Consider the following 227937-nt stretch of genomic DNA (forward strand, 5'->3'; position numbering starts at 1 on the left):
CCAATACCTTCGTGATAGCGGCGGTCAACGTGGTCTTGCCGTGGTCAACGTGACCTATCGTGCCGATGTTTACATGCGGTTTGTTACGCTCGAATTTAGCCTTCGCCATGATAACAGGCCCTCCTCATTCATTGCCTTTTGTTTTGTCTACCTGCACACAGTTATGTTGGGTGTTGCCGAAAAGAAATGGAGCCCACATCCGGACTCGAACCGGAGACCTCTTCCTTACCAAGGAAGTGCTCTACCTCCTGAGCTATGTGGGCGATAACTGGAGCGGGAAACGGGACTCGAACCCGCGACCCTCAGCTTGGAAGGCTGATGCTCTAGCCAACTGAGCTACTCCCGCGCTACCAGATGAAGATATTTGGAAACCACCCCAGCACAATCCTTACCAGTTCAAACGACCGCGGTCTCCTGGGTTCACATCCTGCTGCCGGCTTCCGATGATTGTATGGTGGAGGGAGGAGGATTCGAACCTCCGAAGTCTACGACGACAGATTTACAGTCTGTTCCCTTTGGCCGCTCGGGAATCCCTCCAGGGAGAATGATGCTAAAGCCGAATTCATTCTGTCTTCGCTGGAGCTGGCGATGGGACTCGAACCCGCAACCTGCTGATTACAAGTCAGCTGCTCTACCAATTGAGCTACGCCAGCACTTGTTTCATTAATCGCGAAACAGAATTTGTTTATTTAAAGAAAGACGCCGACAAAGTCAAGGTTTTTTTCTGATATGCAAAAATAAGTTTTTCAAAATCACCCCCCGCAAGGGTGCCGTGCCCGGGGGTCACACCGAATAAGCAGCTGATAACACAGGAGCAAGCGCAGTTTTCATCTTTTTCAATGCCGCTTCCTCTATCTGGCGCACCCGCTCTCGGGAGATGGAGAAATGGGTGGCGATTTCCTGAAGGGTCAGGGGCTCATCGGCGCTGATCCGTTTTTCCACGATAAAGCGCTCCTTCTCGTTCAGCCCCGCCACGACGCGCGCCACCTGGCGATGGAGCTGCTGGCTCTCCTGGAACTCGGACAAGGCTTCTTCCTGATTTTGCCGGTCGTCCGCCAGATTTTCCAACAGGGTGAAGCCATCGCCCCCGGGAATCTCGGCATCCAGGGATGCCTCTCCGTGGAGGCGCTGTTCCATCTCCGCGACCTCCTGATCGCTCACATTGAGCGACAGGGCTGTGGCGTGAAGATCGTCCTCACCATTGCCCAACCTGCGGATGGCGTCCTTGGCCTCCCGCAATTTGAAGAACAGTTTGCGCTGCGCCTGGGTGGTGCCGATCTTGAGGAGGCTCCAGGCGGAGACGATATGATTCTGTATATAGGCCCGTATCCACCAGACCGCATAGGAGATCAGACGGATTCCCTTATAGGGGTTAAACTTGCGCACCGCCATCATCAGGCCGATATTGCCCTCCTGAATCAGGTCGAGCATCTTCATGCCGTAATGGCGGTATTCGGCGGCAACCTTGACCACGAAACGCAGGTTTGCAGTGATCAGCGAATGGGCCGCTTCCAGATCCTTTTCTTCAAAAAACTTCACCGCAAAGCGGTGTTCCTCGTCCTCCGAAAGAAGGGGGACCTTTCTGATCTCCGAAAGATACAGGGTCAAACTGTCGGCTACAACCGGAAGTCGTGTAACCATATGGATTCTCCTGGAAGGGAAATTGATGGCGTTCCAGGGAGAGCGTTAGCACTCTCCTCGCCTGACTGCTAAATACTATCATCCGCCCGGTAAAAATGCAAGACCTTCGCCCAAAGGGAATAATCCCAGAGGTTTCAACCATATAAGGCCGGATAGCCGCACTGCTTTCCGGCAGATGCGCGGAGCCTGCCGCCCGTGCAACTGCTTACATATTGACCTCATGCGGATATTGGAGTAATTTGGTGTACATCCTTGCATTTAAAGAGACCTTATTATGCCCCGCCCATCATGGGACCAGTATTTCATGGACATCACACGCCTGGTCGCAACACGTTCCACGTGCCTGCGCCGACAGGTCGGGGCGGTACTTGTCAAAGACCGCAACATCCTTGCCACAGGCTACAACGGCGTTCCTTCCGGCATCAGCCACTGTGAAGCCACCGGCTGTCTGCGGGAACGGCTTCGCGTTCCTTCCGGCGAACGCCACGAGCTGTGCCGTGGCCTGCACGCCGAACAAAACGCCATCATTCAGGCTGCACGCCACGGCACCAATATCGACGGCGCCACCCTCTACTGCACCACCATGCCCTGTATCATCTGCACCAAGATGATCATCAACGCAGGCATACGCTCCATCGTCTACAGCGATGGGTATGCCGACGAACTTGCTCGGGAAATGACCACCGAAAGCGGCCTGAACGTGGTACAATTTATCGGCGACACCGGAGGTTCCTGACCGTGAAATGCCCTTTTTGCAGCCATCCCGACAGCAAGGTTGTGGACTCGCGCCCCGACAAAGGAGGATCCGCCATCAGACGTCGGCGGGAGTGCGAGGGGTGCGCCAAGCGTTTCACCACCCACGAGCGCATTGAAGAGATGCTCCCGCTGGTATGCAAAAAGGATGGGCGCCGCGAGCCGTTCGACCGGATGAAGATCGTCTCCGGCATCAAAAAGGCTTGTGAAAAGCGTCCCATATCCATCGACGAAATAGAACGCCTGGTGGACCGGCTGGAAAGCAAGATGCAGGAGTCTTCCGAGCGGGAAATATCCACGACGGCTATCGGTGAGTGGCTCATGAAGGAGTTGCACGGCATGGATGAGGTGGCCTATGTCCGTTTTGCCTCCGTCTACCGGTCGTTCCGTGACATTGGAGAGTTCATGCAGGAGTTACAGGAGCTGCTCAAAAAATGAGTGAACAGGACCAACGCCATATGAAACGGGCTCTCGCCCTGGCCCGCAAGGGGGTCGGCAAAACATCGCCCAACCCAGCGGTGGGATGCGTCGTTGTCAAGGACGGGCGCGTCGTCGGCGAGGGGTGGCACCAAAAGGCCGGTCTGCCCCATGCCGAAGTTAACGCGCTTTCCATGGCCGGTTCCGAGGCCCAGGGTGCCGATGTCTTTGTCACGTTGGAGCCCTGCAGCCATACCGGTCGCACGCCCCCCTGCGCCAAGGCCCTGATCGCCGCCGGCGTGCGGCGGGTGGTTGCCGGCATGGTTGACCCCAATCCCCAGGTGGCGGGCAAAGGATTCGCTCTGCTGCGCAAGGCCGGCATCATCGTGGAACACGGCGTCATGGAGGCGGAGTGCCGGGCCATCAACCGCCCCTTCATCAAGCACGTCACCACCGGCCTCCCCTATGTGACCTACAAGTGCGCCATGACTCTTGACGGCAACATCGCGACCGTTACCGGCGAATCCCAGTGGATCAGTTGCCTGGATTCGCGGCGCTATACCCACCGGTTGCGGGCGGCCCACGACGCCATCATGGTGGGCGTGGATACGATCATCGCCGACAATCCCCACTTGACGGTCCGCCATGTAAAGGGGCGCAGCCCCCTGCGGATCATCCTGGATACCCGGCTGCGGACCCCGGAGAGCGTCACCGTGCTCAGCGAGAGCATGGCCCACGGCACCATTATCGCCACCACCGAAAGCAATCCCCGGGTGCATCTGCGCTACACCCAACAGGGGGCCACCGTCATCGTCTGCGACGAATACGACGGCCGGGTTTCCATGGTGGATCTACTGCAGAAACTCGGCAAGCGGGGAATACAGTCCATCCTCCTCGAGGGGGGAAGCAGGCTGGCGGGCGAGATGCTGCAAAACAACGCCATCGACGAGTTCATCTTTTTCCTGGCGCCCAAGATCATCGGCTCCGACGGATTTGCGCCCTTCACCCTGCGCGGAATCACCAGCATGGACCAGGCGATCAAGCTGCAATTCGGCCAGATCGCCCATAGCGGCCAGGACATCATCGTCCACGCCTGGCCGGCGGAGGCAGCATGTTCACCGGCCTGATCGAAGACATGGGCACGGTGACCTCCTTCAGGCGCAGTGACAAGGCGGCCGTGCTCGGCATCGCAACCGCCCTGCCCGCCCACGAGATCGCCCTGGGCGACTCGGTGGCGGTCAACGGCATCTGCCTGACGGTCACCAGCATCTCCGGTACGGTCCTGACCTTCGACGTCTCACCGGAGACCATCTCCAAGAGCACCTTCGAAGCGTTGAAAACGGGCGACAAGGTCAACCTGGAGCGGGCCCTGCGCATGGGTGACCGCCTGGGGGGGCATATGGTAACCGGGCATGTGGATTGCTGCGGCACGCTGGCAAGGATTGAGCGGGCTTCCGGCTATCATGTCCTGACCTTCACCCTCCCGGTTGGATTCGCCCGTTACCTGGTCAAAAAGGGGTCGGTGGCCATAAACGGGATCAGCCTGACCGTAAACGAGGTGAGCGGCGACGGGTTTACCGTCACCGTAATCCCCCACTCCTTTGCCAAAACCACCTTGGCGGGCCTGGCGCCGGGAGGCAGCGTGAACATCGAGACCGATATCCTGGGGAAATATATCGAGCGCTTGGCCCAGCCCTGGAAGGACGGCGCCGGATTAAACATGAAGACGTTGGCGGAAAATGGATTTTTGTAAGCAGAAAGGAATAGTGTTCACATGTCGATAGCAACCATAGAAGAAGCGATAGAGGATATCCGGCAGGGAAAGATGGTCATCCTGGCCGATGACGAGGATCGGGAGAATGAGGGCGACCTGACCATGGCGGCCGAGGCGGTCACGCCGGAGGCGATAAATTTCATGGCCAAATACGGCCGCGGCCTGATCTGTCTGACCATGACGGGCGAGAAGTGCGACGAACTCGGTCTGCGCCCCATGGTGCGCGACAACACCTCCCCCTTTGAAACCGCGTTCACCATCTCCATCGAGGCAAAACACGGGGTCACCACCGGCATCTCGGCCGCCGACCGGGCCCACACCGTCCTGACCGCCGTTGCCGACAAGGCGACCTCGAATGACCTGGTCAGCCCGGGCCACATCTTCCCCCTGCGCGCCCGCAAGGGTGGCGTCCTGGTCCGGTCGGGACAGACCGAGGGCTCTGTGGATCTGGCGCGTTTAGCGGGGCTCCGGCCTGCCGGGGTCATCTGCGAGATCATGAACGACGACGGTACCATGTCGCGCATGCCGGAACTAAAAAAATTCGCACAAGAACACGATATCAAGATTTGCACCGTTGCCGATCTGGTCGCCTACCGGTTGCGGCACGAACGTCTCGTGCGCACCGTGGCCGAGGCCCATCTCCCGTCGGTGTACGGCGGCGAGTGGAAGGCCATCGCCTTTGAAAATGATGTGGACCATCTGGATCACATCGCCTTGGTCAAGGGGGAGTTTGCCAAAGGGGAATCCATCCTGGTCAGGGTGCATTCCGAATGTCTGACCGGCGATGTCCTCGGGAGCAAACGCTGTGACTGCGGGGAGCAGCTGCACCGTGCCATGGAGATGATCGAACGGGAGGGTAAAGGGGTCATCCTCTACATGCGCCAGGAAGGGCGAGGCATCGGTCTGATCAACAAGCTCCGCGCCTATGAACTCCAGGATCGGGGCCGCGACACGGTGGAAGCCAATCTGGAGTTGGGTTTCAAGGCCGATCTGCGCGATTACGGCATCGGAGCCCAGATTCTGCTTACCCTGGGCATCACCAAGATTCGCCTCCTGACCAACAACCCCAAAAAACTCATCGGCTTGCAGGGCTACGGGATCGATATCGTCGATCGGGTCGCCATAGAGGCCGTCCCCAATGAGAGCAACCGCAAGTACCTCAAGACCAAACAGGCAAAGATGGGCCACCTGCTGAAAAACCTCTGACCCCGGCGCCCACGTCGGCCTGTTTCCCGCTCCATTACCAATGCAAAGGGGGGCAGCTTATACACAAGCTGCCCCCCCCTTTTTGTCGTCCCTTTGACTGCCGGCATGACGCCGTACGGCGGCGTTGTTACCGCACCAGACGCGACACCGGCACCAGGGTGATCCCCTGCCCGGCCAGGGGCGGCAGCGCCTCGGCCAGGGTGGCGATGGTTGCCGGGTGCGGGTGGCATATGGCGATGGCGGCGCCGTTTCGCTTTGCCAGCCGCACCGCTTGGGCAAGTTGCCCGCGGATGTAGGCACCGTCCTGCTCGTTATCCAGAAACACGTTCCGTTTGCCCGCCTTCACCCCCATCTCGCGCGCCAGGCGCAGCCCCACCGTCCGGGGCGTCGTCACGCTGTCCACAAAGAACAACCCCCTCCCCTTCAGCACCCCCAGCACCGCCCTCATCTTGTCCTCGTGCTCGGTGAACTCGGAGCCCATGTGGTTGTTCACCCCCAGGGCCCGGGGGATGCGGAGCGCATAGTCGCCCATATGCTCGCGGATGGCGGCCTCGTCCATGGCGAGCAGGAGCCCGTTGGCCTCCAGCCTGCGCTGGGGCCATCCCTTGGACTGCATGGGGATGTGGATCATGGTCTCGATGCCGCTTTGGGCGGCGAAGTCCGCCACCTCCCGGTCGTGGCGCAGGCCGGGAATAATGGAGAAGGTCACGGGGAGGCCGATGTCCGCCAGGGCGCGGGCCTCCTGCAGGCTACTCCCCATATCGTCGATGATGACGGCCAGGTGCCCATGGGCGCCATCCTTCCGCCCTGTGGCCGGCTTTTCTTCCTCTTCTTCGTTGGCGGCGGTTTCCTTCGGATACTCTTTATGGGCCGGTCCAGCTGCCGCGGGCGCCGGCGGAACCGGTTCCACGGGCCGCCGGGCATTCTGTTCTGGAGCGGGCGGCGGACTTACGACATGGGGGGGAGGAACGGGAGGAGGGGCGTTACCCCGGGGGGCGTTCAGCAGATAGAGGCCAACGGCAAGTACGATGACCACCACAACAGCCAGGGCGGCGATACGGCTGCCGCCCTGTTTCTGTTTATATCTATTGTTTCTTGGTTTGTTCACCGTAGTGTTGCGGGACGTGAGCCCGCCCGGGGGCGCCGGTTTCCCGCGCGCACCCGGGCAGGCGACCTACTTGCCCGGCCCCATGGTTTTCAGGATGTCCCACCCTTTGAGAAGGTCAAGGGCGCGCATGGCCTGATAGTCGTTCTTCAAGGCGTCGTCGATCTTCTGCTGGGCGCTCTTTTCCTTTTTGACGTCCTTTTTGGTGCTGCCCTGGTCGGCCTTATCCTCGTTTTCGAAATGGTGCTCCAAATCCTTCTCGCGGATATGCATGAACTCCTTCTTCTCCGCGGTTTCCTTGGGCAGTTCCAGGCGCTCGACCGTGATGTCGGGGGTTATGCCCTTGGCCTGAATGGAACGGCCTTTGGGCGTGTAGTAACGGGCCGTGGTGAGGCGCAGGCCGGAATCGTCCGAGAGCGGAATGATAGTCTGGACCGAGCCCTTGCCGAAACTCTGGGTCCCCATGATAATGGCCCGTTTGTGGTCCTGCAGCGCTCCGGCCACGATCTCGGAAGCGCTTGCGCTGCCGCCGTTGATCAGCACGACAATCGCGTAGTTCGGCTCCTTGCCGCCCTTTTTGGCCGTGAATTGCATCTTGGAATCCTTTTCACGTCCTTCGGTATACACAACCATCTGCCCTTCGGCGATAAAGTGGTCTACCACCCGCACCGCCTGATCCAGGAGCCCGCCGGGATCGTTGCGCAGGTCGAGGACCAGCCCCTTGAGGTCGCCTTTGTTTTCATCCTTGAGGGATTTAAGGGCTTTGGTGAGGTCTTCGTCGGTCTTTTCCTGGAACTGGGCGATGCGCACATACCCGTAGCCATCGTCCAGCAGGCGGGAACGGACGCTCTTCACCTGGATCACGTCACGCACCAGGGTAAAGTCCTGCGGTTTTTCGAAACCGTCCCGCATAATGGTCAAAATGACCTTGGTCCCCTTGGGACCGCGCATCCGCTTGACCGCTTCGTTGATATTCAGGTCCTTGGTAAATTTGTCGTCGATCTTGAGAATTTGGTCGCCGGCCTTGATCCCGGCCTTGAAAGCGGGCGTATCTTCGATGGGCGAAATGACGGTCAGGATGCCGTCCTTGGTTGAGATCTCGATTCCCAGCCCGCCGAAGGCCCCCTTGGTATCGATCTTCATCTCCTTATAGGTCTCGGGGGACATAAAGGAACTGTGGGGGTCGAGGGACGAGAGCATGCCGTTGATCGCGCCGTAGATGAGCTTTTTGGTATCGACCTCGTCCACGTAACTCTTCTTGATGATCGCCATGACATCCGTAAAGAGTTCGATCGACTCGTAATCGCTCCCCTTGCCCTCGGCCGCCGCGTGCCGCTGCGAGCTGATGCCGATGAAAACAACGAGGACAGCTACCACGAGTGCAAAGCCGACCACCACCTTCTTCTTTTTCCTGCCGATTGTGAACATCTTCTGCCTCCGTTTGTATTGAACAGCGTTAGGATATCTAAGGTAGAGTTACCGCACCCAGCCGGCCGGGTCCACCGGCTTGCCCTGGTGCCTTATTTCGAAGTACAGCATCGGCCCCTTGGCGGAATCCACATCCCCCACCGTGGCCAGCGTCTCGTTTTTGCCAACCTCGGCGCCCACCTTCTTCGTTATCTTCGCGGCGTGGGCGTAGAGGCTGAAATAGCCGCCGCCATGATCGACAATGATCATGTTGCCGTACCCCTTGAAGTAGTCGGCGAAGATAACACTGCCATCGTAGATCGCCTTGATCTCCGTACCGGCGCCGGCAGCGATGGAGAGCCCTTTGCTGAAGGTATAGGAATTGAATTCCGGGTGTTTGTGTTTGCCGTACGTTTCGATGATATCGCCCCGAACCGGCAGCGCCATGCGCCCCTTCTGGGAGGCAAACCCCCGATCGGGCACCGGCGGAAGTTCCGGGAGCGGCTTGAGCTTGCTCCCCGGCTTTTCGTGCCGGGATGAAAGTTTTTTCCGGCTCAGCGCCTCAAGACGATTCAGCATGGTCTGCAAACGGGATGCGTTGGCCTGCAGTTCCTTGAGCGACGATTCGTACCCCTTGCGGTCCTGGCGCACCTTGATCAGATACGCAAACTTCTTGTTCTTTTCCTGTTCGATCTCGCGTTTTTTAGAGGCGATGCCGCTCTTGATGCGCTCCTTCCTGGTCATGTCCTGCTCCAGGGAGGCTTTCAGCTGGCGCAATTCCTCAATCTTTGTAGTATACTCTGCAAATATTTTTTTGTCATTCTCCAGAATGGAGCGCATGTAACGGACATTCTCCACCATCTGGGGAAACGACTCGGCGGAGAAGAACATGCGCAGCGCGCCCAGTTCGCCCGCCTTGTAGAGCGAAACGAGGCGGCGTTCGATCTCCCGCTTCTTCCGGTTGGTCTCTTCCGTAACCAGGGCAATGGTGCGCCCGGTGCGGTCAAGATTCGATTCCACGTTCCGCAGGTCGCGGTCGAGGCTTCCCAGGTCGTTCATCTTCCGTTCCAGGGAACGGTCGATCTCCTGGAGTTCCGTAGAGACGACCGCTTCGACCTTGCGGGTCTTGGTGATGAGTTGCCTCTTCGCCTTGATCTCCCGCTTGACCCCCTTCAGTTCATCCTTGGGGCTGTCGCCCCAGCCAGGGGAAGCCGCCACAAGCATCAGCAGTATGCACAGCAATCGCATCATTGATTTAGACGGTAATAAAACGTTTGAGAGACGTGAGGCTGCCGACAAAACCGAGCAGAATACCGGCCACGGCAAGAGCCCCCACATACTCGATCGGGAGAAAGGCCAGCCCGGTGGCAGCCGGATTGAAGGTCAGAAAACTTCCCGCATTGTGGAGAAACCCCTCGTACAATCCCCACAGCAGGCCGACCGCAAGCGCCGCGCCCGCCCCCCCCTGGATGATCCCTTCGATGAGAAAAGGGGCCTTGATGAAGAACCGCGTGGCGCCCACCAGTGCCATAACTTCCAGTTCGTCACGGCGGGAATAAATGGTCAGCTTGATGGTGTTGGAAACGATAAACACCACCGCGACCACCAGAAAACCGCCCAACAGCGCCCCGAGCATCCGCATGAAGTTCAGGAAGGTATTGAAACGCCGGACCCACTCCTCGCCGTACTGCACCTCGGTGATGCCCGGAATACCCTTCAGGGAGGCAACAAACGTCTCGACCCCCTGGGTATCCCGGTTCGCCCGTTTGAGGGAGATCTCGAAGGAGGTGGGCAGGATGTCGGACCTGACCCCCTCAAGCAGTGTCTCCTGCCCCCGGAGTCTGCCGACAAAGCGTTTGAACGCCTCGTCCCGGGACACGTAGCCGATACGGGACACACCGCCCAGGGCCATGATTTTGCCGCGCAGCGCCGTCTGTTCCTGGGTGCTCAACTCGCGGTCGAAATAAACCGTCACCTGCACCCGCTCGCTCCAGTTCTCCGCGGCATTTTCCAGGTTGACAAACACCAGGAGAAACAGTGAAACGATCAGGAGCGCCAGGGTGATCGTGCCCACCGTCACCACATTGACAAAGACATTCTGCCGGATGTTGGTCAAGGCGCGGGTGAAATAATAGCCGAGCCGGCCGCCGAACCCTTCGCCGGCAAGATTGGGGCGTATGTTAGGCTGATTCGCCGGGGGTACTTTCTTTTTCCACCTGTTCAACGATCTCTCCCTTGCTGAGGGTTACCAGCCGTTTGTGGCAATTATCGATAAGCCGGCGGTCATGGGTGGCGACCACGACCGTCGTCCCCCGCACATTGGCTTCCTTGAAGATGTTAAGAATCTGGTTCTTGTTGGCGTCGTCGAGATTTCCGGTCGGTTCGTCCGCAACGAGAATCTTCGGGTCGTTCACCAGGGCCCGCGCCAGGGCCACCCGCTGCTGTTCCCCGCCGGAAAGGCGCTGGGGGGTCATGGCAATTTTGGACTCCATGCCCATCTGTTTCAGCACATGCATGACCTTTTTGCCGATATCCGCCCTCCCCCACCCCAACACCTCAAGGGTTATGGAGACGTTTTCGAAGACCGTCCGATTGGGGAGCAGCTTGAAGTCCTGAAACACCACCCCGACGCTGCGCCGAAGAAAAGGGATCTGGGACGGGGTCATGCGGGAGACATTCTGGCCGTCGATCAACACCTGCCCGCGAGTGGGGGTGAGAGCACCGTACAAAAGGCGCAGCAGCGTGGTCTTTCCCGCCCCGGACGGGCCGGTCAGGAAGACGAACTCCCCCTTTTCGATCCGCAGGTTGATACCGTTTAAGGCCGTGGCATCCTTTTGGTATGCCAGGAAAACATTATGTAGTTGGATCATTTCGAGTACCTGGAGCAAAGCTCAACAAAAACAGAATTTGGGGGCATTGGAGTTCCATCTGGAAACAATACGCGCTGCGCGGGATAGCGGAAGAGCATTCCGGAGCCATCAATACTCCCGATAAGGAATGCCATTGGTCCCCACCAGATCCGAGTTGCTATGGACATCATACACATTGCCCAGCGATATAGTAGTCCCAGTGCCACCACCGGACAAAGGCGTGCTCCCCCCGGAGCCAGCCTGTGAATCTGTGGGCGGGCTGGTGACCCAGTCATCCTTTTTGGTAAAGGGGTCCTTGGGGATGTCGCGCATATATTCATGCTTCTTATCCGTCAGGTCGCTGAGCGAGTCGGGATACTTCCCCTGATCGGCATAATACTGATCGATGACGCTGCGCAAATTGTGCAGGTTTTCGCGCAGCACCGCCTCCTTGGTCTTGATGATGCCCCACTGGTAGTTGGGCACGGCAATGGCCGCCAGGATGCCGATGATCGAGACCACGATCATCAGCTCGATCAGGGTAAAGCCGCGGCTGTCGTCCGGAAGGCCGCCTGGAGCCGGCCGGGTACGAAACCGCAGTGTGCAGCACTCACCACTCGTTGTATTTCGTCCCATCAATGGCCGTTCCCTCACTCTTTGAGTACACATCGTAGACATCTTCGCCGCCCCACGTGGTGGAATCCGACTTGTCGGCATAGGATCGCATGCCCCACTCAGGCTCTTTCCCCGGCTGGGGCGGATTCATCGGATCGGGCGGTATCCTGCGCAGAAACTTCTTCTTGGTCGAGTACAGGCCGCCGAAATCGTACCCATCCACCAATTGCTGCAACGTTTCCGGACACCCCGACTTATCCAGGGATTTGGGAATTTTCCCTTCCAGTTCGGCCTTTTTGTAGCTCCTCTGGAACTCGTCTATGGCGGTGCGGATGATGCGCAGATTGCGGTGCAATTCAATCTCGCGGGTTCTGACAGCGGTCATCTGCATCATCGGCATGATAACCGACGCCAGTATCGCCAGAATGGTCATCGTCACGATCAGCTCAACCAGGCTGACCCCGCGGCATGATATGAATCGGTTCGAGATCACGGCCGCAACGCTACAGTACGTCGACAGGTTTTACGAACGGCACCATCTCGAACGGCACGCCATCGGCAGAGGTGAAGTTCACCGTGCCGAATCCGAAATTTGTTTGCCCCTGTTTTTTCGCCTTGAAAACAAAACTTGCAAGCGTCCCGCCGCCGGAGACTCCACCGCTCCCGGCTGCCCGGGCCAGGGAGACCGTGACCGCTCCTCCCGCCGGGTCCACGGCCACCCCGAAGGTTATCGGCTTTCCATCCTGTTTCAGAAATGCCCCTTCCGTAGCCGAAACGAACTCGACGCTGCTCGGGTCGTAGGTGAGGGTAAACGGTGTGTGGGCTAGATTCTGCGCAAAACTGACCCTGGCATCGATACTGAACTGTTGACCGACGACTATGCCGCTTGGCGCCGCAATCTGAAGCAGCCCGCGGGTGGATGCCGCACCTTGGCCTGGCTGGGCAGGCGGGGCCTGTTCAGGGGCAAGAACCACCGACGGAGGCGCTGTCCCCCCTTTCGCGGGTGCCGTTGCGGGCACAGCTTGTTCGGCCTTCTCGGCCGCGATCCGCTCCTGATCGGCCGCCGCCTTTGCCAGACGCTCCTTTTCGGCCTGTTGCAGGGGAACCTGCCCATTCGCGGCAGACGCCTCCGGAGACGGTTTTTCCTGGCCGGCAATCTGCTGGGCAGGCGGGGCAGACGTCACCGATTCCTGGGGCACGGGTGCGGGAACAGGGGAACGACGTGGCGTGTTGACCCGGCCGCTTGGCCGCCGCACTGCATTTTTGTCGGCAAGTTCACGCAGCGTCTTATCCGTAACCACCTCGGCCTGGGAAGCGGGCGCAGTGCCATCCGTCGCAAAGACCGGTTCCTCTTCAAAAGCTGCCAGCGGCCGGGACAGGGAAGGATCGTCCTCCTTGCCGGACATGAATGCGGATAGGTCGATCTGGGGCACGGTCACGCCTCGTACCAACCGGGGGGTGATCGCCAGCACCAGTTCCGTCTTGGCTTTGCTGCCGTTGGAGTTGGAGAGGAGCGGCCCGATGAGCGGCAGGTCCCCCAGCAGGAACACCTTGCTCTTGCTGTCGCTGTTCGTGCGCGATATCAAGCCGCCGATGACACTGGTTTCGCCGTCTTTCAGGCTGAGCACGGTTTCAAGGTTGCGGGTGCCGATGGTGACGACCTTTGTGGCGCTGTCCGTACTGCCCACGGTTTCGGTGGAAAGGATCGAACTTACTTCGAGGGACAGCTTTATGGTAACTTCATTATTGAGCTGGATGGTCGGCTCGGCATTGACCTTGACCCCCACATCCACGTACTGGACGTTGACGCTGGTCGTGGAGTTGGTGGTGGTCGTAGTGGTGATCGGCACCCTTGTGCCGACCGTGAACTTGGACTTCTCCTTGTTTTTGACCCTGACCTTGGGGTTGGACAGGACCTCGCCCTTGGCCAGTGTCTTGCCGAAATTGTAGGTAGCGTTGGGCACGGTCACATAACCACCGTACCCCTTGATCGAAAAGGCGCGGATCAGGCTGCTGATGGTTGATGAAGAAGAGGTCGACGAGGTTGTCGATGCCGATGTTGTCGTTGCAAGGCTCGAAGAGAGCGCCGTGCCGTCCGGCGCAAAGCCCCCCAGCTGTACGTTGTAGGAATTCAGCAGAAGCCCCACGTTTTCCGTGTTCGTATCATTGAGCTCCACCACCTCCACATCAAGCACGACTTCAGGCTCGGGGACATCATGGGCGTCCAGGATCTTGTCCACCACGTCCACCACGTCCTTGGTGTCGCGGACAATGATTGAGTTGGCGTCTTCATTGACCTGGATCTTACGCACCTGCATCATGCCACGAATCAGGTTGATCGCCTTCTTGGCATCCAGATAGTTGAGGTGGAAGGTGCGCACCTCCATCTCCTCGTACTGCTTGATCTTGTCGGGCAGCTTGGGGTAGATGATCACCGTACTTTCGTTCAGCACCTTGCGTCCCAGCTTGAACATGTTGGTCAGAAGCTCCAGGGCCTGCTGAAAGGTCCCGTTTTCCATGTAGATGGTGATATTCTGGTCCTTCACCCCATCGTCGAACACAAAATTGATGCCGGAAAGCCGGGTGAGGATGCTGAACACATCCTTGATCTTGGCATCCTTGAACTTGAGCGTAATTGGTTTGCTTGATTTGAGGCTCAGTTCAAAGCCCTCCAGCTTGCTTTTGCGCATACCGGCAACACGCCGCAGAGCGGCCTGATACTCCTTGCTGTCGGGGCGCAACGACACCGCTTGGATAAAGGCGCGGCTGGCGTCCTTGAACTTGTTGGATTTTTCAAAGTCCACCCCTTCCTGAAAGGCAGTCTGGGCATCCTTCAGGCGGCCGGTCGTTTCAGCCTGCTGTTTGTACACAGCCTGGCCGGGGTCAAGTCCGTAGGCGCTCTGGAACGCTTCCAGTGCAGCGGCATAGTCCCCCCTGGCGCTTTGCTCAAGGCCATTTCTGTAATGCTTTTCGGCTGCCTTTTGACGAGCATTGAGAAAACGCACCCGGTATTCGCCAACCTCGGGTTCTTTGCGAAAGGCCTCTGCATAGCTGTACATGGCCTCTTCGTATCTGCCTTCGGTCTCGAATCTTTCGCCCGTACTGAAAGCCTGGCGCCCCCCCGTACAACCGGACAGCGAGACAACCGCACCAAGCAGGCAGAGTATGTTCAGATGAATCAGATAGCGCATCCGTAGCGTCTCCTCTGGAACTGTGTTCAAACGTCAAGGCACTGCTTTGAGTGAGAGATTTTCCATGAGCGGTATGACGATCTCTTCACCGGTGTCCGTAACCTGAATAGTCAAAGACTGGTCGGAAATCGAGGCGGCCCGGTATCGTCTTTCGAAGATATCACCCTTTTTTACCAGCAATATGGCGCCGTCCTTGGACAAAAAAATGGTTTTTTGCTGGTCCTTGCTGAGAAACCCCTTGAAAATGAATCGCGCCAATTCACGCCGGTTTTGTTGCGCCCGCTCCTCCGCGGGCGTCAGTGCCGGGACGATCCTTGACGGCGGGGGAGGAGGCGGTAGCGGCGGCAATGGGGGCGGCTTGACCACTTTAAGCGCCGCAGCCTTGTTTTGCATGATCTTGAGCTCATCGACAAATATCGGTCTGAAGATATCGCGGCGATACCCCTTGAATACCTCCTGCCCGCGGCCAAGCAGATCCAGCCTCACGATGCGGCTGTCGCTCGGCAGAGCCGGTGCCGGCGCGGTACGGCCCGATGCATCCCTGGCGGCGGCGCCGCGCTGGCCGGGAGCGTTTTTCACGGGAGGCGCCACTTTGGGGCGGGGCGTGGCCCAGAAGCTCCATATCACGGCCGCAGCCAGCGCAACCAGCAGGATGAACAGAATCAACCGCTGTCGGTTCATGGGGCCTCCCGGAGATACACCGTCAGATGAAGGCTCATTACGACGTTTTCCTCATACGGGTCACTGTTTGCCATGGCCATGTTGTTGATGACGACCAATTCGCTCTGTTTCTGCATGTCAGCCAGAAAATTCTTAACCGCGGCGTAACTGCCGCCAACGGACAGGGAGATGTCATAGGACAGGAGCGCCGTATTCTCCTTTACCAGCGCGGGTTTGTAGGTGACCGTTACGACCTTCACACTGTCGGAAGCCGCTGTGTCGAAGATTCCTCCCAATAACCGGGGAAACTCGTTTTTGCGGGGAATGCGGGTCTGCAACTGCACAAGGTCGGCCTTGCCCCGCCGGTAAATCACCGAAGCGTCGTTCTGCCCGGCAACCGCTACGCGACGCCGCAGGTCGTCCCACGTGGTCTGGGCATCGCTGATTCCGGATGCCAGATACCCCTTCAAAACCGCAAGCACGGCGATGTTGAGCAATAAAAGCGCCAGGAGCGCCACAAGAATACGCCGCCTCTGGCCAACTATTTCCAGGATCATCTGGTTCATTTCGGCGCCATCCTGCATGAAAGGGAAAATTGAACGCCACGGGTCTTTTCGCCCATTGAAACATCGTGATGGGACAAGAGCAGCGTTCTGGTAAAGGCCCTCGATCCTTCGAATTTTTCCATGGAGGCACGAACGTTGGCGAAAGAGTGCGCCAGGGCTTCGATCTTCATTTCGCCGGTTTTCGTGTCAAGGGCCAGGGACGTCAATGCGACGCCTTCGGGCGTGGCATCCTCCACCTGATCCAGGAGCCCCAGCCAGCTAAAGGCTTTGCGTTCCAACACGCCGTTGAAAAAGGTGATATCAGCCAGCAGACGGGTATAGTCCCGTTCCGGGATGTCCTTGGGCCGGCTGTTCAGACGCCCCTCGTAGGTGGCAATGTCCGCTTTCAGGCGTTGCAACTCCCCATAATTGCTGAACGCAACCACCACATTCCACGCCAACACAATGGCAAGCAGGGCCAGGGCGGCGTAACAGACCTGGCTTATCAGCCGCTGATCCACATAGGTTCTGGTGGCCAGGTTGATGGTAAAGCGCATCACAGACTCCTCAGGGCGGCGCCGATGGCGGCTGAAAAGAGAAAGAGCGATTCCTGGTCCCCCGGCGCACCATCGCCGGGCGTTACGGCGGTTTTGGTCTCCAGCAGCGCGGCTTCCGCCCCCGTTGCTTCGGCAACCATCTCGCAGAAGGCGTGGGCCGCATCGGGAGGGGCGCAACAGAACACATTGGCCGTATTCAGTTCGGGAAAACGCTCGCGATAGACCAAGAGCGAGTTATTGATCTCCATGAACACGCGGTTATCCACGGCCGGCGTGCCGGCAAGCTCTTTGACCCGGATGAACTCGGGTATGTCGTTGTGATAGGCCATGATGCCGAGGGTATGGTTGTAGAAAAAGATCAGGATGCAGTCGTCCAACAGGCCCAGACGTCGATCAAAGGTCCGATAGAGGTTGAAGCTGTTGAAATCGATCCGTGCCGGCGTGAACCCCGCCGTCGCCAGCACGTCCTCGTATTGCCCGATGACCGTACGGGAAACCAGGGCCACCAGCAGGGCCATGTCGCCGTTCTCGCGAATCTTCAGCACCTGGTAATCCAGGTGAGCATCGGCGGCATCGAACGGGAGGTTTTTCTTCAGCTTCCAGCGGATCATATCCAGGCCTTCGGCCCGGTTTTTGAAACGCCCCTCCATATCCAGCAGCATGATACGGCCGACCGAGTCCGGCAAGGTCAGGGAAAGGCGTTTGGAACGATGCAGCAGCAGGTTGTGGGCGCTCTGGAAACGATCGAGAAAGGCCTGCGGGTCGAGAATATTCGCTTCACGCAACGAACTGCGCACGGTGCCTGCCGCCAAAGGCGCATAGGCGGCCCTTTCCAGGCGCGGTGCAGAGGCGGTGCCCCCCAAAAGGGCAAAGGCCACGCCGGTTGGGCTTATTTCGGCTCCGAGTGAGGTCTTGGTAAACAGCATAGTGGTCAGTTCATCCCCATCATTCCACGAAAGTAACGCGGTTGACTTCCTTGAGCGTCGTTTCTCCGGCAAGAAGCTTTTCAACGGCGGCCTCCCGCAGAAAAACCACCCCTGCTGCGTGGGCGGCCTGCTTGAGTTGGGTTGCCGGTACCCGGGCGATGATCAGGTCCCTGATCTCATCATTGAATTCAAGAAGCTCCACAATGGCAGTGCGTCCCCGGTACCCGGTCCCGCTGCACTCCTCGCACCCCACCGCCTCGTACAGGACGGCATCACGCGTGCACTCCGGGTCGACCCTTGCCTCACGCAACTCGTCGTCGGTGTACCTGACCGGCCGGCGGCATTTCATGCAGACCCGCCGCACCAAGCGCTGCGCCATGACACAGTTGAGACAGGAGACGAAGTTGTAGGGATCTATCCCCATGTGGATGAAACGGCCGATTACGTCAAAGGCGTTGTTGGCGTGCACCGTGGTGAAAACCAGGTGGCCGGTCAACGCGGATTGCACGGCGATCTGGGCGGTTTCCGAATCCCGGATCTCGCCGACCATGATCTTGTCCGGGTCGTGACGCAGGATGGAGCGCAGCCCCTTGGCAAAGGTGAGCCCCTTCTTCTCGTTGACCGGAATCTGGAGCACGCCGCGCAGCATGTACTCCACGGGGTCCTCGATGGTGATGATCTTGTCCTCGCCCGTATGAATCTCGGTCAGGGCCGCATACAGGGTGGTGGTCTTGCCCGAACCGGTGGGGCCGGTCACCAGTACCATGCCGTACGGTTCGCGAATCTTTCTGCGCAGCCGTTTGATCTCCCGCTCGCATACCCCGAGATTTTCCAGGGACAGCCCTTTCATGTCGCTGGCGATGCTCTCCTTATCCAGGATACGGATAACCGCATCCTCCCCCAGGGCGCTCGGCATGATGGAGACGCGAAAGTCGATGGACTTTTCGCTGAAACGGATCTTGAAGCGTCCATCCTGCGGGATGCGCCGCTCGGAGATATCCAGTTCGCTCATGACCTTGAGACGCGAAATGATCGGTCCCTGGAAATGCAGGTCGATGGGGTCATTGGCCCGGTAAAGGACGCCGTCGATGCGGTACTTTATCTCGACGCCGTCGTGGCCGGTCTCGATGTGAATATCGCTGGCCCGGCGGTTAAGGGCGTCAAGAATGGTGCTGTTGACCAGTTTGATGATCGGGCTCGTGTCTTCGGAGATGCTCTCCACCGACAGGACCTCTTCGCCCCGGTCGGTCTCCTTGACCAGTTGCAGCATGAAGTCTTCCGAGACCTCGCGAAGCACCCGGCGCGTCCCCTCCCCCGCCTTGGCAAGGATTGCGACGGCAGACTCAGCGGCAATGCGGAGCTGCAGGGGACGGTCGAACAGGAGTTCGAGCTCATCGAGCTTCACCACGTCCGTGGGGTCGGCAACGGCCACCACCATGAAGTCCTCGGTCATTTCCAACGGCACAAAGCGGAAACGGTAGAGGGCATCGGGCGGCAACGAATTGAGCAACTCCTCATCCGGCTTGAAGCTGGCCAGATCGACGTATTCCAGATTGAACTGCTCGGCCAGGGCATGGGCCAGGTCGTCGTCGCTGATCAGCCCCTCCTGGATGCAGATTTCCCCGAAACGTAGCTTGCTGGTAGTCAATTTATCGAGCACGACCGGCAGTTGATCCGCTGCGAGCGCACCGCGTTCGATAAGGATCGTGCCGATTTTTTTCCGCCGATACGACTGCATTGCCGCTCCTAGCCTACCGTGCCTGCGATCTTGAATATCGGCAGGTACATGGCAACGATGATGATGCCGATCACCACGCCGACAACAAGCATGATGGCGGGTTCAATGGCGGTTGTGAGGACGCGCATGCGTTCCTCCAACTCTTCCTCCAGATAGTCGGAAATGTCAACCAGCATATCCTCCAAGGCACCGGTCGCCTCTCCCACCCCCAGCATGCGCAGTGCCAGGGGAGGCATGATATTGATCCGCTCCAGGGCGGTGGAAAGCCGCCCCCCCTCCTCGATGAACCTGACCGTTTCGAAGAGACGCTTTTCCATGTAACGATTATTGAGGGTCCCGATGCACATGCGGAGCGACTCGATGATCGGTATGCCGCTGCCGAGCACCGTCGCCAGGGTGCGGGTGAAACCGGCCACCGAATACTTGGTGAACACGTCGCCCGCCAGCGGGATCGTCAGCTTGAAGCGATCGACCGTGTAGCGCCCGGACTCAGTAGCGACCCAGGTGCGGTACGCGTAAACCGAGCCGATCGCCAACAGCACCCCCAGCGGGGCGAAGTGTCGGAGAAACGCGGTAAAGCCGATCAGCATCAGGGTTGGCGCCGGCAACTGGGAACCGGAGTCGGCGTAGACCTGACTGAAGGTGGGCACCACGTACAGCAGGAGCAGAGTGATGGCTATGAATGCGAAAACAATGAGTATGGATGGGTAAAACAGCGCCGCGATGACCTTCTTGCGAATATCGTCAACCCGCTTGAGATATTGGATATACCGCCGAATCGTGCGGAGCAGGTCTCCGGTCCTCTCTCCGGCCCGGATGGAGGCAATGTACAGTTGCGGGAAGGCCTGGCCGTGTTTGTCCAGGGCGGCCGAAAGCGCTGCCCCCCCCTTTACGTCTTCACGCACCTGGAGCAGGATCTCGTTGAGCTTGCCCGCCTCGTGCCGTTCCAGAATCGCATCAAGCACCTGCATGATCGGCATTCCGGCCTTGATCAGGACGAGCATCTCCTGGTTCAGGGTCAGCAGGGAACGATTATCGATGCGACGGCGCTTCAGTCCCTTTTCAAAGAGAAACTGTAACGGTTTTTTCTTGACCTCGAAAACAAAAAAACCCTGATCTTCCAGGCTATTACGCAATGCAGACGGCTCGTCCGCCTCGATATCGCGAAACACTACATTGCCGTCGGATGCACCGAGTTTACAGGTATAAATCGCCATAACTGCGTTAAAATATCACATCGCACCTTAAATTCAAACACAAAAACCACCGGCTGATGGCCGGTGGTTTTTGTGTCCAAGCCCTGTCGGGGCCTTGCATAAACGTCATGATGGGGGGATGAAACAAGGTAGCCAAGACATACCACGCAGTTATGCCTCGGCTACCCCGACCGTGCGCCGCCGCCAAGGCGTTCCGCAGCTCTTTGACACCCCGCCATGTGCGTGTAATTCCGCAATTGCCTCAGGATATCTGGGCGTCCACCACGGCAATGGCCGCCATGTTCACGATATCGTCCACGTCATCGCCCCGTTGCAGGACATGAACCGGTTTCTTCATGCCCATCAGGATCGGCCCGATGGCCTCGGCTTCCCCCAGGTGATGCAGAAGCTTGTAGCAGATATTCCCCGAGTTCAGGTCCGGGAAAATAAGGATATTGGCCGCCTCCTTCAGGCTGGCGAAGGGGAAGCTTTTTTGCAGGATCTCCGTGACCACGGCGGTGTCCGACTGCATCTCGCCATCGATGACAAGCCCCGGCGCCTTTTCCTTGACGATCTCCGTCGCCTTTTTCACCTTGAGAGCCTGGGGATGCTGGACCGACCCGAAGTTGGAGAAAGAAAGCATGGCGATCGTCGGATCGATATCGAGCATCTGGGCCTTTTCCGCGGCAAGGATGGCGGTTTCGGCCAGCTCCTCGGCGGTCGGCTCGATGCAGACCGTGGTATCGGCCAAGAGGAAGATCCGCTTCTTGAACACCATCATATAGAGGCCGTGCACACTGGAGAGGCCGGGCTGCTTGCCGATCACCTCCAGGGCCGGACGGATGGTTTCGGGATAATGGGTATCGATGCCCGAGAGCAGCGTATCCGCATCCCCCTGGCGCACCATCATGCAGCCGAAATGGGTGCGCGACTTACGGGTCAGGATCCGCCGGGCCTCGGTAAGGGTCAACCCCTTCCGCTGCCGCAGCCTGAAGAGTTCCTGGGCGTAGTCATCCGCCTGATCACAGTTGGCAGGATCGATGATCTGCACGCTGCCGTTCAAATCGAGACCCAACTCCTCCATCTTGGCGTCGATCTTGTCCCGGTTGCCGATGAGGATCGGCTTCGCGATCCCCTCCTCGATCAGGATCTGGGCGGCGCGGAGGATCTTCTCGTTATCCCCCTCGGGGAAGACGATCCGCTTGGGGTCGCTCTTGGCCTTGTTGATGATCAGGCGCATGGTCTCTTTGGCCTTGCCCTGCAGCGACTCCAACTGTTCCACATACTTGTCCATGTCCGCAATCGGCTGCCGGGCAACGCCCGAATCCATGGCGGCCCTGGCGATTGCCGGCGCCACCCGCAGCAGGGCCCGGGGATCGAACGGCTTGGGAATGATGTAGTCGCGGCCGAAGGAGAACTTGACGTTGCCGTAGGCCCGGCAAACCGAATCGGGGCATTCCTCCCGGGCCAATCCCGCCAGGGCGAAGACAGCAGCCTTTTTCATCTCCTCGTTGATGGTCGTGGCGCGTACATCCAGGGCGCCGCGGAAGATAAAGGGGAAACCGAGCACGTTATTGACCTGGTTGGGGTAGTCGGAACGCCCGGTGGCGATCAGGACATCGCCCCGCACCGCCCGGGCATCTTCCGGGGTGATCTCGGGGTCGGGATTGGCCAGGGCGAAGATGATCGGATTGGCGGCCATCTTGCGCACCATCTCCTGGGTAAACGCCCCCTTGGAGGAAAGACCGAAGAGCACATCGGCTCCGCTTGCCGCCTCTTCCAGGGTACGCAGCGGCGTATCGGCGGCAAAGCGCTCTTTGTACTTGTTCATCCCTTCGACGCGCCCCCGGTAGATCACCCCCTTGGTGTCGCACATGATCAGGTTTTCCCGCTTCACCCCCAGGGAGATGGCCAGATTGGCGCAGGCAATGGCCGATGCGCCCGCGCCGTTTACCACAATCCTGATCTCCTCGATCTTCTTGCCGATCAGTTCCAGGGCGTTGATCAGGGCCGCGGAGGAGATGATGGCGGTGCCGTGCTGGTCGTCGTGGAAGACCGGGATATTCATGGTCTTCTTCAACTCTTCCTCGATGTAAAAGCACTCGGGGGCCTTGATATCCTCCAGGTTGATGCCGCCGAAGGTCGGCTCCAGGAGCTGACAGGCGCGGATGATCTCGTCCGGGTTCTCGCTGTTCAACTCGATGTCGAACACGTCGATATCGGCAAAACGCTTAAAGAGAACCCCTTTCCCCTCCATGACCGGCTTGCCCGCCAGGGCGCCGATATTGCCCAGCCCCAACACCGCCGTACCGTTGGAGACAACGGCCACCAGATTCCCCTTGGCCGTGTACTGGTAGGCATCTTCGGGATTTTTTTCGATCTCGAGGCAGGGTTCGGCAACACCGGGCGAGTATGCCAACGACAGGTCCCGCGACGTCAAACATGGTTTCGAAGATATAACCTCAATCTTGCCTTTTCTGCCGCTCGAATGATATTCCAGTGCACCGGTAATTTTGGCCATTCCGCCCTCCGAATTTAGTTACAATAAAAAACAGGGGTTTAATACCACCTATATTAGCAATATCTTTTACTTAAATTAAAAAAACCATATCCCTAAAACACCGTATTTGTCAAGAAGTTAATATACGCGGATAAAAAAATATTATATTTATAACTAATGATTTGCCTCGCGCGTTTGTACTGCTACAATCCGAAAACCGCGCACAAAGGAGGAACCGGCATGGAACGGATCTGGGCACCCTGGAGGATGACGTATATCAATAACGCCGTCCCCCAGGAAGGATGTATCTTCTGCAAGGCCTGGGAGGAAAACGCCGATCGGGAACGGCTGGTGCTGGCCCGAAGCGAACATTCCCTGATCATGATGAATCGCTACCCCTATTCCGGCGGGCACCTGATGGCGGCCCCCGCCCGGCACGTGTCCGACATGAACGACCTCTCCGATGCGGAGATGCTGGACCTCATGCAGTGCATACGCCGGGCCCACAACCTGTTGAAGGCCGTTGCCAATCCCCAGGGCTTCAATATGGGCATCAACCTGGGCAAGGCGGGCGGGGCCGGCATCGAGGACCATATGCACGTCCATATCGTGCCGCGCTGGAATGGCGACACCAACTTCATGTCGGTCGTGGGGGATGTGCGCGTCATCCCCGAAGGGCTCCTGGAAACCTACGACCACCTGGCGGAAGCCATCAGGGCGGGAGTAGCGAAGGGATGAAAACGGCCGTCATCGGCATCGATATCGGCGGAACCAACCTGCGCAGCGCCCTGGTCACGGCATCGGGCGCAATCGTTGAACAGCGGCGCAGCACCAGCGGGATCGAAACGGGACGGGACCGTTTCTGCTCCCGCCTCCTGGCCAGTATCGACGAATTGCGTGAAGAGGCCGCCCGACGCGGCATACGGGTGCACGCCATCGGTGCCGGGGTGCCCGGGCTGATCGGGCGGGATGGCCTGATCCATTCGTCGGTCAACATGCGCCCCCTGGAGGGCTTGAATCTTGGCTCCTTTCTGGAAGAGCGCACCGGTCTTCCGGCCGCCTGCGGCAATGACGCCAACATCATCGCCCTGGGCGAACAGCGTTTTGGCGCCGGCAAGGGGCTGTCGTCGTTCCTGGTGGTCACCATCGGGACCGGCCTGGGGAGCGGGCTGATCCTGGACAACAGGCTCTGGACCGGCGCAAACGGTTTTGCTGCCGAGTTCGGTCATGTCACCGTGGACCCGCAGGGCCTCCCCTGCCCCTGCGGCAACCGGGGGTGCCTGGAACAGTACTGTTCGGGGGGCGCCGTGGTACGTGCGGCCCGCGAGTTGATCCCGGCGGGCCTGCTCGCCCCTGCGCCCCCGGAGCCGGGCGCGGAGGCCGTGGCTGCCCTGGCGCGCCAGGGGGTGGCTGGGGCCCGGACCGCCTTCGAACGGCTGGGAAGATGGCTCGGTATCGCCCTGGGAAGCCTCTCCAACACCCTGAACCTGGAGGCGGTCATCGTGGGTGGCGGCGTGGCCGCCAGCTTCGACCTGCTGCTGCCGGGCCTCCGGGCGGAACTGTCCCAGCGCTGCTTCCCCCATATTTACGATGGGCTTGCCATCCTCAAGACCGAGTTGGGGGACGACGCCGGCCTCCTGGGTGGAGCGGCCCTGGCGGAAGAGCGCCTCCATGTCCCGCCCCCTCCCCGCACCGAGGATGATGGTCCGTCACTCCAGGCGCCATAGCGTTTTCCCACCATCGCCACTTTTGCATACTTGAAAATTGTGCATGCTGGCGTACAATGTTTCTCCACGCACCATCAACCATACATTCAACAGGAGTTTCCCCATGGATAGACGCGCGTTTCTCAAGACAGCCACCGCAGTTTCCCTCTTTACCCCCAGCCTGGTCAAGGAAGCCCTGGCGGCAAAGGAGCAGTCGGTGGTCGCGGTGGCCGAAGGCAAGGATTACAGGGCCATAACCCGCAAGGCGGTCAACGCCATCGGCGGCATGCGGCGCTTCGTCAAGGCCGGCGACGTGGTGGTGGTCAAACCCAACATGGGGTGGGACCGCTCGACCGAGTTCGCCGCCAACACCCATCCCCAGGTGGTACGGGCGCTGGTCGAGGAATGCCTGGCCGCCGGAGCAAAAAAGGTCAAGGTATTCGATTATACCTGTAACGATTCGCGGCGCTGCTACGTCAACAGTGGTATAGAAGGAGCGCTCAAGGGGATGCGGAACGTGGAGTGCAAGCAGATCGAGCAGGAGCGTTTCAAAAAGGTGACCCTGAACGGCCGGTTTCTCAAGGAATGGGAGCTGTACGACGAAGTGCTTTCGGCCAATGTCTTCATCAACGTGCCGATCGCCAAGCACCACGGTCTTTCCAAAGTTACCATGGGCCTCAAGAACATCATGGGCATCATGGGAGGCAACCGGGGTTACATCCATCGCAACCTCGACGTGGCGCTGGCGGATGTCAACGCCCGCGTAAGAAGCCACCTGACGGTCATCGACGCCACCCGCATCCTGACCGCCCATGGGCCGCAGGGGGGGAGCCTGGCCGACGTCAAGGTGCTCAACAAGGTGATCGCATCCACCGACATCGTGGCCGCAGACGCCTTCGCCACCACCCTGTTCGGCCTCAAACCGGCCGACATCCCGGTTATTGCCACCGCACACAAGAGGGGCCTGGGCGAGATGGACCTGGGGCGGATCAAGGTCGTGCGGGCCTGACGCCCGACGGATCGAGCCGTCACCCTTTCCGGGAAACCACAGAGGGAGCAACGCATGTCAAAACTCGCCATCAACAGCCAGAGATGCACCCGTTGCGGCCTGTGCGCCACCGCCTGCCCTCTGGGCATCATCAGGCTTCCCGAAGGGGAACAGCCGCGTTACGTGGCGGACGGGGCGACCCGCTGCATCATCTGCGGCCACTGCGTGGCGGTCTGCCCGAGCGCCGCGGTGGAGATCGAGGATGCGCGCCTCGATCCGGCCGTGTACGAAACCGGCGAGGCCGAGATTGCTCCGGAACGCTTGGCGGCCTATCTGCGCATGAGAAGATCGGTGCGTAATTACCTGGACACCCCGGTGGATCGCGACACCATAGAACGGCTCCTGGATATTGTGCGTTACGCCCCCACCAGCGGCAACAGCCAGTCCATACGCTGGCTGGTCATCCACAACACCGGCGAGGTGCGGCGCTTGACCGGCCTGGCGGTTGACTGGATGCGGACCGTCATGGTTTCCGACGCGCCGATCAACGCCTATTTCAACTTCGAGGGGATCATCCGCTCGTGGGACAAGGGGAACGACCCGGTCTGCCGCAAGGCACCCCATCTCGTCGTGGCATACGGCCACCGGGAGTCCCTCGTGGCCGGGACCGACGCCATCATCGCCCTTGCCCACCTTGAGATCGCCGCCCCTTCCTTCGGCCTCGGCACCTGCTGGGCCGGTTTTTTCCAAATGGCGGCAGCCCGGTGGGAACCGCTGCAGCGGGCGCTGGACCTGCCGGCGGACCATCTGCCGGTCCATGCCATGATGCTCGGCTATCCGCTGCTGCGCTACCAGCGCCCGCCGAAACGTAATCCGCTTACCGTCGCATGGCGGTCATGACCGGGTTCTGAAAAGCGCCCGGAGAACGACCGGGCACCCGGCAGAAATGTATCGAACACGATGCGTGTCCCCCTGCAACGCCGCAGACGGTTCCCCGCACAGATTTTTCATCCCCGACAAGGTGACGACATGAAACCGACCTCCGCCCGTATCAGCCAGTTAGCCTTCCTGGCCCTGTTCCTTATTTTGTTCGTCCAGACCGAGTACCGCGGCCACGACGAGATCAACGCCGCGGTGAACGCCTTTTTCCGGGCCGACCCCCTGGTGCTTTTCAGCTACCTTTTGGCCGCAAAAACCTGGTCCTGGCTCCTGCTGCCGGCCCTGCTGATGGTGGTGGCAACGCTCCTTCTGGGGCGTTTTTTCTGCGGCTGGATCTGCCCGTTGGGGACCGTCCTCGATCTGGTGACGCCCAAAAAACGCACACGCCGGCCGATCGCCGTCCTCAAGGGGAACCTGAAATATTGGCTTTTGCTGCCGATCCTGGCCGCGGCCCTGTTCAACCTGAATCTGGCCGGTCTGCTGGACCCCATGGCCATCCTCCTGCGGGGGGTGACCTTCTTTCTCTATCCGCTTCTGGGGCTTGGGGCTCGGGAGGGGTGGGTCGGACTCTACCGCCTGCTGGGTGAACGGCGCGACGCCGTCGCTCCGGCCTACGAACTGCTGCACACCTATCTGCTCCCGTTCCGCGAGACCCTCTATCCCCTGGCCGCCTTTTCGGCCCTGGCTCTCCTGGCGATCATCGCCCTGGAGCAGTTTGAGGAGCGCAACTGGTGCCGGAACCTCTGTCCCCTGGGCACCCTACTGGGGTGGCTGGGGCGTTTTTCCCTCTTCAAACGCATCCCCGTCGGCCTGTGCAGCGATTGCGGCAAATGCCGCGAACTCTGCCCGACCACCTTTGACCGGGACCTGCTGGCCAAGGAGGAGTGCATCCTCTGCATGGAGTGCCAACTGCACTGCCCCCACCAGCGCATCTCGTTCCGCCTCACCCCCGGGCGCACGGGTGCCGGACCGCTTCTCCCGGAGCGGCGGGTCCTGTTGGGGAGCATGGCGACCGGTCTGTTGCTGGCCATCCCGGCGCGCTTCCGCCCGCCCGAAAAGGGCCTGCGCCTGTTGCGCCCCCCCGGCGTGCGCAACGAGGACGAATTTCTGAACAAATGCGTCCGGTGCGGCGAATGTATGAAGGTCTGCCTGAAGAACGCCCTCTACCCGGCCGCCTGGCAGGCCGGCATGGAGGGCATCTATACGCCGTTGGTCGTCCCGCGCCTGGGATACTGCGAATACAACTGCACCCTGTGCGGTCAGGTCTGCCCCACCGGGGCCATCCCCAAACTACCGGCGAGCATCAAGCAGCGTGAGGTGATCGGCAAGGCGGTGTTCGATAAGAACCACTGCCTGCCGTTCGCCAAACGTATCGATTGTATGGTCTGCGAGGAACACTGCCCCATCCCGTCCAAGGCCATCCGCACGCGGGAGGTGGAGGTTCTGGGGCTGGACGGCGTTCGCAAAAAGGTCAAGGAGCCCTATGTGGTGGAGGAGATCTGCAACGGATGCGGCATCTGCGAGAACGTCTGTCCCCTGGAGACAAAGGCGGGCATCGAGGTCTTCGCGGTAACAAACCGGACGCCCATCGCCGAGTCCCCCGGAGGCGAGGCGGAGGCAGGGTCGGGGCTGGGATATCAGTGAGGGGGAGTCTACCATGAATCTGACGGACGACGAGCTTATCCAGGAATTGAGCAACCGCTTTGCCCGGAGCCGCAAGACCTTTTCGGATCTGAACGTGGTAAATCGCAAACTGGTGGAGATGAACCGGCGGCTGGAACAATCCGAGGCGTTGAAGAGCAACTTCCTCTCCAACATCCGCAACGAGATCAACAATCCGCTCAATGCCATCGTCGGGCTGGCGGGGCAGATCGGGGCCCTTGGCCCGGCGGGAGGCGAGGTTGCCCCGCTGGCGTCCATGATCTGCTCGGAGGCCACCAACCTGGATTTCCAGCTCCGCAACATCTTCATGGCCGCCGAGCTGGAGGCGGGGGAGATCGACCCCCACCTGAGCAGGGTGAACGTTGCCGCGGTGGCGCGGGATGCGGCGGAATCGTTCCGGCACCACGCGGCCCGCAAGTCCGTGGCGATCGAACTGGAGCCGTCCCCGGAATCAGACTCCCTGCTGTTCGACACCGATGCGGAAAAGGTGCAGATCATCCTCTCCAATCTGGTGGCCAATGCGGTCGAATACAGTCGTGAGGGTGGACGCGTCCAGATATCCCTGAACCTCGCCCCGGACGGCAGTCTGGTCGTCGGGGTACGTGACTTTGGAGCGGGCATCGCCGAGGAAGACCAGAAACGCATCTTCGACCGCTTCACTCAGCTTGAAACCGGCACGACCCGCTCCCACCTGGGACAGGGACTGGGGCTCAGCATCGTCAAGGCGCTGGCCGACCTCTTGCAGGGGACCATTGACCTGGAAAGCACCTACGGCCAGGGGGCGCTGTTCAGGCTCACGCTCCCGCCCCCTGCCGGTGACGCCCCCCTCACCACCTTTGCCGAAGGGGGCAACCTGTTTTTGTTCGACGACATCAGTGAAAAATAGGACCGATGAATAAGGAAGAGTCCACAAACAGGCATTTTCTGTTCCCCGGCACCCTCTTTGCCGACGCGCGCGATTACCAGATCAGCACCGTGCTGGGGTCGTGCGTTTCGGTCTGCCTGTGGGACACCGTGACCCACGTGGGGGGCATGAATCACTTCATGCTGCCACTCTGGAACGGCGAGGGCCTGGCAACACCCCGGTACGGCAATATCGCCATGGAGAAACTCCTGCACAAGATGTTGGCTCTCGGGTGCGTGAAAAAGCATCTCGTGGCCAAGATTTTCGGTGGGGCAAACGTCAATGGCACCGGCAACGGTAACGAGATATTCATGATCGGCGACCGCAACGTCATCCTGGCCAATCAACTGCTGGACGAATACGCCATACCGATCAAAGCCTGGGATGTGGGCGGGCGCCTGGGGCGCAAGATCGTCATGCAAACCGGCACCGGCGTCGTATGGGTGGGCAAACACAGGGTTGCCGCCCAGGCGCCATAGCCGCTGATACCGGCATTTTTTTGAGTTAACACTCGAACTCCGTGGATTTGTCTGGTATTATTCCCTCAGTGCCCCGTACGGCCGGTCCGAAAAAACCGCACGGGATACTCGCCTGTCCAGCCAATGAACGGATTGACGTTACGACCTTTTTTAGCTATTATGCTTAATCTCGATTTATTAACAACTATTTAGCAACTTACTCATTACCAGGCAAGGACAGCAACCTCGATGCAGAAAATACCTCTCATGGTTGCCAAAGCAGGCATGGTGCTCTCGCGGGACGTATTCCGCACGGGATCCGCAAACGGCATCCCCATTTGCGGCAAGGATACGGAATTGACGGATTCGCTCATTGCCCGGCTGGAAAATCTGAACATTCAATCCGTATATGTTGTGGGGCATCCCGTCTGGGCGGAGGGGGACCTCAGCCTTGAAGAAACCCTCCACGATCTTGACAACCGCTTTGAAAAGGTTCGTCACGACCCCCTGATGGCGAAAATCTACGATATCTACGCCGAGCACTTGAAACGTTCCATGGGAGAATCTGGTGGACGAAAAGCGGAATGAACTGAAAAAAATCATCATGGACACCAAAACACTCCCCACCTTGCCCGGTGTCATCAATAAGCTGAACTCACTGTCCGATAACGATAAATCCTCGGTGCAGGAGATGGCCAGGATCGTCTCCTCGGACCAGGTGCTTTCCGCACGCATCCTCAGGCTGGCCAACTCCCCCTCCTACGGTTTCTACCGGGTTTCGACCATCTCCAACGCCATGATCCTCCTGGGGGTCAACGTGGTCAAAAGCCTGGCCATTTCCTCGTCCATTTTCGAGATCATGGAGAAGAACAGCGTCGGCCTGTGGGAGCATTCCCTGGGGGTCGGCGTGGCCTCCAACCTGATCGCCACCAAGCTAAACCTGCCGGAGTGCGAGGAGATCGCCACCGCCGGACTGCTGCACGATATCGGCAAGGTCATCATCAGCCTCAAGTGCAGCGAAGCCGAGCAGGAGGTCCGTCGCGTCATCGATGAAAAACGGGTCTACATGCGGGAGGCGGAGCAGGAGATCATCGATACGGATCACGCCGAGGTGGGGGGGTGGCTCGCCAAGAGCTGGTTTCTGCCGGACAAGCTGAGCGAGCCGATCAACTGCCACCACAATGTGGCGGCAGCGGGGAGTCATCGCATCAAGACCGCCGTGGTGCATATCGCCGACGCGCTGATCAAGGCCAGCGGCTTCGGCGACAGCGGCGACAGTTATGTGCCGCAGATTCAGCAGGCCGCCTGGGACATCCTCAAGCTCAACGAGCAGATCATTGCCGACATCGTCGAGGCTCTGGAGGACAAACTGGTGGAGGTCAAGAACTTCAGCCTCGAACTGCAACAGGGCACCGATGCTGTTGCCAATTAGGATATCCCTCGTCTCCTCCGACGCGCAGCTCATCTCCCATCTGCAATTGCGCCTGCAAAGCAGGGGGCACCAGGCGACCGGCATGTCGTACATCGACAGCGTGCTGGGCGCCTTTTATTCCGACCCGCCCGACCTGCTGATCATCGACCTCTCCTCGGACTGCAACGCGGGGACCACGATCATCACGGCCCTGCGCAGTGACAGCTTCTTCAGCACCATCCCGATCATCGGCCTGGTGTCGGACAGGGATTACGACTCCTTCCCGTGGGAGACCTATCCCCTGGACGACTTCGTCTTCCTGCCGCTCAACTTCAGCGAACTCTTCTGCCGCATCGCGCTCTCCTTCTCCCGCCTCAAGCGCATCTTCGACAACAATCCCCTGACGCGCCTTCCCGGCAACACCTCCATCCAGCGGGCCATCGAGGACGCCATGGGCAAGCCTCAGGCGGTCTGCCATGTGGATATCAACCATTTCAAGCCGTACAACGACGCCTTCGGCTTTTCCCATGGCGACGAGGTGCTCAGGATGCTGGCCCGCATCATGTTCAACGCCGTTCGCGATGCGGGTGGCGGTTTCTGCGGGCATATCGGCGGCGACGATTTCGTCTTCATCGTCTCCCTGACCCAACTGGAATCGGTGTGCAAGACCGTCATCGATCATTTCGACCAGATCGTTCTGGACCTGTTCGACGAGGCCACCAAGCGGCAGGGGTATTACAACGGCACCAACCGCAAGGGGGAGATGGAAAAGATTCCCCTGCTCTCCATCTCCATCGCCGCCGTACCCATGAACTCGGACAAGATCCGGCACGTGGCCAAGGTGGCCGAGGTGGCCGCCGAACTGAAGAAACTGGCCAAGGAGTCGGAGAAAAGCCAGTACCTGGTGGACCAGCGCAAAAGCGAGTAACGAGGCCACAACAGCGCGGATACAGAAAGGGCGTCCTCCCCAACCGGGAAGGACGCCCTTCTTATTTCGTCTGCAGCTGTAAAACCGTTACATCTTGTGACACTTGGCGCAGAACTTATCGTCCTTGACCGAGAAGGCATCCTTATCCTTGTTATGGCAGGTCCCGCAGGAGGCGCCCTTCTCCATGTCGGCCATGGTGGCCTTGCCGGTAACCGCCTTGTAGGGGAACACCTTGGTGTGGCAGTCCGCACACTTGTAAGCCTGGACATGGAAGTCGTGGCTGAAGGTGGCATCGCCGGCATCGGTTTTGAACGTGATGGTGCGCGGTTTGAACCCTTTGTGGCACTTTTCGCAGTCGCCGCTGGACGCAAAGGCTTCCTTGCCGTCGTGGCACGCCCCGCAGGATTTGCCGTTGGCCATGTCAGCCATGGTGGCCTTGCCCGTAACCGCCTTATAGGGGAAAATCTTGGTGTGGCACTCCGCGCATTTGAATGCCTGGATATGGAACTCGTGGCTGAATACGGCCTCACCTGCGGAGGTCTTGAACGAAATCTTGCCCGGCTTCATCCCCTTGTGGCACTTGCCGCAGTCGCTGCTGGACGCGAAGGCGTCCTTGCCGTTATGGCACACGCCGCAGGATTTGCCCTGGGCCATGTCGGCCATGGTGGCCTTGCCGGAAACCGCCTTGTAGGGGAAGGTCTTGGTGTGGCACTCCTTGCAGGAATAGGCCTGGGTATGGAACGAATGGCTGAAGGTCGCCGGTGCGGCACCCTTGAGCGTAAAGGTGATGTCCCGCGGTTTCAGCCCCTTGTGGCAGCGGTTGCAGTTGCCGGCGACGGTGAAGGCTTTGGTGCCGTTGTGGCAGGCGCCGCAGGTTTTTCCTTTTTCCATCTCGGCCATGGTGACGCCCCTGGTTTTGCCGTTGAAGATCTTGCCGCCATGGCAACTCTTGCAGGCGCCGCCGGTCTTGGAAACATGGAACGTATGGCCGAATACCGCGTCGGACACCCCCTTGACCTTGTAGACCTTGTCCTGGGTCTTGCCCTTGTGGCACTTGACGCAATCCTTTTCGGTCGCCACGCTGAAAGCCTTGACGCCGCTGTGGCATGCGCCGCAGGACTTGGTCTTCTCCATCTCGGCCATGGTGAAATGGCGGTGTGTCTTCAGGTCATAGATGGCGTTATGGCACATCTTGCAGTTGTTGTTATATTTGAGCAGATGACGTTCGTGGCTGAAAACGACCGGAGACGCATTTTTGAAGGTAAACTTGATGTCCTTGGTTTCGACTGCAGCGGCGCAGACGGCTGTGAGTAAAATAACCGCGAGAACATACACTGAAATGTGCTTCTGCATTCTAACCACTCCTCAATGATAAGATTAAATGGGTTTTTCAAGCGGTTTACTATACAGGAGGGCGTGTTTCCCGTCAATTGCAAAGTAGATGGGCAAACACGGTCGCGAACGCGCCGGTTTTGCGGTTGATACGCCTCCCTACCTGTGATATAGAAATGGGCACATTCCCCCACTCAAGGTGGACTCACAGATGATGCTCTCACTCGACAATCTCATAGACCAAGCCCTGCGCGAAGACATCCATACCGGAGACATCACCACCCAGGCGCTGATCCCCACCGACAGCCGGGCTTCGGCCCGCCTGATCGCCAAAGAGGAGATGCTCCTGGCCGGGCTGTTCGTGGCCGAGAGGGTATTCAAACGCCTCAACCCCGCCATAGAGTTCGAAGCCTGCCTGGCGGAGGGGGTACCGGCCGCCAAGGGGGCCGTCATCGCCTCGGTGCGCGGCACCACGGCCGAGCTGCTCATGGGCGAGCGGGTGGCCCTGAACCTGCTCCAGCGCCTGAGCGGCATCGCCACCCTCACCTCGCGCTATGTGGCGGCGGTGGCGGGAACCGGGGCGCGCATCGTCGATACCCGCAAGACCACCCCCGGCCTGCGGGAACTGGAAAAATACGCCGTGCGCGTCGGAGGGGGCATCAACCATCGGACCGGCCTCTACGACGGCGTTCTGATCAAGGAAAACCATATCGCCGCCACCGGCGGCATCGGTGAGGCTATCGCGCGAGCCCGTGCCTATATCCCCCATACCCTGAAGATCGAGATCGAGACCGAGACCCTGGCCCAGGTCGAGGAGGCGCTGGCAAGCGGCGCCGACATCATCATGCTGGACAACATGAACCTCGCGGACATGCGTTCCGCCGTGACGGCCATTGCCGGCCGCGCACTGGTCGAGGCGTCCGGCGGGGTCAATCTGGAAACGGTGCGCGCCATCGCCGAAACCGGGGTCGATATCATTTCCGTCGGTGCCCTGACCCATTCGGCCCGGGCCATGGATATCTCCATGCTGCTGGACTAACCGCCGCCCCCTGCAGGAGTCGTTCAATGCACCAAAAGGCAGCCACTATCCTGCGATTTTTCCGGCAACAGAGCGGGTTCGTTTCCGGCGAGCAACTCAGCAAGGAACTCGGCATCTCACGCACTGCGGTTTGGAAACACATCTCGGCACTCAGAGGCGCCGGCTACCGGGTGGAGGCGGTTCCCTCCCGGGGATACCGGTTGCTTTCGTCGCCCGACACCCTGGCGGCCGAAGAAATAAGCGTGCAGTTGAACAGTGGGCTCATCGGCACCCGGCTGGTCAACCTGGCCACTACGACCTCCACCAATTTCGAGGCCTTTCGCCTCGCGGAAGAGGGAGCCGGCGAGGGGACGGTGGTAACCGCCGAGGAGCAGAGCAAGGGCAAGGGACGCCTGGGGCGCATCTGGTCGTCCCCGCCCGGGGCCAACCTCTACTGTTCGGTCATCCTGCGCCCGCGGATCAAACCCTTCGAGGCCCCCCAGCTCACCTTCCTCTCCGCCGTCGCCACCGCCCGGGCCATCGAGCAGACCACCGGCCTGAAGCCGGAGATCAAATGGCCCAACGACGTGCTGATCGACGGCAAAAAGGTGGCCGGGCTGCTCAACGAAATGAGCGCCGAGACCGACGGCATCAACGACGGCATCAATTTCGTCATCCTGGGGATCGGCGTCAACCTGAACATGACGGCCGACCAGTTCCCCGGCGACCTGCGCCACCCCGCCACCTCGCTCCTCATCGAGGGGGGGGCCAAGATCAGCCGGGCGCGGTTCACGGCGTTTCTCCTGAACGAACTGGACCGGCTCTATGCCGGCTTTCTCGACCACGGCTTCGTCCAGGTGCGCCGGGAATGGCAGGAACGCTGCAACGCCAACGGCCGCGAGGTGGTGGTCAGCAACCACGGCCGTGACGACATCCGGGGGCTGTTCGCCGGCATCGATGGCGACGGCGCCCTGCTGCTGCGCCACCCGGACGGCACGGTCGAACGAATACTCAGTGGGGATGTGAGGGTGCTCTGAAATGCTCCTGGTGATTGACGTCGGCAACAGCAATATCGTTTTGGGAATCTATGAGGGGCCGCAGCTCATGCGCAACTGGCGGCTCTCCACGGACAAGTCGCGCACATCCGACGAATACGCGGTCCTGCTCCACAGCCTGTTCGGCCAGGCCGGCCTCGAATTCCCCGCCATAACCGCCGCCATCATCTCCTCGGTCGTCCCCCCGCTCACCGGCGTGATGGAGGCCATCGCCCGGGATTTTTTCAACCTGACCCCCTACGTGGTCGGCCCGGGGATCAAAAGCGGCATGCCGATCCAGTACGATAACCCCCGGGAGGTGGGGGCCGACCGTATCGTCAACGCCGTGGCGGGATACGAGAAGCACAAATGCGCCCTGGTGATCGTGGATTTCGGCACCGCCACCACCTTCGACTACGTCAACGCCCGCGGCGAGTACTGCGGCGGCGCCATTGCCCCCGGCCTGGCCATCTCCCTGGAAGCGCTCTTTCAGCGGGCCAGCAAACTCCCGCGCGTGGATATCGCCAAACCGCCCCACATCATTGCCAAGAACACCGTCAACTCCATGCAGGCCGGTATCTTCTTCGGCTATGTCGGCCTGGTGGACGGGATTGTGGAACAGATGCGCCAGGAATCGAGGGAAAAGTTCCGGGTCATCGCCACCGGCGGCCTGGCGGCCCTGATCGCGCCCGAATCAAAGACCATCGACGAGGTGGACGAATTCCTTACCCTGGAGGGACTGAGAATACTGTACGAACGCAACAGCTGATTCCGGCGGCGCGGAGAAGCGAGCCGACGCAGGCGCTTTGACGGCTGGACCGGAATGCCTTTTTGAGACTGCAGATACATCTTTCTTGTGCAGACACACACGTTGTACGAACAGCGATGAAGTGGCAGCTACGCAGAGGATATCTCATTTATTAAGGGGGCTATGCAATGGGACAGTACGACACGAGCAAACTTCGGAACCTGGGGATCATCGCACACGGAGGGGCGGGCAAGACCTCGCTGTCCGAGGCGATCCTGTTCAACGCCGGCATGATCGACCGCCTGGGGCGGGTCGATGACGGCACCGCCACCATGGATTTCGAGCCCGAGGAGATCAAGCGCAAGATATCCATCACCTCGGCCCTGGACCATTGCGAATGGAACGGCCATTCCGTCCACATTGTGGACACCCCCGGTTACGGCAACTTCATCGCCGACACCCGCGCCTGCATGCGCGCCCTGGATTGCGCCGTCGTCATCATTTCCGCCATCTCCGGCATCAAGGCGCAGACCGAGGATATCTGGGGGTGGGCCAACGAGTTCGAGATTCCCCGCGTCGCCTTCGTCAACAAGATGGACCGGGAGCGGGCCAACTTTCTCCGGGCCATCGACGGCATGGAGAAGGCCCTGGGAGCGCGGGGGGTACCGATCCAGATGCCCATAGGCGCGGAGGACACGTTCGCCGGTGTCATCGACCTGATTCACATGAAGGCCTGCTTCTATCCCAAGGACGGCTCCGGGACCTGCACCGAGGGGGAGATACCGGCCGAATACCGGGATGAGGCCGCGCGCCTGCGCGAGTACATGGTGGAGATCGTGGCCGAGGCCTACGACGCCCTGACCGAGAAATACCTGGACAGCGGCGAACTGACCGTGGAGGAGATCATCGACGGCCTGCGGGTCGGCACCATGCGCAACACCTTTACGGCCGTCCTGTGCGGCTCGGCCGTGCAGAACATCGGGGTCCGGCAGCTCATGGACGCCATCTGCGACTACCTGCCGTCCCCCCTGGACCGTACCAAGGCGGTGGGAACCGAGCCCAAAAGCGGCGCAATGATCGAGCGCGCCCCCGATGAAAAGGAGCCGTTCTCGGCCCTGGTGTTCAAAACCACATCCGACCCTTTCACGGGGAAGATAACCATCTTCAGGATCTACTCGGGGGTGCTCAACTCCGACTCCACCATCCTCAATTCCACCAAGGGGATCGAAGAGCGCATCGGCCAGATCTATGAACTGGAAGGGAAGAAGCAGCACCCGATCAAGCAGGCGGTGGCCGGCGATATCGTGGCCGTGGCCAAACTCAAGGAGACCGTGACCGGCGACACCCTGTGCGATGCCGTCAAGCCGATCGTGTACGAGCCGGCCCAGCAGCTCCAGCCGGTGATCTCCTATGCCATCGCCCCGAAGACCAAGGCCGACGAGGACAAGATCCACAACGCCCTGCACCGCATGATCGAGGAAGAGCCGACCCTGCAGTCGCACCGCGACCCCCAGACCAAGGAGTTCATCATCTCCGGCATGGGCCAGGTTCATCTGGAGGTGATCGTCGAGAAGCTGAAGCGCAAGTTCGGCGTGGAGGTGGTGCTCAAAACCCCCAAGGTGCCGTACCTGGAGACGATCCGCGCCACGACCAAGGTCCAGGGAAAATACAAGAAACAGTCCGGCGGCCGGGGTCAGTACGGCGATTGCTGGATAGAGATGTCCCCCACCGCCCGGGGCGAAGGGTATCAGTTCGACGACAAGATCGTGGGGGGCGTCATCCCGCGTCAGTATATCCCTGCGGTGGACAAGGGGATTCAGGAAGCGGCCCTGGAGGGATACCTGGCCGGCTACCCGGTGGTGGACTTCCGGGTTGCGCTCTACGACGGCTCCTTCCATACGGTTGATTCTTCGGAAATGGCCTTCAAGGTGGCCGGTTCCATGGCGTTCAAAAAGGCGATGGAGCTGTGCAAGCCGGTGCTTCTGGAACCGATCGTGAACATGACGGTGACCGTGCCGGACGAAAGCATGGGAGACGTGATCGGCGACCTGAACTCCCGCCGCGGCAAGGTGGTCGGGGTTGAGCCCAAGGCCAACTCCCAGATTATCCGCGCCATCGTGCCCATGTCCGAGGTGCTGGCCTATTCCAACGACCTCAAGTCCATGACCAGCGATCGGGGCCTGTTCACTATGGCATTCTCTCACTACGAGGAACTGCCGACGCACCTGTCCCAAAAGGTGATTGCCGAGACTCAGACTGTCAAGAAGGAATAACCGCTTTCGCGGGTTAAAAATCAACGGAGGTTTTTCATGGATTTCAAGTTTGGCAACGACACCAAGGAGCCCGAGTCGACGGCGCCGGCCGAAAAGGGCAGACAGAATATGCTGCTGGTTGTACTGTTGATCCTCGTGGCGGCTTTTGCGTATCTGTATTTCTTCACCGGTCTGATCAAGCCGCAGGAGGCGCAGAAACCGGCCGAGACCCCGGCGCCCCAGGTGGTGAAAAAACCGCTGCCGCCACGCAACGGGCAGGCGGCCACGGACGAAACGGCAGGCGCGCCGGAGGCGCAGAAGAATGCCGCCGCACCTGCGGCGTCCGAAGCCAAGAAGGTGGCCTCGGCCGAGCCCCCGGCAGCCGTGAAGGCGGCACCCGCGGCAAAGGTGGAACCTCCCAAGCCCGAAGCGGCCAAGCCGGCCAAACCGGCGGCTCCCGAAAAGAAACCGGCAGTTCCCGAGAAAAAGGCGGCACCCGCGGCAAAAGAGCCCAAAGCGACGGCCGCAGCCAAACAGGATGCCACGAAGGCCGCCCCCGCCACGAAACAGCAACCCGCCGGGGCGGTGAAGAAGCCGGCACCGGCACAGGGAAGCGCCAAGAAGCCGGCCGAAGCCGCCAAAGCCCCCGGCAAGAGCCCTGCCGGAGCTAGCGCCGTCCCGGCAAAAAAAGCAGCGCCGGCAACGGCGAAAAAGGACACGGTGAAGCCGAAGCCCGCGCCCGCCAAGGCTGCCGGCCCCTGGACGGTCGTGGTGGGGAACTATGTCCTTGAAGAAGCCATGGCGACAGACCTGTCGCGGGTCAAAGGCGCCGGGATCGAAACGGCCGTCAAACCGGGAGGCCGCAAGAAATCAGCCATGAACCGCCTCCTTGCCGGAGAATACCCGAGCCGCGTCGAGGCCCAGCAGGAGTTGGACAAATTGAAACGTTACACCTCGGACGCCTTTATCATGGATCAGGGAGGCAAGTTTGCCGTGTACGCCGGTTCCTACCTGCTGACGGCCCGGGCCGGTTCCGAGAAGGAACGTCTGGCCGCGGCCGGCATCAACCTGACCGTAAAACACGCCGAGGTATCCATACCGTCGAAGACCCTTGTCGCCGGTACGTTCAACGACAGGAAAGGCGCCGATGCGGTGCTCAAAAAGTTGAAGGGGCTTGGTATCAAGGCATCCCTGTCCCATCCGTAACAAAAGTACGGCGGCCGGGGCAGGGGCGTAGTCGCTACGCCCCTGCCCCGGCCGCCGGAATCTATGCAACCGCACAGGATATAATGAATTATGGCAGAGACGATCAAGCTGAAGATATCGCCCCCCGTGGCGGCCTGCCTCCGTTCGGGGCAGAGCGCCGGGGAACGGCTCCAGGGCATTGGGAATGCCCCTGCACTGGAGCCGTTCGACCGGTTCATGCTGATCTTCTGCCTGATGAAGGATGGCGATGCAACGGTCAAGGCTGCGGCGCAGGCGGCATTCTCCTCGCTGCCCGGGGAGACGCTGCTCGTCGTGGCCGGCTCGCCCGAGGCCCATCCGGCGCTCCTCGACGCCATCGCCAAGGTCCACCATCAACGGGAGGGCATTGGGGAAGCGCTCCTGGGGAACGAGCAGCTTTCCGCACCGGCCCGCTCCTTCCTGGAGAGGATCATCCTCCAGCGCGCCGGCGCTGCGCCGCCTGCCGACAGCGCCCCCCATGAGTCCGAGCCCGGGGAAGCGGCCGAGACCGCCCCGCAAGAGCCCGATATCCCGGTGGATGAGACCGCCGAGGAATTTCAGAGCAAGTATCAGATGGCCCAGGTGCTGGGCATTGCCGAGAAGATCAAGATGGCCCTGACCGGCGACAAGGAATGGCGCTCGATCCTGGTCAAGGATGCAAACAAGCTCGTTTCGGGGAGCGTCGTCAAAAACCCGCGCATGACCGAGGGCGAGGTCGTAACCCTGTTGAAATCCGGCATCCAGAACGACGAGATCATGCGCCTGATCTGTGCCAACAAGGATTGGGTCAAGGTCTACAATATCCGCAAGGCGCTGGTGGACAATCACCGCACGCCGGTCCAGAATGCGTTGCGCTACCTTTCCACCCTGAGCGACAAGGATATCGCCGGCTACGCCAAGAGCAAGAATGTTTCATCGGTCATTTCCACCCAGGCGAAACGGTTGTTGCTCAACAAAAAGCGTTAGGTGGCCGCTGAAAACGGGTACAAAAGAAACACCTGCACATGCAATGAGGATATTCAATCGACAAACCGGGAGCTGGAATGGCCATTATCAACAACGCCAAACGCGAGATCAACGCCAAGATCGTCTACTACGGGCATGAGGGGGCCGGCAAAGGCACCTCGTTGCGCTACCTGTACGAAAGGATCAAGCCGTCGCTGCGCGGCGAACTGAAAACACTCCCGGCCAGCGGCGGCTCCCTGCTCTTCTTCGATTTCTGCCCGTTCGAGCAGCCGGTGTTCGGCGGTTACCGCATCCGTTTCCACATCTATACCCTGCCGGGCCGGGTCGCCAATCCCGCTGCCTGGAAGATGACCCTCAAGGGTGCCGACGGGGTCGTGCTGGTGGTCGATGCCGCGGACGCCACGGCGGCGGGGAAGCAGAGCATCGAGCGTTTGCGCGATTACCTGGCCTCATACGGCATGAGCCTGAACGACATGCCGGCGGTCCTGCAGGTGAACAAGGCGGACCGGTCCGGGGCGACGAATGCGACGACAACCGCGGCCCAGCTGGAGGTGGAGCACCTCACGGCCTGCCTCTCCACGGCGCTGAACGGCGAGGGGGTGCTGGAAACCTTCTCGGTCCTCTCCCGCCAGATCATGGAACGGGTCGGCGCGGAACACACCCTGCAAGCCGAACCGGCCCCCCTCCCCCCCTCCTCCGTGGCCGCTCCCCAGGTCGCGGCCCCACCCGCGCAGCCCGACAGCCTCCTCGGCGATGTCCCTGTCCCGAGCCAACCTCCCCCCACGGACGGTGAAGAGGCGGCCGATGCCCCCCTGCCGTCGGAAACGGAATCCTTGGGCGATCTCCGGGTGACGCTGGCGGCTGAGGCGGTGCCCCAGGCCGACGGCAGCGTGCGGATCCCCCTCGCCATCTCCCTCCACGGGCAGACGCGGCGGCTCGTGCTGACGGTCGCTGTCGGACCGGATACCGACACGCCATGACGCCCGTCGATTTCGACTATCAGATGATGGGGCGCCTCCTGCTGGCGGCGCTGTTCGGTGCGCTGATCGGCCTGGAACGGGAGATTCACGGCCGGCCGGCCGGTTTCAGGACCCACCTGCTGGTATCCCTCGGCTCAGCCCTGTTCGTGGCCGTTTCCATCAGCTTTTATCGCATGTTCGGCAACTTCGGCGGCGTGCTGCCGGTGGGGATCGATGCCGGCCGGGTGGCGGCCCAGGTGGTGACGGGGATCGGTTTTTTAGGGGCCGGCGCTATCATCAGGGAGCGGACATCGGTGCGGGGCTTGACCACCGCGGCCTGCCTCTGGGTCGCCGCGGCCGTGGGGGTCGCCTGCGGCGTCGGCCTGTTCGCGCTCTCGGCCCTGGTGACCGCCATTGCGCTCGTGAGCCTCATTGCGCTGAAAAAGATCGAGGGGATGCTCTCCCGGGACACCTACGCCATCCTCACGGTCCACAGCGACGACAGCGACGGGCAACTCGAACGGATCACCCAGGCGGTTCTGGCATGCGGCTACAGGATGACGCTGCTCGGCATGGAGCGACGCCCGGTTGCGGGACTCCTGGTCTACGAATTCCAGCTCAAGCTGCACGGCAGGGAACTGGCCGTCGACGCCCTGGAGAGCGTCTCGGCCATAAGCGGCATCAGGGATGTGACCGTCAAGGTGAATGCGGTCGCCTGACCCTGGCTGCGGGGATGATGAAGGGGGTCTGCTGGCGATACCGGCGGTATTCGTCGCCGAACTCCGCCAGGAGGCGGCGTTCCTCGATCAGACCGCCGATGACGAAATAGGCGGCCGAAAGGATCGTCAACAGGAGCCACTGGGCGGTCATGACCGGGTTGAGCAGGAGGAAGGCGGTGGAGAAGAGGTACAAGGGGTGGCGCACCATGGCGTAGTAGCCGTCGGTAACCAGGCGGGGGCCTTCGGCCCGGCCTGAACCGAGCTGGCTGATGCCGAGGAAGTCGCCCGCCCCGGTCCGGCGCAGGCAATCCACCAGAATCACCCCGCAGACGAGTTGGCCCAGGTACATGACCAGACTCCAGACGCCGGGGGCGAAGTAGAGCACCGATGATGAGCGGAAGGCGGCCATCACCCAGCCGAACAGCGCCAGGGAGAACAGGTTGTAGGCCAGGCGGTAGCCCCGCGGTTCGCCATGGCACAGCCGGGCGATGATTCCCTTGATCCCGGTTGCGGCAAAAAGGGAATGCGCGGCGGCAAAGATCAGGAAACGGAGTATGAAGACGCAGTAGTCCGGCAGCGGAGCCTCCCCGATAATCATTTCAGGGTTCCAGGTTACCACTGTCCCCTTGTATACACAACCCCAACGTGTTATATAGCGCTGACAACGCTCATCCTGCAGGGAGGTTATTGATGGCAGTCATCACATTTTCACGGGAAATGGGTACCGGGGCGTATCACATTGCGGAAGAGGTAGCCAAGCGACTCAAGTACACCTTTGTCGACGGCGCCCGGATCGGCGCCATCGCCTCCAAATACGGCCTTACGACCGACATGCTCCAGATGGTCGACGAAAAGCCCCCCTCCTACATCACGGTCGAAGACCGCAAACGTGCCGCGGCTCTCAACTCGGTGGAACTCATCCTGCTGGATTTCGCCCGCAAGGGGAACGTGATCCTGTACGGCCGCGGCGGCCAGGACCTGCTCAAGGAGTGCCGCAACGTTCTCAGGCTCCGTTTTATCGCCGATTTCGAAGAGCGGGCCGAACGCTTCGCCGAGCGTGAATGGATCGATCCCGACCTGGCCAAGTCCATGATCCGCCGCAGCGACCATCAGCGGGGCGGCTTCATCCATTTCTATTTCGACCGGGACTGGCACGACCCGCTGGGGTACGATCTGGTGTTCAACACGTCGCGCATGTCGGAAGAGGCCATTGTGGAGTGCATCGTGGCGGCGGCCAAGGATCACCGTCTCAAGGAAGCGGATAAGGGCGCAACGGAGTTGATCGACAACACCATCCTGATGAAGAAGATCGAGACCGCCCTGCTGAATTCGGCCGACCTGGACTACCGCCCCTTCACCATCGAGGTTGCCAAGGGCAAGGTGAATCTCAGCGGCTACCTGGCCTCGGAACAGGAAAAGCGGGAAGCCATCAGAATCGCCGGGTCGGTCAAGGGGGTCAAGTCGGTGCAGGAAGACATCCAGGTGGTCAATTACAAGGCATACAAGGACCGAAGCTGATCAGGACCTCTCAACCTTCCGCTGTTCAAGACGAGCCTTCAGGGGGGTGAGCAGGGTATCATCGAAACGGATGCCGCCTCGCCCCCTTCCCAACTCCTGCCCCTCTTCAATACCGTGAAAATCCGAGCCGCCGGTCATCAGCAGCCCCCGGTCCCCGGCAATCCGTTGCAGCACCGCCATCTCCTCCGGCAGCGCCATGTTGTTGAACACCTCGATACCGTCCAGCCCCAACTCCGCCAATTCCGTGATGATGCTGCGCAGCTCGGGACGCAGGGTGCTGACGCTGGTCGGGTGGGCCAGGACCGCTACCCCACCCAGCCGCCTGATGGTGGCGATGGCGTCGTCCATGGGCCAGTAGCGCTTGGGAACGTTGCAGGGGACCAGATAACGGCGGAAAGCCTCCTCGACCGAATCCACGTAGCCCCGCCCGATCATGGCCCGGGCGATGTGGGGCCGGCCGATGGCGCCCCGGGCATGTATCGCCACCTCTTCAAACCCGATGACCGCCCGCCCCTCCCCCGCCAGACGTTCGTTCACCGCTGCCAGTATGTCGTGGCTCCGCAGCTCCCGCCGTTCGCGCAGAAGGCCCAATTGCTCCAGAAACCCACGGTCGCCCCAATCCATGCCGTATCCCAGCAGATGCACATCCTTGTAGGTTTTGAACTGCACCGAAAGCTCGATGGCGGGAATCACCTCCAGGCCCCGTTCCGCCCCGGCGGCGATCCCCTCCGGCACGCCGGCCACCGAGTCGTGGTCGGCAATGGCGATGGCGCGCAATCCCTCCGTTGCCGCCCGCTCCACCACCTGGGAGGGGGTAAAGGCGCCGTCCGAGAAACTGGAATGGACGTGCAGGTCTATGTAGGCGGTTTGTTCCGTTGTCATACCGGTATAGTAGCCCGGTCCCGCAGAAAAGTAAAAGCGCTATTGCATGGCCTGCCGCCTTCGGGTACTATTTTGCCATGAAACCGGACGATATACACCGCGCCATAGGCATCCTGCGCGAAGAGACCCGCGCCTGGCGCACCCCCTCGGTCACCGTGGTTGCCGAAGCCAGCCGCAGCCCCTTCAAGGTGCTGATTTCCTGCATCATCTCCCTGCGCACCAAGGACGAGGTGACGACCCAGTCCTCCGCCCGGCTCTTCGACCGCGCCCCTACCCCCGAGGCCATGGAGGGGCTGCCGGCAGAGGAGGTCGCCCGCCTGATCTACCCGGCCGGGTTCTACCGCACCAAGGCCGAGCAGATCCTGGAGATCTCCCGCCGCCTGGTGGCGGAGTACGGCGGCAGGGTGCCGGACAGCCTGGACGAACTGCTCGCCTTTCGGGGCGTGGGGCGCAAGACCGCCAATCTGGTGCTCACCCTGGGGTTCGGCAAGCCGGGTATCTGCGTCGATACCCACGTCCATCGCATCTGCAACCGCTGGGGATACGTGGCGACCAAGAACCCCGACGCCACCGAAATGGCGCTGCGCGCCCTGCTCCCGCCGGAATACTGGATCGAAATCAACGACTTGCTGGTGGCCTTCGGCCAGAACCTCTGCCACCCCGTATCGCCGCGCTGCTCCATCTGCCGCCTGAGCGATCTCTGCTCGCGCGTCGGCGTTGCCCAATCCCGCTGACGCCGATTACGCCGTTTGTGTGTCACATTGTTTTAAAATAGCGTTTGAATAATGATTTGTTGGTTGCCAGCGCTATGATTATTAGGTAAAATCCCCCATCATCTATGTAATAACGCTATCTCAGGAGGCGCAAGAATGTTGAGAAAAATCGGATTCATCGGGCTTGGCACCGTTGGCCGGCACATGGCCGCCAACCTGTCCAAGGGGAGTTATGAGCTGACGGTTTTCGATTTGAACCCCGCCGCCGTGAGCGCGCTGGTGGAACTGGGCGCCGAAGCCGCAACGTCGGCCGCCGAAGCCGCCCGGGACCGCGACCTGGTTATCGCCATCGTCCCGGAAGGTGAGGAGTTGGGGCATCTCTTCTTCGGTGAGGACGGCATCCTGGCCGGCATCGGGGGGGGTACGATCCTGGCGGACATGGGTTCCCACTCCCTGGATACCACCATGAAGATGGCCGACGAGTGCGCCAAGAAACGGGTCCTGTACCTGGACGCCCCGGTCTGGGGGAGCAAGGAGCATGCGGCCAACGGGCTTCTGACCATCGTGACCGGCGGCGACCCATCCCTGGTGGGGAGATGCCGCGAGCCCTTTTCCTGCTTCGGCCTCAACATCATCCATGTGGGCGAGGTGGGCGACGCCACCAAGATGAAGTTCATCGTCAACATGGTGCAGGCCGAACTGGTGCAGGTCCTGGCGGAAGGCTTGGTACTGGGCGACAAGATGGGCTTTACCGCCGACAAGATCCTGGAGGTACTCGATACCCGGGGTGTCGCCTCCCCCCTGTTTCATCTCAAAGGTCGGGCCATGGCCCGGGGCGATTTTACGCGCAGCCTGGCGCTCAAATACGTCCACGAACAACTCCACATGGTCCTGAATGCGGCCCGCCTCATGGGCCTGAACCTGCCCACGGCGGAAGCGGCCAGCAAGGTCTACGAAAAAGCGGTGGACGCCGGCTGGGGCGAGGAAGATTTCTCGGCGGTCATCAAGGCGTTGCGCTAACAATTCCCTGTCCCGGCTTGATCCCATGGTCTCGCGAAGAGGCGTCCGGCTGGCCGGACGCCTCTTCGCGTATCGACAAGGAGAGAAACCATGAGCACCCAATTCCGCCCCCGGCAGGTCTATGTGGCCGCCTCCTGGATGGCCCCGGTGGGGCGTTACAACGGCAAGGACAAAGAGAACCTCTCCTTCCTGGAGATGGCCGAACGCTGCGAAGCGGTGTTCGGCGGCAGCCCGGTACGGCGGCGCGACATCGAGGCGGTGGTGGTGGGGAGCCAGAACCCCTCCGCCTTTTCCGGGGTGGACAACACCGCGGCGAAGATCGCCGGGATTCTCGGCATCTCCGGGGCCCGTTCCGTGCTGGTGGATACGGCGTCGTCCTCCGGGGCCTCGGCCTTCGAGAGCGCCTACCTGGAGGTGGCGTCGGGGCGCTTCGACCATGTGCTGGCCATCGGCATCCAGAAGATGAGCGACGCCTCCACCACGGAATCGACCCGAATCATCGCCGGGGTGATCGACCGCGAGGAATCGGAATTCGGTCTCACCATGCCCGCCTGCGGCGCCCTGGTGGCCCGGGCCCTCAAGGAGCGGCTGGAGCTTTCCGACGAGGAGTGGACCGCCTACGCGGCCCTCTTGACCCAGCGGAGCCAGCGCTTTGCCGCCCTGAACCCGGACGCCCATTTGAGGAACACCATCGAGGTGGAGGAGTACTACCGCCAGATCGCCAGCGGCAAGAACTACCGCTACTGGTATCCCCTGCGCTACCACGACTACTGCCCCATGTCCGACGGCATGGCGGCGGTCATCCTCACCGCCACCCCCCAGGACGTGCTGGTAAGCGGCGTGGGGAGCGCCACCGACATCCCCACCATCGCCGACCGCAACTACTTCCACTCCTTCCCGGCCACGGTCATCGCCGCCGGGTACGCCTACGGCATGGCCGGGATCAAGGATATCCGCACCCTGGAGGGCAAACTGCACGTGAACATGCACGACCCCTTCAACGGTTTTGGCCCCATCAACCTGGTGGACCTGGGGATCGTCAGCCGCAACCGCCTCATGGACGCCCTCTTGAACGACGACCTCACCGGCCCCACCGGGGCCTTCCCCACCAACCTGACCGGCGGCCTGAAGGGACGCGGCCACCCCCTGGGGGCCACCGGCATGATCCAGATCGTGGAGAACCACCGCCTGATCCAAGAGCAGGGGTTCAGCGCCGGCCTGTCCCATTCCATCGGCGGCCCGATCAACAACAACGTGGTGACCCTGCTGGAGCGGAGCGACCAGTACCTGCGTCGTCACCACGAGCCGTACAAGCCGTGGGGCCTTCCCTCCCTGGGCAAGCTCAAGCCCAAGAACGCGACCCTGGATACCCTGCTGGCGGCGACGCCGTTGGTGGAAGGCTCCTTCGTCACCTCCACCGCCCGTTTCGACTACAAGACCGGCCGGCCCGAGGTGGTCATCCTGATCGTCGCCTGCAAGCTGGAGGGGGTCAAGTACCGTTTCCTCTTCGGCATCGACGGGGAGCATTACGAACAGGTAGCCGGCATCGAGCGCGGCGCCCCGATCTCCGTGGAGCGCCAAGACGATAGGGTCCTGGTGAACCGCATGCCGGTGCGCAAGTTCTACACCCGCACCATCAACGGGTTGGTGGAGTTGGCCGGGAGCGGGTGGAAGAGGCTGGTTGGGAAGGGGTAGTTTGATTTATGTGAACGGTACAGGAAGGCTCAAGGTATTTAATAGAGGGGACGCCACTCATATTGAATTCAGCAGAGATAACACCAAAGGCAATATATGAACTACATAATTTTGGGTCTCGTAATTGTCGTAATTGGAATAGGGATAATACGATATAGCGGCATACTTGGCTCTGTCGCATTGATCATCGGATTGAGCCTTATGACGAAAGGTAAAAATGGGTGAAAACGTTAAGAAGGAAATGACCGATGTTTGCTGCACGGGTTCATCAAGAAGTCGCAAAAGACACCGCAAAACGAACTCAAGACGCCCTTGCCCTTGGGAAAAACCTCAAAATCGAACTGGCATAATTAACTCCTTCACCGCCCCCCCAAAAAGCGAAACCCCTCCTGCACCAGCGAGGGGTTTCTTGTTTCACGGCAGCAAAAACAAACCTCGTCAGGCCCGGTTCGATACCGTCGGGCGGCTCACGCGAATCTGGGCCTGTTCATACCCGGCAAACACCTTGGCCCCCAGCATGAATTCCGACCAGAACTCCTTCCACTGGGAGTGCTCCGCGCCCTCCTGGGTGGCGGGCTTCAGTTCGGCCAGGAAGATAGTCATGGCCGCGCCGACGGCGCACAGGACCCCGGCCAGCATGAAGGAGGAACCGAGGCCGCCCGGCTGGGCGTTCAGCATCTCGGAAACCTTGCCCATCACGAAGCCCCCTACCCCCCAGGCCGTAAAGAGCGCCCCGTAGTTGAGGCCGTAGTTCTTGGTTCCCCAGTAGTCCTTGGCAAAAGAGGGGAACAATGAGAGGTTGGAGCCGTAGTTGAAGCCGATGAAGGTGGCCAGGAGCACCAGCAGCACGGCGCTGCCCGAGTTCACCACCGTCATGGCGGCGAACATCATCACGGCCTGCATCGACAACATGATGAACAGGGTAGCGCGCCGCCCGATCTTGTCGGACAGGACCCCGGAGACGACCCGCCCGGCGGCGTTGCCCACGGCCATGATCGCGACCGCCACAAAGGCCATGGGCCCCATGCTCTTCTTGGCCAGGCCGGCCACGCTGCCGATGACCATCAGGCCGGCGCCGGAGCCGATGAAGAAGGCGGCCCACAGGACGTAGAACTTGTAGTTGCGCAGCATCTCGCTGACGTTGGCGTTCACGGCCGGTTTGGCCGCGTTCATCTTGGCCACCGGCCCCGGATCGGCCGGTTCGGCCGGCACAAAGCCCTGGGGTGGGTTGGCCAGGATGAAGGAGAGGCTGCACACCAGGGCCGTGAAGCCGGCCCCCAGGAAGAGCATGGCCTTCGGGATGCCGAAAGCACCGATGAGCCAAGACGCGAGCGGCGCAATGTAGACCGGGGCCAGGCCGAACCCGGCCACCACGATCCCGGCGATCAGGCCGGTCTTGGTCGTCGAGAACCACTTGAGCGCCGGCGGCGTGGCCGCCGAGTAGCCGAAACCGAATCCGGCGCCGGCCAGGATGCCGAAACCGAGCACCCAGGCGATGTAGGTGTTGGAGAACGCCATGAGGGAGAAGCCGGCCCCCACCAGGATGCCGCCGATCAGGGCGGTGCGGGCGGGGCCGATTCTATCCTGGCACCTGCCGGCCAGGATCATGGCAAAGGCGAAGGTAAGGCAGCAGACCGCGTAGGGGTCGTTGATGGAGGCCAGATCCCAGTGAAAGGCGCCGGGTCCCCCCTTTTCGATGGAGGCCTTGACGGCCCCCTTGAAGATGCTCCAGGCATAGAGCACGCCCAGCGCCAGGTTGATGGCGGTACCGGCGGCGACGACGCTCCACCCTCTATTCTTGATATCCGACATGACATATCCTCCCGGGCGCTTACGCTTTTTGGGCAACGGTCTTCTTGACCGGGCCGTTCCTGCGGATGGCGGCGGCAAACTCCATCCAGAATACCAGATAGATGGAGATCATCAGCGACAGCCCCACATTCTGGTTCTCGGCGCCAAGGGCCTTGGCCAGGATCGGCGAGGCAAAACCGGCTCCCAGGGTCCCGGTCGCCCGCTCCAGCAGGTAAAAGACCGGCAGGGTCAGCAGGGTGCCCACCGCCATGATGGCGATGCCGGTGGGGCGCTTGACCCAGTATTTGGGAGAGAAACCGTACATGCGCATGAAGATCACCACCCAGATGATCCAGACCGAGTAATCCACCGCGGCATCGGGCAGGGCCAGCTTGTTCTTCACCAGGGCGACCTCCAGGACCGTCACGATCCCCAGCATGGTGAACATCCAGTTGAACTTCTCGTTGGCCTGGGTCTGCCAGTTGCGGCTGTCCGGGGCCTGTACCTCGTTGGAGGAGTGGCCGTGGGTGCCCAGGGCCGAGAAGAGGATGGCGAACCAGATACCGGCGTTGTGGAACAGGAGCGAGGCGTGGTTGCCGGCCACGTTGGCGATGCGGGACATGGGGTCACGGGCGAAGTCGGCGGCGATGCGCATCAGGAACAGGTTGGCGATCACCGAGCAGCCGATGATCACCGCTATGGTGAAGATCCTGCGTGGCAGGAGGTAGGGATCGACCCGGTCAGGGAAGCCTATGACGAAGGCGAACCAGATCAGGTACATGATGAGCGGGATGCCGAAACAGATGCCGTAGACCGACTTGCCGGCAAAGTCGCCGCTCTGGGCGTAGATGATGTACTTGTCCTTGGTGTTGGGGTCGGTGTTGGCCGCCTTGACCACATCCTTGGGCACCTTCTTGACGTGGGGCAATAGCCCCATGGCGTACCAGCCGTGGTCACCCTGGGTGGTGTCCACAACCCAGTACTGGTCCCCCATCATTTCGTCCAGACCGGAAAAGAGCTGCATGTTGAAGGCGGCGCAGACAACGCAGACCGACAAGAGCAGGATCGCGTGAGATAATTTCATCGGCATGACAGTATTCCTCCGTAATTATTCTTTGTGGGTTGTCCAGAACATCGATACGGCATTGGCCGCAAACAGGCCGTAGAGCCACATGGTGTTCCAGGCCGGACCGGACCAGTGGCTGCCATGGCCGCCACCCACAACCCCGGAGGCGATCACGAAGCCGATCATCGTGGTGAAGGACACCATGGCGACCGCCCTCAGGATGGCGCTGTTACGCCAGGTGTGGCGCTCCAGTTCCTCGATACGCGACAACAGTTCAAGCTCTCTTTCGCTCATCTCTCTTCTCCTTTGCCAGTGTAATGACTATGAACAGCATGGCGACCGTCAGGGACAGTGCAATATGAAATCCGTTCAGATGAAGCGTCAGGTGGTACAACATGGCGGTTCTCCTTTTTATCGAATGGATCTATCCTTAATCCGTAACGCCTGAACGGCGGCATGGTAAGCGAGCAGAGCCGTGAAGGCGCCACGGATTCAGGATAGATCAGGGTGACTCAGCACTTGATCAGGTGAACCAATTCATGCGGAAATCTGTCGGCCAGCTCCAGGTACTTGGTGCAGTCGGTGTGGCGGCCGCTACAGTAACGGATGATCATGTTCACGTCGTGGGGGGAGATGTAGCCGCATCCCACGTCGCAGTAATCATCGTTTTTCCCGTAAAAGGGACAGATGTTCGTTTTTCCCATTGGCGTCCTCATGTACCGTGTTCGATAGTGTATACGCACAGGATGTGCCAATATCATTGGCACAGATATTGTCAAACAATTACGGCAAGTTGTAAGCATATGGCACATTACCCGGCTGCGGATGCCGGCTACTCTTTGCAGCAATGCAAAAAACAGAGGTCGGCATCGAGGGCTCCCGGCCCCAGGGCGGCGCCAATGGCGACGTAGAAGGTCCTTTTTGATCTACCGTTGTTTCAATAGGTTAGTTGTGGTATGCATGGCCGCAGACGTGTTTGCAAAACTGCAAAACAGCGTGTGACGATCTTTTGCAGAAATGCAAATATTCGGAGGGACTATGGAAACGGACAGAATCAAGTGGAACCAGCGCTTCGGAGTGGCCGATGCGTATCAGGGCGGGCACCCCTCCCCCTTCCTGGAGCGGGAGATAGAGCGCATCCTGCGTCTGGTCCCCGGTAAGCGGGCCCTGGACCTGGCCTGCGGCGAGGGACGCAACAGTATCTTTCTGGCCCGGCACGGCTTCCGGGTGACCGGACTGGACATCTCGGATGTGGGCATCGCCAGGGGCGAGCGCCAAGCCCGGGCAGAGGGGCTGGAGATCGACTTCCGCCGGCAGGACCTGGAGGGGTGGCACATCGGGGAAGAGTACGACCTGATCGTCAACTTCAACTTCCTGCTGCGTCCTCTGATCCCCGAGGAGGTCGGCGCCCTGGCGCCGGGGGGGCTCCTGCTGTTCGACACCATCCTGGAATCGCCCCAGCTCCTGGCAACCCATAACCCGGACTTTTTCCTGCGCCATGGCGAGCTTGTGAGGATATTTGGGGCCTTCGAGGGTGAGGTGCTGTTCAGCGAGGAAATCAGCGAGGGGGATATGCCCACGGCCCGGGTGCTGTTCAGGAAGGCGGGCTGAGCAGCCGCCAAGGGGCATGATATAACAAAAGGCGAAGCCCCTGATGCGGGCTTCGCCTTTTGCCTGTCGTTCAAACTACCGGACAGCCGGGATTATTCGCCCGACGGCTCCTCCGTCGACGGAGCCGAACCATTCGGCGTACCGTCGGGGTTGAGGCCGAGCGCTTCCTTGCGGGAGAGCTTGATCTTGCCGTTTTTGTCGATGCCGATGCACTTAACCAGGACCTTGTCGCCCTCGTTCAGCACTTCGGTAACCGTCTTGACCCGCTTGGTATCCAGTTCGGAGATGTGCACCAGGCCGTCGGTGCCCGGCATGATCTCCACAAAGGCGCCGAAGTCCATGACCTTCCTGACGGTGCCCATGTAGAGCTTGCCTTCTTCGGCCTCGTCGGTCAGGCCGCGGATCATCTGGATGGCCAGGTCGCAGGCTTCCTTGTTGGTGCTGGCGATGTTGATGCGGCCGGTATCCTCGATGTCCACGGTGACGCCGGTGGTCTCGGTGATGTTGCGGATATTCTTGCCGCCGGTGCCGATGACGTCGCGGATACGATCGGTCTTGATCCAGATGGTGGTGATGCGCGGGGCAAAGGGAGACATCTCGCCGCGTGCGGCCGACAGGGTCTCGGCCATCTTGCCCAGGATGTGCAACCGGCCTTCACGGGCCTGTTTCAGCGCCTGCTGCATGATTTCCTTGGTGACGCCGCCGATCTTGATGTCCATCTGCAGGGCGGTAACCCCTTCGGTCGTGCCGGCCACCTTGAAGTCCATGTCGCCCAGGTGGTCTTCGTCGCCCAGGATGTCGGACAGGATGGCGACCTTGTCGCCCTCCTTGATCAGGCCCATGGCGATGCCCGCAACCGGAGCCGTGATAGGTACGCCGGCGTCCATCAGCGACATGCTGCCGCCGCAGACCGAGGCCATGGAGGAGGAGCCGTTGCTCTCCAGGATCTCGGAGACGATGCGGATGGTGTAGGGGAAGTCTTCGTGCTTCGGAATGACGGCCGACAGTGCGCGCTCGGCCAGCATGCCGTGACCGATTTCGCGACGGCCCGGAGCCAGGCGGAAGCTGGTTTCACCCACGGAGAACGGCGGAAAGTTGTAATGGAGCAGGAAGCGCTTGCGGGACTCGCCGTACAGGGAGTCGATGCGCTGTTCGTCGATGGAGGTGCCCAGGGTGGTGGAAACCAGGGCCTGGGTTTCGCCGCGGGTGAACAGGGCGGAACCGTGGGTACGGGGCAAAAGGCCCGCTTCGCTGGTAATGGGGCGGATGGTGGCCGTGTCGCGACCATCGATGCGGATGCCGGTATTCAGGATGTCGTCGCGGACGCGCTCGTACTCGAAATCGCCCAGGAATGCCTTGATCTGCTTGGTCTTGCCTTCAAACTCTTCCTTGAGGGCCTCGACGGTCTCGGCGGTGATCAGGTCGATCTGGTTGTGGCGCTCCTGCTTGGTCTTGATCTTGACCGCCTCGCCCATGCGATCATAGGCAAGTTCGCGCACCCGGGCCAGCAGCGCTTCGTCAACGACGGGGGGGGCGATCACGCGTTTGGCGACGCCGGCCTTCTTCTGCAGTTCGTCCTGAGCCTCGATCAACGGCAGCATCGCCTCTTTGGCAAAGAAGATGGCCTCCAGCATGTCGGCCTCGGAGACGAATTTGGCTTCGCCCTCCACCATGATAACCGCGTCGCGGCTGGCTGCGACCACGATTTCCAGGTCGCTCTGCTCAAGCTCTTCGGCGGTGGGGTTGCAGATCAGCTTGCCGTTTACCCGGCCGACCTTGGCGCCGGCGATGGGACCCTGGAACGGAACGTCGGACACCATCAAGGCGGCCGAGGCGCCCAGCATGGACAGGATGGCGGGATCGTTGTCCTTGTCGGCCGATACCACGGTGGCCATGATCTGGGTGTCGTTCAGGAAATTCTCGGGAAAGAGCGGGCGGATCGGACGGTCGATCAACCGGCAGGTGAGGGTTTCAGGGTCAGACGGACGTGCTTCGCGTTTGAAAAAACCGCCCGGGATCTTGCCGCCGGCGTAGGCTTTTTCGATATAGTTGACGGTAAGGGGGAAAAAATCCTGCCCTTCCTTGGCCTCTTTTGTCGCCACGGCGGTCACCAGCACCACGGTGTCGCCACAACTTACCACCACGGCGCCGCTGGCCTGTTTGGCCATCTTGCCGGTGGCAATGGTGATGGTCCTGCCGCCGAACTCAACCTGTACTTTTTGTTCCATATCTTCATTCTCCTGTTTGGTTGTGTTGGGGCCGTCGCTACAGCATCCCTGAACGACAGGTCGTCATCTGCTGCAAAAGGCACGGGAACAGGGCTGGATTGGCTCAAGGCCGTTCTCTGTGTCTCTGTGGCAGGTGATCTTTGATCTTCAGGGCGACTCTACCCACGTCCCCAACAAAAAATAAAAGGGCTGTGAAGCCCTCTTGCGAAACGAGCATACCAAAAATGGAGCAGGCAATATACCCGCAAAAGAGCGGGCATACTGCCTTCCATTACCTGCGTATGCCGAGTCGTTCGATAACCTTCTTGTACCTGTCCAGCTCTTTGCCTTTGAGGTAGTCCAGAAGGCGCCTCCTCTGGCCGACGAGCTTCAGAAGCCCGCGACGGCTGTGGTGGTCCTTTTTGTGGATCTTGAAATGCTCGGTCAGATAGGTGATCCGCTCGGTGAGAATGGCGATCTGCACCTCCGGAGAACCTGTGTCGCTTTCATGGGTTTTGAACGAGTTGATGATTTCCTGTTTTTTTTCGGATGCCAACACTGTCAACACCTCCCTTCATTGCGGTTTGTTATTTGTATGCAGCAGCATAGCAACTTTATCATGGATTTTTTTAAATAGCACATACGTGCAAATTTGTAAAGCGGTAACTCAGCAGAAGACCCGCTTCAGCGCAATACGAACCCCGTCTCCATCCAGAGAGGAAAGTTCCGCGACCGCAACAAGTTCCTGCCCCTGGGAAAGGCGCACCGTCAGAGGCGCGGCACATGCCGGCCAGGCGGCAATACCGGTTTCGTCCAGTTCGGGCGCCCTGCCGTGCCTGACCTTGACCACACCGGCATCGGTCAGGGGGATATCCATCAGGTGGCCGAGGACGGCATAGGGGGTTCGGCATACCGCTTCGGCCCTGTCCTCCTGCGCCGCCTCCTGCAATTCGTCCAGGGTCATGCTGGCTGCGATGGTAAACGGCCCGCTGGCCGTCCTGCGCAATTCCTGAAGCGCGGCGCCGCAGCCGAGGGCCGCCCCCATGTCGTCCGCCAGGGAACGCACATAGGTGCCGCGGGAGCAGACCACCCGCAGGGCCACCAGCGGCAGGTCCACGGAGACGATCTCCAGGGAATAGATCTGCACCCGGCGCGCCTGGCGCTCCACCTCCTGCCCCTTGCGCGCCAGCTTGTACAACGGTTGCCCGTCCTGTTTGATGGCCGAGAACATGGGAGGCATCTGGCTGATCTCGCCGGTAAAGTCCGCCACCACGGCCTCCAGGCGGTCGCGGCTCACCTGCGTCCCGTCGGCCTCCTGCAGTACCCGGCCGGTCATGTCCAAAGTATCGGTCTTCACCCCGAGACGCAGGAGCGCCTCATAAACCTTCTGCCCTTCGTCCAAAAACGGTATGGCCTTGGTCCCCTCGTTGACCGCTACCGGCAGGACGCCGGTGGCAAAGGGGTCTAGGGTACCGGTATGCCCCACCCTCCTGGTGCCGAGAATCCTGCGCACGCGGTTGACCACATCATGGGAGGTGAGGCCGACCGGCTTGTCGATAACCACGAAACCATTCATAGGGGGCTGGGGGCACCGGCGCAAAACCACGAAAACGAGAGGGGGGCCGAAACGCGCAAGACGCCGTACCGGGCTGCGGCCGAACGGGCAGGATGTTCCCCGTGGTGCGGACGGCTTTGGGGGGACCGGGGACGATCTAGCAAAGGGCGGATTCCACGATGGCGTAGACCTTGGCCTTTACCTCGTCCAAGGTGCCGTCCACGGTGCAGCCGGCGGCGTTGTGGTGCCCGCCTCCGCCCATGCTGGCGGCAAACCCGGCCACATTGACCTTGCCCTTGGAGCGGAAACCGATCTTGTAGCGCTGCTCGGACAGCTGGCGGAAGAAGATCGCCACCTCAACACCGCGTATGGAACGGGGATAATTGATGAAACCGTCCGTCAACTCGGCGTCGGTAGCGGTTACGGCATACATGTCCAGGGTCACGGCGACCGAGGCTGCCCGGCCGTTGCTGATCACCTCAAGGGTGGGCAGGCACTTGGACAACAGTTCCAGACGCTTGCGGGGCTGATTCTCATAGAGTTGTTCCGCCACATCCCAGGCGTTGATGCCGTAGCCGATCATCTCGCCGGCAATGGCAAAGGCCTCGGTGTTGGCATTGGAATAACGGAAGGAGCCGGTATCGGTGATGATGGAGACGTACAGGCAGAGTGCCGTATCCCGGTCCATGGGACCGCCTAGGGCGCTGATGACCCGATGAACCAGCACACCGGTCGCCGCGGCCTGGGGATCGATCAGGTTGTGGTGGCCGAAGCTATCGCACCCCAGATGATGGTCCAGATTGACCAGCGTGCCGATGCGCTTGAAGGAGCAGAACTCTTCCCCCGCCCTGCTGAACTCGCCGATATCCTGCACAAAGGCCACATCGAAATCCCGGTCGGGTATGTGATGAGCAACCGTATCGGCACCCGGCAGGAAGGCATACAGATCGGGCACCTGGTCACGCAGATGGACGCAGACCTCTTTGCCGCTCTTCCGCAGGAACGAGGCCAGGGCCAGGGTAGAGCCGACCGCATCGCCGTCCGGGCTTTCGTGGCTGGTGATCAGAAACGAGGAATTGGCGCGGATGACCGATGCGATATCCTGAATGGTTTCATTCATGCGGGGTATCAATCTCCTTAAGGAGAGAGTCTATCCGGGAGCCGTACTCCCCGGAATGATCGTACTTGAAGATGAGTTCCGGTGTGTAGCGCATGGTCAGGCTCTTGCCCAATTCGCGACGCAGGAACCCCTTGGCGCTGTTCAGGCCGGCCTCGCTGTCCTTCTTGGCCTGGTCGTCGCCGATAACCGTGAAGAAGACCCGCGCCAGCCGCAGGTCTTCGGTGACCTCCACGGCAATGATGGTGACAAATCCGATACGCGGGTCGTTGAGCCCCCGGGAGAGGATCGAAGAAATCAGTTCATGAATGGTCTCGGCGACCTTGTCGGAACGTTTGTGTGCCATAAAAGTACAACCCTTTTTATGCGAGAAAAAACTGTTCACCACAAAGACACAAAGGACACAAAGAATGTTTACGGCAAGATATATGACAATTTCATCTTTGGCCGGATTCACCAGTGGGGTGAATACCTTTATACCGCCGCCCTCATGAATCCTTTGTGCTCTTTGTGCCTTTGTGGTGAATATTTGCCAGCTTTTGGTTTATAATTTCGCGGCGATTTTTTCCATCTCGAACGCTTCGATGAGGTCGCCGACCTTGATGTCGTGGTAATTCTCCAGGCCGATACCGCATTCGTAGCCGCTGGCCACTTCCTTGACATCGTCCTTGAAACGGCGCAGGGACGACATCTTCCCCTCGTAGATCACCACGTTGTCGCGCAGCAGGCGGACCTGGGCGTTGCGCAGCATCTTGCCGTCCTGAACATGACAACCGGTGACGATACCGATCTTGGGTACCGAGAACAGTTCGCGCACCTCGGCGCGCCCAAGGTATTTTTCCTTGAAGGTCGGTTCCAGGAGGCCTTCCATGGCCTTTTTCACATCCTCAACCGCATCGTAGATGATGTTGTAGAGGCGGATATCGACCCCTTCCTTCTCGGCCAGGCCCTGGGCCTTGACCTCGGGGCGGACGTTGAAGCCGATGATGATGGCGTTGGATGCCGCAGCCAGGTTGACGTCCGTCTCGGTGATGGCGCCGACCGCGGAGTGGAGGACGTTGAGCCGCACCGCATCGGTGGACAGCTTGCGCAACGATTCGCCCACCGCTTCCACCGACCCTTGCACGTCGCCCTTGACGATGACGTTGAGGTCCTTGACCTCGCCGCTCTGGATCTTGCGGTACAGGTCTTCCAGCGTCAGCTTGGTGTGCTTGGCCAGTTCCATCTCGCGCAGCTTGATCTGGCGCAGGGTGGCGATCTCCTTGGCCTGTTTTTCGTCCTTCATGGCCACAAAGACGTCACCGGCATCGGGCACGCCGGAGAGGCCGACCACTTCCACCGGCCTGGAGGGACCGGCCACCAGGACCTTCTCGCCGCGGTCGTCCTGCATGGCACGCACACGGCCGGAATGGACGCCGACGACGCAGTAATCGCCCGCCTTGAGGGTACCTTCCTGCACCAGTACCGTGGCAACCGGACCGCGCCCCTTGTCCAACTTGGCTTCCACGATGGTACCCTTTGCCAGCTTGTCGGGGTTGGCCTTGAGTTCCATCACGTCGGCCTGCAACAGGACCATTTCCAGCAGCTCTTCCAGGTTGAGGCGTTTCTTGGCCGACACCTCCACCATGGTGGCGTCGCCGCCCCACTCGGATGCGACCAGGCCGAACTCCATCAGTTCCTGCTTGACCCGCTCCGGCTTGGCGTCCGGCTTGTCGATCTTGTTGATGGCCACGATAATCGGAACCCCGGCGGCCTTGGAGTGGTTGATGGCCTCGCGGGTCTGGGGCATGACCCCGTCGTCGGCTGCAACGACCAGGATGACGATGTCGGTCACCTTGGCGCCGCGGGCACGCATGGCGGTAAACGCTTCATGGCCCGGCGTATCGAGGAAGGTGATCTTGCGCCCCTTCAACTCCACGGCGTAGGCGCCGATATGCTGGGTGATGCCTCCCGCCTCGCCGGCAATGACATTGGCCTTGCGGATAGCGTCCAGAAGGGAGGTTTTACCGTGGTCGACGTGGCCCATGATGGTCACGACCGGCGGCCGTTTCACAAGGGTTTCGGGCGCATCGGGGGTCGATTCCAGGATCTCGTCCAGGTCAACCGCCACGTTTTCGACTTCATAGCCGTACTCGGAGGCCAGGATGACCGCGGTGTCGTAATCCAAGGGATGGTTGATGGTGACCATCATCCCCATCTTCATCAGGGATTTGATCAGATCATTGGCCTTGATACCCATACGCTTGGCCAATTCGCCGACGCTGATGCTCTCGGAGATGCGGATGATTCGCTTGATGGCCTTGGGAACGGTAATCTCGGTCTTGCGGGTTTCGACCGACCGCTCCCTGCCGCCCTTCTTCTTGCCGCCCCGATAAACCGGATCAAAGGTGCGTTCGCGTTTTTCCAGGATCTCATGCTTTTTCGGCTGTTCCTTCTTGCCCTTGCCGGCAGCAGCGCCGCCCTTCTTGCCCTTGCCGGCATCGGCGCCGCCGTGGCCCGGGCCGTCCTTTTTCCCGCCGGGGCGGCGACTGTCGCCGGCCGAGGGGGCTGCCGGCGCAAGCTGCACCTGCTTCATGCGGGAACGGTCCTGTTCGCCTGCGGGAGCGGCGCTCCGGGGTGCCGCCGCGTCATGCCGAGGCGGTGCGTTGCGCGGCGTGGGGGGCGCATCCTTTGTCACCACGCGGGTCGGACGGCTGGTAACGCCTGGAATCTCCATCCGGCCCAGGATGCGGGCCTGATTGGGGCCGGCCCTCAGTACTTCGGGCTGCGCCTTGGGTTTCTCGGGAACAACCGGTTCCACAACGGCGGCCGGGGTCGGTGCCGGGGCCGCTGTCGGCGGCACCTCACGAGGAACAACCGCCTCAGGTTCAGCAGGCTTGACCACCGGGGCCTTGGGTGCCGGGGCCGGTTCGGCCTTCTTCTCCGGCTCCACAACGGCGGCGGCTGCAGGAGCAGGAGCAACGACAGTGGCCGCAGCTACGGGCGCTGCAGGGGCTGCGGCAACCGGAGCCGGCGCCTCCTCTTCGGCCGGAGCCGCCGGAACAGCTTTGGCGCGGCGCCTGATGATGTTGGTCGTGACCCGCACCTCTTCGGTGCTGGCACTGCTTTCCTTGGGCTGAGGCGTCAGCAACTTCTTGACGGCATCCTCTTCGACCAGGGAGGCCGCCGACTTGGCCTCAACCCCGATCTCTTTGAGCCTGGCAAGGGTCTCACGGGCATCAACACCCAATTTTTCTGCCAGATTGCTCACGCGTATCTTGCTCATACTTACTGCACCTCCCCCAGGAAGTTTCTATATCGTTCAATAGTTTTCAAAAGTTGCACCACAAAACCACTCGATTTGATACCAATCGCACTGCGCGGCGCTTTGCCGAGCAGAGCGCCGAAATCGTCCTTTGTCAGTACCCACCGGCAGGGCACGTTGTTGCCGGCCGCCTGGGCCGCGATCTTCTCGCCGATGGCCTCGGAAACGTCCCGCGCCACCAGGACCAGCCCCGGCTTGTTTTTGCTTTTTAATGCATCGCCGACCATCGAACCGCCGGCAACGATCTTGCCGGCCTTGTTGGCCAGGGCTATGTACCCCATGACCCGTTCGAGCAAAAGCTTCGCCACCTGCGCGGTCATCTCGTCGGGAGTGGGCACGGCCACCTCGCGCTTGAAGGCGCGGCCGAACTGGCGCTGTTTGACCGCCGCAGCCAGACAGGCGGCATCGATACAGGTGTAAGCACCCCTGCCGGGCAGCTTGGCATCCAGATCCGGCACCACCTCCCCCTGCGGGGAGAGCACGAAACGGATCAGGCGGTCCCGATCCCTGGTTTCGCGGCACGCAAGACAACTGCGCTGCGGCTTTTCTCCACCGTCGTGGCGGGGCATAGCGGTGCGCTACTCCGCCTGCTTCTCTTCGGCATCCGGCGCAGCTGCGGCATCGTTGGTCCCGACCTCGGCAGCTTCAACGGCTTCGGCAGCTTCAACAGCCTCGGTACCTTCAACGGCCTCGGCGCCTTCGGCAGTCTCGTCGGCCGCAGGCTCCTCTTCCCCCTGGGTGCCGTCAAAGGAAGCGAACTGGGCCAGTTCGGCCTCAGCCGCCTTGGATTCGCTCTTGATGTCGATGCGGCACCCGGTCAGGCGGGCCGCAAGGCTGACGTTCTGGCCACGCTTGCCGATGGCAAGGGAGAGTTGATCGTCGGCCACGACGATCTCCAGCACCCGGTTGTCCTCATCCACGAACACCTTGGAAACCTGGGCCGGGGACAGGGCGTTGCAGGCAAAGCGGGCAATATCCTCGGACCAGGGGATGATGTCGATCTTTTCGCCCCGCAGTTCCGAGACCACGTTCTGGACGCGGGCGCCCCGCATGCCGACGCAAGCGCCGACCGGGTCCACATCCGAATCGTTGGAAGACACGGCGATCTTGGCACGGCTGCCCGGATCGCGCACCACGGCGTTGATCTCCACGATGCCTTCGGCAATCTCCGGCACCTCAAGCTCGAACAGCTTGGCCAGCATGCTGGGATGGGTGCGGGAAAGGATGATCTGCGGCCCCTTGGTGGTCATGCGGATTTCGGTAATGATGGCGCGGATGCGATCACCGGGACGGTAAACCTCCCGCGGCATCTGCTCCTTGGTCGGGAGGGCCGCCTCGGCGCGTCCCAGGTCGACCAGCAGCTCGCCCTTCTCGAAACGCCGCACCATGCCGGTGATGATCTCCCACTGGCGGTCGCTGTACTCGTTGAAGATGGTTTCCCGCTCCGCCTCGCGCACCTTCTGGATGATGACCTGTTTGGCGGTCTGGGCGGCAATGCGGGTAAACCCGGTGGCATCAAGCCGTTCCCCCAGGGAGTCGCCGACCTCCACTTCGGGGTCGATCTCGCGGGCTTCTTCGAGGTCGATCTCCTTGTAGGAGTCCTGCACCTCTTCCACAACGGTTACAAACTCAAACAGTTCCACCTCACCCGAGTCAGGATTGTAATGGGCCTCAAGATCCCGCGTATTGCGGTATTTCTTGTTGGCAGCGGTCAACACCGCCTGCTCCATGGCCTCCATGACCACCTGCCGGTCGATACCCTTTTCCTTGACGATCTGTTCGATGGCATGTTTGAGATTGATGTTCGTATCCACGATTGCTTCTCCTTACTGATGTATATGGAAAAATGAGCTTAAAATTCGAATTCCAGATTGGCCTTGGCGACCTTTTCCAGCGGGATCGAGGCGGACTGCCCCTCGGTGAGCTTTATGACGACGTTGCCGTCCGCCAGCCCTTCCAACCGACCCACAAAGGTTTTGCGCTTGTTGCCGGCGGCGTCGGGTAACGGTTCAAAAGTACGCACCTTCACCAACCGGCCAACAAAGCGTTCATAATCGGCCGGTTTCTTGAGGGGCCGATCCAGACCGGGGGAAGAGACCTCCAGGGAATAGTGGCCGGGGATGACATCTTCCACATCCAGGACCGCCGACAATTCGCGGCTGACGTCGGCGCAGTCGTCCAGGTTAATGCCGCCCTCTTTGTCGATAAAGAGCCGCAGCACGCCATCGCGCCCTACTTTGGCGAACTCCACATCGACCAGTTCCATGCCGAGGGATTCCAGAATCGGCAGGGCAATCTCGGTCACCAGTCCGCAAACATCACCTTTGATTGTACTCATATAAAATCTCGCAAAAAAAAAGTGAGCCTTGCGAGCTCACTTTCTAGTGAACAACTTTTTTGTTTTTGTACCACAGCAAGCCATGGAGAAGCAAGTCTTTTTTTGAGGATTTACCGGGCCGGAGCGCTATTTTGTCGGGACCTTGTGGCACCCATGGCACTCCGTGGGGCCCCGCCCCCGCTCCCGATGGCATCCCTTGCAAAAATAGTGGGCAATACGGGTATCGAAGCGGGCCAGGGTATCCTTGCCCATGGGGCCGTCCTTGCGATGACATGGGGCGCACGATTCCCCTTTAAGTTCATCCACATGCATATCGTGATCGAACACCACATCCCCCCGGGAGGCGGGATAGACGACCTTCTTGCCGATACGGACCAGGGTTTGAGACTTGGAGCGCGCCTCGTCGGCATGGACGCTTACCGCCCAGAGCGGGCAAACGGCGAGCGCAAACGAAAGCAACCGATACTTTACCATACAAACGACCTCAGACCCATTTCATTGTGTTTTTTTATGCAACAGGCACTCGCCGTATCACGGGAGTGCCTGTCTATACTGGGTGGAGCCATCTGCCGGAATCGAACCGGCGACCTATTGATTACGAATCAATTGCTCTACCAACTGAGCTAAGATGGCAACTAATTGGCGCAACAAAGCGTTATTTGATGCGGGTTTGCGGGGTGTTTTTCGCTACAAATCAATCCATCAACGCTTCAGCGCTGGGTAAATTACCTTAAAACAAGGGCGACTGTCAATCCCTACTTGCGGGATAATCATTCGAGCCGGCGAAACGCCGAGGCCTTGATGGCCGCGAAGAGCCTGCTGCCCCTTGTGATCCCCAACTCGCGAGCGGCCTCGGGTACGACCTCGGCCACGAGTTTGCCGTTGCCGCAGGCCAACTCCACGCCGACCTTGTTGCCGGAGAGGAAGGTGTCCGCAACAATACATTCGAGCAGATTTCTGGCGCTGATGGCGTCCGGGTGCTGCTTGAGGAGGATGATGTCCTTGGAGGAGAGTTCGAACAGCGCCTCCGGCCGGTCGCCGACGGTGGAGATCACCAGTTCGGTCCCGCCCCAGGCATAGGCGGATACGCCGTTGATCCTGCGCGGCTTGTCCAACCTCAGGAGGTTGATGTAGCCGATCGGGCTCCGCCCCATCTGGGAGCGGGCCAGCTCCTCGGCCGTTGCCTGGGCGGCGATGCGCCCGGCACTCACCGCCAGTACCTGGTCCGTCATGATGCGCATCTCCAGGAGCGAGTGGGAAATAAAGATATAGGGGATACGGAACGTCTCGCTGGCCGCCTTCAGGTAATCGATGATCTGGAATTTGAGATTGTCGTCCAACGCCGACAACGGTTCATCCATCAACAGCAGGCGGGGATTGGAGAGCACCGTCCGGCCGATGCCTACGCGTTGTTTCTCGCCCCCCGAGAGGTTGTGCACGCTACGGGACAACAGGTGGCCTATCTGCAATACCTCCACCAGGCTGTCGAAATCCACCGTGCGGTTCGCCGCGGCGCACCGCTTGAAACCGTACAGGAGGTTTGCCTTGACGCTCATGTGGGGGAACAGGTAGGGGCGCTGGAAGACGATGCCGATGCGGCGCTGCTCGGGGGGGGCGTTGATGCCGTGGTGGCTGTCGTAGAGCACCTCCCCGTCCAGGCTGATGCTGCCGCTGTCCGGTTGCTGCAATCCGGCCAGCAGGCTCACCAGCGTGGACTTCCCGCATCCCGACGGCCCGAAGACGCCGATGCGCTCCCCCTGGACCGTGAAGGCCATATCCAGGGAAAAGGTTTCGAAGTTCTTGTTCAGGGTAACGCGTAGTTCCATGTCAGTCGGCCTTGGCGATGCGGCGGTTGAGATATTCGTGGAGCAGGAGCACGACCACCGAGAGGAGGATCGACACCAGACAGAGGGCCAGGGCCATGCGATCGCCGTCGGGGGAACTGGTGTACTCGTAGATGGCCAGGGGAATGGTCTGGGTTACGCCGGGGATATTGCCGGCCACCACGATGGTCGCCCCGAACTCCCCCAGGCCGCGGGCGAACATGAGCGCCGCCCCGGCAACGATCCCGCGGAACGAGAGCGGGATGATCACGGTCACAATGGTGTCGAGCCATCCGGCGCCCAGGGTGCGGGCGGCCTGGATGAGCCGTTCGTCAACGTTTTCCATGCCCAGGCGGATCGACCGGACCATGAGGGGAAAGCCGACCACGGCCGTGGCGATGACTGCGGCCTTCCAGGTGAAAATCAGCGTGATGCCGAGCGGCTGCAACAGATGCTGCCCGATAAAGCCCTTCTGCCCCAGGAGCAGCAACAGGATATACCCTATCACCACCGGCGGCAGGGTCAGGGGGAGATTGACCGCCACGTCCAGCGCAACCTTCCCCCGGAACTGCCGGTAGGTCATGAGATAGGCGACCACAAAACCGAAGGGGAGCGACACCAGCGTCGCCACGACCGACACCTTGAGCGACAGCAGGATGGCCATATATTCGGCGGAGGTAAAAATCGGCATGCCGTACCCTATTTCACGAGAAAGCCGTGTTTGGCAAGGACGGCCTTAGCCTCTGCAGACTGCAGGAACCGATAGAAACCAGCGGCCTCGGCCTTCTTGCCGCCGGTCACGGTCAGGGCCATGGGGTAGGTAACCCGCGGGTAGTACTGTTGGGGCACCGTGAACAGGATCTTGGCGCTCTTGGCCACCTGCAGGGCGTCGGTTTTATAAACGAAAGCGCCGTCAACCTCGCCCCGGTCGGCGTACAGCAGGCACTCGCGCACGTCCTTGGCCATGACCAGCTTCTTCTCCAGCTGTTTGTCGATCCCGGCCTTCCGGAAGGCCTCAGCGGCGTATTCGCCGGCCGGCACGCTCTTGGGGCTGCCGATGGCGATCTTCTCCAGCTTGGTCACGTCATGCAGGCTGGCGGCCTTCACTCCCGGCCGGCCGGCAAACACCAGGGAATTGTAGGCAAAGGTGGCAACACTCCTGTCGTCGGCCAGTTTCTTTTTCTTCATGTAATCCATCCACTCAACGTTGGCCGAGATGAAGATATCTGCCGGAGCGCCGTTCTCGATCTGTTTGGCCAGGGCACCGGAGGCACCGTAGTTTTTCTTGAAGGTCACGCCGCTGTTTTTCATGGCAAAGTCGGCAGACAACTCATTGACGACCTCCCGCATGCTGGCCGCCACAAACAGGTTGATCTCACCAGCCAGGGCGGTTACGGGCAGCAGACAGGCCAGTGCGACAACCAGGGTCGATACGATTCGATTCATGATGGTCTCCGTATAAAGGCGTTAGTGTTGTAGTTATTTCTGACCCGCAGAGCGTAACGATGTCTCTTCACTCCCCACGGGGAACCAGTTGGACGCCGATGTCCGCCGGCTTGCCGAAGTAGACCGACGACAGGACGATGATGTCCACACCGGTGGCGGCATATTCCGCCACGTTTCCCTCGTTGATGCCGCCTGCCGCGGAGATCTTCACCTGCCGGCCCACCGCCCGGATGTCGGCAACCAGGTGCCGCAACTCGACGGGCGGAAGCTTGTCCACCTGGACCACATCCACCCCTGCCCCGGCGATGCGCAGCGCCTCCGCGGCGTTCTCCGCCTCGACGATGATCCGGTTTTCCGGCGCCCCGGCCCGCAGGGAGGGCACCTCCTCCAGAAACGCATCCAGCCCCCCCAGAAAGGCGGTGTGCTGCCTGAATACCAGCACGGTTTCCGACAGCCCCAGGCGATGGGGCAGCGCCCCGCCGGCGCAGATGGCTTTGATGGCCACCTTCTTGGTGCCGGGAAAGGACTTGCGGGTGGTCACCACGACGACGCCCGGATTTACCTCTCGGGCGGCCCGGACGATCCTGGCGGTCCGGGAGGCGATGCCCGAGGCGTACTCCAACAGGTTCAGGGCGACCTTCCAACCGGCATGCAGGGCCTGTGCCGTTCCCGTGGCGGCCAGAAAGACCGTGCCGGGGGCACAGCGCGTCCCGCTCGGCTCCAGGATCGAAATGCGGCAGCCGCATTTCTCCAACACCCGGCCCGCCTCCTCGGTGCAGCAGAGGGTCGTGTCCTCGCGGGTGGCAAAGGCGATGGTGCCCGGCTGGTGGCCGATGCCGAGCAAATGGGTGGTCAGATCGCCATAGGGGAGATCCTCTTCCAAAAATCGTTCGATCTCACCGTCAGGCAGACAGGCAAGCATGGCGCCCTCCTTCGCTTGTCCGTTATAGTGCTCAAAATATAACGGATTGCATAAAAAAGGGGCAGCGTCGTTGATGCCCCTCCTGGATATTCCTCGCGGCGTATGGATCAGCTCACGCCAATGATGACGCTGGAGGCCTTGAAGATGACGCAGGCGTGGCCGCCCACGGCCAGCCCCAGATTCTTGCTGCTCTCATGGGTGATGACGGCGCTGACGGTGTTGCCGCCCCCCACCTCCACATCCACCTCGGCGCTGACCGGTCCCTCGATGACCTTGGCGACCGTGCCGCACATCAGGTTCCGGGCGCTGAGCTTGGCATCGTGCAGATCCGTACCGACGATGACCGAACTGGCCTTGATGATGGCATAGGCCTCTTTCCCTACCGCCAATCCCAGGTTATCGACGGCGCCGTTGGTGACAACAGCCGCTATGGTGGCCCCCCCCTTGAGGGTCAGGTCGACCTCGGCATTGACCGCACCCTTGACGATCCTGGCCACGGTTCCGGCAAATACGTTACGCGCGCTGACTTTCATGGCAATCCTCCTCAGTAGTTGGTACAGGCTGTCGGCATCGCCCAGTTTCTCGGCGATATTGCCCAAAAACTTGCGATGTTCTTCCTGGATGATCTGAAACTCCCGCAGGACCTTCTTCCCCTCGGCGGTGAGGGTGGTCCCTCCCCCGCCCTTGCCCCCGGTCAAACGATCGACCAGCGGCTTGTCGGCCAGGTTGTTGATCATGTTCACCAGGTCCCAGGCGGTTTTGTAGCTGACACCGACCGCCTTCGCGGCCTTGGTGATCGAGCCCAGTTCGCCGATCTGCTCCAGCAGGCTGATCCGGTCGCCCCCCAGGAACTTCCGGTCTTCCTTGTTCAACCAGACGGCCCCGGAGAGCCCCAGCTTGGCACCTTCCTGTGAACATTTCATAACACGATCACACCCCTGTGCGCAAAGACCTCGCGGCGACCGGCACGGAATTTCGTGCCGTATCGGTTAAAATTATACAGGGATCGCCCCCCATGTAAAGCGCATTACTAAAATTCAATCCGGCAGACTGCCGAACGTGGCGCAGCCTGCCGGACCTGTTCCCGACAAGCCTGATCAGAACAGCATCTGGACCTGGAAACGCACCTGCTGATCGTCGGTGGCGTTCTTGCCGCTCGTGGAGGCGATGGCCGCCTGCTTGTGGACATTGGTGTAGTCGGCCTGAATCTTCAGGTTTTGGTTGTTCACGTACCACGACACCGCACCGGTATTCTCAACCCACAGGTCGTTCACCGCGTCGCGGTTCGGGTCGATGTAAGAATAGCGGTAGGCCAACTCCACCTTCTTCGGGATCACGAAGTAGCCGGCCTGGGCGTAGAAGCCCTGGGCGCGCAGCTTGTGGTTGGTCGTCTGGCCGTCGGCCTCGGCGAAGAAGTACTCGCCCGTGGCCGAGAAGCCGCGCCATTTGAAGGCCGCATCCACGCCGGCCATGTTGAAGTCCAGCGCCTCACCGGCGCTGAACGCCCTGGCCGCGGGCAGGAGGCCCTTGCCAAGCCCGTACCAGCTAGTGCTCTTGGCAAAGCTGAGGTTGTTACCGGTGGCGGTGTTGGTGGTATTGGCTTCGGTGGCGCTCAGGGTGTTCCGGTAGAAGTCGGCGCCCACGGAGACCAGCGGGTTCTTGCTGTACTCCACGTCGGATTCGGTGTATTTCACGTCGCCCAAGGGGTTGACGGTGAGGCGCGCCGCAAATGCGTTGTCCGTGGTGCTGCGGTAGGTGTTCTGCCCCACCCCGCCATAGCCGGCGATGTTGTAGTTGACGAGTCCGCCGGCGATCTTGCCGTGGATCATCACCCCGGTGTCATACCCGGGCACGAAGGCGTTGGTCACCGCCGAGGCGTCCACGAACTGCTGCGCCGCGGAGGAGGTGATCCACTGGCGGCCGAACTGGACCTTGTCCTGGCCGAAACGGAACTGCACCTCGTCAAGCAGGCGGTAGTTCACGTAGGTCTCTTCCAGCAGACCGCCGTTGCTGGTGGCGCCGCCGGCGATATTGGCGAAGTTGATCGTCATCTTGTAAGTCAAATCGGGAGAATAGGCGTAGCCGTTGAAAACGAGCTTGATGCGCCGCAACTCGAATTTGCTGGAATCCTGGGCCTGCTTGGCGGCGGTGTTGTTGACGTCGTCATTGTCCATCAGGGTGTAGCGGAGCTGATACACACCGCCGATGGAGGTGCTGAACTTCCCGTCGGCCGAGGTGAAGTTGAACCCTTCGCCCAACTTATACTTGATCGGGCTGCTCTTCTGAATCTCCTTGTAATCCTCCTCGGTGATGACCCCCTTTTCCTTCAGCACGTCCTCCAGACTCCGTGCCGAAGCCGTGCCGGCCTGGGCCGCCATCAGGGCCACCCCCAACAAAATTCCCAACCTTTTCATACCAACCTCCTTTGTTTTATACGCGCCCGGGGGCGCGCCATTCATCCTGCAAAATGCGCCCGCCGTCACTGCATGAAAAAAGGGGGGATCGCTCCCCCCCACCACATGAAGGAGGCCCACAAAGTGAGCCTTGTACGGCGTGCGTACAGCCTAACTCAATCCTCGGGAAAACTCCCCTGAGCAGGTATGTCACCCCGCAACAAAGTCGTTCCCGATCTGTGCCTTGCGAATCCAGGGTGCCGGGGTCCCCCGCAGCACGTTCTTCAACCTGCCGATGATCTCCTCCACGGGGGTGGCCACGCCGGTCTTCAGAGGGTGGATGCTCCCGGCCGCCAGCTTGGCCGCCGCCGGGCCACTGATCTCCCGGGCACACACGATGGAGCATCCGCTGAGCGCCTTGACGCGGATGGCGATCCTGTCATCCTCGCACCCCGCATCGTCTGCGATCCGCACCGTTGTTACGTAGTATGCCTCGTCCGGCCTCACGTCCCAGACGGTGAAACTGGTGGACGTGCGAAAATTCAGATCGACCTCGACGCCGGTCGATGTGGTGAAAGCGATCTTCATACTGCCTCCTTTCCAAGGCCTTACGCCGCCGGTGCCCCTGCAGTGCCGCAGTTTGCCACCAGCCGCTCGTGCATTTTTTGCCCACGCAGACTCGGTGAGCATGGTACATCGTGCATATTCGGAAAGAGGCGCTCCATTCATCCATGGCAACGCCGTTACCACACCCACCGACGGCAGCGCACACCAACGGGCGCCGCGCGCGACCTCCCTGTCGCCTTACCGGCACCCGAATCATGTTGCGGCGGAATACATCCATTCTCGCTCACAACACCTTCGGGCGATATATAGATAACTACATAACACGTGCCAAAACTATTGAAGGATAATTACATTATAAATTCATACAGTTATATAAACAAAAAGAAGGGCGGTATATTATATGTTGCATAACGAATAGTCAAGTCCCGCGTACATGCCCCATTATAGGGCAACCTTGCTGTCCGCACGGCGCCAGGGGCGTCGTCGAAGAGACCGTATTCAAAAGGCATCTCGGCCGACATGTTGCATATAGTCATAGCAACAACAGATGAGCACCCGCTTGCAAGGAGACGCAACATGGTACGCGCACAACAGGGCAGCACCGTAACGGTCCACTATATCGGGACCCTGGACAACGGCCGCATCTTCCACAGCACCCCGGACGAAGAGCCGCTCGTCTTCACCATCGGCCAGGACCAGGTCTTTCCGGCCCTGGAACGGGCCGTGGTCGGCATGGCCGTGGGAGAGACGGTCAATATCCTCATCCCGGCCGCCGAGGCCTATGGGCCGCGGTTGCCCGAGAACATCCTCCGGGTGGACCGGGCCCACTTTCCCGCTGAAAAAGAGATCATGGTTGGTCAAAAACTCAGCATCGGCTTTTCGGGAGGCGGGGAACGGGTCATGCTCATCGCCGGGATCACCGAGACCGAGGTAACCCTGGACGGCAACCACCCACTGGCCGGGCTGGACCTGACCTTTGCCCTGCGGCTGGATGGCATCGAATAGTTTCCGTCCGGAAAGGGTTCTTTTTCGCCCATGCGGCGTCAATCTTCGGGATTGCTTGTGCGGCGTACAGTAGTACGCCTCCGCGCAATCCCTTGATTTCCTTGCCTGGACAAAAAAGCCCTCCATTCCGGATCGGAAACACTACATCTGAAAGGATGAATTTATGGAGGCAACAACAGCAGCAAAACCGGACCGCTACGTATCCTTTATCGGCATCAACGGCGACGAGAATTCCCGGGTGCTGATGGCGATGCTGCGGCGGCACATCGACGACCCGGAACGGACCAATCCGTTCTGGGAGAAATTCAAGGAAAAGCTGAACAGCGTGGGAGCGCCGGACAAGACCAGCGGCCGCTGCCTCGACGAGCTGTTCCTGATCCATTCCTATATCAATAACATCAGGGAGCTCTTCGAGACCTACGACGACCAGGATGCTTTGGAGTTGCTGGAGAGGATCGAGGAGGAAAGCTGCTGAAACACATATAAAAAATCCCCTCCCGTCAAGGGAGGGGGGACTCTTTCAAAGCTGTTCCGTGTTCCAACGTGCTACGCCGCCTCAGCCTTGCCCACATTGCTCTCGTCATCTGGCTCCATGATACCGAACTCCATCAGCAGCTCCTCCAGTTCTTCCATCTCAAGCGGCTTGGGGATGACCAGCATCTTGTTGTCGAGGATTTTCTTGGCTAGGGTCAGGTACTCGTTGGCCTGGGGGTGTTCCGGCGAATACTCGATGACCGTCATGCGCCGCAGTTCGGCCCGCTGCACCTGATTGTCACGGGGCACGAAGTGGATCATCTGGGTGCCGAGTTTTTTGGCCAGGGCGTCGATCAGCTCGTATTCCTTGTCCGTCTTCCGGGCGTTGCAGATCAGCCCGGCCAGGCGCACCTTCCCGGAGGTGGCATACTTGAGAATCCCCTTGGCGATGTTGTTAGCGGCATACATGGCCATCATCTCGCCCGAACAGACGATGTAGATCTCTTCCGCCTTCCCCTCCCGGATCGGCATGGCAAACCCGCCGCATACCACGTCGCCCAGGACGTCGTAGAACACGAAATCCAGGTCGGGCGCATAGGCGCCGTTTTCCTCCAGGAAGTTGATGGCGGTGATGACGCCGCGTCCGGCGCAGCCGACACCCGGCTCGGGGCCACCCGATTCGACGCAGGCGATGCCGTTGTAGCCGACCTTCATAACATCTTTCACCTCAAGGTCCTCGACCGTGCCGAGCTCCCGCACCAGGTCCATGACCGTTGCCTGGGCCTTGGCGTGCAGGATGAGCCGGGTCGAGTCCGCCTTGGGGTCGCACCCCACGATCATGACCTTCTTGCCGAGCTTGGCGAGACCCGCCACCGTGTTCTGGGTTGTGGTCGATTTGCCGATGCCGCCTTTACCGTAGATAGCTATCTGTCTCATCGAATCTCCTTTCATCCACCTGCTGGATTGACTGCTGTTTGCGAGGTAGCGGACCTGGGCGCTGCACGGTTGCCCCACTCCTCACCATGCTCCCCGGCCCCGTGAGCTGTATGCTCCCTTCAATTCCCACAACGGGTTGTCGTCATCATCTCCTCGCCTGCAAAAACAAAACGCCCCGCGTCTCATCTGCGAGAGCGGGGCGGTGGCGCCGATTGCACGGGATTTGTGTGAATGTCGGTGACATGGTAAGCCATGCCATGGGAAGAGAGGGTACACAATACGTGCCAAGAGGTTTAAAGGGGCTCAAGGCGCGCTACCAGGGCATTTTACCCTAGCGGTCCGCATCTGCTGCGCCGGCAGATGATTAATAAACAGGCAGACGATGTGCCCTATGGAGCAGCAAACCGCAATCCGCCCGCCCCATGGTCGCGGCGTCCCCCGGTCATATTCCGCATACGTTGTACTGGGCATCGGCGCAAAACAGCATGCATGTTGTTACTTTTCCAGTTTTTTTGCCACAGACCCGCAAATTGAATTTAAAAAAGGCTGCGCCATTATGACGCAGCCCGCTGTTTGTACCGAACCACCGTTCCTGAATGCGTGGCCTCTTCAATCGCACCGTTCTTCCAACTCCAGTATGGGCGCTACCGCGACCCGGTAGGCACCCGCAAGGGAAGAAGCCACAAAAGCGCCTTCCCACTCCTGGTACCGCTCCTGCCCCCCCTCCAACGACACCGGTTCCCGGCCGCCGTACCGGGCCGCTCTGGCCACGAAATCGAAGTAGGTCTCCTCCGCCGCTTCGGAGAAATCGGCGGCATCCGAAAGGCTAGTAATGAAGATGATCGTGCCGTCGGTATCGATGGCGATTTCGGCCGGATGGTGACCGGCTGCCGGGATGCGGCATTGAAAGGTAATGACGCAGGCCGTGAAATGATCGGAGATGTGGGCGTGAATGACGGTTCGCAGCTCTTTCGAGATGAGCCACGGCAGGTTATTGGTATTTAAGAACACAATGAAATCGACCCTATAGTGGAGAGATGGAGTTCCGCACCTTCAGATAATCAGCCGCCTCGACCGAGCCGGTTGCAACATTTATGAGCTGGCGTTCAATGGTATCGATCGCATGGGACCGGTCATCGTAGTTTCGCGAGAAGTTCATCAGAAGGATGTGGGTCGCGGTAGTCTCCGCCCCGATTTTTTCCCGCAAATCCTCCGGCACAAAGGCCAGGTTGCTCGACTCGTATTCGTTAAGCACCCGATTGACCTCACGCCTGTTGACCAAGTTGAAGGCATATTTCTGAAAATACTTGGAGAGATCGAGCAGATGATGTTCGTAATTGGTAATCAGTTCCTCGGTGGTTACCGACACAAACTCCTGATAACCGTCATACCCCTCGTAATTGTTATCAATCTTGACAGTACCGGCAACGACGGCAATCCTGATATTCTGATTGCAGGAGAGATAGTAGAGCTTGCTGTCGATGGGAAATTCATTTTCCGAGATTCTGTTATGCGAAAGGGTCGTCAAACCGTAGGACCTGGAAAGGTTGCTGCATGCCGACAGCACCAGAAAAGACATTATGAGGAATGCTTGTAATATCTTCATAGCAATACCTGAGCACAGGAATAACAGTGGGTGGTACCGCTCCGGCAACGAGCAGCAGCACAGTAACAAATTCCGCCCAGGCTTTCAAGCGTTGTGATACCGCTTCCACCGGGTGTGGCAGAAGGGCGCCGAGGCATGCGACGCTACTCCATGGTACGAATCAACTCTCCCGTTTGCTCGTCCACGGTGATGACGAGGCGCTTGCCGTCACTCGGCATCAACTTTTTAGCCGCCTTCCGCTGCCTTTGTTCCTGTTCTTGTCTCTCCTGCGCCTCTTTGCCTGCTGCCCACCGTTTTTTCAGCGAATCCCGGGCATCCAGTTGCTCGTCCAGGATGACTTTGTACTGCTTACGATATTTTTGCGGGACATTTTCCAGTTTATCGGTAATGACGATCGCGCCGCTGCTGTCCCGGTACTTATAGAAGGTCGCGCCAGCATCCAACGACGCCATCACCATGATCCCCACCACCAGGTATATTACCCTCATCGTCCCTCCTGTCCCCGTGATCGAAAATGGCCGTAATTTTCGCTTTTTCCCCTTGGAACGGGCCACATAGCCGTTCTCCGCCGCAGCCCCCCGCGCAACAGCGGTGCGTTACGCCCGATTGCGCACCAATTTATGCCCACACGAACATTCTTACTCCATGAAAAGGCACATTTCAATTGCAATTTCAGTATGTTAAAAATATTACCACTATCCGGAACGTGTTAAAAAAAGTGACACCTCCGGGTCATCTTACAAACATCCCGGTATTACACAGAAAAAAAGCAGATAAACGCGGGACGCCGTGTGGTAGAGTGGCGGCGCAACTTTCACACCAACAGGGGAGCGGACATGATACCGTGGGAACTCATCGACAGCGCACAGGCACCGGGGGGCGGCGAACTGTGCCTCTACAGGCGTGGCAGGGAGTATTCGATCCAGGTCAATGGCAACGAGCTCATGAACAGCCGGGTTCACGGTTCGGAAGAGGCGTTGGCGGAGTTGGCCTGCGCCCGGATCGCCGACCGCCCTGCCCCCCGGATACTGATCGGCGGGATGGGCATGGGGTATACCACCGCTGCTGCGTTGCAGCGACTCGGTGCCGACGGTCGGGTGGTCGTCGCCGAACTGGTGCCGGCCGTGGTGGAGTGGAACCGGGGCCCGCTCGCGGACCTGGCCGGGTTCCCCCTCGACGATGACCGGGTCACGGTCCGGGAGCAGGATGTGGCCCTGGTCCTGCGTGCGGAGCACCAAGCCTACGATGCCATCCTGCTGGACGTGGACAACGGCCCCGAGGCCATGACCCACAGGGGCAACGAATGGCTCTACAGCCGGGCCGGCCTGGAGGCGTCCTTCGCCGCCCTGCGGCCGCCGGGGGTGCTGGCCGTATGGTCGGCCGGTCCCGACCGGGCGTTTACCGAACGGCTGCGCCGGGCCGGTTTCCAGGTACACGAGGTCCGGGTTCCGGCCCGGGGCAAGGCGCTGGGGGGGAGACAGCACACCATTTGGCTCGGCGTGCGGGGGCCTGAAACGACCGATTCAGTTACGCAACACGGGAAACCGGCACTCGGCTGACATACTTTTTCGAGTGCCGGTTCGGCCCACAGCCGCTACTCCCCCCTCGTCACGTCCCACCACTGTAAAAAATTCCAACAAACGGGCTGTTTGCTGCGTTCCACACCAACGGCAATGGATAATACAATATCATATCAAATGGTTACAGCACCCGGTACACATTATGCTTTAATTACCCCATGAGTTTCGATTTCACCCGCCCCACCGGAGGGCGGGGGTGTTGAGGTTGGAAACACGGGCGTGGAAAGGGGTTGATGAACATGCCGTGGTACATTAATCCGGCTCTGACCTGTAAGGTGCTCAACAGAATTGCCGATCGTATATCCCGGACAAACCTTCAAGACCTCAATGCGACTCTGGATCGTGCCACTGAATTGATCTGGAGCAAGCAGGAGTGCTACAATAACATGCGGAATGTACGTCGCAAGGAGGGGTGAGCGATCCTGGGCGGAGAGCAACACCTTCAGCTCTTGATGGGGCGGCTTCGCCCGTGTCAGGATTTTCCGGCCGCCAGCAGTTCCAGCAGCTTTTGTGCCGTAGCCTCGGATGAGGCGGGATTCTGGCCGGTGACGAGCGTGCCGGCGCACACGACATAGGAGTGCCAGTCCTGGGCTTTGGTATAGATGCCGCCGTTTTTCTTCAGTTCGTCCTCCACCAGGAACGGCACCACGTCGGTCAAGCCGACGGCGTTCTCCTCCGTGTCGGAAAAGCCGGTCACCGCCTTGCCCTTCACCAACGGAGTACCGTCCGGCGCCGTGACGTGGCGCAGCACGCCCGGCGCATGGCACACCGCAGCTACCGGCTTGCCCGCTCCATACAGGGCTTCGATCAGCGCGATGGAGTCCCGGTCTTCGGCCAGGTCCCACAGGGGGCCGTGGCCGCCGGGGTAGAAGAGCGCGTCGTAATCCGCAGGGGACAGGTCCGAGAGCTTCAGGGTGGCGGCCAAGGCGCGCTTTGCCGCGTCATCGGCCTTGAAGCGTTCGGTTGCCGCGGTCTGAGAAGCCGGATCGTCGCTCTTCGGGTCCAATGGCGGCTGCCCCCCTTTGGGGGAAGCCAGGACGACCTCGGCCCCGGCGTCCTTAAAGACATAATAGGGGGCGACAAACTCCTCCAGCCAAAAACCGGTCTTGCGGCCGGTAGTGCCGAGGGTGTCGTGGGACGTCAGTACCATCAGGATTTTCATAGTTGCCTCCGGGTGTTTCGAGTCTGTCGCTGATTTTAAAATACACCCCCGGCAACGGCCCGACAAGGGCTAATGCCATACGATGCAGGCTGGGGAGGTGCAGACATCCTTACGAGCTGGAAGGCTTGAAGCAGGCAACGTAAATATCACCCTCATTCAAGGGCAAACAGTCAGGTCATTGCTGCCTCAACATGTTTTTGACTTTTCTTCTAAACAGCCCACTCCCAAAAACATCATTTTGACACGCGGAAAAAGATAGATACGACAGCGTTCCTTTGTATTTTAAATATTTATGATATGCTTTTAACATTCTCCGCACCGGATCATAAAACGTCACCCCTCAGAGAGCTTCCGGCGTGTGCAGGTTTGCGCGGCGCGGTACAATCGGCTTTTTGCCGATCTTCACAACGTTGTCACGGGTTATGACCTGCCACCGCGTGTCCCCTTTCGGCAGATCGCCGCCGCGAGGGTATCCTGAGATGTGGACCCCTGAGACAAAAAAAGCCGAATCATCCTGGCACCTTTCCCCAAAACTGATGCAGTTCGTCGGCACCTTTCTGTTTGCTCTGCTGCTGCAATCATCTCCAGCGATAAGCGCCCTGTCCGACCAACCTCCACGCCATCACCATGTCCTCATCCTGTACGGCAGGGTGACGAACCTCCCCACCCATGGAATTATCAACAAGGGCTTGTTGCCAGCTTTGAGCGCCTCGGATGTGGGAGACTCAGATCTGTTCCAGGAATACCTGGACCTTCAGCATCATCCAGACCACAAATACCGCCTCGAACTGGCCGATTATCTGCGCAAGAAGTATGCGGATGAGACGTTTGACGTCGTCATTGCCCTTTACCAGGACGCTTTGGATTTCATGCTCCGGGAGGGGAAGGAGCTTTTCGTAGGCACCCCGATTGTTGCCGCTGTTCCCAAGGGAGCAACCGGCACAGGCAATGGCGGCAGGAGAGTACTCCAGGTCGTCTACAGTTTCGACTCACTCGCCACCCTGCACTATGCCCTGGCATTATTGCCCGAGACAAAGGAGATCATCGTCATATCCGGCCCAACTGCCGACGATGCCCCCCACTTGAAAAATGCTCAGGATGCGGTGAAAGATCTCGATGGGAAATTTTCTATCCGCTATCTCATCAATAACTCCCTACCGGAGATCCTCGAGGAGGTCGCCAGGGAACGCGACCATGCCATTATCCTGTACACCCGTCTGTCCAAAGACGCCCGTGGAACGCTGTGTGCTCCCGCCATAGCGCTGTCCGACATCGCCAGAGCGGCGAAATCGCCAGTATTCGGCCTTTATGACAGCCTCCTGGGCGCCGGAATCGTCGGGGGCAACCTCCTTTCCTTCAAGGACCTCGGCCAAGCGGTTGCCCGCCTCTCCATAGACCTGATCCACAACAGGCTCGACGCCCGGATGTCGCACGTCGATTTTGTGAACCATGTCCCGATGTTCGATTGGGCCGAGATGCGGCGCTGGGGGTTGCAAAAGTCCCGGCTGCCGAAGGGGAGTATCCTGATCAACTATCGGCCCGGATTCTGGGAGCAATACTGGGGCTACGCGCTCATTGCCCTGCTCTTCCTTGCAGGGGAGGCCTCGCTCATCGCCTATCTGATCCGGAGCCGCCGCAGCCGCATCCAGAAGGAGAAAGAGCTGCAAAAGAGCGAAGAGAAATACCGCCGGATCATCACCACGGCACGTGAAGGAATCATCGTCACCGGGCAGGATTACAGCATAACCTACGTGAACAGCCATATCTCGGACCTGCTGGGCTATGCACCGGAGGAACTGATCGGGACCCCCCTGCCGCACTTGGTGCCTGGTGACGACAGTTCCAGTATTTTAACAAGAATGAACAGCCGGCGGCGCGGGGAGAGCGGACAGTATGAGTGCCGTTACCGGCGCAAGGATGGCTCGTCTATTTGGCTGCTCGTCTCGGCAACGCCAATATTGGACGACGAAGGCCGTTTCCAGGGCTCTTTCGCCATGTTCACGGACTTGACCGACCTGAAACAGGCCGAAGAAGATCGCCTGAATCTCGAACGCCAACTGCTGCACGCCCAGAAGCTGGAGAGCCTCGAAGTGCTGGCCGGCGGAATTGCCCATGACTTCAACAATATCCTGACATCGATCATCGGATATACCGAACTCGCCATGTTGCGCCTGAATCCCGACTCACCGGTCCGCGATAACCTGAAGCGAATAGAACAATCGGCACAACGCGCCGCCGAGCTCGCCAGGCAGATGCTCGCCTATTCCGGCAAAGGAAATTTCGTTGTCGAGCCGGTTGATCTCAACCGGCTGGTTGAAGATATTGGGCCGCTCATCGAGGCCGCCATCCCCAAAAACGTCCAACTCCGTTTCGAGCCTACCAACCCGCTCCCCAGGGTGACCGCCGATGCGGGCCAGATCCGCCAGGTGGTCATGAACCTCGTCATCAATGCCTCGGAAGCCATAGGCGACCACGACGGCAGCATCACCATCGGCACCGGCTGGAAGAACTGCGATCAGGGCTATTTGCGGGGCGCCTGGTTGAGCGACAACATTGCCGCAGGCCTCTACGTGTACCTGGAAGTAACCGACACCGGCTGCGGCATGGACAGGGAGACCAAGGCGAAGATATTCGACCCATTTTTCACGACCAAATTTACCGGGAGGGGCTTGGGCATGGCCACGGTACAGGGGATCGTCCACGGCCACAAGGGATCAATACAGATCTACACCGAACCGGGAAAAGGGAGCATCTTCAGAATCCTGCTGCCCGCAGCCGGAGAGCAGGCGGGATATGCGTCCGCTGAGCGGCAGGAAACAGATTTCCAGGGGGACGGAACCGTACTGCTGGTGGACGACGAAGAAGATGTCCGGGACATCGGGAGGGAAATGCTGCAATTGCTCGGCTATACGGTCGTTACCGCCGACGACGGCGCCGAAGCGTTGGCAGCTTTCAAGGAGAATCCGGCAGTGACCGGCATCATCCTGGATTTGACCATGCCCCACCTGGACGGCGAGCACTGTTTCAGGGAGTTGCGCAAGCTCGACCCGAAGGTAAAGGTGATCATGTCCAGTGGGTACAGTGTGCACGACATCGCCCGGAAATTCGCCGGTCTGGGGTTGGCGGGGTTCATCCAGAAGCCTTACACCCTCTCGTCGTTACGCCAGGTGCTCATGGACTCCCGGGATTTCCGCCCAGCCCCGGATGAAACCGGTGGCGCTTCCGGGGCAGAGCGGAAAGAATAGAACGTCAAAAAGCACGTCTCGTCACAAACTCGATCCAAGCCCTTGAGCGCTTCCCGTTTTGCATCCATGCGAGGCAAGTAATGAGGAAATCAAGTCAGTTACCGCACGCGCCGTCGATATCATCATGGCGACCTGCGGCCCGCAGCGGGCGTAGGTCAGCGCAAAAATGGCCCGGCGGCTCGCTGGGAAAAAACCGTATCGAGTAGAACACAGCGGAAAACTGCCGGAGAAAAGAATATGAAACTCCGGTAATTGCCCTTGCAGCCGCACAGCATCTCGGGTTATATTCTCCAAACGCCCACTCTCGGGCAAACGACAAAAACTGGAGGATGACCATGACCAAAGCAGAATTGGTAAAAGAGATAGCAGAGGAAGCGGGACTGACACAGGCCCAGGCCGCCGAAGCGCTGAACGCCTTCACCGGGGCCGTAACGAAAGCCCTCAAGGCCGGCGACAAGGTTGCGCTGGTTGGCTTCGGCACCTTCTCGGTGTCCGCCAGGGCAGCCAGGGAAGGCCGTAACCCGCAGACGGGAGCCCCGCTCAAGATTGCGGCTTCCAAGAGCGGCAAGTTCACCCCCGGCAAGGAATTGAAGGGGCTGTAATCTTTCGCGACACCATGGTTATAAAAAAAGGCCTGCCTCCACGCAAAGGAGACAGGCCTTTTTGGTTTCTTTCAAAGTAACACGGGGTCTAGAAAATACGATCACACCCCCGTCATAATCAACTGTTTCGTCGCCCGCGTCATAGCCACATACAGAAGCTGCGCCTCTGCCTCATCCGCCTTTGATTCCTCTGACGGAAAACAAACTCCCGGAATCGCCACGAGGGGAAACTCAAGACCCTTGCTGCTGTTGTACGACAAAAGCGACACCCTCTTTGCCTTGTCTCCAAACAGAATCGTTTCCTTCCCACCAAAGGGAATCCGGGCCTCATATAGGGCCTTGCGCAAATCTTCCCCCATTGGCTTCCAATGCCGGAATAAAACCGCCATGTCTTTCCATTTGTGTCCCTGCTGGTGCGCCTCTTTCAGCTTGGCGACAATATAATCCACCTCATCCCTCAAGGTCGGCAGCTTGATCAAGATCGGCTTTTCCCCGCTCTCACCGCCTGAAATCGGCGCAATACGCGGGATTGAATCATCGTCCGAATCCTGCGCTATCAGAAGCCCCTGGGCAAACCGCGTCGCACAATCAAGGATCTCCTTGGTATTTCGATAATTCACCTTTAGGATCGTTGTGCGCCCCGTTGCCTGAATATCGACACTCTTAAAGCTGAACCCGCGTTTCTTCTTGTTGTAGATCGACTGTGCGTCATCGTACAGCACCAGCAAGGAATTTGAGCGCGGATTCACCATCTGCACAATGAGCTTCAACCACTCCGGTCGGAAATCGTGCCCCTCGTCAATCAACACCGCATCACACTGGCCTGCCGGGATATGCTTGCTATCCACCGCGCGAATTACCGCATCCACCAACTCATCACTGAAATCTTCTTCACTCGCGCAATTGGAAGGAATCCTCACATGATAAGTTTTCAACTGGTCCCAGCACCACTTGTGGAAATGACGCACCTGCACCTTTGCCCCGAGTCCCCGTGATTCCATCCACTCTTCCAGACGCCGGGCAAGAACCTTGTTGTAACAAAGAATCAGAATCGGCCGTGAACAGACCTGCGCCAGATACTCCGCCCTGAACCCCAGGATCAGCGTCTTGCCGGAACCCGCCACGCCATGAATCACCCTGTGGCCTTCCCCCAGGCTCCGGGCAAGTTGTTCCTGCTGCAAATCCATCACCTTGATAATATCCGGTGGTGTTATATCTGCGTCGTCCTGGAAATCGAAAAGAGATGCCTGTTTGTAAGGAATGCGTATTTCAGGGAAGAGATGCCAGCGGACACGTTCTATCTGTGGAAGGGTCAGCATCCCCTTGTTGTGGTAGGTAAACATTCCCCAAAGCTGTTCTTGAAACGCCAAGGGGTCAATCGTATCGAGCATTTCATCCTGACAAATCACCCGATGGGACGGAATCACATTATCCATCTCGTGCAGGTCGAAAACCTTGCGGCTGATATTGGTAAGGACAACACCCCACGTCCAGGGGAAAAGCAGCTTGCCGTTCTCCGCACACACCAACTGCGGATCACGCTTAAGGATATTTATAATCTCGGTAATATACTCATGGGCCTGTTCAAAAGGATTCTTCTCGTCCTTGACGGCGTCATTGATCAGCAGCTTGAAACTTGTCGGGCTGATGTCCTGGATATAATCAACCCGCCAGTCCTTGACCTCAAGAACGATAATCCCTCGTTGCGGATGCAGAATAATGAAGTCAGGATAGCGGCTTGACCGGCCAATTGGCACGTTGTACCAGCAGAGATAGTCGTCATCCAGCTTGCTCTCAAGCCGGCCGGCAAAACGTTTTTCCCCTTGCGTCATTTTCTTTAAGCAGGTGCTTAAAGCAGGAATGAGGGTAGCCATCCGATTGTTTAGCTCCTTTCCTTGGTTCAACGACGAATATCCTAAAACGGCAGTCACCTATGAATTCTGCGGGTGAAGCAAGATATGTTTACGCCACAAATATTCACAATTCAACCGTAATATCAATATGTTAAAAATATTAACACTATTCCAAAAATGTTAATAAAATTACCATCCCGGGCGCTCTTGCAAAACAACCTGTTATCACACGAAAAAAGGCACCCGGAATACTTCCAGATGCCTCGGTTTGTGTCGTTTTGCTACAGCGTCAAATAATCAGATAAGCTACAACCATCAGGCAGGGGGTTTTGTTGTTCCACAAGAGATGCCGCAACAAACAAAAAAAGGGCCAGCCGATCAGGCTAACCCTTTGAATTTGTTTGGAGGCGACGGGCGGATTTGAACCGCCGAATAAAGGTTTTGCAGACCTCTGCCTTACCACTTGGCTACGTCGCCACGATGAAATGTGGACGTTTCTTATATAAAATTAGCTCAGGCCTGTCAATCCATTTATTTGAACTTGATCGCCACCCCGGTGGCGCGGTACTCGGTTGAGGGTATCACAACCGACATGATATAGGAGCCGTTGATCTCCGGGAAGATAATGGCATCCGCCCCCATCTTGGCCGCCTCCCGGCGCAGGGCCGCAGTGCCCCAGTCGTAGACGTCGGTATTGTTCAGGGCGTCGGTTTTAAACACCTCGCGGGTGATTTGAATCCTGCCGATCTTAATGTACGGACGGATAACCTCGTCCAGGGTCAGGATCGGGGGAAGAGTGGAGGCATCGTCGCGGGTGTTGGAATCCACCCCGGCGCAGCCGGCCAAAAGCGCCACTGTGACAAGCGACAGGAGCCCGAATCGTCTGAGGTAACATATGATTGTCATCATATTTTTGCCCCCTTTGTGCAGTTTTTCCCTCTGGACAGTAGCGTGGTCGCCATGCTAATGTCTGTCACTTTTTATAGCAACAAAAAAAGCTACACCACATTTTTTCGAAGGAGTGGGAAGGATGTCAGGTCATAATAAATGGAGCACCATCAAGCACAAAAAGGGCGCAGCGGATGCCAAAAGGGGCAAGGTATTCACCAAGCTGATCAAGGAGATTTCCGTTGCCGCCAAACTGGGGGGCGGCGACCCCAACGGTAACCCGCGCCTGCGGACCGCGGTCGATAAGGCCAAGGCCGAGAATATGCCCAAGGACAACATCGACCGGGCCATCAAGAAGGGTACCGGCGGGATGGAAGGGGTTACCTACGAAGAGATCGTCTACGAGGGGTACGGCCCCGGCGGGGCGGCGGTGCTGGTGGAGGTGCTGACCGACAACCGCAACCGTTCCGTCTCCGATATCCGCAGCATCTTCACCAAGAACAACGGGAATATGGGCGAGGCGGGCTGCGTTGCCTGGATGTTCAGCAAAAAAGGGCTGATCGTCTACGACAATTCGGTGGATTTCGAGCAGTTGTTCGAGGCCGCCATCGAGGCGGGCGCGGACGACGTGGCCGAGCAGGACGACCAGATCGAGGTCATGACCGAGCCGGGCTCGTTCATCGAGGTCAGGGAGGCCCTGGCGGCCAAGGGCTTCAAGATGGTCAGCGCCGAGATCACCATGATCCCCCAGACCCAGGTGGAGTTGGAGGGGAGGCACGCCGAAACCATGCTCAAGCTGATGGACAAGCTGGAGGACAACGACGACGTGCAGAACGTGTACGCCAACTTCGACATCTCGGCGGAAGAGATGGAAAAGCTGGATATGTAGACAGAGACAATCAAGGGGGCTTCGGCCCCCTTTTCTTTTGGGAGGCCGCATGGAGATAGCAACCTTTGCCGCCGGCTGTTTCTGGGGCGTGGAAGACGCCTTCATGGATGCACCCGGCGTCGTGGCCACCAGGGTTGGCTACACGGGCGGCCGCACCGAAAACCCCACCTATGGCGATGTGTGCAGCCATGCCACCGGCCATGCCGAGGCGGTGGAGATCACCTTCGATCCCCAATTGACAACCTTCGACCGGCTCCTGGACCTATTCTGGGAGTGCCACGACCCGACCCAGGTGAACCGCCAGGGGCCGGACGTGGGCGACCAGTACCGCTCGGCCATCTTCTACCATTCCGAGGAACAGCGCCGGGCCGCCGAGGCGGCCCTGGAACGCCTCGACCTTTCGGGCAGGCTGCGCCGCAGGATCGTGACCGAGATCGTCCCCGCCACCACCTTCTGGGAGGCGGAGGCGTACCACCAAAAGTATCACCAAAAGCAGGGGGGCGGCTGCGGGTTCTGACGCCCCCTCCCCTCAGCCGCCCCTTTCATTCCATTTAGCCTCTAAGAGGCTGTCGAAAAACTCAGGTTGTTCAAAAATAGTCAGATCGTCGCACCAGCAGAAAGCTCTGAGGAGGCGTAGCAGGCCTACTCCGCCGAAGCAGCTTTGGCTGCGAAGGCCGGGCGCTACGCCGCACGAAAGGGCTTTTGAGGATGGCGGCGAGATGGCTGTTTTTCAACAACCTCTTAAACTTGTGTCAGGGGATCAGCACGATCTTGCCCAAGGTGTTGGCCTCCATGACGGCGTGATGGGCCGCCGCCGCCTCGGCCAAGGGGAACTCCCTGCTCACCACCGGCCGCAGAGTGCCGTTTTCCAGGCCGGCCACGAATGCTGCATGCATGGAGGCCAGGTCCTGGGGCGTGGCGTTATACAGGGTGACGCCCAGAATCGAGGCCTCGCGCCCCATGGCGTCCCGCGGGTCGATCTCGATCCGGCCCCGGCTGCCGATCACCGCGACCCGGCCGCCCGTGGCCAGCGCCGTCAGGTCCTTGGCCAGGTTCACGTTGGCCAGCATCTCCAGGATCACATCCACCCCACGGCCGCAAGTCAGGTCGGCCAGTTTGTCCAGATAGCCCGGCTCGTGGTGATTGAGCACCTGGTGCGCCCCCTGGGCCTGTACCACCGCCCGCCCCTGGTCGGTGCCGGCGGTGCCGATCACCCGCAGCCCGGCGGCCCGGGCGAGCTGCACCGCACCGAGCCCCACCCCGCCGCTGGCGCCGTGCACCAGCACCGTTTCGCCGGCACAGGCATGGGCCCGCTGGAACAGGGCGCGATAGGCCGCGCCGTAGGGGACCCCGATGGCAGCCCCCTGGCTGAAGGTGACCCCCTCGGGCAGGGGGTGGGTCTGGAACTCGGTGCAGAGCACCTGCTCCCCGTAGGTGCCGGAGACGGACCAGGCCACGTACACCCGGTCCCCCACCCGGCGATGCTTCACCTCCGGCCCCACCGCCGCGATCACCCCGGCGCCGTCGATCCCCGGCGTATAGGGGGGTGCCGCGGCATGTTGGTACAGACCGGAACGGATATAGGTATCCACCGGGTTGACCCCGGCAGCCTTGACCGCCACCACCACCTGGCCCGGCCCCGGCTCCAGGTCGGCCACCTCGTGCAGCGCCAGGACCTCGGGAGGCCCGAATTGAGCAACGCGTATCGCTTTCATCCCATCCACTCCTTTCCCTAACGTGTCATTTCATACTCTCTATTCTACCTCACTCCGCCGGACCGGGAAGGAAAAAAATGAGCGGGCTGGCGGGGCAGAGCGACGTTCCCGGGGGATAAACCGCAGGAAAGTATCGCAAATTGCGGGAAAAAAGCATATCATGCGGCTCATAACGCACGAACTACCACACTACGATGGGATATACTTATGACGGTTTCAAAAAAACAAATCCTGGCGCTCCTCAAGGAATACGGGGGGGCGGTCCTGTTCTCGACCCTGCTGCGCGACTTCGGCGGCCGCCACCTGAAGCGCGAACTGAAGAACCTGCTGGAGGAGATGGCGGATAATGGCGAGGTGACCCGCCTGCGGGGCAACAGCTATGTCCTGCCGGGCCAGGTAAAGACCGTGCGCGGCCGGATCTCGGTCCACCGCGACGGTTACGGCTTCGTTGCGCCCGAGGGGGGCGGCGAGGACATCTTCATCCCGGCCAAGTTCATGAAGAACGCCCTGCACGGCGACCTGGTGGAGGCCACCGCCAATCAGAGCCGCATGGGCGGCAGCAAGCTGGACGGGCGGATCGTGAACGTGGTGGAACGGGCCACCACCCGGATCGTGGGACGCTTCGAGGAGAGCCGCCGCGGCGCGGTGGTCATTTCCGACGACCAGCGCCTCAACCTGGCGGTCGTCATCCCCCCCAAGGGGCGCGGCAGGGCCGAGGACGGCCAGCAGGTGGTGGCCGAACTGACCGCCTACCCGATCGGCGGCCGGCCGGCCGAGGGGCGCATCGTGGAGATCCTGGGATGGCCCGACGACCCGGAGGTGGAGGTCCAGTCGGTCATCCGCCGCTTCGACCTGCCCCATGAGTTCGGCCCCGACGTGCTGGCCGAGGCCGACGCCGTGCCCGAGGCCGTGAGCAAAGGGGAGCTGAAGGGGCGGGTGGACCTGCGGGGCATGACCACCGTCACCATCGACGGCGAGACGGCCCGGGACTTCGACGACGCCGTCGCCCTGCGCCGTGAGGGGGGCAATTTCCGGTTGTGGGTCTCCATCGCCGACGTCTCCGCCTATGTGACGCCCGGCAGCCCCCTGGACCGGGAGGCCTACCTGCGCGGCACCTCGGTCTACTTCCCGGACCGCTGCATCCCCATGCTGCCCGAACGGCTCTCCAACGGCATCTGCTCCCTCAACCCCCAGGTGGAGCGCCTGACCATGACCGCCGAGATGCTCTTCGACGCCACCGGCCGCATGGTGGAGAGCGCCTTCTACCCCAGCGTCATCAAGAGCACCGCCCGCCTGACCTACACCATCGTCAAGCAGATTATCGTGGACAACGACCCGGAGGTGACGGACAAGCATCGCCCCCTGGCCCCCATGCTGGGAGAGATGAAGGAGTTGGCCCTGATCCTGATGGCCATGCGCAAGAAGCGGGGGAGCATCGACTTCGACCTGCCCGAGCCGGAGATCATCATCGGCCTGACCGGCCGGACCGAGGGGATCGTCCGGGCCGAACGCAACCTGGCCCACCAGTTGATCGAGGAGTTCATGCTGGCGGCCAACGAGGCGGTGGCCGCCTTCGTCACCTCCCGGGAGATCCCGTTCCTCTACCGCATCCACGAGAACCCGGACCCGGCCAAACTCCACGACTTCCAGGAGTTCATCTACGGCTTCGGCTACGAGTTCGCCCTGGTGGAGGACCGGGTCAACCCCGCCGAGTTGCAGCGCCTTTTGGCCCAGGCCGAGGGGCGGCCCGAGGAGCGCATGCTCAACTACGCCCTGCTGCGCTGCATGAAGCAGGCCCGCTACGCCGCCGAGAACCTGGGGCATTTCGGCCTGGCCTCCCCCTGCTACTGCCACTTCACCTCCCCCATCCGGCGCTACCCCGACCTGGTGGTACACCGCATCCTCAAGGCGATCCTGGCCCTGGACGAGAAGAAAGAGGACAAGCGCCGCGGCAAACAGCTCGCCATCGCCACCGAACACCTAGGCGAGACGGCCGAGCATACCAGCAAGCGGGAGCGGGTGGCCATGGAGGCCGAGCGGGACGTGGTGGAGATGAAGAAGGTCCAGTACATGCAGCAGCATCTGGGCGAGGAGTTCGACGGCTATATCACCGGGGTGACCGGCTTCGGCTTTTTCGTGGAGCTGGAGGAGCTGTTCGTGGAGGGGCTGGTGCACATCTCCACCCTGGACGACGACCAGTACACCTTTCAGGAGAAGCAGCACTCCCTGGTGGGCAACCGGCTGCGGCGCGTCTTCCGCATCGGCGACAAGGCGCGGGTCACGGTGGCGGCGGTCACCCCGGCCACCCGACGCATCGAGTTCACCCTGGCGGCCCATACCCCCTCCGCGCCGCCCAAGGTCACGGCCGGCGCCGGCCCGGCCGAGGAGTACCCGCGGATACCGATCAAAGGCAAGCGGGTGAGCGGCCCCAAGCGGGGCGGCGGCGTGGAGCCCAAGGGGGCTGCGCCCGGCACGGGCACGGGCAAGGGAAAAGGCCGGGGCGGCAGGAAACGGCGCTGATCCCGCGGTTACCGCTCCGGCTGGTCATGGGCGCTACCGTCCCTCAAGGCCTGCATGCGCCGACAATGGCGCTTGATTTGCGGATGCTCTTCGTATAGCATTGCCGCGTTTTGCACTAATGCTTTGCCCAACAATCCACCCCGTTCAACAGGGGCGGCAGAGGCGTCCGCCCAACCGGGGACAAGGCCGCCGCCCCCCCAAAAATCCGTGCAGCAAGAAGGCCCGTGGAGCTATTCCTCCTTTCTCCAGGGGCCTTCTGCGCCGTAATGAACCGATACAAAGGAGATCACAGATTATGTTTGGTTTTGGCACCCCGGAATTGATTATTATCGCGGCCATCGTAATGCTGGTATTCGGCGTGGGGAAACTGCCGCAAATCGGCACATCCTTCGGCAAGGCCATCAGCAACTTCAGGAAGGCCGCCGACGGCAAGGATACCGTCGAGCTTCCCCCCCAGAAAGAGTCGTAACCAGGTTTACCGTCATCCCTACGGCCGGCGTGACGCCCGGCCCGCCCGGCAAAAAGCGGTTGCGCAACCGCGTGGCCCTGTGGTAGGAAAGAACCCCATGAGCGAAGACAAAGAAAAAGTTGCCCCCTTTATTGAACATCTGGTTGAACTGCGCAAGCGGCTGGTCATCATCGTCGTCGCCGTGGTTATCGGCATGGGCGTGGCCTGGAACTTCTCCGGCCCGGTCCTCACCTTCGTGGAAAAACCCCTGACCGGCAAGACCTACCTGACCGAGATCAAGAAGATGGTCTATGCCAAGGTCAAGGAACGCGCCCCCCAACTCTATACCCGCTACAAGCTGGACCAGGAGATCAACGCCCCGGAGAAGAAACGCCCGCTCAACTACAGCGCCCCCCTGGAGCCGTTCTTCATCCAGTGCAAGATATCCATGCTGCTCGGGTTCGTGCTGGTCCTGCCGGTGGTCTTCCTGCAACTCTGGATGTTCATAGCGCCGGGGCTCACCCGCAAGGAACGGCGCATGGTGATCCCCTTCATCACCGCAGCCACGATAACCTTTTGCGCCGGCGCCATGTTCTTCCTCATCGTGATCTGGCCGGTCATCATCAACTTCTCCCTCTCCTACGAGGCCGAAGGGTTGCAGAGCTGGTTCAACATCAGTTCCTACATCAACTTCTGCCTGCGGCTCATCCTTATCTTCGGCCTGATCTTCGAACTCCCGATCCTGACCCTGATCCTGTCCCGCTTCGGCATCGTCAGTTACAAAATCCTGGCCCCCAAGCGCAAATACGCCCTCCTGGCCAGCGCTATCGTAGCCGCCTTCCACGCCGACCTCATCACCATGTTCGTCATCATGCTCCCCATGTACATGATGTACGAGATCAGCATCTGGGTGGCACTGATCTTCGGCAAGAAAAAGGCGGTTGCCCCGCCCGAACCGGAAGAGGGCGCAACGGCTTAGCGACTTGTGCGCTTGAATTAAGACATAAATCTCCCCTCCCCCCCTGCGGGGGAGGGTTAGGGTGGGGGGGAGATTGCCATGGAATGAACTCAGTTGCAGCTTCACCCACCCCCTACCCCCCTCCCGTCAAGGGAGGGGGATTTTCCGAGGTTCCAAAGCACCGCTCCCTGTGTCCCAACGGCCGTATGTCAGCCAAAGGAGGTTCTCCATGACGCAAACCATCGGCATCCTGACCGGCGGCGGCGACTGTCCCGGCTTGAACGCCGTTATCCGCGGCGTGGTCAAGAGCGCCATCATCGGCCACGGCTGGCGGGTTATCGGCATCGAGGACGGTTTCGACGGCCTCCTGAACCTCGATAAATGCACGCCGCTCACCCTGGAAAGCGTGCGCGGCATCCTCCCCCGCGGCGGCACCATCCTGGGTACCACCAACCGCGGCAACCCTTTTTCCTATCCGGTAGAGCAGGACGGCGTCATCGTTCACGCCGATCGCTCCGACACGGTCGTCGCAAACATCAAGACCCTCGGTATCGATGCCCTGGTGACCGTAGGGGGCGAGGGTTCCCTCAAGATCGCCCTGGAGCTGGGCAAAAAGGGGGTGCCGGTGGTGGGGGTGCCCAAGACCATCGACAACGACCTGCGGGAGACCGATTTCACCTTCGGCTACAACACCGCCCTGGAAACGGCAACCGACGCCCTGGACAAGCTGCACACCACCGCCGAGAGCCACCACCGGGTGATGATCCTGGAGGTCATGGGACGCTATGCCGGCTGGATCGCCCTGGAATCGGGCATTGCCGGCGGTGCCGACGTCATCCTCATCCCGGAGATTCCCTTTCACATCGACCGCATCTGCTCTGCCGTCAGCAGCCGCTCGGCCCGCGGCAGCCATTTCAGCATCGTCGTGGTCGCCGAGGGAGCCTTCCCGGCAGGCGGCAGCAGGGTCGTGGCCCACGAGGCGGATGAACGCCAGGCCATCGAACGTCTGGGGGGCATCGGGCAGTTCGTGGCGAAGCGCATCGAACAATGCCTGGATATGGATGTGCGCGTCACCGTGCTGGGGCACCTGCAACGGGGCGGGTCTCCCACCACCTTCGACCGGGCCCTGGGAAGCCGCTTCGGCACCAAGGCGGTGCAGATGGTGGCCGCCGGGGAGTTCGGGCGCATGGCCTGCCTGAAGGGGCGCGCCATCACCTCGGTCCCCATCGAGGATGCCGTCCGCGACCTGAAGCTGGTAGACCCCACCGGGGAGATCGTGCAAACCGCCGAAGAGCTGGGCATGATGCTCGGACGCTGACCCCGCATCCCGCCTTCACGGCATCTTCGCCCCGGCCCCAATCACAAAATCCGTAGGCGTTGCCCCTGCTACGCCTGCGGTTTTGCTCAATCGGCCAAGTCAAATCTGCCGCAAATCCGGGCGCGGCCCTCGCGGCAGGTATTTACGCACAGGCCCTGAATATTTTTATTGACAAACAATGGAAAAACCCATAAAAAGATAAAAAAAGTCTTCTTGAGGTTGTATCCCATGATGGAACTTACCCGCAAGGGTGAATATGCAATTCGCGGTATTGTCTATCTGGCATCCCGCCCTACCGATCAAGTCTGCCTGCTGAGCGACATCGCCGCGGCAGTTGACGTCCCCCCTACTTTTCTTGCCAAAATTTTCCAGCAATTCAGCAAAATCGGGCTGGTAAAATCATACCGCGGCACCGGCGGCGGCTTTATCCTCGGCCGCACGGCGGACAAGATCACCCTCCTGGACGTGGTCGAGGCCGTAGAGGGCCCGATCATCCCCAACAGATGCGTCATCAACGGAATAGATTGCGATCGCAGCAGCAGTTGCAACGTGCACCCGGTATGGATGAACGTACAATCCCAGGTCCGGGGCATCCTTGACAAGGTCACGCTGAAAGAGTTGGCCGAAGGGTAGCCTTCGCCCTTTCGGCCGCGGCCAAAAAAATTTTGTCTAAAACAGGACAATTTGGGTCTTTTTGTGCATAAAAGGATTGCATTTCAAAAAAAAAGTTATAGACTGACAAATAACAGTTTGATTACGCCAAATTACAATTCGCCTCAAGGAAACACCTCACAGCACCACTATCTTAGCAAGGAGGAAGTATGGACGTACTAACCCTCAGTCAGCTGCAGTTCGCGGCAACCGGCATGTTCCACTGGATTTTCGTCCCCCTGACGCTCGGCCTCTCGATCCTGACCGCCTGGATGGAGACCAAGTATGTGACCACCGGGGATGAGATGTGGCTCCGCATGACCAAGTTCTGGGGCAAACTATTTTTGATCAACTTTGCCCTGGGCGTCGTGACCGGCCTCACCATGGAGTTCCAGTTCGGCATGAACTGGTCCGAGTATTCCCGCTACGTGGGCGATATCTTCGGTGCACCGCTGGCCATTGAGGCGACCTTCGCCTTCTTCCTCGAATCGGTCTTCATCGGCGTCTGGATCTTCGGCTGGAACAAGGTTTCCAAGAAGGCCCACCTGACCGCCATCTGGCTGGCCTCGGTCGCCACCAACATCTCCGCCCTGATCATCCTCCTGGCCAACGCCTGGATGCAGAAACCGGTCGGTTACGTGCTACGCAACAACCGGGCCGAGATGGAGAACTTCCTGACGGTCCTGCTCAACCCCTACGGCTGGATCAAGTTCACCCACACCCTGCTCTCGGGTTATGCCCTGGCCGCATTCCTCATCATGGGGGTTTCCGCCTGGCATCTGCTGCGCAACAACGAGAACGACTTTTTCAAACGTTCCTTCAGGCTGGCCGCGGTCTGGGCCTTTGTCGCCTCCCTCGGCGTTGCCCTGACCGGGGACTTCCACGCCGTGGAGATCGCCAAGACCCAACCGACCAAGTTCGCCGCCATGGAGTCCCAATGGGAAACCAAGCGGGGCGTCGGCATGAACCTGCTGATCCTGCCGAATGCATCCCAGGAGTGCAACTCCGTGGAGGCGCTCTGCGTGCCCAACGCCCTCAGCATGCTGGCCTTCCACGATCCGAACGCCGAAATCAAAGGGCTCAAGGACTTCCCCAAGGAACTCCGCCCCATGGTTACCCCGACCTTCCTCAGCTTCCGCCTCATGGTCGGCCTGGGCAGCTTCATGATCCTCGCCAGCCTGGTGGCGATCTTCCTGTCGCGCAGACAGAATCTGGAGCAGCAGCGCTGGTTCCTGACGCTCATGGTGTTCGCTATCCCGGCCCCCTACCTGGCTGAGCAGTTCGGCTGGCTCGTGGCCGAACTGGGGCGCCAACCCTGGATCGTCTACGGCGTGCTCAAGACCGCCGACGCGGTTTCCAAGTCCATCTCCACCACCCAGGTGGCCCTGTCCCTCTTGGGCTTCACCGTCCTGTACGGCCTGTTGGGCGTCATCGACATCTTCCTGTTGATCAAATACGCCAAAAAAGGGCCGGACAAGAATATTTCCACTATCATCAACGTTCAGGGGAGGGCATAAACTATGGACATCTCCGTATTCCAGACCATCTGGTTCGTACTGTGGGGCGTTTTGTGGGCGGTCTATTTCATGCTCGACGGCTTTGTACTCGGCACCGGCTTCATATCGGGATTCCTGGCCAAGAACGATACCGAAAAACGGGTCCTGATCAACACGGTCGGCCCGGTATGGGACGGCAACGAGGTCTGGCTGGTTACCGCGGGCGGCGCTACCTTTGCGGCTTTCCCCACCACCTATGCCCTGATGTTCAGCAACCTGTACTCGGCCCTGCTGCTGCTCCTGTTCTCCCTGATCGTGCGCGGCGTCTCCTTCGAATTCAGGGGCAAACTGGAAAGCGCCGCCTGGAAGGGGGCCTGGGACAAGGCCATCATCGTTTTCAGCTTCCTTCCGGCCCTGCTGTTCGGGGTGGCCTTCGGCAACATCTTCAAGGGTATCCCCATGAAGAACGATTTCGCCGCAATAAATTTCACCTATGACGGCACCTTGATCGGCCTTCTCAACCCCTACGGCCTGGTGACCGGCGTGCTGTTCGTCCTGCTCTTTGCCGTGCACGGCTCGCTCTACGCCGCCATCAAGACCACCGGCGACCTGAGCAAGCGAGCTGCCGCCCTGGCCAACAAACTCTGGCTGCCGCTCCTGGTGGTTGCGGTCGTCTTCTTAGGCTACACCTATCCGGCCACCAAGCTGTACGGCAACTTCCTCAAGGCCCCGGTACTGTTGATCGTTCCGGTCATTGCCGTGGTTTCGCTCCTCCTGGTCAAGGTCTTTGCCGCAAAAGGCGAGTGCTACAAGGCCTTCACCTTCTCCTGTCTGACCATTGTCTTCGTGGTCTTTACCGGCGTGACCGGGCTGTTCCCCAACCTGATCCCCTCCAGTATCGACCCGGCCTCCAACCTGACCATCTTCAACTCTTCCTCCAGTCTGCTGACCCTGCAGATCATGACCGTGGTGGCGCTGATCTTCGTCCCGACCGTCATCGCCTACAAGATCTGGGTGTACCGGATCTTCAGGGCACCCGTCAGCAACGAGGACGTGTTGGGAAGCCCGGATGCGTACTAAATCAGCGCATAACATGCTGATATAGCTCAACAGTCCCCCCTCGGCTTGACAAACCGACGATCGTGAAGTATAAGTAGTACGTACCTTGAGCAACGAACCAAAGTCCCGGCCAACCGGGACTTTGGCGTTTCAGGGTAACTACAGCGAGAAAGGAGCACCCAGCCGGAGCCCCCCGACAACACTTCCAGGCGTGTACGCCATTCCGGCAAAGCCGATACAACCGACCACACTCTTTCTTATGCGAAAAAAACTACTCTGCTTAACATGCCTGCTGGTGCTCGCAGGCTGCGAAAACACTCCGATCAAAAAAGCGGAGCCGCAGGCTGCTGTCGTCACCACTCCCATTGAATCTCCGCTGGACCGGGAGATCAAGAGCCTCTTGGAGAAGGGCATCTCCATGAGCGAACGCAAGCGTCAGGTCAGCGCCATAGAAGTCGCTTTCACCCGCCGCACAACCCCTCAACGGGCGCGCCAACTGGCTGCCCTCTGTTTTACCAAAACACTCAGCACACCTTTCATGCCCTTCGACCTGGCCGAGATCGCCTTGGCCGAGACCGGCGGAAGCCGCCTCTCCGCGGTGGCCGTTTCTTCCAAGGGAGCGGTTGGCGTGTGGCAACTCATGCCGCAGCGGGCCAGAAGTCACGGCTACACCCCCCAGGACATGGAAAACGATGAAAAGTGCGCCGAAGCCGCTGTCCGCGAACTGTTCACCAAGCTGGAGGTCGCCGCAGGAAACCTGGAACGGGCTAAAAAGCTCTACTGCGGCCAAGGCCCCCAGGCCAATGCCTATCTGAGAAAGATCCGGCACGTGCGCCAGGAGATGCTGGCCGAACTGGAGCACCAGACCGAACGTCTCGCCATGGAAGAATCCGGCACCAAAACCCCCTGATGACAGCCATGGGACGTCTCATCACCCTCTTCATTGCGGTTCTTCTGTTGACGGCCTGCGCCGCCTTCGTCAAGGACCCCCAGGTAGCAATCAAACGTACGAATATCGTCGGTCTGGACACCACAGGCTTCGACATGGAATGCTACCTGGGGGTTAAAAACCCCAATTTTTTCGACATCTCGTTACGGGGATATACCTACGACCTCCGGGTCATGGCCCTGCCGCTGGCCGCCGGCGGTCTCCAGCGGACCGTCGCCTTTCCGGCGGGCGGGGAGACGGAGTTGCGCCTTCCGGTGCGGATACGGTACAACGACCTGATCGAGATCCTCAAGCGCCGGCCCGACCCGGACAAGATTCCCTACCGCCTGGAGGCCCGCCTGCACCTGGGCACTCCCCTGGGGGAGATGATCATCCCGGTCGTCAGCGACAGCACCCTTTCCCTGCCGGAAGCATATCGGCCCGGCACCTACCTGGACCGCATCAGGGACCTCCTGCGGGGCCTGCGCTGAAAACCTGCCGGAAGCGTGCCGCGCAGCGGTTTTCGGGCGTTTTTGCTTGATATGAAAGCGCGTGCTCTGTTATAGTTGGCCGGATTTTCCCATGCTGCCAGTATGCGCACAGGCCGCCGCACGGTAATGCGTGCCCCCTATGGTTAGTTCGTACTCGTACTTCCCACGACGAGCCGCACGGGACACGAACCGACGAAAGGGCGACGGCCCGCGAACATCCCCTTGGCGTTTCAACCATAAACTTCGCAGAGCAAGGAGCTTGCACAACGTGGAGACCCCATTGAATCCGACCAGCGGCAACGGTTTCAGCCTGCGCGCCAAGATGATGTTGCTCTCGACGGCGGCCTTTTCCGGCATCCTGCTTGTGGCCATCCTGAGCATCCTGCTCCTCAACGAGGTCAGGATCGGGGGAGCGACCTACCGGACCATCCAGGCCAACAACAACGCCCTCGAGAATATCGCCCTCCTCAAGTCCGACCTCTACCAGATCAGCAACGAGATGCAGAATTTCATGCTGGAAACCGATGTCGCCGCCATCGACAAGATCGTTGCGACCGTGAAGCGACTCACCCGGGATATCGACAGCAAATTCGGCGTTGTCCAGAAGTCGGTGAACTCATCCGAGGAACGGGAAACCATCAACAAGGCCTACACCATCTGGTCCGATTACAAGAAAACGCTGTTGAACGAGGTCCTGCCCGCCGCCGAAAAGGGGGACGTGCTCAAGGCCAGTTACCTCATGACCGGCCTTCAGACCCAGCGCTTCAACAGCTTCAGCACCATCGTCGCGGCCATGGTGGAAACCCTCCACCGTGACGTGAACGCCGCCGAACAACGGGTGGCTACCAGCATCGCGCTCAAGATCATGACGACCGCCATCGTCGGTCTCGTGGTGATCTCCCTGATCGCCCTGCTCTCGTACCTGATCACCCTGTCCATCACCAGGCCCCTGCGGGCGTGCGTCGCTTTTGCCGGCACCGTGGCGGCCGGCAAGCTCGATACCCGTCTCGAAACCAAGGCCGGGGGCGAGATCGGTGCCCTGGCCGCAACCATGAATACCATGGCCGAGAACCTGCAAAATATGGTTTCCCGGGTCACGACCTCCTCCGATGAGCTCACCTCCATCGACAACAACATCGAGAAGGCCTCCCGCCAAGTGGTCAACTCCGCCAAGCTCCAGAAGGAGACGGTCGCGGAGACCTCCCAGGCGGTGGAACTCATCAACATATCGATCCAGGACATCTCCAACGACATCGACAAACTCGCCGTCTCGACCTCGGAGACCTCCTCCTCGATCCTGGAGATGGCGGCCAGCATCGAGGAAGTGGCCATAAACGCCGACAAGCTGGGGGTTACGGTCAACGAGGTCAGTTCGTCGATCATCGAGATGGCCACTTCCATCAAGGAGATCGACGTCAGCATCGCCAATCTGCTGGACGCCTCCAGCACCACCGCCTCCTCCGTCGCCGAGATGGACGCCACCATCAAGCAGGTGGAAAAGAGCGCCATGGACGCCTCCGCCATCTCCGAGGGGGTCAAGAACGATGCAGAAACCGGCAAGCAGGCGGTGGAAGAGGCCATAGCCGGCATGCAGGACATCCGCCGCTCGTCCCACATCACCGCCGAGGTCATCGAGAACCTGTCCGTCAAGGCCAACGACATCGGCGCCATACTCTCGGTCATCGACGAGGTGGCGGAGCAGACCAACCTGCTGGCCCTCAACGCCGCCATCATCGCCGCCCAGGCCGGAGAGCACGGCAAGGGGTTCGCGGTGGTGGCCGACGAGATTCGCGAACTCTCCGAACGGACCAGCAGTTCCACTCGGGAGATAGCCGCCGTCATCAAGGGGGTGCAGAACGAAACCCTGCGCGCGGTTGAAGCGATCGGTCTGGCGGAGCACTATATTTCGGAGGGTGAGAAGCTCTCCCAGCGTTCCGGCACCGCCCTGGAAAAGATCGTCAGCGGCGTCCAGAAGGCCAGCATCCAGACGCGGGAGATCGCACGCGCCACCGTCGAACAGGCGCGGGGCAGCCAGAGCATCAAGGAAGCCATGACCAGCGTGGAGGAGATGGTCGGTCATATCGCCACCTCGGCCCGGGAACACACCAAGGGGAGCGACCTGATCTCATCGGCGGTGGAGTGCATGAATGACCTGACCGTCCACGTGCGCACCTCGACCCGCGAACAGAGCCGCGCCAGCAGCCTGATCGCCCGCTCCACCGAAGACATGACCTCCATGGTCGATCAGATCCGCGATGCCTGCCGTTCCCAAGGCCTCAACAGCGCCCAGATACTCAAGGCGGTCGGCAACATCCAGCTTTCCTCCACCGCCAACGCCAAGGCCGCCGACCTCATGGAACAGGCCGTCACCAGCCTTTCCAAGCAGATCGACCTGTTGGAAAAAGAGATGGACAGTTTCAAAATATAGTCGCATACCACCCCGGAGACTGCAACATCATGGACCGACTTACCCAACGACTCGCCACACTGGGCGAACATAACGACAAGGCGCTGGTGACCTTCATCACCGCCGGCGACCCGGACCTGGGCACCACCGAAGCGGTGATCCACCTACTGGCGGATGCCGGCGCGGATATCATCGAACTGGGGGTTCCTTTTTCCGACCCCATGGCCGACGGGCCGACCATTCAGCTCTCGTCCGAACGCGCCCTGGCGGCCGGCACCACCCTGGAGGGGATTCTCGCCACCGTAACAAAGGTGAGGACCACACAGGACATACCGATCATCCTCATGGGATACCTCAACCCCATCCATGCCTACGGCTACGAACGTTTTTGCCGCGACGCCGCACAGGCGGGCGTGGATGGCGTCCTTTTGGTGGACATGCCCCCCGAGGAGTCCGGCGAATTTCTCCGCCATGCCGCTTCGAGCGGGCTGAACGTCATCTTCCTCCTGACCCCGACCTCGGACAAGTCGCGCATCGCCACCGTGGACAAGCTGGGACGCGGTTTCGTCTATTACGTCACCGTCACCGGGGTCACCGGCATGCGCCAGCAGACCTCCGCCACCCTGGCGACCGAACTGGCCAAGGTGCGTAAGAAGATCCGCCTGCCGGTCATGGCCGGGTTCGGCATCTCCACCCCGGAACAGGCCGCCCAGGTGGCGGTCATGGCCGATGGCATCGTCGTCGGCAGCGCCATCGTCAAGCTGTTCGAACAGCATTCCGGCGCCAAGCTGAAAAGCGAACTGCGCCGGCTGGTCGGCGAGTTGAAAAAGGCCATTTCTCCCGGCCCAGCCTGAGATGCGCGCTTGACAGGCCGCCGCATTTTTGCTACCACCCCCATTCACTTCAGTACGTTTTCAACAGATCGCGAGGTTTATTATGAGCTGGTTCAATCGGGATAAGGCAGGGATAGAAAAGCACACGGAAAAGAAGGTCAAGGTTCCCGAGGGGATGTGGGTCAAGTGCCAGGGGTGTTCGGAAACCATTTTGGGCAAAGAGATCGAAGCCAACCTCAACGTCTGTCCCAAGTGCGGCCACCACTACCGCATCCCGGCCCGCAAGCGCCTGGAGATCCTGTTGGACAACGGAACCTGGCAGGAGTACGACGCCGACATGAAATCGGTGGACTTCCTCGACTTCAAGGATGCCAAGAGCTATCAGGAGCGTATCGATGCCGCCCTGGCCAAGGGGGGGTCGAAGGATGCCGTCATCTGTGTCGAGGGGGCCATCGAGGGGATCGGCGTACAGGTCGCCTGCTTCGATTTTGCCTTCATGGGGGGGAGCATGGGGAGCGTGGTGGGGGAAAAGATCACCCGTTCCATCGAGCGCGGCCTCAAGCAGCGCCAACCGGTGCTCATCATCTCCGCCTCGGGCGGCGCGCGCATGCAGGAGAGCATCCTGTCGCTCATGCAGATGGCCAAGACCTCTGCCGCCCTGGCCAAGCTGAAACAGGCGGGCATCCCCTTCATCTCCATCCTGACCGATCCGACCACCGGCGGCGTCACCGCCAGCTTCGCCATGCTGGGGGACCTGAATATCGCCGAGCCCAAGGCCCTGATCGGCTTTGCCGGGCCCCGGGTCATCGAGCAGACCATTCGCCAGAAGCTGCCGGAAGGGTTCCAGCGGGCCGAGTATCTGCTGGACCACGGCATGGTGGATGCGATCATCCCCCGCATGGAGATGCGCCCCAAGCTGGCTTCGATCCTGAAAATGCTCCACCACTCCGCTGCCTGAGATGTCCCTGGCCGGTATACTTGAGAAACTCTACGCCCGGCGGCGCTTCGGCATTCGTCCCGGCGTGGACCGGGTCCGGCTCATTCTGGAGCGCCTGGGGCACCCGGAGCGCTCCTTCCGCAGCATCCATGTGGTCGGCACCAACGGCAAAGGCTCCACCTCGGCCTTTCTCGCCGCCATACTCGGCGCGGCGGGACTGCGCACCGCCCTGTTCACCTCTCCCCATCTGGTAAACTTCAGCGAACGTTTCCGCATCAACGGCGAGGAGCAACCCCGGGAACGCCTGGAAACGCTCCTCGCTACGGTTCTGGCAGCGGCCCCGGCAGAGGCGACCTTCTTTGAGATCGTCACCGCCCTGGCCGCCCTCTGTTTTGCCGAAGAGCGGGCCGAGGTAGCGGTCATGGAGGCGGGCATGGGGGGGAGATCGGACGCCACCGCCGTCATCCCCGCCCTGATGACCGTCATCACCCCCATCGCCCTGGATCACTGCGATTACCTGGGGGCAACCCTCGCCCACATCGCCGCTGAAAAGAGCGCCATCGCCGAACCGGGGACCCCGGTGGTCGCCGCCCGCCAACCGTCCGAGGCCCTGGAGGTGATCCGGCGGGTCTGCGCCGGAGGAGGCAACCGGTTCATCCACGAGGGGGATGACTTTCGCGCCTCCTGGGGAGGCGACGGTTCCCTCGACTACTACGGCCTCGACACGGAGCTGTCCCACCTGATCCCCGGCATTCCGGGGCGCTATCAATCGCACAACGCTTCCCTGGCCCTGGCTGCTGCCGAGGCGCTCGGCGCCGCCGGGATCACCATCACCACGGAGGCCCTCACGACAGGCATCGGCGCCGCCCGCTGGCCCGGCCGCATGGAACTGATCCCGGGCCCTCCACCCCTGCTGCTGGACGGGGCCCACAACCCGGCCGGCGCCGCCGCCCTGGCCGAGGCGCTCGACGATTACCATTACCGGCGGCTCCTTCTGGTCACCGGCGTCATGTCCGACAAGGATGTCCCGGCCATATTCGCTCCCCTGGCGGGCAAGGTCCACCAAGCCTACACCGTCTCCCCCGCCGTGGAGCGGGCGATGAATGCCGACGCCCTGGCCGGCATTCTGGGCGGGCTCGGCTTCCGGGCCACGGTCTGCGGAAGCGTCGGCAACGGTATAGAAACGGCACGCCGCGAGGCGGGGGCGAACGACCTGATCCTGGTGTGCGGATCGCTGTTCACGGTCGGCGAGACCAAGGCGTGGCTCGCCGGACAACACTTCGAAGGGATACGCGGCTAGTGACCCACACACGCCTGTTCATACTGCTAATCTGCCTGGTCGTGCTCCCCGCGACTCCGTCCCTTGGGGCGGTCCCCATGCCGACCGAAGGCAACATCTCCATCAACTCCGACAGCATGAGCCAGGACACGGCCAACGAGGTGTTCACCGCCACCGGCCACGTCACCATCAGGTGGCAGGGGATGACCCTCACGGCGGACAAGGCGACCTACGACCGCAAGACCAGGGTGCTGCACGCCACCGACAACGTCCTCGTCGTCAAGGGGGACGAGACCCTGCGCGGGAACTCCATCAAGCTGGATATGGACACCGGCCGGGGTGAACTGGAAAAGGGCACACTCAACTCCACCACATCCAACGTCACCTTTATCGGCGAGAAGATCACCCGGATCAACGACAACGAGGTGGAACTCACCACCACCGAGCTGACCACCTGCGACCTCCCCGATCCAAGCTGGAAATTCGGCGCTGACCATCTCAAGGTCAACCTGCTGGGATACGCCGTCGGCCGGGGGGTGACCTTCTACATCAAGGACGTGCCGGTACTCTACCTCCCCTGGATGGCGTTTCCGGTGGTGCGGGAGCGCAAGTCGGGGCTCCTCTTTCCCCGCATGGGCTACTCCAGCAATCGCGGCGCTCAACTGGACATCCCGCTCTACCTGGTCATCTCCCCCAGCCAGGACCTGGTGCTGGACCTGGATTTCGAAACCAAGCGCGGCGTCGGCACCGGGGTTGATTACCGCTATATCTGGAACAGGGGGAGCGAAGGGCGTTTCGGGGGCTACCTGATCTACGACCTTTTGAAGGATCGCTGGCGGGGCCAGATGAACCTCAACCACAAGGAAATATTCTCCCCGACCATGAACGTGCGGGCGGATATCAACCTGGACAGCGACCGGAGCTTCCAGGGGGATTTCGGTGAAAAGAGCGGCGACTACAACCGCCAGTCCAACGACACCGTCGTCAACGCCCTGAAAACCTGGCAGAATTATGCCCTCTCCGGTTACCTGCGCTTCGCCGAAGACCTGTACGCCGCGGACAACAGCCATACGCTCCAGACACTCCCGGAGGTTTCCCTGGCCGGGGTTCGCCAGCAGATTCCTTCGATCCCGGTCTATTTCGACCTGGACTCCAGCGTCGCCAACCTGTACCGCGAGGTCGATCCCACCGGCCAGCGTCTGACCGCCTTTCCGCGCCTCACCTACGTGACCGGCCTGCCCGGCTACCTGAACGCCTCGGCCTATGCCGGCCTGCACGTGCGCGGCTACACCACCCAGGACAGCCCCGGCGGCACCACAAAGGAAAACGACGGCGACCTGCTGCCCGAACTCGGCGCCCGCGCCTCCACATCCCTCAGCCGGGTCTACGACATAGGCGGCACAGCCCTCAAAAAACTGCGCCATGAGATCACCCCGGAGCTATCCTACACCTACGCACCGAACCACGACCAGTCCCGGCTCCCCTTCTACGACTACAACGACCGCCTCGTGGGGCAGAACATCATCTCAGCCTCCGTGACCAGCTTTCTGGGGGGCAAATTCCAGACGGGCGACACCACCACCTATCGCGACATCTCCCTCATCAGGTTGACCCAGGGGTACAGCGCGGGGGGCACGCGGCGCGACCTGCTGACCATGGTGGACGCCAACCGCCCCTGGACCGACCTGACCCTGCAATCGGAGACCTGGCTGCATCCCCTGGCAAAGTTCACCATCGACGCCCGTTACAACCTCTATGACAAGCGCTTCTCCAGCACAGCGCCGGGGGTGGAGCTGGACGACAAGCAGGGGAACAGCGCCGCCCTGAGCTACCGCATGGCCCGCAATCAGGTGGAATACCTGGAGGGCAAGCTGGCCACCAAATATTTCACCCCGTGGACCCTGGGCTATACCACCCGCTACTCCTTCGACCGCCCCGGTTTTCTCGAATCGGTCTACAGCGTGGAATACCGTCAGAAGTGCTGGAGCGTCAACGTTTCCATCGGCGACCGGCCGGGAAGTCACTTCTCCTTCCACTTCGGTTTCAACCTGGAAGGATTGATGACGAGCAAATGACCGGGGACCGGCATATTTTTTCTTGACAATGATGGCGAAGATGAATTAAAAAGTAAGACCTTACTCAACGATTTTGGCGGCGTAGCTCAGCTGGTTAGAGCACACGGCTCATATCCGTGATGTCCGGGGTTCAAGTCCCTGCGCCGCCACCAATTAACGAAAAAGCCCGGTCAGCTGTCACAGCTGCCGGGCTTTTTCGTTGCCTGTCTGGCGGCAATCCGGCAGAAAAGCGGGAACCCACCCGTCTTTTACGTTTGCGCGTTTGATACGATGCTGCACCTCATGCCGTATCCCGCCCCGCCCCCACGGCCAGCCGCCGGATCTCCTCGTTCAGCACCCCGATCTCCAATGGTTTCGCCACATAGCCGTCAAACCCCTGGGCGAGAAACCGCGCCCGGTCCTCATTGAACGCATGGGCCGTCAGGGCGATGATCGGGATGTGCCCTCCCCTGGCCGCCTCGCGCCCACGGATGATACCGGTCGCCTCGATGCCGTCCGTGACCGGCATCCGCACATCCATCAGGATCACGTCGAAGGCCCCCCGGTCCCACTTCTCCACCGCCTCCCTGCCGTCCCGGGCCGCCTCCAGGGTGTGCCCCATCTTTTGCAGAATCTTGACGGTGAACCCCCGGTTGCTCTCCTGATCCTCGGCCAACAGGATGCGCAGGGGCGGGCCTGCCCAGGACTGCACCGAATCGTCGCTTCTGCGGTCGTGGCGTTCCAGGCGGGGCTCGTTGACTGCGAACGGGATCGTCACCTGAAACAGGCTGCCGTTCCCGACCCTGCTCTCCACCCGGATGTTCCCTCCCATAAGCTCCACGAAACGCCTGCTGATGGAGAGCCCGAGCCCGGTGCCGCCGTACCGGCGGGTGGTGGACGAATCCGCCTGGCTGAAGGGTGCGAAGATGGCGTCGATGGCGGCCGCGTCGATACCGATGCCGGTATCCGCTACGCTGACCCGGATGAGGGCCGTATCGTCGCAGGTCTCCAGGAGGACGGCGGAAACCTTGATCTCCCCCTGTTCCGTAAACTTGGCGGCATTGCCGATCAGGTTGATCAGCACCTGTTTCAGCCGCAGTTGGTCACCGGTCAGGGCATCGGGCACCTGGGCCGGGATATCGGTCTTCAGCGTCAGACCCTTGGCGTGGATGGTTGTTATATGGACCCGGACGGCATCGCTGATGCAGCCCCGCAGACTGAACGGGGCCAGCTCCAGCACGACCTTCCCGGCCTCGATCTTGGAAAGGTCCAGGATGTCGTTGATGAGCGTCAGGAGGTTTTCCGAGGAGAGCTGGATGCATTCCAGATACTCCTGCTGCTCGTCGTTCAAATCCGTCAGCTTCATGAGGCTGGCCACCCCCATGATGCCGTTCATGGGGGTCCGCATCTCATGGCTCATGTTGGCCAGAAACTCGCTTTTGGCCCGGTTGGCCGATTCGGCCTGTTCCTTGGCCTGCCTCAGGTCCTCCTCCTGCCGCTTGCGTTCGGTGATATCCGTGGCGATACCGCAGATGGCGAAGGGGGAACCGTCGGAGTAGTACAGCGGGACCTTGATGGCGGAGAAGATACGGGGCTGCCCGTCCGAGGAGCCGCTCGTCTCGTACTCCAGGGAACGGTTGGTGGCGAGCGCCTCCCGGTCGGCGGCGCGCATGGCACCGGCCTCCCCCGGTGGAAAGATATCGTAATCGGTCTTCCCGCACACGGTGGCGTTGGTGACATGAAACATCTCCTCGAAACGGCGGTTGACCATCACATAGCGCCCCAGAGGGTCCTTCATGAAGATCTGCGCCGGCACATGGTCCAGGACCGTCTGCATATGCCGGCGGTCCTCCTGGATTTCATAGTTCAGGATCAGCCCCATGACGATGATCATGCCCAGGTACGCCAACGGCCCGAGGGGAGGGATGCCGCCCACCCCCAGCCGGAACAGGAAACCGACCACGGAACCGGCCAGAGACAACCCGACGGCAGCCATCATGAACAGGGCCGTGCGCCGGTGGTCCCGGCGGAAGCGGACCGTTAGGGCGTAGAATCCGTAGGCGTACGTGGAGAGAAGGGCCGCCACGATCATCGGCTTCCAGATGCCCCTGGTACCCAGGGGACGGTAGATGCTCTCTCCCCAGGGGAGCGGCACACGCTCCACCCCGCGGAACTCCGAAAAGGTGTGGGTGTACGGCTGAGTCAGGTTGGCAAGGAACAACAGGGCGAACATCCCGGTGATCCCGGCCAGCACCCACCGCGGGCGCACCCCGGTATACTCGGCGATAAACCAGGGCCACAGGGCGATATACAGGTTGAAGATGGCCAGGTTCAGGCGGAGCGCCTGAAAGTTGGGGGACACGGCCGCCATCCGGAAAGTCTGGATGCTGGATAGGGCGAACAGCGCCATGAGAAGGGATATGGCGGCGAACAGGTAATGGACGCGGCGTTGCGGCCGGTGCTGTGCCAGGGTGCAATGCTGGATGGCCGTATAGGCGCAGATGCCGGACAGAAAAATCTGGACAGGTATAAACAAACTAATCGCCATTGGCGTTCATCCCGAACTAGGGGTTACCGGACAAGGATACCATGGGAAAAAAAGCCGCCGATCGAGCGCAATGAATCCAGAGGGCGCATGGTCGACCATTATTCCCCCAGAAGCGCTTCGTAGTCAATTTTTATCCTGCACCTTCACTCCACAGCCGTTATTTTTTCATGCCTGCGCGGTTCATCTGGCCGGACCGGGTGAAATCCCTGACCCAAAAACCGCCCCCCCGGCCAGCCTTCTTGTCATCTCCCCCCTCTTCGTGCCGTCTCCCGACTGTTTCAGACAACACTACAGATAAAGATTATCATTATCGTTTACATCGATACACGAATTAGTTACGATATATACATATGAAACACATGACAACGGATGGAGGTGTGCCATGACAAGGACACGCGGAATACTTTCAGTGCTGGCGGCAGCCATGATCTTCTCGGCCGTGCCGCTCCTGGCTGATGACTATACGGGCGCAACCATGGACCCGGATATGAAAGCGATACAGGAGACGCAGAAGGACGAATGCCTGCTGGTGGCCATGAACTGTCCCACCGACCGGGCCGATACGGTCCAGCAGAGGGTCGACAGGCTGAACAGGGAGATCGACAAGGGGTCGGCGGTATACACCGACCAGGAGTTGCAGCAGCTCAAGGAACAGTTGAAGTGGCTCAACGAGGATAGCGACAACAGCTACATCTCCGAATGATCCGGCTTCAAGCTCCCGCAACAGGAAAAAGAGGCCGTACGGTCCAGTGCCGTGCGGCCTCTTCTCTTGGGGCAAGTCCCCGGGCACGGAGGCGCGGGGAGGGGGGAGATCAGGAGAGCTTGAACTGCCCGACCAGCTTGCTCAGTTCATCCGCCAAATGAGCCAGTTTGTCGGCGGCCCTGGTGGTGTCGTGGGTCGATTGGGCCGTGGCGTTGATTACCTCGGTGATCTGGTGCATGTTGTTGCTGATTTCACTGCTGGTTGAGCTCTGCTGCTCGGCCGCGGTGGCGATTTGGTTGATCTGGCCGGTCACCTCGTTGACCTGATCGAGGATTTCCTGCAAGGCGCTTCCCGAGCGTGCGGCCTCGGTGGTCCCCGCCTCCACCTCTCGTACGCCGGCTTCCATTGAATCCACCGCCGTTCGGGTCTCCCCCTGGATCGCCCGGATCATCCCGGCTATCTCCTTGGTGGCGCGGGTGGTCCGTTCGGCCAGGGCGCGTACCTCGTCTGCCACAACGGCAAAACCGCGCCCCTGCTCTCCGGCCCTGGCGGCCTCGATAGCGGCGTTGAGCGCCAGCAGGTTGGTCTGGTCGGCGATATCCTCGATGGTGCCCACAATGGCGCCGACTTCATCGGAGCGCGCGCCGAGCCCTGCGACCTGGCGGGCCGTTTCCTGAACCCTGGCGGCGATCCTCTGCATCCCCTCGACCGTCTGCATGACGATCCCGGCCCCGCTGGTGGCGAGGGTGCTTGCATGGTGTGAGTTGCCGGCAGCGGCATTGCAGTTGTCGGCAATGTTGTGGGAGGTAGCGGCCATTTCCTCGCCCGAGGTCGATACGGTAGCGGCCTGGGAGGCCAATTCTTCGGTGCCGGTGGCGATCTGGGTGGCGGTATCGTGCAGGTCCGCGGATGCGGCAGCCACATCGTGGGTGCTGTCGGCCACCTTGCGTATGACCGCCTGCAGCTTATCCACAAACCGGTCGAAATACCCGGCCGCCTCGCCGATCTCGTCGTTCGCCGTGATGTTCAGCCGGACCGTCAGGTCCCCTTCCCCCAGGGCGATATCGTGCATCAGGGCAACCATCCGTCCCAAGGGCTGCAACGCCCTGCGGACAAACAGGAAGGAGAGGAAGGAAAACAGGCCGGCCAGCAGGGCGGCCACAGCTGCGGTAACATACTTCAGGCGGTCATAGACGGCCAGGTACTCGCTCTGCTTTTCTCCCACGTAGAGGACACCCACCACCTCGCCGGCAGCGTTTTTCAACGGATCGTAGGCGGTAAAATACGGGACGCCCAGGATGGGCGCCGCGCCGCGGTACGGCTTGCCCTCCCTGATGACGGCATCGTAGGCCGGACCTTGGAGCTTGGTGCCCACGGCGCGGCTGCCGTCCGGCTTCGTGACGTTGGTGGAGACGCGGACATCGCCCATGAAGATGGTGGCGGCCCCGCCGAAGATGTCCTTGATGCTGTCCGGCAGTTCAAAATTGTCGTTGATGACATAATCGCCCTGCTTGAGCTTGCCGTCCGCCACCCGCAGTTCCGCCCCCTTGAATTTAAGCAACTGGTGGAAGGTCTTCATGCGCGCCTCCAGGTCCACGGACGCCTTGCGGATGAATTCCTTGCGCATCTCATAGAGACCCAGCGACGACGTGGCGGCGACGGCTAAAAGAACGACAATTACGTTGGCGATAAAAAACTTGTGACTCAACTTCATACTGGTTCCCTCATAGATCATGGAGTGATGGCGGAGCGACAGGATGTCGCCGCCATATCGCGTAAAAATAGTTTGTTACAATACCATTAAATTTCCTCACTGTGTTCACTGTATACGCAACATTCAAGCAGGGCCATCGGTGCCGCTTTTGTCGTCACATCATATGTTTATCACTGAAATTTCAGACTAAACATGACTCTGTTGGAGCCTTTCCCGTCCCAGCACAAAAGAAACGGCCACGCCGGCACGGTGAGCCGTTTTTCCCGGGCGAGATCAAAAGTACACCATCATATATGCCAAATAGCCGAGACCGCATTCCTAACAACGGAGCCATATTCAAGATGTGCCCTCTGGCATTGATGAACATACCTGGTGAAGGACCGAACCTGTTCGGCCAGAGACCGTACATCAGCCGTGCCTCGGACCACCGTTATTTTTCAAAAGAGAATGCGGTTAAAAAACTGAAAAGGCTTTACAAACCAACAATTTCTAGTAGATAAAGTATAATGGAATAAATCGACCAGAAACGCTGTTCTCATAAAAAGAGGTGTCGCGTGGCCCACCACCAGGTAACCAATGATTATATGGCCCACGGTTTCTGCTTCTCATGGGAACCGGGACTGGTCCGGCTCCATGTCGTTTCCGATATAGCAACCGGAATCGCCTATTATGCCATCGCGTTCGCAATGCTTTATTACGCCTACAAGCGGCGTGGCATCACCTACTACGGAATGCTGATAAGTTTTGCGGCGTTCATTCTGGCATGTGGCACGACCCACTTTTTCGCGGCCTATACGATCTATGACCCAGCCTATTGGCAAGAAGGGTATGTCAAAGCATTTACCGCCGTGATATCCATCGCTTCCGCCATCTACTTCATCCCCCAGATCCCTAAAGTCCTTACCATGCCAAGCCTTGCAAAATCCCTGGACGAGAATCGGGAACTGAACACCCAATTGACCAGGACGGTGCAGGCATTACAGGAAAGCAACGCCTTGAATCAAAGTATTATCGACAGCAGTACCGATTGCATCAAATTCCTGGACCCGGAGGGACGCTTGCAGTACATGAGCCCCGAGGGGCAGCGCCGACTCGGCATCAAAAATCTAGATGAGTTTCTGAACATGCCCTACGAAAACTTTTGGCACGGGAAAGACCGGGACGCGGCACGGGCTGCCGTCGCCAACGCCCGGCAGGGCCATCAAGGGAGTTTTGAGGGGTACTGTCCAACCCAGGACGGCACACCGAAATGGTGGGAGGTCATCGTTACACCGGTTAAAGGCGCAGACGGGAATCCGGAGAAGCTGCTCGCCGTATTGCGGGATATCACCGAGCACAAGTCCATGGAAGAGAATCTGCACAAACAGACGCTCCAGCTCGAAGAAGAATTGGCGGAACGCCAGATGGCCCAGGAATCCCTGCAGGAACAGGCGGCCATGCTCGAGGAGGAGGTTGAGGAGCGCAGGAAGACGGAGGAGGCCCTCCAGAGGAGTGAAGACACGGTTAAAAATAAACTCCGCGCCATCCTGGAACCGGAAGGCGATATCGGCGCCCTGGAACTCTCCGAAATTATCGATTGCGAAATGCTGCAATCCATGCTGGAAGATTTTTACCGGATTACCGGCATGCTGGGTGCCGTGCTCGATGTTTCGGGAAAGGTCCTGGTCGCTGTCGGCTGGCAGGATATCTGTACCAAGTTTCACCGGTGTCATCCCGACACGCTCAAGAATTGCATCGAAAGCGACATCAATCTCACCAATGGCGTACCGGTGGGGACATTCAAGCATTATCGCTGCAAGAACAACTTGTGGGACATGGTAACCCCTCTTGTGGTCGGGGGAAAGCACGTAGGAAACGTATTCATCGGGCAATTCTTCTATGAGGATGAAGTACCCGATGTGGAACTGTTCCGGGAGCAGGCCCGGCGTTACGGCTTCGATGAGGCGGAATACCTTGCGGCGCTCGACCGGGTGCCGCGTTTCAGCCGGGAAGCAGCCGATGCGGGCATGAAGTTCTACGCCAAACTTACCAGCATGGTTTCATCCCTGAGCTTCAGTTCGATCAAGGTATCCAGAATGCTCAACGAGCGTATCCACCTGGAAGAGCAACTCCGGCAATCGCAGAAAATGGAGGCGGTGGGGCAGCTTGCAGGCGGGGTTGCCCACGACTTCAACAATATCCTGCAGGTAATCAGTGGCTATGGGAACATGCTGAAGATGGACGGCAAGCTGGATGACCGGCAGCAAGGCGAGATAGATCATATTCTTGCCGCTTCGGAGAAGGCGGCGCAGTTGACGAAAGGCCTCCTGGCTTTCAGCCGCAAGCAGGTCATGGCCCTCGCACCGGTCAATCTCAACGACATCATAGAAAATGTTAAGAAATTCCTTGCACGAATCATTGGAGAGGACATACAGCTCAAGACCATAACCTGTGAAAACAGGCTCAAAATTTATGCCGACTGGGGACAGATAGAGCAAGTCCTGATCAACCTGGCGACCAATGCCCGCGATGCCATGCGAAAAGGCGGCCTGTTGACCATAGAAACCGGATTCCAAACGGTCGAGGCTTCAACCGACCATGAATCCGGTCGTGCCGAGCCGGGCTGTTATGCGGTGATGACCGTATCCGACACCGGCATCGGCATGGACAAGGAAACCTGTAAAAGGATCTTCGAGCCGTTCTATACCACCAAGGAGATCGGGAAAGGCACCGGCCTCGGCATGGCGATCGTGTATGGGATAGTCAAGCAGCATAACGGATTCATCGATGTCTACAGCGAACCGGGTCAGGGCACGACCTTCAGGATATACCTGCCGATCCATGGGATTGAACAGTCCGGGCTGGAGGAAACGATTGCGCCGGTCGCCCCGCCCAGGGGGGGCACCGAAACCATCCTGGTGGCCGAGGATGATGTGGATGTACGCAATCTCGTGGTGTCTCTGCTTACAAGGTTCGGTTATGACGTGATCCAGGCGGTGGATGGGCAGGATGTGGTCGATAAATTTACCGAGCACGGGGACAGGGTGGCCATGATCCTGATGGACATGATCATGCCGAAGAAAAACGGCAAGGAAGCGTACGAAGAAATAGTTCTGCTCAAACCCGATGTCAAGGTGCTGTATTCCAGCGGCTATACCGCTGACTTCATTCTGAATCGCGGGGTAAGCGGGGAAGATATCGAGTTGATCATGAAGCCGGTCCAGCCGATGGAACTGCTCCGGAGGATACGGGAGATATTGGACCGTTAGTACCATGATGCTGTTCAGACACCCCAAATCGCCTGTGCACCATCCGCGTTACGGCAGGGTGTCCCCGCAATGCGACCGGGGTCAGCACGCCGCCAGGCCGATGGGGGCCTTGTGGGGCACGCCGCCCGCCATGGGCAGCTCGCCCAGACGGATCTCGGCCGGCTTCAGGGCCTCCACCAGCGCGGCCTGCCCCGCAGCCACGTCGAAATAATCCCCCACGGCGATGAGGTAATCCGCGGCATCGCCCCGGGTCAGCCACACCGTTCCCGACGAACAGCGTACCCGCAATCCCGACGGCCCACCGTTGAGACGCAGCAATTCTCCCTCTGCCAGACAACACTCCATGACCCCACCTCCTCTTCTGATGCTACGACCTTACCCCTACCCACGCCAAAAAAACAGACACAGCAATTCTGATTTGTAACCATAACAGTTGCATGATACAGTGTCTGTACCCAAGCAAAACCGGCCCAACTGTACCTATTCTCTTACCAATACAGTAAGGTATCCTGACACCATGATAAACGCGACCACGATTTCGGACAACATGGCGCCGCTCTACGAGCGGGTTGCCGTAGAGATGGCCACCCTGATCGGACAGGGCACCTTCCGGGCCGGCGACCGGGTGCCGTCGATCCGGCAACTCAGCCGGCGCTTCGACGTCAGCATCAATACGGCCATGCAGGCCTATGCGCTGCTGGAAGACCAGCGCCTGATCGAGGCCCGCCCCCAGTCCGGCTATTACGTACGAGCCCGCGCCCCGGAGATCGCCTCCACCCCCCACTCCCCCTCGGCGCGGATCAGGCCGGCCACGGTCACCATCAGCGAACTCTGCCACCAGGTGATCCGCAACATGATGAACCGGGATCTCCTGCCCCTGGGGGGAGCCATCCCCAACCCGCGTCACCTGCCGGTGGACAAGCTGAACCGGATGCTGGCCAGCGAGACGCGCCGGTTCGGCGACCTGAGCGTCTCCTACCTCATGCCCCCCGGCTGGGAACGGCTCAGGGTGCAGATCGCCCGGCGCTCCCTGGAGACCGGGATCAGCGTCACCCCGGACGGGGTGCTGGTCACCGCAGGCTGCGTCGAAGCGGTCATTCTGGCCCTGCGGGCGACCTGCCGCAGCGGCGACACCATTGCGGTGGAATCCCCCTTCTATTTCAACTTCCTCCAGATGATCGCCGAACTGGGGCTGAAGGCCCTGGAGATCCCCGCCACCCCGCGGGAGGGGATCAGCATCGAGGCGCTGCGCTACGCCATCGAACACAACCGGGTGAGCGCCTGCCTGGTGATCCCCAACTTCGGCAATCCGTTGGGGAGCCTCATGCCGGTCGAACGCAAGCGCGAACTGGTGGAACTCCTGGCCAGCCACGAGATTCCCCTGATCGAGGACGACATCTACGGCGACCTGGTGTTCGGCAACGAGCGCCCGGTGGCCGCCAAGTCCTTTGACCGCAAGGGGCTCGTCATCTACTGTTCCTCCTTCTCCAAGACCCTCTCCCCCGGCTACCGGGTGGGATGGGCCATTGCCGGGCGGTATCAGGAGCGCATGGAACGGCTCAAGATGATGATGAACCTCGCCTGTTCCTCCCCCACCCAGCTCGCCGTTGCCGAATTCCTGGCCACCGGCGGCTACGACCATCACCTGCGGACGGTGCGCCGCCTCTACAGCCGCAATATGTCCCTCATGCGGGACGCCGTGGTCCGCTTCTTCCCCGAGGGGACCCGCATGACCCACCCGGCGGGGAGCTTTATCCTCTGGGTGGAGATGCCGGAGCAAATCGACTCCATTACCCTGTACCATCGGGCCCTGGAACAGGGGATCGGCATCGCCCCCGGCTCGCTCTTCACCCTCACGGAAAACAAGTACCGCAACTTCATCCGCCTCTCCACCGCCACCTGGGACGACGGGATCGAACAGGGCGTGAAAAAACTGGGCGAATTGGCCCACCAGCTACTAACTTGATTATGGATGATTACCACCCCCGGCCCCTCCTAAACTAGGAGGGGAGAAAGACGCCCAACTCTTCCCCCTCCTTGATAAGGAGGGGGGCAGGGGGTGGTTGATCCTCCAGGCCCCTCGGGAACCCGGCGGGCCGAAAGGCCACAGGAACGCTCCTAAATACTTACTGTTACAAGGTGCGAAGGGGATAAAGCGATGCGAGCAATGGTCATGGAACGTCAGGGAGGTGCGCTGGAACTGCGGGAGCTGCCGATTCCCCAGCCGTCGGCCGGAGAACTGCTCTTGAAGGTTGCGGCGTGCGGCATCTGCCGGACCGACCTGCACGTGGTGGATGGGGAGTTGACTGAGCCCAAACTGCCGCTGATACCGGGGCACCAGATCGTGGGGGTCGTTGAGGCCCTTGGGGAGGGCGTGGCCGGCTTCCGGCCCGGCGACCGGGTCGGGGTCCCCTGGCTGGGCGGCACCTGCGGGGAATGCGACTACTGCACATCGGGGCGGGAAAATCTCTGCGACCGGGCGCTGTTCACCGGCTACCAGAAAAACGGCGGCTTTGCCGACTACTGCACCGCCGACAGCCGGTTCTGCTTCCCGCTGCCGGCGGGGTATCCCGATACCCAGGCCGCCCCGCTCCTCTGCGCCGGACTGATCGGCTACCGTTCCCTGCGCATAGCCGGACCGGGAAAACGGCTCGGCATCTACGGTTTTGGGGCCGCGGCCCACATCGTGACCCAGGTGGCGACCTGGCAGGGACGGGAGGTCTACGGCTTCACCCGCCCCGGTGACACGGCGGGGCAGGCATTTGCGCGGGAAATGGGGGCCTGCTGGGCGGGCGGCTCCTTTGATGCACCGCCGCTGCCCCTGGACGCGGCCATCATCTTCGCCCCGGCGGGTGAGCTGGTGCCGGCGGCGCTTCGTGCGGTGGGCAAGGGGGGGATCGTGGTCTGTGGCGGCATCCACATGAGCGACATACCGTCCTTCCCCTACGACATCCTGTGGGGGGAGCGGAGCATCGTCTCCGTGGCCAACCTGACCCGCCGCGACGGGGAAGAGTTCCTGAAGCTGGCGCCCCAGGTGCCGGTACGGACCGAGGTGCACCTGTTCCCCCTGGAACAGGCCAACGAAGCGCTGGCGGCCCTGCGAGAGGGGAGGATCAGGGGGGCCGGGGTGCTGGTGCCGTAACCTAGAATCAAAATCTGCCCCAGAGACACAGAGACACGGAGAACGTCAAAGGCAGAACCGGAATGTTCCTCCCCCCCCAGCGAGGGGAGAAAACTATTCAAACTCTTTTTTGGGTTTTCTCCGTGTCTCTGTGGCAGATGCAGTCTCGTCTTTATTAACGCCCTTTGCGCGGCCCTTTCCTGTCGCCGCCCGGACGGGAGGGCCTGCCGCTGCGGTCGCCGCTGCCCGGCCTTGCCCCTGCGCCGGGCCGTGCCCCAGCATCAGACCTTGTTCCAGAACCGGGCCTTGCCTCTGCACCAGACCTCGTTCCGGCACCGGACCTTGCACCGGCATCAGACCTTGTTCCAGCGCCAACCCTTGATTCCGCATCAGACCTTGTTCGCGAAGCAGACCGCGTTCCCGCGCCGCCCCTCGCTCCGGCCTCAGACCGCGCCCCGGGTCTTGCCTCCGCAGCAGGCCTGAGCCCCGCGGCAGACCGTGTTCCGGCACCCGGCTTCGCGCCCGCTGCCGGCTTCGGTTTAGCGCCGAACTTTGCCCCGGCACCGGGTCCCCGTCTTCCGGCACCGCCCGGCTTGCCCGCTGTGCCCGGCTTGTCCGATTTCTGCTCACGGGCGATACTGACCGTGATGACCCGGTCGATCAGATACGCGCCGTCCAGGGTCTCGGCCACCTCCTGGGGGTCCACACTCGCCGCCATGCGCACATAGCCGCAGCGTTTGAATTCCTTGGTCTCGGGGTCGATGATCAGGTGCACGGAGGTGACCATCCCCATCACCGAGAACAGCTTGTACAGGTCCTCTTCCGTCACCTCTTCCGGCAGGTGTCCTACGTATAATTCCTTAGCCATGCTCTATCCTCTTCATCCTGCGGTTGAATATGCGAATCGTAGGGGCGAACCGATGTTCGCCCAATCCGGGGCGTATGCACTACGCCCCTACGGCCCCTCCCGGTGAATCGCGAACGGCGCCCAGGCCTGGTCGATGGACATGACCTCCAGGGTGTTGATGTTCACGTGGGGCGGGCGGTTGACCGCCCACTGCACCGTCTCGGCGATATCCGCGGCCGTCAGGGCCTCGACCCCATCGTACACCTGGGCCGCCTTGGCATCGTCCCCCTTGAAGCGGACCTTGGAAAACTCGGTCTCGGCCATGCCGGGCTGGATGCAGGTCACCCGCACCTTGGTCCCCAGCAGGTCGCAGCGCAGGTTGCGGGAGAACTGGGTCACGAATGCCTTGGTGCCGCCGTACACATTGCCCCCCGGATAGGGCCATGAACTGGCGGTGGAGCTGATATTGACGATGTGCCCCCGGTTGCGGGCCACCATGCCTGGCAGGATCAGGCGGGTGCAGTACATCACCCCCTTGATGTTGGTGTCCACCATAGTATCCCAATCGTCCAGATTGACCTGGTGGGCCGGTTCCAGCCCCAGGGCCAGGCCCGCGTTGTTGATCAGCACGTCGATCTCGCGGAAGGCCGGCGGCAGTGCGTCCACCGCCCCCTTCACCGCCTCCCGGTCGCGCACGTCCAAGGGGATGATGTGGATATCGGCCGTGCCGGCCAGATCCTTCTGCAAGGCAAGCAAGGGATCGATGCGTCGGGCCGTCAGGATAAGGCGATTGCCCGGTTGGGCGAAGATGCGGGCGCAGGCGGCGCCGAAGCCTGCCGATGCCCCGGTAATGAAGATGGTCTGTCCACTCATGATTGCCCCTCCTTCGGTGTATGCTGTCTGCTTTGTACTACATAACGGGCAGGGATAAAACAGAAAAAGCCGCACAAAAGATGTGCGGCTTTTCCCCTACAGCGATCAGTGCCGATACTGAACGCTTATTTTTTCATGTCCTGCATATCTTTCATGGTGCCTTCCTTGAGATCCTTGGCATCCTTGGTCACGGCGTCTTTCTTTTTCTTGGTGGCGTCAACCTTGCCTTCAACCTTCTGCTTCTTGGCCTTCACGGCATCGGTTTTGGCCTTTGCCTTATCCTTGACATCGGCCTCTTTCTTGGCGGCCTTGGCTTTCACGTCGGCTTCTTTCTGGCCAGCCTTGGCTTTCACATCGGTTGCCTTGGCTTTTGCATCGGCTTTCTTCTTGGCGGCCTTATCCACGGTTGCGGCGGACTTGTTCAGCACGTCATCGGTCTTCTGCAGCGGGTCGGCAGCCATGACACCGGCGGCAAACATCAGGTTGGCAAAAATTACGGCACAGACAGCAATGTTCCTTTTCATCGTTATTCCTCCTTTGGAATAGGTTAAAATTTAATATTTATAATCCAATATGCCCCATCGATCAACCGGAAAATACCCACGACCTGGTGTGGAATTTCCCGTTCGACACATTTTGTGCACAAATCAAATAGGTTACGAGTTATCAAAAAAGCAGAGAGACCATGACCGTGGCTGGTTTCCTGTCTGGTTTACTTACAAGCTATTGCACCGCTGGTTAAACATGTGAACGGTAGGGGCGGCGCTTGCTCCGCCCAATCGGGGCGCGACAAGCAGCGCCCCTACATAGCGGAACGTGGACCAAAGCCAACCCAGGCCCCCATTGGCCCGTCCGGTCTACAGCCCCTTGAGCAGCCGGTAATACTCGGCCAGGTTCTTCATGGATTCCTGGGCAGCCTGGTACAGATACCAACTGAATACCAGGGTTGCTATGGTGAGTCCGATCTTCCAGGGGCGCGACAGATTGGGGCGGAACCAGATGAGCGGCAGGGCGAATGGTCCCACGCTCAGGAGCGCGACGACGATAAAGCCGGTGCGGAAATACCACTTGGCGCCGGCATCTTTGGAGAGCAGGCGGGCGGATGGGTCGAGGAACTCGCCGCAGTGTTTGCACTTGATCGCCGCGTCCTGGATCTCTTCGGCACAAAATGGGCACTTTTTCATTGGTTTCTTTCGGGTGGACGGTTTAAGTCGTAGTGTTTTATTCGCACCGGCCGCCTCAGTTCAGCTTATAGGCAAATAAAGAGTCCAGCAAGTCAGCCCCTACGCCCCTGCCCCGCCCCCAGCCAGACACGTATCCAGCCGCGCAATGACCGCCTCCGGCGGCTGCCCCAGATACCGCTGCGCCAGCCCCCAAAAACCATCAGGCAGCGGCGCGCAGACCGTCAGCGGCCCCGCCTCCGGCCTGACCACGACCGTACGGAACGAATGGAGGGCAAACCCGTCGTAATCCGATAATTCACCCATGCCGTAGCGCTTGTCCCCCAGCACCGGATGGCCGATCATCTCCAGGTGCCGCCTGATCTGGTGCATGCGCCCGCTGATGGGGGTGACGGCCAAGAGGGCGTTCCCCTCCCCGTGCAGCAAAATCTGGTAGCGGGTCTCCGACTCCTTGTCGTCCAGCGGCTCGGCAATGACGCCGCTCTCGTCGGGAATCCCCACCACCAGCGCCAGGTAGAGCTTGTCCAGGCCGGTTTCCTTGACGTGGCGGCCGTACATGCCGGCTGCCGAGGAACTCTTGGCCAGGATCACGGCCCCCGAGGTTCCCCGGTCCAGGCGGTTCACCGGGTAGAGCTTGCACGGGGTGCCGCGCCAGGCCATATAGGCCATCCCCTCGTCCACCAGGTTGGCCTCCTGCTCCGCGGTGCGGTGCATGGGGAGGCCGGCCGGTTTGTTGACCATCGCCACCAGATCGTCCTCGTAGAGGCAATCCAGCGCCGGACGGGTCGGACTGATGAGGGAGGCGGTGGCGGCGCTCTCCTTGAGGGTTACCCGGTCGTTCACGGCCAGCAGGGTGTCCGGCGTTGCGGCGGCGGCGTTGAGCTTGGCCGCGCCGTTTTTGATCAGCTTGCGGCAATAGCCGGGAGAGGCGCTGGGCATGAGGGTGCGGAGGAAACTTTCCAGCCTGCGACAATGATCGTTGTGGGTGATATCGAAGGTGAGCATTGTATGGGGTACCGATTTTAAATCCCCCTCCTGGCTCAGGAGGGGGTAGGTGGTAGCATTTCTCCCCTCCTAGTTTAGGAGGGGCCGGGGGTGGTAGCCTGTAAATCAAATTCTCAACCACCCCCTGCCCCCTCCTTATCAAGGAGGGGGAAAACTGGGTAGCCCCCTTTTACAGGGAAATCTTGCGGTCCCGCATCAGGTTGGCCAGGGAGCGGTCATAGGTTCTCTCGCCTTCCGGGGTGAACATGCAGGCGCTCGCCTGGCCCCGTTCGCGGTGAAAGGCCACGCACTGGCAGCAATTGCCGCGTCGCGGGCAGGCCGGGGTGTAGGTGCAACGGCAGTCGTCGCCGGTTCTCGTACAAGACATAAATGTTTCTCCTTAGATTCTACCTACGGAACGCGATTTTTTTTGCAAGGCCAAGGCGGCCAAGGGATGCCGAGGAGGCGTAGCAGGCCTACTCCGCCGAAGCAGCCTTGGCTGCGAAGGCCGGGCGCTACGTCGCACGACAGCATCCAGAAGGTCAACGCCGGGATTGCGGAAAGGGCGCGTTCCTCTACGCTAGATGATTTTATTGAGGGGATATTCGATAATCCCCTCCGCCCCCAGCTTCAACAACTCCGGCACCACGCGGCGCACCTCTTTCTCGGACATGATGCTCTCCACGGAGAGCCAGTCGGAGTTGTACAGGTGCGAGATGGTTGGATTCTTCAAGCTGGGCAGAACCTTGGTGATGGCCTCGATTCGGCTGGCCGGGGCGTTCATCTTGAGGCCCACCATCCCTTCGGCGGCCAGGGACGACTTGAGCAGGGTGGCGATCTGCTCGATCTTCTCCCGTTTCCAGGGATCGGCCCAGGCTGACGTGCTGGCGAGCAGGACCGGCACGGACTCCATCAGGTCGCAGACGATGCGCAGGCCGTTGGCCTTGATGGTGGAGCCGGTTTCAGTCACCTCCACGATGGCGTCGCACAGGCCGTCCACCACCTTGGCCTCGGTGGCGCCCCAGGAAAACTCCACGTTCACCGGGATGTTGCGTTCGGCAAAGTAACGCTTGGTGAAACCGACCAGTTCGGTGGAGATGGTGGCGCCGTGCAGGTCTTCCGGTCCCTGGACCTTGGAGTCGCTGCCCACCACCAGCACCCAGCGGGCCGGGCGGCGCGACACCTTGGAGTAGACCATCTCGCAGACCTCGACCACGTCCGCCTCGTTCTCCCGCACCCAGTCGCGGCCGGCGATCCCGGCGTCGATGGTGCCCCGCTCCACATACTTGCCCATCTCCTGGGGGCGGATCAGCTTGCAGTTCATCTCGCTATCGTCAACGCCGGGGAAGTAGCTGCGGGAGGAGATGCTGATCTGCCAGCCGGCCTTTTTGAACAGCTCGACGGTGGCATTCTCAAGACTCCCTTTGGGAATGCCGAAGTTCAGAACATTGTTCATACCAACCTCGCATGATGTCGATTTTGATTTTCCTGTTGGATGCGATTTTTTCGCAAGGCCAAGGCGACCAAGGGATGCCGAGGAGGCGTAGCAGGCCTACTCCGCCGAAGCAGCCTTGGCTGCGAAGGCCGGGCGCTACGTCGCACGACAGCATCCAGAAGGTCAACGCCGGGATTGCGGAAAGGGCGCATTCATCCCTCCGCATTCACCCCTTCTTATATACTTCCTTTGGGTCGAAGAGCGGATTGCTGTGCTCAACCCACTGGCCGTTCTCCCACTTCACGTAGAAGCAGCTGCGGTTGCCCGTATGGCAGGCGGCCAGGCCGTTCTGTTTCACCTTGATCACCACGCTGTCGGCGTCGCAGTCGGTCAGGACCTCCACCACCTCCTGGGTGTTGCCCGACTCCTCGCCCTTCATCCAGTACTTGTTGCGGGTGCGGCTGAAAAACCAGGTCTTGCCGCTCTCCAGGGTCAGGTCCAGGGTCTTTTTGTCCATGAAAGCCACCATCAGCACCTCGCCGGAGACGTGGTCCTGGATAATGGCCGGGATCAGGCCGCCCATCTTGTCGAAATCGATCTGAATCATCTGTCCCCCCACAATTTTTGAAGTGTTGAAGTATACGAAACTACCCCGCAAAATGCAATTGGCAAGAAACATTAGGTCATAATAATTAAGTTAATTATCATTGACTGCCGCCCGCCGGAGCCCTATTTTGGTGACCCAAATATGAGTCTTTGGAGGGAGTTGTATGCAGGAAGTTGTTCTTGTTGTGGATGACGATAAAGCCATTTTGGGCTATACGGCCGAACTATTGACCGGCATAGGCGCCAATGTTCTCTCCTGCAATTCTCCCGTCGAGGCCCTGGCGATCATCAAGGAAAAGCCGATCGCCATCGTGGTTTCGGACTACTACATGCCCGAGATGACCGGGCTTGAACTCTTCAGCCGCATGCGGGAGTTTTCCCACAGCATCGTCAAGATCCTCATGACCTCCAAGGCGGACCTCGCCATGGCGGTGGGCGCCATCAACAGCGGCGAGGTGTTCCGGTTCCTGTCCAAACCGTGGCAGGATGCGGAGATGGTTGCCGCCGTGCGCGACGGGGCGCGCCGTTACCGGATGATGCTGGCTTCCAGCGAGGACATGGAGTTCCTTCTCCACGCCCTGGGGCAGACCATCGAACTGAAGGACCCGCTCACCAAGGGACATTGCGAGCGGGTCGCGACCTATGCGGAGATTATCGCCCGGCGGATGGGCCTCGATATGGAGGCAAAGCACGACCTCAAGGTGGGGAGCTGGCTCCACGACTGCGGCAAAATCGGCGTCCCGGAAGCCATCCTGAATGCCGAACGGGGCCTGACCGACGGGGAGATGGAGGTGGTCCGCAAGCATCCCATCTGGGGGGCGACCGTGGCCGAGGCCGCCAACATGCCGGCGGTCGTGGTAAACATCATCCTGCACCACCACGAATACTATAACGGCAGGGGATATCCCATAGGGCTCGCGACAGACGCCATCCCTCTGGAAGCCCGGATCGTGGCGGCGGCGGACGTGTATGACGCCCTGCGTTCTTCGCGCCCCTACCGCCCCGGATTTTCCTACAGTGACACCCGCTGCATCATGGCATCCATGTCGGGCAATCAACTGGACCCGGCCATCCTGGCGACCCTCTTCGAGGGGCTCGAAGAGTACCGGGACGAGGAGGGCGACCATCCCCTTCCCCCCCCTCTCTAGCGAGGATATATGAGAAAGGCCTTCCCGTTGGGGGAAGGCCTTTCTCATATACAGACTATGCCGGGCGGGTCTACTTGATGCCGTACAACTGCCGGTAGGTGGCGGCCGAGGCGTAGACCTTCTTCACGTAGTCCCGGGTCTCCTGGTAGGGGATGTTTTCAATGAATTCGTCCTTCTTCAGCCCCTTGAAGTTCTTCCTCCATCGTTCGACCGCCGCCGCCCCGGCGTTGTAGGCGGCGATGGAGTAGACCACATCCCCGTCAAACCCCTTGAGCAGTTCCCGGAGATGCTTCGTTCCCAGCTTTATGTTGTAATCGGCCGCAACCAGCCGTTGGGGGTTGAAACTCCCCTTTTCCCGCGCCGTCTGCTTGGCCGTGGCCGGCATGAGCTGCATCAGGCCGATGGCCCCGGCCCCGGATCTGATGGTCGGCGAAAAACCGCTCTCGGCCCGGACCAGGGCGTAGACCAGTCCTTCCGAGAGGGAGTTGGCGGCAGCCTGCTGGCCGATGTGATCCGCATAGGCCACCGGATACCCGACCGTCCAGAGCGGCAGGCTGGCCTTCTCCCACTTTATCGGCCGGTTTTGCAGGAACAGGGCGATGGCGGAACCGTACTCCCCCATCTCGACATAGATACGGGCCAGGCCGGGAAAGGGGGCCTTCCTGTCGCCATTTTTTTTGCGGGCGGCCGCCATCTCGACCCGGGCTTCATCCTGCATCCCCAGTGCGGCCAGGAGGCGCGGTTTCTCGAAGCCGGCAGGCAGGGGCAGCTCCGTCAGGGCGTTGCGCTTGCCCAACGGCTCGCGCAGGTCGGCGATCCCCTTCCGGTCCCGGTACCAGGTGGCGTAGAAACCGGCCGGGCATTCGTCCAGAAGCTGGCGATAATAGAGGGCGGCATCGGCCGAGGCGGTGTTTTCCAGGGTCCGCGCCAGCCAGTACAGCGCCTTTTCCCGCACGTTGTTATCCTTGAGCTGCGCCTTGAACGCTTCGGCGGCCACAGCGTACTCGCCGGCCAGATAGTGGCACCAGGCGGCCTCCCAGGTGGAGCGGGGCAGGAACCTGGAGCCGGGGAAGTTCTTGGCAAGCTGTTCGTACAGGCGCGCCGCCTCGGCAAAGCTCCCCATGTTCTTGCGCAGGCCGGCCGCCTCCATCAGGGCGTCGTCGGCAAACTCCTGCCGTTTCCCCTCGCCCACTAACTCCATGTAGAGGGCAAAGGCCTGCTCGTTCTGATCCTGCCCCTGGCGCTCCAACGACTTGGCCCGCCAGAAGCGCGCCTCGGAGCGTATGCTTGGCAGGGAGGAAGCGGTTGCCCGCAGAAAAGACTTCTCGGCCAGCTTGAAGTTCCGCAGGCGATACTGGGCCATGCCGGTCCGGAAATCCACCCGGCTGACAAAACCCTCGGGCTGGCCATCGGTCTGAATCACCGCCAACGCCTTCAGGGCGGTGCTGAAGTCGTTCTGGGTGTACAGACTGGAGGCCCGGCGCAGAAGTTCCTCGGGGGTGAACAGGGCGGTCTTGACGCCGCTCTTCTCCAGGTCTGCGAGCCGGTCGCGGGCCTGTTTCGCCTGGGGTGCGGTCGGATTGTTCAACCAGATGCTGCGATAGTTCTGGGCCGCGCCGCTCTTGTCGCCATTTTCCTCCCGGCTGCGGGCCGCCTGGAACAGGGCGTCCACCGAGTCGCTGCCGGCCGCGTACCGTTCCACAAAGGCCTGGTACGCCTTGAACGCCCTATGGTAGTCGGCGGCCCCGAACAGGCTGTCAGCGGCCAGCTTGTCGGCCCGGCGGGTCAGTTGGGAGCCGGGGTAGGTCCTGGCAATGGCCTGCGCCTTGGCAGCGGCCTCGGCGTACCGTTTCTGCTTCAGCAGCGCCTCGGCCTGGTACAGGGCCGCATAGTCCCCTGCCAGGGGGAGCTTCTGCTCGGCCCCGGCCAACAGGGGCAGGGCCTCGTCGGCCTTGCCCAGACGCAGGGCGGTCACGCCGAGCAGAAAGGTGCGCTGGGGCGATTCGGCGCTTCTCTTGGCCAGGGCGTAGGCGTCATTGTAATCCTTTTCCCGAAACTGGGCGGCAGCCTGGGACAGGAGGTCGTCGGCGCGGGATGGGACCACGGACAGCGAAAAAAGGGAAACGCCGGTGATGGCGATAAGGAGCGGTTTATACGGGAACTGCATGTACCTGCCTTTCGTGAAAAAAGGCCGCGGACGGGTGCCCATGGCCCTGCTGTAATAGATTCGATGTAACCCTACGGTTTAACTCTGCCTTGCTGTTCTCGGTGGACCTCTGTGTCTCTGTGGCGGAAGTTGCCTTTCTTTCTCTTGTGCCTAGCCTCGGGCCAAAAGCCGCTTTCCCACCCAATGGCTGGCGAACTGGTAGGCGATGCGGCCGCTGCGGTCCCCCTTTTGCTGGGACCAGAGGATGGCCGCCTGCCGGGCTTCGTCATCCCAGATGGACGTTGTGTCCCGCTTGGCGCAGAGCTTGCCGACCCACTGGCGGGCGACCTCGACGTACTGGTCCTGGCTGAAGGGATGGAAGCCCACCCAGAGCCCGAATCTGCCGGACAGGGAGATTTTCTCCTCCACCGCCTCGCCGTGGTGGACTTCATTATTATAGAGCATGGCCCCGCGATTGTCGCTCTCGTACTCGGGCAGCAGGTGGCGGCGGTTGGAGGTGACGTAGATCAGCACATTCTCCGGCGGTGCGTACACCGAGCCGTCCAAGGCGCTCTTCAACATCTTGTAGCTGGACTCCCCGGTTTCGAAGGAGACATCGTCGGAGAACACCAGGAAGCGGTACGGCTCGGCCTTGATGGCGTCCACGATATCCGGCAGGTGCACCAGATCGTCCTTGTCCACCTGGATCACCCGGAGCCCCCGGGGGGCGTAGCTGTTGAGGATGGCCCGCACCAGGGACGACTTGCCGGTGCCCCGGGTCCCCCACAGCAGGCAGTTGTTGGCCGGCAACCCGGCCAGGAACTGGCGGGTATTTTCCTCGACCACGCTCTTCTGCTCGTCGATGCCCAGCAGGTCCTCCAGGCGGATGCTCTCCACCACGTCCAGCGGCTCCAGGTATCCGGCAAAGGAATGGCGGTGCCAGTTGGCGGCGGTGGTGACGGACCAGTCGATGCGTGGAATTGGCCGGGGCAGGAGTTGTTCAATCGAGGTCAGCACCCGCTTGAGCTGGGCTGTCAGTTCGGGGTCGAGCATATCTTTTGGTCTTTCCGTTGTTGTGGTGGCTGTCATCTGAATCCGTGGCGCCCGAACGGCGGAGCGAGCAACATGCCGGAGTCCAACGCCGCCCATGAAGCACCATGCCACCTGCGCCGTTCGTCCTCCGCCCCGGAGGAGACACGGCCGACCACGCCGGGACAGAGGCAGGGGAGCGAGCGAAGCCGTGAGGGCGTCACGGGTTCAGGTATTACAGATGCCGCTTGGCCAACTCTTCCTGGTAGAACTTCTGGTAGAGGAGTTCCCAGTCCCGGCTCCCCTGGGCATGGTTCCTCAGCTTGGCGCGCACCGTGCCGTCGATCTCCTCGACGGCGCCGAAGAAGGCGCCCAGGGATTGCTTGACCCGTGCCAGGGCCCGGCTTTCGTCGGTCACGTCGGCCAGGTCGTCGCGCCAGATGCAGTTGATGACCTCGTGGGCCATATTGGATACGCGGTCTTCGGAGAGGCTCATAGTACGATCTTCCGTTCTTTTGCCAGTTTTTCCTTGATCATCCTGAGCATCTTGCGCCGGTCGATCTCCGCGGCGCCCCGCCCCATGGCGGCAACGGTTTCGTCCAGCAGCCGTTCGGCGTCACGCTCCAGCAGCTGCTCGCGGCTGAAATCCTGGCTTATGGCCTTGGCGATCCCGGCCACCACGGCGCTCCGCTCGCCCTTGGGCGTAATGAGCCCATCGGCGGCCAGGTCGCTGTACACCTTTTCCGCCAGGCGGTGTATCTGATCTTCCCGCAGTCGCATAAGCCTCCAAAGAAAAAAGGCCCGCCTCGCGGCAGGCCTTTCGATGCGCCGGTTATTTCAATGTCTTCAAATACCCCAGCAGGGCGACCATATCGGCCTTGGGCAGAGTTTTGAAAGAGGGCATGGAGGTGGAGGGGTTCTTCTTCTTGGGGTTTTCCAACTGGGCCTTGAGGTCGCCTTCCTTCAGCTTGGCGGCGATCTTGGTCAGTTCCGGGCCGATGGAACCGCCCTTACCCTTGACGATGTGGCACATGGCGCACTTCTGCTTGAAGATCTGCTCGCCCTTGCTCTCAGCCTGGGCCGCAACCGTTACGAACGCTACGGCGACAAAGGCGACCAGGATGGCAACTGCACGTTTCATGACGAATCTCCTTGGTGTTAAATTGAAGGTGGACACATTGTACCCAATCCGGTTAAAATTGCAATCCTTAACCGTCTCGCCGACAACAATCCCGTTATCGGAACAGAAACATCACGCCACCTATACAATATGTTCACACGCCTGTATCTCCATATTCCCTTCTGCCGCCGCAAATGCCCCTACTGCGCCTTTGTCTCCCAAGAGTCCACCGCCGCCGACCTGGACGGCTACGCCCACACCCTGCTGGTGGAGATGGGCCTGGCGGCCCACGCCTTCAGAGCGGAGAGACCGCTGGAGTCGGTGTACTTCGGCGGCGGCACCCCCTCCCTGCTCGATCCCCGGCAAATCGGCCGGATTGTGGAGCGGACGGGCGACTTGTTCGGACTGGACCGGGAAGCCGAGATCACCCTGGAGGCCAATCCGGGCACCGTGGGCCTGGAGCGGCTGGCCGCCTTCCGCAGCGCGGGGGTCAACCGCCTCTCCCTGGGGGTGCAGTCCTTCCACGATCCCCTGCTGAAAGCCTTGGGGCGCATCCATAGCGCAGCAGAGGCCAGGGAGGCATTTCAGGCCGCCCGCACGGCCGGTTTTACCAACATCGGCATCGACCTGATCCACGCCCTGCCGGGGCAGACCCTCCCCATGTGGCGCAGTGAACTGGAGCAGGCTCTGGCCCTGGGACCGGAGCATATCTCAGTCTACGGTTTGACCGTGGAGGAGGGGACCCCCTTTGCCCTGCGCTACGGCGCGGACAGCCCGCGCCTCCCCGACGAGGATCTGGCGGTGGCCATGTTCGAGGAGGCGGACGATATCTTGACGGCCGCAGGCTACGAGCATTACGAGATCGCCAACTATGCGCTCCCCGGCCGCCGCTCGGCCCACAACAGCGGCTACTGGCGCCGGGACGGCTACCTGGGGCTGGGATGCGGGGCCCACACCTTCCTGCGGCAGGGGTACGGCGTCCGCTTCGGCAATCCGGCCGACCTGGACGCCTATGCCGATGCCGTGGCCCAAGGGCATCTGCCCCACGGGGAGGGGCAGCGCCTCACCCGGCAGGACGCCATGGCCGAGTTCATGTTCCTGGGGCTGCGCATGGCGGACGGCATCGGGGAGAGCGGGTTCCGGCAGGCATTCGGGATCGGCCTGGACGAAACCTTCGGGGTAGCCCTGGCCAAGCTGACCGCCCTGGGGCTGCTGGAAGCGGCCGGGGACCGGGTCCGCCTCACCCGGCGCGGCATGCTCCTCTCCAACCAGGTCTTCGCGCATTTTCTGCCGTGATTTCCCCTTGCCACGGCCCGCAAAGCATCTATAATCTAGCACCATGATCCCGACACACCTGAGACAGGAACTGGAACAGCGCGTGGCCCAGGCCATCACTCCCCGCGAGGCCGCGGTGGACGTGATGAAGGAGTTGCAGCGCCACTACGGCTGGCTGACCGACGAGGCCGTGGCCGAGGCCGCCGCCATTTTGGGGCTCTCCCCCCTCCAAGTGGAGGAGCTGGCCACCTTCTACGAGATGATCTACCGCCGCCCCGTGGGACGGACGGTAGTCCATGTGTGCGACTCCATCTCCTGCTGGGCCATGGGGGGCGAAACCCTCCTGCGCCACCTGGAACAACTGTTGGGGATCGAGGCCGGCGCAACCACCGCCGACAACGCCGTCACCCTGCTCCCCTGCTGCTGCCTCGGCAACTGCGGCAACGCCCCGGCCCTGATGATCGGGGACCAGCTCTTCGGCCCGGTCTCACCGGAACAGGCCGCAGCCATCATCGCCGACCACCGGAAGCCCCCGCAACCATGAACGATATCCTCTTCAGACATAACCGTCCCGACCGGGCCGCGACCTTCGAGGAATACCGGGCCGAGGGGGGATTTCAGGCTCTGCAAAAGGCCCTGGCCGACCTCTCCCCCGACGCCGTGCAGCAGACGGTGATCGACTCGGGCCTGCGGGGGCGCGGCGGGGCCGGGTTCCCCACCGGCAAGAAATGGTCCTTCGTCCCCCGCAACCTGCCGGGGCCGCGCTACCTGATCTGCAACTGCGACGAGATGGAGCCGGGCACCTACAAGGACCGGGTGCTATTGGAGCGCAACCCCTACCTGTTGGTGGAGGGGATGGCTCTGGCCTGCTACGCCCTGGGGGTGGAGCGCGCCTTCATCTTCATCCGGCGCGGCTACGAACTGGCCGCCCTGAACCTGAAGGGCGCTATCGCCCAGACCCACAAGGCCGGCTTTCTGGGCAGCGCCATCTGCGGCAGCGGCTTCAACCTGGAGTTGGACGTGCACCAGTCGGCCGGCCGCTACATCTGCGGCGAGGAGACCGCCCTCATGAACGCCCTGGAGGGTATCCGGGCCAATCCCCGCTCCAAGCCCCCCTTCCCCGCCGTCAAGGGGCTCTGGGGCCAGCCCACGGTGGTCAACAACGTGGAAACCCTCTCCAACATCCCGGCCATCGTCGCCCACGGCCCGGCCTGGTTCAAGGCCCTGGCCGCCACCCCGGAAGGGGCCGGCACCAAGCTCTTCTGCGTCAGCGGCCATGTGCAGAGCCCCCTTTGCCTGGAACTCCCCATCGGCACCACCCTGGGTGAGATCATCGACACCCACTGCAACGGCATGCGGACCGGCAGCACCTTCAAGGCCTGCATCCCCGGCGGCGCGTCCACCCCCTATTTCACCAAGGACCACTGGACAGTGCCCCTGGACTTCGACCCGGTGGCCAAGGCCGGTTCGCGCCTGGGCACCGGCGGGATTGTGGTCTTCGACCAGAGCACCTGCATGGTGGCCGCCACCCTCAACCTGGTCCGTTTCTTCGCCCGCGAGTCCTGCGGCTGGTGCACCCCCTGCCGGGAAGGGCTCCCCTTTGTGCAGCACACCTTGGAACGGATCGAGTCAGGTCGCGGCGACCTGGCCGACATCGACATCCTGCGGGAGCACGTGCATAAGCTGAACTACGCCTTCTGCGCCCTGGCCCCCGGCGCCATGGGACCGGTGGAGGGGCTGCTGAGGCTGTTCGAGGACGAGGTACGGGAACATATCACCGGGGGGAAATGCCCTGTTAAAGGCTAAAAGCTAAAGTCTGCCACAGAGACACGGAGACACAGAGAAAATCTTTAACGACAGATGCGTAAAATCATTTTTAGGGTTAAAAACCTTCTAGCTGCATTTGTCGCGGGGACACGGAGGAAGCCATTAACGGACTCACTGATAAAATTATCGGTTGTGCCATTGAGGTTCACCGGAATCTGGGACCGGGGCTTTTGGAAGGCATTTACGAAAAAGCGTTGTGCCACGAACTACAATCCAGTGGCTTACGCTTTCAATGCCAAGCCATCATACCTATCATTTACAAAGGTACCCGTTTGGGCGATCACAGACTTGATTTACTGGTTGAAGATGAAATTATCATAGAATTGAAGGCCGTCGAAAAAATCGAATCCGTGTTCAAGGCCCAGCTTTTAAGCTATTTGAAACTGACAAACAAAAAGCTGGGTCTGCTCATAAACTTCAACGTTCCCGTGCTGAAAGACGGGGTCACAAGGATTATTCTCTAAAATACTATGGCCGGGGTTAAATTTATCTTCCCCCAAAGCCTTTCTGCCTTTGAAGTCCTCTGTGTCTCTGTGTCTCTGTGGCAGATTTTGACTATCGATTATAAAGATTGAGGCACCATGCCGAAACTGATCATTGACGACATACCGGTTGAAGTCCCCGAGGGCACCACAGTGCTGGAAGCCGCCCAGTCGGTGGACATCCCCATCCCCCATTTCTGCTGGCACCCCGCCCTGGGCAAGGCCGGCGCCTGCCGGGTCTGCGCCGTGAAGATGCTGGACGGCCCGGTCAAGGGGGTGCAGATGTCCTGCATGCTCCCCGCCCAGGAGGGCATGGTGGTCTCCACCACCGACGACGAGGCGGTGACCATGCGCAAAGGCGTCATCGAGTGGCTGATGATCAACCACCCCCACGACTGCCCGGTGTGCGACGAGGGGGGCGAATGCCAGTTGCAGGATTACACCATCGCCGGCGGCCAAGGTATCCGGCGCTACGACGGCAAAAAACGCACCCACGTTAACCAGTACCTGGGCGAATACATCGAACACGAGATGAACCGCTGCATCCAGTGCTACCGCTGCGCCCGCTTCTACCAGGAGTACGCCGGGGGCACCGACTTCGGCGTCATGGGGCGGGCCGCCACGATCTACTTCGGCCGCCAGGAGGAGGGACCGCTGGAATCCCCCTTCTCCGGCAACCTGGTGGACATCTGCCCCACGGGGGTATTCACCGACAAGACCGCCCGCTTCCGCGCCCGCTATTGGGACTACGACATGGCCCCCTCCATCTGCCCCCACTGTTCCCTGGGGTGCAACACCGTCCCCATGGCCCGCTACCGGGAGCTGCTCAAGACCACGGCCCGCAAGAACGATCACGTCAACGGCTGGTTCATCTGCGACAAGGGCCGCTTTGCCAACGCCATGGTCAACGCCCCGGACCGCCCCCGCCAGGCATTGGTGGACGGCACGCCGGTCACCCTGGACGAGGCGCTGGACGCAGTGGCGACCCGCATCGACGATTTTCTGGAACTGCACGGCCCCCAGGCCCTGGCCATCGTGGGCTCGCCCCGCATGGACCTGGGGGGGAACATCATGGCGGCGCGCCTGGCGGAGCTGCTCGGTGCCGGGGCGCTCTGCTACTTCGACGACCCGGAACAAGCCCAACTGACCGGTGAGGCGGTGGCGCTGCTGACAGGGGAGAACAGCGCCTCCCAGGAGGACGTGCGCAAGGCCGACCTGATCACCCTCGTGGGATGCGACCTTTTGGCGGATGCCCCCATGATGGCCCTGGCCGTACGCCAAGCGTGGCGGAGCGGGGCAAAGGTGTACGTTATTGCCCCTCATCCCGACCTTCTCCCCGAGGGAGAAGGCACAAATCTTACCCTCGCCCAGCGGGAGAGGGTGGCCGAAGGCCGGGTGAGGGGGCCCCTTCCCTTCCCATTCGAGCACGTCGCCGCCATTTCAGACATCCCCCTGGCGGAGGCCAAGCGCCCGGTCGTCATCTGCGGCGCCACCCGCAACGGACTGGAAGCCGTGCAAGCGGCCCCCCGCACCGCCAAACTGGCCTTTATCCTGGACGGCCCCAACGCCTTCGGCTGCGCCGAACTGGCCCGGCAACACAACGCCGTGGCGCTCTCCACGGCCCTGGCCGACAGCCGGATCAAGGGGATCATCTCCTTTGAGGCCGACCTCTTCCGCGACCTGTCGCCGGGGATCGCAGTGCTGGCCGCCGCCGACTGGCGGCCCACCCGGCTCACGGCGCGGGCCGGGGTGTTCCTCCCCACCACCGCCTGGGTAGAGCAGGAGGGGATCTATGTCAATAACGAGGGGCGCGCCCAACGTTTCAACAAGGTGATGAACCCCGGCCTCCCGATCAAGGGGCTCACCCCCGAACTGCACCCGCCCCGCACCCACGGCAAGACCGCCCCCGGCGGCGACGTGGCCCCGTCGGAACGGCTCATCGTCGCCCTCATGCAGCGCCTGGGCGAGGCAGAGGTGGAGGAGTTGGAGTTCCCCCTCCTTGATAAGGAGGGGGTCAGGGGGTGGTCGAGCAGTTGCTTGGGATTAAAGGCTACCACCCCCGGCCCCTCCTAAATTAGGAGGGGAGAAAACCGCCCAGATCTTCCCCCTCCTTGATAAGGAGGGGGCCAGGGGGTGGTCGAGCTGTTGAGCAGTCGAGGATTACATGAAAGATATTCCGATCCACAACAGCCCGGACATGAAGCCTCTGCGCAAAACCCTGCGCAATGAGGCGACTCCTGCCGAGCGGGAATTATGGAATGTCCTTCGACACAGCAATCTCGGCGGCTACAAATTCCGTCGTCAACAGAGCGTCGGCCGGTATATAGTGGACTTCTACTGTCCATCGGAACGGCTTGCCGTTGAACTGGATGGTGACTCGCATTTCACGGATGAAGCCATGGAATACGATCGTGAAAGAACGGCTTTCCTGAATAGCCTCACTATCCGTGTACTCAGGTTTCTCAATACGGATGTGCATGAAAATCTTGATGCAGTGAGCGAGAGGATTTTGGAAGAGTTACAGGCTACCACCCCCGGCCCCTCCTAAACTAGGAGGGGAGAAAACCACCCAGCATCCCCACTCACCGACAAAAGCGAGGTACAATGAAAACCGCAATTCTGCTGATGGCCCACGGCAGCCGCATCCCCCAGGCAAACGACGCCGCCCGCGAGGTGGCGAAGATGGTGCAGGAAATGACCGGCTTCGAGATCGTTGAAGTTTCGTTCCGCGAGATGCATGAACCCAACATCCAGCACGGTATCGACGCCTGTGTGGCCCGCGGGGCTGAACGCATCCTGCTCATGCCCTATTTCCTCTTCATGGGCGCCCATGTGGTCCACGACCTGCCCGAGGAGATCGAGGCGGCCCAGAAACGTCACCCCGGCCTGATCATGGAGATGGGCCCGCATCTGGGGGTGCACCGCAAGCTGGCCGAGGTGGAGAGCGAGCGGATCGGCGAGGCGCTGGACTCCCTGGGGTGGCGCTGATGGACTCCCTGACCATGAGACCGGAAGCCATCGAGGCCGAATCGTTCCGCATCATCGACAAGGAGGCCGGGGAGCACGGCTGGCCCGAGGCCGAGTGGCAGGTGGTGCGCCGCAGCATCCACACCAGCGCCGATTTCGAGTATGCCGGCTCCATGGTGTTCTCCGACGGGGCCGTGGCAAAGGCGGTGGCGGCCATCAGAAGCGGCAGCGCCATCGTCACCGACACGAACATGGCCCTGTCCGGCATCGGCAAGGCCCGCCTGGCCCCCTTCGGCTGCCGGGTCTCCTGCCACGTGGCCGACCCGGACGTGGCCGAGGCGGCCCGGCACGAAGGGGTCACCCGCTCCATCGCGGCCATGCGCAAGGCAACGGCAAACCCGGACAACCGTATCTTCGTCATCGGCAATGCCCCCACGGCCCTTTTCGAACTGCTGCGCCTCGTCGGGGAAGGTAAAGCCCATCCGGCCCTGATCATCGGGCTGCCGGTCGGTTTCGTGGGTGCCGAGGAGAGCAAGAACGCCCTGGCGGCCACGGACGGCTCCATCCCCTTCATCACCAACATGGGGCGCAAGGGGGGCTCCAACGTGGCGGCGGCGGTGGTGAACGCCCTGGCAATAATCGCCGCGAGGGCCTAGTGCAACATATTCCCCCTCCTTGATAAGGAGGGGGTCAGGGGGTGGTCGAGCAGTTGCAGGGCTGATTTACAGGCTACCACCCCCGGCCCTTTAGGCCCCAGAGGGTCCTCCTAAACTAGGAGGGGAGACCTTCCAAAACTATTCAACATTACAAGGTACCAGATGAACAAACCCCTACGACACGGCTATACCACCGGCGCCTGCGCCGCTGCCGCGGCCAAGGGCGCGGCCCTGATGCTCGTGCGCCAGACAGAGGTCGCGGAGGTCACTATCGACCTGCCCGCCGGGGTCTCGGCCACCTTCCCGTTGCACGGCCAGCGGTTCGCCACCCATGAGGCCTCCTGCTTCGTGGTGAAGGATGCGGGGGACGACCCGGACGTAACCAACGGAGCCGAACTGCACGCCAGGGTAGCGTTCATCCCCGCCCCGCCCCACTCCTCCACCGGAGAAAACGGAATCGTCATCGAGGGTGGCACCGGCGTCGGCAAGGCCACCAAGCCGGGCCTGGCCGTAGGGCCGGGAGAGTGGGCCATCAACCCGGTGCCCCGCCGCATGATCGAGCAGGCGGTGCGCGAAGCGATTCACGACGCCCAATTCACGCTTAAAGATTCACCATTCACGATTCACCATTCACGATTCACGACTAAAGATGCACCACCAACGCTCCACGTCACCATCAGCATCCCGGACGGCGAACTACGGGCGCAGAAGACTCTGAACGCCCGCCTCGGCATCGTGGGGGGGCTCTCCATCCTGGGCACCACCGGCATCGTCCGCCCCCTGTCGGCCAAGGCGTGGACCGACACCATCGACGCAGCCCTGGACGTGGCCCGCGCCTGCGGCTGCCCCAACGTGGTCCTCTCCACCGGCCGCACCAGCGAACTGGCGGCCCAGCACCACCTGAACCGCGCCGCCGCCCCCGTAACCGCTCTCCCGGAGGAGGCCTTCGTCATGATGGGGGACCACGTGGCCTATTCCCTGCAATCCTGCGCCCGGCGCGGTTTCCTCCAGCCGCTCGTGGCCTGCCAGTTCGCCAAGCTCCTCAAGATCGCCTGCGGCCACGAAAACACCCATGCCGCCGCTTCGGAGCTGGACCTGTCCACCCTCCAAGGGTGGGCCGGTGAGGCGGGGCTGCCCGAGGCCATCACCGCCACCATCGCCCCGGCCAACACCGCCCGGGAGATCGTCATCGCCGCAAACTTCGACCCGAGCCTGCTGGAACTGGTCTGCGGCCACGCCATCACCGCCGCCCAACGTCATGCGCCGGATCTCAGACCCCAGTTCCTGGTGGCCGACTACGACGGGGCCATCGCCTTCCATGGCCGTATCGCAGGGCTTTGAGTGCACTTTTTTCTCCCTTGTCGCAAAAAATTATGCTAACATTTGTGTTTCTTTACACCACACATCCCGGCTGTTGAAAATCACCCAAACGGAGCGGTTTTTCGGCACCCTGAACAAGGAGATCGTCATGCCACAATTCTTTGAAGGTAACCTCGATGCCAAAGGCCTGAAAGTCGGTATCGTCGTCGCCCGTTTCAACAGCTTCATCTCCGACCGCCTGCTGGAAGGGGCCCTGGATTCCCTGATCCGCCACGGCGCCAGCGACAAGGACATCCACGTGGCCCGCGTACCGGGCGCCTTCGAGATTCCCCTGGCCGCCAAGAAGCTGGCCGAGTCCCGCAAGTACGACGCCATCATCTGCCTGGGCGCGGTGATCCGCGGCTCCACGCCCCATTTCGACTTCGTCTCGGCCGAGGTATCCAAGGGCGTAGCCATGGTCTCCCTGGAGAGCGGCGTGCCGGTCATCTTCGGCGTTCTGACCACCGACACCATCGAGCAGGCCGTTGAGCGCGCAGGCACCAAGGCCGGCAACAAGGGCTTCGAGGCCGCCGCAGGGGCCATTGAAACCGCCAACCTGCTGAAGGCCCTCAAATAATGGGCATCCGACGGGAAGCACGCGAACTGGCGTTGCAGATGCTGTACGCCCTGGATGCCAATACGACCACGGGGCTGCGCGAAACCCTGCAGACATTCCGCGAAGAGCAGCATGAAACTCCAGCGAACATCAGGGAGTTTGCCGAGGGGCTGGTGACCGGGGTGCAGCAGCACCGCGAGGCCATCGATGCGGCCATCAAGGCCCGCTCCAAGAACTGGGCACTGGCCCGCATGCCGCGGGTGGACCTGAACGTCATGCGTCTGGCCGTCTTTGAACTGATGTTCAGAAACGACATCCCCAAGAAGGTCACCATCAACGAGGCCATCGAGATTGCCCGCCGTTTCGGCGACAAGGACTCGCCGGCCTTCGTGAACGGCATCCTGGACGAGATCGAGGCGTGCGCCAAGACCGAGGAGCCGGCGGAAGAACAAATCTGAATCTAACATCCGCCACAGAGACACGGAGAACGTCAAAGGCAGAACCTGATTTTGGCTTCCTGTCCGTGACTCTGTGGCGGGATTTGATGTTTCCTAAAAGAGGTCAGCAATGAGCGACATCAAGGTAGGTCTGATAGGATACGGCAATATCGGGGCCGGGGTGGTCAAGCTGCTCCAGCAGAACGCGGACGTCATCCGCAGCAAGGTCGGAGCCGGCATCGTACTGAAGAGGATCGCGGACCTGGACATCACCAGCGACCGCGGCGTCACGGTCGATCCCGCCTGCCTGACCACCGACGTCAATGCCATCTTCGACGACCCCGAGATCTCGGTGGTGATCGAACTGATGGGGGGGTACGAGCCGGCCAAGACCTTTGTGCTCAAGGCCATCGAAAAGGGCAAGCACATCGTCACCGCCAACAAGGCGCTCCTGGCCCTGCACGGCGACGAGATCTTTGCCGCCGCGGCCCGCAAAGGGGTCGAGGTGCAGTTCGAGGCCTCCGTGGGGGGCGGCATCCCGGTGCTCACCTCCATCAAGGGGAACCTGGCCGCCAACCGCATCGATTCCGTGTTCGGCATCATGAACGGCACCTGCAACTACATCCTCACCCGCATGACTCAGGAGGGGGCGGATTTCGCCGACATGCTCGCGGCGGCCCAGAAACTGGGCTATGCCGAGCCCAACCCGACCTTCGACATCGAGGGTGTGGATACGGCCCACAAGCTGGCCATCCTGGTCTCCCTCTGCTTCGGCACGCGCATCGACTTCAACAGCATCTACACCGAGGGGATCTCCCGCATCAGCGCCCTGGACGTCAAGTTCGCCAGCGAGTTCGGCTACCGCATCAAGCTGTTGGCCATCGGCAAGCTGAACAACGGCCAGGTGGAGGCGAGGGTCCACCCCACCATGATCCCGCTGCAGAACCCGCTGGCCGAGGTGAACGGCGTGTTCAACGCCATCCGTCTGCACGGCGATTTCGTCGGTCCAGTGATGTTCTACGGCCGGGGCGCCGGGCAGAACCCCACCGCCAGCGCCATTGTGGGCGACCTGATCGGGCTTTCCCGCAGCATGATGGCCGGCGCGGGACGCAGGATGGCGCCGTTGGGCTTCATGGACGACCAGGTAGCCACCCTGCCGCTCAAGCCCATGGCGGAGATCGTCAGCAAGTACATGCTCCGTTTCAGCGCCCTGGACCAGCCGGGCGTGCTGTCCGCCATCTCCGGGGCTCTCGGCAGGCACGGCATCAGCATCGAATCCATGGTGCAGACCTCGCACCAGGCCGACGACGCGGCGCCGGTGCCCATCGTGATCATGACCCACGAGGCCCGGGAAGGGGCCGTACAGGCCGCCCTGGCGGAGATCGACCGTTTCGACGTCATCAGCCAGAAGACCGGCTTCATCAGGATCGAGGATAACTTGGAGTAGCGGCTGCAAATTTTGCCAGGGAGAGATTGGAGGGGATGGGTCTCATAGAACCTCCCCCCTCTCCCTGGTTTGACTTCAATTCGGGAGCAACCACATGAACACCAAGATCCTCCTCGGCGAAGACCAGATCCCCCGTCAGTGGTACAACATCATCCCCGACATGCCCGGCCCCCTGGCCCCGGTCATCAACCCCCAGACCCTCAAGCCGATCGCCCCGGACGACATGCTGGCCATCTTCCCCATGGCGCTGATCGAGCAGGAGATGTCCCCCAACCGCTGGATCGACATCCCGGACGAGGTCAGGGAAATCTACAAACTGTGGAGACCGTCGCCGCTCTACCGCGCCCATCGCCTGGAAAAGGCGCTCGGCACCCCGGCCAAGATCTATTACAAGTATGAAGGGGTCTCCCCGGCAGGCTCCCACAAGCCCAACTCGGCCATCCCCCAGGCATGGTACAACAAGCAGGCCGGCATCCGCCGCCTGGCCACCGAGACCGGCGCCGGCCAATGGGGCAGTTCCCTGGCCCTGGCCTGTTCCCTGTTCGGGCTTGAATGCACGGTGTACATGGTCAAGATCTCCTGCACCCAGAAGCCGTACCGCAGGAGCATGATGCAGTTGTGGGGCGCCCAGGTCATCCCCTCCCCCTCGGAGTTCACCAACGCGGGGCGCGCCATCCTGGCTCACGACCCGGAATGCCTGGGCTCACTGGGGATCGCCATCTCCGAGGCGGTGGAGGATGCCGCCACCCACGCCGACACCAACTACGCCCTGGGGAGCGTGCTCAACCACGTCTGCCTGCACCAGACCGTGATCGGCCAGGAGGCGCGGGAGCAGATGAAGATCGCCGGCGACTACCCGGATGTGGTCATCGCCTGCTGCGGCGGCGGCTCCAACTTCGCCGGGCTGGCCTTCCCCTTTATCGCCGACCGGGCCGCCGGGAAGAACGTGCGCTGCCTGGCCGTGGAACCGGCCTCCTGCCCGACCCTGACCAAGGGTGTCTACGCCTTCGATTACGGCGATACCGCCAAGATGGCGCCCATCTCCATGATGTACACCCTGGGGCACGATTTCATGCCCCCCGGCATCCATGCCGGCGGGTTGCGCTACCACGGCGAATCTCCCCTGGTATCCCAACTGCACCACGCCGGGCAGATCGAGGCCAAGGCCTACAAGCAGAACGCCTGCTTCGAGGGCGCCCTGCTCTTCGCCCGCAGCGAGGGGATCGTCCCGGCACCCGAGTCGTCCCACGCCGTGCGCGCCGCCATCGACGAAGCGGTGCTGGCCAAGGAGGAGGGGAAGGAACGGACCATCCTGTTCGGCCTCTCGGGCCACGGCCAACTGGACATGGGCGCCTACGACGCCTATCTCTCGGGCAACCTGGAGGACTACGAGTACCCGGAGCAGAAGATCCGCGAAGCGCTGGAGCGGCTGCCCAAGGTGGATTTGTAAATCAAGAGCAAGCGTCTGCAACTCTGGGTCCTATAAGACGTATAAGTCCTATGATCATAATTTTCGAAAAGGCGCCACCATGATTAAGGTTAAGATCTGCGGCATAACCAATCTGGAGGACGCCCTGACGGCCATCGACGCCGGGGCCGATGCCCTGGGTTTCGTCTTTCACCCCCAATCCCCCCGGCACGTGTTTCCCGAACAGGCCGCCGCCATCATCCGCCATCTGCCCTCCTTTGTGCAGACCGTGGGCCTGTTCGTCAACGACCCCCTGGAACAGGTGAATGCCACCGTGGATCAGTGCGGCCTGGACCTGGTCCAACTGCACGGCGAGGAAAAGCCGGGGTACTGCGACTCGGTCAGGCGCAGGGTCATCAAGTCCTTCCGGGTGAAGGACATCACCTCCCTGGAATCGATGCGGGATTACCGGGTGGCGGCGTTTCTGCTGGACGCATGGTCCCCGGCCGCCCACGGAGGCACCGGGCAGACCTTCAATTGGGAGATCGCCGCCTGCGTGGCCCAGTCCAACCGCATCATCCTGGCCGGCGGACTGACGCCCCTGAATGTGGCGGAGGCGGCCCGCCAGGTGCGTCCCTATGCCGTGGACGTTTCCAGCGGCGTGGAATCCGGGCCGGGCAAGAAGGATGCAGACAAGATACGAGAATTCATCAGATTGGCTAAGGAGGCTGTTCCTTGAAACTCCCCGATAAATATGGACACTTTGGCGCATTCGGCGGACGCTACGTCCCCGAGACCCTCATGCCGGCGCTTTTGGAACTGGAAAAGGCCTACGAACACTACCGCCACGACAAGGAATTCAAGGAAGAATTCCAGTACTATCTGCGTCAGTACGTGGGTCGCCCCAATCCGCTCTACTACGCCGAAAAACTGACCCAAAAACTGGGGGGCGCCAAGATCTACCTCAAGCGGGAAGACCTGAACCACACCGGCGCCCACAAGGTGAACAACACCATCGGCCAGGGGCTTCTGGCCAAACGCATGGGCAAGAAACGGGTCATCGCCGAGACCGGGGCGGGCCAGCACGGGGTGGCCACCGCCACCATCGCCGCCCTGTTCGGGATGGAGTGCGAGGTGTTCATGGGCGAGGAGGATACCCGCCGCCAGGCCCTCAACGTCTTCCGCATGCGGCTTTTGGGGGCCACGGTCACGCCGGTCACCGCCGGCACGGCGACCCTCAAGGACGCCATGAACGAGGCCATGCGCAACTGGGTGACCACCATCACCACCACCTTCTACGTCATCGGCACCGTGGCCGGACCCCACCCCTACCCCCAGATGGTGCGCGACTTCCAATCGGTCATCGGCAACGAGGTCAAAAAACAGCACCAGAAGATCGAGGGGCGCCTGCCCGACTACCTGGTGGCCTGCGTCGGCGGCGGCAGCAACGCCATGGGCCTGTTCCACCCCTTCCTGAAAAACCACAAGGTCAAGATGATCGGGGTGGAGGCGGCCGGATTCGGCATCGAGAGCGGCAAGCACGCGGCCTCGCTCAGCGCCGGTTCCCCCGGCATCCTGCACGGCAACAAGACCTACCTGCTCCAGGACGGGCACGGCCAGATCACGCCTGCCCACTCCATCTCCGCCGGCCTGGACTATCCCGGCGTGGGGCCGGAGCATTCCTGGCTGAAGGAAACCCTGCGCGCCGAGTACGTCTCCATCACCGACGACGAGGCCCTGGAGGGGTTCAATGTGCTGACCCGGGAGGAGGGGATCATGCCGGCCCTGGAGTCGTCCCACGCCATCGCCCACGTCATGAAGCTGGCCCCCACCCTGTCCAAGGACAAGACCATCGTGGTCTGCCTGTCGGGCCGGGGGGACAAGGATATCCATACGGTAGCCGACGCCATGGGAGTAAAATTTTAAATCCTGTTTGAATATTTTAAGCCCTATTAAAAGCCTGATCTGCTCAGGCTTTTTTATTTGACCGTTACCTGCGTTTCAACTATATATACCCTTGTTCTATTTAAATCCAAGCAGGCTCTTGAAAAACAACTAAGGTTGTTCAAAAATAGTCAGATCGTCGCACCCGCTAGATAAGCCCCGCGGAGGCGTAGCAGCGCTACGCCGCACAAGGTGGCCTTCGAGGATGGCAACGAGATGGCTGTTTTTCAACAACCTCAACGAGGAGGTAACCCATGCATCTTGTTGACCAGATCAAGGATAAGGCCCGGAAGAACCTGCAGACCGTGGTGCTGCCGGAGAGCTACGACGAGCGGATGCTGTTCGCCGCCGAGAAGGTGACCAGGGAGGGGCTGGCGCGGATCGTCATCCTGGGGGACCCGGCCAGGATTCTGGCCGATGCCGCCGCAAAAGGGGTCGACCTGACGGGGGTGGAGCTGCTCAACCCGGCCGCATCCCCCAAGCTGGAACAGTACGTGGCCGATTTCGTCGAACTGCGCAAGGCCAAGGGCATGACCCCTGAGGAGGCCCGCGCCCTCCTGACCGCGCCGGACAACCTGTACTACGCCGGCATGATGGTGCGTAACGGCGACGCCGGGGGGGAAGTGGCCGGGGCCACCGGCACCACCGGCAACGTGCTCAAGGCGGCCTTCCAGACCGTCGGCCCGGCCAAGGGGATCAAGACCGTCTCCTCCTTCTTCCTCATGATCACCAAGAGCGAGAACTTCGGTGAGAACGGCATCATCCTGTTCGCCGACTGCGCCGTCAACCCCAACCCGGACGCCCAGGCCCTGGCCGAGATCGCCGTGGCCACGGCCGGCAACTGCAAGGCCTTCCTGGACGTGGATGCCCGGGTGGCCCTGCTCTCCTTCTCCACCAAGGGGAGCGCCACCCATCCCGACTGCGACAAGGTGACCAAAGCCCTGGAAATCGCCCGGCAACTCAAGCCGGATATGCAGATCGACGGCGAACTCCAGGCCGACGCCGCCCTGCTCCCCAAGGTGGGCGAGAAAAAGGCCCCGGGCAGCGCCGTGGCCGGCAAAGCCAACGTACTGGTCTTCCCGGACCTGGACGCCGGCAACATCGCCTACAAGCTGGTGGAACGGGTGGCCGGCGCCGAGGCGGTCGGCCCGATCATCCAGGGGCTGGCCAAGCCGGTCAACGACCTGTCCCGCGGCTGCTCCGTGGACGATATCGTCAACGTCGCCGCCATCACCGCCGTCCAGGCGGCCCAAGGGTAAATTGTCAGGCGGGGCTCCTATGGACCTATGGCTCATAGGTCCTATAAGTCCTAAAGAGGGTGTGATGATGCTTTGACCTGTTCTCCCATCCCTGATAGAATTTGAGTGAAAAGGAGACGCACATGGGAGGAAGATGGATTGTTGCCCTGCTGCTCATAGCGCTGCCTGCCGTTCCCTGCCGCGCGGACACCCCCATCAGGGATAAGGGCAGGGAGGCCGGCCAAGGGTTGAAGAAAATGGGCAAGGACACGGGAAAGGCCATGAAAGAGGGGGGCAAAGAGGTGGGCCACGCCTTCAAGGAAGGGGGCAAGGAGGTCGGTCAGGGCTTCAAGAAGCTCGGCACGGACACCGGACGGGCCTTCAAGGAAGGCGGCAGGGAATCAGGCCAAGCCGCCAGGAAGACCGGCCGTTCTATGGGTGAATGGTTCAGGGATACGGGACACTCCATCAAGGGCTTTTTCCACGACCGCTTCACCACCACGAAGTAGTCCGCCGCTTCACGGTCTCGAATAGTACAAAAGGCGCACCCCGGGATGGGATGCGCCTTTTGTCGTGCAGCCCCGTGGCGGGGCAAATCCTACCGGTTCAAATACCTGAGCGGGTCCTTCAGCCCCGCCTCGGCAAACCCCTTCAAGCGCAGCCTGCAGGAATCGCACTCCCCGCAGGAGAGCCCTTCCGGCGTCGGATCGTAGCAGGAATGGGTCAGGCCGTAATCCACCCCCAACTCCATCCCCCTTTTGATGATCTGGGCCTTGGTCAGGTCGATGAGCGGCGTATGGATGCGAAAATGCCCCGTTCCCTCCACGCCCGCCTTGGTGGCCAGGTTGGCCATGGTCTCGTAGGCCTCGATATAGGCGGGGCGGCAGTCCGGGTAGCCGGAATAATCCAGGGCGTTGACACCGATGTAGATGTCGAAGGCCCCCAGCACCTCGGCCCACCCCAGGGCAAAGGAGAGAAAGATGGTGTTGCGGGCCGGTACGTAGGTGACCGGGATCTCGGCCCCCACCCCCGCCTTGGGCACGGCGATATCCGCCGTCAGGGCGCTCCCCCCCATCAGGCGCAGGTCGAAATCCACCACCAGGTGTTCGGCCGCCCCCAGGCGCACCGCATTGGCCTTGGCCACCTCCAATTCGTGGCTGTGCCGTTGACCGTAGGAAAAACTGATGGCGTACGGGGTGAACCCCTCGGCCTGGGCCATGGCCAGACAGGTGGTTGAATCAAGACCGCTGCTATAAAGAACGACCGCTTTGCGTTGCATAGTATTCTGTCCCCTCTATTTTTGAACTGCCAGTTATCATGCTTTCGTGATAGTATCAAAAAATTCGAGTTGGTAAATTCAAAAATGAGGACCACATGAAAAAGAATCATCTTCTGTCTCTTGCGCTCATCGTTTTTTGCTGCGCCGCCTCCGCGGCCCTGGCCGCAACTTCCTCCCCCAACGTGCCGGCCGGCCACCCGAAGATCGACTATCCCGCCCAATCCACGACCCACCAGCAATCGGCCCAAATCTCGGGCAAGGTGCTGCAGGCCATGAACAGCGGCGGCTACAGCTATATCTACCTCCAGAAGAACAACGGCGAGAAGGTCTGGCTGGCCGTGGCGGAGACCAGGGTGAATGTGGGCGACCGCATGAGCTTCAAGGAAGGCCTCGTCATGAAGGACTTCGAGAGCAAGACCCTCAAACGCACCTTTGATTCCATCATCTTCTCCAACGGCGTCATCCCCCAGGCGAAAGCGGCCGCACCGGCAGCGCCGGCAAAAGTGCCGGCGGCACCGGCGGTTCAGGCAAAGGCGCAGACGGCCCCTCTCGGCAGCAAGGTTGCCGTAAAGGCCAAGGAGGTGAAGATCTCGGTCAAAAAGGCAACCGGCCCCAATGCCTATACCATTGCCGAGGCGTACCGCAACAGCGCCAAACTCAACAAGAAGCAGGTCTCCATCAGGGGCAAGGTGGTCAAGGTCACACCCAAGATCATGAAGAAGAACTGGATACATATCCAGGACGGCAGCGGCTCCCAGGCCAAGGGGACCCATAATCTGGTCTGCACCACCACGGCAACGGCCCAGGTTGGCGACGTGGTCACGGTCAAGGGAACCCTGTCCAAGGACCGGGACTTCGGGTACGGCTACCGCTACAGCGTGATCATCGAGAACGCCGCCATCGGCAAATAGCATCCGCTCAACAGAGCCGGTCACGCCAGCCCCTCCCCCACCGGAGGGGCTTTTTACTTCTATCCCGCCACAAGACGCAGATGTTAAACCTGGTGCCGAGAAAAAAGGCAACCCCTGTCAGAATGATGCACCCCTGCATCATTTTTACCTCGTCCCCCACCCCTCACACCGCATAACATCATCGCAACCGTCCGGCATCATTAGGTTTAACAATTTGCGCCATCCCGGCACGCATTATGTATATCCGTTAATTATCCTTGTATATCATGGCGACTTTGATTCAAAATGATAGGCAAGCGGCAGGAGTCATGTTCAACACCGTTGCACCAGGGAGCATTACCATGAATACCAATCTTATCGACGAAGCCATTGACCGATATGTCAGTGAACGCATGACCGCAGGACGGGAGCACGCCAGTTCGCGCTTTCTCAGCTACGCCCATCTCAAATGCACCGGCAGCGAGATCGGCGAATTCATGCGCCACGTGACCGGGCTGACCCGCTATTACATAGACGTGACCAAGGTGTTCGAAAATCCGTTCCGCGGCATCGAAATGGCCTTTTTATCCACCATGCTGGTGGTTGCGGTGGTCGCTTGCTGGCTGATGCAGGACGAGGCCACCCGCCTGTGCGGCATCTGCATCTTTGCCGGCACCATCGTCCACGGCTTCGCCCTGATACGGCACATCGCCCGCAAATGGCTCGAATCGGGCGTGATGATCGCCATGTACGAGGAACTCGTCGCCTTGGTGGAGCAGGAGGAAGCGAGCCTCCGGGGGTGACCCCCGCGCCGTCTTGACTCGCACCCCCTCGGGCAGCACGCGCTTGTCAGGAACCGCGGGACTTGCTACAGTGGGGCATGGCCGACGACGTACGCACCCATTACGAGCTCTACCCCTATCCCCACTACCCCCTGCTGGCTTCGGTGCGCCGGTGCGATACCTACGCCCTTAACCTGACCGCCGTATGGACCCGCTTCAACGGCGCCCTGCCGCCCCGTGCGGCGCAACGCATCCTGATAGCGGGTTGCGGCAGCTTTTCCCCCTACCCTTTTAGCCTGGCCAACCCCCATGCCGCCATCACCGCCCTCGACCTGTCGGAGCGCAGCCTCCGCCGCGCCCGGCTGCACTGCCTGCTCCACGGCCGGACCAACGTCACCTTCTGCCGGGGCGACCTGCTGGACGCCCCCCTGACCGGCGGCCCCTTCGGCCTGATCGACGCCTACGGCGTGCTCCACCACCTGGACGACCCCCTGGCCGGGCTCACGGCCCTGGCGGGACGCCTCGCACCGGGAGGGGTGCTGCGGCTGATGGTCTACAGCCGCTACGCCCGCCGGGAAGAGGAGTCCATCCGCCGCGCCTTCCACCTGTTGGGGATTACCGACCCGGCCGCGGCGCGGCGGCTCATCGCCCGGGCCAAACCGGGGTCGCGCCTGCGCCGGTTCGTGGAGGCGTCCGACGAGGCCGCCTTCGACAACGGGCTGGCCGATGCTCTGCTCCACCCCCGGGTCCATACCTTCCGGGTCGGCGAGCTGCTGGACCTGGTCCGCCAAAGCGGCCTGGAGCCGCTCCTGTTTGCCCACCACGACGCCCTGGAGGATGTGGGGCTGGAGACGGAACGGCTCACGGCCCTGGAGGCCTCCCGGCGCTCCCCCGGCAACTTCATCCTCTACGCGGGCCGCAACGTTTCCGGCCCCTGCCCCGACGACCGCGGCTCCCTCGTCATGCTCAACCCCTGTCTTTCCCGGGCCGTCGCCCCGTTTAACCTGGGGGCGGTGCATATCGCCCCGCGCCTGGGGGCCGCCACCCCGGTGCTGACCCGCCCGGAACGCGCCCTGCTGCGGGGCCTGCGCAGCCCAAAACCGTGGGACGCCCTCTCCCCCGCCTGCCGCGCCCTCCTGCCGGCCTACCGCGAGGCGTTGTTCCTGCTCCAGTTCAGGCGCTGACAGTTCGCAGATCCGCCAAGGGGAGCCGGAGCCAGACCCGGACCCCCTGTGGGGTGTTCCCCACCCCCATCTCCCCGTGGTGAAGCAGGGCGACCTTCCGGGCGATGGCCAGGCCGAGGCCCGCCCCCTGTCCCGTGGCCCCCTTCCCCCGGTAAAAGGGCTCGAAGAGCCGTTCCAGGTCGTCCTCCGCGACAGGGGGCGCGCTGTTCGTAACCTCCAGAAGAACCGCATTCCCCTCCCCGTGGAGCCCTACCCGCACCACCCCCTGCTCCGGCGTGTAGCGTGCCGCATTCTCCAGAATGTTCTTCAGCGCCGAACGCAGGTACTCCTCGTCGCCGCTCACCCACAGGTCAGGTTCCAGATCCTGCTCCACCGTGATCCGTTTCGTCCCGAACAGGGGGCGCATGGCCTTCATGAGCCCGTTCAGCAGGACGGACGGCTGAACGAGCGCGGTCGCCGGGACCGGTGTATGCAGGTCCAGCTTGGAGTACTGGAGGATGCGGCCGACCATCCGGTCCGCCTCGTCGATATCCTCCCACATCCCCGCCAGCAACTCTCCGGCCTCTACCCCATCGCCCCGGGCCAGCGCCCCCGTGAGGCACTCCCCCGCGACCCGGATGCGGGCCAAGGGGCTGCGCATCTCGTGGGACACATTGGCCGTCAGTTCCCGCCCCGCCCGGACCATGCGTTCCACGGTCTCCGCCATACCGTTGAAGGCCGCGCCGAGCCGGCCGATCTCGTCGTCCCCCTGTACGTCGGCCCGGGCGGAGAGATCGCCGCCGGCGATGCGCAAGGCCGACTCCTGGAGCCGGTTCAGCGGCTGGGTGATGTGCCGGGAGAGGGGAACGGCGATGGCCGCCACCACGGCGCAGATCAAGGCCAGTCCGGCCGCGAACGCTCCGTGGGGAAATCTGCCCGGCTCCCGCTCCGTGAGGATGTGCAGCCAGGCCTGCTCCGCCCCCCGGGTACCGGGGGCCAGGGGGACCGTGGCGTAGGCGAGCCGGTTCGGACCGGCCTCCACCGTGACGCTCGCGGCCCCGTAACGGCCGGACAGGCCGTGGGTGCCCTCCGGGGCCTTGACCTCACCCGGGAAGGAGGCGGCCAGGGGGGTGCCGTCGCCCCGGCTGATCCACACCTTGGCGTGGGTGCTTTGGCTCACCTGGTGCACGGCCCGGCGCAGCACGAGGCCCGGCTCCTCGTTCCGCGCGCCGCCACCGTCCGCCGCTGCCACCACGTAATCCCTGGCCATGAGGGCCGTGCGGCCAACGGACGCCGTTACCGATGCCTGGTGGCCATCCTTTACGAGCAGGAACACAAGGGCGAAGGCCAGCAGTGCCGTCACCACCAACGCAACGCACCAGTGGAGCAGTATCTTGAAGTAGAGCCGCCGCATCATACCCGGTCCTCCAGCATGTATCCCGATCCCCACACCGTCCTGATGCGCTTCCCGCCGCCCGGCAAGGACTCCAGCTTGGCGCGCAGCTTGCCCACATGCACGTCGATGCTCCGGTCAAAGGGGCCGGCCTCCTTGCCCCGGGCATAGGTGAGCAGTTCGTCCCGGGAGAGGATCGTGTTCGGGCGGCTCATGAGCGCCTCCAAAAGTTTGAATTCCGTGGCCGACAGCGCCAGTTCGCCCCCTCCGGCGCTAACCGTGCGCCGGGCACGGCTGAGCCGCAGACCGGCGGCCTCCAGGACGTCGCCGGGGGGCGGGTCGGCCTCTCCCGCGGGCCCGGTCCTCCTCAGGACGGCGTTGAGCCGCGCCAGGAGTTCCCGGGGGTTGAACGGCTTGGGCAGGTAGTCGTCCGAGCCGAGTTCCAGGCCGAGGATGCGGTCCTCGTCCTCCCCCCGGGCGGTCAGCATGATCACCGGCAGGGGGGACTCCTTCCGAATGCGCTCAAGAATCTCCAGGCCGCTCTCTCCCGGCAGCATGATGTCGAGGATCACGGCGTCGGGCCGCTCCATGGCGATGGCCGCCGTCACGTCCCGGCCGTCGGGAAACTCCCGCAGTTCGAAGCCGTGCCCCCCCAGAAACCGCACCAAAAGCTTGCGCAGCCGGGCGTCGTCATCCACCAGAAAAATCCGTTTACGCCGTGTTTCGTCCATCCCGCGCGCTCCCTGTGAATAGTGGTACGGGATATTACATACCAGATCACCCCGGAACCCGGCAGTTTTTTACGCTTTTTTTACATTTGCCACATACTTTTTTTACATCCCTGCCGTAGCCTGACTTCATTGTACCACATCAAACAGAACGAGAAGGAGGAGCGGATGAACAAGGGCATCAAACGGATTGCGGCGGTTCTCGGGGCCGTGGCCATGGCCGGCGCCATAACGGCCTGCAAACAGTGCGGCTCCCACGGCGACCTTTCCGGCAAGATCAATGGGCATGTGGCCGCCTCCCTGGACAAGATCGACGCCACGGAAGAGCAGAAGGGGAAGATCAACGCCGGCGTGGACCAGATTGTGGCCGACGGCAAGGAAATCTATAACAGCAATCAGGGGCTGAAGAACAAGATGGTCGGCTGCCTCCTGCTGGACATCCCCAATAGCGCCTGGCTGCACGCCACCGTGGATGAGAAGGCCAAGGAGTTGACGGGGTTCGCCCACCGCACCGTGGACCGGCTCATCGCGATCAGCGCCGTGCTGACTCCTGGGCAACGGGCGGAGTTGAAGAAACGCTACGAATCGGCCCACGGGGAGATGAAGTAACCCCATGACACCGCATACAGACACAGAGGAGATCACCATGGAACAGAGTACCATCAGCGCGGAATTGAGCCGCAACTTCCACCTTTTCTGGGACCATTTTCCCTCACCGGTCATGCTGGTGCGCAAGGACCGCACCATTCTTGACCGTAACAGGGCCGCCGAGGCCATGGGGTGCATCCCCGGGACGCGCTGCATCGACAGCGGCACGAAGGAAGATCACCAGCGGTGCCTGGCCGCCAAGGCGCTTCAGGAACAGAGCGCCAAACGGCTCGTGACCTATGCCGACAACCTGGGGCTGGTGGTGGACGGTTACTGGGTCCCCCTGGCCGGTGAACAGGACCTGTACCTCCACTTCTTCATCGACATCACCCCCTATGCAGCCGATCACCTGTTCCCCCGAGGCAGCCGCAATGAGAAGAGCGCCTGCGGGACGGAGAGCGCCTGCAGTTCCTGCGGCGCGTAACCTGTCGGCAACGGCTGCCGAAGTACCCCGACACGGGGCTTCGGCAGCCCCCTTGGAACAGACATGACCTACCTTTTCCTTATCGCCCTCGCCGCAGCCATCGCACTGGCGAACATCCCCTGTGGCTACCTGCGCCGGGGGTACGGCTACCTTACCTACGGCTGGTTCTTTTACGCCCACCTCACCATCCCGGTTATCGTGTACCTCAGGATGAAGATCGGGTGCGGTTGGCAACTCGTCCCCCTGGCCATCCTTTGCGCCATTGCCGGGCAGATGGCCGGCGGCGCCCTCAGGAGCCGGCATGGCGCCGCTGGCCTCACTCCCCTTCGTGCAGGACAAACCGCACCGGCACCAGGACCTGGGACGATACGCCCCTGCCGTTTTTCACCGCCGGCGCAAAGGACGATTTCCTGATGGCGGCGCTCGCCGCTTCGGCAAAACCGAAACCGTTTGCCTCGACGGTATCGATCCCCTGCAACCGCCCCTGGGCATCCAGCGACAGCCGCACGACGACCCGCCCCTCTTTCCCCAGCCTACGGGCAATGAGCGGGTAGAGCGGCGCTTCCCGATGGATGAAGCGCGGCGCACCCGCATCCCCCAACGCCATGACCCGCCCCGGCGCCGGCTCTTGCCCGGTCGGCCCGGTCGGCGCACCTCCCGGCCTCTCCCCCGGTGGGCGGGCGGGCAGCGGGCCGGGCGGCATGCCGGCGGATACGACGCGGGCAGGGGCCGAACCCGGAAGCGGCGGCACCGGAGGGGCGGCCGCCAGGGGGGCTTGTGCCACAGCACTCCGATCGGAGGGGATAAGAGCGGACCTGACGACCGGGGGCCGCGGTTGCCGCCGGTCCGTTTCCGGGCCGGGCCGTTGCAGAGCGTTACCGGTATGCGCGGGCTTCGGAGCGCCCGTCCTCGGCAACCGGGAGCCGGGCGGCTCGACGGCAAAGACCTCGACGGCGCGCACCGCGGTAGGCGTCCCGGGTGGCACCCGGGACGCCAGGACCCCCAGGCCGAGATGGAGGAGGAGCGACCCGATCAGGCAGGTGCCGAGCCCTTTGGCCGTCACCTCGTCCTCACCGGGGTTGCCGCTCAAGGGCCAGGCCCACGGCACGGTGCGCCGCCGTGTAGCTGTCGGCGGCATCGTCCAGGTCGAAGGCGTCCCGCACCATCTCATCCGTGAGGACGCTGCCGGGATCGCCTTCGGCGACCACCCGCCCGCGCTTGAGCAGGAGGAGCCGGTCCAGCAGGGCTCCCATGCCGATATCGTGCAGCGACAGGCATACGGACACGCCTTTATCCCGGGCAATGTCCTTCAGGAGCCGGTACAGGTCGAACTGGTACCTGATGTCCAGGCTCGCCAACGGCTCGTCCAGGAGCAGCACCCGCGCCCCCTGGACCAGGGTCATGGCGATATAGGCCCGTCGTTGCTCCCCGCCGCTCAGTTCGGCCAGGTGCGCCGCCGCCTTATCCTCCAGGCCCGTGAGATGGAGCGCTTCCCCCACGGTGAGCGCCGCCTCCCCGCCGCGGGGATACGCCCCCATCCCCACGAGTTCGGCCACCCGAAACGGGACCTGGGTATCCAGTGTCTGCGGGAGGTAGGCCACGAGCTGCGCCCGTTCGTTCCCGCCATAGGAGCGGATCGCCCGCCTGCCCACCAGTACCTCCCCCTGTTGCGGGGGGAGAAGCCCCGCCGCAAGCTTGAGGATCGTCGACTTCCCCGCGCCGTTGGGCCCCATGAGGCCGACCAGTTCCCCACCGGCCAAGGAAAAGGACAGCTGCTCCATGAATCCTTGCGGGTTGTAGGAAAACGAGACGTTGGCGAATTCGAGCGTGGTCATGGCGGCATCCTCCGGCATCAGCGGCTCCTCCTCCGTCCCAGGAGGAAGATGAAATAGGGGGAGCCGATGAGCGCGGCGATTACCCCGGCGGGAAGTTCCAGCGGCGCGGCGACGGTCCTGCCCACGGCGTCGGCAACGCAGAGCAGGGTTCCCCCGGCGACCACCGAGAGCGGCAGCACCACGGCGGCGTCCGAGCCCACATGGCGGCGAACCACATGGGGGACCACGAGCCCGATGAAGCCGACAACGCCCCCCATGGCGACCGACGCTGCGGTCATGAGCGACGCGGCAATGAAGAGGACGAGCCGTTCCCGCGCCGGGTTGAAGCCCAGACTGTAGGCGATATCGTCCCCCAGGGTCAGGGCGTTCAGCCCCTTGCGCCGTGCCACGGCGAGGGCCAACCCGGCAAGGATGAAGAGGAGCCCCACGGGGAGCAGCCCCCAATCCACCAGGGAGAGATCGCCGGACATCCAGAGGATGGCCCGCCTGAGGCCGTCGTCCACGGAAACGGTCATGACCAGCATGAGCAGGGCGGAGAGGAAGAAGCCGACGCCCACGCCGGCCAGGAGGAGCCGGTCGGGCTGCAACCCTTTCCAGCCGCGCCCCAGGATAACGACGGCGACACCCGTTGCGATGGCCCCCAGAAACGCCAGCAGGGGAACACTGAGCGCGAGCAGGGAGAGGCCGAACATGAGCCCGAACGAGGCGGCCAGGGATGCGCCGCTGGAAATGCCCAGGATGTACGGGTCGGCCAGGGGGTTGCGGAAGATCCCCTGGAGGATGGCTCCCGACGCCCCAAGGGCGCCTCCCATGAGCAGGGCGGCGGCGGTCCGGGGGAGCCTGATGGCGAGGAGCGTCCGGCACGTTTCCCGGTCCATGGTAAAGGGGTTCAACAGTCGCGGGCCGCTGGCTATCGAGATAATGATGACGCACAACGCGGCGACGCACAGTGCCGTTGCCACGAGAGCGGTGCCGTTAGCACGCTTCACGGCATCCTCCCGCAGCGGGCCAGCTCCGCCAGGCCCGCCGGTATCCTCGGCCCGGGGCGATACAGGGCGTCGTCCATGAAGCAGACCCGCCCCTTCTGCACCGCTTCGAGCATGCCGATGCTCTTCAGGAATCCCTTGGAAAGCGCCCGCATGTCGTCGTGCCCCTTGCCGATCAGGATCACATCGGGCCTTCGCTCGATGACCGCCTCCAGGGAGAAGCGGGGATAGGCGGCCTTGGCGTCGGCGGCGATATTGTTCAAGCCGCTCATCTTCATGGCATCGTCCAGGATCGTACCGGGCCCGGCCACGATAAGGGGGCTGGGCCAGATGACGAAGATCGCCTTTCTGCCCCCCCTGCCCGCGCCCGCTTGCGGTGGCTTCCCCCGGTGCGACGCCGCGACGTCCCGGATTGCCGTCTCCAGTTGTTCCGCAAGGCGGTTGGCGGCGGGAGAGGCCCCCAAAGCCCGGCCCATCTCCCGGATGCCGCCGGGCAGTTCGGTCAGGCGCCGGGACGTGAAGACATAGGTTCGGATACCGAGCCGGGCCAGCCGTTCGGCCACGGCCTTCGGGTTCCCGTCGCTGGTCATGACCACCAGATCCGGCTTCAGGGCGACGATCGCCTCGATGGACGGGTTCGCCATGCCGCCGATCTTCGCCTTGCTCCGGGCCGCGGCGGGGCGGTCGCACACCGTGGTCACCCCCACGATCCGCTCCCCCAGCCCCAGGGAGAACATGATCTCGGTCATGGCCGGGGCGAGGGAGACGATCCGCTGCGGGGGCCGAGGAGTGCAATACGCGGCCCCATGCCATCCGCAGAGGATGAGCAGGCAGAGAACCCACCGCGTTACGCCGCGCAGTTTCCGCGCCACTAAAACGCAACCTTGACACCGCCAAAGGCGGAGATTCCGGGAGTACCATAGCCACCGGCCTCCTCGTACGATTTGTCGAAGAGATTGTCGATTCGTGCAAAGAGCGAAAGGTTTTTGTGCAGGAGATACGAGCCCTTCAGATTGACAAGGGCATAGGGGGACAGGTCCCGATTCAGCGTCGCATCGTACCGCTTGGCAACATACCGGTATTCACCGATCACCGTCAGCTTTGCCAGGGTATATTCAACGGATGACGTGAATTTGTTCCGTGGGCGGAGCGTAAGAGAGGCTCCGGTGTCCTTGTTGACCGCGTTGAGGTAGGTGTAACCGGCATTCAATTTCAGATCGGCGAGAGGAAGGGCGGTTGCCGTGACCTCCACCCCCTCGGTCAGAGCGTTTCCGATATTGACGGCGGTGAAGGTATTCGGGTCCGACTGGATGAGGTCATGGTAGCGCTGCCAGAACCAGGTCGCGCCGATCACCAGCTTCTTGTCGAGCAGGTCCTTTTCGACACCAACGTCGTAACCGATGCTTCTTTCCGGTTTCAGATCGGGGTTGCCGTAGTTCGGATAGTAAAGCTCATTCAGCGATGGTGCCCGAAATCCGCTGCCGAGATTTGCCTTGAATCTCATCTCCAGCGGCTTGAGGTTATAGAGCACGCCGGCCCGGTAGGTGACGGCATCGCCAAAGGCCGAATGATCGTCATAGCGCAGCCCGGCGTTGAGAATCAGGGCATCGTCGAGCAGGCCGAGTTTGGCGTTGAGGTAACCGGCCCTGTTGTCAATCGACTCGTCGAATGCCCCCTCATTATTGGCCGATTCGTAGCGGTAGGCAAATCCCCCGGTTATGGTCAACGGGTGCAGATCAAGCGTGTGTTGCCAGTCCAGGAGTTCGGTGGTCGCGTTGATCCGGTAATTATTGTAGGCGGTGACAGGGTCCGTGGCGTTCAGGTTATCGCGGAGATATGAGAGCGTCAGACTCTGTTCGTACTTCTCCCAGGGGAAAATCCTCCCGGTGGCGGCCACGAGATAGTTCTCGTGCTTTTGGCTATAGTTCCGGGTGTCCACCGGCCCGGCTCCGAAGGCGTAATTGTCGAGCTGCGTCTTGTCCGCCCCGTAGCGCAGGTTGAGTTCGATGGAGGCGTTGTCGGCCGGGTTGGCGCCGAGCCGAGCCGATACCGACTTGTTCGTGGTGCCGTTCGGCACCGAGCCGTTTTTGGCTGTGGGGATACCGTCGGTGTCGAAGTAGGTGGCGGACAGCCGGTAACTCGTCTTGTCTGTGCCACCGGAAACCGAACCAGCCGTCCTGACGGTGGAAAACGAGCCCCCCTCGACGCTCAGGCCGGCCTTCGGTTTGCCTTCCCCCTTTTTGGTGATGATGTTGACCACGCCGGCCATGGCCTCCGAGCCGTAGAGGGTGCTCTGGGGGCCTTTGATGATCTCGATGCGCTCGATATCGGTGGTCAGCAACGTGGACAGGTCCGCGGAACCGGTGGTGGGGCTGTTGAACTTGATGCCGTCGACCAGCACCAGCACCTGATTGCTGCCGCCGCCACGCATGAGCAGGGTTGCGTTCGTACCGGGGCCGCCGTTTTGCACGACCTGCACATCTGGCTGGAGCCTCAAGAGGTCAACGACAAAAGGGACGCCCCGTTTCTCCAGATCGGCCCGGGTAATGACGGTCATATCCTGCGGGACGCGCTCCACGGACTCTTCCCAGCGGGAAGCGGTTGCCACGATCTCCGGCAGGACGGCATCAGGCGGTTCGGCAAAGGCCGGGGTAGACAACAACAGTACGCACAACAGGTTTACAACGTTCTTCTTCATGACATTCCTCCCTCGAAATTACGAATGGAGCGGTCTTCCGGCTCAGGGCCACCTACTCGCCCGCCTTCCCAGGATTGCTCCCAGTGGCTGTTTCGCGCTGAGCGCGACGGGGTTTCGTTCCCATTACGGCTGCGGGGCAGCGGGGGAATGGCTCCATCGGGAGCGGCACCCCTCTTCCTCACATCCATTCGGTGATAACTCTAATTAATGCGCGAAATCCTTTTTGAAATCGTTCTGCTTAGGGTGCGCCGTTTTCGGGGAACCGGACGATCAGGGTCTTTTCCCATAACCGGTCCCGCGCCCTCGCCAGCCAGAGGCCATAAATCTTCATCAAACAGGGAAAAGGCATAAAAAAAAGTCCGCATGTGCCGAAGCATCAAGCGGACTTTTCGTATTCAAAGTCTGGTAATGGATTCACTCTTCCCTTACCACGGGGAATTTTCGAGTGCTGAGATCAGGGCAGGTCTTCTGGCTCGCGATTCATCCTCCGGGCGCCTTCCCGGTCTTTCGACCAGTGACGTAATGCCCTTCGTCATCGCTTACAGCGGCGGGTCCGCGGGGGAATGGCTCTTCGAGCTGCACCCCTCTTCCCTATCAAGCCCTTGCGGGCACCGTGATCCGGTATTCGGTTTTTGTTTTTATCGGCTATATTTAGCGCAGCATCAATATCACAGCACTATATGATGTGTCAACGGCCATTATTGAAACTATTCTGGTGGAGACACGGACGTCAGAGCCATGCCTGGCGCGAGGAGCCGTGAAGGCGCCACGGCTTCAGGACTCCTCCCCGCCGAACTCCACCAGGTGGGCGCGGAAACGCAACGGCACGAGTTGCTGCTGGAGCCGGGGATTGTGGCGCTCCGGTATGGCCATACGCTGGAAGTAGCTGCGCCAGAGGCGGCTGCACACCTCCTCGTCGGCGGTGTAGCCGGGCGGGCTGGTCAATTCCACCTCCCTGACCAAGCGCCACGTCTCCCGGTTGAACACCGCCGCCTGCGAGCGGCGCAGGTCGTGGATCATCCAGTCGCGGTCGTTGAGCCGTTCCGTGAAGAAGGGGGCGATGAAGGCGAGGATGTCGACCGCCGGCTCGATCCGGGCGTAAAGGAACGAAGTGCCCTTCTCCCCATCTCCCTCACCCCACGAATCCCCCACGGGCCACGTCACCTCACGGAAACGCACGAACCCGGTGAACTTGTGGGCCTCGTGGGAGACCGCGCGGGCCAGCCGGTTCACCGTGCAGACCGGCTCCTGGGCCAGCATGTGCTCCAGACGTTTCCCCTGTTTCAACCCCACCAGCACATAGCGCCACAGCAGCTCCTCCACCCCGGCGGCTTCGCTGTGAAAGGCGTAGCGCAGGGTGGCAAAGGCATCTCGCGACACCGCCGTGACGAACCGCTCCCGGAAGCGGAGCGCCGTTTCACGCTCCGTGGCCACATCACGGGGGACGCCCGCGAACAGTCCCGCCCCGCTCTCGGCCCCCGGCCGCAGGAACTCCGCCTCCCCGCCCCCGGATTCGAGGCACAGAGCCAAGGCGCAGAGGAACCCCTCCAGGGTCCCGTCGTAGCGGTAGCACACCATCACAGCTCCCCCGTCAGGGCCGAGGCGTCAGGGGTCGCCGGAAACAGTTCCAGTTGATCCAACCGGGCCGGACGCCGCTCCGGCGCCAGGAGCCGCGCCACCAGGGTGGCCCCGTCCAGGCGGATTCCCCCCAGGTAACGGCCGCCGGCGGTCAGAAAATAGCGCGCCCGCTTGAGCACCACCCCGAGCCGTTTCAACTCCGCCTCCCCCAGCCGGGCATGGCGGCGGGCCGCGACGATGCGCTGGGCCGAGCGCACGCCGATGCCCGGCACCCGGAGCAGCACCTCGTACTCGACGCTGTTCACCTCCACCGGGAACAGGTCCAGGTGGCGCACGGCCCAGTCGCTCTTGGGATCGAAACGCATGTCCAGGTTGGGACGGTCCTCGTCCAGCAGCTCGTGGGCGGCGAATCCGTAGAAGCGCAGCAGCCAGTCGGCCTGGTACAGGCGGTGCTCCCGCAGCAGGGGGGGCGTGGGGAGCGCCGGCAGGCGACGGTCGCTGGAGCCGGGCACAAAGGCCGAGTAGTAGACCCGCCGCATATCCAGGCGGCGGTAGAGCCCCTCCGCCAGGGTGACGATCTCCCGGTCGCTCTCGGGGGTGGCCCCCACGATCAACTGGGTGCTCTGTCCGGCCGGGGCGAACTGGGGCGCCTTGCGGGATTTCTTGCGCTCTTCGCGGGCCGAGGCGATGAGGCCGCTCACCTGGCGCATGGGGGCGATCACCGATTCCCGCGGCTTGTCCGGCGCCAGAAGCGCCAGGCTCTGGCGGGTGGGGAGCTCGATATTGACGCTGACCCGGTCGGCGTAGCGACCCGCCTCGGCCACCAGCAGCGGGTCGGCCCCCGGCACGATCTTGAGGTGGACATAGCCGTTGAAACGCTCCTCGTCGCGCAGTTTGCGCACCACGGCGATCAACTGCTCCATGGTGTGATCGGCGGAACGGGTGACGCCGGTGCTGAGGAACAGCCCCTCGATGTAGTTGCGGCGGTAGAAATCCATGGTCAGCCGCACTACCTCCGCCGGGGTGAAGGCGGCCCGGGGGATGTCGTTGCTGCGGCGGTTGACGCAGTAGGCGCAGTCGTAGATGCAGGCGTTGGTGAGCAGAATCTTGAGGAGGGAGATGCAGCGGCCGTCGGCGGTCCAGGTGTGGCAGATCCCGGCAACGGCGGTGCTCCCCACCCCGCCGGGCGTGCCCCTGCGGTTGCTGCCGCTGGAGGAGCAGGAGACATCGTACTTGGCGCTGTCGGCCAGTATTTCCAGGCGTTGTTCGAAAGTCCGGTTGTTCATGGGGGCCCCGCATTCGTGGTGCGGAGAAGTATAGTAAATAAATACGACAAAATATGTCCTACCGTTCGATGTTTTCCTGAAAGACCACCCGCATGCTGTTCAGCTCCAGGGCCGCCAGGTATCCCATGTCGGGCCGCCGCGCGGTGACGCAGCCGTTGTCCAGCATGATCTTGTCCGACTTCAGGGAGGCTTCCAGTTGGTGGCGCGAGACCATGGTATGGCCGCAGATGAGCCGCCTGCCGCCGATGCGTTGCCGATCCACCACGTCGGAACGGGTCCAGAGCATGGCCTCGGTATCGTCAAAGGGGTCGAAGGGGGGCGGCGGGTCGAAGTTGAGCCCGGCATGGACGATGACGAACGCATCCAGCAGGATATAGGGGGGGAGGGAGTTGAGGTACTCCAGGTAGCGGTGGGGAATGTCCCCCGGGCCGTCGGCCTGGAAACTGGCCAGGGTGGTCAGGCCGCCGTTGGCGGTCCACATATCCATGGCCGGCCGGCCGTAGGGGGCGCGCAGGCACATTTCCTCGTGGTTCCCCTGCACCGAGGCCACATTGTAACCGGCGGCGGTCAGCTCGAAGATAAAGTCCAGCACCCCCTTGCTGTCCGGTCCCCGGTCGATCAGGTCCCCCAGCAGGTAGAGGGTGTCGCTGGGGGTAAGGCGGACCCCCCTGGTGACCAGCTCCCGCAAGGTGCGGGCGCAGCCGTGCACGTCGCCGATGACGAAAACGCGGCGGCTCATGGCGTCACGCTCCCGCCGGTGATCAGGCAAATCTGCAGGTCCATCACATTGGTCCCGGTCGGCCCGCATCTCAGCAGTGCGCCGCAGGCATCCAGCAGCGGGTAGGCGTCGTTGTCCGCAAGGCTGGCCACGGGGTCCAGACCCGCCCGCCGGGCCAGGGGGACGGTTTCCCCATCCACGATAGCCCCGGCCGCGTCGGTCGGCCCGTCGATGCCGTCCGTACCGGCGGACAGGAGGGTGATGCCCGGCGTAGCCGCGACCTCCAGGGCAAAGGCCAGGGCCAACTCCTGGTTGCGCCCTCCCCTGCCCGTTCCCCGCACCGTGACCGTGGTCTCGCCGCCGCTCACCAGGCAGCCCCGCTGCCCCGCCGACAGGTTCGCCCGGCAGCGTAGCGCCTCATGGGCCAGTCGCCTGCCCGCCTCCCGCGCCTCACCGGCCACGATCTCTTCCGAAATGTTCACCTCCAACCCCAGGGCCTGGGCAGTCCCGGCGGCAGCGGAGAGGGCGTCCCGGTTGCGCGCCGCGACAATGCTCTCCACCGTTGCGAAGAGAGGGTCGTCCGGCTTGGGGGTCTCGGCCACCATCCCCGCGTTCCCCTGTTCCAGGCGTTGACGGACGGCAGGGGGCACCCTGTCCGTGAGGCCGAAGCGCCCCAGCACCCCCAGGGCATCGCCAAAGGTGGTCGGATCGGCCACGGCCGGGCCGGAGGCGATCACGTCCAACCGGTCCCCCGGCACGTCCGAGATCATGAGGGCCATAACCCGCGCCGGAAAGGCCAGGCGGGCCAACTGCCCCCCCTTGACGGCGGAGAGGTGCTTGCGCACGCAGTTCAACTCAAAGATATCGGCCCCTGCCGCCATGAGGAGGTGGGCCGTGACCCGCTTCTCCTCCAGGGTGATCCCCTCGGCCGGTGCCGCCAGCAGGGCCGAACCGCCGCCGGAGATCAAAAGGAGCAGCAGGTCGCGCTCGCCGCAGGTGTGGGCCTGGGCCATGATGCGCCGGGCCGCCGCCTCCCCGGCGCTGTCCGGGTGGGGATGGCCGGCGAAGGCGACTTCTATCGTTTCCAGTTCCCCTTTTTTAAAAGGAGGAGTGCCATGGGGGGCGATCACCAGCCCGGAGGAGATAAGGGCGCCCAACCGCTCCTGGGCGGCCAGGGCCATGGGGATGGCCGCCTTGCCGAAACCGGCCACCACGAGGCGTTGGAGCCCCTCGTTGCGCAGGCGCTCCCCCACCCGGTCCAGGTGCGGGGCCAGGGCCGCCCCCGGCTCCACCGCCCCCAGAGCGGCCTTGAAGAGGGTGTGCAGGGTATGTCTGGCTGTTTCCGTCACAGGCAGATCGGCCCTTCGCACACGGTTTGGGCCGGCTTGCGCCGGTAGCCAGCGGTCTTCCCCCGGCGTTTTTCACTCCCCTTTATCATGGCGACATCCTTTCTATCAGCTGTCGGAAAGCAGCCAAGACGAGCGATCACCCCCGGCTGAAATACTGCTTCACGGCGCGGACAAAGGCGTCCATGTCCGTTACCGTCACATCCAGGTGGGTGACCAGGCGGGTCGTGGGGGTCACCTGCACCAGCATCCCCCGCTCGGCCAGGTATGCCTGCAACGGCGCGCACGCCTCTTCCGGGAACCGGGCAAACACCATGTTGGTGGCCTGCCCCGTTACCGTGACCTGGTCGATGGCCCCGAGCCCCCTGGCCAGATGCTCGGCATTGGCGTGATCCTGGGCCAGCCGGTCGAAGTGATTGTCCAGGGCGTACAGGCATGCAGCGGCCAGAAAACCGGCCTGGCGCATGCCGCCCCCCAGCACCTTGCGCCAGCGGTGGGCGCGCTCGATGAACGCATGTGACCCCACCAGTACCGATCCCACCGGCGCCCCCAGCCCCTTGGAAAAGCAGATGGATACGGAATCGAACGGCCCACACGCCTGGGCCAGGGTTTCATTCCGGGCCACCGCCGCATTGCAGACCCGCGCCCCGTCCAGGTGCAGGGCCAGGCCCCGTTCCCGGGCCAGGGCGGCGGCTTCGCGTATGTAATCAGCCGGGAGTACCTGGCCGTTGAAGGTGTCCTCCAGCGCCAGAAGCCGGGTGCGGGCGAAGTGCACCCCCATGCCCGGGCCGTGGTGCTTGATGGCGGCCGCCACCTTGGGGAGCGGCAGGGTGCCGTCGGCGGCGTTCTCGATGGGTTGGGGCACGATGGAGCCGAGCACCGCCGCGCCGCCCCCCTCGTATTTGTAGGTATGGGCCACCTGGCCGACGATATACTCGTCACCCCGTTCGCAATGGGCCATCAACGCCGCCAGGTTGCTCTGGGTACCGCTGGGGAGGAACAGGGCCGCCTCCTTGCCGCTCCGTTCCGCCACCACGTCTTGTAGCCTGTTGACGGTGGGGTCGTCCCCCCACACGTCGTCCCCCACCTGCGCATCCATCATGGCGGCCCGCATCTCAGGCGTGGGGCGGGTCACGGTGTCGCTGCGCAGGTCGATGATATGTCCGGTCATGGGTGATCTCCTTATGGGTAAGGTTATACGACACATGCCCGGAGTGCAAGCCGGGATGTGGGGAGGGGCACCTCACTCTCCTACCCCTCTGGGACCTATACGACTTATGAGTCTTATAGGTCCCAGAATCATAGTCCCCTACCCCACCGCCTGCAACACGAAGCACTTGAGGTACTCCGACTCCGGGAAGGAGAGCAGCACCGGGTGGTCCGGGGCCTGGGCGCGGGACGAGACCAGGCGCACCTCGCGTTTGGCCAGGCGGGCGGCCTGGGTCAGCAGGTCGCGGAACGGCTCCCTCCCCATGTGAAAGGAGCAGGAGCAGGTGATCAGGTAGCCCCCCGGTTCCAGGAGTTCCAGGGCGCGGCGGTTGACGGTGAGATACCCCTTGGTGGCCTCGGCGATGTTCTTGCGGCTCTTCACAAAGGCGGGCGGGTCCATGACCACCACCCCGAAACGCCGCCCCTCGTGGTGCAGGGAGCGGAGGCGTTCGAAGGCGTCGCACTCCTCGAAGGTCGCCCGGCCGGCCAGGCCGTTCAGCTCCGCGTTGCGGGCGGCCTGGGCCACGGCCCGGGCCGAGATATCGATCCCCAAGGCCGACGCGGCGCCGAAGGAGGCGGCGTGCACGGCCCAGCTCCCGGTGTAGCAGAAGCAGTCCAGCACCGCCTTCCCAGCGCTGACTCCCTTGAGCAGCAGGTGGTTCTCCTTCTGGTCCAGAAAGCCGCCGGTCTTCTGCCCCTCCCGCAGGTTCACCTGGAAGCGGAGGCCGTTCTCCTCCATCTCCACCAGACCGGGGATCTCCCCCGCCAGCACCTCCACCCGTTCCTCCAGCCCTTCAAGCTGCCGTACCCCCACGTCGTTCCTGGCCATGATCCCGGCCGGGGCAAAGACCCGCTGCAGCGCCTCCACTACCAGCCCCCGGCGCACGTCCATGCCGGCGGAGAGGAACTGCACCGACAGGTGGTCGCCGTACTTGTCCACCACCAGGCCGGGGAGGAAATCGCTCTCACCGTACACGGCCCGGAAGGTGGCCATCCCGGGGTAGAGAGCCCGGCGGTGGGCCAGGGCGGAGGCCACGCGCTGTTCGTAGAACTCGGGCTGATCAAGGTCCGCCTGGTGGCGGGAGAGGAGGCGGAAGGCGATGAGGGAGCGGGAGTTGTAATGGCCGCAGCCGATGAAACCGCCGCCGGCGTCGTACAGTTCGGCCGCAGCGCCGGGGGCCGCGCCCTTGTCGGACACCTCGCGGATTTCGTTGCTGAATACCCAGGGGTGGCCGGACTTGATGCGTTTGTCTTCGTTCTTATTCAAAACAATGCGAATCATAAGGTATCCTTGGTTGAGATTGGCAATTGCCGCCGAAAGGGGCGCGGCCGCTTGACAGCCAGTCGTTTGTACACCATTATTGGTGATAAATCAGCACTTATCGGCGATGCGCCGGAAAGGCAGGAATGCATGAACGGCGTATGCGCCCCCGGTTTCGACCGGCTGCTGGATTTCATGGAAACAGGATGGCAGGGGGACGGCACCGAGATCATCTACGGGGTCTGGCCCGATTTCAGGCTGGCGTACTTCAACGAGGGGTGGATGCGCTTTGCCCGGGAAAACGGCGGCGCTCCATGGCTCATGTCCCCGGAGTGCCTCGGCAGGTCGGCGTTGGATGTCGCCACCCCGGAGCTGCGCCCCTTCTACCGCGAACTTTTCACCAGGGCCATTACCACCGTAACGGCCCGCCCCTACAGCATCAGCCACGAGTACGAGTGTTCAAGCGCCGAAGTCTACCGGAAATTCGCCATGCTCCTCTTTCGGCTGGAGGGGGGCCAGGGCCTGTTGATTGCCAACTCCCTGGTAGTGGAAATGCCCCACGCGGTCCGGGGCACCGTGCCGGTGGAACCGAGCGCCGATTCAGCCCCCTACCACAACGAACACGCGCTGATCGTGCAATGCGCCGCTTGCCGCCGCATCAGGCACCAGCAACTCGAAGGCCGCTGGGACTGGATTCCCGCGTGGGTCCGCCAGCCGCCGGAGCGGACCAGCCACGGCCTGTGCGACCTGTGCATGAGTTACTATTACCCGTCGAAGAAGTGAAAGGGGTCAGCGAGGAGGGGTGCGTTTCAAGAGCGCCTCGACGATGGTAAGCCGTTCGGGCGTATCCAGGGCGTCGGACTGGGACAGGAAGAGCGCATTGACCGCCACCAGGAGCGAGTTGAGGTTGTCCAGGTCGATGATCACGGAACCGGGGAGCGATTCGCTCTCGGTCAGATTGAGGGGGCAGTAGTCGATGCGCCGCTCCAACCCCGTGCCGTAGATGATGGGGAGGCCGTGGGTGCGGCAGACCACCGGACGGGCGGTGTACAAGAGGCAGCGGTGATTGCGGAGCAGCGGGCAACGCTCATCCTCCGCGTGTTCGGCCACGTAGCGTCGGATCTCCTCCGCCTCCTCCTCGGGCAGCGCTTCCAGGGCCGCGGCCAGCGAGGCCGCCTCCACCGGAAAGAGGTTGATGGCCGTGCAGCAGTCGCTACACCCCTCGGAGCAGGTGATCTGCTCCCCCAGGGCGTCCACGATGCCGCGGCAGAGGGCATCGATGCGCGCGATCAATTGGCGGTAGTTGTGTAAGAGATCATCCATAGGCAATGAGTTACCACATCCTTTGAAAAATAAAAAGGGGGGCAAACGCCGTAACAACGGACAGTATTCTCAACCACCCCCTTCCCCCTCCTTATCAAGGAGGGGAAATATCCGGGCGTTTTTCCTCCCCTCCTAGTTTAGGAGGGGCCGGGGGTGGTAGCCATCCACAGTTCACAGTCTACCCCTCCCACGCTGAGGGAGGGAATTAGATACTACTGGATCTTCAGTACGATCTTGCCGAAGTGCTTGTCCTCTTCCATCATGCGGTGGGCATCCACCACCTGGTCGATGGTGAAGACCTTCTCGATGATCGGCACAATGGTGCGGTCGGCGAACTTGGGCAGGGCGCGGCGAGTGAACTCGGCCACGATCTCCCCCTTTTCCGCAACCGGCCGGGACCGGAGCACCGAACCGATGATCTGCTGCCGCTTCACCATCATCAGGGCCAGGTTGAGTTCGGCCTTGATGCCGCTGACCACGCCGATGATCACCAGACGCCCCTTGTAGGCCAGGGAGTTCATATTGGGCGCCAGGTACTTGGCCCCCACGTGGTCCAGGATCAGGTCCACCCCCTTCTTGTTGGTGTACTCCTTCACCACCTCGGTAAAATCCGGGGTCTCCCGGAAATTGATCAGGAAATCCGCGCCCACCTGACGCACCCGCTCCATCTTCTCCGGCGACGCGGTCACGATCAGCTTGCTGGCCGGGGCAAGGGCTCGGCAGAGCTGGATGGCCGCCGTGTTGACGCCGCCGCCCCCGCCGTGCAGGATGGCGGTCTGCCGGTCCTGGAACTCGCCGATCATGAAGACGTTCAAAAACGCGGTGATGTAGGACTCGCAGATACAGGCCGCCTCCTCGAAGGACATGGACTCCGGGATGGGCATCAGGTGGCAGGCATAGGCCACGGCATACTCGGCATATCCGCCCCCACCCACCAGGGACACGACCCGCTGCCCCACCTGCCAGCCGGTGACGCCCGTCCCCAACTCCTCCACCGTACCTGCGACCTCCAGGCCCAGAATCTCCGAATCCCCCGGCGGCGGCGGATATTTACCCTCGCGCTGCACCAGGTCGGGACGGTTGATGCTGGTGGCGTGCACCTTGATCAGCACCTGTCCCTCGCCCGGGACCGGGCGTTCCACCTCGCCCACCTTGAGTACCTCCACACCGCCGAAACCTTCCATTAAAACCGCTTTCATAGCCCTAACCTCCCGATATGCGTATGGATGTCCTATCCTTCAAAACCATGTTTGCTTCCGAATGTACCCAGTTAAGATTATTTTGTAAACACAAAAACATGAACCTGCATTGGAGCGAGGGGAGCCGCAAAGGCGTCACGACAGACCTGAACCCGTGACACCCGAACGGCGGAGCGAGCGACATGCCGGAGTCAAACGCCGCCCACGAAGCGCCACGCCGCCTGCACCGTTCGTCCTCCGCCCCGAAGGAAACGCAACCGACCACGCCAGGACAGAGGCATGGGAGCAAGTGAAGCCGCGGGGGCGTCACGGCAGGCCTGAACCCGTGGCGCCCGAACGGCGGAGCGAGCGACATGCCGGGGTCAAACGCCGCCCACGAAGCGCCACGCCGCCTGCGCCGTTCGTCCTCCGTCCCGCAGGAAACGCAAACGACCACGCCAAGACAGAGGCATCGGAACGAGCGGAGCCGTGAGGGCGTCACGGGTTCAGGCACGGGTCCAGGCCCAGGACAATCCACACCTTGATTTATGCCCCGTTTCTGTGCGATAACTAGTTGGTTTCGCAACACGCCACACAGGATCTATTCCATGCACATCATGGTCACAAACGACGACGGCATCAACGCTCCCGGCATCATCGCCCTGGCTGCGGCCTTGGGCGAACTGGGGACCGTGACGGTCGTCGCCCCGGATCGGGAACAGAGCGCCGTCGGCCACTCCCTCACTCTGCACGCGCCGCTGCGGGTCTTCGAGCTGCGCAAGGGGTTCTACGCCGTGGACGGCACCCCCACCGACTGCGTCAACATGGCCATCCACAGCCTGCTCTCCCATCGTCCCGACCTGGTGGTCTCCGGCATCAACCACGGCGCCAACCTGGGGGACGACGTGACCTATTCGGGCACCGTGGCGGCCGCCATGGAGGCCAACCTCATGGGCATCCCGGCCATCGCCGTTTCCCTGGCCACCCTTGCCTTCGAACGCCAGGGGCACTTCGACGCCGCCGCCCAGGTGGCCCTGGGCATCGCCCGCCAGGTCCTGAATAACGGCCTGCCGGCCGACACCTTCCTCAACGTCAACATCCCCAACTGCCCGGCCGAAGAGATGCAGCCCACGCTCATCACCCGCCAGGGCAAACGCTCCTTCGTGGGCACGATCATCGACAAGACCGACCCCCGGGGGCGCAAATACTACTGGATCGGCAGCGTGGAGCCGGCATTCAATGACGAAGAGGGGACCGACTTCCATGCCGTCAACCGCAAGCACGTATCCGTCACGCCGCTCCACCTGGACCTGACCAACCACGACTCCATGAAGGTTCTTTCCCAATGGCCCCTGTGACGCGACTGGACATACCCACCCGCCTTTGGTATAGTGCCGCCTTCTTACGGGGCGCACAACCATGAACTACGATATCGCCAGAAAACGGATGGTCCAGGAACAACTCATCGCGCGCGGCATCGACGACCGCCGGGTCATCGACGCCATGCTCAAGATCCCGCGCCACATCTTCGTCCAGGAGGCCTTCGCCGCCCAGGCCTACAGCGACAACCCCCTGCCCATCGGCGAAAAGCAGACCATCTCCCAGCCCTTCATGGTGGCCCTGATGACCGAACTTCTGGCCCTGACCGGCACGGAGAAGGTGCTGGAGATCGGCACCGGTTCCGGCTACCAGACCGCCATCCTGGCGACCCTGGCCGACCGGGTCTGCACCGCCGAACGCATCCGCCCCCTGGCCATGCGGGCCAGAAAATGCCTGGATTCCCTCGGACTTTTCAATGTAAAATTAAAAATTAACGACAGTCACGACAGCCCCATCGGCTGGGAGGAAGAGGCCCCCTTCGACGCCATCATGGTGACGGCCGGGGCTCCCGACGTGCCGAGCGTGCTCACCGACCAGTTGGCCGTGGGGGGCAGACTGGTGATCCCGGTGGGGAATGAGATCGAGCAACGCCTGCTCAGGATCGTGAAGGAACCGGATGGAACCCTGGTGACCGAATCATCGGTCGGCTGCCGTTTCGTCCCCCTGATCGGACGACAAGGATGGCAGATAGAGCGCACGTAAAAGAGCGAGGGCTGACCATGCAACGTGACCACCTTCTGGATACTGAAAGTAGCGCCTTCCTGGAAAAAGAGCCCACGGTCAGTGTGACCCTGGCCCTGGACGATGTGGACGAGCCGCTGGAATTCCCGGACGACGAAGCGGCCGCCGAAGAAGAGGAAGAGGCGGTTGAAGAGAAGCTCCCCCCGGAAGAGCTGGAAAGCTTCGACGACGCCATCAAGATCTACCTGCGGGACATCCAGCGCACCCCCCTGCTGACCGCCGAGGCGGAGAAAGCCTTGGCCCGCAGCATCGAAAAGGGCGACAAGGCCGCCCGGGACAAGATGATCGAGTCCAACCTGCGGCTGGTGGTCAAGATCGCCAAACGCTACATCAACCGCGGCCTCCCCTTCCTGGACCTGATCGAGGAGGGAAACCTCGGGTTGATCAAGGCGGTGGAACGGTTCAACCTGGCCAAGGAGTGCCGCTTCTCCACCTACGCCACCTGGTGGATCCGCCAGGCCATCGAACGCTCCCTGGTCAACCAGTCCCGGACGATCCGCCTGCCGGTACACGTCTCCGACGACATCAACCGCATGCTCAAGGTCACCCGCGCCCTCTCCCAGACCCTGCAACGGGAGCCGTCCGTCCAGGAGGTGGCCGACGCCATGAAGGCCAAGGTGGCCTACACCCGCCGGCTCATGACCCTGCTGCGGCGCACCTGTTCCATGGAGACCCCCATCGGGGACGGCAACGACTTCTTCCTCATCGACACCATCGAGGACAACTCCCTGGTGTCGCCGTCCGACCTGCTGGAGAACGTCAACCGCTTCGAGATGATCTCCCGCCTCTTCGAGGGCCTGAGCGAGAGCGAGCAGAAGATCCTGACCCTGCGGTTCGGCCTGGACGACAAGGAGCCCCAAACCCTGGACACCATCGGTCAGAGTTTCGGCGTTACCCGGGAGCGCATCCGCCAGATCGAGGCCAAGTGCCTGGAAAAACTGCGCAAGCTCTCGGAGAACTGAGACCTGGAGAAAAGAAAAAGGCTGACATCTGCCGCAGAGACACGGAGACACAGAGGTCCACAGAGAAAGCAAAAAACTTTTGGATAAAAGTACCATTCCAACCAGATGTTTTGGAGTTTCTTGGATTTTACCCCTCTCTCCGTGGCAGGTGTTTTTCCCGGATAAACCGTTTGGCACTACGCACACGTAGCGAATTTACCTACCGATAAGGAGCACAACCTGATGGACGAGTTGAAGAGCATCATCCGCGACATCCACGACTTTCCCAAGAAGGGGATCGTCTTCAAGGATATCACCACCCTGCTGCAGGACGCCAAATCCTATCACCGCATGATCGACCTGCTGTCCCACCACTACATCGGCAAGCACGTGGACAAGGTGATCGGCGTGGAGGCCCGCGGTTTCATCATCGGTTCGGCCCTGGCCTACAAACTGGGGGCCGGCATCGTGCTGGTGCGCAAACCGGGCAAGCTCCCCTCGGAGACCTTCAGCAAGACCTATGCCCTGGAATACGGCACCGACACCCTGGAGATCCACAAGGACGCCATCAAGCCGGGCGAGCGCATCCTGATCGCCGACGACCTGTTGGCCACCGGCGGCACCATGGCCGCGGTAGTGGATCTGGTGCAGAGCATGGGGGGGGAGTTGGTTGATTGCTGCTTCATGGCCGAGTTGGAATTCCTGGAAGGGCGCAAAAGACTGCCCGAGGGCAAGGTTTTCTCGCTGCTCAAGTTTTAGGGACAGTACGGGACACCGGACGAGCGTTTTGCTTGAAACCGGGGCGTAACTCTGCTATAAAAGTCGTTCAATTTCATCAGTCCCCGTAGCTCAGCAGGATAGAGCACTTCCCTCCTAAGGAAGGGGTCGGACGTTCGAATCGTCTCGGGGACGCCAATAAAAGCAAGGGATTAGCTGAAAAGCTGGTCCCTTTTGTTTTACTGTGGAGCACGCATGGAGCATATTTTGAAAAATTACTGCCAGAGAGCACCTATGTATTTCGTTCCTCCGGCGTCTTCCATGACGTAAGCCATTTCAAGGCGTCCCTAGAATCAACCATCTTGCGGGCCAGTGCCAGTCGATCCAAGACAGCAGCCTTCTCTGCATCCTCCAGATCGACGGTCCTGTGCTCGACGTCTGCAAAGAATTCCTCAATCCTCTTTGCCTTGGCCCAAGCCTTGATGATGTCGGATAGCTCATCGCGACTATCCTTGATCGCCTTGACCCGTCGACGCTCCGCCTCTTCCAGGGCCTGTCTGCCTCTCTCCTCTTCCCGCCGCTGACGTTCTATCTCGCATTGCTGCTCATACTGTTTTCTCTGGATTTCCGCCTTGTGCTCCGCATCTTCAACCTGTTTAGCAATCGTAGCTGATGCAATTTCAAGTTCTCTTATGATTCCGGGAAGTTTGTCTGGAAAATCACCAGCCTTTTTTTCTTGCCATTGTTTTGTCCATTGCGTCCCCGGATATGGTGATGACGCTTGAATGCATAGCCTGCCGCTCGGCATGTCCTGTGTTGACGTCCATGAGTATGTCCTTGCCGCTTTCTTTAGCTGTTGCGGGGTAAGATCAGTAATCTTTATGTACTCTCCGTCAATATGTCGAACCTCCACGTACTCGGTCATCTCGTAGACAGAGAGTCCTATGGCTACGTTGCCGATGAACACGAGAGTAGGCCGTGACGGTGACCACAAGTAGGAATTGTGGTTGCCACCTCTCACCTTTTCTCGCTCATCGATCGTACAACGCCATAAACACCGGCCATGCGGAGAAAATTTTACCTGATGCCCGTGTGCCTCAAGATCAAGATAGAGTTCGTTTGCCACATCAATAGTACGCCTTGCCGTTTTCTTGGATGTGATTATATCCGGAAGGAGCCTTTTTATGGGCCTGATGAATGGATTGAAGATAGAATCGCGCCCTTCATTAAGGCGATCTTGAAAGCCTGCAAGCAGCGGATGAAGTGCCGGAAGCTCACTGCGTTTTCGGCGCTTAAACTTCAGAGGGTGAGTTTGTAACTTTAACGGCTCCCGCCTTGCCTCACCATCTCGCGCCCATTCCAACTCATCGCCTGGACGAGCTTCTGGCAGCGGTGGTTGCTTCGGGCGTTTCCCAGTTGCGTGCATGGCCCAGTAGCCCCTTTGTGGCCGCGGGACGTTAAGTCGTGTACAAATACGGGCGAGGAAACTCGACGAAACACAGTACTTCAGGGCGACTTTGGTCATCGGCTCAGCCCAGACTTCTTCATACAACTGTTCTCGGCTGACTCGGTTGGCCTTTCTTGCAGAAACTGCTGATTCGTACATGAATTTAGCCCCTTAACATAAGTAACTGCCCTCGGCATAATAACATGTTGGATGAATATGAGAAGTCATGAATACGGCTTGATTGTTCCAAATTCAAGGTATATATTTCTATAGACCAATATTTTGGAACAATGACGGGGCCATGAACCTTACGGCACAAAAAAACTCCTGGAGCTTTTCGGGAAGCAAAGTGTGGTGCGTTCACGCGACCTCGAACAGTATGAGATCCCCCGTATTGAGATCAGCCGGCTTTGCCGGCGAGGAATAATCCAGAGGGTCGGGCGCGGCCTTTTATCGACTGACAAGTGCAGAAGTAACAGAACACCAGACCCTGGCAGAGGTTGGTAAAGAAACCCCACTGGGGCCTGCCCTTGATATGGGCCAATGTCTCGTGTCAAGGGCAAGCCCCGCGAGCAGTCCCTTTTAAATGACCTCTCAACCTCAACTACTGTTGTCCTGCCGAGGTTATCAAGCGCGACAACATCAGGGCGTTTTCCGTTTCACGCCCACTTTTCAAGCCGGTCTCCTGTCCGCCATTCCGTCCACCCGGCACGCTCCGCAATTATTCTGATACGCTGAATGTCAAGCGTATGTATTAAGACAGCGCCAGCGCCCCTTGCAGGTTCAAACACTCTTCTGCCCTTCAACCAACCCTTTGACAGGTCAATTGCCCACCAAAGATGTGAATCGGCTTGGTGATTTGCCCCATGGTTATCAGCATTATAGGCGCCCAGATTGACCCACCTGGTATTTATAACTTAATGATTTAACTTGCGGAGGCAATAAGGGGATAGGCTGCTTATTGAACCCACTGCTACTAATTTGTTGCCTGGCCCCCCCTTTATTGGCTCTGCTTGCCGGTGTGAACCTCCATAGCTATTTTCGAAAGACGGATCAATTCTTCGTCTTCAAAGTTATCAATAAAATATTTCAGTCTGCTGACAGCATCTTCTTTCTCCTGCCCCAGCAGATAAAGCACAGAGAGTACTCGCGCAACTTCACGTGCAAACTCAATCGGTTCGGCCTTGAAATCCCGCGAAAGAAGATAGCGAATTCTCCACCTCAACATCCCCGGCCTACGATGCAGTAACCTGGATATTGCAGTGATTGCACGGATGCGGTGTTTCGGATTATCTGAATCCAGCAGAACATCGTAAACTCTTTCAAACAGCTTTTCGTTGGCTCCAATAAAATCGACCAATTCATCAATCCCGGTAAGCCCTTCCCCCTCTGTGACTTTATTACGAAAGAACTCAGGATACCTTCGGTCTAACGCCCGCCTTGCTTCACCACAGCTCCAGTACCACTTCGGATCATCTCTGGACCATGTTCGGTTACCCAGTTCCTTTCCGAACCATCCGTACAGTCCATACGCCATAGCCGCCGCCATACCGCCGCCGGACCTGTCCCAGGTTCCTATTTCCCTGATCCGGAAAGCTATTTTATGGTTAATGCTCTCACTGGTGCCGTCCAGGTACTCCAGCACTTGATGAGCACGCCCGCCGGCAGCCCAGCCCATGAATCTAAATACTTCATGAAGATATGAGCCTCGATGGGTGCAATTGATTGAATACGGATACCACTCCTGCAGGACCCGACAGAGTTCACTTCCGACAGGCAGGCGTTCACATGTCATCATTTTTTTGAGATGTTCCGGCAGGTCATGCAGACTTCTCAACTCACAAACATCACGGGAAGTCATAGTCATACCCCACTCCCTACCCCCATCCCTCGGCAAAAAGACAATCGGAATGCCGTGATCGTCGAAATAGTGCTGCACAAGCGATACTGCCAACAATCCCGGAAAAGTAATTGCCCTGACAAGGAGCCCGTCAAGATCTTTGAAACCTTCTTCTAGCGCACACACAACGTTGTTATCTGACCAGATGGATAGAGATGGCAGGTTGTTATTCAGAATCTTCTTTGCCTCCAGACAGGAAGACAATACTTCCTTTTTGTTCTCATAGTAGTCCGAGTAGAATCTTACTGGGGATTTGGAAACGTAATATTTTTCATCACTTGAATCAGATAAAACAACTGCAACACCAATATACAACCGAGTGTCTCCAGGCCGAGGCAACCTGACGCAAGGAATCTCATACTCTTGAAAATAGTTTTTCAACCTTGAATAATCTTCTTTACTTATCGAGAATATTTTTTCCATGGATATCCCCCTCGTATGCTGAATTAACCTCCGTGTCTGTTTTCAAACGGTAAAAGGAAAGCCGGGAGAAGATACAGTTCAGCATCTGCTGACGCCTATAAGGGTCCGGTTGTCATGAAAACAGTTTGTCTGGTTGTGTTAAAGGGTAAAGTGCATATGAGCCCCCTAGACTGAAAAACCCCTTCCGGATTGTCGGAAGGGGTCATAGTCCAAGAGGAGTTTGACGTGGCTTCCTTATCTTCCGGATTTCTCCGCTGGATTTAGCACCTGCCTGTAAGGGTGGTTGCTGCAACTTCAAAGGGCCAGTCCCTCAGTTGCTCGTGATAAGAAGGGGTGTTTCGATATGTTAAATAAAACATACTAAACTTTACAAATTCTGTCAAGGTGCCGAACGCGCTTGGCGTTGACCCGGGACGCAATAAGGAGACAGGCAACAAATACGTCACCGATGGGCCAATAAGTAGCCTGTCCCCTTATTGGCTCTCGCCTGCGGTGGTTCAAAATCCAATGCCGATTGACATCGGCGTATTCTGAGATAATCATTAATCAACTATTTTTCCACACCATGCCGCTTCTGTAGCACTTTTTATTGCTCTCGTACATGCAGATGAAGGGAGACGTCTTATGCCTGAAGGCCCAGAGATCGAAACTGAAAATTTGCACGAAGCAATTAAAGAAGAACTGGAACGGGAGGGGGGAACATTTCTCAGGCTCATTTCAATTACCACTGCAATTCTGGCAGTTCTCGCCGCTATTGCATCGCTTCAGGCCGGAGCTACTGTCAACATGGCCCTGGTACTGAAGACGGAAGCGACGCGACTACAATCCGAGGCATCGGACCAGTGGGCCTATTACCAAGCCAAAGGCATTAAGGCAGCGGTCCAGGAAGCGTCACGCACGGCCTGGTTGGCCATTGGCAAAGAACCTCCCGCCGCTTATGAAGAAAAAATGCACCGCTACATCGAAGAGCAGAAAGAGATCCAGGGCAAGGCACTGGAGAAGGAACGAGAACGGGACGAGCGGCTAAAGGAATCCGATCACCTTCTCCATAAACACCATGGCTTTGCAAGTGCGGTCGCCCTTTTTCAGGTCTCTATTGCCTTGGGCGCCGTGGCGGCACTTACGCGCTACAGATTGGTCTGGTTTGCTTCGCTGCTCGCCGGTGGAGTAGGCATAATACTCTTTGTCTGGCCAATGTTTCAATAAAGAGGTAAACGGCCCGGCCAATAAGGGGACAGGCAACAAATACGTCACCGAGGGGACAATAAGTAGCTGTCCCCTTATTGGCTCTGCGAAGATACCAATCCGCGCCAGGTATCGCAAGAGAGGGATGGCCGTTATGACAACGTTTAACCGCCTGATTCGTCTGACTATCCTAGCGCTCGTTCTCACGTCATGCAGCCAATTAAGGATCGATGTTCAACAGAACAGCGATCCGGCCGCCAAGGCACCGCATTCCGACTGCCTGTATTGCCACACTGTTGCCAAACCGGAAGGGGAAACGGCGCTTTTTCCTTCCTACGTCGACCCCTCACATTTTTGTCCCGACTGTCATAACTACACGACAAACCACCACCCGGTAAATTTTATCCCAACCATGCAAATCAAGCCGCAGTTTCCACTCTATCTCGGCAAAATCGAGTGCCTCACGTGCCATGAAATGCATGGCGGCCCGCAACACAAGGGGACACCGATGTTCTTACGGGGAGGCCCGTACACTGATGTGAGAACGATGTGCTTCAATTGCCACACTGCCGAACAATACGCCACGATAGATCCTCATGTCATGAGGCAGGATGATGGAAGTCAAACCGTCGTCAATGGCAAGGTGGTATGTTTATACTGCCATGAATTGGAGCCGGACCCTTCGCAGGACCGGGCGAATATGGTGTTATTCAAAGCAGATGTGTCATTTCTCTGCATGAGGTGCCACACTCTGATGCATACAGGTTATTTTGAAAAACACTTCCTGCTAACGCCACCGGGCGAAATCAAGAAAAACATCGCCAGACCGGAAATCCAGGAAAGGTTTTCGCTGCCGCTGGTCCCCCGAGGGCGCATTACGTGCACAACGTGCCATAACCCCCATCAGGAAGGTATCATTTCCTATGGGCCTTCAGCCGCGGGAGCGGATTCGGTCCACAGGCTCAGGGACGAGAACGTTTGCATAGGGTGCCATTAGTTTGCGGCGCCCCGGCCCTCCCGGGGGATCGGCATCCGGGCGGTAATTATTTCAACATTTTCTGGATCGTGGCGACATTTCTAACATATTGAAACTGCATTTGAATTCAGTACTTATATGGGGTAAAATTAATAACCATGAATTTGATGGGGCGGCAGGGGGTGATGGGGGGCAGCTCAAAAATGGTCCGTCATCGGCGGCTATCCCGATAGAAGTACTTATGGAGTAAGCGAACCCTTAGCAGGCAAAAAGTTTGCAAGTCGTGTGGGAGGGGAAAATGGCTCGATGGTACCTGACATCAAACGAGAATTCGCACCAACAAGCCGAAAACGCATGCAGGAGAGCGGGACTGAACTCCTCAGGGCATCGTTCCACCCATAATTGCCATGTTCAGGCATACCTAAAGCGTGCCGTTGGCACCAACAACCTTGTTACATGTGGAGAAGACGATTGGATCTGCTCAGCCGGCACGATCATTTACCGGTCCAGGCTTGGCCCTTCGGCGCTTCGGGACTTCTATTCCGATTTCGTCAACAGTGGCATTGAAGCTGTACGCTCAAGGGCAATCGGCCACTACGCCGTCGCGATCAGGCATAACAATAAAATAACCGTCTTCACCGATCCTCAGGGTGCGATTTCTCTGTATTACTCAAACATGGATTCGTGCTGGAATATTTCGAATTCGCTTGATATCTGTGCGCAGATGTTGCCAGAGCGGAGAATAAATCCAATAAAACTGGTCATGACCGCATTTGAGAGCTGCACCCTGGGAGAAGAGACTTTTTACAGGGGAGTGAGGCGGCTTTTCGGCACCCAGGCGATAACTGTCGACCTCAACGATGGAGTATTCAAAGTAAATAACCTGCCTGATACCCATACTGCCAGGCAAAAATATTCATCGATTTCCGATGCGGTTGACGGTTATAAATCTGAGGTTCAGGCGGTGTTCCGCGAGATAACGGCGGTCGGATCTGTTGGGCTTTTCGGAACGGGTGGACGTGATTCAAGAACCATCCTGGCGGCATTATTGGATCAGGGGGCGGCTCCTAAAATCATGTATGGAGTCGGAAACAGCGACCTGACTGACGACCGCCCAATTGATCTTGAGATTGCAACAAAAATCGCCGAAACATTCAACCTGCCTTTCCAGCTACTGGACTGGTCCGGGGAACAGCCATACAATCAAAACATTTTACAAGAGTTATTCCAGACTTACGGCTTCCAGTATGAGGTTTATGGCGCTTCCCGGTCGTTGTTAGAGGAATTAAGCGGCGGCATTTCACCTTATCCCGATCTCCTGCTCGGTGGGCGTGGCGTTATTACGGCATGTAGGAGACCATGGGCGCAAGAGCATAGAAACTATACGATCAACGACCTCATTGAATTCAATATGTCTTCCGAAGGCAAGAGCCCAGATCTTCCTTGCCGGGAGCTATATAGATCCGAATTCATCCAGGATCTGAGAGAGGGGTTGCGCCATGGCGGGATAGAATTTCCTGATGATGAAGCACCATTAGAAACGTTCGTAAAAGCCGCCCTTTTCCTTTACATCCGTACCGATGCAAGGTTTCTTAACTTTGCCAATGAGTTTTGCCACTATATTGACCCACTAGCGTTGAAGTGTCTGCACGATTCACTGTTAGAGATGCCATTCGAGTATCGATCGAACGATGCATTCCAGATACGGCTCATTCATACCCTGATGCCAGAGCTCTTAGAGCTGCCCGTATGCACTACGCATAGGCCGGCAAAAATTAATCTCAAGACTTTCGAGTTGGAATTCCTGGATGTTTATAAGCAAGCGTTTCTGTCTCGCCTTGCACATGCGGTTTTACCTTCCGCCTGTATTGAACCGGCAAAAAAGTTGTACCACTTTGCAAAAGGTGGCAAAAAACGCGAGAGTGCGATATTGCCAGATGACAGGAAGCTCAAGAGCAATCAGATTATGGAGACGTATGGTAGACAGGTGCTGAGCGACCCGTTGTCCACGCATTATTTGACGACCACAACTTTCCTGAAAATAAAAGCAGCTGAGAGATTTGCGCACTATCTGGCCGGGGTGAATGCTCTGGGGTATCTGGAATAGCCTTTCAGGTTTGTCCCGTTACGCCCGCGGATACACGGCATATTCAACGCCGTTTTTCCCGGCATGCTTCACGTCATACATGAGCTTGTCCGCTGTCGATATGAGGTCATCGAGTTCGCATGCCCCGTCCGAACAGGTTACGACCCCCATGCTGATGGTGGTGGGCCACTTGTTGAGTTTCGCCAGCCGGTCCAGTGCCTTCACCAGATCCAGCGTTACCGTCTTCACCGCCTCATGGTCCGTCGAGGGGAAAAAGATGGTGAATTCGTCCCCGCCCAGCCTGGCGATAATATCCGTCCTCCGTATCTTTTCCCGCAGGCAGCTTACCACCGACTTGAGCAGTTCATCACCCTTGCGGTGCCCGTACCTGTCATTCACCTTTTTAAAGTTGTCGATATCGAAATAGGCAATGGAAAAAGGCCTATAGTCGCGCCGCAAGCGCAATATTTCATACTCCACAAGCTCGGTGAAGGCTCGAAGGTTCATTGCCCCGGTCAGCGCATCGGTGCGGGACAAAATCCGTTCGTTGTCCAGAAGCTGGTGGATTTTACCTACCATGACGGCGACGACGCAGAAGATGCCGAGCGTCGACAGGTTGTTCCATACGGCGGCGAGCATGTTCGCCTGAAAGCTGTACCGCGCCAGAATGGCGGTGCACGTTATGGAAGCCAGCAGACCCGCGCGTTTGCCGGCAAACCAGGTGGTAAAGGAGATGGGAAAGAGATAGAGAAAGGAAAACATGTATTCCGGCGGCGTCAGAACGTCCAAAGCCCCGAGGAGCACGCAGCATAGCAGCCCGATGGCGGCATTGACGGTGCTCCCCAGCCGGTAGAGGTAGTCGAAATAGCGGGACGAGACGGTTTCCTGTTTATGCACCATGTTCACCCGGAGAGGTTATTTGGATAGATCATGCCATGTTTTCACCCTATTTCAATACCTTAGTCCTATTTTTTACGGGATGATCGAAAATATTTATGGCGCCTCCGCAAATCTTGCCGCTCTTCCCCTTGCTCCCCTATCCGCCCCCCCAAGAAAGGAAAAAACAGACAGCATGGCCCCTATTCCGGTTTCGCCGGGTTGACCCGGACGTTGTCGAAACAGGTGACGGAATCCGCCTTGGTCCATAATCCTACCTTCCCGGCCTTGAAGGTATCATCGATCGCCTCCACGACCTGTTTGTTGTTCAGGAAACCACGAATGCGGTTTCCCTGTACCTCCACCCGCAACTCCTGCCATGTGCCGGAGGGCACCTTGGCCGAACCTTCACGGATGGATCTGCGCCTGCCACCCGCATACGTGTAGATGTTGATGTTGTCTTCCAGGGCGTTGGCCCTCAGAATGTAGTAGTTATCCTTATCCCTGATACGAAAAATAATTCCTGCGGCCCGGTCGCTGCTGCCCGAGATCGCCTTGAACTGCGTTGCGATCGTCACGTCGCCATAGACCTTGTCCCCCAGGGAGAGCGCGGGATAGTCGGAGTAGCCGGTCTGGCAGAGGGCATTCGGCGCACTCGGCGCGCCGGGCACCCCTTGAACGGCCCATTTCCCGGCAAAGACCGTCGCCCCGGCCGGAAGCTTCCCCGCCTGCTCCTTGTCAAAGGTCCATTGGCTTGCCTTGGTGGCCTCCGCGGCCCAACACGTGCTACCGCCCGCCGTCAGCGCAACCATTATGCAGATGCTCCCACAGACTGCTCTCCTTCTCATGGATCCTCCTCAGGGGCCAATCGGCCTTTTTTTTCGGTTTCAGCCCTTAAACAGCAAAAATCCCACAACAGCGCCCCCAAGTATGAGCACCGGTTCCGGCAGCCTCCAGCGCCAGATTAGCAGGAGGCTGACAATGCCGATGGCCGCCGTGGGGACGTCGATAATCGAGCCTTGCCCGAGAATGACGGCTGCGCCTGCGATTGCCCCCGAAGCCGCCGCTGTGGCACCTTTGACGAACCCTTTCAATGCGGGATGTTCACGGTAACGGATAATGTACCGGCCAATGAACAGGACAAACAAATAAACCGGCAGGAACACCCCGGCCGCTGCAATGAACGCACCCCACAATCCGGCCACGAGATAGCCGACGAAGGTTGCGGTTATGACCACCGGACCCGGTGTTATGACCCCGACTGCAACGGCATCGAGGAACTGTCGTTCGGTAAGCCAGTGGTAATTGAGGACGACTCCCTGGTGCAAGAACGGGACGATGGCAAGGCCGCTGCCGAAGGTAAACGCCCCCGCCTTGACGAAAAAGCCTCCCAACTTCCAGAGAAGCGGCGCCGTAGCCGATAAACCGGTAAAAGCGACCAGTACCGCAGGAATCAGATCCCCCCGCCTTTTCCAACTCGCCGGCGGGCTATAGAGCAGAATGCCGATCAAACCGGAAATAACGAACAGCAGGGCGATTTCGGTGCGGGACGCCATCGTTATCAGTGCAACGATGCCAAAGATGAGCCACATGCGGCGCTCTGCGCCGACCGTGCCTTTGGCGAGGCGGGCGGCGGAGTGCGCGACTATGGCGATCACCACCGGGCCAATGCCATAGAAAAGCGCCTGCACGACCGCAAGTCCCTGGTAGGCCACGTAAAAAAAGGAAATGGCAACAACGATCAGGAAGGCCGGGAGAATGAAGGCGATTCCCACCAGGGAGGCCCCTACCGCCCCATGACGGATAAACCCTATCCACATGGCTAACTGGGCGGCAAGGGGGCCGGGCATCATCTGCGCAAAGGCAAGACCCTGAAGATACTCTTCTTCGGTAATCCAGCCGCGGGGAATCAAGTCGCGCTGCATGTATCCGGCAAGGGCTATCGGCCCGCCAAAGCCGAAGGCGCCGAGGCGGAGAAAGTAACTGACAAGCTCCCACAGTCCGACTGGTTTCAGCGGTATCGTTGCAATAATGTCAGCCGGTTTCTCCAGCATTTCGATCTCCCCGATGGTTCTGTTTCACAGCCCCATTTGCACCGCCGGAAAGAGACACTGATGTGGCCTGTCATGCATGGTGCCTGCCATGAGCGGCCTTACCGCACCTTGAAGGCAAGGATGGCGCTGTTGATCTCGGTCTGGTCGTCGGTGAACGACTCGTCGTTGTACCGGTTGAGGTCGTAGATGAGGCGCGCCCGAACGGTATACTCGCCGGCCGGCAACTTCGGCATCCAGGGAAGAATCCGCTCCTCACCCGCACGGATGATCTCTTCATGGGGTCCCTGGGCATCGGCCTGCATGGCTGCTTTCGCGTCCGGCCGTTTTTTATCCTCTTCCAGGAATTTTTTATCGTCGGGACGAGCACCATACCACGGGGCAAACATCCACTCGTTCCGGGCAACATTTTTGCCGTCTTTGTCCATAACCTCCACGTTCAGGTATATGGCCCGGCGGTTGGAGCCTGTGGGCACCGAATGTCCGGCGCCTACATTGATGACATGGAATGAGAGGTCGGATCGTCCCTTATCCTGCTGGCTGATGGCCAGACTCAAGGCGCTGGCAAGCCGCTGCTGGGAGCGTCCGCCGGTCCAGAGATGCCGGGCAACGGCCCGTGCCGGATTATCGAAATCTTCCGCCACCTTGCGGACGGTACGCGGCATGTGGCAATCCTGGCAGTGCTGTTTGCCGAGGCCGGGCTTATTGAAGTCATCCCGCCACTCCAGGAAGGTCTGGGTCTGCTTGCCGGGCACCCGCTTGCCCATGCTGTGGCAATAGGCGCACATGGCGGAGGTCTGGATGGCGGGATCGGCAACGGTCGCGTGGGGGGCCTTCACGGCATGGGGTCCGCGGATCTGGCCTTCAGGCGTCAGATGGCAACTGGCGCAGGTCAGCCCTCCGGCCTCTTTGCCTTTCGGTCGCGCTTTCGGCTTGGTCATCTCCTCGACACCCATGGCCGGGATGGCGAACGGTTCCGGGAAGTGGCAGACGTTGCAGGATTTCCCCCCCTCTTCGGCCTCGCGGGAGTGGATGGGATACGGTTCGACACCGGCAAAGGCATGGGCGGTGGCGGTATCTGAAACATTCGCGGGCATGGTCAGTTTTTGATTTGGTGATGTTGGTATCGTCGTTGGCTTGTAATGAATGTCGCTCCCGAAGCCAAAGGCAAATTCCCGGTAGATCGCCTTGTGGCATCCGCCGCATGTTTCGGAAGGGGTTGCGGTCCCCTCGGGGAACGCCATCCCTTCCGCTCCTGCCACGGCCGAGACGGTGAGCGATACCAGAACTGCCGCCACGGTTGATACAACGCCTGATGTAATGCCATTTTTCATCGGGTGCTCCTTTCATGCCTGTCGTTTTGCGCCACAGGGAGAATCAGCGATTCGCCGCATAGAACATTTCAAAGATACTCATCCCCTTCTCCAAGGCCTCGTGGTCGTCCTTAACCGTCTTTCTGATCCCATCGAGAATCTCTCGTAAACCTTCTGCCGCGGGATTCCGGTATTTGTCATCCTGCAAATCGAGCTGATGAACTATTTCGGACATGACGCCAAGCGCCTTGTCCTTCAATCCAAACGACTTGAACAGCACCTCGAAGGTGCACAGTTCCCCGACGTGGGTGAACTCCCCGCCAACCATGTCAAAAACAATAGCATCCCTATCCAACCCCTCGACGTCACTTTCGTCGATGAAGCCGAATGCGGCTTTCCTGTCAATGAACCTTTGTATCAGCCATGCCGACGCCATTCGGTCGATGAACGGCCTTTTCCTCGTGACCCACCTCTTCCCCTGGTAATCGGCTGCGCGTCTCCTTACGATCTCAGCGGCATGTTGTGCAGATTCCGCACGACTCCTGCTGGCAATTTCATTCCCCAGGGCTTTCAGCCTCTTATCCAATTCTTTCCGCCCCTTGGAGCAGAAGAAGTCGATTTTCCCCATGTCTTGAAATTCCTTTACGAATCGATTCAATTCCTCCTCAATCTTTTTGTTGTCCATTGTGCCCGCTTCTTTTCCGACACCGCCGACCCTGTTTTGGAAGGCATCGAGCCTGTTGCCGAGGTCGAGATACTCCTTTTCCCTTTGCTGATCAAAAAGGCCTACGATCTCAGCGTCTTTCATGGTTTCAATCCCCGCCACCCTGACGAAGGCCGCTTCCCCCTGCGTGGCCGCAACGCTGGATACCAGCCATTGGAACAGCTCGTAGTGGTCGTCACTGGAGGGGAGGATATAAGCCGATCCTTTGAACTGGATGGCCCCAGCCTTTACCAGCATCCTCCAGATTCTCATCCGATTGCTTACCGGCTTGGATGGCGCGCTGTAGAAGAAGAGGAGCCATTCCTGTTTTTGGGCTTTACCTTTTTCCATAAAACAGACCATCTACCCTTTGTATTTCAACAGGTTCATTGAGCACATTCCCTGTGGTGCGGCTCCCAAGGAAGCCCGCATGTGATCGCGACCAGCGGCAAAGATTAATGTATCATTTATTACATTTTGTAATAGATGATACAAAAATGTCAACATGAAATAGTATGCGAGCGGTAACGACCGGGGGCAGCACGCAGACGCGTGGCTTCTTCCGGGCCAGGGGAAAATCCCGGCGGGTGCAGGCCCGGCCTTCCAGACCATGCCCTCCGGGATTTCGACAATACTATAGGCCACCTCGTTACGGGCGGCCCTTCTGCATCGAGGTGTAGGTGGGGCCATGGCATTCCTTGCAGTCCACCGGCCCCTTTTTACCCTGGTCATGGCAGGAGATGCAGATCTGGTGGGCGACCTCCTTGTCCCAGTTTTTGATCTTCCACTCCTGGGCCGTATGGCAGCGGAGACATTCACGATTGCTCCACTTCTGATGCCGCCAGTGTTTGAAGATCAGATAGAGGTCGCCCATCTTGAGCTTGATGATCTCAGGACCGGCATTTTGGGGAGCATCCGCCGCAACAAGGGCAGCGGGCGTCCCGGCCGTCGCCAGAACCACGGCAAGAACCACGGTGAGTATTTTCATGATGTGACGCCTCCTTTCGGGGCTCGGCATGAAAGCGATGTGCTAATTGTAATGCACAAATGAAAACTCGCAAGAAAGCGCGGTCGGTGCGCCCTGCCCGGCCTCATGCGGGACATGGCCGATAAGGCCGGTGGAGCGGCAAACGGGTGCGCCGTGAAGGGATGCCCCTGGAGGCGCCTCGGGAAGAGGGACACACATTCTCCCAAAATGTGACGACCGTCACATAGTATCTGCCCGGGCAGGGGTAGAGTGAATCGACAATTGCATAGGGTATCGACAATACTAAACCATCCGCGAGGGTGGGACGGAAAGCCCACGGGTCTTACAGAGACAGCCGGGTCGCCGAAATATCAGGATGATGATATCGGTGACCCGGCTTTTTTTGTGCCCGCAGCCGGAATCAGGAAAAGGAAGAACGTATGCAAGCACACCGCCAAGCAACACCCCGCTTGTTCATGGCCGCTGCGATCTGCGCCCTGCTCTCCCCGCTTCTCGTCCCCCTCCCCGCCCGCGCCGAAAACGTGCTTTTCCTCCAGGCCCCGAACCAACAACTCCGGGACCAACCCGCTCCCCAGCTCCCTGCCGCCAAAAAAACCCTCCTGACCCTGAACGACGACGGCAACGTCATGGTCCGCTACGACAGGGTGTCGGTCACCTTTATCTACGAAGCGGGCGTCGGCGCCCAGGAAAGCCGGATAAAAGCCGCCGCCCCCCGCCAGGAGGTCGCCAGCTTGGGCGGCCTCAGCGTCAAGCTCGGCGTCGCCTTTTAGCCGCTCCTCCCCCCCCTCCCGAGGTACCGCCCACCCGAGCCCCACCCGCAGAACCCGCCTGAGGGGACACGCAAATAGACTTTGTTAATGGAAACCTGGTGTGGTATAGCAGAAGGCATACGGTTGCCCGCACCGGGGACAATCGTGCGATCTTCACCGGCAACGGATGCCCGCGGCCCAGGGGCTGAGACCCGGGCCACGGGCGTTGTTTCCCCACAGAGGCGTCATGGGCGGCAAATCAACCTTAATAGCGACAAAATTGAAGAATTTCCGCGAGACGTTCATGCGGCAGCTCCCCGCCAAGCTGGACGCCGTCAGGGAGGCGCATGCCGCCCTCGGCCAGGGGGTGCCGGCCAACGAGGCGGTCAACGAGCTGTACCGCTGCTTCCACACCCTGCGGGGGGAGAGCGCCAACTTCGGCCTGCACGCGTTGAGCGCCCTGGCCGCGGAGGGGGAGCGGCTGGCGCGGCAGGTGCGCAAGGGAGAGGCCGGCCCCGAGAGCGCCTGGCGCCCCCTGGCGCAGGAGCTTGTCGGCCGGATGGAGCGCGAGGCGGCCCGCACCGATGCGCCCCGGGCCATGGACCTGCAAGCCCTGGAGGTCGTGGCGGCCGCCGAGACCTTCCACGGGATGGAGCGCCGGGTCGTCTATCTCTGCGAGCACGACCCCCTGCAACGCCTGAACCTGGCCACCCAGATCGGCTGTTTCGGCTTCGAGGTGCTGACCTTCGGCGAGCTGGAACAGTTCCGCAACGCCGTCCGCGGCGGGCACCCGGACGTCATCGTCATGGACCTGGTCTACCCCGGCCAGCCGACCGGCGGGGCGGATGTGATGAAGGAGATCCGCCCCGAACTGGAACGGACTATCCCCACGGTCTTCATTTCCTCCCTGGGCGACCTCTCTTCCCGTCTCGCGGCGCTCCGGGCCGGGTCCGACGCCTATTTCGTCAAGCCTGTCAACATCACCGGCCTCTGCACGACCCTCCACGCCCTTACCACCCGGGAGGCCCCCGAACCGTACCGCATCATGATCGTGGACGACGACCCGCTCCTGACGGAGATGACCGCCCTCATCCTCCAGGACGCGGGCATGGAGACCCGGAGCCTGAACGACCCCTTGCAGGCGCTGCCGCTGCTCTTCGAATTCAAGCCGGACCTGATCCTCATGGATATGTACATGCCCGGCTGCAACGGCACGGAGTTGGCCAGGACGATCCGGCAGATCGAGGCCTACTTCAGCATCCCGATCATCTTCCTCTCCAGCGAAACCAATGCGGACGCCCAGTTCGAGGCGCGGCGCATGGGGGGGGATGAATTCCTGCTCAAGCCGATCACGCCGGATCACCTGATCTCCACCGTGACCGTTCTGGCCGAGCGGATGAAGGTCATACGCTCCTCCATGACCACGGACGCCATGACCGGGCTGCTCAACCACACCGCCACCAGGAAGCATCTCGACCTGGCCATCGAAGACGCCCTCAGGGGGGAGGAGGCGCTCTGCTTCGCCATGATCGACCTGGACCGTTTCAAGGAGATCAACGACCAGTACGGCCATGACGCGGGGGACCGGGTCCTCATGGCCCTGGCCCGGCTGCTCAGGCAGCGGCTCCGCACGTGCGACGTGGTTGGCCGCACCGGGGGCGAGGAGTTTGCCGTCATCCTTCCCGCCTGCGACATCATGGAGGCCGGGCACCTCCTGGAGCAGATCCTGGAGAGCTTCGCCGCCATCGGCTTTCCTGCCGGCGAGGAGTATTTCAACTCCACCTTCAGTTGCGGCGTCGCCTCCCTGGACAAGTTCGGCACGGCGGAAAAGCTCTACAAGGCCGCCGATGAGGCGCTCTATATCTCCAAGGAAGAGGGGCGCAACCGGGTCATAGCCGTCGGCTGCGAGGATATGGCGTAAACCATCCCCCCTCCCGTCAAGGCCGGGAATAAGTTCCCTGCCCTCCTACGCACCACCGGGTCCGTTTACAACACCGCTTGCAAAAGTGCCGCAACTGAGTGTATAAGAGAGCCCTTCCCCAATCGTGCGGGCCGGTTGCAGCCGGCTCGTCACAACCTATTCGGAAGCACGTCGGTCGCTGGTGGGCCGCCCGGTCTTCAAAACCGGTGGGGGGGATGAGAAATCTCCCCGGTGGGTTCGATTCCCATGTGCTTCCGCCAATTATTTCGTCAAATAGTTTCGATTGTTTTGTAACGATGGCCGGTTGTGGGGGCGTGGAGGCTCGGCAGAGTGGGTTGGGGCGAGTTATGGGAGGGTGCAATATACTCGATGCCAATGTGCAGACTTGACACCTACTCATGACCACACCTTAGTACGGTCTCAATTCGCCTAGTAATTGGCTAAACTGGTTCGCCACGGTTTCAAACCTCGTGTAGTTGCCACCAAAAAAACCTGCTCTCAACGGTGGCCAAGAGTCTTTCAGCTTTCCTGCCTCATCAAGAAGCACCTGGTAAGGGTTACTACCACCCATCCTACTCCTAAGCTTCCAACCAAATCTCCCAATAGGGCCCCACGCGCTGTGGTGTTTTTCAATCTCTAAGTCGGCATGAACCAATCCTAGGAGGATCTCAAATCTATCGAAGGTAGCCTCGTAGTCATTTCCGAGATAGAGAAGATCATCTAGCTTCGGTTGAAGGAGTTTAAAGAAATACTCACTTCGAGGGGTGTAGTTCCGTTCGTGTCCAGGTAAAGCTTTAAATGTATTATGTGATTCTGCAATGAAGTCTCCAAGAGCTAATACAAGCTCGCATGATGAATCTAAACGTCGACTCGTGACATTGGTCATGAATACTGAATACAAATAGTCATAGTGAGAGGATGCAACTGCGGCGATACCAGACGAATAGGCTAGCAAGCAGATCGGGTACCATCTCAGAGCTAGCCAGACAACCAGCCCGTTCTGTGATTCAAGGCGCCCAGCAAACTGAGCAAAAGGTAGTTTTAGTGTTGAAACATGCTCTGATGTTCCCCAATATGAAATCGAAGTAACAAGGTCTGCAAGCGTGTCAACAGAGGCCTCATATCGATGCAACCTTTCAATAAACTCTTCGCCAGAAAAGTTGCCGCCTTGAACTGGAAAACTATCATCACTAGTCTGTGCTAATGCTCTTCTCACCTCTGTGGCAACTAAATCATGCAATCTAATTCTATGACGTCCTTCAGAAAGGTAATCCTTTGCTAATTCGTTAATACCCCTTGCTACTTGAGGCAAGTCTGCAACACCAGAAGAAGGAATTGAAATTAAGATGTCAGAATCTTCAATTTCATCATTAATCAAATCGGTTAAGCCAGGGGCATGAAAGATGAAATCACCATCTCCCTCAAGGTATCCGTAGTGAGGCGTCTGATGGGAATGCTGATCTCTTGAAACTTTTTCATATACGTACGCCATTACACCGTTGGCAGTTATTATTCCGTCTCGAGTTGCGGCCTTCCCATTCAGAGCATCAATCAGGTGCCCAGTAAAAATGGAGTGATCCGGAATTGGACCACCAGAGTCTGCAACCACTTCATCAGCTTTGCCAGCAGTTAGAACCTGACGGGAATATCGTAATAACATATCCTTCAGGAACCGCATCGTTCCTGGCATCGGTGATCGGGTTAGCGCTAGTCCACCATAGCAAGCATCCATAATGAACAGCATATGTTTCGACTTAAAAAGTTCCGCGTTACGTGTAAGTTCATCCCACCTGATGAGGGTTGAGAGATCGTCCGGATTGCCATCATGTGGTACTAGATACCCTACCTCGCCTCTTCGACTTGGTATGGTATATCCATGGCCCGCAAAGAAAAATAGAAGCCTATCATCGGCAGAAGTGCCATGATTTGCCCACTTGAGATATTCAGCCAAAATTCTAGTTTTAGTGGCTTGATCATCAAGAAGTATCTCAATATCACTGTCGGTAAAACCAAATTTTTCCACCAACAAGACTGAAATAGCCTCTGCGTCACTTACAGCATATCCAAGTGGAGATGCTATATTATAATTGTTAATCCCTACTATTAAGGCTCGGCTCGCCCCATACTTGAGGTCATATTGGGTAATTGTCATTTCTGCTTCCTTTCGGCACAAACTTGCTATTGAGTAGTTGGAGTCTTATTTATACATTTATAAGCGTACCAGTTTCAGCAACACAGAACTCCAAACACATCCCCAACCACCAAAACCCAACCAACGCTCTCCTTCTACATCACCCCACGACCGATTTCAACGTAAAATCAAAGTGTTAAAAAAATTAACATAAAATCCGCCACGCCATAACCCACCATTATTACGACAAAAAAGGCGCCCCAATCATGCCAGGGCGCCTTGCGTTGTATCATTTTGAACCAAATTTATCGCCCCTTCGCCAGGCGGTAAGGCTTACACGCGGTCCATGCGCTACGGTACCATGGCGTGCTTCCATGATGGGAGCGCCGCCATGGGCATGAAGAGCCATCCTTAAAGGGGTTAAGCATCATCCCGGCAGCAGTAGAATCCGTTCCGCCCCTTGCACTTGGCTTCATACATCGCCATATCGGCCTTTTTCATAAACGCCGCAGCGTCATCGGCGGCGGGGCGGGGCCGCTTTCGAACTTATTGGATAAAACGGGCTATTTTGTACGTCTCACCCATGAGGACATCATCATCGTACTTTGCAGCGACTACTTCCCTAAGCCTGACAAACGAATGCACATCAATAGTATTGATTGACAGGCCTACCCCGCCCCTATCGGTGCGAACGGTGCTGGCATACAGGTTTATCGGCGATGTGGCAGACGGGCAGATGGTAAGCATGACCGGCGTATTCAGCGGTACCTCGTGGGCGGTCTTGAAGTAGACCCCCTTCAGGCTTACGTTCTCAATATTGCCGGAGACGCGCTGTCCGTTATATGCTAGTGAGGCTTCTCCAGAGAAATCCACCCGAACAAATCCTCTGTTTTCCATTGGCGCCTCCAAACCGTTTGCGCTAAAAGAACCCCCAAAAAAAGGGCTCCCATGTGGAAGCCCTTTTGAGTTGCATCGGTGTCGGCCAATTTAAAATCACCTACCCGCTCTACGCCGAACCAGGGCGGCCACACCGAAACCACCGCCCAGGAGAAGAAGGGTGCACGGCTCCGGCACTGGATTCGCAGGATACCCCCCCAAACTCGTACCATACTGGAATTCAACATTTGAAATGTCTGCCAGGGTGAAAGCGTTGCCGGTTGTGAAGGTGAACTGGACCGCATTCTGAATCAACTGTGCATTGCCCAGGTCGCCGTTGTTGAAGTTGATGGTGCCGGTACCGACGATGCCGTAGGGAAGGCCGGCCGGAGGGTTGCCGGGAGCGGAGATAAGACCAGGACCACCAATTATGTCGTGTGGGCCGAAGATACCAAGACCGGCGCTTGAAACGCCGTTGCTGTTATAGGCCCATTGGCTGCCGACGTTCGTGCCGGCAGGATACAAGGTCCCGTTTTTAGTAATGACGGTGCTGCCGCTCGGCACTATCGCTGACAGCGCCGTCAAGGAACTGCTGGTGTCGAACAGCAGCGCGGTCAGGATATAGGTCGGATCGGGAACTGCCGAGGTCGAAGTGTTGGTGAGCAGCAATGTGAGGCTTGTCCCGTCCAGGGTAAAGTCTGCGGTTGCCGCACGGCCGGACGCATCGGAATACGCATAATCGCTGTACGTCGTTGCCCACCCGCTTGTTGCCATCCCCAAGAAGATCATCATGCCGATCAGTGTTTTTCTCATTATATTCACATCCTTTTTTTATGAGTGTACAAATATGTCCTTGCTGGCAAATTAATGCAGATATCGTACCAATACAAAAAGACAAACAATAACAGCTACCTTACAGGGACGGCCCATACTATGTAAAATATTTCGACAACCATGTCTTTCTAATGTCAGACCGTATATTCCAACAATATCAATCAGTTAAATTATACCGATGCACGAACGGCACAACATGTGTAAAGTCCTGAATACCCCTCATTGGGGAAATCAGGACAAAATGTATTCATATCGGCTGGTTATAGTGGAGGTCTCGGCACATTTCATTGCCAGGAGCTTGTTATTGCCTCCGGGGCTTCCAGATGAGGGAGACATCGGGCTCGACTGCATTCGCGTGGATCGGCCCGCCCGGGCGGTTGCGCAGCCCCGATTATCTGCTATCCTTTAATCATACGATGGCAGTCAGGCCGCAGGGCCACGAAGGCGCAGAGAAAATCACCATCGTCTGGCGGGGTCACCCCGCCTCGACATGATGCGACATTTGTTGCCTGGGAGGCTCTGTGACAAATATTTTCTATTTGAAAGGAGATTAAACAGATGTGCAAGGTACTCATCGTCTATTACAGCATGTATGGGCATATCTACAAGATGGCCGAAGCGGTAGCCGAGGGGGTTCGCGAGGTGGCGGGCTGCGAGGCGATCATCAAGCGCGTGCCGGAGACCCTGTCCGATGAGGTATTGGGGATGATGGGGGCGCTGGAGGCCCAGAAGAGCATGGCCCATATTCCGGTGGCTACGGTGGACGATCTGGCAGGGGCCGATGCCATCATTTTTGGCACCCCGACCCGTTTCGGCAACATGTGCGGCCAGATGCGCCAGTACCTGGATGCCACGGGCCAGCTCTGGATGAGCGGGGCGCTGGTAGGCAAGCCGGGCAGCGTCTTCGCCAGCTCCGCCACCCAGCACGGCGGGCAGGAATCCACCATCTTGAGCTTCCACACGACCCTGCTCCATCAGGGGATGGTGGTGGTCGGCCTCCCCTACGCCTTTGCCGGGCAGATGGGCATCTCCGAGATCACCGGGGGAAGCCCCTACGGCGCGTCAACCATCGCCGGGGGCAAGGGCGAGCGCCTGCCGAGCGACAACGAACTGGCCGGCGCCCGCTACCAGGGCGCCCACGTGGCGCGCATCGCCCTCAAACTGAAGTAGGACCGCCCCGCGCAAACAACAGCCGGAGACGTCACCCCATGGTGCGCCTCCGGCGTGTGTTTCTACCTGTTTCATTCCCGGGAAAAACTATCTCCAGTGATGCGGTCCGTACCAGTAGGGGCCGCCCCACCCGTAGGGATAGGCGGGGCCGTAACCGTAATAAAAGTACGGAGAATCGTAGTACCCCGGCGGGTATGGATACAGGTCGGAGCGTTTCCAGACGTGGATCTCCACAATCGAGACTACCGGATAGGTATAACTGATCTCGCCCAAGGGCAGGACCTTTTCCCCCTTCACCTCTCCGATGACCGCAACCGGCCGCCCCGCCTTGAAGACCAGGGCATCCAGATAGCCGGGGCTGGTGGCCAGGAAGCGCCCGCCCGAGACATGCTCCTCATAGGGCATGTCGTCGTTTCCCAGGTCAAATTGCACCACCTCGATCCGGGACCCTTCCTTGGTATTCTTGGTGGACGCTATGATTCCGCCGAACTTTACAAACTTGCCCACATAGGCCTTGGGATTCAGCTTGAACTGTTCGTAGTCGATGGTGCGGTCCACCATCAGGTCTGACCGTTCGCTAAAGACATGGACGCATCCGGTCAGGAGTACCAGGGAACACACCGATAACAGTAATGCTTTCATGGGTATTCGCCTCCTTTGTTTTAGTATACCCCCTTTTGCGCGGGCGGTACAAGGGGGAGCCCCACCCGTTCCCAGGCAGCAAAAATAGCGCACAAACAGGGATATACCCTTGCAGACGGATAAAAAATAGTATATTTGGAAAAGGCAGGGGAGCGCACCGAGCTTCCCGCTGACGCCGGCAGCCGCGTCCGCAGAGCACCCCAAACACAGCCAGGAGGAGATTTGCCCATGAAACAGACCGCTGCTGTCCTGCTTGCCCTGCTTGCCTTCTCGGGATCGGCCTTTGCCGCGCCCGAGGTGATCAATTTCAAGAACAAGGTGACCTTTCCCCACAAAGACCACATGGCCATTACCGGCACATGCATCACATGCCACGCGGGGGGGGTCGGCAAGATCAAAGGGTTCGGCAAGGAATGGGCGCACAAGAACTGCAAGGGGTGCCACGTGGAGATGGCGAAAGGCCCCGTCAGATGCTCGGGTTGCCATAAATGGAAGGATTAGCGCTCTTTTTTTAAAATTATATTATTATAATCTCTAACCGCTTGACGCTGCAATTTAATTAATGGCAAAATTCAGCTCATGCCGACGATACGGACACATTGCAGCCATTGCGGAGCAGCCTTCGATACCGGCAGCACCGCTGGTATTTATTCCGTCCGCGTGGACCGCAACGGTTACCTGTTGGAGGTCACGGATGGGGTGATCATCCCCGGCGCCCTTCACTACTGCTCGCCGAATTGCATGTTCAAGCGCGAGCAGGGCGTGGCCCCGGAAAACAATATCTTCGATTTCATGGGTCTCGCATGTGACATGATGTAACAAGCACGCTCCCCCTCCCCTGTTTCGTTCCCCGGCCAGCCCAACTTTTCCCAATCATCCCCCTCCCGCTGTCAGCTTCGCAACACACCGCAACCATTAAACAAAATTTCTGAACCGGGAGATTAACGACAAGGATTGTCTGTCAACCCATGACAACGGCGCGTATATGTAGTATAGTATCATCTACTGTTTTGGCCTGGCACCGCCACATCGGCCCGGCAGGCTGTCGACATCGATGCCTGTCGAATCCAGAATGCACAAAGGAGAGACAAACCATGAAAAAAACATTGACCACCCTTGCACTCCTCATAGCCGTTGCCATCCCTGCCGCAAGCCAGGCGGCACCCATGCGGCCGGGTCCCTATGTCACCGGTTTCCTCGGCGTCACCATGCCCAGGGGGACCGACGTGACGACGACCGATTTCAGCACCGCCCCCAGCTCGTCGTTTAGCGAACGGGCCCGCTTCGACCCCGGCGTTTACGTCGGAGGCGCCGGCGGATTCGATTTCGGCTTCCTGCGCTTGGAGGGAGAGATTTCGTACAAGGAAGCTGACATCAAGTCCATTACGGACAATACCGGCGTCAACCAGTACCGGGATATCGATGGCAATCTGGGGGCGCTCGCCTTCATGGGCAACGTTTTTTTCGACATGCACAACGACACCCCCGTCACACCGTACCTGGGGGGCGGTATCGGGTTTGCAACGCTGCACATGAGTGACACCTATGCGACCGACGGCAGCAACAACAGAAATCTCATGTATCCCAGGGACGACGACACCGTCTTTGCCTACCAGGCAGGCGCCGGGCTGGGTATCGCCCTCAACCGCAGGTTCACCCTGGACCTGGGCTACCGCTACTTCAACACCGACCGGGCCAACTTCAGCAGACACAACTTGGATTCCAGCGGCGTTCGCTTCGAGAGCCACAACGTAGCGGTCGGGTTCAGGACAAAATTCTGATCCCCGGCATTACCCGTAACAACAACAGCTCATTGCAAAAAAGCCCCGGACCATCGATCCGGGGCTTTTTTGTCGGCACGATTCGCCACCCACGTTCTACCGCACACGAAACCGGCCGCAGTTCCTCAGCAGCGCTCACCCTCCCCCCTTGGCCTTGAAAAGCCGCAGGCCGTGTGCTACAACCACCAACACCCATTTTACGAAACGGAAGGTTCACAACGCATGGCAGACCAGACCCCCATGATGCGGCAATACCTGGAGATCAAGTCGGGATACCCGGACGCGATCCTCTTCTTCCGCATGGGGGACTTTTACGAGATGTTCCTGGACGACGCCCTGACCGCCTCCCGCATCCTGGACATCGCCCTCACCTCCCGCAACAAGGGGAGCGGCGACGAGATCCCCTTCTGCGGCGTTCCCTTCCACTCCGCTTCCCCCTACATCGCCAAGCTGATCGAATCGGGCCGCAAGGTGGCCATCTGCGAACAGGTGGAAGACCCCAAGCAGGCCAAGGGGATCGTGCGGCGCGAGGTGGTCAAGGTGGTCACGCCGGGGCTCCTCATCGAAACCGAGAGCCTGTCGCCGGACGAGAACAACTACCTGCTCGCCCTCTCCCAGGGCGCGGGCACCACCTGGGGATGCGCCTGGCTGGACCTGTCCACGGGCGAATTCCGGGTAACGGAGCTGGCGGGCGCCACGGCGGCAGCCGGCGAGGCAGCCTGCATCAGCCCCCGCGAGGTGCTTCTTGCCGACAATCTGGAACTGGACGACCTGCCCACGGACCTGCGCGCCTTCCTGGGGGAGCGGATCGTCTCCCGCGCTCCGGGATGGGTCTTCGAGCGGGACTATGCCACGTCGCTTCTCTGCGGCCAGTTCGGTGCCGCCTCGGCCGAGGCCCTGGGCCTTGGCGCCATGCCGGCGGGCCTGACGGCGGCCGGGGCGGCCCTGTACTACCTGCGGGAGAACCGCAAGTCCGCCATCCCCCACATCCGCGACATTCAGGTCTACGAGCGGACCGAGCACCTGGCCCTGGACCCGGCCACCCGCCGCAACCTGGAGATCACCGCCACCATGGCCGAGGGGAAGAAGGCCGGATCGCTCCTGGGGTGTCTGGACCGGACCGCCACCGCCATGGGCGCCCGGCGGCTCAAGCAGTGGCTCAGCTACCCCCTGGTGGGGCTGGAACCGATCCGCCAGCGCCTGGCCGCGGTGGAGGAGTTGCTGGAAGCCGCCGACCTGCGGGAGGAGTTGACGACCCACCTGCGGGAGATCGCCGACCTGGAACGGTTGAACGGCCGCATCGGCATGGCCTCGGCCTCAGGCCGCGACCTGCGGGCCCTGCACGATTCCCTGCGCCGCCTCCCACAACTCCTGGAACGCCTCGCCCCGATGCAGTCCGGGCTCCTGCACTCCCTTGCCGGCAGCATCGATCCCCTGGACGACATCCGCGCCCTGGTAGAGCGGGGCATCGTGGAGAACCCGCCCTTCTCCCTGCGGGAGGGGGGCATCATCGCGCACGGGCATAATGCCGAACTGGACGAACTGCGGGCCATCAGCAGCGAGGGGAAGGGATTCATCGCCCGCCTGGAGGCCCAGGAGAAGGCGCGCACCGGCATCTCCACCCTCAAGATCCGCTACAACCGGGTCTTCGGCTATTCCATCGAGGTGACCAAGAGCAACCTGGGCTCCGTGCCGGCCGACTACATCCGCCGCCAAACCCTGGCCAACGCCGAGCGCTTCATCACCGAGGAGCTAAAGAACTACGAGGAAAAGGTGCTGGGGGCCGAGGAGCGCATCTGCGACCTGGAATACGCCCTGTTCCAGGAGATCCGCGAACAGGTGGCGGCCCAGGCCGAACGCATCTGCCGCACCGCCGACGGCCTGGCGGTGCTGGACGTGCTCATCTCCCTGGCCATCGTGGCGGGGGAACGTAACTACTGCAAGCCCCAGATGAACGACACGGACGTCATCGACATCAAGGACGGCCGCCATCCGGTCATTGAGGCCATGAAGCTGGGCGAGCGCTTCGTCCCCAACGACACCCGCCTGGACGCCGACGAGAACCAGATCCTCATGATCACCGGCCCCAACATGGCCGGTAAATCCACCTACATGCGCCAGGTGGCCCTGATCTGCCTCATGGCCCAGGCCGGCAGCTTCGTCCCGGCCGCCGAGGCCCGCATCGGCATCGCCGACCGCATCTTCACCCGCGTCGGCGCGGGGGACAACCTGGCCCGCGGCCAGTCCACCTTCATGCTTGAAATGATGGAGGCGGCCAACATCCTGCGCAACGCCGGTTCCAAGAGCCTGATCGTCATGGACGAGATCGGCCGGGGCACCTCCACCTTCGACGGGGTCTCCATCGCCTGGGCCGTGGCCGAGTACATCCACGACACCCCCGGTTGCCGGGCCCGCACCCTGTTCGCCACCCATTACCACGAGCTGACCGAGCTGGCCGCCACCAGGGAGCGGATCAAGAACTTCACCGTGGCGGTGCGGGAGTGGAACGACCAGGTCATCTTCCTGCGCACCATCATCCCCGGCGGCGCCTCCCACTCCTACGGCATCCAGGTGGCCCGGCTGGCTGGCATGCCGGCGGACGTGATCGAGCGGGCCAAGGAGATCCTGCGCAACCTGGAGCATGGCGAGTTCGAGGAGGGCGCCCCGCGCCTGGCCAAGAGCAAAAAAAGCCCGCCGCAAGCCCCCTCCCCCCAGTTCTCCCTGTTCGAGAGCACGGAGGATCAGTTGCGCCTGCGCCTGAAGAAGCTCAACATAGCCACCCTCACCCCCCTGGAAGCGCTTAATTTGCTGGATGAGTTGAAGCGGATGGTGTGAGCAAAGTCGGGGCTGGGGCTGAAATTAGTTTTGCAAGCAACATCAGAATTCCCCTCATCCGCCCCTTCGGGGCACCTTCTCCCCCAGGGAGAAGGGATGCTCATCAGCCCCTCTCCCTAAGGAAGAGGGTGGCCGAAGGCCGGGTGAGGGGATAAAGCAGAGGCTTGTCACTAATTAATCAACCACCCCCTGCCCCCCTCCTTATCAAGGAGGGGGAAGAACGAGGCGTTTTCCTCCCCTCCTAGTTTAGGAGGGGCCGGGGGTGGTAGCCATCTTTACAGTTGGAGTTTCGCCATGAAAAGCATCTGTGTCTATTGCGGTTCCAACCCCGGTCGCCAGGAGGCCTATGCCGGCGCCGCCCGCGACCTTGCCAAATCGTTGGTCGATCGTAACCTGCGGCTGGTCTACGGCGGCGCCAGCGTCGGCATCATGGGGCTGGTGGCGGATACGGTGCTGGAACTGGGCGGCGAGGCGGTGGGGGTCATCCCCGATGCGCTCATGCGCAAGGAAATCGCCCACCCGAACCTGACCGAACTCCACGTCACCCGCTCCATGCACGAGCGCAAGACCATGATGGCCGAGCTTTCCGACGGGTTCATCGCCCTGCCGGGAGGGATCGGCACCCTGGAGGAAATCTTCGAGATCTGGACCTGGGCTCAACTGGGCTTTCACGGCAAACCGTGCGGCCTGCTCAACATCGCGGGGTATTACGACGCGCTGATTACGTTCCTGGATCACACCGTGGCGGAACAGTTCGTCAGGGAGCCGCACCGCTCCATGCTGCTCGTGGAGCAAAGCCCCAATGCGCTGCTGGACCGGTTCGCCGGTTACGCACCGCCGACCGTGCAAAAGTGGGTGGAGAAAGCCGATACATGAGGGGGCGGCTCTCATCAATTTATTCCATCGGAGCAGATCTGCCCCAATAGGTTGAAACATTCAATTATTTCTGTTAAAAGAATATGTTACTTTTTCAATCCGATTCCGTTGCGGCACAAAGCGACCCAATGACCCGATTTCTTCACATAGTTGCAAACCTTCTCATCCTCACGTTACTCCTCCCCTACCCCGCCCTGGCGGCCAAGAAAAAGACCAACGGCGACCAGACCGCCAGCTCCCGCCCCCTGGCCGTACTGAGCGAGATGAAGCACTGGTCGAACCCGGACTACACCCGCATTTCCCTGGAGTTCGACCGGGACGTCACCTGGGAGGCCCATGAACTGGGCAAGGGGAGCCGCGGCAAACCGGGCCGGGTCTACATCGACATCAACCGGGCCAAGCTGGGGCCGGAGGCGAAGGACATCACCATCGGCGACGGCCTCCTGAAGGGGGTCCGGTTGGGCCAGCACAAGCTGGACGTGGTGCGGGTGGTGCTGGATACGGAGAATATCAAGGACTACAAGATCTTCCCGCTCTCCGAGCCTGCCCGGCTGGTCATCGACGTACGCGGGGAGCGGCGCGCCGAGATCTCCCGCCTGGAGAACACCATCGCCGCCAAACCGGCCCCGACTCAATCTCCGGTTGCACCGCCGGCCCCGGAGCCGAAATCCGCAACCCCGTCGGTTGTGGAAAAGAAGGCCAAGCCCCATAAAAAACCGCTCATCGCCAAGATCCGCCGGATTGTCGTGGATCCGGGGCACGGCGGGCATGATTCCGGGGCCCTCGGTCCCAACGGGGTGAAGGAAAAGGACGTGGTCCTGGCCATCGGCCTGAAGCTGCGGGACCTGCTGAGGGATGAACTGGGGCTGGACGTGATCATGACCCGCGCCACCGACGTCTTCATCCCCCTGGAGGAGCGCACCGCCATCGCCAACAAGGTGAACGCCGACCTGTTCGTGTCGGTACACGCCAATGCCGCCTTGAACCACGGGGCCTCGGGCATCGAGACCTACTACCTCAACCTGGCCAAGACCGAAAAGGCCGCCCAACTGGCCGCCAAGGAGAATGGCACCACCCTGGAGAAGGTCAGCGTCCTGCAGGCGATCCTCTTCGACCTCATGGCCAATTACAAGCTCAACGACTCGGCCCATCTGGCGGACGAAGTGCAGCGGTCCCTGCACGGCAAGATCAAAAGCCGCCACGCCGACGTGAGAAACCTGGGGGTCAAGCAGGGACCCTTCTACGTCCTGGTGGGCGCCACCATGCCGAGCATCCTGGTGGAGACCGCCTTTGTCAGCAACGCACAGGAAGAGTCCCGCCTCACGGACCCCGCCTACCAGGAACAGACCGCGGAAGGTATCATGGAAGGCATCCGCGGCTATATCACCAGCCTCAAATAGATGGCGGGCACCCTCTACATCATGGCCACGCCCATCGGCAACCTGGAGGACATGACCTACCGGGCGGTGCGCATCCTGGGCGAGGTGGACCTGATCGCCGCCGAGGACACCCGCCACTCCCTCAAGCTGCTCAACCACTTCGGCATCTCCAAGCCGCTCACCTCCTATTTCGACCACAACCAGCAGTTCAAGGGGGAGCGTATCCTCCAGGCGCTGCGGGATGAACGTTCGGTGGCCCTGATCTCCGACGCCGGCACCCCCTGCATCTCCGACCCCGGCTTCAACCTGGTGCGCGCCGCCGTGGCCGAGGGCATCCGGGTCATCCCCGTCCCCGGTTCCTGCGCCGCCATCACCGCCCTCTCCGCCTCCGGGCTCCCCAGCGACACCTTCACCTTCGCCGGTTTCCCACCGAACCGCCAGGGCAAGCGCCGGGCGTTCCTGACCGCCATGGCCTCCCAGCCGGGGACCCTGATCTTCTACGAGGCGCCCCACCGGCTGGAGGAAACCCTGCGGGATATGGGGGAAGTGCTGGGCGAGCGGCAGATCGTGGTGGCCCGGGAGCTGACCAAGATCTACGAGGAGTTCATGCGGGGCACGGTGGGCGAGGTGCTGGCAACGGTCGCCCAGGGCAAGGTGCGGGGCGAGGTGGTCATACTGGTGGCGCCGGGTGAAGCGGTGGAGCAGGAGACCGAACCGCTGCCCGAACTGCTGCACCGCCTGCTGCACGACGAGGGGATGACGGTCAAGGATGCCGCCCGGAAAGCCGCTGAAATGACCGGCGTTTCCAAAAACACGGCCTATTCCGAGGCCCTGCGGGTACAAAATGGCATGAATGAGCATTAGTTATGCTGGAATTACAAGTGGATATGTGTTATAGAAAACCAATTACCCTAACTTCCGGAGCGACTGCATGAAAATCTGTATCTTTGGTGCCGGCTATGTGGGCCTTGTGGCGGCGGCCTGTTTTGCCGAAAGCGGCAACAGCGTCATCGCCGTTGATGTTGACAAATCCAGGATTGACGGCCTTAAAGAAGGCATCATCCCGATCTACGAACCGGGCCTGAAAGAAATGATACTGCGCAACCAGGCAGAGGGTCGCCTTTCCTTTACCACCGAGATGACCGAGGCGGTCCAGGCGTCCCTGGTCTGCTTCATCGCCGTGGGAACCCCTCCCGGCGAGGACGGCTCCGCCGACCTGAAATACGTTCTGGGTGTTGCCCGCAATATTGGCCAAGCCATGAACGGCTACAAGATCATCGTGGACAAATCCACCGTCCCGGTCGGCACGGCCGACAAGGTCCGGGAGGCCGTCAAGGCAGAACTGGCCTCCCGCAACGTCGCCTTCGAGTTCGACGTGGTCTCCAACCCCGAATTTCTCAAGGAGGGGGCAGCCATCGACGACTTCATGAAACCGGACCGGGTCGTGATCGGCACCGACAACGTGCGCACCGCCGAGATCATGAAGGAGCTGTACGACCCCTACATGCGCAAGCAGAACCGCCTGATCGTCATGGACATCCGCAGCGCCGAGATGACCAAGTACGCCGCCAACGCCATGCTGGCCACCCGCATCTCCTTCATGAACCAGATCGCTAACCTGTGCGATTGCATGGGGGCCGACGTGAGCGCCGTACGCGAGGGGATCGGCTCCGATTCGCGCATCGGCTACGACTTTCTCTTCCCCGGCCCCGGCTACGGCGGCTCCTGCTTCCCCAAGGACGTCAAGGCCCTGATCAAGACCGCCGAGGAGTGCAGCTACGACTTCCTGCTGCTCAAGGCCGTGGAGGACGTGAACGAGCGCCAGAAAGAGGTCCTGGCGGACAAGCTCATCACGGCCTTAGGCTCCCCGGACGAGGAGCAACCGCTCACCGGCCGCACCGTGGCCTGCTGGGGCCTTTCCTTCAAGCCGCGCACCGACGACATGCGGGAAGCGCCCGCCATCACCATCATCGAACGCCTGCTGGCCGCCGGCGCCACCGTGCGCGCCCATGACCCGGAAGCGCTCAAGGAGGCCAAGAAGCACTTCGGCGACCGCATCGAATACAGCACGAACCAGTACGCGATCCTGGAAAACGCCGACGCCCTGACCATCATCACCGACTGGAGCGAGTACCGCAACCCGGACTTCGACCGCATCAAGAGCGCGCTGAAGAGTCCGCTCGTCATCGACGGCCGCAACCTCTACAAGCCGGACCGCATGGCGGCCGCCGGATTCCGCTACCTCCCCCTGGGGCGCTGCGGCGTCGGCATCTGCGGAGAGGTGAAATAATGCGTATCCTGGTCACCGGCGGCGCCGGATTCCTCGGTTCGCACCTGTGCGAACGGCTCCTTACCGAAGGACACGACGTCATCTGCCTGGACAACTTCTTCACCGGCAGCAAGGACAACATCATCCACCTGATGGACAACCATCGCTTCGAACTGGTCCGCCACGATATCGTGGAGCCGATCCTTCTGGAGGTGGACCGCATCTACAACCTGGCCTGCCCCGCCTCGCCGGTGCACTACCAGTACAACCCGGTCAAGACCTTGAAGACCAGCGTCATGGGCGCCATCAACATGCTGGGAATGGCCAAACGGGTCAAGGCCCGCATCCTCCAGGCATCCACGTCCGAGGTCTACGGCGACCCCCAGGTGCATCCCCAGACCGAGGCCTACTGGGGCAACGTCAACCCCATCGGCATCCGCAGTTGCTACGACGAGGGGAAACGGGTGGCGGAAACCCTGATGATGGACTACCACCGCCAGAACAAGGTGGATATCCGCCTCATCCGCATCTTCAACACCTACGGCCCCCGCATGGCCGAGCACGACGGCCGCGTGGTGTCCAACTTCATCCTCCAGGCGCTGCGCAACGAAGACATCACGGTCTACGGCGACGGCTCCCAGACCCGCTCCTTCTGCTACGTTTCCGACCTGGTGGAGGGGATGTGCCGCATGATGGAGTGCGACGACTTCACCGGACCGGTCAACCTGGGCAACCCGGTTGAAAATACAATCCTTGAGTTTGCCGAAAAAATCATTACAATTACAGGATCAAAGTCCAAGGTGATCTTCAGTCCCCTCCCCCAGGACGATCCCAAACAGCGCCGGCCGGACATCTCGCTGGCCGGGGAGCGGCTGGGGTGGAAACCCCAGGTGGAATTGGACGCGGGGCTGGCCAGGACGGCCGAGTATTTTGCCGGGCGGATCGGCAAAGGATGACCACGTGAACCTGCCTTTCCAGAAAAGGATGTACCTCTTTCCCGCCGGATGCCTTGCATTCATCCTTTTCTTTACCGTTTTCGGCGACAAGGGGCTCCTGCGCATCTACGAGATTCGCCAGGACATCGTCGGCGTCGAGGAGCGGCTGAACGGCACCAAACTCGAAAACGAAACCCTGAAGCGGGAGATCGTCGCCCTCAAGTCCGACCGCCGTTACCTGGAAAGCATCGCCCGCAAGGATTTCGGGTTTGTGCGTTCGAACGAAGTGATCTACCAGTTCCCCCAGGAAAAGAAATAACCGAAATCCACCGTTTTTCAGGATAGGTGCCATGTCACGACAAAGCTGCGCCGTCTGCGCCTGGCGCGAAACATGCGCCAAAAGATTCAGTGTCTCCGACGGAGGAGCGCACTGCCCCGACTTCTCCCGCGACGTCAGTATCCGTGACTGCGGCGAATAAACATCAAACAAGCCGATCGTAAGGAACCACCCACACAATGATGCGAAACAGAATTGCCGCCCTTGTCGAAACCGCCCTGCAGACCGCTGCTGCCGCAGAAGAACTTCTCTCGTCCCCATTCCCCGCCGTTATCATCGGTACGCCGGACAACCCGGATCACGGGGATTTTTCCTGCAATATCGCCATGCAGATGGCCAAGGGCGAGCGTAAAGCCCCCCGCCAGGTAGCCGAGATCGTCATCCGCCACCTGGGCGACGGTGGCGGCCTCCTGGCCAAAACCGAGATCGCCGGCCCCGGCTTCATCAACCTATTCGTCGCCCCAGGGGCCTGGCAGTCCGCACTCCTGGAGATCGAGAGCCAGGGCGCAGCCTTCGGCCGCACCGCGACCGGCGCCGGGAAAAAGGTGCAGATCGAATTCGTCAGCGCCAACCCCACCGGGCCTTTGCACATCGGCCACGGCCGCGGCGCCGCCATCGGCGACACCCTCTGCCGCATTATGGGGGCCGCAGGCTGGGCGGTCACCCGTGAATTCTACTACAACGACGCCGGTCAACAGATCAGCAACCTGGCGCTCTCCGTCCAGGCCCGCTGCCTCGGCATCGAGCCGGAGGACCCTCGCTGGCCGGCCGAGGGCTACCGGGGCGAGTACATCAAGGACGTGGCCAACGCCTATCTGGGTAGGGAGACCGTGGAGGCCAGCGACCAGCACACCATCGCCAACGGCGACCCCAACAACCTGGATGCCATCCGCACCTTTGCCGTGGCCTACCTGCGCCGGGAGCAGGACCTGGACCTGGCCGCCTTCGACGTGGCCTTCGACGTCTACTTTCTGGAATCGGGCCTGTACGCCGACGGCAGCGTGGACGAGGTGGTCCAACGGCTCATCGCTAACAAGCACGCCTACGAGCAGGACGGCGCACTCTGGCTGCGCACCACCGATTTCGGCGACGACAAAGACCGGGTGATGCGCAAGAGCGACGGCGCCTACACCTACTTCATCCCGGACGTGGCCTATCACCTGGGTAAATGGAAACGGGGCTTTACCCGGGTCATCAACGAGCAGGGGGCCGATCACCACAGCACCATCACCAGGGTTCGGGCCGGCCTGCAGGCTCTGGATATGGGCATCCCCCAAGGGTGGCCCGAGTATGTGCTGCACCAGATGGTGACCGTCATGCGCGGCGGCGAAGAGGTCAAAATCTCCAAACGGGCCGGCAGCTACGTCACCCTGCGGGACCTGATCGACGAGGTGGGGCGCGATGCCACCCGCTTCTTCTTCCTGATGCGCAAAGTGGACGCCCAACTGGTGTTCGACATCGACCTGGCCAAGCAGCAGACCAACGAGAACCCGGTCTACTACGTCCAGTACGCCCATGCCCGCATCTGCAGCATCTTCGAAAACGCGGCCGAAAAAGGTTTTATCGCTCCAGAGCATCCGACGCCGGGAGCGCTCGCCGTTCTTTCCACCCCGGAGGAATTGCAGCTCATCAAGCTTTTGTGCGCCCTGCCGGACACCATCGACGACAGCGCCGTCCACTTCGAGCCGCACCGCCTCACCTACTACCTGACCGAACTGGCCGGCTGCTTCCACAGTTTCTACAACAAGAACCGGGTCATCACCGAAGACACCGCCCTGACCGCCGCGCGCCTCTACCTGCTCAAACGCACCGCCCAGACCCTGAAAAACGCCCTCACGGTCCTGGGAATATCAGCACCTGAACGGATGTAGCGGAGTCTCCCATGAGGATCGATTACAGCGAACCAAAGAAGTCATTCGTCACCCCCCCCACCGGCAACCGTCCCCGCAAGGAACCGGTTGCGCGGCTCTCGGTCATCATCGTCGTCACCGGCCTGGCCACCTTCGCCGCCGGCTTCGGCAGCGGCTGGTTCCTCTCCCAGCGGGCAGCCAAGAAATCGTTCCAGGCCGCCATGGAGCAGACCAGCCTGGAAAGCTCGCCGCGCCAGGACGCCGGAGCGGCCAAACCGATGCCGCCCCAACCGGCCGCACCGACGCCCACCCAGCCGCCCCAGGCTGGTGCAACCCAGCCCCCCAACGGCCAGACCATGCCCGAGCCCCCCTTGAGCTTCTACAAGACCCTGCCCAGCGGCCAGAAGAGCAACGTCATAGGGAGCGGCGTCAATACCAAGGAAGAAAAGGGAAAACAGCCGCTCCAGGCCGCCATGCCGGCGAACGTGAACAGGCAGCCCCAGCAGGACGGCGGCGACGCGGCCAAACCGGCTGGCGAGAAGGCTCCGGAAAAACCGGCACGGCGCGATGCGAGCGGCTTCACGGTGCAGGTCGCATCCTACAGCCTGAAATCCGAGGCAGAAGCCATGCGGAGCAAACTGGCGGGCAAGGGGTACAACGTCTTCCTCAGCGAATCCAACCAGGGGGACAAGGGTACCTGGTACCGGGTGCGGGTCGGCAGAAGGCTGGATCAGGACGCGGCCAAGGAATTGTCCGGCAAGGTCGGCAAAGGAGCCATCGTCATCCCGGACAAGGATTGACGTATACCGTTTTTTTCGACACCAACCATTTTTTCCATTGACAGCGAATCCAGTTTGGACTATAAATAGGATTCTTCAATTGACGCGGGGTGGAGCAGTCTGGTAGCTCGTCGGGCTCATAACCCGAAGGTCACAGGTTCAAATCCTGTCCCCGCAACCAAAACATTCTAAGGACTCAGGCTTGATTGCCTGAGTCCTTTTTTGTTGTACTTCCCCCGCCAGCCATCAGCAGAACCAACTTCACCGGAACCAACTATCGTGCGATGCGTCCTTCTATCCCGGCACACGGGATTTCAAAAAACGCTCGAACCTGCATTCTATTCTTGACAGTACCAGCCGAATTCGATATACGTAGTCATATGACTACGTATGCTTCAAAATCACCAGAAGAACTGACTCAACGCCAACGCCAGGTGTTCCAGTTCATCGTGTCGTATTCTGACAGCAAAGGCTTCCCGCCCAGCCAACGGGATATCGCCAAGCACCTGAATGTGTCCGGCACACTCCCCGTTATGAGGCACCTGGATGCGTTGGAGCGCAAAGGTTATATCAAACGGGAAAACGTGAACCGGGGGATCACCTTGACGACGCCTCATAGTCGAAACGTGTCCCTGCCTATCGTTGGCACCGTTCGAGCGGGACAACTCTCCACGGCTATCGAGGACATACGGGGATACTTTTCAGTCGATCAGGTGGCGGTCAGGGGAGATGGCTGTTTCTTTTTGAGGGTCAGCGGCGAGTCAATGATTACGGCCGGTATCTTTGACGGCGACCTTGTCCTGGTACGCCCGCAAAAGAATGCCGACAACCGGGAGATCGTCGTCGTCATGGTCGATGGCGACGCGACCGTCAAGCGATTCTTTCGGGAGTCCGGTTACATCCGACTGCAACCGGAAAACCCGGACATGGAGCCGATCATCGTTCGCCCGGAGGATGGCGAAGTTACCATTGTCGGCAAGGTGACAGGTGTCTTTCGGCAACTGTAGGCTAAAAATTCAGGAGGGATACTATGGAACCCCTTACGTTGTGTGGAATCGTGATAGTGGCATTTGGTTTGTGGATCGAATGCGAATCACCGGTAAAAAGGTTTGCCCGTTCCTTTTGTCGCAGCAACCTGCTGAAGGGAATAATTGCCATGGCAACAGCCGAGCGAAAGCCCGTCTTAGGGAACCGGTATGTTCCTTACTCCCCTAACTAGGTTTGCAGTGTATTCTTTGTGTGCCCCCGTACGCGTACCCCTTGGACATCGAAAAGAATGAATCACCCCGCCGCAAACTATTCAATGTGAAACGGCTTCGAATCCCGCGTCCATGTACAAAAAAATTGTACCCTACAAAACAAAAAAGATGGTAAATATGACAAACAAGCTATAGTGTATTTTTAATGCAAGTCATCAAAATAACAGCAAATTATTATTTTTGTTGCGGATAAATTTGGCGCTGTCGACCCTTCATAACCCGAAGGTCACAGGTTCAAATCCTGTCCCCGCAACCAAAACATTACAGCCAGTTAGCCCACAAAGCGAACTGGCTTTTTTGTTATCCTGACGCAGGTGGCACTCTGACGCAGTAAAGGCAAGGATATCAAGGTATATTCACGCTATCGTCCTTGCTCTCGTACGGAGACTTCGTTTCTTCGGCGGGCTGTTTCAGGCCGCGGGCGATTGGGAGCTGCCAACCGTGGCGGATGGCCATGAACCTGAGCCAGAAGCAAAGGGCCGCCCCCACGATAGATGCCATGGTGAATGAAAGTCCCAGCATGTTGCCGCCTACAACCACGGCTGCACCAGCCAAAGCGGCAACGGCATAAAGTTCGGCTCGCAAGACCACCGGAATCTCAGTCAATAGGACGTCACGCGCCATGCCCCCGCCGATCCCCGTCAACATACCAAGAAGGGCCGCCATAACCGGATTGAGGCCGTAGGAAAGTGCTTTATGCGTTCCGGCGACCGCAAAGAGCCCTAATCCAGCAGCATCGAAGATGAGGACGGGGTTCATCAACCGATTGATGGCAGGATGCCAGTAGAAGGTGATGATTCCGGCAACTAGCGACACTGCCAGATAACGCCAGTTACTGATCGCCGCCGGAGGCACCGCTCCGATCAACAAGTCGCGGGCAATCCCGCCGAAAGTGGCCGCTGCAAAGGACAGTACCAGCACGCCGAACAGATCTAGCCGGCGCTGGACCGCCGCCATAGCCCCGCTGAGCGCAAAGACGAAGGTACCAACAAGATCGAGCACCAGCACAAGCCGGTCCACCGTTAGCTCTTTTTTCACCATCATAAACCCAGTGGGTTCCATAACACCTCCAGCTCAGGTTCCGGTCTTTCTGCCGGGCGCAACCGTCTTGAGGATGGCAATATCGCAACGATCACGACATCGATCTATTTAGCCAACCAGACACCAGCAGCGGTCACCATGGTTTCAATACCGGTTTGTAATGTGGGATGCAGGGTGGGTGCCCAAAAGGGTGAATGCGGACCGGGCAGTTGCGCCACCGCCCCCTCTTGCACGGCCTTATCATACTTCTCGGGCGCGCAGCCGCCGACGAACCAGTATGTATAGGGGGAATTCCAGGCATTCCCGAAACGGCCAAAGTCTTCGCTGGCCCCCTGGGATGGTATATCGATGAACTGCTCGCCAAACTGGTCGCGAAACGCGTCGATAACCTTTTTTGCCATCTCGGCATCATTGACGGTCAGCGGATAATTGTTGATTTCTTCGAACTCAGGGTCTTTCGGCGCATTCGATGCGTGGGACTCGGCAATGCAGATCCGCTTGATTGCAGCAAGGATGTGATCGCGAACGGCTTCGTCCGTGGTCCGCACATTCAACGTTATATAAGCCTCAGCAGGAATGATGTTTTCAGCCGTGCCTGCATGAAATTCGCCCACCGTCACCACGCCCTGTGCCTGGGGGGGAATCTCGCGGCTGACGATGGTTTGCAGGCGCAGTACCGCCGAGGCGGCCATCACGATCGGATCGATTCCGTTTTGTGGCATACCGCCGTGCGCTCCCTTGCCGAAAAAGCGCACCAAAAGACTATCGCCAGACGTCAGTACTTGCCCGGAATGGCAGCCCACCGTGCCGCTGCGATACTGTAGCAGATGCTGACCCAAGATGACGTCAGGCTTAGGGAAACGCTGGGTAAAACCGTCATCGAGCATGGCTTGTGACCCCTGCCCAGTCTCTTCCGCCGGTTGGAACACCGCCATGAGTGTGCCATGCCAGGTCTCGCGCGCCTGGGACAATACCGTGGCCGCGCCGACCAGCCACGATGTATGCATGTCATGCCCGCAGGAATGTGCCACAGGTACAGTCTCGCCTTTTGCGTTTAGACCTTCCTTGCAGCTTGAGTAAGGCACTCCGGTATCTTCCTTCATTGGCAAAGCGTCCATATCTGCACGCAACATGACTGTAGGTCCGTCGCCATTTTTCATGATGCCGACCACCCCGGTCTTGCCGACCTTTTCCGTCACTTCGTAACCAGCTTCGCGCAACTTCTGCGCTACGATGCCTGCAGTACGCACCTCTTGCAAAGACAACTCGGGGTTTTGATGGAGATCCTTGTAGATGGACTCAACCACCGGCAACACCTGTTCGATATCGCCAAAAAGGCGACTGACAAATTCTGACATGGCTCCCTCCCCATTTTTGAAATTTCGAACCTTAAAGTGGATACAACTTCAGCGGGTATCATATTATACCTTGAAATCCCGTTAAGTTATTTGGTGTTGACCAAAACTATAGTGACGTTGGACTCTGCAGGGTACATTTAACGGCTCAGGGGATGACCTTTGCTCTATTGTTTTTTGGGAACACTCGCCAACACAAGCATCGATTTTGATACCACTGGGCAGGTTATTGTGTTGCAGAGGGTTATTGGGTGAAGGTAATTCTACACCAAACTGTACACCAAAAATTGGTAAACATGGTTGACATGGGATGGGCAGTGACGGCATCCAACTGGCCAATATCACTGTAAGTTATTAAAATTAATACGGAAGCGTGAAACGAGGGAAAAGCCCTCATAATCCGAAGGTCACAGGTTCAAATCCTGTCCCCGCGACCAAACAAAAAAAGGACTCAGGCTTAATTGCCCGAGTCCTTTTTTGTACCCTGCCGCAGCTGCGCCCCCCTACCCGCACGCACTCCGCACAGCCGGACGTTATGCAGTGTCACGTGGTGAACCGGCCATTTGCTTCAATCGGACAAGCCGACCGGCACAGCCATGCCGGAGGTCGACGACCGTGTGCCGTAGTGCCACTGGCTCGAGAACCCCGGGAGTGAATTCATCAGCATCAGTTTAACCTCGGCAGAAGGTATCGGTTTGCTGAAAAGATAGCCCTGCATTTCATCGCAACCGAGTTCGTTCAGGGTTTCCATCTGGAACATGGTTTCGACGCCCTCTGCGACGAGATGCAGTCCAAATCCGCGCGCCATGCCGATAATGGCATGGAGAATAGGCGAGACCGTCGTTCCCGCAGTCAGGTCGCGGACAAACGACTGGTCGATCTTGATGGTGTTGATGGGGAACTTGCGCAGGTAATTGAGCGAAGAATAGCGGGTGCCGAAGTCGTCGATGGAGATCCGCACCCCATGATTGCGCAGATAGCGCATCTTGTCGATGATACCCGGGACATCGTGCAACAAGAGGTTTTCGGTGATTTCTATCTCCACGGCATCGTCAGGGAGACAGAACTTGGTAATGTTGCAGACGATACGTTCGAGAAAATCACTATGGGTGAACTCCGACGGCGAGACATTGACCGAAATACGCAGATTATCCAGCCCTATTTCACGCCAGCGGGCCATTTGGCTGCACGCCTCGGCCAACACCCAGTCGGTTATGTCGCAAATCAATCCCGACTCCTCGGCCAGATCGATAAAGCTGGCCGGATTCAGCAGCCCGTGCACCGGATGCCGCCACCTGATCAAGGCTTCCAGGCCGACGACCCGGTCACCGCAAATACTGACCTTGGGTTGATAGTACAACTCGAATTCGGAGTTGCTGATGGCCTGCCGCAACTCGTTTTCAAGGCTGATGCGCTCGTGATAGCAGGCATTCATCTCAGGGGTAAAGAACAGGTAGTTGTTCTTGCCGGTGGCCTTGACCTTGTACATCGCGATATCGGCGTTCTTCAACAGCACATCGGCACTATCTCCGTCGCTTGGATACACGGCAATGCCGATGCTGGCCGTTGCCCGGAATTCCTGCCCTCTCACCAGGAATGGCGCCTTCAGCACATCGAGCACTTTATCGGCGATGATACTCGCATCCTCGGGGCGATACAGATCCGGCAAAAGCACCGTGAATTCGTCCCCCCCCTGGCGGGCCAGGGTGTCGCCGCCCCTGACGCAGTTGCGCAGGCGATGGGCCACGTTTACCAGGAGCTCATCCCCTTCGGCATGCCCATGGGTATCATTCACGAGCTTGAAGCGGTCGAGATCGAGAAACATGACACCCACCAGCCGGCCATTCCGTTTCGCCTGGCTCATGGACAGTTCGAGCCGGTCCTTGAACAGTCTGCGGTTCGGCAGATGGGTGAGATGGTCGTGCAGGGCCTGAAAACTGATGGTCTCTTCAGCCTTCTTGCGTTCGGTGATATCGCGCGCCACGCCGTAGGTGCCGAGAAAACGGCTCTCCAGGGAGTCATCACCATCACCGTTCTCCTCATAGACCCCCATGGCGCTCACCACCACGACGATCTGGCGGGGCTCGAAGCGGTGGCTGCCGTTGCACTTCAGGCGCACTTCCATATTCGTCGTGGCACGGGTGTCGCGGCGGCGCTCGGTGAAGGCATATCTGGCGATATCGATGTCTTCGTCAGAAACGATTGAGGTGAAGTGGCGCCCCACAAGTTCGTCACGGGAATAGCCGAGCAGCGACTCGGCCCGGCCATTGATGAACATGAAGCAGCCGTCCGTATCGAGCGTGTAGATGATATCCGGGGAGCTCTCCACCAGGAACCGGTGCATGCGCTCGGAAAGTTCGAGGCGCATGGCCATCAGAGCATTGGTGCGCTCCAGGCGGCTGCGCAGCAGGGCATTGTCAACCTTGTGCTGCATCTCTTCCAGGTCATAGGGCTTGCGTATGAACTCCACGGCTCCGCCGCGAAGGGCACGTATGGCGGAGTCGATGTCGGCATCCGCACTGACCATGATGACTCGCGTCGCCGCATTGAAATTCATGATCCATTCCATCACATCCAGGCCGGAAATGCCCGGTAGATGGATGTCCAGCAGGACCAGGTCCATGTCGTTGTTCTTGAGTGCGGCGATCGCATCTTCGCCGTTTCCGCACTCCGCGATGTCCCGGTTTGGGCCCTCCAGGAGTTGGTGCAGGCTGGAACGCATCCGCGGTTCATCATCGACGATGAGTATGCGCTCCGGTTGCTCAACCACTTCGTGCGTATGGTTGAATTTCGATTGAACAAAAAAGTTCATTCTCTGGGTTGTCCCATGGATTGCGGCAGAAGAATAATGAAGCACGCTCCTTGTCCGGCCTGATTCTGGCATCCGATTCGACCGCCGAGACGTTCAACCAATGACGCCACGATGGACAAGCCGATGCCGGAATGCCCCGGACGCCTGTTGGGGGCCAGCGGCTTGAAGAGCCCCTGCATGACCTCCGGGGGCAGGCCGGGGCCCGAGTCGCTGACATGGATTTCGATAGAGGGCTGCCCATCCAGCAGCATATCCCCGCGCGTGGAGATGGTAATACGGCCCCCTTCCGGCATCGCCTCGGAGGCGTTTTTCCAGAGGTTGAACAGGATCTGCTTGAAACTGTCCCTCTCCCCGCTTACCGGGGGGAGGTTGGGCTCCAGTGACTTGAGGAGGGTTATGCCGCAACCGGCGAAGAACGTTTCGCCATACAGCGCCAACATCTCCTCGATCACCGTATTGACGTCGAATAGGCCCGTGGCCTTTGGAACGTCGTCGACCTCGACCAGACTCCGCACGATCTGCGTCACGCGATCGATTTCCTCGCCGAGGATCGTCATCTCCTGGTGCACATTGAGTTCGTCGGGCAGTTTCCGGCTGACGATCTTCAGATAGTTTTTGATGATGGCCAGCGGGTTTCCGGCTTCATGCACGACCTTGCGTGCCCGTTGTTCGAAGCCGCTCTGCAGGGTTGTGGCAACCTCCTGCTCGTGATCGCGCGCTTCTCTCCAGGTTTCAATGCTCTCCGCAGCCAGGTTGGCGAAACGGGCCACCAAGCCGAGACGGGGCCGTATCCTGGCATATTGGGCAGCGGTCACTCCATAGACCATGACGCCGATGTGATTCTCGCGGACACGCAGGGGAGCGTACAGGACGCCTTGGCACCCCAGCGCACGGGCAATCTGCACATCGACAAGCGAGGCCGACGACGATCGTCCATCGTCAAAGGTGGAGGCGGGCCGTTGTTCCAGGAGAGCGGCAGCCGCAAGACTCTGCCCGGAGTCGAGTTTGATCTGAAGCCGCTGAAGCAGGGGCGGCTGTCCGGCCAGGTCCGCCCCGGAGAGCACCTGTTTATCCTGCTGGACAAACAGAAAGGCAATGCGCCCCACGCCAAACAGGATTCGGGCCGATTCGCGTACGGCCAGGACAATTTCGGTTTCGCCGTAGAGGCCGGAGAGGTTTTGCTGCAGGGAATTCATCGTGGCCATGTCACGCACCACCGCTTCCAGGCGGGAATAGGTCACGCTGGTATCGTTCAGCTTTGGTCTGAAGTGTTCGAACGGGGTGGCGAAATACGGAAGGGTCTTCGTGTGGCTGGCGCACTCGATGTCAAGCGCGGCAGCCAGTTCGTCGATGCGTTCGGTACATGCCTGCTGCATGGTCGCCACATCGGATGCGGTAATGCCAAGGGCTGATTCGACAACGGCTAACGTGGGGGTTGCTTCGTTTTGTACGGGGCCTGAATCTCTGGTGTCATCGATGATATGCGCAGACCAGACGATTTGACTGAGGAAATCGGCCTTTACAATCTCGCTGGCCGGCCGGTGATGAAAAAGAATCGCATCCGCCATGAAGGACGAGAGATTCCATTGATCGACCAACCAGGCACCGACGGCGGTATGATCGGTACCGAGCTGGGAATTTTCAGTGCCTTGAAGAGCGGTTTCATCGGCGCTCCCGTCAAGCAGAACGCCGTAGCTGTCACCCATGCCCCCCAGCAGGAGCAACTGGCCGATATCATGCATCAGGCCGGCCAAATAGGCCTCGCCCGCATCGGGGTAGTTGACGCGGGAGGCGATGACGGAGGATAACTCGGCAACCCGGAGCGCATGGCCCCAAAATCCGGTCAGATCGTATCTCAAATCACCGGCAGTGCGGGCAAAAACGCTCTGAATGGCGAGGCAGGCGGCCAGAGTCCTCATCAGGCGCGTGCCCAGCACGACCAGCCCCTGATCAAGGCTTTTGATCTCCGTCCCACCGCGTAGCGCCGGCGAATTTGCGACCGTGAGAACCCGTGCGCTCAGTGCCGGGTCCTGCCCGACCACCTTTGCCAAGTCAGCCATCGATGCCAGATCGTCATGCGTCACGGTCAAAAACCGCAGCAATACCTGCGGCATGGACGGCAATTGGATCGACTCTATGGCTTCGAGGATCGTTCCCGGAATCTGTTGCAATCAAAATCCTCCTTGTAGTGCTTTGGCAATGCAACAAGAACGGAATTCATTGACATGAGAGGAAATATAATAAAATTTCACCTATTAAGCCACAAATAGTTACTTTTTAACAAGAAATAAATTAGATCGCGATAATTTTTTTGTTTACGCTGGATGAACCGTCAAAAAGGAGCCGCCCCTTTACCGGTGCTGACGCGCATTGAGGAGAACGTGGCATGATACCGCCTGAGATCTTACGTTGGAAGCCGGGGGCATGACTGCGGGTCCGGACGTTGCCCTTCGCCCCGTGGGCCCCTCAGCCGGCATCGTCTGTTTTGTCCTCTGCCCGGCCATCGGATTCCCGGTCGAATGGCCACCGGTACGCGATAAAGAAAAGCCCGCAGGAGAGGAGAAGGGTAAGGCATGCCAGGGTAGAGGCGAGTGATCTCCCCTGCCAGAGCCCGCCGAACCATCGCATGAATCCTACGGCAAGGACATTCGCCTTGCCGCCGTAGACCTCCAAATCGCGCAGGGATTGCTTCGACTCTTCAAATTCATAGGTTTGAGCGCTATCCGAAACATCTCCCGCGGCCAGATAGATAAGGGCGGAAATCCCCAAGCCGGCCAGCAGAATAACGGCGCTGCCGAGGTAGAGGCGCGTTTGCAGCCCGGTATGCCATGAATGTTCCTGCCTGCCGGTCCCCATACCCTCGGTCCACTCCTCCCAGCCGTACTCGACACTATGTCTCGTTGCGTCGCGATACCGCAGTTCCGGGCTACTGGTCAACCAGCTTCCAGGTCAGGTCCGGATTGTACCCCTTCAGCCGGCGCGCGATCTCCGCGGTCTTGGGCCCCAGGTTCTTCTCGTACACCCTGCCCCGCTGGTTCACGATGAACGTCATAACCCCCGAGACCCCCCACTTGGCGGGATAGGCGACCAGGGCGTAGCCGGCCACCATGTTGTTGTTGACGACGTAGCTGAACCTGCCGCCCGGCGCGTTCCTGCCCTGACTGGTGAGAATGCGGAAGTAGTAGCCGTGGTACGGCCGGGGGCCGTGGTCACCGGCCGGACGCTTCTGCATGTACCCTTCTTCCTTCGCCTTGGCGACCAGGGGACCGAGGGGGCTCTCTTTCTCGCCGGCCGCGGTCGGCCAATAGAGCCCGTCCTTTTTGCCCGGCCTGCTGATCATGCGTTGGGCGTATTTGGGCAGCTGCTCGCCATCCGGTTCCGCCATGGCGTAATACTCCCGCTGGGCATCCACATAGGCCCGGCAGACGTTGATGGCCAGCAGTTCGTTGTGACCGATGCGCCGGTTGACGATCTCCTCGCGCCCCTCTTCCATGTTGAACAGCCAGGTGTCGCCGCGCTTGACGATCGGCACGGGGAACGGCCATTTTTTCGCGCCGATGACCAGGACCGCCTTTGTCTCCCCCTCCCGGACCAACCCGATCCCCTCCTGCACGTGGCGGCTGAAGTGGTCGAACTCCGCGGCCTGTTCCACCGGATCGCCCGGCTCCAACTCAACGGCAACCGGGCCGAAGATTCTGGCCAGCGCCCCGTGGTCCTTGTGCTGAACGGCATCCACCAGGGCCTGGCGGGCCGCCTCGGGCGATGCGAAGCTTTGCTGGAGCGGCACGGACGGGGCGGCGCTGCCGACCGCCGGCCACACAGCCACCACCGCCAGCAGGGCGGCCAGACACCACGCCCCCAAGCCGCGAAACAAGATTTTTCCCCTCTCCGTCATCATACGCGTCGTTCCTTTCTTGAGCGCAACCGGTCACCCGGCTGCGCAACCAATGACATCGACCGGCCCTTACTAGCGTTGCTGCCGCCAGCCGCCGCCTCCGCCGCCGGACGGCGCCGGGCGGGAGGCCGGGGCCGGACGCGAGACCGCCCTCTGGGCCGGGGCCGCCCGGTTGACCGGCTGCATGGCTCCCCTGCTCGTCTGGCCGCGTTGACGGTAGGTGGTGGCGTCCCTGCTGCTGCCGTAACCGCCGTAGCCGGTTTGGGATGCCGGTTGCGACCTCTGGACGTCACGGCCCCGGTACACGTTGGTGGCAGCCGGCGGACGGGTGCCGACCGCAGCCGGAGTGCCCTGCCCCCCCCTGGCCGAAGGCGCCGGGCGGCCCGGAAGAGCGGGACGGAGTTGCACGTTGCGGCGAATTTCCCCGCGATAGCGCGTGGTATCGTGTTGCAGCGCCCCCCTGTTGACGGTGATCGTCCGGTAGCGGTTATTGATGTAGATGTTATTCCCGCCCCGGACATGGAGCCGGGACCGGCCGATCCATCCCCCGCCCTGCCAGCCGTGGTAGTAGATGCGCCGGCCGTGCCAGTCGCAATCACGGTTCAGCCAGGCGCCGATGATAAATCCGGTGCCGAACGTAAAGAACCCGTACCCCGGTTCCATATACACCATCTGGGGGTCGTACTGGGGAACATAGATCACATCGGGCGCGGCCGGGTCGATGCTGATGACCCCGCCCGAATCCACCACCTGCTGTTCCGGGGTGGAACTGAGATTGCCCCTGGCCTCCGCCTCGGCGCGCAGCCGCTGGATCGAGTCCATCACATCCTGCTGCTGGTTGATATAGGCTTGCCCCAGAGAGACGGTCCAGTCGAACTTCTGGTCCATCATGGCGAGCAGGTTGGGATAGTGGGCCACCGCCTTGACGCTCACGTCCCACGGCTGGTCGTCGATCCGGGCCGCTTGGCCGTACTGCCCGACGTAGCGGGCCGCCGCATCGATCTGGTCGCTGAACGTGGCCGCCGGGAGGATCTGGGCAAGCAGCGGATCGGGATAGAGGGCGATGGGGGCGAGCAGGTCGTCCAGCTCCGCGGCCGTGAAGGGGGCGTCATACGCCTGCTCCGCCTCGTCGGCCGGGTCATACCGGTCGTCGTCGGCATACGCCGCGCTGCCCGCCAGGAGCCCCAGGGCGAGGAACGCCGCAGGTACCGTAATCAGAAATGTTTTCATGTCTCTCTCCATGGACGTGGGGTCCATTTACAGTGTACCAGAAACCAATGGAACAGTAAGCCCGTTCGGCCGGGGCCTGCTCGTACTCCGAATAAGAGTATATATCCATTGAACGCAGATACCATGCCGTTGGTTACAAATTAATTTGCCCACCGGCGCGATGGTCAGTCTCGCCGGCCTTGCCGCCATCCCCATGCAAAAGTGCTCCAGAGCCTCGGCCCCCACGGGGCAGACGCAATCGCCTCCCTTGAATTTATATTGAAAGTTGGGGGTCCATCAGGTAGAAAAGGAGGAAATGGTGCAAAGAGATGTCGCCATCTCTTTGTGCAGAGGAATCGACAGCGTCTCTTAGCCGTGATTTTTATCCTGCTTTCCGCCGGCCATGCCGTTGCCGCGACACCCCCTGCCCCGCACCCGACACGCCCCTCCAGGGATTTCAGTTCATTCAGGCTGGCCGAACGAACTTCGCGGGGGGTCGTGCGTGATCGAGTTCAGGGGCGATGCGGCCAAGCGGTGACCAGACACAACGCTTCAACCACCCGAGAACGAAAGAGACCAAACCGGAACACGTCCGGCCTGTTGTAAAATCCATGATGATGGAGCGCCTGGATTGATACGACTTCTGCTCGGCACAATGCTCATTGCCCTTGTGCTGCTCCTCATGTACCGCCCCGTTTTTCCCACGAAGCACCTCGGCCCTGCGGCGGCTGCGGCCATCCGCAAAGGCACCACGAACAAGGCCCAGGTGCGGGCCCTCCTGGGCGAACCCCAGTCTGCCGAACGCCAGGTGCCCCTGCGCCAGGTGCCCGGGACCGAGCCGCTGCCGGCCAAGTATACCGCTTCCGAGATCTGGACCTACTGGACCGTCAGCAAGCACAAGTCGTCGGATGCCACCCCCGGTACCGGGCCTGCACACTTTTTCATCATCGTCTTCTTCGATGCCCGGGGGATGGTGCTCGACTGCGATACCAAACAGGATGAGTGAGCCCCCTGCGCCGGGACGGATTCGTGGGGGAGCGGCACGCACGAGGGCCTGAATCTCCCGCAGAATCACGGCGCGGCGGCAGCCCCGCCCTCCGGCAGGAGAGGAAAAACTCGCCCCCTGGAGGTTTTGTTTGTATTGGTTACCCGACTAATGCTAATCTTATCCCATGCACACCTTGGCAAATACCATCATCCTGTGCGGACTGCTCTTCGGCATGATCCTCTTTTTCATAGCGCGCAGGCGGTAGTTCTCCCTTTTACGGCCGGCCTCCCGATGCCCGGCCGCCCGCAAAAGGGAAAAACCGTTTCTCGTGTTTCAGTATCCACTCTTCCGTAGTTGACGCCACGGCGCTCGTTCGATACCGGTGTCCCGTGGTCAATTCCCACCGCCCCTGATCGATGTTCTTTGACGGCGCTTCCGGCCCCGTCAGCATCGGCATTACGGAACTGCGTAGCGGCTACGCCGGAGCATCCCTGCCGGAGCGCGCCGACGAGGCGCCGCACCCGGCGAAGAGTAGCGGCCGAAACCGCATTGAAGCTCCGTAGCCACCCACCAAAGATATCTTAAATTCTTCTGATATACTTGATCCGTCTTCAGCGCCGTGGCGATGATTCCGGTGCCGCAGCTAAAATTTGTACTTACACGGGGAGGCAACATGGCTACGGGAAAACAGGGAGTGAGGTTCGGGAACAAGATTCTCCTCATGGTGCTGGCGTGCAGCATCGGGCTGGCATTGGCGACCACCTGCATCGCCCTGAAGGAGTATGTGGCCTCGTACCACAGCTCCATCGAGATGTATAAGAAATCCCTGTTCAACGATTTCGACGCCCAGGCGCGAAACGAGGTGGAAACGGCCGTCAGCCTGTTGCAGGCGGTCTACGACCGCGCCCAGAAGGAGGGCACATCGCCGGAAGAGGCCCGAAAACAGGGCGCCGACCTGCTGCGCGGCCTGAAGTACGGCAAGGACGGCTATTTCTGGGCCGATACGACCGAGGGGATCAACGTCGTCATTTTGGGCAAGCCGGTCGAAGGCAAGAGCCGCATTGATTCCCAGGACGCAAAGGGTAAATACCTCGTCCGGGAGATCATCCAGAACGGGAGACAGCCGGGCGGCGGCTTCACCGACTACTGGTTCCCCCGGGCGGGTGAAACGACCCCAGCCCCGAAGCGGGGCTACTCGGTGGAATTCAAGCCCTTCGGCTGGGTGATCGGCACCGGCAACTACGTGGACGACCTGGACGCACTGGTCAAGAAGGCCGCCGACGAGAGCATGACAAGCCTCCGACAGGGGGTCTATCTGATCATCGGCGTCACCCTGGTCCTGATCATCCTCATCTCCGTCATCTCGATCTTCGTCACCAGGCGTCTGCTACTCCACATCGGCACCGAACCGGCCCACCTGGAGGAGATCACCCAACAGGTGGCGGCCGGCGATCTGACCTACCGCTTCGAGCAGGGCAAAGGCGGAATCTATGAGGCCATGCGCCGGATGGTGGAGCAGTTGCGCCAGGTCATGGACAAGGTCAACAAGAGTTCCCAGGAGGTGGCCTCGGCATCGGTGCAGTTGAGCAGCAACGCCGATCAGATGGCCAGCGCCTCCCACCAGGTCGTCGGCCAGGCCAACACCGTGGCCACGGCCAGCGAAGAGATGTCGGCCACCAGCATGGATATCGCCAACAACTGTCACCGGGCGGCGGAGAGTTCGAACCAGGCCAGCAAGACGGCCCAGGCCGGCGCCGCCATCGTCAGGAGCACGGTGGACGGCATGAGCCGCATCGCCGGCAAGGTGCGCAGCTCCGCCACCGTGGTGGAGCAGTTGGGCACCCGTTCCGACCAGATCGGCGCGATCGTGGCCACTATCGAGGATATTGCCGACCAGACCAACCTGCTGGCCCTGAACGCCGCCATCGAGGCGGCCCGCGCCGGAGAGCAGGGACGCGGGTTTGCGGTGGTCGCCGACGAGGTTCGGGCCCTGGCCGAACGCACCGCGCGGGCCACCCGCGAGATCGGCGAGATGATCAAGAATATCCAGGGAGAGACCCGCCAGGCGGTGGCCGCCATGGAGGAGGGGGTCCGGGAGGTGGAGCAGGGGACGAACGAAGCGGCCCGGTCCGGCCAGGCGCTGGAGGAGATCCTGGAAAAGATCAACGAGGTGACGGCGCAGATCAGCCAGATCGCCACGGCCGCGGAGGAGCAGACCGCCACGACCCGGGAGATATCCAACAATATTCAGCAGATTTCCGATGTGGTGGAGATGAGCGCCAAGAGTTCCATGGACATCTCCCAGTCATCCTCGAGCCTGTCCCAGCTCTCCGTGGAGTTGCAGGATATGGTCAGGATGTTCCGGGTCTAGCGCTACGGCTGGGCACCGACGAGAAAAGCCCACCAAGTTGGCTCGGTGGGCTCATTTTTCTCGTATTGGTTCCATTCAGGAATGATCCGGTGCTTTGGCGCACCCGGAACTGTTTCACATCCTATGTGCCATACCGGCCCGGCGGCGTGTCTTCCATAGAAAATCAAGCCTCCTTACACCTGGTTTGTACTTCCTTTTACCTGAGTGAAGTATAACCGTCCCAGACGGATAAAAACAGTCTGTTGAAATTATTTTTATGCGCGTATACTGATAATTTGCCGGTCGATAATGGATGTCCCTTCCCCGCCACATCACAACGCAGGCCCGTGGCACCCCGGATGCACGCCGCATTTTCCATTTATCGCCCGGCAACCGATACTCATTTTTCCGGTACGCTTACCAGAACAGCAAGGGGATACACGATGAAGATCACGGAGACCATGTCCCGCGTCGCGCACGGCATGAGGAGCGCGCTCGTATGCGGTTTACTCGCCATGACGGCCGGCTGTTCCGGCATAACAATGGTCGGCAGTCTTGACGCGGGAACGGAAACGTGGGCGAACAATGTTGCCCCGCGTGAACCTCAAGGACCAGTAGAAATGGCGGCATGCAATGCTGCCGTGTCGAAAAAAACCGTCAGTAGTGGTGATATCACGGCCGTATACCTTGCCGCGGACTCTTCGTATCAGATAGTTGTAGCTGTTGTAGGGTCGGGTCATGAAGCCGATGAGATGACCCCGAAAAAAATAACCAATTACCTTATTGTAGACGGCAAGATACGAGCCTACTCACAGCCGGTAATGGCGCCTTCCCCGGACGTGGACTATGAAAAAACCATTTACTCGGCAGCCGTAGGGGCCTTATCCCCAGACGGATTTTCCGTAATCATTTATTCCCGCCCAACAAGAAACTTTACGGTCAAGGGGACGAAAAAGACGAAATGCAGCTTCAAGGTCACGGTGCTGGACGGTTTTGACTCTGCGGGAAAGATACTGTCAGAGCGGGACGTCAACATCTGCCATGATAATCTGTAAAACGATTGGGGAATGCCGCCGCCGTTCCCCCAAAGGATGGGACATGCGTTTCGGCATCTGTCGCCTGCCGGGCAAACAACCCGCTTCATTTCGGGCCATCACGAGGGGTATGATCATGGGCATCCTGTCAGGCCTTTTGGCCGCGTGTACCGGCGAACGCCCCACCAACCTGGGGGTGCGGGACGGCCGCCTGACCGCCTGCCCCACGTCGCCCAACTGCGTGCTGAGCCAGGCCGACGACGAGCGGCACCGGATTGCGCCCCTGCCGTTCACGGGCGAACCGGATGCCGCCTTTGCCCGCCTGAAACAACTCCTCGCCCGACGGACCGATGCGACGGTCATCGAAGAACGCCCCGGGTATCTGCGGGCCGAACTACGAACGACCCTCTTCACGGATGACGCCGAATTCCTGCTGGACCGGGAACGGAGCTGCATCCAGATACGCTCCGCCTCGCGGCTCGGGTATTCCGACCTGGGGAAAAACCGCCGCCGGATGGAGGAGATCCGGGAGGCGTTCCGGGCGGCGGAGATGCAGCCGTGAACAGTATATCACGGCATTGAGCAGCAATTACGCCGGACCGCCTCATTTGTTGCAATAATCTTCCTTTTTTCGCCACCTCATGGTAAAAGCGATAGTTACAATAAATTCAACATCATATTGAAACTGTTTGCTTGGATACCCGAGGAGCCGTAACGAATGAAGATCTGGAACGGATATTGTGCGCTGATGCTGTCCCTGGCCCTCTACGGCTGCGGCGTCGACCCGTCCGGGACGCCGGCTGCGGAAAGCACGGTGGCGTTATCGAGCTATTCCGCCTCCCGGCCGGCTGCCATGGCGGACAGCGGAGATACCGTCTCCCCAACGATATATGTCAACGGCGTTCCCCTGGATGCGGCCGCCGTAAACGCCGCCCTGCTCAACATGGACCTTGCCGTGTTTTCGGCTGCGACGGCCGGCGCGCCCCTGCCCCAGATGGCGAATGCGTCCCGCCCTTCCCTCGGCAGGGACGGCATCGCCGTGGCAAAGGCCCCGCCGCCCCTCTCCGCCTTCAGGAACGTCACCTCGGTGCCGAAGGGGATGCCTACGCCAGCTTTCTAAGGAGGTGGCCGGAGATGCGCAGTGCCGCAGCAGATCGGATTTTCCTCTGGGCAGTGATCTTCACGGCGCTGTCCGGCTGTACCGAAAAGCCGACAGGCATCGGCGATCTCTACCTGGAATCCCGGACCGCCCTTGAGGCGTATAAAGCCGGCAATTACAGGTATATCCCCGCCAACAGACAGATCTCCGTCACCACAAAACAGGATGCAACCCAGCTCAGGATTATCGCCATCGGCTTTGTCAACGCCAGGAAGATGGCGTTGCACCTCACCTTCCCCACCGAGTGCCTTTTGAAACACGCGGCATGTCTCCGCAACGCCAACCAGGAGTTCACAGCCTTGAAAAAATGTGTGGACACGGCGACGAGCGGCTCTCCTGCACCGACTTCCTGCTCCGTCTCCTCGCTGATCATCAACGACGGGACCGGCGCCATCATCAGGGACCGCATCCATGCCCCCCACATGGACGTATGGGTTTACGACGTGGACTAATCTCCTGAAACACGTATTCTTTCGCAACGCCACCTCTCAATATCCCCTTACCACCGGGGGACTTCGAGGCTTCCCCCCTTATAAAGGATGGTACTACCACCCCCGGCCCTTTAGGCCCCAGAGGGTCCTCCTAAACTAGGAGGGGAGGAAAAACGCCCAGATCTTCCCCCTCCTTGATAAGGAGGGGGGCAGGGGGTGGTTGAGAATTACTTTGCACGAGGAGGATACGAGCGCCACAGATTCTCCCCCTGAACATGGCCGGGCCGCCGAAGGACATACCCTTCGTGCTGCCCGGCCTTTCTTATCAGGCGCGGAGGGGATCGAGGCCTCGGACCGCTCCGGCCTCCCGGCCACATTTTAATGTTGCAACTTTTTTTTGAAAGGACTTAAACTGGCATTAAGGATAAAAATAGTCCTATAGGGGGCATTTCCATGAAAACCGAATTGCTCAACCCGGCCAACAGCGCCGTCATCTTCATCGACTTTCAGCCCCAGATGACTTTCGGGGTTGCCAACATCGACCGCCAGACCCTTTTCAACAATGTCCTGCTGCTGGCCAAAGCGGCACAGATTTTCAAGGTTCCCACCATCCTCACCACCGTTGAGACCAAAAGTTTCTCGGGCAATATGTGGCCCCAGATCCTGGACATCTTCCCCGGCCAGGAGCCGATCGAGCGCAGTTCCATGAACTCATGGGAAAGCGAGGAGTTCGTCGCCGCCGTGAAGGCGACCGGGAGAAGCAAGCTGGTCATGGCTGCCCTCTGGACCGAGGTCTGCCTGACCTTCCCGGCCCTGGAGGCCATGAGGGCCGGGTTCGAGGTCTACGCCGTGGAGGATGCCTCGGGGGGCACCTCGGTGACGGCGCACAACGCGGCCATGCGTCGCGTGGAACAGGCGGGCGCAATCCCGGTGACCTCGCTCCAGGTCCTCCTCGAGTACCAGCGCGATTGGGCGCACAAAGAGACCTACAACGATGTCATGGCGGTGGTCAAGGAGCAGTGCGGAGCCTATGGCCAGGGTGTGGAGTACGCCTACACTATGGTGCACGGCGCGCCTCCCAGCCGGGCCGGCGCCGGGCATTAGTCCCCGTTCCATAATGCAGCGCTGACAAGGAGAACAACCATGAAGATCAAGCGCAACGGATCGGCCAAATGGCAAGGCGGCATCAAGGACGGCAGCGGGGCCATCTCCACCGGGAGCGGCGCCCTCCATGCCTATCCCTACGGTTTTTCCAGCCGCTTCGAGGGGGTGCCGGGCACCAACCCGGAAGAGTTGCTCGGGGCGGCCCACGCCGGCTGCTTCACCATGGCCCTTTCGCTCATCCTGGGCGAGGCGAAGCTTACCGCCGAACGGATGGAGACCACGGCCACGGTCACCCTGGAGCAGGTGGAGGGGGGCTATGCCATTACCGCCGTCCACCTGAAGCTGGAAGCCAAGATTCCGGGGGCGGACCAGGCGACCCTGGAACGACTCGCTGCTCAGGCCAAGGCCGGCTGCCCGGTTTCCAAGCTGTTCAACACCGAGATCACCCTGGAGGCGACACTCGTATCATAGGGCGGCGAGACATGGCTTTCCTCAACTGACCCTTGAAGGCCGGGAACGCCGCGATGACAGTGACGTTGCTGCAAGGAACCCAAACATGGAACGCATCATTGAAGTACATCATATAGCTCTGGAGACGGATGCCGACTTTGAGGACTTCACCAAAGCACTCGAACAATCCCTCGGCCGGTTCGACGACGCTCTCCTCAAGGGGATTGCGACCGATCCCCGCTCAGTGGAGGACCGCCTTGAGAAAGCGGCTGGCGAAGAGGGGCTGATGCTGTTCAACGTCCAGGACCATGGTGGGCTTCTGAACCTCTTCGGCACCCCGCAAAAGGGCAAACAGTATGTCTTGGGAAACCCGCTCATCGCGGCCACCATGACACGCCACGATATCAGGGCAGGGCTTTACGCCCCTCTGAGGTTGTTCGTCTACGCAGCCGACGACGGATTGACGCGCATCGAATATGACCAGCCTTCCTCTCTTTTCGGCCAATTCCATCATCCTGAGGTCATGGCCGTGGCTCGGTCCCTCGATGCAAAATTGGCGAGGCTTATCAAAAAGGCCGGGCTTTTGGCGGCAGAACGCCGAGCCGGTGGATCACCGGGGACCGGTACGCAGTAACCATGGACCGGCCAAAGATAAAACTGGAAGATGACCGCCGTCACGGTCCTGGGCGTCTGGCCGGTCAGCATGCTGGCCCCCTGGCTGGAACACCGCCCTCAAAGGTAATAAAGGGGGTAGCGCTATGAACGCACCTGACATGATTCTGTATAACGGCGCCATTGCCGCAACGGATGGTGTCCCTTCCACGATTTCCGCCCTTGCCTTGAGCGACGGCAAGATCACCGCCCTGGGCGGCGAAGAGCTGCTTGCAGGCGCCCCCACCGCGACCCGGCGGATCGACCTCAAAGGACACACCGTCATCCCCGGCCTGAACGATTCCCACATCCACGTCATCCGGGGCGGCCTCAATTTCAACATGGAGCTGCGCTGGGACGGGGTGTCGTCCCTGGCCCTGGCGCTGCGCATGCTGCGCGAGCAGGCCCGCCGCACCCCGCCCCCCCAGTGGGTGCGGGTCATCGGCGGCTGGACCGAGTTCCAGTTTGCCGAGCGGCGCATGCCGACCCTGGAGGAGATCAACGCCGCCGCCCCGGACACCCCGGTCTTTGTCCTGCACCTGTACGACCGGGCGTTCGTCAACCGGGCCGGACTCCGAGCCCTGGGGTACACGAAGGAGACCCCCAATCCAACCGGCGGGGAGATCCAGCGGGACAGGTCCGGCAATCCCACCGGCCTGCTGATCGCCAAGCCCAACGCCCTGATCCTCTACGCCAGCCTGGCCAAGGGGCCGAAGCTCGGTTTCGACGATCAAGTCAACTCCACCCGCCACTTCATGCGCGAACTGAACCGGCTCGGGCTCACCAGTTGCATCGACGCCGGGGGCGGCTTCCAGAACTACCCCGACGACTACCGGGTGGTGGAGGAGTTGGCGGGACGGGACGAACTGACCCTGCGCATCGCCTACAACCTGTTCACCCAGCGCCCCGGTCAGGAGTACGACGACTTTGCCCACTGGGCCGAGATCACCGAACCGGGAAAGGGGAACGATGTTTACAAGGTGAACGGCGCGGGCGAGATGCTGGTCTTTTCCGCCGCCGACTTCGAGGATTTCCTGGAGCCGCGCCCCGACCTGCAACCGGTCCTGGAGGCCGAACTGAAAAAGGTGGTGGCCCTGCTGGTGAAGAAGCGCTGGCCGTTTCGGCTGCACGCCACCTACGATGAATCCATCACCCGTTTTCTGGACGTGTTCGAGGCCATCGACCGGGAGATCCCCTTCGACGGGCTGCGCTGGTTCTTCGACCATGCCGAGACCATCTCGGAGCGGAACATGGAGCGGGTGCGCCGCCTGGGGGGCGGCATCGCCATCCAGGACCGCATGGCCTTCCAGGGTGAGTATTTTGTGGAACGTTACGGGAAAAGAGCGGCCAGCATGGCCCCGCCCATCTCGACAATGCTCCGCATGGGAATTCCGGTGGGCGCGGGCACGGACGCCACCAGGGTGGCGAGCTACAACCCCTGGGTATCGCTCTACTGGCTGGTGACCGGCAAAACCGTCGGCGGCCTTGCCCTGTACGGCGAAGAGAACCGCCTCGACCGGGCCACGGCCCTTGGGCTCTACACCGAGGGAAGCTCATGGTTTTCCGGCGACGATGGCAAAAAAGGGCGGATCGCGGTGGGGCAGCTCGCCGATCTGGCGGTGCTGTCGGCCGACTATTTCAGCGTGCCCGACGAGGAGATCAAGGGGATCGAGTCGCTTTTGACCATCATGGGTGGGCGTATCGTCCATGGGGCGGGCGACTTCGCCTCCCTGGCGCCCCCCGTGCCGCCGGTCTCTCCCGACTGGTCGCCCACGGGCGTCTACGGCGGGGCGTACCGGGATGGGCAGGGCGAACCAGAGGTGCCCGCCCTGGCAGCGGCCGTCTCATGCGACGACCCGCTCCACCGGCATACCCACCGGGTATTCGGCGAGGACGGCCCCTGGGGGATCGGTTGTACATGTTTTGCATTCTGATATGATAGAGGGGTGTATAAGTCCCATAGGACCTATGGGACTCATACACCCCAAATCTCCCTGAAAGGAAATCCCCCCATGAGCACCCGCGCCATCGACAAGCTGTACAAGAGCCGCCCCACCATCGAGGGGGCCGGCGTCCACCTGAAACGCGCCTTCGGCAACTCCCAGGTGCCGTTGTTCGACCCGTTCCTGATGCTGGACGACTTCCATACCGCCAACCCGGCCGAGTATCTGCCCGGCTTTCCCTGGCACCCCCACCGGGGTATCGAGACCATCACCTATGTCCTGGAAGGGTTGGTGGAGCATGGGGACAGCATGGGCAACAAGGGGGTGATCGGCCCCGGCGACGTGCAGTGGATGACCGCCGGCAGCGGCATCATCCACCAGGAGATGCCCCAGAAGAGCCCCACCGGCATGATGTGGGGCTTCCAGTTCTGGGCCAACCTGCCGGCCGGCCAGAAGATGATGGCCCCCCGCTACCGGGACGTGAAGGCGGCCGATATCCCGGAGGTCACCCTGGATACGGGGGTCAGGATCAAGATCGTCAGCGGCCTCGTCAACGGGGTCCAGGGGCCGGTGCGGGACATCGTGATCGACCCGGAGATGCTGGATGTGAGCATCCCGGCCGGCGCGACCTTTCGCCACCCGGTCACGGCGGGACATACCGCCATCGCCTACGTGCTGGACGGCGAGGGGTATTTCGACGAGCAGCGCGACGCCTTTGCCTACGAGATGGCGGGCGCGGGGTGGATGGACGTGGACCGGCGCTGCATCTGCGGCCCCGAGACCGTGGTCCTCTACAAGCGGGAAGGGAGCGAGGTGCAGGTCGTGGCGGGCGAGCGGCCGGTCCGCTTCCTGTTCATCGCGGGGAAACCGCTCCATGAGCCGGTTGCCTGGTACGGCCCCATCGTCATGAACACCCAGGAGGAGTTGCGGGTCGCCTTCGAGGAATTCCAGAACGGCACCTTTATCAAGAGCAGATAGCGTGACGATCCTGGCGATCATATCCGGCATTGCCTTGGTCCTCCTGGTCCTGTGGGAGGGGTTCGAGACCATCGTCCTGCCGCGCCGGGTGACGCGCCGTTTCCGCCTCACCCGTTTTTTCTACCGGAGCAGCTGGCGCCCCTGGGTGCGGATGGTCACGCTCCTGATCCCGGCCCGGCGGCAGGAGACCTGGCTCAGCTATTTCGGCCCGCTGTCGCTCCTCTTGCTCCTGAGCTTCTGGGCCTTCGGCCTGATCTGCGGCTTCGCCCTCATCCACTGGGCCCTCGGCTCGGCGGTAGTGGCCCGGGACGGGGCCAGCGGCTTCCTCACCGACCTGTACCTGAGCGGCACCACCTTCTTCACCCTGGGGCTGGGGGACGTCGTTCCCCGCACCCCCCTGGCGCGCCTCCTGGTAGTGGTGGAATCGGGCATGGGATTCGCCTTTCTCGCCCTGGTGATCGGCTACCTGCCGGCCCTCAACCAGTCCTTCGCCCGCCGGGAGGTGAGCATTTCCCTCCTGGACGCCCGGGCCGGCTCGCCTCCCACCGCCTCGGAGATGCTCCGCCGCCACGGCTACGAACACGGGAAGGAGGCGCTGCGCCAGCTCCTGCACGAATGGGAGCGCTGGTCGGCGGAGTTCCTGGAGGGGCACCTCTCCTATCCGGTCCTGGCCTATTTCCGCTCCCAGCACGACAACCAGTCGTGGCTGGCGGCACTGGCCGCGATCCTGGACACCTGCGCGCTGGTCATGGCCGGCCTGGAGGGGGCCTGCGAGCGCCAGGCGGAACTGACCTTCGCCATGGCCCGCCACGCGGTCATCGACCTCTCCCTGGTCTTCAGGACCGCCCCGCGGGAGTCGATCCCGGACCGGCTGCCCCCGGAGCGGCTGGAGGAGTTGCGCCTCCTGCTGGCCGAGAGCGGGCAACACCTGCGGCAGGGCGAGGCCTTCGACCGGAAGCTGCGTGAATTGCGCCTTTTGTACGAGCCGTACGTCCACGAGCTTGCCGCCCACTTCCAGATCGCCCTCCCCCCCTGGATCGCCGACGAGGATTCGGTGGACAACTGGCGGGGAAGCTTCTGGGAACGGTCGGTCAAGGACAGGATATCGGTGCGGAAAGGCAGGGGTGAACACTTCTGAGAGGTTCTGCGGGATGACGAAGGGATGGATGCGGGTGGAAAACATGGGCCGCAGAGGCACGGGGGCAATAAAGCCGAAATTGCATCATGGGGGGGCGGGGTTTCCCCGCCCCTGCGATGATGATTTGCTTTGTCCCCTTGCGCCTATTTATCCCCGGCAGCGGGCCCCTCGGGCGGTGCGGGTGACGGATCGGCCGGTGCGGGAGGCGGTTCAGGAACGGCGGCAGGCGGCGGTTCCGGGGCCGGAGAGCACGCCTTGACGCAATCGCCGTAGGCGGTTGCGTTCTTCTCAACGCACTGTCTGTGATCTTCGTCCGAGTAGCCGCCGGCCGGAGGACAGTACATATCGTTCGACCGCTTGTCGCTCGCACAGGCGTTGAGGCAGTCGGACCTGTC

Annotated in this window: 217 protein-coding genes, 10 tRNA genes and 4 riboswitches (1 of these 231 only partly in view); of the genes, 120 read left to right on the top strand and 107 right to left on the bottom strand. The window is 60.6% G+C overall.

The window, feature by feature from the left end:
• The 6 genes from ET418_RS02830 to rpoH form a co-directional block, all read right to left on the bottom strand.
• Nucleotides 1–109: GTP-binding protein (locus ET418_RS02830; protein ID WP_149306083.1), on the bottom strand; the 109-nt coding region annotated here is incomplete at its 3' end.
• Between the two features lie 78 nt (nt 110–187).
• Nucleotides 188–263, bottom strand: a tRNA-Thr gene (locus tag ET418_RS02835).
• A gap of 6 nt (nt 264–269) precedes the next feature.
• Nucleotides 270–346: transfer RNA gene (locus tag ET418_RS02840), tRNA-Gly, on the bottom strand.
• 106 nt (nt 347–452) lie between these two features.
• Nucleotides 453–537, bottom strand: a tRNA-Tyr gene (locus ET418_RS02845).
• Between the two features lie 40 nt (nt 538–577).
• Nucleotides 578–653 (bottom strand) — tRNA-Thr (locus tag ET418_RS02850).
• 130 nt (nt 654–783) lie between these two features.
• Entirely contained in the window at nt 784–1641 is an 858-nt protein-coding gene (rpoH, locus tag ET418_RS02855) for an RNA polymerase sigma factor RpoH (protein WP_149306084.1), read from the bottom strand.
• A 274-nt stretch (nt 1642–1915) separates the two neighbouring features.
• Between rpoH and ET418_RS02860 the strand changes: the two genes are divergently transcribed.
• The 5 genes from ET418_RS02860 to ET418_RS02880 are packed head-to-tail and all read left to right on the top strand — an operon-like array spanning nt 1916 to nt 5791.
• Nucleotides 1916–2377 carry a deoxycytidylate deaminase gene (locus ET418_RS02860; protein ID WP_149306085.1) on the top strand — a complete coding sequence of 154 codons (462 nt, stop codon included), beginning with the start codon at nt 1916–1918 and terminating at the stop codon, nt 2375–2377.
• Between the two features lie 2 nt (nt 2378–2379).
• A complete protein-coding gene (gene nrdR, locus ET418_RS02865) occupies nt 2380–2832 on the top strand; it encodes a transcriptional regulator NrdR (protein ID WP_149306086.1) in 453 nt (150 codons plus the stop codon).
• Nucleotides 2829–3938, top strand: coding sequence for a bifunctional diaminohydroxyphosphoribosylaminopyrimidine deaminase/5-amino-6-(5-phosphoribosylamino)uracil reductase RibD (ribD, locus tag ET418_RS02870; RefSeq protein WP_149306087.1), 1110 nt, complete (start codon nt 2829–2831; stop codon nt 3936–3938). The genes nrdR and ribD overlap by 4 nt, the downstream gene beginning before the upstream one ends.
• Nucleotides 3923–4564: a riboflavin synthase gene (locus tag ET418_RS02875; RefSeq protein ID WP_149306088.1), complete on the top strand. Its 642-nt coding sequence runs from the start codon at nt 3923–3925 to the stop codon at nt 4562–4564. The genes ribD and ET418_RS02875 overlap by 16 nt, the downstream gene beginning before the upstream one ends.
• Nucleotides 4565–4585: 21 nt before the next feature.
• Nucleotides 4586–5791, top strand: coding sequence for a bifunctional 3,4-dihydroxy-2-butanone-4-phosphate synthase/GTP cyclohydrolase II (locus tag ET418_RS02880; protein WP_149306089.1), 1206 nt, complete (start codon nt 4586–4588; stop codon nt 5789–5791).
• A 127-nt stretch (nt 5792–5918) separates the two neighbouring features.
• Here the strand turns inward: ET418_RS02880 and ET418_RS18365 are convergent, their stop codons facing one another.
• From ET418_RS18365 to ET418_RS02955, 15 genes are all read right to left on the bottom strand, one after another.
• The gene (locus ET418_RS18365; protein WP_246152926.1) at nt 5919–6899 is read right to left on the bottom strand and encodes a divergent polysaccharide deacetylase family protein; all 981 of its coding nucleotides are present in this window, start codon (nt 6897–6899) and stop codon (nt 5919–5921) included.
• A 66-nt stretch (nt 6900–6965) separates the two neighbouring features.
• Nucleotides 6966–8324 carry a S41 family peptidase gene (locus tag ET418_RS02890; RefSeq protein ID WP_149306090.1) on the bottom strand — a complete coding sequence of 453 codons (1359 nt, stop codon included), beginning with the start codon at nt 8322–8324 and terminating at the stop codon, nt 6966–6968.
• Between the two features lie 48 nt (nt 8325–8372).
• Nucleotides 8373–9551, bottom strand: coding sequence for a murein hydrolase activator EnvC family protein (locus ET418_RS02895; protein ID WP_149306479.1), 1179 nt, complete (start codon nt 9549–9551; stop codon nt 8373–8375).
• Between the two features lie 7 nt (nt 9552–9558).
• Entirely contained in the window at nt 9559–10527 is a 969-nt protein-coding gene (gene ftsX / locus ET418_RS02900) for a permease-like cell division protein FtsX (protein WP_149306091.1), read from the bottom strand.
• Nucleotides 10484–11173 carry a cell division ATP-binding protein FtsE gene (gene ftsE, locus ET418_RS02905; RefSeq protein ID WP_149306092.1) on the bottom strand — a complete coding sequence of 230 codons (690 nt, stop codon included), beginning with the start codon at nt 11171–11173 and terminating at the stop codon, nt 10484–10486. Before ftsE ends, ftsX begins: the two co-directional genes overlap by 44 nt.
• 108 nt (nt 11174–11281) lie before the next feature.
• A complete protein-coding gene (locus ET418_RS02910; protein ID WP_246152942.1) occupies nt 11282–11680 on the bottom strand; it encodes a type IV pilin protein in 399 nt (132 codons plus the stop codon).
• A gap of 82 nt (nt 11681–11762) precedes the next feature.
• Nucleotides 11763–12257, bottom strand: a complete 495-nt coding sequence (locus ET418_RS02915; RefSeq protein WP_275095497.1) for a type II secretion system protein — start codon at nt 12255–12257, stop codon at nt 11763–11765.
• Nucleotides 12258–12270: 13 nt separating this feature from the next.
• Nucleotides 12271–14958, bottom strand: a complete 2688-nt coding sequence (locus ET418_RS02920; RefSeq protein ID WP_149306094.1) for a cohesin domain-containing protein — start codon at nt 14956–14958, stop codon at nt 12271–12273.
• 33 nt (nt 14959–14991) lie between these two features.
• Entirely contained in the window at nt 14992–15639 is a 648-nt protein-coding gene (locus ET418_RS02925) for a hypothetical protein (RefSeq protein ID WP_149306095.1), read from the bottom strand.
• Complete coding sequence (gene pilO / locus ET418_RS02930; RefSeq protein ID WP_188055243.1) at nt 15636–16184, bottom strand: type 4a pilus biogenesis protein PilO; 549 nt, start codon at nt 16182–16184, stop codon at nt 15636–15638. The genes ET418_RS02925 and pilO overlap by 4 nt, the downstream gene beginning before the upstream one ends.
• Nucleotides 16181–16720, bottom strand: a complete 540-nt coding sequence (locus tag ET418_RS02935; protein ID WP_149306097.1) for a PilN domain-containing protein — start codon at nt 16718–16720, stop codon at nt 16181–16183. Before ET418_RS02935 ends, pilO begins: the two co-directional genes overlap by 4 nt.
• A complete protein-coding gene (gene pilM, locus ET418_RS02940; RefSeq protein WP_149306098.1) occupies nt 16720–17646 on the bottom strand; it encodes a type IV pilus biogenesis protein PilM in 927 nt (308 codons plus the stop codon). The genes ET418_RS02935 and pilM overlap by 1 nt, the downstream gene beginning before the upstream one ends.
• A 19-nt stretch (nt 17647–17665) precedes the next feature.
• Nucleotides 17666–19384, bottom strand: a complete 1719-nt coding sequence (locus tag ET418_RS02945) for a GspE/PulE family protein (protein WP_149306099.1) — start codon at nt 19382–19384, stop codon at nt 17666–17668.
• An 8-nt stretch (nt 19385–19392) separates the two neighbouring features.
• The gene (locus tag ET418_RS02950) at nt 19393–20601 is read right to left on the bottom strand and encodes a type II secretion system F family protein (protein ID WP_149306100.1); all 1209 of its coding nucleotides are present in this window, start codon (nt 20599–20601) and stop codon (nt 19393–19395) included.
• Between the two features lie 241 nt (nt 20602–20842).
• The gene (locus ET418_RS02955) at nt 20843–23101 is read right to left on the bottom strand and encodes an NADP-dependent malic enzyme (RefSeq protein WP_149306101.1); all 2259 of its coding nucleotides are present in this window, start codon (nt 23099–23101) and stop codon (nt 20843–20845) included.
• Nucleotides 23102–23320: 219 nt separating this feature from the next.
• On the opposite strand from ET418_RS02955, the gene ET418_RS02960 reads away from it, so the two are divergent.
• The 10 genes from ET418_RS02960 (at nt 23321) to ET418_RS03005 (ending at nt 32076) form a co-directional block, all read left to right on the top strand.
• Nucleotides 23321–23818, top strand: a complete 498-nt coding sequence (locus tag ET418_RS02960) for an HIT family protein (RefSeq protein WP_149306102.1) — start codon at nt 23321–23323, stop codon at nt 23816–23818.
• On the top strand, nt 23815–24807 hold the full coding sequence (locus ET418_RS02965; protein WP_149306103.1) for an ROK family protein: 993 nt from the start codon (nt 23815–23817) through the stop codon (nt 24805–24807). The genes ET418_RS02960 and ET418_RS02965 overlap by 4 nt, the downstream gene beginning before the upstream one ends.
• A 103-nt stretch (nt 24808–24910) precedes the next feature.
• Complete coding sequence (locus ET418_RS02970; RefSeq protein WP_149306104.1) at nt 24911–25795, top strand: DUF362 domain-containing protein; 885 nt, start codon at nt 24911–24913, stop codon at nt 25793–25795.
• A gap of 54 nt (nt 25796–25849) precedes the next feature.
• Nucleotides 25850–26674, top strand: coding sequence for a nitroreductase family protein (locus tag ET418_RS02975; protein ID WP_149306105.1), 825 nt, complete (start codon nt 25850–25852; stop codon nt 26672–26674).
• Nucleotides 26675–26803: 129 nt separating this feature from the next.
• Nucleotides 26804–28357, top strand: a complete 1554-nt coding sequence (locus tag ET418_RS02980) for a 4Fe-4S binding protein (protein WP_149306106.1) — start codon at nt 26804–26806, stop codon at nt 28355–28357.
• Between the two features lie 13 nt (nt 28358–28370).
• A complete protein-coding gene (locus ET418_RS02985; RefSeq protein WP_149306107.1) occupies nt 28371–29261 on the top strand; it encodes a sensor histidine kinase in 891 nt (296 codons plus the stop codon).
• A gap of 5 nt (nt 29262–29266) precedes the next feature.
• The gene (locus tag ET418_RS02990; RefSeq protein WP_149306108.1) at nt 29267–29758 is read left to right on the top strand and encodes a chemotaxis protein CheD; all 492 of its coding nucleotides are present in this window, start codon (nt 29267–29269) and stop codon (nt 29756–29758) included.
• Between the two features lie 228 nt (nt 29759–29986).
• On the top strand, nt 29987–30325 hold the full coding sequence (locus tag ET418_RS02995; protein WP_149306109.1) for a hypothetical protein: 339 nt from the start codon (nt 29987–29989) through the stop codon (nt 30323–30325).
• Complete coding sequence (locus ET418_RS03000) at nt 30306–31169, top strand: HDOD domain-containing protein (protein ID WP_149306110.1); 864 nt, start codon at nt 30306–30308, stop codon at nt 31167–31169. Before ET418_RS02995 ends, ET418_RS03000 begins: the two co-directional genes overlap by 20 nt.
• The gene (locus tag ET418_RS03005; protein ID WP_149306111.1) at nt 31153–32076 is read left to right on the top strand and encodes a diguanylate cyclase; all 924 of its coding nucleotides are present in this window, start codon (nt 31153–31155) and stop codon (nt 32074–32076) included. The genes ET418_RS03000 and ET418_RS03005 overlap by 17 nt, the downstream gene beginning before the upstream one ends.
• Nucleotides 32077–32163: 87 nt before the next feature.
• Here the strand turns inward: ET418_RS03005 and ET418_RS03010 are convergent, their stop codons facing one another.
• Nucleotides 32164–33429 (bottom strand): cytochrome c3 family protein, encoded by a 1266-nt coding sequence (locus ET418_RS03010; RefSeq protein ID WP_149306112.1) that lies wholly within the window; start codon nt 33427–33429, stop codon nt 32164–32166.
• Nucleotides 33430–33622: 193 nt separating this feature from the next.
• Between ET418_RS03010 and nadC the strand changes: the two genes are divergently transcribed.
• The 8 genes from nadC to ET418_RS03050 all read left to right on the top strand — a co-directional run bounded on the left by nadC (nt 33623) and on the right by ET418_RS03050 (nt 42328).
• On the top strand, nt 33623–34447 hold the full coding sequence (gene nadC / locus ET418_RS03015; protein WP_149306481.1) for a carboxylating nicotinate-nucleotide diphosphorylase: 825 nt from the start codon (nt 33623–33625) through the stop codon (nt 34445–34447).
• A gap of 26 nt (nt 34448–34473) precedes the next feature.
• Nucleotides 34474–35463 carry a biotin--[acetyl-CoA-carboxylase] ligase gene (locus tag ET418_RS03020; protein WP_149306113.1) on the top strand — a complete coding sequence of 330 codons (990 nt, stop codon included), beginning with the start codon at nt 34474–34476 and terminating at the stop codon, nt 35461–35463.
• Between the two features lies 1 nt (nt 35464).
• On the top strand, nt 35465–36229 hold the full coding sequence (locus tag ET418_RS03025) for a type III pantothenate kinase (RefSeq protein WP_149306114.1): 765 nt from the start codon (nt 35465–35467) through the stop codon (nt 36227–36229).
• 167 nt (nt 36230–36396) lie between these two features.
• Nucleotides 36397–38481, top strand: a complete 2085-nt coding sequence (fusA, locus tag ET418_RS03030) for an elongation factor G (protein WP_149306115.1) — start codon at nt 36397–36399, stop codon at nt 38479–38481.
• A 36-nt stretch (nt 38482–38517) separates the two neighbouring features.
• Nucleotides 38518–39666 carry an SPOR domain-containing protein gene (locus ET418_RS03035; RefSeq protein ID WP_149306116.1) on the top strand — a complete coding sequence of 383 codons (1149 nt, stop codon included), beginning with the start codon at nt 38518–38520 and terminating at the stop codon, nt 39664–39666.
• 90 nt (nt 39667–39756) lie between these two features.
• Nucleotides 39757–40650 carry a hypothetical protein gene (locus ET418_RS03040; RefSeq protein ID WP_149306117.1) on the top strand — a complete coding sequence of 298 codons (894 nt, stop codon included), beginning with the start codon at nt 39757–39759 and terminating at the stop codon, nt 40648–40650.
• Between the two features lie 77 nt (nt 40651–40727).
• On the top strand, nt 40728–41630 hold the full coding sequence (locus ET418_RS03045; RefSeq protein ID WP_149306118.1) for a GTP-binding protein: 903 nt from the start codon (nt 40728–40730) through the stop codon (nt 41628–41630).
• Nucleotides 41627–42328: an MgtC/SapB family protein gene (locus ET418_RS03050; protein ID WP_149306119.1), complete on the top strand. Its 702-nt coding sequence runs from the start codon at nt 41627–41629 to the stop codon at nt 42326–42328. Before ET418_RS03045 ends, ET418_RS03050 begins: the two co-directional genes overlap by 4 nt.
• Here the strand turns inward: ET418_RS03050 and ET418_RS03055 are convergent.
• Entirely contained in the window at nt 42306–42926 is a 621-nt protein-coding gene (locus tag ET418_RS03055; protein ID WP_149306120.1) for a methyltransferase family protein, read from the bottom strand. The genes ET418_RS03050 and ET418_RS03055 overlap by 23 nt on opposite strands.
• A 92-nt stretch (nt 42927–43018) precedes the next feature.
• Here ET418_RS03055 and ET418_RS03060 point away from each other — a divergent pair, with 92 nt between their 5' ends.
• Entirely contained in the window at nt 43019–43846 is an 828-nt protein-coding gene (locus ET418_RS03060) for a cytidylate kinase family protein (RefSeq protein WP_149306121.1), read from the top strand.
• Here ET418_RS03060 and ET418_RS03065 read toward each other — a convergent pair whose 3' ends face one another.
• Complete coding sequence (locus ET418_RS03065; protein ID WP_149306122.1) at nt 43847–44728, bottom strand: PHP domain-containing protein; 882 nt, start codon at nt 44726–44728, stop codon at nt 43847–43849.
• A gap of 77 nt (nt 44729–44805) precedes the next feature.
• On the opposite strand from ET418_RS03065, the gene ET418_RS03070 reads away from it, so the two are divergent.
• From ET418_RS03070 to ET418_RS03080, 3 genes are all read left to right on the top strand, one after another.
• Nucleotides 44806–45462 carry an endonuclease III domain-containing protein gene (locus tag ET418_RS03070; protein WP_149306123.1) on the top strand — a complete coding sequence of 219 codons (657 nt, stop codon included), beginning with the start codon at nt 44806–44808 and terminating at the stop codon, nt 45460–45462.
• A gap of 135 nt (nt 45463–45597) precedes the next feature.
• A complete protein-coding gene (locus tag ET418_RS03075; protein WP_149306124.1) occupies nt 45598–46461 on the top strand; it encodes an NAD(P)-dependent oxidoreductase in 864 nt (287 codons plus the stop codon).
• Between the two features lie 90 nt (nt 46462–46551).
• Entirely contained in the window at nt 46552–48156 is a 1605-nt protein-coding gene (locus ET418_RS03080) for a thiolase family protein (RefSeq protein ID WP_149306125.1), read from the top strand.
• A gap of 438 nt (nt 48157–48594) precedes the next feature.
• Here ET418_RS03080 and ET418_RS03085 read toward each other — a convergent pair whose 3' ends face one another.
• From ET418_RS03085 to ET418_RS03100, 4 genes are all read right to left on the bottom strand, one after another.
• Nucleotides 48595–49968 carry an L-lactate MFS transporter gene (locus tag ET418_RS03085; protein ID WP_149306126.1) on the bottom strand — a complete coding sequence of 458 codons (1374 nt, stop codon included), beginning with the start codon at nt 49966–49968 and terminating at the stop codon, nt 48595–48597.
• Between the two features lie 19 nt (nt 49969–49987).
• Nucleotides 49988–51037 carry a hypothetical protein gene (locus ET418_RS03090; RefSeq protein WP_149306127.1) on the bottom strand — a complete coding sequence of 350 codons (1050 nt, stop codon included), beginning with the start codon at nt 51035–51037 and terminating at the stop codon, nt 49988–49990.
• A gap of 18 nt (nt 51038–51055) precedes the next feature.
• A complete protein-coding gene (locus ET418_RS03095) occupies nt 51056–51307 on the bottom strand; it encodes a hypothetical protein (RefSeq protein ID WP_149209830.1) in 252 nt (83 codons plus the stop codon).
• Between the two features lie 218 nt (nt 51308–51525).
• Entirely contained in the window at nt 51526–51717 is a 192-nt protein-coding gene (locus ET418_RS03100) for a hypothetical protein (RefSeq protein WP_149306128.1), read from the bottom strand.
• Nucleotides 51718–52051: 334 nt separating this feature from the next.
• Between ET418_RS03100 and ET418_RS03105 the strand changes: the two genes are divergently transcribed.
• A complete protein-coding gene (locus tag ET418_RS03105; protein WP_149306129.1) occupies nt 52052–52624 on the top strand; it encodes a class I SAM-dependent methyltransferase in 573 nt (190 codons plus the stop codon).
• Between the two features lie 92 nt (nt 52625–52716).
• Here the strand turns inward: ET418_RS03105 and pnp are convergent, their stop codons facing one another.
• The 18 genes from pnp to ET418_RS03195 form a co-directional block, all read right to left on the bottom strand.
• Nucleotides 52717–54852 carry a polyribonucleotide nucleotidyltransferase gene (gene pnp, locus ET418_RS03110; RefSeq protein ID WP_149306130.1) on the bottom strand — a complete coding sequence of 712 codons (2136 nt, stop codon included), beginning with the start codon at nt 54850–54852 and terminating at the stop codon, nt 52717–52719.
• A gap of 271 nt (nt 54853–55123) precedes the next feature.
• Nucleotides 55124–55390 (bottom strand): 30S ribosomal protein S15, encoded by a 267-nt coding sequence (gene rpsO / locus ET418_RS03115; RefSeq protein WP_149306131.1) that lies wholly within the window; start codon nt 55388–55390, stop codon nt 55124–55126.
• A 108-nt stretch (nt 55391–55498) separates the two neighbouring features.
• Nucleotides 55499–56407: a tRNA pseudouridine(55) synthase TruB gene (gene truB, locus ET418_RS03120; protein WP_149306132.1), complete on the bottom strand. Its 909-nt coding sequence runs from the start codon at nt 56405–56407 to the stop codon at nt 55499–55501.
• A gap of 136 nt (nt 56408–56543) precedes the next feature.
• Complete coding sequence (locus tag ET418_RS03125; RefSeq protein WP_149306133.1) at nt 56544–57506, bottom strand: DHH family phosphoesterase; 963 nt, start codon at nt 57504–57506, stop codon at nt 56544–56546.
• A complete protein-coding gene (locus ET418_RS03130) occupies nt 57499–57849 on the bottom strand; it encodes a ribosome-binding factor A (protein ID WP_149306134.1) in 351 nt (116 codons plus the stop codon). Before ET418_RS03130 ends, ET418_RS03125 begins: the two co-directional genes overlap by 8 nt.
• Before the next feature lie 198 nt (nt 57850–58047).
• Entirely contained in the window at nt 58048–60768 is a 2721-nt protein-coding gene (infB, locus tag ET418_RS03135; RefSeq protein ID WP_149306135.1) for a translation initiation factor IF-2, read from the bottom strand.
• 2 nt (nt 60769–60770) lie between these two features.
• Entirely contained in the window at nt 60771–61376 is a 606-nt protein-coding gene (locus tag ET418_RS03140; protein ID WP_149306136.1) for a DUF448 domain-containing protein, read from the bottom strand.
• 9 nt (nt 61377–61385) lie between these two features.
• Complete coding sequence (gene nusA / locus ET418_RS03145; RefSeq protein ID WP_149306137.1) at nt 61386–62621, bottom strand: transcription termination factor NusA; 1236 nt, start codon at nt 62619–62621, stop codon at nt 61386–61388.
• Nucleotides 62622–62659: 38 nt separating this feature from the next.
• Nucleotides 62660–63145 carry a ribosome maturation factor RimP gene (gene rimP / locus ET418_RS03150; protein WP_149306138.1) on the bottom strand — a complete coding sequence of 162 codons (486 nt, stop codon included), beginning with the start codon at nt 63143–63145 and terminating at the stop codon, nt 62660–62662.
• 126 nt (nt 63146–63271) lie between these two features.
• Entirely contained in the window at nt 63272–63619 is a 348-nt protein-coding gene (locus ET418_RS03155) for a cytochrome c3 family protein (protein ID WP_149306139.1), read from the bottom strand.
• Nucleotides 63620–63702: 83 nt separating this feature from the next.
• Nucleotides 63703–63778, bottom strand: a tRNA-Thr gene (locus ET418_RS03160).
• A gap of 137 nt (nt 63779–63915) precedes the next feature.
• Nucleotides 63916–64971 carry a molybdenum ABC transporter ATP-binding protein gene (modC, locus tag ET418_RS03165; RefSeq protein WP_149306140.1) on the bottom strand — a complete coding sequence of 352 codons (1056 nt, stop codon included), beginning with the start codon at nt 64969–64971 and terminating at the stop codon, nt 63916–63918.
• A 1-nt stretch (nt 64972) separates the two neighbouring features.
• A complete protein-coding gene (gene modB / locus ET418_RS03170) occupies nt 64973–65659 on the bottom strand; it encodes a molybdate ABC transporter permease subunit (RefSeq protein WP_149306141.1) in 687 nt (228 codons plus the stop codon).
• A gap of 8 nt (nt 65660–65667) precedes the next feature.
• Nucleotides 65668–66414, bottom strand: a complete 747-nt coding sequence (modA, locus tag ET418_RS03175; RefSeq protein WP_149306142.1) for a molybdate ABC transporter substrate-binding protein — start codon at nt 66412–66414, stop codon at nt 65668–65670.
• Between the two features lie 67 nt (nt 66415–66481).
• The gene (modD, locus tag ET418_RS03180) at nt 66482–67336 is read right to left on the bottom strand and encodes a ModD protein (protein WP_149306143.1); all 855 of its coding nucleotides are present in this window, start codon (nt 67334–67336) and stop codon (nt 66482–66484) included.
• 107 nt (nt 67337–67443) lie between these two features.
• The gene (locus ET418_RS03185; RefSeq protein ID WP_149306144.1) at nt 67444–68259 is read right to left on the bottom strand and encodes a TOBE domain-containing protein; all 816 of its coding nucleotides are present in this window, start codon (nt 68257–68259) and stop codon (nt 67444–67446) included.
• A gap of 174 nt (nt 68260–68433) precedes the next feature.
• Nucleotides 68434–69750, bottom strand: a complete 1317-nt coding sequence (locus tag ET418_RS03190) for a porin (protein WP_149306145.1) — start codon at nt 69748–69750, stop codon at nt 68434–68436.
• A gap of 189 nt (nt 69751–69939) precedes the next feature.
• The gene (locus ET418_RS03195) at nt 69940–70317 is read right to left on the bottom strand and encodes a NifB/NifX family molybdenum-iron cluster-binding protein (protein WP_149306146.1); all 378 of its coding nucleotides are present in this window, start codon (nt 70315–70317) and stop codon (nt 69940–69942) included.
• 555 nt (nt 70318–70872) lie between these two features.
• Between ET418_RS03195 and ET418_RS03200 the strand changes: the two genes are divergently transcribed.
• Both ET418_RS03200 and cowN read left to right on the top strand, forming a co-directional pair.
• Nucleotides 70873–71301, top strand: coding sequence for an FKBP-type peptidyl-prolyl cis-trans isomerase (locus ET418_RS03200; RefSeq protein WP_149306147.1), 429 nt, complete (start codon nt 70873–70875; stop codon nt 71299–71301).
• 163 nt (nt 71302–71464) lie between these two features.
• Nucleotides 71465–71776, top strand: a complete 312-nt coding sequence (cowN, locus tag ET418_RS03205) for a N(2)-fixation sustaining protein CowN (protein WP_149306148.1) — start codon at nt 71465–71467, stop codon at nt 71774–71776.
• 71 nt (nt 71777–71847) lie between these two features.
• Here the strand turns inward: cowN and nifH are convergent, their stop codons facing one another.
• From nifH to ET418_RS03225, 4 genes are all read right to left on the bottom strand, one after another.
• A complete protein-coding gene (gene nifH / locus ET418_RS03210) occupies nt 71848–72711 on the bottom strand; it encodes a nitrogenase iron protein (protein ID WP_149306149.1) in 864 nt (287 codons plus the stop codon).
• Nucleotides 72712–73320: 609 nt separating this feature from the next.
• The gene (locus tag ET418_RS03215; RefSeq protein WP_188055245.1) at nt 73321–73722 is read right to left on the bottom strand and encodes a DUF2787 family protein; all 402 of its coding nucleotides are present in this window, start codon (nt 73720–73722) and stop codon (nt 73321–73323) included.
• Between the two features lie 13 nt (nt 73723–73735).
• Complete coding sequence (locus tag ET418_RS03220; RefSeq protein ID WP_188055247.1) at nt 73736–74290, bottom strand: hypothetical protein; 555 nt, start codon at nt 74288–74290, stop codon at nt 73736–73738.
• Between the two features lie 170 nt (nt 74291–74460).
• Nucleotides 74461–74805, bottom strand: coding sequence for a hypothetical protein (locus ET418_RS03225; protein WP_149306152.1), 345 nt, complete (start codon nt 74803–74805; stop codon nt 74461–74463).
• Between the two features lie 348 nt (nt 74806–75153).
• On the opposite strand from ET418_RS03225, the gene ET418_RS03230 reads away from it, so the two are divergent.
• Nucleotides 75154–75876 carry a spermidine synthase gene (locus tag ET418_RS03230; protein WP_149306153.1) on the top strand — a complete coding sequence of 241 codons (723 nt, stop codon included), beginning with the start codon at nt 75154–75156 and terminating at the stop codon, nt 75874–75876.
• A 493-nt stretch (nt 75877–76369) separates the two neighbouring features.
• Here ET418_RS03230 and ET418_RS03235 read toward each other — a convergent pair whose 3' ends face one another.
• Nucleotides 76370–77059, bottom strand: a complete 690-nt coding sequence (locus tag ET418_RS03235) for a type 1 glutamine amidotransferase domain-containing protein (protein ID WP_149306154.1) — start codon at nt 77057–77059, stop codon at nt 76370–76372.
• Nucleotides 77060–77538: 479 nt separating this feature from the next.
• On the opposite strand from ET418_RS03235, the gene ET418_RS03240 reads away from it, so the two are divergent.
• A complete protein-coding gene (locus ET418_RS03240) occupies nt 77539–80304 on the top strand; it encodes a hybrid sensor histidine kinase/response regulator (protein WP_246152928.1) in 2766 nt (921 codons plus the stop codon).
• A 335-nt stretch (nt 80305–80639) separates the two neighbouring features.
• Nucleotides 80640–80906 (top strand): HU family DNA-binding protein, encoded by a 267-nt coding sequence (locus ET418_RS03245; protein WP_149306156.1) that lies wholly within the window; start codon nt 80640–80642, stop codon nt 80904–80906.
• 101 nt (nt 80907–81007) lie between these two features.
• Here the strand turns inward: ET418_RS03245 and ET418_RS03250 are convergent, their stop codons facing one another.
• From ET418_RS03250 to ET418_RS03260, 3 genes are all read right to left on the bottom strand, one after another.
• Nucleotides 81008–82780, bottom strand: coding sequence for a DEAD/DEAH box helicase (locus tag ET418_RS03250; RefSeq protein WP_149306157.1), 1773 nt, complete (start codon nt 82778–82780; stop codon nt 81008–81010).
• 381 nt (nt 82781–83161) lie between these two features.
• Nucleotides 83162–83236, bottom strand: a tRNA-Cys gene (locus tag ET418_RS03255).
• A gap of 54 nt (nt 83237–83290) precedes the next feature.
• Nucleotides 83291–83668 carry a hypothetical protein gene (locus tag ET418_RS03260; RefSeq protein ID WP_246152929.1) on the bottom strand — a complete coding sequence of 126 codons (378 nt, stop codon included), beginning with the start codon at nt 83666–83668 and terminating at the stop codon, nt 83291–83293.
• Between the two features lie 121 nt (nt 83669–83789).
• Between ET418_RS03260 and ET418_RS03265 the strand changes: the two genes are divergently transcribed.
• Complete coding sequence (locus ET418_RS03265) at nt 83790–84536, top strand: YebC/PmpR family DNA-binding transcriptional regulator (protein WP_149306158.1); 747 nt, start codon at nt 83790–83792, stop codon at nt 84534–84536.
• 49 nt (nt 84537–84585) lie between these two features.
• The gene (gene msrA, locus ET418_RS03270) at nt 84586–85053 is read left to right on the top strand and encodes a peptide-methionine (S)-S-oxide reductase MsrA (protein ID WP_149306159.1); all 468 of its coding nucleotides are present in this window, start codon (nt 84586–84588) and stop codon (nt 85051–85053) included.
• Between the two features lie 235 nt (nt 85054–85288).
• Here the strand turns inward: msrA and ET418_RS03275 are convergent, their stop codons facing one another.
• Nucleotides 85289–86251, bottom strand: coding sequence for an NADPH:quinone reductase (locus ET418_RS03275; protein WP_149306160.1), 963 nt, complete (start codon nt 86249–86251; stop codon nt 85289–85291).
• A gap of 207 nt (nt 86252–86458) precedes the next feature.
• Here ET418_RS03275 and rnr point away from each other — a divergent pair, with 207 nt between their 5' ends.
• From rnr to ET418_RS03350, 15 genes are all read left to right on the top strand, one after another.
• A complete protein-coding gene (gene rnr, locus ET418_RS03280) occupies nt 86459–88771 on the top strand; it encodes a ribonuclease R (protein ID WP_149306161.1) in 2313 nt (770 codons plus the stop codon).
• A 295-nt stretch (nt 88772–89066) separates the two neighbouring features.
• The gene (locus ET418_RS03285; protein ID WP_149306162.1) at nt 89067–89240 is read left to right on the top strand and encodes a twin-arginine translocase TatA/TatE family subunit; all 174 of its coding nucleotides are present in this window, start codon (nt 89067–89069) and stop codon (nt 89238–89240) included.
• Between the two features lie 97 nt (nt 89241–89337).
• On the top strand, nt 89338–90198 hold the full coding sequence (gene tatC, locus ET418_RS03290; protein ID WP_149306163.1) for a twin-arginine translocase subunit TatC: 861 nt from the start codon (nt 89338–89340) through the stop codon (nt 90196–90198).
• A gap of 208 nt (nt 90199–90406) precedes the next feature.
• On the top strand, nt 90407–91495 hold the full coding sequence (locus ET418_RS03295; RefSeq protein WP_149306164.1) for a 6-phosphofructokinase: 1089 nt from the start codon (nt 90407–90409) through the stop codon (nt 91493–91495).
• A 228-nt stretch (nt 91496–91723) separates the two neighbouring features.
• Nucleotides 91724–92128, top strand: a complete 405-nt coding sequence (locus tag ET418_RS03300; protein WP_149306165.1) for an RrF2 family transcriptional regulator — start codon at nt 91724–91726, stop codon at nt 92126–92128.
• Between the two features lie 188 nt (nt 92129–92316).
• Complete coding sequence (locus ET418_RS03305) at nt 92317–93663, top strand: cytochrome ubiquinol oxidase subunit I (RefSeq protein WP_149306166.1); 1347 nt, start codon at nt 92317–92319, stop codon at nt 93661–93663.
• A 3-nt stretch (nt 93664–93666) separates the two neighbouring features.
• Nucleotides 93667–94722: a cytochrome d ubiquinol oxidase subunit II gene (gene cydB / locus ET418_RS03310; protein WP_149306167.1), complete on the top strand. Its 1056-nt coding sequence runs from the start codon at nt 93667–93669 to the stop codon at nt 94720–94722.
• A 238-nt stretch (nt 94723–94960) separates the two neighbouring features.
• Entirely contained in the window at nt 94961–95611 is a 651-nt protein-coding gene (locus ET418_RS03315; RefSeq protein ID WP_149306168.1) for a transglycosylase SLT domain-containing protein, read from the top strand.
• A gap of 8 nt (nt 95612–95619) precedes the next feature.
• Entirely contained in the window at nt 95620–96120 is a 501-nt protein-coding gene (locus ET418_RS03320) for an LEA/WHy family protein (protein WP_149306169.1), read from the top strand.
• Nucleotides 96121–96388: 268 nt separating this feature from the next.
• On the top strand, nt 96389–98548 hold the full coding sequence (locus ET418_RS03325) for a methyl-accepting chemotaxis protein (protein WP_246152930.1): 2160 nt from the start codon (nt 96389–96391) through the stop codon (nt 98546–98548).
• A 29-nt stretch (nt 98549–98577) separates the two neighbouring features.
• On the top strand, nt 98578–99381 hold the full coding sequence (gene trpA / locus ET418_RS03330; protein ID WP_149306170.1) for a tryptophan synthase subunit alpha: 804 nt from the start codon (nt 98578–98580) through the stop codon (nt 99379–99381).
• An 82-nt stretch (nt 99382–99463) separates the two neighbouring features.
• Nucleotides 99464–100318, top strand: coding sequence for an acetyl-CoA carboxylase, carboxyltransferase subunit beta (gene accD / locus ET418_RS03335; RefSeq protein WP_149306171.1), 855 nt, complete (start codon nt 99464–99466; stop codon nt 100316–100318).
• Between the two features lies 1 nt (nt 100319).
• Nucleotides 100320–101597 (top strand): bifunctional folylpolyglutamate synthase/dihydrofolate synthase, encoded by a 1278-nt coding sequence (locus ET418_RS03340; RefSeq protein ID WP_149306172.1) that lies wholly within the window; start codon nt 100320–100322, stop codon nt 101595–101597.
• Nucleotides 101597–103651, top strand: coding sequence for an LPS-assembly protein LptD (locus tag ET418_RS03345; protein ID WP_149306173.1), 2055 nt, complete (start codon nt 101597–101599; stop codon nt 103649–103651). Before ET418_RS03340 ends, ET418_RS03345 begins: the two co-directional genes overlap by 1 nt.
• A 75-nt stretch (nt 103652–103726) precedes the next feature.
• Nucleotides 103727–103803: transfer RNA gene (locus ET418_RS03350), tRNA-Met, on the top strand.
• A gap of 128 nt (nt 103804–103931) precedes the next feature.
• Here the strand turns inward: ET418_RS03350 and ET418_RS03355 are convergent.
• Nucleotides 103932–106178, bottom strand: coding sequence for a hybrid sensor histidine kinase/response regulator (locus ET418_RS03355; protein ID WP_149306174.1), 2247 nt, complete (start codon nt 106176–106178; stop codon nt 103932–103934).
• Nucleotides 106179–106560: 382 nt separating this feature from the next.
• On the opposite strand from ET418_RS03355, the gene ET418_RS03360 reads away from it, so the two are divergent.
• A complete protein-coding gene (locus tag ET418_RS03360; protein ID WP_149306175.1) occupies nt 106561–106881 on the top strand; it encodes a hypothetical protein in 321 nt (106 codons plus the stop codon).
• 109 nt (nt 106882–106990) lie between these two features.
• Here the strand turns inward: ET418_RS03360 and ET418_RS03365 are convergent, their stop codons facing one another.
• Nucleotides 106991–108595: a methyl-accepting chemotaxis protein gene (locus ET418_RS03365; protein ID WP_149306176.1), complete on the bottom strand. Its 1605-nt coding sequence runs from the start codon at nt 108593–108595 to the stop codon at nt 106991–106993.
• Between the two features lie 554 nt (nt 108596–109149).
• Here ET418_RS03365 and ET418_RS03370 point away from each other — a divergent pair.
• Nucleotides 109150–111843, top strand: coding sequence for a PocR ligand-binding domain-containing protein (locus ET418_RS03370; protein WP_188055249.1), 2694 nt, complete (start codon nt 109150–109152; stop codon nt 111841–111843).
• 81 nt (nt 111844–111924) lie between these two features.
• On the opposite strand, the gene ET418_RS03375 is transcribed toward ET418_RS03370, so the two are convergent.
• Nucleotides 111925–112188 (bottom strand): DUF2917 domain-containing protein, encoded by a 264-nt coding sequence (locus ET418_RS03375; RefSeq protein WP_149306177.1) that lies wholly within the window; start codon nt 112186–112188, stop codon nt 111925–111927.
• A 172-nt stretch (nt 112189–112360) separates the two neighbouring features.
• Between ET418_RS03375 and ET418_RS03380 the strand changes: the two genes are divergently transcribed.
• Complete coding sequence (locus tag ET418_RS03380; protein ID WP_149306178.1) at nt 112361–113809, top strand: aminotransferase-like domain-containing protein; 1449 nt, start codon at nt 112361–112363, stop codon at nt 113807–113809.
• A gap of 192 nt (nt 113810–114001) precedes the next feature.
• Entirely contained in the window at nt 114002–114985 is a 984-nt protein-coding gene (locus ET418_RS03385; RefSeq protein ID WP_149306179.1) for a zinc-dependent alcohol dehydrogenase family protein, read from the top strand.
• A gap of 154 nt (nt 114986–115139) precedes the next feature.
• Here ET418_RS03385 and ET418_RS03390 read toward each other — a convergent pair whose 3' ends face one another.
• From ET418_RS03390 to hisI, 8 genes are all read right to left on the bottom strand, one after another.
• Nucleotides 115140–115832 (bottom strand): RNA recognition motif domain-containing protein, encoded by a 693-nt coding sequence (locus tag ET418_RS03390; protein ID WP_149306180.1) that lies wholly within the window; start codon nt 115830–115832, stop codon nt 115140–115142.
• A gap of 87 nt (nt 115833–115919) precedes the next feature.
• Nucleotides 115920–116684, bottom strand: coding sequence for an SDR family oxidoreductase (locus tag ET418_RS03395; protein WP_149306181.1), 765 nt, complete (start codon nt 116682–116684; stop codon nt 115920–115922).
• A 125-nt stretch (nt 116685–116809) separates the two neighbouring features.
• On the bottom strand, nt 116810–117208 hold the full coding sequence (locus ET418_RS03400; protein ID WP_149306182.1) for a hypothetical protein: 399 nt from the start codon (nt 117206–117208) through the stop codon (nt 116810–116812).
• 333 nt (nt 117209–117541) lie between these two features.
• Nucleotides 117542–117868 (bottom strand): zinc ribbon domain-containing protein, encoded by a 327-nt coding sequence (locus tag ET418_RS03405; protein ID WP_149306183.1) that lies wholly within the window; start codon nt 117866–117868, stop codon nt 117542–117544.
• A gap of 99 nt (nt 117869–117967) precedes the next feature.
• The gene (locus ET418_RS03410) at nt 117968–118870 is read right to left on the bottom strand and encodes a pseudouridine synthase (RefSeq protein ID WP_149306184.1); all 903 of its coding nucleotides are present in this window, start codon (nt 118868–118870) and stop codon (nt 117968–117970) included.
• Between the two features lie 169 nt (nt 118871–119039).
• A complete protein-coding gene (locus ET418_RS03415; protein WP_149306185.1) occupies nt 119040–119237 on the bottom strand; it encodes a hypothetical protein in 198 nt (65 codons plus the stop codon).
• A 192-nt stretch (nt 119238–119429) separates the two neighbouring features.
• Entirely contained in the window at nt 119430–120305 is an 876-nt protein-coding gene (gene hisG, locus ET418_RS03420) for an ATP phosphoribosyltransferase (RefSeq protein WP_149306186.1), read from the bottom strand.
• 205 nt (nt 120306–120510) lie between these two features.
• Nucleotides 120511–120891: a phosphoribosyl-AMP cyclohydrolase gene (gene hisI / locus ET418_RS03425; RefSeq protein ID WP_149306187.1), complete on the bottom strand. Its 381-nt coding sequence runs from the start codon at nt 120889–120891 to the stop codon at nt 120511–120513.
• A 163-nt stretch (nt 120892–121054) separates the two neighbouring features.
• Here hisI and ET418_RS03430 point away from each other — a divergent pair, with 163 nt between their 5' ends.
• Nucleotides 121055–122038: an HD-GYP domain-containing protein gene (locus tag ET418_RS03430; RefSeq protein ID WP_149306188.1), complete on the top strand. Its 984-nt coding sequence runs from the start codon at nt 121055–121057 to the stop codon at nt 122036–122038.
• Nucleotides 122039–122108: 70 nt separating this feature from the next.
• Here ET418_RS03430 and ET418_RS03435 read toward each other — a convergent pair whose 3' ends face one another.
• From ET418_RS03435 to ET418_RS03455, 5 genes are all read right to left on the bottom strand, one after another.
• Complete coding sequence (locus ET418_RS03435) at nt 122109–124205, bottom strand: lytic transglycosylase domain-containing protein (protein WP_188055251.1); 2097 nt, start codon at nt 124203–124205, stop codon at nt 122109–122111.
• A 150-nt stretch (nt 124206–124355) separates the two neighbouring features.
• On the bottom strand, nt 124356–125237 hold the full coding sequence (locus tag ET418_RS03440; RefSeq protein WP_149306190.1) for an ATP-binding protein: 882 nt from the start codon (nt 125235–125237) through the stop codon (nt 124356–124358).
• Nucleotides 125238–125448: 211 nt separating this feature from the next.
• The gene (locus ET418_RS03445) at nt 125449–125709 is read right to left on the bottom strand and encodes a DUF507 family protein (RefSeq protein WP_149306191.1); all 261 of its coding nucleotides are present in this window, start codon (nt 125707–125709) and stop codon (nt 125449–125451) included.
• A complete protein-coding gene (locus ET418_RS03450) occupies nt 125706–125993 on the bottom strand; it encodes a DUF507 family protein (protein WP_149306192.1) in 288 nt (95 codons plus the stop codon). The genes ET418_RS03445 and ET418_RS03450 overlap by 4 nt, the downstream gene beginning before the upstream one ends.
• Nucleotides 125994–126045: 52 nt before the next feature.
• Nucleotides 126046–126354, bottom strand: a complete 309-nt coding sequence (locus tag ET418_RS03455; protein WP_149306193.1) for a c-type cytochrome — start codon at nt 126352–126354, stop codon at nt 126046–126048.
• Nucleotides 126355–126483: 129 nt separating this feature from the next.
• Between ET418_RS03455 and hemW the strand changes: the two genes are divergently transcribed.
• From hemW to ET418_RS03540, 17 genes are all read left to right on the top strand, one after another.
• The gene (hemW, locus tag ET418_RS03460; RefSeq protein WP_149306194.1) at nt 126484–127629 is read left to right on the top strand and encodes a radical SAM family heme chaperone HemW; all 1146 of its coding nucleotides are present in this window, start codon (nt 126484–126486) and stop codon (nt 127627–127629) included.
• Nucleotides 127630–127672: 43 nt separating this feature from the next.
• Nucleotides 127673–128152 carry an NADH-quinone oxidoreductase subunit NuoE gene (nuoE, locus tag ET418_RS03465; RefSeq protein WP_149306195.1) on the top strand — a complete coding sequence of 160 codons (480 nt, stop codon included), beginning with the start codon at nt 127673–127675 and terminating at the stop codon, nt 128150–128152.
• On the top strand, nt 128149–129414 hold the full coding sequence (nuoF, locus tag ET418_RS03470) for an NADH-quinone oxidoreductase subunit NuoF (RefSeq protein WP_149306196.1): 1266 nt from the start codon (nt 128149–128151) through the stop codon (nt 129412–129414). Before nuoE ends, nuoF begins: the two co-directional genes overlap by 4 nt.
• A 143-nt stretch (nt 129415–129557) precedes the next feature.
• On the top strand, nt 129558–129899 hold the full coding sequence (locus tag ET418_RS03475) for a GxxExxY protein (RefSeq protein ID WP_274596126.1): 342 nt from the start codon (nt 129558–129560) through the stop codon (nt 129897–129899).
• Between the two features lie 117 nt (nt 129900–130016).
• Nucleotides 130017–131990 (top strand): NADH-quinone oxidoreductase subunit NuoG, encoded by a 1974-nt coding sequence (gene nuoG / locus ET418_RS03480; protein ID WP_149306198.1) that lies wholly within the window; start codon nt 130017–130019, stop codon nt 131988–131990.
• A 91-nt stretch (nt 131991–132081) separates the two neighbouring features.
• Complete coding sequence (locus tag ET418_RS03485; RefSeq protein ID WP_149306199.1) at nt 132082–132465, top strand: endonuclease domain-containing protein; 384 nt, start codon at nt 132082–132084, stop codon at nt 132463–132465.
• 56 nt (nt 132466–132521) lie between these two features.
• Nucleotides 132522–132905, top strand: coding sequence for a sirohydrochlorin chelatase (locus ET418_RS03490; protein ID WP_149306200.1), 384 nt, complete (start codon nt 132522–132524; stop codon nt 132903–132905).
• On the top strand, nt 132905–133540 hold the full coding sequence (locus tag ET418_RS03495; RefSeq protein ID WP_149306201.1) for a precorrin-8X methylmutase: 636 nt from the start codon (nt 132905–132907) through the stop codon (nt 133538–133540). The genes ET418_RS03490 and ET418_RS03495 overlap by 1 nt, the downstream gene beginning before the upstream one ends.
• Before the next feature lie 162 nt (nt 133541–133702).
• A complete protein-coding gene (gene cbiD / locus ET418_RS03500) occupies nt 133703–134881 on the top strand; it encodes a cobalt-precorrin-5B (C(1))-methyltransferase CbiD (protein WP_149306202.1) in 1179 nt (392 codons plus the stop codon).
• 127 nt (nt 134882–135008) lie between these two features.
• The gene (ribH, locus tag ET418_RS03505; RefSeq protein WP_149306203.1) at nt 135009–135476 is read left to right on the top strand and encodes a 6,7-dimethyl-8-ribityllumazine synthase; all 468 of its coding nucleotides are present in this window, start codon (nt 135009–135011) and stop codon (nt 135474–135476) included.
• Complete coding sequence (nusB, locus tag ET418_RS03510; RefSeq protein WP_149306204.1) at nt 135476–135913, top strand: transcription antitermination factor NusB; 438 nt, start codon at nt 135476–135478, stop codon at nt 135911–135913. The genes ribH and nusB overlap by 1 nt, the downstream gene beginning before the upstream one ends.
• A 109-nt stretch (nt 135914–136022) precedes the next feature.
• Nucleotides 136023–137339 carry a homoserine dehydrogenase gene (locus tag ET418_RS03515; RefSeq protein WP_149306205.1) on the top strand — a complete coding sequence of 439 codons (1317 nt, stop codon included), beginning with the start codon at nt 136023–136025 and terminating at the stop codon, nt 137337–137339.
• Nucleotides 137340–137433: 94 nt separating this feature from the next.
• Nucleotides 137434–138789 (top strand): TrpB-like pyridoxal phosphate-dependent enzyme, encoded by a 1356-nt coding sequence (locus ET418_RS03520; RefSeq protein WP_149306206.1) that lies wholly within the window; start codon nt 137434–137436, stop codon nt 138787–138789.
• A 79-nt stretch (nt 138790–138868) separates the two neighbouring features.
• A complete protein-coding gene (locus ET418_RS03525; protein ID WP_149306207.1) occupies nt 138869–139486 on the top strand; it encodes a phosphoribosylanthranilate isomerase in 618 nt (205 codons plus the stop codon).
• Nucleotides 139483–140673 carry a tryptophan synthase subunit beta gene (trpB, locus tag ET418_RS03530; RefSeq protein ID WP_149306208.1) on the top strand — a complete coding sequence of 397 codons (1191 nt, stop codon included), beginning with the start codon at nt 139483–139485 and terminating at the stop codon, nt 140671–140673. Before ET418_RS03525 ends, trpB begins: the two co-directional genes overlap by 4 nt.
• A gap of 272 nt (nt 140674–140945) precedes the next feature.
• Entirely contained in the window at nt 140946–141950 is a 1005-nt protein-coding gene (gene pta / locus ET418_RS03535) for a phosphate acetyltransferase (protein WP_149306209.1), read from the top strand.
• A 122-nt stretch (nt 141951–142072) separates the two neighbouring features.
• On the top strand, nt 142073–142438 hold the full coding sequence (locus ET418_RS03540) for a hypothetical protein (protein ID WP_149306210.1): 366 nt from the start codon (nt 142073–142075) through the stop codon (nt 142436–142438).
• An 89-nt stretch (nt 142439–142527) separates the two neighbouring features.
• Here ET418_RS03540 and queC read toward each other — a convergent pair whose 3' ends face one another.
• Entirely contained in the window at nt 142528–143208 is a 681-nt protein-coding gene (gene queC / locus ET418_RS03545; protein ID WP_149306211.1) for a 7-cyano-7-deazaguanine synthase QueC, read from the bottom strand.
• A gap of 95 nt (nt 143209–143303) precedes the next feature.
• Between queC and ET418_RS03550 the strand changes: the two genes are divergently transcribed.
• From ET418_RS03550 to ET418_RS03560, 3 genes are all read left to right on the top strand, one after another.
• A complete protein-coding gene (locus ET418_RS03550) occupies nt 143304–144119 on the top strand; it encodes an OB-fold nucleic acid binding domain-containing protein (RefSeq protein WP_149306212.1) in 816 nt (271 codons plus the stop codon).
• Between the two features lie 341 nt (nt 144120–144460).
• Entirely contained in the window at nt 144461–144901 is a 441-nt protein-coding gene (locus ET418_RS03555) for a GSU0071 family protein (protein ID WP_149306213.1), read from the top strand.
• Between the two features lie 62 nt (nt 144902–144963).
• Nucleotides 144964–146064: a class I SAM-dependent methyltransferase gene (locus tag ET418_RS03560; protein WP_246152932.1), complete on the top strand. Its 1101-nt coding sequence runs from the start codon at nt 144964–144966 to the stop codon at nt 146062–146064.
• Here the strand turns inward: ET418_RS03560 and ET418_RS03565 are convergent.
• Entirely contained in the window at nt 146054–147460 is a 1407-nt protein-coding gene (locus tag ET418_RS03565; RefSeq protein WP_149306214.1) for a sensor histidine kinase, read from the bottom strand. The two genes, ET418_RS03560 and ET418_RS03565, sit on opposite strands and share 11 nt — an antisense overlap.
• On the bottom strand, nt 147457–148167 hold the full coding sequence (locus tag ET418_RS03570) for a response regulator (protein WP_149306215.1): 711 nt from the start codon (nt 148165–148167) through the stop codon (nt 147457–147459). The genes ET418_RS03565 and ET418_RS03570 overlap by 4 nt, the downstream gene beginning before the upstream one ends.
• 165 nt (nt 148168–148332) lie before the next feature.
• On the opposite strand from ET418_RS03570, the gene ET418_RS03575 reads away from it, so the two are divergent.
• The 3 genes from ET418_RS03575 (at nt 148333) to ET418_RS18070 (ending at nt 149650) form a co-directional block, all read left to right on the top strand.
• Nucleotides 148333–148773 (top strand): Spy/CpxP family protein refolding chaperone, encoded by a 441-nt coding sequence (locus ET418_RS03575; RefSeq protein WP_149306216.1) that lies wholly within the window; start codon nt 148333–148335, stop codon nt 148771–148773.
• 37 nt (nt 148774–148810) lie between these two features.
• Nucleotides 148811–149236, top strand: coding sequence for a hypothetical protein (locus ET418_RS03580; protein WP_149306217.1), 426 nt, complete (start codon nt 148811–148813; stop codon nt 149234–149236).
• Nucleotides 149237–149299: 63 nt separating this feature from the next.
• Nucleotides 149300–149650, top strand: a complete 351-nt coding sequence (locus ET418_RS18070) for a hypothetical protein (protein WP_188055253.1) — start codon at nt 149300–149302, stop codon at nt 149648–149650.
• Here ET418_RS18070 and ET418_RS03590 read toward each other — a convergent pair.
• The 11 genes from ET418_RS03590 to ET418_RS03640 form a co-directional block, all read right to left on the bottom strand.
• The gene (locus ET418_RS03590; RefSeq protein WP_149306218.1) at nt 149553–150344 is read right to left on the bottom strand and encodes an energy transducer TonB; all 792 of its coding nucleotides are present in this window, start codon (nt 150342–150344) and stop codon (nt 149553–149555) included. The two genes, ET418_RS18070 and ET418_RS03590, sit on opposite strands and share 98 nt — an antisense overlap.
• Complete coding sequence (locus ET418_RS03595) at nt 150307–151089, bottom strand: ABC transporter ATP-binding protein (RefSeq protein WP_149306219.1); 783 nt, start codon at nt 151087–151089, stop codon at nt 150307–150309. Before ET418_RS03595 ends, ET418_RS03590 begins: the two co-directional genes overlap by 38 nt.
• Nucleotides 151089–152060 carry a FecCD family ABC transporter permease gene (locus ET418_RS03600; protein WP_188055255.1) on the bottom strand — a complete coding sequence of 324 codons (972 nt, stop codon included), beginning with the start codon at nt 152058–152060 and terminating at the stop codon, nt 151089–151091. Before ET418_RS03600 ends, ET418_RS03595 begins: the two co-directional genes overlap by 1 nt.
• Nucleotides 152057–152929, bottom strand: coding sequence for an ABC transporter substrate-binding protein (locus ET418_RS03605; RefSeq protein ID WP_149306220.1), 873 nt, complete (start codon nt 152927–152929; stop codon nt 152057–152059). The genes ET418_RS03600 and ET418_RS03605 overlap by 4 nt, the downstream gene beginning before the upstream one ends.
• Complete coding sequence (locus ET418_RS03610) at nt 152929–154755, bottom strand: TonB-dependent receptor plug domain-containing protein (protein WP_149306221.1); 1827 nt, start codon at nt 154753–154755, stop codon at nt 152929–152931. Before ET418_RS03610 ends, ET418_RS03605 begins: the two co-directional genes overlap by 1 nt.
• An 11-nt stretch (nt 154756–154766) precedes the next feature.
• A riboswitch (cobalamin riboswitch) is annotated at nt 154767–154973 on the bottom strand.
• Nucleotides 154974–155196: 223 nt separating this feature from the next.
• Nucleotides 155197–155386: riboswitch (cobalamin riboswitch) on the bottom strand.
• A gap of 143 nt (nt 155387–155529) precedes the next feature.
• Nucleotides 155530–156333: a TIGR03915 family putative DNA repair protein gene (locus tag ET418_RS03615; protein WP_149306222.1), complete on the bottom strand. Its 804-nt coding sequence runs from the start codon at nt 156331–156333 to the stop codon at nt 155530–155532.
• Nucleotides 156333–157619 (bottom strand): putative DNA modification/repair radical SAM protein, encoded by a 1287-nt coding sequence (locus tag ET418_RS03620; protein ID WP_149306223.1) that lies wholly within the window; start codon nt 157617–157619, stop codon nt 156333–156335. The genes ET418_RS03615 and ET418_RS03620 overlap by 1 nt, the downstream gene beginning before the upstream one ends.
• 58 nt (nt 157620–157677) lie before the next feature.
• Nucleotides 157678–158358, bottom strand: coding sequence for a metallophosphoesterase family protein (locus tag ET418_RS03625; protein ID WP_149306224.1), 681 nt, complete (start codon nt 158356–158358; stop codon nt 157678–157680).
• Nucleotides 158355–159686 (bottom strand): glycerate kinase type-2 family protein, encoded by a 1332-nt coding sequence (locus ET418_RS03630; protein ID WP_218043356.1) that lies wholly within the window; start codon nt 159684–159686, stop codon nt 158355–158357. The genes ET418_RS03625 and ET418_RS03630 overlap by 4 nt, the downstream gene beginning before the upstream one ends.
• A gap of 136 nt (nt 159687–159822) precedes the next feature.
• Complete coding sequence (ltaE, locus tag ET418_RS03635) at nt 159823–160854, bottom strand: low-specificity L-threonine aldolase (protein WP_218043357.1); 1032 nt, start codon at nt 160852–160854, stop codon at nt 159823–159825.
• 138 nt (nt 160855–160992) lie between these two features.
• Nucleotides 160993–162174: a class I SAM-dependent rRNA methyltransferase gene (locus ET418_RS03640; RefSeq protein WP_149306225.1), complete on the bottom strand. Its 1182-nt coding sequence runs from the start codon at nt 162172–162174 to the stop codon at nt 160993–160995.
• 129 nt (nt 162175–162303) lie between these two features.
• Between ET418_RS03640 and ET418_RS03645 the strand changes: the two genes are divergently transcribed.
• Entirely contained in the window at nt 162304–162936 is a 633-nt protein-coding gene (locus ET418_RS03645; RefSeq protein WP_149306226.1) for a hypothetical protein, read from the top strand.
• Nucleotides 162937–162942: 6 nt separating this feature from the next.
• On the opposite strand, the gene ET418_RS03650 is transcribed toward ET418_RS03645, so the two are convergent.
• Both ET418_RS03650 and ET418_RS03655 read right to left on the bottom strand, forming a co-directional pair.
• Nucleotides 162943–163476, bottom strand: coding sequence for a YkgJ family cysteine cluster protein (locus ET418_RS03650; protein WP_149306227.1), 534 nt, complete (start codon nt 163474–163476; stop codon nt 162943–162945).
• Between the two features lie 212 nt (nt 163477–163688).
• Nucleotides 163689–164675 (bottom strand): NAD(P)H-quinone oxidoreductase, encoded by a 987-nt coding sequence (locus ET418_RS03655; protein ID WP_149306228.1) that lies wholly within the window; start codon nt 164673–164675, stop codon nt 163689–163691.
• A gap of 587 nt (nt 164676–165262) precedes the next feature.
• Between ET418_RS03655 and surE the strand changes: the two genes are divergently transcribed.
• The 5 genes from surE (at nt 165263) to ET418_RS03680 (ending at nt 168631) form a co-directional block, all read left to right on the top strand.
• Nucleotides 165263–166012 carry a 5'/3'-nucleotidase SurE gene (surE, locus tag ET418_RS03660; protein WP_149306229.1) on the top strand — a complete coding sequence of 250 codons (750 nt, stop codon included), beginning with the start codon at nt 165263–165265 and terminating at the stop codon, nt 166010–166012.
• Nucleotides 166013–166073: 61 nt separating this feature from the next.
• Nucleotides 166074–166736, top strand: a complete 663-nt coding sequence (locus ET418_RS03665) for a protein-L-isoaspartate(D-aspartate) O-methyltransferase (RefSeq protein ID WP_149306230.1) — start codon at nt 166074–166076, stop codon at nt 166734–166736.
• A gap of 17 nt (nt 166737–166753) precedes the next feature.
• On the top strand, nt 166754–167737 hold the full coding sequence (locus tag ET418_RS03670) for a sigma-70 family RNA polymerase sigma factor (RefSeq protein WP_149306231.1): 984 nt from the start codon (nt 166754–166756) through the stop codon (nt 167735–167737).
• Between the two features lie 222 nt (nt 167738–167959).
• Nucleotides 167960–168475 carry an adenine phosphoribosyltransferase gene (locus ET418_RS03675; RefSeq protein ID WP_149306232.1) on the top strand — a complete coding sequence of 172 codons (516 nt, stop codon included), beginning with the start codon at nt 167960–167962 and terminating at the stop codon, nt 168473–168475.
• 79 nt (nt 168476–168554) lie between these two features.
• Nucleotides 168555–168631 (top strand) — tRNA-Arg (locus ET418_RS03680).
• A gap of 94 nt (nt 168632–168725) precedes the next feature.
• On the opposite strand, the gene ET418_RS03685 is transcribed toward ET418_RS03680, so the two are convergent.
• Nucleotides 168726–170039 (bottom strand): hypothetical protein, encoded by a 1314-nt coding sequence (locus ET418_RS03685; RefSeq protein WP_149306233.1) that lies wholly within the window; start codon nt 170037–170039, stop codon nt 168726–168728.
• Between the two features lie 168 nt (nt 170040–170207).
• Here ET418_RS03685 and ET418_RS18635 point away from each other — a divergent pair, with 168 nt between their 5' ends.
• Nucleotides 170208–170387, top strand: a complete 180-nt coding sequence (locus ET418_RS18635) for a type IV toxin-antitoxin system AbiEi family antitoxin domain-containing protein (RefSeq protein ID WP_149306489.1) — start codon at nt 170208–170210, stop codon at nt 170385–170387.
• Nucleotides 170388–170880: 493 nt separating this feature from the next.
• On the opposite strand, the gene ET418_RS03695 is transcribed toward ET418_RS18635, so the two are convergent.
• Entirely contained in the window at nt 170881–172203 is a 1323-nt protein-coding gene (locus ET418_RS03695; RefSeq protein WP_149306234.1) for a hypothetical protein, read from the bottom strand.
• Nucleotides 172204–172434: 231 nt separating this feature from the next.
• A riboswitch (SAM riboswitch) is annotated at nt 172435–172533 on the bottom strand.
• A 294-nt stretch (nt 172534–172827) separates the two neighbouring features.
• Between ET418_RS03695 and ET418_RS03700 the strand changes: the two genes are divergently transcribed.
• The 3 genes from ET418_RS03700 to ET418_RS03710 all read left to right on the top strand — a co-directional run bounded on the left by ET418_RS03700 (nt 172828) and on the right by ET418_RS03710 (nt 176471).
• Nucleotides 172828–173409, top strand: coding sequence for a DUF4337 domain-containing protein (locus ET418_RS03700; protein ID WP_149306235.1), 582 nt, complete (start codon nt 172828–172830; stop codon nt 173407–173409).
• 133 nt (nt 173410–173542) lie between these two features.
• On the top strand, nt 173543–174385 hold the full coding sequence (locus tag ET418_RS03705; protein ID WP_188055259.1) for a cytochrome c3 family protein: 843 nt from the start codon (nt 173543–173545) through the stop codon (nt 174383–174385).
• 277 nt (nt 174386–174662) lie between these two features.
• Nucleotides 174663–176471: an asparagine synthetase B family protein gene (locus ET418_RS03710; protein WP_149306237.1), complete on the top strand. Its 1809-nt coding sequence runs from the start codon at nt 174663–174665 to the stop codon at nt 176469–176471.
• Between the two features lie 18 nt (nt 176472–176489).
• On the opposite strand, the gene ET418_RS03715 is transcribed toward ET418_RS03710, so the two are convergent.
• From ET418_RS03715 to ET418_RS03740, 6 genes are all read right to left on the bottom strand, one after another.
• Entirely contained in the window at nt 176490–177350 is an 861-nt protein-coding gene (locus ET418_RS03715) for a diguanylate cyclase (RefSeq protein WP_149306238.1), read from the bottom strand.
• A gap of 179 nt (nt 177351–177529) precedes the next feature.
• Nucleotides 177530–178174, bottom strand: a complete 645-nt coding sequence (locus ET418_RS03720) for a 3-keto-alpha-glucoside-1,2-lyase-like domain-containing protein (protein WP_149306239.1) — start codon at nt 178172–178174, stop codon at nt 177530–177532.
• A gap of 39 nt (nt 178175–178213) precedes the next feature.
• On the bottom strand, nt 178214–179380 hold the full coding sequence (gene chrA / locus ET418_RS03725) for a chromate efflux transporter (protein ID WP_149306240.1): 1167 nt from the start codon (nt 179378–179380) through the stop codon (nt 178214–178216).
• A 98-nt stretch (nt 179381–179478) separates the two neighbouring features.
• Complete coding sequence (locus ET418_RS03730; RefSeq protein ID WP_149306241.1) at nt 179479–180711, bottom strand: hypothetical protein; 1233 nt, start codon at nt 180709–180711, stop codon at nt 179479–179481.
• 43 nt (nt 180712–180754) lie between these two features.
• Nucleotides 180755–181744, bottom strand: coding sequence for a chromate resistance protein ChrB domain-containing protein (locus ET418_RS03735; protein ID WP_188055261.1), 990 nt, complete (start codon nt 181742–181744; stop codon nt 180755–180757).
• 298 nt (nt 181745–182042) lie between these two features.
• Nucleotides 182043–182381 carry a cytochrome c3 family protein gene (locus ET418_RS03740; protein ID WP_149306243.1) on the bottom strand — a complete coding sequence of 113 codons (339 nt, stop codon included), beginning with the start codon at nt 182379–182381 and terminating at the stop codon, nt 182043–182045.
• 271 nt (nt 182382–182652) lie between these two features.
• Nucleotides 182653–182728, top strand: a riboswitch (cyclic di-GMP riboswitch).
• A gap of 72 nt (nt 182729–182800) precedes the next feature.
• On the opposite strand from ET418_RS03740, the gene ET418_RS03745 reads away from it, so the two are divergent.
• From ET418_RS03745 to ET418_RS03755, 3 genes are all read left to right on the top strand, one after another.
• On the top strand, nt 182801–183151 hold the full coding sequence (locus ET418_RS03745) for a hypothetical protein (RefSeq protein ID WP_149306244.1): 351 nt from the start codon (nt 182801–182803) through the stop codon (nt 183149–183151).
• Nucleotides 183152–183377: 226 nt separating this feature from the next.
• Nucleotides 183378–185051 carry a diguanylate cyclase gene (locus ET418_RS03750; protein ID WP_188055263.1) on the top strand — a complete coding sequence of 558 codons (1674 nt, stop codon included), beginning with the start codon at nt 183378–183380 and terminating at the stop codon, nt 185049–185051.
• A gap of 162 nt (nt 185052–185213) precedes the next feature.
• Nucleotides 185214–185311 (top strand) — tRNA-Sec (locus ET418_RS03755).
• Nucleotides 185312–185460: 149 nt separating this feature from the next.
• Here the strand turns inward: ET418_RS03755 and ET418_RS03760 are convergent.
• The 3 genes from ET418_RS03760 to ET418_RS03770 form a co-directional block, all read right to left on the bottom strand.
• Complete coding sequence (locus ET418_RS03760) at nt 185461–187203, bottom strand: caspase family protein (protein WP_149306246.1); 1743 nt, start codon at nt 187201–187203, stop codon at nt 185461–185463.
• 525 nt (nt 187204–187728) lie between these two features.
• Nucleotides 187729–188079, bottom strand: coding sequence for a PilZ domain-containing protein (locus ET418_RS03765; protein ID WP_149306247.1), 351 nt, complete (start codon nt 188077–188079; stop codon nt 187729–187731).
• Between the two features lie 96 nt (nt 188080–188175).
• The gene (locus ET418_RS03770) at nt 188176–188871 is read right to left on the bottom strand and encodes an XDD4 family exosortase-dependent surface protein (RefSeq protein ID WP_149306248.1); all 696 of its coding nucleotides are present in this window, start codon (nt 188869–188871) and stop codon (nt 188176–188178) included.
• Between the two features lie 579 nt (nt 188872–189450).
• Between ET418_RS03770 and wrbA the strand changes: the two genes are divergently transcribed.
• Nucleotides 189451–190062, top strand: coding sequence for an NAD(P)H:quinone oxidoreductase (wrbA, locus tag ET418_RS03775; RefSeq protein ID WP_149306249.1), 612 nt, complete (start codon nt 189451–189453; stop codon nt 190060–190062).
• Between the two features lie 87 nt (nt 190063–190149).
• Here the strand turns inward: wrbA and ET418_RS03780 are convergent, their stop codons facing one another.
• Nucleotides 190150–190704, bottom strand: a complete 555-nt coding sequence (locus ET418_RS03780) for a Slp family lipoprotein (protein ID WP_149306250.1) — start codon at nt 190702–190704, stop codon at nt 190150–190152.
• A gap of 228 nt (nt 190705–190932) precedes the next feature.
• On the opposite strand from ET418_RS03780, the gene ET418_RS03785 reads away from it, so the two are divergent.
• The 15 genes from ET418_RS03785 (at nt 190933) to lexA (ending at nt 204752) form a co-directional block, all read left to right on the top strand.
• Nucleotides 190933–191205 (top strand): cytochrome c3 family protein, encoded by a 273-nt coding sequence (locus tag ET418_RS03785; protein ID WP_149306251.1) that lies wholly within the window; start codon nt 190933–190935, stop codon nt 191203–191205.
• A 78-nt stretch (nt 191206–191283) separates the two neighbouring features.
• Nucleotides 191284–191523 (top strand): hypothetical protein, encoded by a 240-nt coding sequence (locus ET418_RS03790; protein ID WP_149306252.1) that lies wholly within the window; start codon nt 191284–191286, stop codon nt 191521–191523.
• A 275-nt stretch (nt 191524–191798) separates the two neighbouring features.
• Nucleotides 191799–192485, top strand: a complete 687-nt coding sequence (locus ET418_RS03795) for an outer membrane protein (RefSeq protein ID WP_149306253.1) — start codon at nt 191799–191801, stop codon at nt 192483–192485.
• A gap of 222 nt (nt 192486–192707) precedes the next feature.
• Nucleotides 192708–195320 (top strand): DNA mismatch repair protein MutS, encoded by a 2613-nt coding sequence (gene mutS, locus ET418_RS03800; RefSeq protein WP_149306254.1) that lies wholly within the window; start codon nt 192708–192710, stop codon nt 195318–195320.
• Nucleotides 195321–195614: 294 nt separating this feature from the next.
• Complete coding sequence (locus tag ET418_RS03805; protein ID WP_149306255.1) at nt 195615–196196, top strand: LOG family protein; 582 nt, start codon at nt 195615–195617, stop codon at nt 196194–196196.
• Nucleotides 196197–196324: 128 nt separating this feature from the next.
• Nucleotides 196325–197596, top strand: coding sequence for an N-acetylmuramoyl-L-alanine amidase (locus tag ET418_RS03810; protein ID WP_149306256.1), 1272 nt, complete (start codon nt 196325–196327; stop codon nt 197594–197596).
• Nucleotides 197597–198439, top strand: a complete 843-nt coding sequence (rsmI, locus tag ET418_RS03815; protein ID WP_149306257.1) for a 16S rRNA (cytidine(1402)-2'-O)-methyltransferase — start codon at nt 197597–197599, stop codon at nt 198437–198439. It begins immediately after the preceding gene.
• A 67-nt stretch (nt 198440–198506) separates the two neighbouring features.
• Nucleotides 198507–199865, top strand: coding sequence for a UDP-glucose dehydrogenase family protein (locus ET418_RS03820; RefSeq protein ID WP_149306258.1), 1359 nt, complete (start codon nt 198507–198509; stop codon nt 199863–199865).
• On the top strand, nt 199865–200800 hold the full coding sequence (locus ET418_RS03825) for a UDP-glucuronic acid decarboxylase family protein (protein WP_149306259.1): 936 nt from the start codon (nt 199865–199867) through the stop codon (nt 200798–200800). Before ET418_RS03820 ends, ET418_RS03825 begins: the two co-directional genes overlap by 1 nt.
• 4 nt (nt 200801–200804) lie before the next feature.
• The gene (locus ET418_RS03830) at nt 200805–201098 is read left to right on the top strand and encodes an FtsB family cell division protein (RefSeq protein ID WP_246152933.1); all 294 of its coding nucleotides are present in this window, start codon (nt 200805–200807) and stop codon (nt 201096–201098) included.
• 31 nt (nt 201099–201129) lie between these two features.
• Nucleotides 201130–201258 (top strand): hypothetical protein, encoded by a 129-nt coding sequence (locus ET418_RS18515; RefSeq protein WP_274596125.1) that lies wholly within the window; start codon nt 201130–201132, stop codon nt 201256–201258.
• A gap of 40 nt (nt 201259–201298) precedes the next feature.
• Nucleotides 201299–202987 (top strand): arginine--tRNA ligase, encoded by a 1689-nt coding sequence (argS, locus tag ET418_RS03835; RefSeq protein WP_188055311.1) that lies wholly within the window; start codon nt 201299–201301, stop codon nt 202985–202987.
• 11 nt (nt 202988–202998) lie between these two features.
• Nucleotides 202999–203766, top strand: coding sequence for an SPOR domain-containing protein (locus tag ET418_RS03840; RefSeq protein ID WP_149306261.1), 768 nt, complete (start codon nt 202999–203001; stop codon nt 203764–203766).
• An 83-nt stretch (nt 203767–203849) separates the two neighbouring features.
• Nucleotides 203850–203926: transfer RNA gene (locus ET418_RS03845), tRNA-Met, on the top strand.
• 199 nt (nt 203927–204125) lie between these two features.
• Nucleotides 204126–204752: a transcriptional repressor LexA gene (gene lexA, locus ET418_RS03850; RefSeq protein WP_149306262.1), complete on the top strand. Its 627-nt coding sequence runs from the start codon at nt 204126–204128 to the stop codon at nt 204750–204752.
• 597 nt (nt 204753–205349) lie between these two features.
• Here the strand turns inward: lexA and ET418_RS03855 are convergent.
• The 7 genes from ET418_RS03855 to ET418_RS03885 all read right to left on the bottom strand — a co-directional run bounded on the left by ET418_RS03855 (nt 205350) and on the right by ET418_RS03885 (nt 215337).
• Nucleotides 205350–206066: a trimeric intracellular cation channel family protein gene (locus ET418_RS03855; protein ID WP_218043358.1), complete on the bottom strand. Its 717-nt coding sequence runs from the start codon at nt 206064–206066 to the stop codon at nt 205350–205352.
• A gap of 83 nt (nt 206067–206149) precedes the next feature.
• Nucleotides 206150–207403: an amidohydrolase gene (locus ET418_RS03860; protein WP_149306263.1), complete on the bottom strand. Its 1254-nt coding sequence runs from the start codon at nt 207401–207403 to the stop codon at nt 206150–206152.
• Between the two features lie 565 nt (nt 207404–207968).
• A complete protein-coding gene (locus ET418_RS03865; protein WP_149306264.1) occupies nt 207969–210212 on the bottom strand; it encodes a two-component system response regulator in 2244 nt (747 codons plus the stop codon).
• The gene (locus ET418_RS03870; protein ID WP_149306265.1) at nt 210209–212383 is read right to left on the bottom strand and encodes an HDOD domain-containing protein; all 2175 of its coding nucleotides are present in this window, start codon (nt 212381–212383) and stop codon (nt 210209–210211) included. The genes ET418_RS03865 and ET418_RS03870 overlap by 4 nt, the downstream gene beginning before the upstream one ends.
• A gap of 295 nt (nt 212384–212678) precedes the next feature.
• On the bottom strand, nt 212679–213149 hold the full coding sequence (locus tag ET418_RS03875; RefSeq protein WP_149306266.1) for a hypothetical protein: 471 nt from the start codon (nt 213147–213149) through the stop codon (nt 212679–212681).
• Nucleotides 213139–214110 (bottom strand): DUF2950 domain-containing protein, encoded by a 972-nt coding sequence (locus ET418_RS03880; protein WP_246152934.1) that lies wholly within the window; start codon nt 214108–214110, stop codon nt 213139–213141. Before ET418_RS03880 ends, ET418_RS03875 begins: the two co-directional genes overlap by 11 nt.
• A 69-nt stretch (nt 214111–214179) precedes the next feature.
• Nucleotides 214180–215337, bottom strand: coding sequence for a DUF3300 domain-containing protein (locus ET418_RS03885; RefSeq protein WP_149306267.1), 1158 nt, complete (start codon nt 215335–215337; stop codon nt 214180–214182).
• A gap of 610 nt (nt 215338–215947) precedes the next feature.
• Here ET418_RS03885 and ET418_RS03890 point away from each other — a divergent pair.
• From ET418_RS03890 to ET418_RS03945, 13 genes are all read left to right on the top strand, one after another.
• Nucleotides 215948–216322 (top strand): hypothetical protein, encoded by a 375-nt coding sequence (locus tag ET418_RS03890; protein WP_149306268.1) that lies wholly within the window; start codon nt 215948–215950, stop codon nt 216320–216322.
• 398 nt (nt 216323–216720) lie between these two features.
• A complete protein-coding gene (locus tag ET418_RS18280) occupies nt 216721–216867 on the top strand; it encodes a hypothetical protein (protein ID WP_218043359.1) in 147 nt (48 codons plus the stop codon).
• 110 nt (nt 216868–216977) lie between these two features.
• Complete coding sequence (locus ET418_RS03895; protein WP_149306269.1) at nt 216978–218675, top strand: methyl-accepting chemotaxis protein; 1698 nt, start codon at nt 216978–216980, stop codon at nt 218673–218675.
• A 422-nt stretch (nt 218676–219097) separates the two neighbouring features.
• On the top strand, nt 219098–219709 hold the full coding sequence (locus ET418_RS03900) for a hypothetical protein (protein WP_149306270.1): 612 nt from the start codon (nt 219098–219100) through the stop codon (nt 219707–219709).
• Between the two features lie 43 nt (nt 219710–219752).
• Nucleotides 219753–220250 carry a DUF1499 domain-containing protein gene (locus tag ET418_RS03905; protein WP_149306493.1) on the top strand — a complete coding sequence of 166 codons (498 nt, stop codon included), beginning with the start codon at nt 219753–219755 and terminating at the stop codon, nt 220248–220250.
• Between the two features lie 156 nt (nt 220251–220406).
• The gene (locus ET418_RS03910) at nt 220407–220808 is read left to right on the top strand and encodes a hypothetical protein (protein ID WP_149306271.1); all 402 of its coding nucleotides are present in this window, start codon (nt 220407–220409) and stop codon (nt 220806–220808) included.
• A 14-nt stretch (nt 220809–220822) separates the two neighbouring features.
• Nucleotides 220823–221299, top strand: a complete 477-nt coding sequence (locus ET418_RS03915; protein WP_149306272.1) for a hypothetical protein — start codon at nt 220823–220825, stop codon at nt 221297–221299.
• 432 nt (nt 221300–221731) lie between these two features.
• Nucleotides 221732–222382, top strand: a complete 651-nt coding sequence (locus ET418_RS03920) for a hydrolase (RefSeq protein WP_149306273.1) — start codon at nt 221732–221734, stop codon at nt 222380–222382.
• A 39-nt stretch (nt 222383–222421) separates the two neighbouring features.
• Entirely contained in the window at nt 222422–222853 is a 432-nt protein-coding gene (locus tag ET418_RS03925) for an OsmC family protein (protein WP_188055265.1), read from the top strand.
• 85 nt (nt 222854–222938) lie between these two features.
• Nucleotides 222939–223466, top strand: coding sequence for a DUF302 domain-containing protein (locus tag ET418_RS03930; RefSeq protein WP_149306274.1), 528 nt, complete (start codon nt 222939–222941; stop codon nt 223464–223466).
• 124 nt (nt 223467–223590) lie between these two features.
• On the top strand, nt 223591–225417 hold the full coding sequence (locus ET418_RS03935; protein ID WP_149306275.1) for an amidohydrolase: 1827 nt from the start codon (nt 223591–223593) through the stop codon (nt 225415–225417).
• A 78-nt stretch (nt 225418–225495) separates the two neighbouring features.
• Nucleotides 225496–226404, top strand: a complete 909-nt coding sequence (locus ET418_RS03940; protein WP_149306276.1) for a pirin family protein — start codon at nt 225496–225498, stop codon at nt 226402–226404.
• Between the two features lies 1 nt (nt 226405).
• Entirely contained in the window at nt 226406–227542 is a 1137-nt protein-coding gene (locus tag ET418_RS03945; RefSeq protein WP_149306277.1) for a potassium channel family protein, read from the top strand.
• A 143-nt stretch (nt 227543–227685) separates the two neighbouring features.
• Here the strand turns inward: ET418_RS03945 and ET418_RS03950 are convergent, their stop codons facing one another.
• Nucleotides 227686–227937: the 3' portion of a hypothetical protein gene (locus ET418_RS03950; RefSeq protein WP_149306278.1), read on the bottom strand. 69 nt of this gene lie beyond the right edge of the window; 252 of the gene's 321 nt are visible here — the last part of the coding sequence; its start codon lies beyond the right edge, outside the window; its stop codon occupies nt 227686–227688.

Source organism: Oryzomonas rubra, from assembly GCF_008369015.1.
GTDB classification, from domain to species: Bacteria; Desulfobacterota; Desulfuromonadia; order Geobacterales; family Pseudopelobacteraceae; genus Oryzomonas; species Oryzomonas japonica.

What these genes read in the sequence shown, in the direction of transcription:
- rpoH (WP_149306084.1), bottom strand. Translation starts at nt 1,641, where the DNA reads ATGGTTACACGACTTCCGGTTGTAGCCGACAGTTTGACCCTGTATCTT.
- ET418_RS02860 (WP_149306085.1), top strand. Translation starts at nt 1,916, where the DNA reads ATGCCCCGCCCATCATGGGACCAGTATTTCATGGACATCACACGCCTG.
- ribD (WP_149306087.1), top strand. Translation starts at nt 2,829, where the DNA reads ATGAGTGAACAGGACCAACGCCATATGAAACGGGCTCTCGCCCTGGCC.
- ET418_RS02875 (WP_149306088.1), top strand. Translation starts at nt 3,923, where the DNA reads ATGTTCACCGGCCTGATCGAAGACATGGGCACGGTGACCTCCTTCAGG.
- ET418_RS02880 (WP_149306089.1), top strand. Translation starts at nt 4,586, where the DNA reads ATGTCGATAGCAACCATAGAAGAAGCGATAGAGGATATCCGGCAGGGA.
- ET418_RS02890 (WP_149306090.1), bottom strand. Translation starts at nt 8,324, where the DNA reads ATGTTCACAATCGGCAGGAAAAAGAAGAAGGTGGTGGTCGGCTTTGCA.
- ET418_RS02895 (WP_149306479.1), bottom strand. Translation starts at nt 9,551, where the DNA reads ATGCGATTGCTGTGCATACTGCTGATGCTTGTGGCGGCTTCCCCTGGC.
- ftsE (WP_149306092.1), bottom strand. Translation starts at nt 11,173, where the DNA reads ATGATCCAACTACATAATGTTTTCCTGGCATACCAAAAGGATGCCACG.
- ET418_RS02910 (WP_246152942.1), bottom strand. Translation starts at nt 11,680, where the DNA reads ATGATCGTGGTCTCGATCATCGGCATCCTGGCGGCCATTGCCGTGCCC.
- ET418_RS02920 (WP_149306094.1), bottom strand. Translation starts at nt 14,958, where the DNA reads ATGCGCTATCTGATTCATCTGAACATACTCTGCCTGCTTGGTGCGGTT.
- ET418_RS02925 (WP_149306095.1), bottom strand. Translation starts at nt 15,639, where the DNA reads ATGAACCGACAGCGGTTGATTCTGTTCATCCTGCTGGTTGCGCTGGCT.
- pilO (WP_188055243.1), bottom strand. Translation starts at nt 16,184, where the DNA reads ATGAACCAGATGATCCTGGAAATAGTTGGCCAGAGGCGGCGTATTCTT.
- ET418_RS02935 (WP_149306097.1), bottom strand. Translation starts at nt 16,720, where the DNA reads ATGCGCTTTACCATCAACCTGGCCACCAGAACCTATGTGGATCAGCGG.
- pilM (WP_149306098.1), bottom strand. Translation starts at nt 17,646, where the DNA reads ATGCTGTTTACCAAGACCTCACTCGGAGCCGAAATAAGCCCAACCGGC.
- ET418_RS02945 (WP_149306099.1), bottom strand. Translation starts at nt 19,384, where the DNA reads ATGCAGTCGTATCGGCGGAAAAAAATCGGCACGATCCTTATCGAACGC.
- ET418_RS02950 (WP_149306100.1), bottom strand. Translation starts at nt 20,601, where the DNA reads ATGGCGATTTATACCTGTAAACTCGGTGCATCCGACGGCAATGTAGTG.
- ET418_RS02955 (WP_149306101.1), bottom strand. Translation starts at nt 23,101, where the DNA reads ATGGCCAAAATTACCGGTGCACTGGAATATCATTCGAGCGGCAGAAAA.
- ET418_RS02960 (WP_149306102.1), top strand. Translation starts at nt 23,321, where the DNA reads ATGGAACGGATCTGGGCACCCTGGAGGATGACGTATATCAATAACGCC.
- ET418_RS02965 (WP_149306103.1), top strand. Translation starts at nt 23,815, where the DNA reads ATGAAAACGGCCGTCATCGGCATCGATATCGGCGGAACCAACCTGCGC.
- ET418_RS02970 (WP_149306104.1), top strand. Translation starts at nt 24,911, where the DNA reads ATGGATAGACGCGCGTTTCTCAAGACAGCCACCGCAGTTTCCCTCTTT.
- ET418_RS02975 (WP_149306105.1), top strand. Translation starts at nt 25,850, where the DNA reads ATGTCAAAACTCGCCATCAACAGCCAGAGATGCACCCGTTGCGGCCTG.
- ET418_RS02980 (WP_149306106.1), top strand. Translation starts at nt 26,804, where the DNA reads ATGAAACCGACCTCCGCCCGTATCAGCCAGTTAGCCTTCCTGGCCCTG.
- ET418_RS02985 (WP_149306107.1), top strand. Translation starts at nt 28,371, where the DNA reads ATGAATCTGACGGACGACGAGCTTATCCAGGAATTGAGCAACCGCTTT.
- ET418_RS02990 (WP_149306108.1), top strand. Translation starts at nt 29,267, where the DNA reads ATGAATAAGGAAGAGTCCACAAACAGGCATTTTCTGTTCCCCGGCACC.
- ET418_RS02995 (WP_149306109.1), top strand. Translation starts at nt 29,987, where the DNA reads ATGCAGAAAATACCTCTCATGGTTGCCAAAGCAGGCATGGTGCTCTCG.
- ET418_RS03005 (WP_149306111.1), top strand. Translation starts at nt 31,153, where the DNA reads ATGCTGTTGCCAATTAGGATATCCCTCGTCTCCTCCGACGCGCAGCTC.
- ET418_RS03010 (WP_149306112.1), bottom strand. Translation starts at nt 33,429, where the DNA reads ATGCAGAAGCACATTTCAGTGTATGTTCTCGCGGTTATTTTACTCACA.
- nadC (WP_149306481.1), top strand. Translation starts at nt 33,623, where the DNA reads ATGCTCTCACTCGACAATCTCATAGACCAAGCCCTGCGCGAAGACATC.
- ET418_RS03020 (WP_149306113.1), top strand. Translation starts at nt 34,474, where the DNA reads ATGCACCAAAAGGCAGCCACTATCCTGCGATTTTTCCGGCAACAGAGC.
- ET418_RS03025 (WP_149306114.1), top strand. Translation starts at nt 35,465, where the DNA reads ATGCTCCTGGTGATTGACGTCGGCAACAGCAATATCGTTTTGGGAATC.
- fusA (WP_149306115.1), top strand. Translation starts at nt 36,397, where the DNA reads ATGGGACAGTACGACACGAGCAAACTTCGGAACCTGGGGATCATCGCA.
- ET418_RS03035 (WP_149306116.1), top strand. Translation starts at nt 38,518, where the DNA reads ATGGATTTCAAGTTTGGCAACGACACCAAGGAGCCCGAGTCGACGGCG.
- ET418_RS03040 (WP_149306117.1), top strand. Translation starts at nt 39,757, where the DNA reads ATGGCAGAGACGATCAAGCTGAAGATATCGCCCCCCGTGGCGGCCTGC.
- ET418_RS03045 (WP_149306118.1), top strand. Translation starts at nt 40,728, where the DNA reads ATGGCCATTATCAACAACGCCAAACGCGAGATCAACGCCAAGATCGTC.
- ET418_RS03050 (WP_149306119.1), top strand. Translation starts at nt 41,627, where the DNA reads ATGACGCCCGTCGATTTCGACTATCAGATGATGGGGCGCCTCCTGCTG.
- ET418_RS03055 (WP_149306120.1), bottom strand. Translation starts at nt 42,926, where the DNA reads ATGATTATCGGGGAGGCTCCGCTGCCGGACTACTGCGTCTTCATACTC.
- ET418_RS03060 (WP_149306121.1), top strand. Translation starts at nt 43,019, where the DNA reads ATGGCAGTCATCACATTTTCACGGGAAATGGGTACCGGGGCGTATCAC.
- ET418_RS03065 (WP_149306122.1), bottom strand. Translation starts at nt 44,728, where the DNA reads ATGACAACGGAACAAACCGCCTACATAGACCTGCACGTCCATTCCAGT.
- ET418_RS03070 (WP_149306123.1), top strand. Translation starts at nt 44,806, where the DNA reads ATGAAACCGGACGATATACACCGCGCCATAGGCATCCTGCGCGAAGAG.
- ET418_RS03075 (WP_149306124.1), top strand. Translation starts at nt 45,598, where the DNA reads ATGTTGAGAAAAATCGGATTCATCGGGCTTGGCACCGTTGGCCGGCAC.
- ET418_RS03080 (WP_149306125.1), top strand. Translation starts at nt 46,552, where the DNA reads ATGAGCACCCAATTCCGCCCCCGGCAGGTCTATGTGGCCGCCTCCTGG.
- ET418_RS03085 (WP_149306126.1), bottom strand. Translation starts at nt 49,968, where the DNA reads ATGTCGGATATCAAGAATAGAGGGTGGAGCGTCGTCGCCGCCGGTACC.
- ET418_RS03090 (WP_149306127.1), bottom strand. Translation starts at nt 51,037, where the DNA reads ATGCCGATGAAATTATCTCACGCGATCCTGCTCTTGTCGGTCTGCGTT.
- ET418_RS03095 (WP_149209830.1), bottom strand. Translation starts at nt 51,307, where the DNA reads ATGAGCGAAAGAGAGCTTGAACTGTTGTCGCGTATCGAGGAACTGGAG.
- ET418_RS03100 (WP_149306128.1), bottom strand. Translation starts at nt 51,717, where the DNA reads ATGGGAAAAACGAACATCTGTCCCTTTTACGGGAAAAACGATGATTAC.
- ET418_RS03105 (WP_149306129.1), top strand. Translation starts at nt 52,052, where the DNA reads ATGGAAACGGACAGAATCAAGTGGAACCAGCGCTTCGGAGTGGCCGAT.
- pnp (WP_149306130.1), bottom strand. Translation starts at nt 54,852, where the DNA reads ATGGAACAAAAAGTACAGGTTGAGTTCGGCGGCAGGACCATCACCATT.
- truB (WP_149306132.1), bottom strand. Translation starts at nt 56,407, where the DNA reads ATGAATGGTTTCGTGGTTATCGACAAGCCGGTCGGCCTCACCTCCCAT.
- ET418_RS03125 (WP_149306133.1), bottom strand. Translation starts at nt 57,506, where the DNA reads ATGAATGAAACCATTCAGGATATCGCATCGGTCATCCGCGCCAATTCC.
- ET418_RS03130 (WP_149306134.1), bottom strand. Translation starts at nt 57,849, where the DNA reads ATGGCACACAAACGTTCCGACAAGGTCGCCGAGACCATTCATGAACTG.
- infB (WP_149306135.1), bottom strand. Translation starts at nt 60,768, where the DNA reads ATGAGCAAGATACGCGTGAGCAATCTGGCAGAAAAATTGGGTGTTGAT.
- ET418_RS03140 (WP_149306136.1), bottom strand. Translation starts at nt 61,376, where the DNA reads ATGCCCCGCCACGACGGTGGAGAAAAGCCGCAGCGCAGTTGTCTTGCG.
- rimP (WP_149306138.1), bottom strand. Translation starts at nt 63,145, where the DNA reads ATGAGTACAATCAAAGGTGATGTTTGCGGACTGGTGACCGAGATTGCC.
- ET418_RS03155 (WP_149306139.1), bottom strand. Translation starts at nt 63,619, where the DNA reads ATGGTAAAGTATCGGTTGCTTTCGTTTGCGCTCGCCGTTTGCCCGCTC.
- modC (WP_149306140.1), bottom strand. Translation starts at nt 64,971, where the DNA reads ATGGAACTACGCGTTACCCTGAACAAGAACTTCGAAACCTTTTCCCTG.
- modB (WP_149306141.1), bottom strand. Translation starts at nt 65,659, where the DNA reads ATGCCGATTTTTACCTCCGCCGAATATATGGCCATCCTGCTGTCGCTC.
- modA (WP_149306142.1), bottom strand. Translation starts at nt 66,414, where the DNA reads ATGAATCGAATCGTATCGACCCTGGTTGTCGCACTGGCCTGTCTGCTG.
- modD (WP_149306143.1), bottom strand. Translation starts at nt 67,336, where the DNA reads ATGCTTGCCTGTCTGCCTGACGGTGAGATCGAACGATTTTTGGAAGAG.
- ET418_RS03185 (WP_149306144.1), bottom strand. Translation starts at nt 68,259, where the DNA reads ATGAAATGTTCACAGGAAGGTGCCAAGCTGGGGCTCTCCGGGGCCGTC.
- ET418_RS03190 (WP_149306145.1), bottom strand. Translation starts at nt 69,750, where the DNA reads ATGAAAAGGTTGGGAATTTTGTTGGGGGTGGCCCTGATGGCGGCCCAG.
- ET418_RS03195 (WP_149306146.1), bottom strand. Translation starts at nt 70,317, where the DNA reads ATGAAGATCGCTTTCACCACATCGACCGGCGTCGAGGTCGATCTGAAT.
- ET418_RS03200 (WP_149306147.1), top strand. Translation starts at nt 70,873, where the DNA reads ATGGTACGCGCACAACAGGGCAGCACCGTAACGGTCCACTATATCGGG.
- cowN (WP_149306148.1), top strand. Translation starts at nt 71,465, where the DNA reads ATGGAGGCAACAACAGCAGCAAAACCGGACCGCTACGTATCCTTTATC.
- nifH (WP_149306149.1), bottom strand. Translation starts at nt 72,711, where the DNA reads ATGAGACAGATAGCTATCTACGGTAAAGGCGGCATCGGCAAATCGACC.
- ET418_RS03220 (WP_188055247.1), bottom strand. Translation starts at nt 74,290, where the DNA reads ATGTCTTTTCTGGTGCTGTCGGCATGCAGCAACCTTTCCAGGTCCTAC.
- ET418_RS03225 (WP_149306152.1), bottom strand. Translation starts at nt 74,805, where the DNA reads ATGAGGGTAATATACCTGGTGGTGGGGATCATGGTGATGGCGTCGTTG.
- ET418_RS03230 (WP_149306153.1), top strand. Translation starts at nt 75,154, where the DNA reads ATGATACCGTGGGAACTCATCGACAGCGCACAGGCACCGGGGGGCGGC.
- ET418_RS03235 (WP_149306154.1), bottom strand. Translation starts at nt 77,059, where the DNA reads ATGAAAATCCTGATGGTACTGACGTCCCACGACACCCTCGGCACTACC.
- ET418_RS03240 (WP_246152928.1), top strand. Translation starts at nt 77,539, where the DNA reads ATGTGGACCCCTGAGACAAAAAAAGCCGAATCATCCTGGCACCTTTCC.
- ET418_RS03245 (WP_149306156.1), top strand. Translation starts at nt 80,640, where the DNA reads ATGACCAAAGCAGAATTGGTAAAAGAGATAGCAGAGGAAGCGGGACTG.
- ET418_RS03250 (WP_149306157.1), bottom strand. Translation starts at nt 82,780, where the DNA reads ATGGCTACCCTCATTCCTGCTTTAAGCACCTGCTTAAAGAAAATGACG.
- ET418_RS03260 (WP_246152929.1), bottom strand. Translation starts at nt 83,668, where the DNA reads ATGATGACAATCATATGTTACCTCAGACGATTCGGGCTCCTGTCGCTT.
- ET418_RS03265 (WP_149306158.1), top strand. Translation starts at nt 83,790, where the DNA reads ATGTCAGGTCATAATAAATGGAGCACCATCAAGCACAAAAAGGGCGCA.
- msrA (WP_149306159.1), top strand. Translation starts at nt 84,586, where the DNA reads ATGGAGATAGCAACCTTTGCCGCCGGCTGTTTCTGGGGCGTGGAAGAC.
- ET418_RS03275 (WP_149306160.1), bottom strand. Translation starts at nt 86,251, where the DNA reads ATGAAAGCGATACGCGTTGCTCAATTCGGGCCTCCCGAGGTCCTGGCG.
- rnr (WP_149306161.1), top strand. Translation starts at nt 86,459, where the DNA reads ATGACGGTTTCAAAAAAACAAATCCTGGCGCTCCTCAAGGAATACGGG.
- ET418_RS03285 (WP_149306162.1), top strand. Translation starts at nt 89,067, where the DNA reads ATGTTTGGTTTTGGCACCCCGGAATTGATTATTATCGCGGCCATCGTA.
- tatC (WP_149306163.1), top strand. Translation starts at nt 89,338, where the DNA reads ATGAGCGAAGACAAAGAAAAAGTTGCCCCCTTTATTGAACATCTGGTT.
- ET418_RS03295 (WP_149306164.1), top strand. Translation starts at nt 90,407, where the DNA reads ATGACGCAAACCATCGGCATCCTGACCGGCGGCGGCGACTGTCCCGGC.
- ET418_RS03300 (WP_149306165.1), top strand. Translation starts at nt 91,724, where the DNA reads ATGATGGAACTTACCCGCAAGGGTGAATATGCAATTCGCGGTATTGTC.
- ET418_RS03305 (WP_149306166.1), top strand. Translation starts at nt 92,317, where the DNA reads ATGGACGTACTAACCCTCAGTCAGCTGCAGTTCGCGGCAACCGGCATG.
- cydB (WP_149306167.1), top strand. Translation starts at nt 93,667, where the DNA reads ATGGACATCTCCGTATTCCAGACCATCTGGTTCGTACTGTGGGGCGTT.
- ET418_RS03315 (WP_149306168.1), top strand. Translation starts at nt 94,961, where the DNA reads ATGCGAAAAAAACTACTCTGCTTAACATGCCTGCTGGTGCTCGCAGGC.
- ET418_RS03320 (WP_149306169.1), top strand. Translation starts at nt 95,620, where the DNA reads ATGGGACGTCTCATCACCCTCTTCATTGCGGTTCTTCTGTTGACGGCC.
- trpA (WP_149306170.1), top strand. Translation starts at nt 98,578, where the DNA reads ATGGACCGACTTACCCAACGACTCGCCACACTGGGCGAACATAACGAC.
- accD (WP_149306171.1), top strand. Translation starts at nt 99,464, where the DNA reads ATGAGCTGGTTCAATCGGGATAAGGCAGGGATAGAAAAGCACACGGAA.
- ET418_RS03340 (WP_149306172.1), top strand. Translation starts at nt 100,320, where the DNA reads ATGTCCCTGGCCGGTATACTTGAGAAACTCTACGCCCGGCGGCGCTTC.
- ET418_RS03355 (WP_149306174.1), bottom strand. Translation starts at nt 106,178, where the DNA reads ATGGCGATTAGTTTGTTTATACCTGTCCAGATTTTTCTGTCCGGCATC.
- ET418_RS03360 (WP_149306175.1), top strand. Translation starts at nt 106,561, where the DNA reads ATGACAAGGACACGCGGAATACTTTCAGTGCTGGCGGCAGCCATGATC.
- ET418_RS03365 (WP_149306176.1), bottom strand. Translation starts at nt 108,595, where the DNA reads ATGAAGTTGAGTCACAAGTTTTTTATCGCCAACGTAATTGTCGTTCTT.
- ET418_RS03375 (WP_149306177.1), bottom strand. Translation starts at nt 112,188, where the DNA reads ATGGAGTGTTGTCTGGCAGAGGGAGAATTGCTGCGTCTCAACGGTGGG.
- ET418_RS03380 (WP_149306178.1), top strand. Translation starts at nt 112,361, where the DNA reads ATGATAAACGCGACCACGATTTCGGACAACATGGCGCCGCTCTACGAG.
- ET418_RS03385 (WP_149306179.1), top strand. Translation starts at nt 114,002, where the DNA reads ATGCGAGCAATGGTCATGGAACGTCAGGGAGGTGCGCTGGAACTGCGG.
- ET418_RS03390 (WP_149306180.1), bottom strand. Translation starts at nt 115,832, where the DNA reads ATGGCTAAGGAATTATACGTAGGACACCTGCCGGAAGAGGTGACGGAA.
- ET418_RS03395 (WP_149306181.1), bottom strand. Translation starts at nt 116,684, where the DNA reads ATGAGTGGACAGACCATCTTCATTACCGGGGCATCGGCAGGCTTCGGC.
- ET418_RS03400 (WP_149306182.1), bottom strand. Translation starts at nt 117,208, where the DNA reads ATGAAAAGGAACATTGCTGTCTGTGCCGTAATTTTTGCCAACCTGATG.
- ET418_RS03405 (WP_149306183.1), bottom strand. Translation starts at nt 117,868, where the DNA reads ATGAAAAAGTGCCCATTTTGTGCCGAAGAGATCCAGGACGCGGCGATC.
- ET418_RS03410 (WP_149306184.1), bottom strand. Translation starts at nt 118,870, where the DNA reads ATGCTCACCTTCGATATCACCCACAACGATCATTGTCGCAGGCTGGAA.
- ET418_RS03415 (WP_149306185.1), bottom strand. Translation starts at nt 119,237, where the DNA reads ATGTCTTGTACGAGAACCGGCGACGACTGCCGTTGCACCTACACCCCG.
- hisG (WP_149306186.1), bottom strand. Translation starts at nt 120,305, where the DNA reads ATGAACAATGTTCTGAACTTCGGCATTCCCAAAGGGAGTCTTGAGAAT.
- hisI (WP_149306187.1), bottom strand. Translation starts at nt 120,891, where the DNA reads ATGATTCAGATCGATTTCGACAAGATGGGCGGCCTGATCCCGGCCATT.
- ET418_RS03430 (WP_149306188.1), top strand. Translation starts at nt 121,055, where the DNA reads ATGCAGGAAGTTGTTCTTGTTGTGGATGACGATAAAGCCATTTTGGGC.
- ET418_RS03435 (WP_188055251.1), bottom strand. Translation starts at nt 124,205, where the DNA reads ATGCAGTTCCCGTATAAACCGCTCCTTATCGCCATCACCGGCGTTTCC.
- ET418_RS03440 (WP_149306190.1), bottom strand. Translation starts at nt 125,237, where the DNA reads ATGCTCGACCCCGAACTGACAGCCCAGCTCAAGCGGGTGCTGACCTCG.
- ET418_RS03445 (WP_149306191.1), bottom strand. Translation starts at nt 125,709, where the DNA reads ATGAGCCTCTCCGAAGACCGCGTATCCAATATGGCCCACGAGGTCATC.
- ET418_RS03450 (WP_149306192.1), bottom strand. Translation starts at nt 125,993, where the DNA reads ATGCGACTGCGGGAAGATCAGATACACCGCCTGGCGGAAAAGGTGTAC.
- ET418_RS03455 (WP_149306193.1), bottom strand. Translation starts at nt 126,354, where the DNA reads ATGAAACGTGCAGTTGCCATCCTGGTCGCCTTTGTCGCCGTAGCGTTC.
- hemW (WP_149306194.1), top strand. Translation starts at nt 126,484, where the DNA reads ATGTTCACACGCCTGTATCTCCATATTCCCTTCTGCCGCCGCAAATGC.
- nuoE (WP_149306195.1), top strand. Translation starts at nt 127,673, where the DNA reads ATGATCCCGACACACCTGAGACAGGAACTGGAACAGCGCGTGGCCCAG.
- nuoF (WP_149306196.1), top strand. Translation starts at nt 128,149, where the DNA reads ATGAACGATATCCTCTTCAGACATAACCGTCCCGACCGGGCCGCGACC.
- nuoG (WP_149306198.1), top strand. Translation starts at nt 130,017, where the DNA reads ATGCCGAAACTGATCATTGACGACATACCGGTTGAAGTCCCCGAGGGC.
- ET418_RS03485 (WP_149306199.1), top strand. Translation starts at nt 132,082, where the DNA reads ATGAAAGATATTCCGATCCACAACAGCCCGGACATGAAGCCTCTGCGC.
- ET418_RS03490 (WP_149306200.1), top strand. Translation starts at nt 132,522, where the DNA reads ATGAAAACCGCAATTCTGCTGATGGCCCACGGCAGCCGCATCCCCCAG.
- ET418_RS03495 (WP_149306201.1), top strand. Translation starts at nt 132,905, where the DNA reads ATGGACTCCCTGACCATGAGACCGGAAGCCATCGAGGCCGAATCGTTC.
- cbiD (WP_149306202.1), top strand. Translation starts at nt 133,703, where the DNA reads ATGAACAAACCCCTACGACACGGCTATACCACCGGCGCCTGCGCCGCT.
- ribH (WP_149306203.1), top strand. Translation starts at nt 135,009, where the DNA reads ATGCCACAATTCTTTGAAGGTAACCTCGATGCCAAAGGCCTGAAAGTC.
- nusB (WP_149306204.1), top strand. Translation starts at nt 135,476, where the DNA reads ATGGGCATCCGACGGGAAGCACGCGAACTGGCGTTGCAGATGCTGTAC.
- ET418_RS03515 (WP_149306205.1), top strand. Translation starts at nt 136,023, where the DNA reads ATGAGCGACATCAAGGTAGGTCTGATAGGATACGGCAATATCGGGGCC.
- ET418_RS03520 (WP_149306206.1), top strand. Translation starts at nt 137,434, where the DNA reads ATGAACACCAAGATCCTCCTCGGCGAAGACCAGATCCCCCGTCAGTGG.
- ET418_RS03525 (WP_149306207.1), top strand. Translation starts at nt 138,869, where the DNA reads ATGATTAAGGTTAAGATCTGCGGCATAACCAATCTGGAGGACGCCCTG.
- pta (WP_149306209.1), top strand. Translation starts at nt 140,946, where the DNA reads ATGCATCTTGTTGACCAGATCAAGGATAAGGCCCGGAAGAACCTGCAG.
- ET418_RS03540 (WP_149306210.1), top strand. Translation starts at nt 142,073, where the DNA reads ATGGGAGGAAGATGGATTGTTGCCCTGCTGCTCATAGCGCTGCCTGCC.
- queC (WP_149306211.1), bottom strand. Translation starts at nt 143,208, where the DNA reads ATGCAACGCAAAGCGGTCGTTCTTTATAGCAGCGGTCTTGATTCAACC.
- ET418_RS03550 (WP_149306212.1), top strand. Translation starts at nt 143,304, where the DNA reads ATGAAAAAGAATCATCTTCTGTCTCTTGCGCTCATCGTTTTTTGCTGC.
- ET418_RS03555 (WP_149306213.1), top strand. Translation starts at nt 144,461, where the DNA reads ATGAATACCAATCTTATCGACGAAGCCATTGACCGATATGTCAGTGAA.
- ET418_RS03565 (WP_149306214.1), bottom strand. Translation starts at nt 147,460, where the DNA reads ATGATGCGGCGGCTCTACTTCAAGATACTGCTCCACTGGTGCGTTGCG.
- ET418_RS03570 (WP_149306215.1), bottom strand. Translation starts at nt 148,167, where the DNA reads ATGGACGAAACACGGCGTAAACGGATTTTTCTGGTGGATGACGACGCC.
- ET418_RS03575 (WP_149306216.1), top strand. Translation starts at nt 148,333, where the DNA reads ATGAACAAGGGCATCAAACGGATTGCGGCGGTTCTCGGGGCCGTGGCC.
- ET418_RS03580 (WP_149306217.1), top strand. Translation starts at nt 148,811, where the DNA reads ATGGAACAGAGTACCATCAGCGCGGAATTGAGCCGCAACTTCCACCTT.
- ET418_RS18070 (WP_188055253.1), top strand. Translation starts at nt 149,300, where the DNA reads ATGACCTACCTTTTCCTTATCGCCCTCGCCGCAGCCATCGCACTGGCG.
- ET418_RS03595 (WP_149306219.1), bottom strand. Translation starts at nt 151,089, where the DNA reads ATGCCGGAGGATGCCGCCATGACCACGCTCGAATTCGCCAACGTCTCG.
- ET418_RS03610 (WP_149306221.1), bottom strand. Translation starts at nt 154,755, where the DNA reads ATGAAGAAGAACGTTGTAAACCTGTTGTGCGTACTGTTGTTGTCTACC.
- ET418_RS03615 (WP_149306222.1), bottom strand. Translation starts at nt 156,333, where the DNA reads ATGGTGTGCTACCGCTACGACGGGACCCTGGAGGGGTTCCTCTGCGCC.
- ET418_RS03620 (WP_149306223.1), bottom strand. Translation starts at nt 157,619, where the DNA reads ATGAACAACCGGACTTTCGAACAACGCCTGGAAATACTGGCCGACAGC.
- ET418_RS03625 (WP_149306224.1), bottom strand. Translation starts at nt 158,358, where the DNA reads ATGAGCCGCCGCGTTTTCGTCATCGGCGACGTGCACGGCTGCGCCCGC.
- ltaE (WP_218043357.1), bottom strand. Translation starts at nt 160,854, where the DNA reads ATGACCGGACATATCATCGACCTGCGCAGCGACACCGTGACCCGCCCC.
- ET418_RS03640 (WP_149306225.1), bottom strand. Translation starts at nt 162,174, where the DNA reads ATGATTCGCATTGTTTTGAATAAGAACGAAGACAAACGCATCAAGTCC.
- ET418_RS03645 (WP_149306226.1), top strand. Translation starts at nt 162,304, where the DNA reads ATGAACGGCGTATGCGCCCCCGGTTTCGACCGGCTGCTGGATTTCATG.
- ET418_RS03650 (WP_149306227.1), bottom strand. Translation starts at nt 163,476, where the DNA reads ATGGATGATCTCTTACACAACTACCGCCAATTGATCGCGCGCATCGAT.
- ET418_RS03655 (WP_149306228.1), bottom strand. Translation starts at nt 164,675, where the DNA reads ATGAAAGCGGTTTTAATGGAAGGTTTCGGCGGTGTGGAGGTACTCAAG.
- surE (WP_149306229.1), top strand. Translation starts at nt 165,263, where the DNA reads ATGCACATCATGGTCACAAACGACGACGGCATCAACGCTCCCGGCATC.
- ET418_RS03665 (WP_149306230.1), top strand. Translation starts at nt 166,074, where the DNA reads ATGAACTACGATATCGCCAGAAAACGGATGGTCCAGGAACAACTCATC.
- ET418_RS03670 (WP_149306231.1), top strand. Translation starts at nt 166,754, where the DNA reads ATGCAACGTGACCACCTTCTGGATACTGAAAGTAGCGCCTTCCTGGAA.
- ET418_RS03675 (WP_149306232.1), top strand. Translation starts at nt 167,960, where the DNA reads ATGGACGAGTTGAAGAGCATCATCCGCGACATCCACGACTTTCCCAAG.
- ET418_RS03685 (WP_149306233.1), bottom strand. Translation starts at nt 170,039, where the DNA reads ATGTACGAATCAGCAGTTTCTGCAAGAAAGGCCAACCGAGTCAGCCGA.
- ET418_RS03695 (WP_149306234.1), bottom strand. Translation starts at nt 172,203, where the DNA reads ATGGAAAAAATATTCTCGATAAGTAAAGAAGATTATTCAAGGTTGAAA.
- ET418_RS03700 (WP_149306235.1), top strand. Translation starts at nt 172,828, where the DNA reads ATGCCTGAAGGCCCAGAGATCGAAACTGAAAATTTGCACGAAGCAATT.
- ET418_RS03705 (WP_188055259.1), top strand. Translation starts at nt 173,543, where the DNA reads ATGACAACGTTTAACCGCCTGATTCGTCTGACTATCCTAGCGCTCGTT.
- ET418_RS03710 (WP_149306237.1), top strand. Translation starts at nt 174,663, where the DNA reads ATGGCTCGATGGTACCTGACATCAAACGAGAATTCGCACCAACAAGCC.
- ET418_RS03715 (WP_149306238.1), bottom strand. Translation starts at nt 177,350, where the DNA reads ATGGTGCATAAACAGGAAACCGTCTCGTCCCGCTATTTCGACTACCTC.
- ET418_RS03720 (WP_149306239.1), bottom strand. Translation starts at nt 178,174, where the DNA reads ATGAGAAGGAGAGCAGTCTGTGGGAGCATCTGCATAATGGTTGCGCTG.
- chrA (WP_149306240.1), bottom strand. Translation starts at nt 179,380, where the DNA reads ATGCTGGAGAAACCGGCTGACATTATTGCAACGATACCGCTGAAACCA.
- ET418_RS03730 (WP_149306241.1), bottom strand. Translation starts at nt 180,711, where the DNA reads ATGAAAAATGGCATTACATCAGGCGTTGTATCAACCGTGGCGGCAGTT.
- ET418_RS03735 (WP_188055261.1), bottom strand. Translation starts at nt 181,744, where the DNA reads ATGGAAAAAGGTAAAGCCCAAAAACAGGAATGGCTCCTCTTCTTCTAC.
- ET418_RS03740 (WP_149306243.1), bottom strand. Translation starts at nt 182,381, where the DNA reads ATGAAAATACTCACCGTGGTTCTTGCCGTGGTTCTGGCGACGGCCGGG.
- ET418_RS03745 (WP_149306244.1), top strand. Translation starts at nt 182,801, where the DNA reads ATGCAAGCACACCGCCAAGCAACACCCCGCTTGTTCATGGCCGCTGCG.
- ET418_RS03750 (WP_188055263.1), top strand. Translation starts at nt 183,378, where the DNA reads ATGGGCGGCAAATCAACCTTAATAGCGACAAAATTGAAGAATTTCCGC.
- ET418_RS03760 (WP_149306246.1), bottom strand. Translation starts at nt 187,203, where the DNA reads ATGACAATTACCCAATATGACCTCAAGTATGGGGCGAGCCGAGCCTTA.
- ET418_RS03765 (WP_149306247.1), bottom strand. Translation starts at nt 188,079, where the DNA reads ATGGAAAACAGAGGATTTGTTCGGGTGGATTTCTCTGGAGAAGCCTCA.
- ET418_RS03770 (WP_149306248.1), bottom strand. Translation starts at nt 188,871, where the DNA reads ATGAGAAAAACACTGATCGGCATGATGATCTTCTTGGGGATGGCAACA.
- wrbA (WP_149306249.1), top strand. Translation starts at nt 189,451, where the DNA reads ATGTGCAAGGTACTCATCGTCTATTACAGCATGTATGGGCATATCTAC.
- ET418_RS03780 (WP_149306250.1), bottom strand. Translation starts at nt 190,704, where the DNA reads ATGAAAGCATTACTGTTATCGGTGTGTTCCCTGGTACTCCTGACCGGA.
- ET418_RS03785 (WP_149306251.1), top strand. Translation starts at nt 190,933, where the DNA reads ATGAAACAGACCGCTGCTGTCCTGCTTGCCCTGCTTGCCTTCTCGGGA.
- ET418_RS03790 (WP_149306252.1), top strand. Translation starts at nt 191,284, where the DNA reads ATGCCGACGATACGGACACATTGCAGCCATTGCGGAGCAGCCTTCGAT.
- ET418_RS03795 (WP_149306253.1), top strand. Translation starts at nt 191,799, where the DNA reads ATGAAAAAAACATTGACCACCCTTGCACTCCTCATAGCCGTTGCCATC.
- mutS (WP_149306254.1), top strand. Translation starts at nt 192,708, where the DNA reads ATGGCAGACCAGACCCCCATGATGCGGCAATACCTGGAGATCAAGTCG.
- ET418_RS03805 (WP_149306255.1), top strand. Translation starts at nt 195,615, where the DNA reads ATGAAAAGCATCTGTGTCTATTGCGGTTCCAACCCCGGTCGCCAGGAG.
- ET418_RS03810 (WP_149306256.1), top strand. Translation starts at nt 196,325, where the DNA reads ATGACCCGATTTCTTCACATAGTTGCAAACCTTCTCATCCTCACGTTA.
- rsmI (WP_149306257.1), top strand. Translation starts at nt 197,597, where the DNA reads ATGGCGGGCACCCTCTACATCATGGCCACGCCCATCGGCAACCTGGAG.
- ET418_RS03820 (WP_149306258.1), top strand. Translation starts at nt 198,507, where the DNA reads ATGAAAATCTGTATCTTTGGTGCCGGCTATGTGGGCCTTGTGGCGGCG.
- ET418_RS03825 (WP_149306259.1), top strand. Translation starts at nt 199,865, where the DNA reads ATGCGTATCCTGGTCACCGGCGGCGCCGGATTCCTCGGTTCGCACCTG.
- ET418_RS18515 (WP_274596125.1), top strand. Translation starts at nt 201,130, where the DNA reads ATGTCACGACAAAGCTGCGCCGTCTGCGCCTGGCGCGAAACATGCGCC.
- argS (WP_188055311.1), top strand. Translation starts at nt 201,299, where the DNA reads ATGCGAAACAGAATTGCCGCCCTTGTCGAAACCGCCCTGCAGACCGCT.
- ET418_RS03840 (WP_149306261.1), top strand. Translation starts at nt 202,999, where the DNA reads ATGAGGATCGATTACAGCGAACCAAAGAAGTCATTCGTCACCCCCCCC.
- lexA (WP_149306262.1), top strand. Translation starts at nt 204,126, where the DNA reads ATGACTACGTATGCTTCAAAATCACCAGAAGAACTGACTCAACGCCAA.
- ET418_RS03855 (WP_218043358.1), bottom strand. Translation starts at nt 206,066, where the DNA reads ATGGAACCCACTGGGTTTATGATGGTGAAAAAAGAGCTAACGGTGGAC.
- ET418_RS03860 (WP_149306263.1), bottom strand. Translation starts at nt 207,403, where the DNA reads ATGTCAGAATTTGTCAGTCGCCTTTTTGGCGATATCGAACAGGTGTTG.
- ET418_RS03865 (WP_149306264.1), bottom strand. Translation starts at nt 210,212, where the DNA reads ATGAACTTTTTTGTTCAATCGAAATTCAACCATACGCACGAAGTGGTT.
- ET418_RS03880 (WP_246152934.1), bottom strand. Translation starts at nt 214,110, where the DNA reads ATGATGACGGAGAGGGGAAAAATCTTGTTTCGCGGCTTGGGGGCGTGG.
- ET418_RS03885 (WP_149306267.1), bottom strand. Translation starts at nt 215,337, where the DNA reads ATGAAAACATTTCTGATTACGGTACCTGCGGCGTTCCTCGCCCTGGGG.
- ET418_RS18280 (WP_218043359.1), top strand. Translation starts at nt 216,721, where the DNA reads ATGTTCTTTGACGGCGCTTCCGGCCCCGTCAGCATCGGCATTACGGAA.
- ET418_RS03895 (WP_149306269.1), top strand. Translation starts at nt 216,978, where the DNA reads ATGGCTACGGGAAAACAGGGAGTGAGGTTCGGGAACAAGATTCTCCTC.
- ET418_RS03900 (WP_149306270.1), top strand. Translation starts at nt 219,098, where the DNA reads ATGAAGATCACGGAGACCATGTCCCGCGTCGCGCACGGCATGAGGAGC.
- ET418_RS03905 (WP_149306493.1), top strand. Translation starts at nt 219,753, where the DNA reads ATGCGTTTCGGCATCTGTCGCCTGCCGGGCAAACAACCCGCTTCATTT.
- ET418_RS03910 (WP_149306271.1), top strand. Translation starts at nt 220,407, where the DNA reads ATGAAGATCTGGAACGGATATTGTGCGCTGATGCTGTCCCTGGCCCTC.
- ET418_RS03915 (WP_149306272.1), top strand. Translation starts at nt 220,823, where the DNA reads ATGCGCAGTGCCGCAGCAGATCGGATTTTCCTCTGGGCAGTGATCTTC.
- ET418_RS03920 (WP_149306273.1), top strand. Translation starts at nt 221,732, where the DNA reads ATGAAAACCGAATTGCTCAACCCGGCCAACAGCGCCGTCATCTTCATC.
- ET418_RS03925 (WP_188055265.1), top strand. Translation starts at nt 222,422, where the DNA reads ATGAAGATCAAGCGCAACGGATCGGCCAAATGGCAAGGCGGCATCAAG.
- ET418_RS03930 (WP_149306274.1), top strand. Translation starts at nt 222,939, where the DNA reads ATGGAACGCATCATTGAAGTACATCATATAGCTCTGGAGACGGATGCC.
- ET418_RS03935 (WP_149306275.1), top strand. Translation starts at nt 223,591, where the DNA reads ATGAACGCACCTGACATGATTCTGTATAACGGCGCCATTGCCGCAACG.
- ET418_RS03940 (WP_149306276.1), top strand. Translation starts at nt 225,496, where the DNA reads ATGAGCACCCGCGCCATCGACAAGCTGTACAAGAGCCGCCCCACCATC.